Source organism: Phaeobacter sp. G2, assembly GCA_025163595.1.
GTDB lineage: Bacteria > Pseudomonadota > Alphaproteobacteria > Rhodobacterales > Rhodobacteraceae > Pseudophaeobacter.
Genome location: CP104100.1, coordinates 1,714,871 through 1,945,556, shown reverse-complemented (window position 1 = coordinate 1,945,556; position 230,686 = coordinate 1,714,871). Strand labels below are relative to the sequence as shown.

General features: G+C 58.9%; 221 protein-coding genes, 5 tRNA genes and 4 pseudogenes (2 of these 230 cut by a window edge). 90 read left to right on the top strand and 140 right to left on the bottom strand.

The window, feature by feature from the left end:
- Together N1037_09260 and N1037_09255 are read left to right on the top strand one after the other, a co-directional pair.
- A protein-coding gene (locus N1037_09260) for a 3-deoxy-D-manno-octulosonic acid transferase (GenBank protein ID UWS81178.1) crosses the window boundary here: on the top strand, window positions 1-453 show its 3' portion. It extends 882 nt beyond the left edge of the window; 453 of the gene's 1,335 nt are visible here — the last part of the coding sequence; its start codon lies off the left edge, out of view; it ends in the stop codon at window positions 451-453.
- A complete protein-coding gene (locus N1037_09255) occupies window positions 450-1,493 on the top strand; it encodes a glycosyltransferase family 4 protein (GenBank protein UWS81177.1) in 1,044 nt (347 codons plus the stop codon). Before N1037_09260 ends, N1037_09255 begins: the two co-directional genes overlap by 4 nt.
- Window positions 1,494-1,649: 156 nt before the next feature.
- Here N1037_09255 and N1037_09250 read toward each other — a convergent pair whose 3' ends face one another.
- The 6 genes from N1037_09250 to N1037_09225 all read right to left on the bottom strand — a co-directional run bounded on the left by N1037_09250 (window position 1,650) and on the right by N1037_09225 (window position 8,818).
- Window positions 1,650-2,813, bottom strand: a complete 1,164-nt coding sequence (locus N1037_09250) for a M20 family metallopeptidase (GenBank protein ID UWS81176.1) — start codon at window positions 2,811-2,813, stop codon at window positions 1,650-1,652.
- A 79-nt stretch (window positions 2,814-2,892) separates the two neighbouring features.
- Complete coding sequence (locus tag N1037_09245; protein UWS81175.1) at window positions 2,893-4,062, bottom strand: M20 family metallopeptidase; 1,170 nt, start codon at window positions 4,060-4,062, stop codon at window positions 2,893-2,895.
- Window positions 4,063-4,084: 22 nt separating this feature from the next.
- A complete protein-coding gene (locus N1037_09240; protein ID UWS81174.1) occupies window positions 4,085-5,251 on the bottom strand; it encodes a M20 family metallopeptidase in 1,167 nt (388 codons plus the stop codon).
- A gap of 53 nt (window positions 5,252-5,304) precedes the next feature.
- Window positions 5,305-5,775, bottom strand: a complete 471-nt coding sequence (locus N1037_09235) for a MarR family transcriptional regulator (protein UWS81173.1) — start codon at window positions 5,773-5,775, stop codon at window positions 5,305-5,307.
- Window positions 5,776-5,820: 45 nt separating this feature from the next.
- The gene (gene argE, locus N1037_09230; GenBank protein ID UWS81172.1) at window positions 5,821-6,993 is read right to left on the bottom strand and encodes an acetylornithine deacetylase; all 1,173 of its coding nucleotides are present in this window, start codon (window positions 6,991-6,993) and stop codon (window positions 5,821-5,823) included.
- Between the two features lie 4 nt (window positions 6,994-6,997).
- Window positions 6,998-8,818, bottom strand: a complete 1,821-nt coding sequence (locus N1037_09225; protein UWS81171.1) for an ABC transporter ATP-binding protein — start codon at window positions 8,816-8,818, stop codon at window positions 6,998-7,000.
- A gap of 361 nt (window positions 8,819-9,179) precedes the next feature.
- On the opposite strand from N1037_09225, the gene N1037_09220 reads away from it, so the two are divergent.
- The 4 genes from N1037_09220 (at window position 9,180) to N1037_09205 (ending at window position 14,306) form a co-directional block, all read left to right on the top strand.
- Entirely contained in the window at window positions 9,180-10,880 is a 1,701-nt protein-coding gene (locus N1037_09220; GenBank protein ID UWS81170.1) for a peptide ABC transporter substrate-binding protein, read from the top strand.
- A 161-nt stretch (window positions 10,881-11,041) separates the two neighbouring features.
- Window positions 11,042-12,049 carry an ABC transporter permease gene (locus tag N1037_09215; protein UWS81169.1) on the top strand — a complete coding sequence of 336 codons (1,008 nt, stop codon included), beginning with the start codon at window positions 11,042-11,044 and terminating at the stop codon, window positions 12,047-12,049.
- Window positions 12,042-12,953, top strand: a complete 912-nt coding sequence (locus N1037_09210) for an ABC transporter permease (protein UWS81168.1) — start codon at window positions 12,042-12,044, stop codon at window positions 12,951-12,953. Before N1037_09215 ends, N1037_09210 begins: the two co-directional genes overlap by 8 nt.
- A 267-nt stretch (window positions 12,954-13,220) precedes the next feature.
- Window positions 13,221-14,306 (top strand): YeeE/YedE family protein, encoded by a 1,086-nt coding sequence (locus N1037_09205; GenBank protein UWS81167.1) that lies wholly within the window; start codon window positions 13,221-13,223, stop codon window positions 14,304-14,306.
- Here N1037_09205 and N1037_09200 read toward each other — a convergent pair.
- The 5 genes from N1037_09200 to N1037_09180 form a co-directional block, all read right to left on the bottom strand.
- Window positions 14,242-15,522 carry a DUF3422 domain-containing protein gene (locus N1037_09200; GenBank protein ID UWS81166.1) on the bottom strand — a complete coding sequence of 427 codons (1,281 nt, stop codon included), beginning with the start codon at window positions 15,520-15,522 and terminating at the stop codon, window positions 14,242-14,244. The genes N1037_09205 and N1037_09200 overlap by 65 nt on opposite strands.
- A gap of 260 nt (window positions 15,523-15,782) precedes the next feature.
- Window positions 15,783-17,216, bottom strand: a complete 1,434-nt coding sequence (locus N1037_09195) for an NAD(P)(+) transhydrogenase (Re/Si-specific) subunit beta (protein UWS81165.1) — start codon at window positions 17,214-17,216, stop codon at window positions 15,783-15,785.
- 13 nt (window positions 17,217-17,229) lie between these two features.
- Entirely contained in the window at window positions 17,230-18,801 is a 1,572-nt protein-coding gene (locus N1037_09190) for a Re/Si-specific NAD(P)(+) transhydrogenase subunit alpha (GenBank protein UWS81164.1), read from the bottom strand.
- 232 nt (window positions 18,802-19,033) lie between these two features.
- Window positions 19,034-19,483, bottom strand: a complete 450-nt coding sequence (locus N1037_09185; protein ID UWS81163.1) for an isoprenylcysteine carboxylmethyltransferase family protein — start codon at window positions 19,481-19,483, stop codon at window positions 19,034-19,036.
- Window positions 19,484-19,704: 221 nt separating this feature from the next.
- On the bottom strand, window positions 19,705-20,691 hold the full coding sequence (locus N1037_09180) for an MBL fold metallo-hydrolase (protein ID UWS81162.1): 987 nt from the start codon (window positions 20,689-20,691) through the stop codon (window positions 19,705-19,707).
- A gap of 151 nt (window positions 20,692-20,842) precedes the next feature.
- Between N1037_09180 and N1037_09175 the strand changes: the two genes are divergently transcribed.
- The 4 genes from N1037_09175 (at window position 20,843) to kynA (ending at window position 24,307) form a co-directional block, all read left to right on the top strand.
- Window positions 20,843-21,595, top strand: coding sequence for an SDR family oxidoreductase (locus N1037_09175; GenBank protein ID UWS81161.1), 753 nt, complete (start codon window positions 20,843-20,845; stop codon window positions 21,593-21,595).
- Between the two features lie 13 nt (window positions 21,596-21,608).
- Window positions 21,609-21,983, top strand: a complete 375-nt coding sequence (locus tag N1037_09170) for an MmcQ/YjbR family DNA-binding protein (protein UWS81160.1) — start codon at window positions 21,609-21,611, stop codon at window positions 21,981-21,983.
- 124 nt (window positions 21,984-22,107) lie between these two features.
- A complete protein-coding gene (gene kynU / locus N1037_09165) occupies window positions 22,108-23,301 on the top strand; it encodes a kynureninase (protein UWS81159.1) in 1,194 nt (397 codons plus the stop codon).
- A gap of 148 nt (window positions 23,302-23,449) precedes the next feature.
- On the top strand, window positions 23,450-24,307 hold the full coding sequence (kynA, locus tag N1037_09160) for a tryptophan 2,3-dioxygenase (GenBank protein UWS81158.1): 858 nt from the start codon (window positions 23,450-23,452) through the stop codon (window positions 24,305-24,307).
- Window positions 24,308-24,515: 208 nt separating this feature from the next.
- Here kynA and N1037_09155 read toward each other — a convergent pair whose 3' ends face one another.
- On the bottom strand, window positions 24,516-25,112 hold the full coding sequence (locus N1037_09155; GenBank protein ID UWS81157.1) for a TetR/AcrR family transcriptional regulator: 597 nt from the start codon (window positions 25,110-25,112) through the stop codon (window positions 24,516-24,518).
- Between the two features lie 114 nt (window positions 25,113-25,226).
- Between N1037_09155 and N1037_09150 the strand changes: the two genes are divergently transcribed.
- Window positions 25,227-25,691, top strand: coding sequence for a (2Fe-2S)-binding protein (locus tag N1037_09150; GenBank protein ID UWS81156.1), 465 nt, complete (start codon window positions 25,227-25,229; stop codon window positions 25,689-25,691).
- Window positions 25,692-25,695: 4 nt separating this feature from the next.
- Window positions 25,696-27,933: a molybdopterin-dependent oxidoreductase gene (locus tag N1037_09145; protein ID UWS81155.1), complete on the top strand. Its 2,238-nt coding sequence runs from the start codon at window positions 25,696-25,698 to the stop codon at window positions 27,931-27,933.
- A gap of 286 nt (window positions 27,934-28,219) precedes the next feature.
- On the opposite strand, the gene N1037_09140 is transcribed toward N1037_09145, so the two are convergent.
- From N1037_09140 to N1037_09130, 3 genes are all read right to left on the bottom strand, one after another.
- A complete protein-coding gene (locus N1037_09140) occupies window positions 28,220-29,002 on the bottom strand; it encodes a gamma-glutamyl-gamma-aminobutyrate hydrolase family protein (GenBank protein ID UWS81154.1) in 783 nt (260 codons plus the stop codon).
- Between the two features lie 244 nt (window positions 29,003-29,246).
- A complete protein-coding gene (locus tag N1037_09135) occupies window positions 29,247-29,672 on the bottom strand; it encodes a heme-binding protein (GenBank protein ID UWS81153.1) in 426 nt (141 codons plus the stop codon).
- A gap of 78 nt (window positions 29,673-29,750) precedes the next feature.
- On the bottom strand, window positions 29,751-31,883 hold the full coding sequence (locus N1037_09130) for a malate synthase G (protein ID UWS81152.1): 2,133 nt from the start codon (window positions 31,881-31,883) through the stop codon (window positions 29,751-29,753).
- 285 nt (window positions 31,884-32,168) lie between these two features.
- Between N1037_09130 and pepN the strand changes: the two genes are divergently transcribed.
- From pepN to N1037_09115, 3 genes are all read left to right on the top strand, one after another.
- Window positions 32,169-34,733 (top strand): aminopeptidase N, encoded by a 2,565-nt coding sequence (pepN, locus tag N1037_09125; GenBank protein ID UWS81151.1) that lies wholly within the window; start codon window positions 32,169-32,171, stop codon window positions 34,731-34,733.
- Window positions 34,726-35,211: a hypothetical protein gene (locus N1037_09120; protein ID UWS81150.1), complete on the top strand. Its 486-nt coding sequence runs from the start codon at window positions 34,726-34,728 to the stop codon at window positions 35,209-35,211. Before pepN ends, N1037_09120 begins: the two co-directional genes overlap by 8 nt.
- Window positions 35,212-35,341: 130 nt before the next feature.
- Complete coding sequence (locus tag N1037_09115) at window positions 35,342-36,802, top strand: hypothetical protein (GenBank protein UWS81149.1); 1,461 nt, start codon at window positions 35,342-35,344, stop codon at window positions 36,800-36,802.
- Between the two features lie 102 nt (window positions 36,803-36,904).
- Here the strand turns inward: N1037_09115 and N1037_09110 are convergent, their stop codons facing one another.
- Window positions 36,905-39,304, bottom strand: coding sequence for an RNA-binding transcriptional accessory protein (locus tag N1037_09110; protein UWS81334.1), 2,400 nt, complete (start codon window positions 39,302-39,304; stop codon window positions 36,905-36,907).
- A gap of 238 nt (window positions 39,305-39,542) precedes the next feature.
- On the opposite strand from N1037_09110, the gene gatB reads away from it, so the two are divergent.
- The 4 genes from gatB (at window position 39,543) to N1037_09090 (ending at window position 44,229) form a co-directional block, all read left to right on the top strand.
- Window positions 39,543-41,051, top strand: coding sequence for an Asp-tRNA(Asn)/Glu-tRNA(Gln) amidotransferase subunit GatB (gene gatB / locus N1037_09105; protein UWS81148.1), 1,509 nt, complete (start codon window positions 39,543-39,545; stop codon window positions 41,049-41,051).
- A 329-nt stretch (window positions 41,052-41,380) separates the two neighbouring features.
- Window positions 41,381-42,214: a hypothetical protein gene (locus N1037_09100; protein UWS81147.1), complete on the top strand. Its 834-nt coding sequence runs from the start codon at window positions 41,381-41,383 to the stop codon at window positions 42,212-42,214.
- A gap of 98 nt (window positions 42,215-42,312) precedes the next feature.
- Window positions 42,313-43,551 (top strand): peptidase T, encoded by a 1,239-nt coding sequence (gene pepT / locus N1037_09095; protein ID UWS81146.1) that lies wholly within the window; start codon window positions 42,313-42,315, stop codon window positions 43,549-43,551.
- A 156-nt stretch (window positions 43,552-43,707) separates the two neighbouring features.
- A complete protein-coding gene (locus N1037_09090) occupies window positions 43,708-44,229 on the top strand; it encodes a DUF4177 domain-containing protein (protein ID UWS81145.1) in 522 nt (173 codons plus the stop codon).
- 57 nt (window positions 44,230-44,286) lie between these two features.
- Here N1037_09090 and N1037_09085 read toward each other — a convergent pair whose 3' ends face one another.
- A complete protein-coding gene (locus N1037_09085) occupies window positions 44,287-44,544 on the bottom strand; it encodes a BolA family transcriptional regulator (GenBank protein ID UWS81144.1) in 258 nt (85 codons plus the stop codon).
- Window positions 44,545-44,650: 106 nt separating this feature from the next.
- Between N1037_09085 and N1037_09080 the strand changes: the two genes are divergently transcribed.
- The 5 genes from N1037_09080 to N1037_09060 all read left to right on the top strand — a co-directional run bounded on the left by N1037_09080 (window position 44,651) and on the right by N1037_09060 (window position 51,233).
- Window positions 44,651-45,274 carry a J domain-containing protein gene (locus N1037_09080; protein UWS81143.1) on the top strand — a complete coding sequence of 208 codons (624 nt, stop codon included), beginning with the start codon at window positions 44,651-44,653 and terminating at the stop codon, window positions 45,272-45,274.
- A 247-nt stretch (window positions 45,275-45,521) separates the two neighbouring features.
- Window positions 45,522-46,508, top strand: a complete 987-nt coding sequence (gene cobS, locus N1037_09075; GenBank protein UWS81142.1) for a cobaltochelatase subunit CobS — start codon at window positions 45,522-45,524, stop codon at window positions 46,506-46,508.
- A gap of 166 nt (window positions 46,509-46,674) precedes the next feature.
- Window positions 46,675-48,552, top strand: coding sequence for a cobaltochelatase subunit CobT (gene cobT, locus N1037_09070; protein UWS81141.1), 1,878 nt, complete (start codon window positions 46,675-46,677; stop codon window positions 48,550-48,552).
- A gap of 486 nt (window positions 48,553-49,038) precedes the next feature.
- Window positions 49,039-50,829, top strand: coding sequence for an aminopeptidase P family protein (locus N1037_09065; protein UWS81140.1), 1,791 nt, complete (start codon window positions 49,039-49,041; stop codon window positions 50,827-50,829).
- 62 nt (window positions 50,830-50,891) lie between these two features.
- The gene (locus tag N1037_09060) at window positions 50,892-51,233 is read left to right on the top strand and encodes a DUF427 domain-containing protein (protein ID UWS81139.1); all 342 of its coding nucleotides are present in this window, start codon (window positions 50,892-50,894) and stop codon (window positions 51,231-51,233) included.
- A gap of 413 nt (window positions 51,234-51,646) precedes the next feature.
- Here N1037_09060 and N1037_09055 read toward each other — a convergent pair whose 3' ends face one another.
- The 17 genes from N1037_09055 to ftsW all read right to left on the bottom strand — a co-directional run bounded on the left by N1037_09055 (window position 51,647) and on the right by ftsW (window position 70,208).
- Window positions 51,647-51,835, bottom strand: a complete 189-nt coding sequence (locus N1037_09055; protein UWS81138.1) for a hypothetical protein — start codon at window positions 51,833-51,835, stop codon at window positions 51,647-51,649.
- 232 nt (window positions 51,836-52,067) lie between these two features.
- Window positions 52,068-53,750 carry a chloride channel protein gene (locus N1037_09050; GenBank protein ID UWS81137.1) on the bottom strand — a complete coding sequence of 561 codons (1,683 nt, stop codon included), beginning with the start codon at window positions 53,748-53,750 and terminating at the stop codon, window positions 52,068-52,070.
- A 109-nt stretch (window positions 53,751-53,859) separates the two neighbouring features.
- Window positions 53,860-55,506, bottom strand: a complete 1,647-nt coding sequence (gene recN, locus N1037_09045) for a DNA repair protein RecN (GenBank protein UWS81136.1) — start codon at window positions 55,504-55,506, stop codon at window positions 53,860-53,862.
- 35 nt (window positions 55,507-55,541) lie between these two features.
- Window positions 55,542-56,390: an outer membrane protein assembly factor BamD gene (locus tag N1037_09040; GenBank protein UWS81135.1), complete on the bottom strand. Its 849-nt coding sequence runs from the start codon at window positions 56,388-56,390 to the stop codon at window positions 55,542-55,544.
- A gap of 350 nt (window positions 56,391-56,740) precedes the next feature.
- Entirely contained in the window at window positions 56,741-57,676 is a 936-nt protein-coding gene (gene lpxC, locus N1037_09035; GenBank protein ID UWS81134.1) for a UDP-3-O-acyl-N-acetylglucosamine deacetylase, read from the bottom strand.
- 210 nt (window positions 57,677-57,886) lie between these two features.
- Window positions 57,887-59,605, bottom strand: a complete 1,719-nt coding sequence (ftsZ, locus tag N1037_09030; protein ID UWS81133.1) for a cell division protein FtsZ — start codon at window positions 59,603-59,605, stop codon at window positions 57,887-57,889.
- Window positions 59,606-59,980: 375 nt separating this feature from the next.
- A complete protein-coding gene (gene ftsA / locus N1037_09025; protein UWS81132.1) occupies window positions 59,981-61,315 on the bottom strand; it encodes a cell division protein FtsA in 1,335 nt (444 codons plus the stop codon).
- Between the two features lies 1 nt (window position 61,316).
- Complete coding sequence (locus tag N1037_09020) at window positions 61,317-62,207, bottom strand: cell division protein FtsQ/DivIB (GenBank protein UWS81131.1); 891 nt, start codon at window positions 62,205-62,207, stop codon at window positions 61,317-61,319.
- Window positions 62,195-63,115, bottom strand: coding sequence for a D-alanine--D-alanine ligase (locus N1037_09015; GenBank protein UWS81130.1), 921 nt, complete (start codon window positions 63,113-63,115; stop codon window positions 62,195-62,197). The genes N1037_09020 and N1037_09015 overlap by 13 nt, the downstream gene beginning before the upstream one ends.
- Before the next feature lie 347 nt (window positions 63,116-63,462).
- Complete coding sequence (gene murB, locus N1037_09010; protein UWS81129.1) at window positions 63,463-64,413, bottom strand: UDP-N-acetylmuramate dehydrogenase; 951 nt, start codon at window positions 64,411-64,413, stop codon at window positions 63,463-63,465.
- Window positions 64,406-64,708, bottom strand: coding sequence for a hypothetical protein (locus tag N1037_09005; GenBank protein UWS81128.1), 303 nt, complete (start codon window positions 64,706-64,708; stop codon window positions 64,406-64,408). The genes murB and N1037_09005 overlap by 8 nt, the downstream gene beginning before the upstream one ends.
- A 4-nt stretch (window positions 64,709-64,712) precedes the next feature.
- The gene (locus N1037_09000; GenBank protein ID UWS81127.1) at window positions 64,713-64,982 is read right to left on the bottom strand and encodes a DUF2484 family protein; all 270 of its coding nucleotides are present in this window, start codon (window positions 64,980-64,982) and stop codon (window positions 64,713-64,715) included.
- Complete coding sequence (locus tag N1037_08995; protein UWS81126.1) at window positions 64,979-65,224, bottom strand: DUF2484 family protein; 246 nt, start codon at window positions 65,222-65,224, stop codon at window positions 64,979-64,981. The genes N1037_09000 and N1037_08995 overlap by 4 nt, the downstream gene beginning before the upstream one ends.
- On the bottom strand, window positions 65,221-66,432 hold the full coding sequence (locus N1037_08990; protein ID UWS81125.1) for an amino acid permease: 1,212 nt from the start codon (window positions 66,430-66,432) through the stop codon (window positions 65,221-65,223). The genes N1037_08995 and N1037_08990 overlap by 4 nt, the downstream gene beginning before the upstream one ends.
- A gap of 30 nt (window positions 66,433-66,462) precedes the next feature.
- Window positions 66,463-67,875 (bottom strand): UDP-N-acetylmuramate--L-alanine ligase, encoded by a 1,413-nt coding sequence (murC, locus tag N1037_08985; protein UWS81333.1) that lies wholly within the window; start codon window positions 67,873-67,875, stop codon window positions 66,463-66,465.
- The gene (locus N1037_08980; protein UWS81124.1) at window positions 67,875-68,969 is read right to left on the bottom strand and encodes a UDP-N-acetylglucosamine--N-acetylmuramyl-(pentapeptide) pyrophosphoryl-undecaprenol N-acetylglucosamine transferase; all 1,095 of its coding nucleotides are present in this window, start codon (window positions 68,967-68,969) and stop codon (window positions 67,875-67,877) included. Before N1037_08980 ends, murC begins: the two co-directional genes overlap by 1 nt.
- A gap of 69 nt (window positions 68,970-69,038) precedes the next feature.
- Window positions 69,039-70,208 (bottom strand): putative lipid II flippase FtsW, encoded by a 1,170-nt coding sequence (gene ftsW / locus N1037_08975; GenBank protein UWS81123.1) that lies wholly within the window; start codon window positions 70,206-70,208, stop codon window positions 69,039-69,041.
- Window positions 70,209-70,425: 217 nt separating this feature from the next.
- Here ftsW and N1037_08970 point away from each other — a divergent pair, with 217 nt between their 5' ends.
- Window positions 70,426-71,631, top strand: coding sequence for an NAD(P)/FAD-dependent oxidoreductase (locus tag N1037_08970; protein ID UWS81122.1), 1,206 nt, complete (start codon window positions 70,426-70,428; stop codon window positions 71,629-71,631).
- A gap of 242 nt (window positions 71,632-71,873) precedes the next feature.
- On the opposite strand, the gene murD is transcribed toward N1037_08970, so the two are convergent.
- The 10 genes and pseudogenes from murD to N1037_08920 all read right to left on the bottom strand — a co-directional run bounded on the left by murD (window position 71,874) and on the right by N1037_08920 (window position 83,310).
- Window positions 71,874-73,271 carry a UDP-N-acetylmuramoyl-L-alanine--D-glutamate ligase gene (murD, locus tag N1037_08965; protein UWS81121.1) on the bottom strand — a complete coding sequence of 466 codons (1,398 nt, stop codon included), beginning with the start codon at window positions 73,269-73,271 and terminating at the stop codon, window positions 71,874-71,876.
- A 296-nt stretch (window positions 73,272-73,567) separates the two neighbouring features.
- Window positions 73,568-74,650: a phospho-N-acetylmuramoyl-pentapeptide-transferase gene (mraY, locus tag N1037_08960; protein ID UWS81120.1), complete on the bottom strand. Its 1,083-nt coding sequence runs from the start codon at window positions 74,648-74,650 to the stop codon at window positions 73,568-73,570.
- Between the two features lie 37 nt (window positions 74,651-74,687).
- Window positions 74,688-76,142, bottom strand: coding sequence for a UDP-N-acetylmuramoyl-tripeptide--D-alanyl-D-alanine ligase (gene murF / locus N1037_08955; protein ID UWS81119.1), 1,455 nt, complete (start codon window positions 76,140-76,142; stop codon window positions 74,688-74,690).
- The gene (locus N1037_08950) at window positions 76,139-77,638 is read right to left on the bottom strand and encodes a UDP-N-acetylmuramoyl-L-alanyl-D-glutamate--2,6-diaminopimelate ligase (GenBank protein ID UWS81118.1); all 1,500 of its coding nucleotides are present in this window, start codon (window positions 77,636-77,638) and stop codon (window positions 76,139-76,141) included. Before N1037_08950 ends, murF begins: the two co-directional genes overlap by 4 nt.
- Before the next feature lie 44 nt (window positions 77,639-77,682).
- Complete coding sequence (locus N1037_08945) at window positions 77,683-79,467, bottom strand: penicillin-binding protein 2 (GenBank protein UWS81117.1); 1,785 nt, start codon at window positions 79,465-79,467, stop codon at window positions 77,683-77,685.
- The gene (locus N1037_08940) at window positions 79,464-79,826 is read right to left on the bottom strand and encodes a cell division protein FtsL (protein UWS81116.1); all 363 of its coding nucleotides are present in this window, start codon (window positions 79,824-79,826) and stop codon (window positions 79,464-79,466) included. The genes N1037_08945 and N1037_08940 overlap by 4 nt, the downstream gene beginning before the upstream one ends.
- Window positions 79,823-80,815: a 16S rRNA (cytosine(1402)-N(4))-methyltransferase RsmH gene (gene rsmH, locus N1037_08935; GenBank protein ID UWS81115.1), complete on the bottom strand. Its 993-nt coding sequence runs from the start codon at window positions 80,813-80,815 to the stop codon at window positions 79,823-79,825. Before rsmH ends, N1037_08940 begins: the two co-directional genes overlap by 4 nt.
- A gap of 4 nt (window positions 80,816-80,819) precedes the next feature.
- Window positions 80,820-81,287 carry a division/cell wall cluster transcriptional repressor MraZ gene (gene mraZ / locus N1037_08930; GenBank protein ID UWS81114.1) on the bottom strand — a complete coding sequence of 156 codons (468 nt, stop codon included), beginning with the start codon at window positions 81,285-81,287 and terminating at the stop codon, window positions 80,820-80,822.
- Window positions 81,288-82,191: 904 nt separating this feature from the next.
- A complete protein-coding gene (locus N1037_08925; protein UWS81332.1) occupies window positions 82,192-82,950 on the bottom strand; it encodes an Mrp/NBP35 family ATP-binding protein in 759 nt (252 codons plus the stop codon).
- A 171-nt stretch (window positions 82,951-83,121) separates the two neighbouring features.
- Window positions 83,122-83,310 (bottom strand): annotated as a pseudogene (locus N1037_08920) (iron-sulfur cluster assembly protein).
- A 326-nt stretch (window positions 83,311-83,636) separates the two neighbouring features.
- Between N1037_08920 and N1037_08915 the strand changes: the two are divergent.
- Window positions 83,637-83,855, top strand: a complete 219-nt coding sequence (locus N1037_08915) for a DUF1127 domain-containing protein (GenBank protein ID UWS81113.1) — start codon at window positions 83,637-83,639, stop codon at window positions 83,853-83,855.
- Between the two features lie 866 nt (window positions 83,856-84,721).
- Here N1037_08915 and N1037_08910 read toward each other — a convergent pair.
- Entirely contained in the window at window positions 84,722-87,208 is a 2,487-nt protein-coding gene (locus tag N1037_08910) for a UvrD-helicase domain-containing protein (protein ID UWS81112.1), read from the bottom strand.
- Window positions 87,209-87,377: 169 nt separating this feature from the next.
- Here N1037_08910 and N1037_08905 point away from each other — a divergent pair, with 169 nt between their 5' ends.
- Together N1037_08905 and N1037_08900 are read left to right on the top strand one after the other, a co-directional pair.
- Window positions 87,378-88,568, top strand: coding sequence for an alpha-hydroxy-acid oxidizing protein (locus tag N1037_08905; protein ID UWS81111.1), 1,191 nt, complete (start codon window positions 87,378-87,380; stop codon window positions 88,566-88,568).
- Window positions 88,569-88,876: 308 nt separating this feature from the next.
- Window positions 88,877-92,338, top strand: a complete 3,462-nt coding sequence (locus N1037_08900) for a pyruvate carboxylase (GenBank protein ID UWS81110.1) — start codon at window positions 88,877-88,879, stop codon at window positions 92,336-92,338.
- Between the two features lie 199 nt (window positions 92,339-92,537).
- On the opposite strand, the gene N1037_08895 is transcribed toward N1037_08900, so the two are convergent.
- Entirely contained in the window at window positions 92,538-92,891 is a 354-nt protein-coding gene (locus N1037_08895; GenBank protein UWS81109.1) for a hypothetical protein, read from the bottom strand.
- Window positions 92,892-93,194: 303 nt separating this feature from the next.
- Here N1037_08895 and N1037_08890 point away from each other — a divergent pair, with 303 nt between their 5' ends.
- The 7 genes from N1037_08890 (at window position 93,195) to N1037_08860 (ending at window position 98,330) form a co-directional block, all read left to right on the top strand.
- On the top strand, window positions 93,195-93,914 hold the full coding sequence (locus tag N1037_08890) for a peptidoglycan-binding protein (GenBank protein ID UWS81108.1): 720 nt from the start codon (window positions 93,195-93,197) through the stop codon (window positions 93,912-93,914).
- A gap of 210 nt (window positions 93,915-94,124) precedes the next feature.
- Window positions 94,125-94,199: transfer RNA gene (locus N1037_08885), tRNA-Gly, on the top strand.
- Between the two features lie 143 nt (window positions 94,200-94,342).
- On the top strand, window positions 94,343-95,302 hold the full coding sequence (locus N1037_08880) for a DNA cytosine methyltransferase (GenBank protein ID UWS81107.1): 960 nt from the start codon (window positions 94,343-94,345) through the stop codon (window positions 95,300-95,302).
- A gap of 75 nt (window positions 95,303-95,377) precedes the next feature.
- Window positions 95,378-96,310 (top strand): hypothetical protein, encoded by a 933-nt coding sequence (locus N1037_08875; GenBank protein ID UWS81106.1) that lies wholly within the window; start codon window positions 95,378-95,380, stop codon window positions 96,308-96,310.
- Window positions 96,311-96,396: 86 nt separating this feature from the next.
- Window positions 96,397-96,471, top strand: a tRNA-Gly gene (locus N1037_08870).
- Between the two features lie 189 nt (window positions 96,472-96,660).
- Window positions 96,661-96,735 (top strand) — tRNA-Gly (locus N1037_08865).
- 242 nt (window positions 96,736-96,977) lie between these two features.
- Complete coding sequence (locus N1037_08860) at window positions 96,978-98,330, top strand: aminotransferase (protein UWS81105.1); 1,353 nt, start codon at window positions 96,978-96,980, stop codon at window positions 98,328-98,330.
- A 105-nt stretch (window positions 98,331-98,435) separates the two neighbouring features.
- Here N1037_08860 and N1037_08855 read toward each other — a convergent pair whose 3' ends face one another.
- On the bottom strand, window positions 98,436-98,675 hold the full coding sequence (locus N1037_08855; GenBank protein ID UWS81104.1) for an Lrp/AsnC family transcriptional regulator: 240 nt from the start codon (window positions 98,673-98,675) through the stop codon (window positions 98,436-98,438).
- A gap of 200 nt (window positions 98,676-98,875) precedes the next feature.
- Here N1037_08855 and hisB point away from each other — a divergent pair, with 200 nt between their 5' ends.
- Entirely contained in the window at window positions 98,876-99,463 is a 588-nt protein-coding gene (gene hisB / locus N1037_08850) for an imidazoleglycerol-phosphate dehydratase HisB (GenBank protein UWS81103.1), read from the top strand.
- Between the two features lie 126 nt (window positions 99,464-99,589).
- Window positions 99,590-100,228: an imidazole glycerol phosphate synthase subunit HisH gene (hisH, locus tag N1037_08845; GenBank protein UWS81102.1), complete on the top strand. Its 639-nt coding sequence runs from the start codon at window positions 99,590-99,592 to the stop codon at window positions 100,226-100,228.
- Between the two features lie 114 nt (window positions 100,229-100,342).
- Here the strand turns inward: hisH and N1037_08840 are convergent, their stop codons facing one another.
- Window positions 100,343-101,068, bottom strand: coding sequence for an AraC family transcriptional regulator (locus N1037_08840; protein ID UWS81101.1), 726 nt, complete (start codon window positions 101,066-101,068; stop codon window positions 100,343-100,345).
- 170 nt (window positions 101,069-101,238) lie between these two features.
- Here N1037_08840 and N1037_08835 point away from each other — a divergent pair, with 170 nt between their 5' ends.
- On the top strand, window positions 101,239-101,775 hold the full coding sequence (locus tag N1037_08835; protein UWS81100.1) for an AhpC/TSA family protein: 537 nt from the start codon (window positions 101,239-101,241) through the stop codon (window positions 101,773-101,775).
- A 201-nt stretch (window positions 101,776-101,976) separates the two neighbouring features.
- Window positions 101,977-102,228: a WGR domain-containing protein gene (locus tag N1037_08830; GenBank protein UWS81099.1), complete on the top strand. Its 252-nt coding sequence runs from the start codon at window positions 101,977-101,979 to the stop codon at window positions 102,226-102,228.
- Window positions 102,229-102,295: 67 nt separating this feature from the next.
- On the opposite strand, the gene N1037_08825 is transcribed toward N1037_08830, so the two are convergent.
- Window positions 102,296-102,682, bottom strand: a complete 387-nt coding sequence (locus tag N1037_08825; protein ID UWS81098.1) for a DUF2147 domain-containing protein — start codon at window positions 102,680-102,682, stop codon at window positions 102,296-102,298.
- A gap of 229 nt (window positions 102,683-102,911) precedes the next feature.
- Here N1037_08825 and hisA point away from each other — a divergent pair, with 229 nt between their 5' ends.
- The 4 genes from hisA (at window position 102,912) to N1037_08805 (ending at window position 105,350) form a co-directional block, all read left to right on the top strand.
- A complete protein-coding gene (hisA, locus tag N1037_08820) occupies window positions 102,912-103,634 on the top strand; it encodes a 1-(5-phosphoribosyl)-5-[(5-phosphoribosylamino)methylideneamino]imidazole-4-carboxamide isomerase (GenBank protein ID UWS81097.1) in 723 nt (240 codons plus the stop codon).
- A 6-nt stretch (window positions 103,635-103,640) separates the two neighbouring features.
- Entirely contained in the window at window positions 103,641-104,090 is a 450-nt protein-coding gene (locus N1037_08815; protein UWS81096.1) for a DUF2867 domain-containing protein, read from the top strand.
- A gap of 184 nt (window positions 104,091-104,274) precedes the next feature.
- Window positions 104,275-105,036 carry an imidazole glycerol phosphate synthase subunit HisF gene (gene hisF / locus N1037_08810; GenBank protein UWS81095.1) on the top strand — a complete coding sequence of 254 codons (762 nt, stop codon included), beginning with the start codon at window positions 104,275-104,277 and terminating at the stop codon, window positions 105,034-105,036.
- Window positions 105,033-105,350: a phosphoribosyl-ATP diphosphatase gene (locus N1037_08805; GenBank protein UWS81094.1), complete on the top strand. Its 318-nt coding sequence runs from the start codon at window positions 105,033-105,035 to the stop codon at window positions 105,348-105,350. The genes hisF and N1037_08805 overlap by 4 nt, the downstream gene beginning before the upstream one ends.
- 219 nt (window positions 105,351-105,569) lie before the next feature.
- Here the strand turns inward: N1037_08805 and N1037_08800 are convergent, their stop codons facing one another.
- From N1037_08800 to rlmB, 4 genes are all read right to left on the bottom strand, one after another.
- Window positions 105,570-106,040, bottom strand: coding sequence for a CoA-binding protein (locus N1037_08800; protein UWS81093.1), 471 nt, complete (start codon window positions 106,038-106,040; stop codon window positions 105,570-105,572).
- A 257-nt stretch (window positions 106,041-106,297) separates the two neighbouring features.
- Entirely contained in the window at window positions 106,298-106,747 is a 450-nt protein-coding gene (locus N1037_08795) for a twin-arginine translocation pathway signal protein (protein UWS81092.1), read from the bottom strand.
- Between the two features lie 101 nt (window positions 106,748-106,848).
- Window positions 106,849-107,217, bottom strand: a complete 369-nt coding sequence (locus N1037_08790; protein UWS81091.1) for a hypothetical protein — start codon at window positions 107,215-107,217, stop codon at window positions 106,849-106,851.
- 32 nt (window positions 107,218-107,249) lie between these two features.
- The gene (gene rlmB / locus N1037_08785) at window positions 107,250-108,041 is read right to left on the bottom strand and encodes a 23S rRNA (guanosine(2251)-2'-O)-methyltransferase RlmB (protein ID UWS81090.1); all 792 of its coding nucleotides are present in this window, start codon (window positions 108,039-108,041) and stop codon (window positions 107,250-107,252) included.
- Between the two features lie 119 nt (window positions 108,042-108,160).
- On the opposite strand from rlmB, the gene N1037_08780 reads away from it, so the two are divergent.
- Window positions 108,161-108,244, top strand: a tRNA-Tyr gene (locus N1037_08780).
- Window positions 108,245-108,414: 170 nt separating this feature from the next.
- On the opposite strand, the gene N1037_08775 is transcribed toward N1037_08780, so the two are convergent.
- Both N1037_08775 and N1037_08770 read right to left on the bottom strand, forming a co-directional pair.
- Entirely contained in the window at window positions 108,415-108,684 is a 270-nt protein-coding gene (locus N1037_08775; protein UWS81089.1) for a hypothetical protein, read from the bottom strand.
- A 144-nt stretch (window positions 108,685-108,828) separates the two neighbouring features.
- A complete protein-coding gene (locus N1037_08770) occupies window positions 108,829-110,073 on the bottom strand; it encodes a DUF5677 domain-containing protein (GenBank protein UWS81088.1) in 1,245 nt (414 codons plus the stop codon).
- 550 nt (window positions 110,074-110,623) lie between these two features.
- Here N1037_08770 and N1037_08765 point away from each other — a divergent pair.
- Window positions 110,624-111,127 carry an ATP-binding protein gene (locus N1037_08765; GenBank protein ID UWS81087.1) on the top strand — a complete coding sequence of 168 codons (504 nt, stop codon included), beginning with the start codon at window positions 110,624-110,626 and terminating at the stop codon, window positions 111,125-111,127.
- 157 nt (window positions 111,128-111,284) lie between these two features.
- Here N1037_08765 and N1037_08760 read toward each other — a convergent pair whose 3' ends face one another.
- The 32 genes from N1037_08760 to N1037_08605 form a co-directional block, all read right to left on the bottom strand.
- Window positions 111,285-111,971 carry a RelA/SpoT domain-containing protein gene (locus N1037_08760; protein ID UWS81086.1) on the bottom strand — a complete coding sequence of 229 codons (687 nt, stop codon included), beginning with the start codon at window positions 111,969-111,971 and terminating at the stop codon, window positions 111,285-111,287.
- Entirely contained in the window at window positions 111,972-113,078 is a 1,107-nt protein-coding gene (locus N1037_08755; GenBank protein ID UWS81085.1) for an AAA family ATPase, read from the bottom strand.
- 330 nt (window positions 113,079-113,408) lie between these two features.
- Entirely contained in the window at window positions 113,409-113,591 is a 183-nt protein-coding gene (locus N1037_08750) for a hypothetical protein (protein ID UWS81084.1), read from the bottom strand.
- Window positions 113,592-113,598: 7 nt separating this feature from the next.
- Window positions 113,599-113,934, bottom strand: a complete 336-nt coding sequence (locus tag N1037_08745) for a hypothetical protein (protein ID UWS81083.1) — start codon at window positions 113,932-113,934, stop codon at window positions 113,599-113,601.
- The gene (locus N1037_08740; GenBank protein ID UWS81082.1) at window positions 113,931-114,665 is read right to left on the bottom strand and encodes a lysozyme; all 735 of its coding nucleotides are present in this window, start codon (window positions 114,663-114,665) and stop codon (window positions 113,931-113,933) included. Before N1037_08740 ends, N1037_08745 begins: the two co-directional genes overlap by 4 nt.
- A 71-nt stretch (window positions 114,666-114,736) precedes the next feature.
- Entirely contained in the window at window positions 114,737-115,051 is a 315-nt protein-coding gene (locus N1037_08735; protein ID UWS81081.1) for a phage holin family protein, read from the bottom strand.
- 12 nt (window positions 115,052-115,063) lie between these two features.
- Window positions 115,064-116,140 (bottom strand): tail fiber domain-containing protein, encoded by a 1,077-nt coding sequence (locus tag N1037_08730; protein ID UWS81080.1) that lies wholly within the window; start codon window positions 116,138-116,140, stop codon window positions 115,064-115,066.
- A gap of 12 nt (window positions 116,141-116,152) precedes the next feature.
- Window positions 116,153-117,064: a hypothetical protein gene (locus tag N1037_08725; protein ID UWS81079.1), complete on the bottom strand. Its 912-nt coding sequence runs from the start codon at window positions 117,062-117,064 to the stop codon at window positions 116,153-116,155.
- Window positions 117,064-122,235: a hypothetical protein gene (locus tag N1037_08720; GenBank protein UWS81078.1), complete on the bottom strand. Its 5,172-nt coding sequence runs from the start codon at window positions 122,233-122,235 to the stop codon at window positions 117,064-117,066. The genes N1037_08725 and N1037_08720 overlap by 1 nt, the downstream gene beginning before the upstream one ends.
- Entirely contained in the window at window positions 122,236-122,541 is a 306-nt protein-coding gene (locus N1037_08715; GenBank protein ID UWS81077.1) for a hypothetical protein, read from the bottom strand.
- Between the two features lie 11 nt (window positions 122,542-122,552).
- Window positions 122,553-122,951 carry a hypothetical protein gene (locus tag N1037_08710; GenBank protein ID UWS81076.1) on the bottom strand — a complete coding sequence of 133 codons (399 nt, stop codon included), beginning with the start codon at window positions 122,949-122,951 and terminating at the stop codon, window positions 122,553-122,555.
- Window positions 122,948-123,388, bottom strand: coding sequence for a hypothetical protein (locus tag N1037_08705; protein UWS81075.1), 441 nt, complete (start codon window positions 123,386-123,388; stop codon window positions 122,948-122,950). Before N1037_08705 ends, N1037_08710 begins: the two co-directional genes overlap by 4 nt.
- Window positions 123,389-123,435: 47 nt before the next feature.
- Window positions 123,436-123,798 (bottom strand): hypothetical protein, encoded by a 363-nt coding sequence (locus tag N1037_08700; protein UWS81074.1) that lies wholly within the window; start codon window positions 123,796-123,798, stop codon window positions 123,436-123,438.
- A complete protein-coding gene (locus tag N1037_08695; protein ID UWS81073.1) occupies window positions 123,795-124,280 on the bottom strand; it encodes a hypothetical protein in 486 nt (161 codons plus the stop codon). Before N1037_08695 ends, N1037_08700 begins: the two co-directional genes overlap by 4 nt.
- Window position 124,281: 1 nt before the next feature.
- Entirely contained in the window at window positions 124,282-124,548 is a 267-nt protein-coding gene (locus tag N1037_08690) for a head-tail adaptor protein (GenBank protein UWS81072.1), read from the bottom strand.
- Window positions 124,549-124,616: 68 nt separating this feature from the next.
- Window positions 124,617-125,192, bottom strand: coding sequence for a hypothetical protein (locus tag N1037_08685; protein UWS81071.1), 576 nt, complete (start codon window positions 125,190-125,192; stop codon window positions 124,617-124,619).
- A 12-nt stretch (window positions 125,193-125,204) separates the two neighbouring features.
- Window positions 125,205-125,669, bottom strand: coding sequence for a hypothetical protein (locus N1037_08680; protein UWS81070.1), 465 nt, complete (start codon window positions 125,667-125,669; stop codon window positions 125,205-125,207).
- Window positions 125,670-125,744: 75 nt separating this feature from the next.
- Complete coding sequence (locus N1037_08675; protein UWS81069.1) at window positions 125,745-127,049, bottom strand: phage major capsid protein; 1,305 nt, start codon at window positions 127,047-127,049, stop codon at window positions 125,745-125,747.
- Between the two features lie 109 nt (window positions 127,050-127,158).
- Window positions 127,159-128,082 carry a S49 family peptidase gene (locus tag N1037_08670; GenBank protein ID UWS81068.1) on the bottom strand — a complete coding sequence of 308 codons (924 nt, stop codon included), beginning with the start codon at window positions 128,080-128,082 and terminating at the stop codon, window positions 127,159-127,161.
- Window positions 128,079-129,344, bottom strand: coding sequence for a phage portal protein (locus N1037_08665; GenBank protein ID UWS81067.1), 1,266 nt, complete (start codon window positions 129,342-129,344; stop codon window positions 128,079-128,081). The genes N1037_08670 and N1037_08665 overlap by 4 nt, the downstream gene beginning before the upstream one ends.
- A gap of 11 nt (window positions 129,345-129,355) precedes the next feature.
- Complete coding sequence (locus N1037_08660) at window positions 129,356-131,023, bottom strand: phage terminase family protein (protein ID UWS81066.1); 1,668 nt, start codon at window positions 131,021-131,023, stop codon at window positions 129,356-129,358.
- On the bottom strand, window positions 131,010-131,468 hold the full coding sequence (locus N1037_08655) for a phage terminase small subunit P27 family (protein ID UWS81065.1): 459 nt from the start codon (window positions 131,466-131,468) through the stop codon (window positions 131,010-131,012). Before N1037_08655 ends, N1037_08660 begins: the two co-directional genes overlap by 14 nt.
- Window positions 131,469-131,577: 109 nt before the next feature.
- A complete protein-coding gene (locus N1037_08650) occupies window positions 131,578-131,958 on the bottom strand; it encodes an HNH endonuclease (protein ID UWS81064.1) in 381 nt (126 codons plus the stop codon).
- A gap of 103 nt (window positions 131,959-132,061) precedes the next feature.
- On the bottom strand, window positions 132,062-132,841 hold the full coding sequence (locus N1037_08645) for a hypothetical protein (GenBank protein ID UWS81063.1): 780 nt from the start codon (window positions 132,839-132,841) through the stop codon (window positions 132,062-132,064).
- The gene (locus N1037_08640) at window positions 132,838-133,413 is read right to left on the bottom strand and encodes a hypothetical protein (GenBank protein UWS81062.1); all 576 of its coding nucleotides are present in this window, start codon (window positions 133,411-133,413) and stop codon (window positions 132,838-132,840) included. The genes N1037_08645 and N1037_08640 overlap by 4 nt, the downstream gene beginning before the upstream one ends.
- 194 nt (window positions 133,414-133,607) lie before the next feature.
- Window positions 133,608-134,264 carry a YdaU family protein gene (locus tag N1037_08635; protein UWS81061.1) on the bottom strand — a complete coding sequence of 219 codons (657 nt, stop codon included), beginning with the start codon at window positions 134,262-134,264 and terminating at the stop codon, window positions 133,608-133,610.
- Complete coding sequence (locus N1037_08630) at window positions 134,252-134,647, bottom strand: hypothetical protein (protein UWS81060.1); 396 nt, start codon at window positions 134,645-134,647, stop codon at window positions 134,252-134,254. Before N1037_08630 ends, N1037_08635 begins: the two co-directional genes overlap by 13 nt.
- 25 nt (window positions 134,648-134,672) lie before the next feature.
- The gene (locus tag N1037_08625) at window positions 134,673-135,458 is read right to left on the bottom strand and encodes a DNA methyltransferase (GenBank protein ID UWS81059.1); all 786 of its coding nucleotides are present in this window, start codon (window positions 135,456-135,458) and stop codon (window positions 134,673-134,675) included.
- Window positions 135,455-135,784, bottom strand: coding sequence for a hypothetical protein (locus N1037_08620; protein UWS81058.1), 330 nt, complete (start codon window positions 135,782-135,784; stop codon window positions 135,455-135,457). Before N1037_08620 ends, N1037_08625 begins: the two co-directional genes overlap by 4 nt.
- 113 nt (window positions 135,785-135,897) lie before the next feature.
- Complete coding sequence (locus N1037_08615) at window positions 135,898-136,689, bottom strand: hypothetical protein (protein ID UWS81057.1); 792 nt, start codon at window positions 136,687-136,689, stop codon at window positions 135,898-135,900.
- A complete protein-coding gene (locus N1037_08610; GenBank protein ID UWS81056.1) occupies window positions 136,686-137,009 on the bottom strand; it encodes a hypothetical protein in 324 nt (107 codons plus the stop codon). Before N1037_08610 ends, N1037_08615 begins: the two co-directional genes overlap by 4 nt.
- Window positions 137,006-137,218 (bottom strand): XRE family transcriptional regulator, encoded by a 213-nt coding sequence (locus tag N1037_08605; GenBank protein UWS81055.1) that lies wholly within the window; start codon window positions 137,216-137,218, stop codon window positions 137,006-137,008. Before N1037_08605 ends, N1037_08610 begins: the two co-directional genes overlap by 4 nt.
- 85 nt (window positions 137,219-137,303) lie before the next feature.
- Between N1037_08605 and N1037_08600 the strand changes: the two genes are divergently transcribed.
- From N1037_08600 to N1037_08590, 3 genes are all read left to right on the top strand, one after another.
- Entirely contained in the window at window positions 137,304-137,663 is a 360-nt protein-coding gene (locus N1037_08600) for a helix-turn-helix transcriptional regulator (protein UWS81054.1), read from the top strand.
- Between the two features lie 100 nt (window positions 137,664-137,763).
- Window positions 137,764-138,342 carry a hypothetical protein gene (locus N1037_08595; GenBank protein ID UWS81053.1) on the top strand — a complete coding sequence of 193 codons (579 nt, stop codon included), beginning with the start codon at window positions 137,764-137,766 and terminating at the stop codon, window positions 138,340-138,342.
- A 144-nt stretch (window positions 138,343-138,486) separates the two neighbouring features.
- Entirely contained in the window at window positions 138,487-138,768 is a 282-nt protein-coding gene (locus N1037_08590) for a hypothetical protein (protein UWS81052.1), read from the top strand.
- 407 nt (window positions 138,769-139,175) lie between these two features.
- Here N1037_08590 and N1037_08585 read toward each other — a convergent pair whose 3' ends face one another.
- Together N1037_08585 and N1037_08580 are read right to left on the bottom strand one after the other, a co-directional pair.
- Window positions 139,176-139,307: a hypothetical protein gene (locus N1037_08585; protein ID UWS81051.1), complete on the bottom strand. Its 132-nt coding sequence runs from the start codon at window positions 139,305-139,307 to the stop codon at window positions 139,176-139,178.
- A 46-nt stretch (window positions 139,308-139,353) separates the two neighbouring features.
- Window positions 139,354-139,626 carry a hypothetical protein gene (locus N1037_08580; protein UWS81050.1) on the bottom strand — a complete coding sequence of 91 codons (273 nt, stop codon included), beginning with the start codon at window positions 139,624-139,626 and terminating at the stop codon, window positions 139,354-139,356.
- Between the two features lie 141 nt (window positions 139,627-139,767).
- On the opposite strand from N1037_08580, the gene N1037_08575 reads away from it, so the two are divergent.
- The 7 genes and pseudogenes from N1037_08575 (at window position 139,768) to N1037_08545 (ending at window position 143,522) form a co-directional block, all read left to right on the top strand.
- Window positions 139,768-140,028, top strand: coding sequence for a hypothetical protein (locus N1037_08575; protein UWS81049.1), 261 nt, complete (start codon window positions 139,768-139,770; stop codon window positions 140,026-140,028).
- 20 nt (window positions 140,029-140,048) lie between these two features.
- The gene (locus N1037_08570) at window positions 140,049-140,465 is read left to right on the top strand and encodes a hypothetical protein (protein UWS81048.1); all 417 of its coding nucleotides are present in this window, start codon (window positions 140,049-140,051) and stop codon (window positions 140,463-140,465) included.
- Window positions 140,466-140,506: 41 nt separating this feature from the next.
- Window positions 140,507-141,499: a YfdQ family protein gene (locus tag N1037_08565; GenBank protein ID UWS81047.1), complete on the top strand. Its 993-nt coding sequence runs from the start codon at window positions 140,507-140,509 to the stop codon at window positions 141,497-141,499.
- A gap of 81 nt (window positions 141,500-141,580) precedes the next feature.
- Window positions 141,581-141,760 (top strand): hypothetical protein, encoded by a 180-nt coding sequence (locus N1037_08560; GenBank protein ID UWS81046.1) that lies wholly within the window; start codon window positions 141,581-141,583, stop codon window positions 141,758-141,760.
- Window positions 141,761-141,822: 62 nt separating this feature from the next.
- The gene (locus tag N1037_08555) at window positions 141,823-142,029 is read left to right on the top strand and encodes a hypothetical protein (GenBank protein ID UWS81045.1); all 207 of its coding nucleotides are present in this window, start codon (window positions 141,823-141,825) and stop codon (window positions 142,027-142,029) included.
- A gap of 350 nt (window positions 142,030-142,379) precedes the next feature.
- On the top strand, window positions 142,380-143,105 hold the full coding sequence (locus tag N1037_08550; protein UWS81331.1) for a site-specific integrase: 726 nt from the start codon (window positions 142,380-142,382) through the stop codon (window positions 143,103-143,105).
- 304 nt (window positions 143,106-143,409) lie between these two features.
- A pseudogene (locus N1037_08545) lies at window positions 143,410-143,522 on the top strand (IS5/IS1182 family transposase).
- 170 nt (window positions 143,523-143,692) lie between these two features.
- Here N1037_08545 and sigJ read toward each other — a convergent pair.
- The 5 genes and pseudogenes from sigJ to N1037_08520 form a co-directional block, all read right to left on the bottom strand.
- The gene (gene sigJ, locus N1037_08540; GenBank protein UWS81044.1) at window positions 143,693-144,568 is read right to left on the bottom strand and encodes an RNA polymerase sigma factor SigJ; all 876 of its coding nucleotides are present in this window, start codon (window positions 144,566-144,568) and stop codon (window positions 143,693-143,695) included.
- Window positions 144,565-145,275 carry a hypothetical protein gene (locus N1037_08535; protein UWS81043.1) on the bottom strand — a complete coding sequence of 237 codons (711 nt, stop codon included), beginning with the start codon at window positions 145,273-145,275 and terminating at the stop codon, window positions 144,565-144,567. Before N1037_08535 ends, sigJ begins: the two co-directional genes overlap by 4 nt.
- Window positions 145,276-145,649: 374 nt before the next feature.
- Window positions 145,650-146,027, bottom strand: a pseudogene (locus N1037_08530) (transposase).
- 160 nt (window positions 146,028-146,187) lie between these two features.
- The gene (locus N1037_08525; GenBank protein ID UWS81042.1) at window positions 146,188-146,700 is read right to left on the bottom strand and encodes an ATP-binding protein; all 513 of its coding nucleotides are present in this window, start codon (window positions 146,698-146,700) and stop codon (window positions 146,188-146,190) included.
- Window positions 146,701-146,730: 30 nt separating this feature from the next.
- A complete protein-coding gene (locus N1037_08520; protein UWS81041.1) occupies window positions 146,731-147,153 on the bottom strand; it encodes an ABA4-like family protein in 423 nt (140 codons plus the stop codon).
- 909 nt (window positions 147,154-148,062) lie between these two features.
- On the opposite strand from N1037_08520, the gene N1037_08515 reads away from it, so the two are divergent.
- Window positions 148,063-148,308, top strand: a complete 246-nt coding sequence (locus tag N1037_08515) for an EF-hand domain-containing protein (GenBank protein ID UWS81040.1) — start codon at window positions 148,063-148,065, stop codon at window positions 148,306-148,308.
- Window positions 148,309-148,549: 241 nt separating this feature from the next.
- Here the strand turns inward: N1037_08515 and N1037_08510 are convergent, their stop codons facing one another.
- Complete coding sequence (locus tag N1037_08510; GenBank protein ID UWS81039.1) at window positions 148,550-149,098, bottom strand: TetR/AcrR family transcriptional regulator; 549 nt, start codon at window positions 149,096-149,098, stop codon at window positions 148,550-148,552.
- Window positions 149,099-149,168: 70 nt separating this feature from the next.
- Between N1037_08510 and N1037_08505 the strand changes: the two genes are divergently transcribed.
- From N1037_08505 to N1037_08455, 11 genes are all read left to right on the top strand, one after another.
- Window positions 149,169-150,215, top strand: coding sequence for an alcohol dehydrogenase family protein (locus tag N1037_08505; protein UWS81038.1), 1,047 nt, complete (start codon window positions 149,169-149,171; stop codon window positions 150,213-150,215).
- Between the two features lie 46 nt (window positions 150,216-150,261).
- Window positions 150,262-150,648, top strand: coding sequence for an ester cyclase (locus N1037_08500; protein UWS81037.1), 387 nt, complete (start codon window positions 150,262-150,264; stop codon window positions 150,646-150,648).
- A gap of 496 nt (window positions 150,649-151,144) precedes the next feature.
- Complete coding sequence (locus tag N1037_08495) at window positions 151,145-152,107, top strand: ABC transporter substrate-binding protein (GenBank protein ID UWS81330.1); 963 nt, start codon at window positions 151,145-151,147, stop codon at window positions 152,105-152,107.
- A 1-nt stretch (window position 152,108) separates the two neighbouring features.
- Window positions 152,109-153,140: an iron ABC transporter permease gene (locus tag N1037_08490; GenBank protein UWS81036.1), complete on the top strand. Its 1,032-nt coding sequence runs from the start codon at window positions 152,109-152,111 to the stop codon at window positions 153,138-153,140.
- On the top strand, window positions 153,137-154,153 hold the full coding sequence (locus tag N1037_08485) for an iron chelate uptake ABC transporter family permease subunit (protein UWS81035.1): 1,017 nt from the start codon (window positions 153,137-153,139) through the stop codon (window positions 154,151-154,153). Before N1037_08490 ends, N1037_08485 begins: the two co-directional genes overlap by 4 nt.
- Window positions 154,154-154,936: an ABC transporter ATP-binding protein gene (locus tag N1037_08480; protein ID UWS81034.1), complete on the top strand. Its 783-nt coding sequence runs from the start codon at window positions 154,154-154,156 to the stop codon at window positions 154,934-154,936.
- 9 nt (window positions 154,937-154,945) lie between these two features.
- A complete protein-coding gene (locus N1037_08475; protein UWS81033.1) occupies window positions 154,946-155,998 on the top strand; it encodes a siderophore-interacting protein in 1,053 nt (350 codons plus the stop codon).
- Window positions 155,995-157,086, top strand: coding sequence for a MotA/TolQ/ExbB proton channel family protein (locus tag N1037_08470; protein UWS81032.1), 1,092 nt, complete (start codon window positions 155,995-155,997; stop codon window positions 157,084-157,086). Before N1037_08475 ends, N1037_08470 begins: the two co-directional genes overlap by 4 nt.
- Window positions 157,087-157,090: 4 nt before the next feature.
- On the top strand, window positions 157,091-157,468 hold the full coding sequence (locus N1037_08465) for a biopolymer transporter ExbD (protein ID UWS81031.1): 378 nt from the start codon (window positions 157,091-157,093) through the stop codon (window positions 157,466-157,468).
- An 8-nt stretch (window positions 157,469-157,476) separates the two neighbouring features.
- Entirely contained in the window at window positions 157,477-157,860 is a 384-nt protein-coding gene (locus N1037_08460) for a biopolymer transporter ExbD (protein UWS81030.1), read from the top strand.
- Window positions 157,857-158,711: a TonB C-terminal domain-containing protein gene (locus tag N1037_08455; GenBank protein UWS81029.1), complete on the top strand. Its 855-nt coding sequence runs from the start codon at window positions 157,857-157,859 to the stop codon at window positions 158,709-158,711. Before N1037_08460 ends, N1037_08455 begins: the two co-directional genes overlap by 4 nt.
- A gap of 93 nt (window positions 158,712-158,804) precedes the next feature.
- Here N1037_08455 and N1037_08450 read toward each other — a convergent pair whose 3' ends face one another.
- The 7 genes from N1037_08450 to N1037_08420 form a co-directional block, all read right to left on the bottom strand.
- Window positions 158,805-160,904: a TonB-dependent siderophore receptor gene (locus N1037_08450; protein ID UWS81028.1), complete on the bottom strand. Its 2,100-nt coding sequence runs from the start codon at window positions 160,902-160,904 to the stop codon at window positions 158,805-158,807.
- 249 nt (window positions 160,905-161,153) lie between these two features.
- Window positions 161,154-163,112, bottom strand: a complete 1,959-nt coding sequence (locus N1037_08445) for a TonB-dependent receptor (protein ID UWS81027.1) — start codon at window positions 163,110-163,112, stop codon at window positions 161,154-161,156.
- Between the two features lie 155 nt (window positions 163,113-163,267).
- Complete coding sequence (locus N1037_08440) at window positions 163,268-164,020, bottom strand: ATP-binding cassette domain-containing protein (protein UWS81026.1); 753 nt, start codon at window positions 164,018-164,020, stop codon at window positions 163,268-163,270.
- Window positions 164,017-164,961, bottom strand: coding sequence for an iron chelate uptake ABC transporter family permease subunit (locus N1037_08435; GenBank protein UWS81025.1), 945 nt, complete (start codon window positions 164,959-164,961; stop codon window positions 164,017-164,019). The genes N1037_08440 and N1037_08435 overlap by 4 nt, the downstream gene beginning before the upstream one ends.
- Window positions 164,954-165,910: an iron chelate uptake ABC transporter family permease subunit gene (locus N1037_08430; protein ID UWS81024.1), complete on the bottom strand. Its 957-nt coding sequence runs from the start codon at window positions 165,908-165,910 to the stop codon at window positions 164,954-164,956. Before N1037_08430 ends, N1037_08435 begins: the two co-directional genes overlap by 8 nt.
- Window positions 165,911-165,913: 3 nt before the next feature.
- Window positions 165,914-166,813 (bottom strand): siderophore ABC transporter substrate-binding protein, encoded by a 900-nt coding sequence (locus N1037_08425; protein UWS81023.1) that lies wholly within the window; start codon window positions 166,811-166,813, stop codon window positions 165,914-165,916.
- 124 nt (window positions 166,814-166,937) lie between these two features.
- The gene (locus N1037_08420) at window positions 166,938-167,255 is read right to left on the bottom strand and encodes a DUF2218 domain-containing protein (GenBank protein UWS81022.1); all 318 of its coding nucleotides are present in this window, start codon (window positions 167,253-167,255) and stop codon (window positions 166,938-166,940) included.
- A gap of 94 nt (window positions 167,256-167,349) precedes the next feature.
- On the opposite strand from N1037_08420, the gene N1037_08415 reads away from it, so the two are divergent.
- Window positions 167,350-167,829 carry a MarR family winged helix-turn-helix transcriptional regulator gene (locus N1037_08415; GenBank protein UWS81021.1) on the top strand — a complete coding sequence of 160 codons (480 nt, stop codon included), beginning with the start codon at window positions 167,350-167,352 and terminating at the stop codon, window positions 167,827-167,829.
- Between the two features lie 52 nt (window positions 167,830-167,881).
- Here the strand turns inward: N1037_08415 and N1037_08410 are convergent, their stop codons facing one another.
- From N1037_08410 to N1037_08400, 3 genes are all read right to left on the bottom strand, one after another.
- A complete protein-coding gene (locus N1037_08410; protein UWS81020.1) occupies window positions 167,882-169,852 on the bottom strand; it encodes a TonB-dependent receptor in 1,971 nt (656 codons plus the stop codon).
- Window positions 169,853-170,258: 406 nt separating this feature from the next.
- Window positions 170,259-170,840 carry a hemerythrin domain-containing protein gene (locus N1037_08405; protein ID UWS81019.1) on the bottom strand — a complete coding sequence of 194 codons (582 nt, stop codon included), beginning with the start codon at window positions 170,838-170,840 and terminating at the stop codon, window positions 170,259-170,261.
- Between the two features lie 285 nt (window positions 170,841-171,125).
- Window positions 171,126-171,791 (bottom strand): SDR family NAD(P)-dependent oxidoreductase, encoded by a 666-nt coding sequence (locus N1037_08400; protein UWS81018.1) that lies wholly within the window; start codon window positions 171,789-171,791, stop codon window positions 171,126-171,128.
- 356 nt (window positions 171,792-172,147) lie between these two features.
- Here N1037_08400 and N1037_08395 point away from each other — a divergent pair, with 356 nt between their 5' ends.
- From N1037_08395 to N1037_08385, 3 genes are all read left to right on the top strand, one after another.
- Complete coding sequence (locus N1037_08395) at window positions 172,148-173,560, top strand: DNA photolyase family protein (protein ID UWS81017.1); 1,413 nt, start codon at window positions 172,148-172,150, stop codon at window positions 173,558-173,560.
- A gap of 217 nt (window positions 173,561-173,777) precedes the next feature.
- A complete protein-coding gene (locus N1037_08390) occupies window positions 173,778-174,563 on the top strand; it encodes an HAD-IIB family hydrolase (protein UWS81016.1) in 786 nt (261 codons plus the stop codon).
- A 10-nt stretch (window positions 174,564-174,573) separates the two neighbouring features.
- Window positions 174,574-175,794: a glycosyl transferase gene (locus N1037_08385; GenBank protein UWS81015.1), complete on the top strand. Its 1,221-nt coding sequence runs from the start codon at window positions 174,574-174,576 to the stop codon at window positions 175,792-175,794.
- A gap of 17 nt (window positions 175,795-175,811) precedes the next feature.
- On the opposite strand, the gene N1037_08380 is transcribed toward N1037_08385, so the two are convergent.
- Window positions 175,812-177,560, bottom strand: a complete 1,749-nt coding sequence (locus N1037_08380) for a sugar phosphorylase (protein UWS81014.1) — start codon at window positions 177,558-177,560, stop codon at window positions 175,812-175,814.
- A gap of 405 nt (window positions 177,561-177,965) precedes the next feature.
- Between N1037_08380 and N1037_08375 the strand changes: the two genes are divergently transcribed.
- Window positions 177,966-178,841: a hypothetical protein gene (locus N1037_08375; GenBank protein UWS81013.1), complete on the top strand. Its 876-nt coding sequence runs from the start codon at window positions 177,966-177,968 to the stop codon at window positions 178,839-178,841.
- Between the two features lie 103 nt (window positions 178,842-178,944).
- On the opposite strand, the gene N1037_08370 is transcribed toward N1037_08375, so the two are convergent.
- Window positions 178,945-179,358, bottom strand: a complete 414-nt coding sequence (locus N1037_08370) for a hypothetical protein (protein ID UWS81012.1) — start codon at window positions 179,356-179,358, stop codon at window positions 178,945-178,947.
- A gap of 166 nt (window positions 179,359-179,524) precedes the next feature.
- Between N1037_08370 and N1037_08365 the strand changes: the two genes are divergently transcribed.
- Both N1037_08365 and N1037_08360 read left to right on the top strand, forming a co-directional pair.
- Window positions 179,525-180,514, top strand: coding sequence for a hypothetical protein (locus N1037_08365; GenBank protein UWS81011.1), 990 nt, complete (start codon window positions 179,525-179,527; stop codon window positions 180,512-180,514).
- Window positions 180,515-180,705: 191 nt separating this feature from the next.
- Complete coding sequence (locus tag N1037_08360) at window positions 180,706-181,998, top strand: O-acetylhomoserine aminocarboxypropyltransferase/cysteine synthase (protein UWS81010.1); 1,293 nt, start codon at window positions 180,706-180,708, stop codon at window positions 181,996-181,998.
- Window positions 181,999-182,079: 81 nt separating this feature from the next.
- On the opposite strand, the gene N1037_08355 is transcribed toward N1037_08360, so the two are convergent.
- Window positions 182,080-182,796: an SIMPL domain-containing protein gene (locus N1037_08355; GenBank protein ID UWS81009.1), complete on the bottom strand. Its 717-nt coding sequence runs from the start codon at window positions 182,794-182,796 to the stop codon at window positions 182,080-182,082.
- Window positions 182,797-182,969: 173 nt separating this feature from the next.
- Here N1037_08355 and N1037_08350 point away from each other — a divergent pair, with 173 nt between their 5' ends.
- Window positions 182,970-185,687, top strand: a complete 2,718-nt coding sequence (locus N1037_08350) for a hypothetical protein (protein UWS81008.1) — start codon at window positions 182,970-182,972, stop codon at window positions 185,685-185,687.
- A 189-nt stretch (window positions 185,688-185,876) separates the two neighbouring features.
- On the opposite strand, the gene hppD is transcribed toward N1037_08350, so the two are convergent.
- Window positions 185,877-186,977: a 4-hydroxyphenylpyruvate dioxygenase gene (gene hppD / locus N1037_08345; protein UWS81007.1), complete on the bottom strand. Its 1,101-nt coding sequence runs from the start codon at window positions 186,975-186,977 to the stop codon at window positions 185,877-185,879.
- Between the two features lie 158 nt (window positions 186,978-187,135).
- Between hppD and N1037_08340 the strand changes: the two genes are divergently transcribed.
- The 3 genes from N1037_08340 (at window position 187,136) to N1037_08330 (ending at window position 190,957) form a co-directional block, all read left to right on the top strand.
- Window positions 187,136-187,591, top strand: coding sequence for an Lrp/AsnC family transcriptional regulator (locus N1037_08340; protein ID UWS81006.1), 456 nt, complete (start codon window positions 187,136-187,138; stop codon window positions 187,589-187,591).
- Window positions 187,592-187,653: 62 nt separating this feature from the next.
- Window positions 187,654-188,874 (top strand): PAS domain-containing protein, encoded by a 1,221-nt coding sequence (locus tag N1037_08335; protein UWS81005.1) that lies wholly within the window; start codon window positions 187,654-187,656, stop codon window positions 188,872-188,874.
- A gap of 199 nt (window positions 188,875-189,073) precedes the next feature.
- The gene (locus N1037_08330) at window positions 189,074-190,957 is read left to right on the top strand and encodes a monovalent cation:proton antiporter-2 (CPA2) family protein (protein UWS81004.1); all 1,884 of its coding nucleotides are present in this window, start codon (window positions 189,074-189,076) and stop codon (window positions 190,955-190,957) included.
- Window positions 190,958-191,044: 87 nt separating this feature from the next.
- On the opposite strand, the gene cobT (N1037_08325) is transcribed toward N1037_08330, so the two are convergent.
- Window positions 191,045-192,061 (bottom strand): nicotinate-nucleotide--dimethylbenzimidazole phosphoribosyltransferase, encoded by a 1,017-nt coding sequence (gene cobT / locus N1037_08325; protein ID UWS81003.1) that lies wholly within the window; start codon window positions 192,059-192,061, stop codon window positions 191,045-191,047.
- A 100-nt stretch (window positions 192,062-192,161) separates the two neighbouring features.
- On the opposite strand from cobT (N1037_08325), the gene cobS (N1037_08320) reads away from it, so the two are divergent.
- The gene (gene cobS / locus N1037_08320; GenBank protein ID UWS81002.1) at window positions 192,162-192,920 is read left to right on the top strand and encodes an adenosylcobinamide-GDP ribazoletransferase; all 759 of its coding nucleotides are present in this window, start codon (window positions 192,162-192,164) and stop codon (window positions 192,918-192,920) included.
- An 80-nt stretch (window positions 192,921-193,000) separates the two neighbouring features.
- Here the strand turns inward: cobS (N1037_08320) and N1037_08315 are convergent, their stop codons facing one another.
- From N1037_08315 to N1037_08295, 5 genes are all read right to left on the bottom strand, one after another.
- Window positions 193,001-193,513 (bottom strand): CarD family transcriptional regulator, encoded by a 513-nt coding sequence (locus N1037_08315; GenBank protein ID UWS81001.1) that lies wholly within the window; start codon window positions 193,511-193,513, stop codon window positions 193,001-193,003.
- A 331-nt stretch (window positions 193,514-193,844) separates the two neighbouring features.
- A complete protein-coding gene (locus tag N1037_08310) occupies window positions 193,845-194,183 on the bottom strand; it encodes a ferredoxin family protein (protein UWS81000.1) in 339 nt (112 codons plus the stop codon).
- Between the two features lie 64 nt (window positions 194,184-194,247).
- On the bottom strand, window positions 194,248-194,622 hold the full coding sequence (locus tag N1037_08305) for an RNA-binding S4 domain-containing protein (protein ID UWS80999.1): 375 nt from the start codon (window positions 194,620-194,622) through the stop codon (window positions 194,248-194,250).
- A gap of 6 nt (window positions 194,623-194,628) precedes the next feature.
- The gene (locus tag N1037_08300) at window positions 194,629-197,601 is read right to left on the bottom strand and encodes a helicase-related protein (GenBank protein ID UWS80998.1); all 2,973 of its coding nucleotides are present in this window, start codon (window positions 197,599-197,601) and stop codon (window positions 194,629-194,631) included.
- Window positions 197,602-197,665: 64 nt separating this feature from the next.
- Window positions 197,666-198,235 carry a tetratricopeptide repeat protein gene (locus N1037_08295; protein UWS80997.1) on the bottom strand — a complete coding sequence of 190 codons (570 nt, stop codon included), beginning with the start codon at window positions 198,233-198,235 and terminating at the stop codon, window positions 197,666-197,668.
- Between the two features lie 141 nt (window positions 198,236-198,376).
- On the opposite strand from N1037_08295, the gene N1037_08290 reads away from it, so the two are divergent.
- The 5 genes from N1037_08290 to N1037_08270 all read left to right on the top strand — a co-directional run bounded on the left by N1037_08290 (window position 198,377) and on the right by N1037_08270 (window position 203,061).
- Window positions 198,377-198,667 carry an SCP2 sterol-binding domain-containing protein gene (locus N1037_08290; GenBank protein UWS80996.1) on the top strand — a complete coding sequence of 97 codons (291 nt, stop codon included), beginning with the start codon at window positions 198,377-198,379 and terminating at the stop codon, window positions 198,665-198,667.
- Window positions 198,667-199,659 carry an alpha/beta hydrolase gene (locus N1037_08285; protein UWS80995.1) on the top strand — a complete coding sequence of 331 codons (993 nt, stop codon included), beginning with the start codon at window positions 198,667-198,669 and terminating at the stop codon, window positions 199,657-199,659. The genes N1037_08290 and N1037_08285 overlap by 1 nt, the downstream gene beginning before the upstream one ends.
- Before the next feature lie 218 nt (window positions 199,660-199,877).
- On the top strand, window positions 199,878-201,713 hold the full coding sequence (locus N1037_08280) for a M3 family oligoendopeptidase (GenBank protein ID UWS80994.1): 1,836 nt from the start codon (window positions 199,878-199,880) through the stop codon (window positions 201,711-201,713).
- Complete coding sequence (locus tag N1037_08275) at window positions 201,713-202,213, top strand: GNAT family N-acetyltransferase (GenBank protein ID UWS80993.1); 501 nt, start codon at window positions 201,713-201,715, stop codon at window positions 202,211-202,213. Before N1037_08280 ends, N1037_08275 begins: the two co-directional genes overlap by 1 nt.
- Window positions 202,210-203,061 (top strand): phosphotransferase, encoded by an 852-nt coding sequence (locus N1037_08270; protein UWS80992.1) that lies wholly within the window; start codon window positions 202,210-202,212, stop codon window positions 203,059-203,061. The genes N1037_08275 and N1037_08270 overlap by 4 nt, the downstream gene beginning before the upstream one ends.
- Before the next feature lie 636 nt (window positions 203,062-203,697).
- Here the strand turns inward: N1037_08270 and rpoH are convergent.
- Window positions 203,698-204,594, bottom strand: a complete 897-nt coding sequence (gene rpoH, locus N1037_08265) for an RNA polymerase sigma factor RpoH (GenBank protein UWS80991.1) — start codon at window positions 204,592-204,594, stop codon at window positions 203,698-203,700.
- Window positions 204,595-204,774: 180 nt separating this feature from the next.
- Entirely contained in the window at window positions 204,775-205,593 is an 819-nt protein-coding gene (locus tag N1037_08260; protein ID UWS80990.1) for a LysR family transcriptional regulator, read from the bottom strand.
- A gap of 102 nt (window positions 205,594-205,695) precedes the next feature.
- On the opposite strand from N1037_08260, the gene N1037_08255 reads away from it, so the two are divergent.
- Window positions 205,696-206,130: a hypothetical protein gene (locus N1037_08255; GenBank protein UWS80989.1), complete on the top strand. Its 435-nt coding sequence runs from the start codon at window positions 205,696-205,698 to the stop codon at window positions 206,128-206,130.
- Between the two features lie 135 nt (window positions 206,131-206,265).
- Here N1037_08255 and N1037_08250 read toward each other — a convergent pair whose 3' ends face one another.
- A complete protein-coding gene (locus N1037_08250) occupies window positions 206,266-207,306 on the bottom strand; it encodes an RluA family pseudouridine synthase (protein ID UWS80988.1) in 1,041 nt (346 codons plus the stop codon).
- On the opposite strand from N1037_08250, the gene N1037_08245 reads away from it, so the two are divergent.
- Window positions 207,305-207,607 carry a DUF6476 family protein gene (locus tag N1037_08245; protein UWS80987.1) on the top strand — a complete coding sequence of 101 codons (303 nt, stop codon included), beginning with the start codon at window positions 207,305-207,307 and terminating at the stop codon, window positions 207,605-207,607. The genes N1037_08250 and N1037_08245 overlap by 2 nt on opposite strands.
- Before the next feature lie 586 nt (window positions 207,608-208,193).
- On the opposite strand, the gene N1037_08240 is transcribed toward N1037_08245, so the two are convergent.
- From N1037_08240 to N1037_08225, 4 genes and pseudogenes are all read right to left on the bottom strand, one after another.
- Window positions 208,194-209,834, bottom strand: a complete 1,641-nt coding sequence (locus N1037_08240; GenBank protein ID UWS80986.1) for a hypothetical protein — start codon at window positions 209,832-209,834, stop codon at window positions 208,194-208,196.
- A gap of 291 nt (window positions 209,835-210,125) precedes the next feature.
- A pseudogene (locus tag N1037_08235) lies at window positions 210,126-210,545 on the bottom strand (DDE-type integrase/transposase/recombinase).
- Window positions 210,546-211,178: 633 nt separating this feature from the next.
- Window positions 211,179-211,255, bottom strand: a tRNA-His gene (locus tag N1037_08230).
- A gap of 43 nt (window positions 211,256-211,298) precedes the next feature.
- Window positions 211,299-211,781, bottom strand: a complete 483-nt coding sequence (locus N1037_08225; GenBank protein ID UWS80985.1) for a GNAT family N-acetyltransferase — start codon at window positions 211,779-211,781, stop codon at window positions 211,299-211,301.
- Window positions 211,782-211,869: 88 nt separating this feature from the next.
- On the opposite strand from N1037_08225, the gene N1037_08220 reads away from it, so the two are divergent.
- Window positions 211,870-212,058: a DUF6324 family protein gene (locus N1037_08220; protein ID UWS80984.1), complete on the top strand. Its 189-nt coding sequence runs from the start codon at window positions 211,870-211,872 to the stop codon at window positions 212,056-212,058.
- 20 nt (window positions 212,059-212,078) lie between these two features.
- Here N1037_08220 and N1037_08215 read toward each other — a convergent pair whose 3' ends face one another.
- The 6 genes from N1037_08215 to N1037_08190 all read right to left on the bottom strand — a co-directional run bounded on the left by N1037_08215 (window position 212,079) and on the right by N1037_08190 (window position 216,618).
- Window positions 212,079-212,597, bottom strand: coding sequence for an MmcB family DNA repair protein (locus tag N1037_08215; protein ID UWS80983.1), 519 nt, complete (start codon window positions 212,595-212,597; stop codon window positions 212,079-212,081).
- A 467-nt stretch (window positions 212,598-213,064) separates the two neighbouring features.
- Window positions 213,065-213,394 carry a hypothetical protein gene (locus N1037_08210; GenBank protein ID UWS80982.1) on the bottom strand — a complete coding sequence of 110 codons (330 nt, stop codon included), beginning with the start codon at window positions 213,392-213,394 and terminating at the stop codon, window positions 213,065-213,067.
- A gap of 203 nt (window positions 213,395-213,597) precedes the next feature.
- On the bottom strand, window positions 213,598-214,080 hold the full coding sequence (nusB, locus tag N1037_08205) for a transcription antitermination factor NusB (protein ID UWS80981.1): 483 nt from the start codon (window positions 214,078-214,080) through the stop codon (window positions 213,598-213,600).
- Window positions 214,077-214,628 (bottom strand): 6,7-dimethyl-8-ribityllumazine synthase, encoded by a 552-nt coding sequence (locus tag N1037_08200; GenBank protein UWS80980.1) that lies wholly within the window; start codon window positions 214,626-214,628, stop codon window positions 214,077-214,079. The genes nusB and N1037_08200 overlap by 4 nt, the downstream gene beginning before the upstream one ends.
- Before the next feature lies 1 nt (window position 214,629).
- Window positions 214,630-215,751, bottom strand: coding sequence for a 3,4-dihydroxy-2-butanone-4-phosphate synthase (ribB, locus tag N1037_08195; GenBank protein UWS80979.1), 1,122 nt, complete (start codon window positions 215,749-215,751; stop codon window positions 214,630-214,632).
- Window positions 215,752-216,030: 279 nt separating this feature from the next.
- Window positions 216,031-216,618 (bottom strand): riboflavin synthase, encoded by a 588-nt coding sequence (locus N1037_08190; protein ID UWS80978.1) that lies wholly within the window; start codon window positions 216,616-216,618, stop codon window positions 216,031-216,033.
- A 321-nt stretch (window positions 216,619-216,939) separates the two neighbouring features.
- Between N1037_08190 and N1037_08185 the strand changes: the two genes are divergently transcribed.
- The 3 genes from N1037_08185 (at window position 216,940) to N1037_08175 (ending at window position 221,502) form a co-directional block, all read left to right on the top strand.
- A complete protein-coding gene (locus tag N1037_08185) occupies window positions 216,940-218,232 on the top strand; it encodes a capsular biosynthesis protein (GenBank protein UWS80977.1) in 1,293 nt (430 codons plus the stop codon).
- Window positions 218,233-218,327: 95 nt separating this feature from the next.
- Complete coding sequence (locus tag N1037_08180) at window positions 218,328-219,461, top strand: polysaccharide biosynthesis/export family protein (GenBank protein ID UWS80976.1); 1,134 nt, start codon at window positions 218,328-218,330, stop codon at window positions 219,459-219,461.
- A 4-nt stretch (window positions 219,462-219,465) separates the two neighbouring features.
- Window positions 219,466-221,502, top strand: a complete 2,037-nt coding sequence (locus N1037_08175; GenBank protein ID UWS80975.1) for a capsular polysaccharide biosynthesis protein — start codon at window positions 219,466-219,468, stop codon at window positions 221,500-221,502.
- Between the two features lie 34 nt (window positions 221,503-221,536).
- Here the strand turns inward: N1037_08175 and ribD are convergent, their stop codons facing one another.
- From ribD to dnaG, 12 genes are all read right to left on the bottom strand, one after another.
- Window positions 221,537-222,610, bottom strand: a complete 1,074-nt coding sequence (gene ribD / locus N1037_08170; GenBank protein ID UWS81329.1) for a bifunctional diaminohydroxyphosphoribosylaminopyrimidine deaminase/5-amino-6-(5-phosphoribosylamino)uracil reductase RibD — start codon at window positions 222,608-222,610, stop codon at window positions 221,537-221,539.
- A gap of 166 nt (window positions 222,611-222,776) precedes the next feature.
- Window positions 222,777-223,244 (bottom strand): transcriptional regulator NrdR, encoded by a 468-nt coding sequence (nrdR, locus tag N1037_08165; GenBank protein ID UWS80974.1) that lies wholly within the window; start codon window positions 223,242-223,244, stop codon window positions 222,777-222,779.
- Window positions 223,245-223,364: 120 nt separating this feature from the next.
- Window positions 223,365-223,784 carry a secondary thiamine-phosphate synthase enzyme YjbQ gene (locus N1037_08160; protein UWS80973.1) on the bottom strand — a complete coding sequence of 140 codons (420 nt, stop codon included), beginning with the start codon at window positions 223,782-223,784 and terminating at the stop codon, window positions 223,365-223,367.
- Between the two features lie 89 nt (window positions 223,785-223,873).
- Window positions 223,874-224,317: a hypothetical protein gene (locus N1037_08155; GenBank protein ID UWS80972.1), complete on the bottom strand. Its 444-nt coding sequence runs from the start codon at window positions 224,315-224,317 to the stop codon at window positions 223,874-223,876.
- 87 nt (window positions 224,318-224,404) lie between these two features.
- Window positions 224,405-224,815, bottom strand: a complete 411-nt coding sequence (locus N1037_08150) for a hypothetical protein (GenBank protein UWS80971.1) — start codon at window positions 224,813-224,815, stop codon at window positions 224,405-224,407.
- A 201-nt stretch (window positions 224,816-225,016) separates the two neighbouring features.
- Window positions 225,017-225,424 (bottom strand): hypothetical protein, encoded by a 408-nt coding sequence (locus tag N1037_08145; protein UWS80970.1) that lies wholly within the window; start codon window positions 225,422-225,424, stop codon window positions 225,017-225,019.
- A 176-nt stretch (window positions 225,425-225,600) separates the two neighbouring features.
- Complete coding sequence (locus tag N1037_08140) at window positions 225,601-225,909, bottom strand: hypothetical protein (GenBank protein UWS80969.1); 309 nt, start codon at window positions 225,907-225,909, stop codon at window positions 225,601-225,603.
- A gap of 103 nt (window positions 225,910-226,012) precedes the next feature.
- Window positions 226,013-226,549, bottom strand: coding sequence for a DUF4166 domain-containing protein (locus tag N1037_08135; protein ID UWS80968.1), 537 nt, complete (start codon window positions 226,547-226,549; stop codon window positions 226,013-226,015).
- Complete coding sequence (locus N1037_08130) at window positions 226,546-226,974, bottom strand: DCC1-like thiol-disulfide oxidoreductase family protein (protein UWS80967.1); 429 nt, start codon at window positions 226,972-226,974, stop codon at window positions 226,546-226,548. The genes N1037_08135 and N1037_08130 overlap by 4 nt, the downstream gene beginning before the upstream one ends.
- Window positions 226,975-227,010: 36 nt before the next feature.
- Window positions 227,011-227,499, bottom strand: a complete 489-nt coding sequence (locus tag N1037_08125) for a hypothetical protein (GenBank protein UWS80966.1) — start codon at window positions 227,497-227,499, stop codon at window positions 227,011-227,013.
- Window positions 227,500-227,547: 48 nt separating this feature from the next.
- Window positions 227,548-229,542, bottom strand: a complete 1,995-nt coding sequence (rpoD, locus tag N1037_08120; protein UWS80965.1) for an RNA polymerase sigma factor RpoD — start codon at window positions 229,540-229,542, stop codon at window positions 227,548-227,550.
- 127 nt (window positions 229,543-229,669) lie between these two features.
- Window positions 229,670-230,686 carry the 3' portion of a DNA primase gene (gene dnaG / locus N1037_08115; protein UWS80964.1) on the bottom strand. The gene runs 1,014 nt beyond the window's last position, so the window shows 1,017 of its 2,031 coding nt (coding positions 1,015-2,031); the start codon falls outside the window, past its right edge; its stop codon occupies window positions 229,670-229,672.

Here is a 230,686-nt window from a genome sequence, read left to right as displayed (position 1 = left end):
AAGATTACCCAGGCTGGGCTGGCTTATGCAAAACGCAGCACTGGCACGGCGCTGACACCTGACACTCAGGTCTATCTGGCCGATACCCTCGGCGAGCTCGGCAGCTGGTATGCCCTGTCCCCTATTGTGTTTCTTGGTGGATCATTGCGGCCCATTGGCGGGCATAACCCCTTTGAAGTTGCCCGGGCCGGGGCAGCGGTGCTCACCGGGCCGGGCTATAGCAACTTCATCGAAACCTACCCGCCGATGATTGCGGCCGGCGGCGCGACGCAAGTGCACGATGCCCTAGAGCTGGCACAGGCGGTCGATCTGTGGCTGACCCAGCCGGAGCAGCTGCAAAACGCCCGCAACGCCGCGCGCCACTATGTAGCGGAACAATCCGGCCAGCTGGATGTGGTGGTAGATCGGTTGATCAGCAGCCTTGGTCTGAATGCGCCTGAAAGAACCCCATGACTGAGCTTTTTGTCACCAATTTCAACAAGAACTTCACCGGGGTCTCGGCCACGGCGGCCAATGTTCTGCGCCAACAGGTTGCACTGCACGATGTGCAGTTGGTTGGCCGCCCCCTGCCCGGCTGCCCCGCTCCGATCGCCGTCAAACGCGCCCAGCAGCTGTCGGCCACAGCCCCCGGCACCTATCCCTTTGCCATCTGGCACGTGCGCCGCAATACTGAGATGCGCTCTGCAATCTGGGCGCGCGATGTGCTGCGCCTGCCGATCCGCATTGTCTTTACCTCTGCGGCGCTGCGCCGACACTCGGCTTTTCCCCGCTGGTTGATTTCGCGCATGGATGCGGTTGTTGCCACCTCGCAAGAGGCCGCCAGCTTTGTGCCCCATGTGCGCGCCGTGGTGCCTCATGGGGTCGATACCAAGACCTTTACCCCGGCCATAGATCGCCGCGCCGCCTGGCAGGCGCTTGGGCTTGGCGGCGATATAGGTATTGCCAGCATTGGCAGAATTCGCCCGGAAAAAGGCACCGATCTATTTGTCGAGGCCATGTTGCAGCTGTTGCCGCAGCTTCCCGGCGCCACGGCGCTGGTTCTGGGACGGGCCACGCGCGAGCATCAGGGCTTTCTCAAGGGATTACAGGAGCGGATCAAGGCTGCCGGTCTGACGAAACGCATTCTGTTTCCCGGTGAAATCCCCGCCGCCGACCTGCCGCAAACCATGCGGGCGCTATCACTGGTGATGCAATTGCCCCGCTACGAGGGCTACGGCATGGTGCCTTTGGAGGGCATGGCCAGTGCTGTTCCCTTTGTTGGCTCTGAGGCAGGCTATTATCAAGTCTTTTCCGGCCAGGGGCGCGCAGGGAGAATTGTGCCGCAAGTGGCCCCAGCTGAGGCCGCAGAGGCAGCCCTGACGCTGCTACGAGATCCGAATCACTATCAGGCCATGTGCCACAACGCCCGCGAGATCGCCGTTGAAAGCTTTAGCGCCAGCCGCGAAGCCCAGGGAATCGAAGAGGTCTATCAGGCGCTTTGGGCCACAGGCTAGCGCCAAAAAAACAGGCAAAAGCCACGACCATAGGGACAGGCCACCAAAAAAATCGGGGTCAAACCGGGGTATTGAGCCTGTTTTGTCTGATTGCAGACCCAAAAAAAGCCCGGCAAGTGCCGGGCTTTTGCAATATTTGTGCAGCTTGCTGCCAAATCAGGCAGCAGGCATACGCTGCTCTACGATTCCTGCCCACCAGCTGCAGCCCGCAGGGATAGCTTCATCGTTGAAGTTATACTCTGGGTGGTGAACCGAGGCGCTGTCGCCATTGCCCACCAGAATATATGCGCCGGGGCGCTCTTCCAGCATGAAGGCAAAATCCTCGCCGCCCATGACCAACGGTGCCTCTTCGCAGGCGCCCGAGATATCGGTGGCAACCTTGGCGGCGAAATCGGTCTGTTCGTCGTGGTTGGCCATAACCGGGTAGCCGCGATAGTAGTTCACATCAGCAGTGCCGCCAAAGGTGGCCGCGATGCCGGCGCAGATTTCCTTGATCCGCTTTTCCGCCAGATCCCGTGTCTCATTCGCCATGGTACGGACCGTGCCTTTGATTTCGACACGCTGTGGGATCACGTTAAAGGCCTTGGATGAGGTCTCAAACGAGGTCACTGAAACCACAATCTGTTCCACCGGATCAGCGTTGCGCGACGCAATGGTCTGCAGCGCCAAGACCGCCTGCGCCGACATCACTGTGGTATCAATGGTTTCCTGCGGTTTTGCCGCATGGCCGCCGCGCCCTTCAAAGGTGATGGCAAACTGGTCCGTGGCGGCAAAAAACGCCCCCGACCGGATTGAGAAAGAGCCAATGGGTTTGCCCGGCCAGTTGTGCATGCCGTAGACTTCCTGAATGCCCCAGCGCTCCATCATGCCGTCTTCACACATCTCCCGGCCACCGCCGCCACCTTCTTCGGCGGGTTGGAAGATCAGCACAACGGTGCCATCAAAATTGCGGGTCTCGGACAGGTATTTGGCAGCCCCCAGCAGCATCGCCGTATGGCCATCATGGCCACAGGCATGCATGGCATTGGGGGTCTTGGAGGCATAGTCCAGGCCAGTGGCCTCGTGGATGGGCAGCGCGTCCATGTCCGCGCGCAAGCCAATGACCTTACCCGCTGTATCGGTTTTACCCTTGATCACACCAACAACACCGGTGCGGCCAATGCCGGTGACAATCTCGTCGCAGCCAAATTCCTTGAGCTTGTCCGCCACCAGCGCAGAGGTGCGGTGGGTTTCAAACAGGATCTCCGGGTTTTCGTGAAGGTCACGACGCCATTCGGTGATTTCATTTTGCAATTCGGCGAAGCGGTTCTTGACCGGCATGGATAGTCTCCTTGGTATTACTGTCCCGGTGATTTTAACCGGGGTGTTTTGAATGGTGTTTGACTGGTGTCAGGCCAGATCAGGCCACTGGCATCCGCTGTTCGATCATTTCGGCAAACCAGCTGATCCCCGTCGGAATGGCCTCATCGTTGAAATCATATTCGGGATGATGCAGCCCGGCAGAAGGGCCATTGCCCAGGCGGATCATGGCGCCCGGGCGCTCTTGCAGCATGAAGGAGAAATCCTCTCCGCCCATGGCCAGCGGCACCTCCTCGCAAGAGCCTGCGCCGGAAACTGTTTCCGCCGCCAGGCGGGCAAAATCGGCGGCTGCATCATCATTGATTGTGACCGGGACGCCCAGATGAAACGACAGGTCTGCCGTGCCGCCAAAGGTCTGGGCAATCCCATCGACGATGGCCTGCAGCCGTTCAGGGATCAGCGCCCGGACCTCAGGCGAATGGGTGCGCACCGTCCCCCGGACCTCGGCCCGATCCGGGATCACGTTAAAAGCCTTGGAGGAGGTTTCAGCCGAGGTGATGGACAGAACCCCCTGTAGCACCGGATCGACATTGCGAGACATCACCGTTTGCAGCGCGCAGATGATATGGGACATCATCACCGTGGTATCGACGGTTTCCTGCGGCTTGGCCGCATGACCACCACGGCCCTGCAAGGTCAGCGTGAACTCATCCACCGAAGCCAGGATCGGGCCGGGGCGGATGGCAAACTTGCCCAGTTCCAGCCCAGGTGCATTGTGGATGGCATAGACTTCGTTGATGCCAAAGCGTTCCATCAGGCCATCTTTACACATGGCTTCGGCGCCATTGCCGCCCTCTTCGGCGGGCTGAAAGATCACCACGGCGGTGCCATCAAAATTGCGGGTCTCGGCCAGGTATTTCGCAGCCCCCAGCAGCATGGCGGTGTGACCGTCGTGGCCGCAGGCATGCATCGCCCCATCAATCTTTGAGGCATGCGCCAGCCCGGTCTGTTCCTGCATCGGCAGAGCGTCCATATCGGCGCGCAGCCCGATGGCGCGGCCAACCGTGTCGCTGCGCCCCCGGATCACTGCAACAACGCCGGTGCGGCCAATTCCAGGCACCACCTCATCGCAGCCAAAGCTTTTCAGCTTTTCTGCCACCAGCGCAGAGGTGCGGTGGGTCTCGTACAGGATTTCAGGGTTTTCGTGGATGTCGCGGCGCCAACCGGCCACTTCTTCGTGCAGATCTGCAATTCGGTTTTTGACTGGCATCGCGCGTGTCCTTTGGTCTGAATTATGCTGTGGGCATTCGTCGTTCAACAAGTTCGGCGAACCAGCTGCAACCCAGTGGAATCGCTTCGTCGTCAAAGACATAGGCGGGGTGGTGACACATGGCCGTGTCGCCATTGCCGAGGAAAATATAGGCGCCGGGACGCTCTTCCAGCATATAGGAAAAGTCCTCCGACGGCATGATTGGTGCGGTATTTTCATCCACTGCGGCGCCGACGGCACGGGCGGCCTCAATGGCATAGCCGGTTTCGGTATCGGTGTTGATTGTCACCGGATATCCCGGCGACCAGATCACCTCGGCGGTGGCGCCAAAGGCCTCAGCGGTGCTGGTGGCAACCCGGCGGACCCAGTCTTCGGCCTCGGCGCGATATTCGGTGTCCAGCGTTCGCACCGTGCCTTGCAGTTTTGCCGTATGGGCAATCACATTGGAGGCCGTGCTATCGGTTTCAAAGGTCCCAACCGTAAGTACCACACGTTTTACCGGATCGACATTGCGCGACACGATGGAATGCAGCGAGACCACAATCTGCGAGGCCACAAGAGTGGTATCGATGGCATCATGGGGGGCCGCCGCATGGCCGCCCTTGCCGGTCACCTTGATCTCGAATTCATCTGACGAGGCCAACAAGGCACCGGGGCGAATGGCAAATTCCCCGACGGGCTGGCCTGGCATGTTGTGCAAGCCGTATACCTCCTGGATGCCCCAGCGTTCCATCAGGCCATCGTCACACATGGCCTTGGCCCCCGCGCCGCCCTCTTCGGCGGGTTGGAAGATCAGCACCACTTTGCCGTCAAAATTGCGGGTTTCAGAGAGATATCTCGCCGCCCCCAGCAGGATTGCTGTGTGACCATCGTGACCACAGGCATGCATCAGTCCGGGCGTTTTAGACGCGTAGTCGACGCCAGAGGCCTCATGGATGGGCAGCGCGTCCATATCAGCGCGCAGCCCGATCACCCGACCCGAGGTATTGGTCTTGCCTTCGATCACCGCCACAACGCCGGTCCTGCCAATGCCAGGTGTTACATCCGTCACCCCAAAGCTCTGCAGCTGTTCTTGAACAAAGGCTGCGGTTTTATGCACCTCATACAGCAGTTCAGGATTTTCATGCAGATGATGCCGCCAGGCGGTGATTTCTCGCTGCATTTCGGCAAAACGGTTTTTGATGGGCAAAAGCGCAACTCCTCTCAATTGAGATGATTGGTAAGGCAATAAAAAAGCCTTGTCTACGTTTCTTGCAAATCCGGCCCGTGGGCGGTCAAGAAGGTGACAAGGTTCTCCTGCAGCACAGAAATATCCGAAGGACCTAACCCGCCGGTCACTTCGCTGCGTATCTCTGCCAGACGTGTTTTGACGGCGATGATGAAGGCCAGTCCTGCATCCGTCAGCGTCAGGCGAACGGTACGCCGATCGTCGTCGCAGCGTTCGCGCAACACCAGCCCCTGGTCTTCCAGCTTGTCCACATACCGGCCAAGGGTGGCGTCATTGATGGCCAGAATCGCCCCATAGACGCTTTGCACCAGCCCCGGCTTGCGGTGGATCATCCCCAGCACGCTGAGATGCCCGGCGGACAAAGCCGCTTCTTTGCCTATGGCTTCAACATGCTGCGCGATCATCCGGCCTGCAATTTGCACCAGGACGGCAAAATCTATGTCCTCGTAGATCCCTTTGGGCAGGTTACTCTCTACTTCTGACATAATCACCTTTCACAGGGCGCAACAGGACAACACTGACAAAACACGCTAGCGAGGCGTCTCCAGACGCGCAACAAGCTGTTTCATAAAACCATGGCCCGCATTGAACTGTGCCACGGTGATAAACTCATTGGGCTGATGCGCCTGGGCAATATCCCCCGGACCACAGATCACCGCCGAATAGCCCGCTGCCTGGAACTGGCCGGCCTCGGTGCCGTAGCTAACCACATGGGTGCCATTGTCGCCGGTCAGGCTGCGCACCAGCGCCTCGGCCTCCCCGGCCTCTTCGGGGACCAGGGCGGGGACGTCAAAGCCCTTGCTGATATCAATGCGCGCTTCCGGGTGGATCGCCTGCATGTCCGCTTCGACCTTTTGCACCTCAGTGCGGTAGGCCGCTTCCCAATCGCTGGCCTGCTCGCCGGGAACAACCCGAAAATCCATCATAAATGTGCAGTCTTTGGCGGTGATATTATGGGCGGTGCCGCCGGAGATCATGCCCACATGACAGGTGGTGAAGGGCGGGTTGAACAGGGACTGCATCTCGCCTGGCTCTTTGGCCATGTTATCCGCATTGCGATGGTTGGCCCAGTCGATCAGCCGCGCTCCCTGCATGATGGCGCTGACGCCTGTGTGCAGCAGCGAGCTGTGCACCTCAAAGCCGATCATATGGGTGCGAAAACCTGTGCCGCCCTTGTGGCCGGTCACCGCCTGCATCATCGATGGCTCACCAACGATAACGGCTGCCCCCTTGGGCAACAGCGGCTGCATGGCCTCAATCATCGGCGGCGCCCCGGTGCAACCGATTTCTTCGTCAAAGCTGAGCGCCAGCTGCAAAGGCCGCTTTACGCCGCGATGGTGTGCCTCAACCAAGGCCCAGATCGCCAGGGCATCAAACCCCTTCATGTCACAGGTGCCCCGGCCAAAATACTTGCCGTCACGTTCTATCACGGTGAAGGGGTCGCTGTCCCAGGGTTGGCCATCAACCGGCACCACATCGGTGTGCCCCGACAGGACAACCGCGCCTTCGATCTCTGGGCCGACATGGGCAAAAACAGCTGCCTTATGGGGCTGATCCGGGTCCACCCAGCGGTGCGAGACGATGCCCTGCTCGGTCAGGTACTGCTGTACCCAATCGACCAAAGGCAGATTGCTGTCGCGGCTCACCGTTGGGAAAGCCACCAGTTTTTGCATGATCTCTAGCGGCGTCAAAACTGCAGTCATCAAATTAATACCCACTGTCGGTGGTAAGCACAAAGTGACCTGGCTCCACCTCCAGATACTGTGAGGGCTCCGGCTGGTAATCGAGACCATGAATGGGCGATGGAATGGGTTTGAAGTTCAGGTCTTTTTCGCTTTTGCGGCGATGGGGATCAGCAATGGGAACCGCCTTCATCAGCGCCTGCGTATAGGCATGCTGCGGGTTCTCAAAGACGCGGGCACGCGGGCCAAGTTCAACGATACGCCCCAGATACATCACCCCGACCTGATGGCTGACGCGTTCGACCACCGCCATGTCATGGCTGATAAACAGAAAGGACAGACCCAGATCTGCCTGCAATTCCATCATCAAGTTCAAAACTTGGGCTTGTACAGAAACATCCAGCGCCGAGACAGCCTCATCTGCCACAATCAGTTTCGGGTTCAAGGCCAGAGCGCGGGCAATTGCGATCCGCTGACGCTGACCGCCGGACATCTCGTGCGGGTAGCGGCGCATAAAGCTGCGCGGCAGCTGCACCCGGTCAAACAGATTGGCCACGCGATCCTGCAGCTCAGAGCCCGAGGCCAGGCCATAGTTGCGCAGCGGTTCTGCCACCTGATCCAAAAGCTGCATCTGTGGATTGAGCGAGGCAAAGGGATCCTGGAAGATCATCTGCATGTCCAGGCGGGCCTTGTGCAGGTCTCTTTGGTTCAACCCAAGAATATCACGACCCTCGAATTCCACCTTGCCCGACAGCGGTTCAACCAGACGCAAAAGCGACCGCCCTGCGGTGGATTTGCCGCAGCCAGATTCACCAACCAGCGACAGGGTCTGCCCCTTGAAAACCTTAAAGGACACATCCTCGACCGCGTGCACATTGGCCACCGTCCGGCGCAGCAATCCGCCTTTGACCGGGAAGCGCGTGGTGAGATTTTCAACCTGCAACAGCACCTCGTCAGTGCCTTTGATTGGCTCAATCCTTTGGCCTTCGACCCCCATCAGCTTCATCGGCTCGGGGTAGGCCTTGCCCTGCATTTCCCCCAGTTTGGGCACCGCTGCCAGCAACGCCTTGGTGTAGTCATGCTGGGGGTTTTCAAAGATCTCTTCGACCGTGCCCTCTTCGACCTTGTTACCGCGGAACATCACCACAACCCGGTCTGCCATCTGCGCCACAACGGCCATGTCGTGGGTGATGAACATCACCGCCGTGCCGGTTTCGCGCTTTAGCCGGTCCATCAGGGCCAGAATTTCCGCCTGAATGGTCACATCCAGCGCGGTTGTGGGTTCATCAGCGATCAGCAGGCGAGGCTCGCAGGCCATGGCCATGGCGATTACAACCCGCTGACGCATGCCACCGGACAGCTCGTGGGGGTACTGTGTCAACCGACGTTCGGGCTCGGGAATACGCACTTCGCGCAGCAGTTCCAGCGCCCGCGCCTCGGCCTGGGCCTTGTTCATGTCCTTGTGCACCCGCAGACCTTCGGTCAGCTGGCGGCCAACAGTGAAGACCGGGTTCAGGGCGGTCATCGGCTCCTGAAAGATCATGCCGATCTCGTTGCCGCGAATGTCCTTCATCATGTCGCCCGGTGCCTTGGCCAGATCCATGACACCGCCCTCGCGGCGATCAAACATCAGCTCACCCGCGGAGATCTCACCGCCGCCAAATTCAACGAGGCGCATCAGCGACAGCGAGGAAACGGATTTGCCAGAACCCGACTCGCCGACGACGCAGACGGTTTCCCCGGGCTTTACATCAAAGGAGACGTTCTCGACGCCAACAACCGGGCCATCTTTGGTCTGAAACTCGACGCGAAGGCCTTTAATTTGTGCAATAGGTTGATCGAGCACCCCGTCGCCCCCTGTTTTGTGAATAATAATGCCCTGCTTGCGTGCCGAGCTTGTGCAAGATGTATGACAATCTTGGCGGGGGGCGTCAAATCCAGCCTGCAAAATTCCACAATGCCGAGGTTGGTCAGGAAAAATCCCCCGGTAAGGCTTGCTTTTTTTGGAAACTCTGCTTCGATACTGCCAGTATCTGCCCCGTATGGTGGTGCGTATAGCGACAATTGGGATCGAAAAATTTTGATCTTTCAAAACCTTGCACGCCATCATAGGCAGAGCGACATCGAACCCGCAGTTTTGCGGCAACAAGCCGGGCCAAGTTGTCCGGCACAAAAAGACACGTAATGTGTTCGACAAGGAGAGTGTAATGAAACTCAAAACCCTTTTGATGGGTGCCATCGCCACGGCTGCCATCGCTCCGGCAGCTTTTGCCGAGCGCGGCTCTGACGGCCAGGTCAACATCATCTACTGGCAAGCGCCATCGATCATGAATCCCTTCCTATCCGGTGGGACCAAGGACGTTGAAGCCGCATCGCTGGTGATTGAGCCCCTGGTCCGCTACAATCAGGATGGCGTCATGGTGCCTTACCTGGCCGCCGAAATCCCAACCGTTGAAAACGGTGGCGTCAGCGAAGACCTGACCTCCATCACTTGGAAGATCGCACCCGGCCTCAAATGGTCCGATGGCAGCGCCTTCACCTCTGCGGATGTGAAATTCACCGCTGACTACTGCATGGACCCCGAAGGCGGCTGTGCCCAGGTTACCAAATTCGAAGGTGTGACCTCGGTTGAAGCCCTTGATGATCTGACCGTCAAGGTCACATTTGCCAAGCCAACCCCCTTCCCCTATGGCCCCTTTGTTGGCGGTGAAAGCCCCATCATCCAGGCGGCTCAGTTTGCGGATTGTATGGGTGCCAAGGCACCGGAATGCACCGAGGCCAACTTTGCCCCCATCGGCACCGGTCCTTTTGTTGTTGATGAATTCAAACCCAACGACGTGATCACCCTGTCGGCCAACCCGAACTATCGTGACCCGGCCAAGCCTGCCTTTGCCAAGGTCCTGTTCAAAGGTGGCGGCGACGCAACGGCCGCTGGCCGTGCCGTCATGGAAACCGGCGAGTTTGACTACGCCTGGAACCTGCAGCTGGCCCCTGAAGTCATCGCCCAGATGGAATCCGCCGGCAAAGGCAAGCCTGTCGCAGGCTTTGGCCCGCTGGTTGAGCGCATCATGCTGAACAACACCAACCCTGATCCGGCGCTTGGCCCGGATGAGCGTTCGGTGATCCGTCCGCACCCTTTCTTGGGTGATCCTGCGGTTTACAAAGCAATGTCGCTGGCGATTGACCGTCCTTTGCTGGTCGAAATCGGCTATGGCAAAGCGGGTAAAGTCACCTGTAACTGGGTTCCGGCACCTGCAGCTGTAAACTCTGACACCTTCACCTGCGACAAGCAGGACATCGCTGCGGCAAACGCGATGCTGGAAGAAGCGGGCTACAAAGACACCAATGGTGACGGCGTACGTGAAACCCCCGATGGGATCCCAATGAAGATCCTGTACCAGACCTCGACCAACGCCGTGCGTCAGGACTTCCAGGCTCTGATCAAACAGTGGTGGAGCGAAATTGGTATCGAATCCGAGCTGCGTAACCTTAGCGGTTCCGTGTTCTTTGGTGGTGATCCCGGTTCGCCTGACACCTTCCAGAAGTTCTATGCTGACGTTGAAATGTATGCCAATACCTTCAACGGCACCGACCCTCAGTCCTACCTGGCGAACGGTCTGTGCGACAAGGCGCCTTCGCCTGCGACCCAGTGGCAGGGTGAGAACATCTCGCGCTTCTGCAACGAAGAGTTCGACAAGCTGCATGCGGAGCTGACAACCACAGCCGGTGCCGAAGCTCGTGCGGAAATCTCCAAGCGTCTCAACGACATCATCGTTGGAAACGGCGGCATGATCCCTCTGGTTCACCGTGGCCGTCTCTCGGCGCACGCCAACTCGCTTGGTGGTGTTGTGCTGAACGTCTGGGACAGCGAAATCTGGAACGCTGCTGACTGGTACCGTATCAAATAAACGGTTCTGACCAAACGAGGCCCCGGTGTTTCACCGGGGCCTCTTGCCATTCGCGCCGCGTTCCGGTTTATCGCCGGACACATTGGCCACAGGCGGCAGCCACCGCGGCCCTGACGCCCTGTCCAGCTCAACAATAACACATTGCAAAAGGCGCACGTTCCATGCTGACCTTTACAATCAGGCGATTGATCCTGTCGGTTCCGACATTGCTCTTCATCAGCCTGGTGATCTTCCTCCTTCTTGAACTCGCACCCGGCGATCCAATGGCGCAGGTGCCCCTGACGGTCCCCCCCGAAGTCAAAGAAAAAATGCGCGAGGCCCTTGGCCTTGGCCAACCCGCCCCCATCCGCTTCTGGAAATGGCTGGTGCAGTTCTTCTGGATTGAACCCCAAGTCCTGATCGACCACTATTTTGGCACCACCTTCTCGCAGGGTGACCTGCGCGTCATCTCCTGGCAGACCCGTTCGCCGGTGATGGATATCGTCATCCAGCGGATGCCGCAGACCCTGTGGGTTGTGGGCACCGCCTATGTGGTTGCCATCTTCATCGCCCTGCCCATCGGCATCTACTCCGCCTATCGTCAGTATAGCTGGTTTGACCAGCTCGGCACTTTTGTGTCGATGGTTGGCTTTTCGGTGCCGCCGTTTTTCTCGGGCGTTTTGGTCATCGTGATCTTCTCAGTGCAGCTGGGCTGGTTCCCGTCGATCTACGACACCACCCATGTGGTCGACAGCTGGGACAGCTTTGTCCACCAGTTGCGACAGATGATCATGCCGGTCATGGTGCTGGCGCTGCAGATCACTGCCCAGCTCAGCCGCTTTATGCGCGCCTCGATGCTGGATAACCTGAACCAGGACTATGTGCGCACGGCCCGTGCCAAAGGGCTCAGCGAATATGTCGTGGTGATGGTGCATGTTCTGCGCAACTCGATGATCCCGGTGGTCACGGTGATTGCCCTTGGCATTCCCGCGATCTTTGGCGGCGCAATCATCACCGAGCAGGTGTTCAAGGTAAATGGCATCGGCCAGCTGCTGATTGGCGCTATTCAGGCCAATGATCTGCCCATGGTACAGACTCTCACCTTTATCTTTGCCATTCTCATCGTGATGTTCAATCTGATCGCCGATGTTCTCTATGGCATTCTAGACCCGAGGATCCGCTATGACTGAGCTTAGCAATCCCATCCCCAGCAAACCACCGCGCAGCCAGTGGCTGGATGTCTGGGACCAGTTCAAAACCCACCGTGGTGCACTGCTAGGCGGCATCCTGTTCTTTCTTATCGTGGCTTCGGTCTATCTGGGTCCTTTCCTCTGGGATATTGATGCAACCCATATCGACATCCGTTCCCGGAATCAGGGACCCAGCTTGGCACATCCCTTTGGTACCGATCAGCTGGGCCGTGACATGATGGCCCGAATGATGGCTGGCGGCTCCACCTCGGTCTCGGTTGGGCTTACGGCGATGGCGCTGGCGCTGGTTCTTGGCTCCTTCATTGGCGTTGTGGCCGGGTTCTTTAAACGGCTTGATGGGCCGTTGATGCGTCTCACGGATCTGTTCCTGGCCCTGCCGTTGCTGCCGCTGCTTCTAGTGATGATGCTGCTGTTTCGCGAACCGCTGAACGCGGCCTTTGGGCCTGAACAGGGGATCTTCATCCTCATCGTTTGTGCCATTGGGGTGACCTCCTGGATGCCCACCGCGCGCATCGTGCGCGGCGATGTCCTGGCGATCAAGGAACGTGAGTTTGTTCTTGCGGCCCGCTCCATCGGCACCTCGAACAGCCAGCTGATCACCCGGCATATCCTGCCAAACGTGCTGTCGCCGATCATGGTGTCAGCAACACTGGGGATTGCCACCGCGATCATCACCGAAAGCTCGCTGTCTTTCCTCGGCCTGGGCTTCCCACCGGATTTCCCAACCTGGGGGCGGCTGTTGTTTGATGCCACCGACTATCTGCAGCAGCATCCCGAGCGGGTGTTCTGGCCTGGCATCGCGATTTCTTTGACCGTGCTGAGCGTGAACTACCTTGGTGACGGGCTGCGCGACGCATTGGATCCACGGATTCGCGGCCGCTAACCCCTCAGAGCGACGCGGGCAGCCGTGCCGCTGCAACTCACTGAGACATATTCAAATAAGAACATAGATTTTGGCCGTCCCCGAGGGGGCGGCCAAATTGTTTCGCCCTGCCCCAGCGGGCGCAGGAGAAAAGACCAGCCATCCCAGCTAAAGCAGAACAATATCACCCCCGCCCCCTGTCATAAGTGGGGCATGCCCCTTGCTTGCGCGGGAATTTGGCCTCATTTCGGGAAATAATTCCAATTCGCTGCTAAACGGGAGTCTGCGATGTTTGAGACATTGGGTTTTGAAGAGACCACCCCACGACTGGCGTCGCTGTATTTTGCCCTCGCGCTTGGGCTGGGCTTTGGGGTGCTGGCGCAGCTCACCCGGTTTTGCTTTCGCCGTGCCCTGATTGGCGAGGACCGCCGTCAGGCAGCCGGCATCTGGGCCCTGGCTCTGGCCGTATCAGTTCTGGGCACTCAGGCCGCCGTGACCCAAGGCTGGATCAGTTTTGACGGCCACCGCCTGCTGGCCTCAGAGCTGCCGCTGCTGGCCATTGCCGTTGGCGGCGTGATGTTTGGCATCGGCATGGTGCTGACACGGGGCTGTATCTCCCGCCTCACCGTGCTCAGCGGTACTGGCAACCTGCGGGCGCTGCTCTGCATCGGGATCTTTGCCCTGGTCGCCCATGCCACGCTCAAAGGTGTCCTGGCCCCCCTGCGCAGTCTTCTGAGCGGCTACACTGTCCAGCTGGGAGACTATGCAACCCTGGCCGCCCTGCCCGGTGGTGCCCCCCTGTGGAGCGCTGTAATTGTCCTGCCTGCCTTTTGGCTGGCCCTGCGGTCGCAAAATTCCGCACTGGCGCTGCTGGGCGGCGCCATGATCGGGGCGCTGGTGCCACTGGCCTGGGTCACCACCGGATTTGTGCTGTTTGACGAATTTGACCCCATCGCCATGGAGAGCCTGTCCTTTACCGCGCCAATGTCTGAGGGGCTGTTTTATGTCATTGCCTCCAGCGCCCTGCCTGCGGGCTTTGGCCCTGGGCTGATCGGCGGCGTTTTGGTCGGCGCCCTGCTTACCGCCCTGCTGCGCCGGGACTTCCGGTGGCAGAGCTTTGACAGCCCCCGCCAGACCGGCCGCTACATGCTGGGCGCCAGCCTGATGGGCTTTGGCGGGGTGCTGGCCGGGGGCTGCACCCTGGGGGCGGGCCTTGCCGGGATTTCCACCCTGGGTGTTGCGGCACCGCTGGCGCTAGCCGCCATTGCCCTCGGCGGCATTGTGGCCCACCGGCTGCTGCGGGACGGGTCTAGTGCAGCTGCTTCTTTATCCGCTGAATCGCCAGCCACACCAGCCCCACAACCGGCAGAGTGATCAGTGCGGTCAACATCCCCTTGCTTTGGCCCAGAGCCTGCGCAAGGGGATACATCAGGTAAGACACCAGTGACACGGCGTAGTAGCCAATAGCCACCACCGAGAGGCCCTCTACGGTGTGTTGCAGCCGCAGCGCCTGATCTGCCCGCCGGTCCATACTGGCCAAAAGCGCTTGGTTCTGCGCACTCCGTTCTACATCAACCCGCGTCCTGAGTAGCTCGCCGCCGCGCCGCGCCCGATCTGCCAGGGTACCAATACGTTTCTCCGTGGACTTCACCGTGCGCATGGCGGGTTCATATCGGCGCAGCATGAATTCGGAAAACATCTGAAAACCGCCATAGCGCATCTCGCGCAGCAGACTGATACGCTGATTGACCAGCGCCTCATAGGCGCCAGTCGCGCCAAATCGAAAGGCCGAACGCGCCGCCATGGCCTCCAGTTCCGCCGAGACCGTCAATAGCTGTGTCAGGGTCTGTTCAGCGGGCGCTGTGTCAGAGGTCATCTCCGCCATCATTTTGCTGAGATGGGTATCCAGCTCGCTGATATCGCGGCTGAGGCCCCGCGCCCGGGAAAACCCCAGCATCGACATGGCCCGGTAGGTCTCAATCTCGCAGATCCGCTGGACCAGTCGCCCGATGCGCTGCGACCCGGTTGTGGCATTGGCAAACAGTGCAAACCGCATATGCCCTGCCGGATCAATGCGGAAATCTCCGGCAACCACAGCGCTGTTATCCAGCACCTCGGCCACCGCCAGGCTTTCGGGAACAAACCAGTCCTTCAATGCGGTCTTGATCCGCTTGTCCTCTGGCCGCGGCAGGACCCGGATCATCAGCGAGGTGACCCGGTGACCCGGGGCCTCCTCCAGCCAGTCCGAGGGGAACACATCAAAATCCGCCGGATCAAAGGCGCGCTTGCTGATGCCATCGTCATAGAGCGTGTAGCTGACGAATTCGGTGTGTTGCTCCCATTTCAGGGTATGGCGCCCCAGTTGCGCCGAGTGATGCGTCGCGCCGGGTTGCGGATGTGGCGCGCCATGGCGATCCAGCAGATCGGTGAGATGTTGCAAATCCAGCCCGCGATCCCGGCGCACCGCCTCGCTGGGCTGCTTCACCGCCAGATAGACCACCGTGCTGGGGCTTTTCATCGCTGGAAAAGGCCTGGCGTGCAGCTCATTCGCCGAAGAGTAGCGCAAAGGATGGTCTGGGATCGGGGGCATGGCGCAGAGGTCTCCAAAAAGGTGAAGCCACCATAGCGATTCAGAGATTATCTGTACAGAAGTCTTTTATTTCAATATGTTACCAGGGTACGACGGTATACAAAGCCATTGGGGCCCATCGAAAACTCAGGAAAACCCAACAAAGTTTTTGCCTACCGCCGATGGCCCCATCCGGGGGAGTTGCAGCCAAATGAAGTCAAAAAAGAAAAGGCGCGCCGGATCTCTCTGGCGCGCCTTTGGTCTGAGTTATGACCGGTCTGTTACTGGATCATTGTCAGCAACTGATCCAGCGAGGCCTTGGCATCGCCATAGAACATCCGGGTATTGTCCTTGAAGAACAGCGGGTTCTCGATGCCGGAGTAGCCGGTGCCCTGGCCGCGCTTGGAGACAAAGACCTGTTTCGCCTTCCAGCATTCCAGAACCGGCATGCCAGCGATGGGAGAGTTGGGATCTTCCTGGGCCGCCGGGTTGACGATGTCATTGGAGCCAATGACGATGGCCACATCGGTTTCCGGGAAGTCCTCGTTGATCTCATCCATTTCCATGACGATGTCATAGGGAACTTTGGCTTCAGCCAGCAGCACGTTCATGTGCCCGGGCAAACGGCCCGCAACCGGATGGATGGCAAAGCGCACGGTTTTGCCCTTGGCCCGCAGGCGACGGGTCAGTTCCGCCACGTTCTGCTGCGCCTGTGCCACTGCCATGCCGTAGCCGGGGATGATGATGACGCTATCGGCCTCGTCCAGCGCGGTTGCAACGCCATCGGCGTCGATGGCCACCTGCTCGCCTTCGACCTCCATCTGCGGACCAGCTGTGCCGCCAAAGCCGCCCAGGATAACGCTGACAAAGCTGCGGTTCATCGCCTTACACATGATGTACGACAGGATCGCACCGGAAGAGCCAACCAGCGCCCCCACCACGATCAGCAGGTCGTTGCCAAGGGAGAAACCAATCGCAGCCGCGGCCCAGCCCGAGTAGCTGTTCAGCATCGAGACAACCACTGGCATATCGGCGCCGCCGATGCCCATGATCAGGTGATAGCCGATGAACAGGGCTGCCAGCGTCATCAGCATCAGCGGCACAAAGCCACCAGTGTTGAAGTACCAGATCAGCGCGATCAGCGACACGCCCGCCGCAGCAGCGTTGAGCATATGACCGCCGGGCAGTTTCACCGCCGAAGAGGTCAGTTTACCTGCCAGTTTGCCATAGGCCACAACCGAACCGGTAAAGGTCACCGCACCAATGAAGATGCCGAGGAACAGCTCAACCCGCAGGATGGCGATCTCGACGCCGTCTTTCTTGGCCAACAGCTTGGCAAAGCCGTCCAGCGCCTGTTTGGCCTCTGCGTCCATGGCTAGGACACGACCCAGTTCGATATGGGCGATAAGACCCACAAAGACCGCGGCCAGGCCAACCAAAGAGTGCATCGCAGCAACCAGTTCGGGCATCTGGGTCATCTGTACCCGAGTTGCCAGCTGGTAGCCGATAACGCCGCCACCGGCGATCAGCACGATCGACAAGAGCCAGAGCCCGGAGCCCGGGCCAACAAGGGTGGCAAAAACCGCCAGCGCCATGCCGACAATCCCGTACCAGACCGCGCGTTTTGCGCTTTCCTGGCCGGACAGCCCGCCAAGGCTGAGGATGAAGAGAACAGCCGCGACCACATAGGCGGCAGTGGTAAATCCATATTCCATCTCTGTAGCCTCCTTAAGATTTCTGGAACATGGCAAGCATGCGCCGGGTGACGAGGAAGCCACCAAAGATGTTAATCCCAGCCATAAAGACCGACAGGGCCGCCAGCAGGATCACCAGGAAACTGCCCGAGCCGATCTGCATCAGCGCGCCCAGGATAATGATCGACGAAATCGCATTGGTGACCGCCATCAGTGGTGTGTGCAGGCTATGCGCCACGCCCCAGATCACCTGGAAACCAATAAAGACCGAGAGCACAAAGACGATAAAGTGCTGCATGAAGCTGGCAGGGGCCACCAGACCAACAGCCAGCAGCAAGGCACCGCCCACGGCCAGCAGGGTGACCTGGTTCTTGGTCTGAGCCTTGAAGGCCGCCACTTCTTCGGCGCGCTTTTCTTCTGGCGTCAGCTCTGGCGCAACCTCTTTGGGCTTGGCGGCAATCGCCTGCACCTTTGGCGGTGGTGGTGGGAAGGTGATTTCGCCGCCATGGGTCACGGTGGAGCCACGAATAACGTCATCTTCCATGTCGTGATTGATCTGGCCGTCCTTTTCAGGGGTCAGGTCAGTCATCATGTGGCGGATGTTGGTGGCGTAAAGAGTCGACGACTGGGCCGCCATGCGGGATGGGAAATCGGTGTAGCCGATAATGGTGACGCCATTCTCGGTGACGATTTTCTCATCCATCACGGTGAGCTTGCAATTGCCGCCCTTTTCCGCGGCCAGGTCAACAATGACCGAGCCAGGCTTCATCGCGGCGACCATGTCTTCGGTCCACAGCTCTGGCGCTTCGCGGTTGGGGATCAGAGCCGTGGTGATAACGATATCCACCTCTGGTGCCAGTTCCCGGAACTTGGCGAGCTGGGCTTCGCGGAACTCTGGGCTGGAGACCGAGGCATAGCCACCGGAAGACGCCCCATCGGCCTGCTCTTCTTCAAAGTCGAGATAGACAAACTCGGCGCCCATGGACTCAACTTGCTCAGCCACTTCGGGGCGTACGTCAAAGGCCAGGGTAATGGCCCCCAGACTGGTCGAGGTGCCAATGGCTGCAAGACCAGCAACGCCGGCGCCTACCACCAGGACCTTAGCTGGGGGCACCTTGCCCGCGGCTGTGATCTGACCGGTGAAAAAGCGGCCGAAGTTGTTGCCTGCTTCGATAACCGCGCGGTAGCCGGCGATATTCGCCATCGAGGACAGCGCGTCCATCTTCTGCGCGCGGCTGATACGTGGCACCATTTCCATGGCAATAACGCTGGCGCCTTTGGATTTGGCCAGTTCCAGCCCTTCTTCATTCCCGCCGGGATTGAAGAAAGAAATCAGTGTCTTTTTTGAGTTCAGCCGCTTGAGCTCAGCCTCATTGGGTTGGCGTACCTTGGCGATGATATCTGATGCCTTCCACAAAGCGGCGGCAGTCTTGATGATTTCAACACCGGCCTCCTCATAGGTCGCATCGCTAAAGCCGGCCAATTGGCCCGCACCGCTTTCAATGGCGCAGTCATAGCCCAGTTTCTGCAGCTGACGCGCAGAATCGGGCGTCATAGCGACACGCGCCTCGCCGTTGATCACCTCTTTGGGTGTTCCAATTTTCACCTTGTCGGTCCCCCTCGTCCTGCCCGCCCCAGCATTGCCCGGGTACGGATCGCAAACATTATGACTATCCTGCGCAATATTTTTGCGCAATGGTTTCGCTGCGTCGCCGCATATCACTGCCGCATTGCCGCATTTCTGCACCACTCAACTAAACTGGGTCAGATTCTACAACCGACCCTCTCTTGTGAGGCTACAATAGAAAACCAACCCTTTTATCGCAACTAACCCAGGGCTAGACCCAGCGTCGCACTTTTTGCTCATAGCGCGCCCAGTCACTGCGAAAGGTCCGCCGCATCCGGTTTTCCTCACCGATTATAAAGCGTTTCTCCAGGATCCAGGTCAGCACCGGGATCAGCGGCAACGCAAGAACCGCGTCGAAATACAGGATCAGCCCCGCCAGCACCATGACATCGCCCAGATAGATTGGGTTGCGGCTGCGGGTAAAGATACCCGATTGCACCAGCCTGCTTGGCGTTTCATGGGGCATGAGCGTTGTCTTCTGACGTCGCATTTCGGTAACCGCCAGCGCCATCAGCACCAGCCCGCCACCGACAAGCAGCCCACCAAGCAGATCCGCCCATACCGGGCCAAACCCCAGCCCCAGTGGCAGATACTGCGCCTGCCCCCAGGCCAAAGCAATGCAGCCCGCCAGCCAGACCGGTGGTAGGTCGATCCATTTCATATCATGTCTCTTTCCTCAAAGCCGCACAGCAGAGCTGCGCGGCCAATTTGCGGCACCTTCCCCAGAACCCCGGGCAAGGTCCAGCGCTTCAGCAAATACTGTCCAGATAAAAGGACGGTATGCTCGTTTTTAAAGCCATATCACAACTTCGTTCCCGGCCCGCTCTCGCGCGAGCGCCCGTCTACCAGAAAAATGGGGGGACGTGAGTAGGTCATATTGACCTACTCCCACTCCATCTCTTCAAACACGCGCCCGGCATTCTTGGTGGCCAACTCGTCAAATGTGTCCAACCCGCGCCATTGCTGCTGGTCAACATAATAGGCGCTGGCCAGATCGCCACCGTCTTCGATATGCGCCCCAATCTTGCTGCGTAGATCGTTCAGATAGTCCAGAGTATAGCGCCGCACCTGGTCCAGATTGGTGGGATGGCCATGGCCTGGGATCACATAGGTTGGCGCCATGGGTTCCAGCTTCTCGACCCAGGTCTCAATCCAGCAGCTGGTGCAGGTATGGGGAAAGATCGGCAACATGCGCTCATGAAAGGCGATATCGCCGGCAATCATGATCTTCCAAGCAGGAATCCACACCTGTACATCGCCCGGATCATGGGCCGGGCCCAAATGCAGCACCTGAATATCCAGCCCGCCAAGGCTCAGCTCATAGCGATCGTCAAAGCTGAGGTTGGCATGTTCCATGCGGCTGTCGCCCGCGCGGTCCTTGTTATAGGCCTGCATGCGCTGCAGGATGAAATCGCCATTTTTCTGGGTTTCGGCAATGGCATCGGCATGGCCCAGAATGTCTACGCCCTGGTCGCGCCAATAGCCGTTGCCCAGCACCGCATGACCCTGGCCATTTTCGTTGATGACCAAAACAACCGGCTGATCCGTCACCGCCTTGATCTCTGCGTGCAAAGCCGCTGCCAGCGCATCCGAGGCCCCGGCATTGATCACCACGACACCCACGTTCGTCACGACAAAGGAGAGGTTGTTATTGTGGCCGGCGTTTTCATAGGTCGGCGGCGCAGTGGCCCCGATGGCCGAGAATACATGCGGGATCACCTCGACAGGCTTGGAATACAGCTCGGACTGGGGGTATTGATCCGCAATATCCTCACTGGCAAGACCTGCAATTGGCAACCCTGCAACATATGCTGTCAGCCCTGCGGCATATATCGGCGTCAAAAGCCGACTCAACGCGGTATTGGTCATGGCATCCTCCCATTTTTGTTCAGACAAATAATTCACACTTGCGAATATGATTGTAAATAGATTTTGCGCTCTGCCATTGCCTCTGTGACGGAACGGCGCGCTTGCGCAGCTGTGCCCCGGCGATACCCTGTGACAAACAGGAGGACAAAAGATGGATTTGAACGGCAAACACGCATTGGTCACCGGCGGGGGCACTGGCATTGGGCTGGCCATTGCCAAGGCTCTGGCGGCACAGGGTGCCCAGGTGACCATCACCGGACGCCGCCAGGAGGTGCTGGAAGAGGTCGCAACGGCGGGCCTGCACCCCATGGCGATGGATGTGCGCAACGAGGACGACATCATTGCCAAAGTCGCCGCCGCAGTCGAGGCCCGTGGCCCGATCCAGATCTGCGTCGCCAATGCCGGCGTGGCCGAGGGCAAATCCCTGCACAAAACCACCATGGAGTTCTGGCGCAACATGATGGCGACCAATCTGGATGGCGCCTTTCTGACCATTCGCGAATGCCTGAAGTCCATGCATCAGACCGACTGGGGCCGGATCATCACCGTGGCCTCTATCGCCGGCCTGCGCGGGCTGAAAGGCGGCGCCTGCTACAGCGCCAGCAAACACGGCATGATTGGCCTCACCCGGGCTTTGAGCGAGGATTACATGGGCAGCCAGATCACCGCCAATGCCATCTGCCCCGGCTATGTGGACACCCCGATTGTCGACCGCAACATCACTTCGATCTCGACGCGTGCCGGCATCAGCCAGGATGAGGCGCTCAAGGTCATGGTCAATGCCAACCGCCACCAACGCCTGATCGAACCAGAGGAAGTAGCCGCCGCCGCCATGTGGCTTTGTGGTCCAGGATCGCAGTCCATCAACGGCCAGACCATCGAAATCGCAGGTGGGCAGACCTGATGAGGCTGACAAGATGAACAGGGCGGAGTTCAACCAGTTCTGCGCCACCTTTCCCGCAGCGGAGCATGTGGTGCAATGGGGCAATTCCGACGTTTGGAAAGCAGGCGGCAAGCTCTTTGCCGTCTGCGGCTGGGCCGATGGCGACGACGCCTTTACCTTCAAGGCCGGAGAGATCGCTTTTGAGGTGCTGCAGGAACGCCCCGGTGTGCGCCCTGCTCCCTATCTGGCCTCGCGTGGGATGAAATGGCTGCAACAATTTGCCAAAGATGGTCTCAGCGAGGAAGAGCTGCGCGACTGTATCACCCTGTCCTATCAGATGGTCACCGCAGGCCTGTCCAAGAAGAAAAGAACCGCACTGGGCATTCCAGACCCCGCGCCAAAGGCCTGACACCCAGTTCCTGGCCCTGTTCCTGGCATTCCCCCTGCAAGAGACACTGGACAGACCAGATCGGATCGGATACGAAATACAAAAGCTTTAAGCTTGAAATACTTCACGATCCAGCGAGGCCCCGATGACTGATTTTGCTGCCACCAAGGCGATGTTCGACCTGCCCGAGGGAATGATCTACCTCGATGGCAACTCTTTGGGCCCGCTGCCCAAGGCCACCAAGGATCGCGTCTCGGCGATGATCGAGGATGAATGGGGCAAGATGCTGATCACCGGCTGGAACAAGGCCGGCTGGATGCAGCAACCCGGTGCCATTGGCGATCGCATCGGACGGTTGATCGGCGCCGAGCCGGGCCATGTGATGATGGGCGACACCCTGTCAATCAAGGTCTACCAGGCGGTTGCCTCTGCCCTGGAGATGACCCCCGACCGCCGGGTGGTGCTGTCAGACAATGGCAACTTCCCTTCGGATCTTTATATCGTGCAGGGCCTGCTGAAATCCCTGGGCGAAGACTATGAGCTGCGGGTGGTGAACCCCGAGGACGTGGCAGAAAACATCACCGACGAAATTGCTGTCCTGATGCTCACCGAGGTGGACTATCGCACCGGACGCAAACACGACATGAAAGCCCTGACCGAGCTGGCCCATGCACAGGGCGTGGTGACGGTTTGGGATCTGGCCCATTCCGCCGGGGCATTGCCGGTGGATCTGGCCGGGTGCAACGCGGATTTTGCCGTCGGCTGCACCTATAAATACCTCAACTCTGGCCCCGGAGGCCCGGCCTTTATCTATGTCGCGCCGCGCCATGTGGACAGCGCCCGCCCGGCCCTGTCGGGCTGGCTGGGGCATGAGGCGCCTTTTGCCTTTGATCTCGACTATCGCCCCGGCAACGGCATTGAACGCATGCGCGTTGGCACCCCGCCGATGATCCAGCTGGCCGCCCTTGGGGCCTCGATGGATATCTGGGATCAGGTGGATATGCAGGCGCTGCGGGCGCGCTCGATCGCGCTGTGCGATCGCTTTATTGCCGGGATTGAGGCGACCTGCCCCGAGCTGACCCTGGCCTCGCCGCGCGACGGTGCGGCCCGTGGCAGCCAGGTCTCCTTTGCCTTTGAAGATGGTTACGCGGCCATGCAGGCGCTGATTGCCCGTGGCGTCATTGGCGATTTCCGGGCGCCGGATATCATGCGCTTTGGCTTTACCCCGCTGTATATTGATGAGGGCGATGTCGATGGCGCGGTGGCGATCATTGCCGATGTGATGAACAACCGGCTGTGGGACAAACCCGAATATAAAATCCGCGCGGCCGTGACCTGATGAACCTGCCCGGCACCAAAGCGCTGCCCCTGTGCCGGCCCTTTGGCTGGGTGGCGCTGTGGCGTCGCCTGGCCCAATGCGGCACCCTGAACAAACGGATTTTATCCCTTTCCTGAGCTATACTTCAATTTGGAAAAGGAGGAATCCCATGAGCGATTCCAAGACCACGCCCCAGGGCTGCCCCTTCAACCCCGCCGATGACGGCGCCCAGATGGATTTTGACGGCCGTATGTCCTATGGTGACTACCTGTCACTGGATATGTTGCTGACTGCCCAGAAACCCTGGAGCGACACCCATGATGAAATGCTGTTCATCATCCAGCACCAAACATCCGAACTGTGGATGCGGCTGGCCATTCACGAGCTGCAGGCGGCGCGCGCGCGGCTGATCAAGGGCGAAGCGCGACAGGCGTTCAAGATGCTGGCGCGGGTGGCGCGGATTTTTGAGCAGCTGAACTCTGCCTGGGATGTGCTGCGCACCATGACGCCCTCGGATTACACCGCCTTTCGCGATGCCCTGGGGCAAAGCTCTGGTTTTCAGTCGCATCAGTACCGGCTGATCGAGTTCATGCTGGGCAACCGCAACAAGGCGATGCTGAAGCCCCATGCCCACCGCCCTGATCTGGTGGCGCTGCTGGAGGCCGAACTGGCACAGCCGTCGCTCTATGATGTGGCGTTGCGGGCGCTGCATGCACGTTTCGCCCTGCCTGACACAGTGATCAATCGTGACCTATCAGAGGCCTATCAGGCCAGCGAAGCGGTAGAGGCCGCCTGGTCCGAGGTCTACCGCGCCCCCGAGGACCATTGGGAGCTTTATGAATTGGCCGAGAAACTGGTGGATTTTGAAGACTATTTCCGCCGCTGGCGGTTCAATCACGTGACCACGGTGGAGCGGGTCATTGGCTTTAAACGCGGCACCGGCGGCACCGGCGGGGTCAACTACCTCAAACGGATGCTGGAGGTAGAGCTGTTCCCCGAGCTTTGGCACCTGCGCACCACGCTGTAACCGCAGGTAAAACTGAGCTTAGCTGCACAGAGGCTGGCAATACGGTGGCTGGCAAAACAAAGGCGGGGGGCTCCCGCCCGTCTCGCGACATCACAGATGTCGGATCCCGTTGGGCCCGGCGCCGCGCTGACGCGCGGCGCGTCAGCGCAATACGCTGTACCTCAGTGCTGGAGCAACAGGGAACTCAGTTTGCCGGCCCCCTCCCCCTTCAGCCTGCGGGGGTCAGGGCTTGGGCGCACAGTGCCGCATAATTGGCCACACCGACACGATAGCCATCGTAGCTTTGTGCGGTGTGTTTGATCCCTTTGAGACAGGCGCAGAACAAACGCCCCAGGGCATCCGCATCAGCCGTCAGGACAACTACCCCCCGCGCAGCTTCCTCCTGCAGCCACTGGGCATAAATGCCCTGCAACTGCGCTTCGCCTTCCTCGATCATATCACCAGCCACATTCAGGGTGGCCTCAAACAGCTCCATCCCATGTGCCGAAGACATCATCGCTTCCATCGTCTCGCCGCCATGGGCTGCAAAGGCACGCGCCAAACGCTGCGCCAGGTCCCCCTCCGCTTTCAGGGCCGTCGCAACCTCGCGCGCGGCCTCGGCATAGTAGCTTTCAACAAGGCTACGAAAGATGGCCTCTTTGTTTTTGAAATGAAGGTAGAGCGCCGGGCGTGACATGCCGGCTCCCCGGGCTATGTCATCCATTGAGGTTTTGCGAAACCCATAGGCGGAAAAGCCTGCCCAGGCGGCGGCAAGGATGGCCTGTGTCTTGGTGTCTGTCTTGGTATCGGGGGCTGAAAACGTCATAGACTCGCTTCTGACAGTTTTACAGGTTTTTGTCAATTGACAGCCTGACACATTTCATGCATTTTGTCAGAAATACCAACCCCAGCTCCCGGACCCAGCAAAGAGGCCAGTCCCATGTCAAAAACGCTCCGTATCAATGGCAAGACCCATGAGGTGGATCTGCCCGATGATGTGCCTCTGCTCTGGGTGCTGCGCGACGAGATCGGCCTGACGGGGACAAAATTTGGCTGCGGCGTGGCCGCCTGTGGTGCCTGCACCGTGCAGGTGGACGGCGAGGCGATGCGCTCCTGCCAGCTGAGCCTTGGCGATGTCGAGGGGGAGGTGACCACAATCGAGGGACTTGGCAGCCCAGACAACATGGCCAAGATCCAGCAGGCCTGGGTGGCGCATCAGGTGGCACAATGTGGCTACTGCCAGTCCGGCCAGATCATGCAGGCCGCGAGCCTGCTGGCAGAAAACCCCAGCCCCAGCGACGCCGATATCGACGAGGCAATGCAGGGCAACCTGTGCCGCTGTGGCACCTACCCGCGTATCCGCGCCGCCATCCATTCCGCCGCCAAAATGATGCAGGAGGCCTGATCTCATGGCCAGCTTGAAAAAAATCGCCCGCCGCAGCTTCCTCGTCGGCTCTGCCGCCATTCTGGGCGGGGTTGCCTTTGGCACCTATAAATACCACCAGCCCGCCCCTAACCCGCTGGAGCCGGGTGAAGGCAAGGCAGTGCTGAACCCCTTTGTCTTTGTTGACCAGTCCGGCGTCACCCTGATCGCGCCCCGGGCTGAGATGGGCCAGGGCGTGCGCAGCTCATGGGCTGCGCTGATCGCCGAGGAGCTGGATGTAGACCCAGCACAGGTCAATGTGATCCATGGCCCCGCCGCCAAGGCCTATTACAACAGCGCCATGATGGCCGAGGCCCTGCCCGGGCGCGGCTATAACGCCAGCGATTTTCAGCATTCATTGGGGCAGATCGTCGGGAATTTCTCCAAATTTCTCGACCTGCAGGTCACGGGTGGCTCCTCCTCGATGAAAGATGGCTTTACCCGTATGCGGCTGGCTGGTGCGAGCGCCCGCGAAACCCTGAAAGAGGCGGCCGCGAAACGGCTTGGCGTGGCTCGCGCCCTGCTGGAAACCGAGAACGGATATGTTCTGGCGCCGGGCGATGTAAAACTCTCCTATGCTGAACTGGCCACAGAGGCCGCCGCTCTTGAGCCGCAAGAGCCCGAGCTACGCCCCGCAGCCCAGTGGAAATACATCGGCAAGCCCGTGCCGCGCATTGATATGACTGCCAAGGTCACCGGCACCGCTGGTTTTGGTGTGGATACCCGCATTGAAGGCATGAAATTCGCCGCCATCAAACAGAACCCACATTTTGGCGCTGGTATGCGCGGCTTTGATGCCTCGACCGCCAAGGACATGGCAGGTGTCGAGCAGATCCTGGATCTTGGCGATGCGGTGGCCGTTGTGGGCAGCAATACCTGGCTGGCACAACAGGCGGTTGAGGCTATTGAGGTGGACTGGGAGCCTGCAACCTACCCCAAAACCACCGATGCGATTTTTGCCGAGATTGAAGCCGCCTTTGACGGCTCCGCCAATTCAACCATGCGCGATGACGGCGACGTGGACAGCCTGCCTGACGGGGCTGAGCTGATCGAGGCCGAATATCGCCTGCCCTATCTGGCCCATGCCACCATGGAACCGATGAACGCCACGGCGCTGTACACCGGGGATGCGCTGGAGATCTGGGCCCCCAATCAGGGGCCAACGGTGGTGCAAAAAGCTGCCGCCGCGCTCACCGGGTTGGACCCTGAGGCCGTGACCGTCAATACCACCTTTCTGGGCGGCGGCTTTGGTCGCCGCATTGAGGTGGATTACACCAACCGCGCCGTGCAGATTGCCCAACAGCTGAAAGGCACGCCGGTGCAACTCACCTGGTCGCGCGAAGAAGATATGCGCCACGACTATTACCGCCCCGGAGCCATTGGCCGCTACCGCGCCGCCGTCAAGGATGGCAAAGCCGTGATGGTGCATGGCAAGATCGCAGCCCAGTCCACCACCCAGGAGGGTGCCGGGCGGATGCTGGGCCTGCCAATGTCCGGCCCGGACAAGGGCCATGTGGACGCAGCCTTTAACCAGCCCCTGGCGATCCCGAACTTTCGTGTCGAGGGCTATATCGCCAAGCCGATGATCCCGGTGGGGTTCTGGCGCTCGGTGGCGGCGTCGTTCAACGGGTTCTTTTCTGACAGTATTATTGATGAGATGGCCCATAAGGCCGGCCGCGACCCGCTGGAGTTCCGCCTGGAGCTGGCCCGTGCCGAATGGGAGCCCGCCGCCAAAGTCCTGGAAACTGTGCGCGATATGTCCGGCTGGACTGGCACAACTCCCGCAGGCATCGGTCGGGGCGTCGCCCTGGCCTACAGCTTTGGAACCCCGGTTGCGCAGGTCATCGAAGTGGCCGATCGCGACGGCGATATTGCCATCACCAAGGCCTGGATTGCCGCCGACCTTGGCCTGGTGGTGGACCCGCAAAACACCGAAGCACAGCTGTTCAGTGGCCTCGCCTATGGGCTGTCGGCGGCCTGTTTTGGCGAGATCACCTTTGACAATGGCGCGGTAGAACAGGAGAACTTCCCCGATTACGACGCCATGCGCATGCCCAGCATGCCCTCGGTCGAGGTGGCGGTTTTGCAGCAGCAAAAACACATGGGCGGCGCTGGCGAGCCCGGCACCCCGCCAGCGGCACCGGCCCTGACCAATGCGCTGTTTGACCTGACAGGGAAACGCGCGCGGGAACTGCCCCTGAACAAACAGTTCAGCCTTTTGTAGGTAGCCCGAACAAGACGCTGCCAGATCCCCCCAACACCCCACCAGTGAGCTAAACACTGGTGGGGGGATCTGGAAACGCTGCGCGATCCAGGCCAGCTCAAGCCCCGCCCAAAATCGAATAAAAGTTAATTTATATCAGTCATTTAAGGGAAAGCCCCCCTACCCTCACTGGCGCGCATTTCTGACTTCAACTGACGCACCAGAAACCACAGGCCTGTTCCCGCAGAGCTGCCTTCGCAGTCGCGCAACCAACAAGCCCGAAATCACCGTTGTGATGGCAGGACTTTTAACCTGTTTCCAGTAGTTCGCCAGCCGCAGGGGTGCCATTGGCCCAGGCATGGACCGCTGCGCCAAAGGCCTGGAACAGCGGGCGCGAGACCGGATCATTGTTGGCGTCCCACTCCGGGTGCCACTGCACCGCCAGGGTAAAGCCCGGTGCATCCTGAACATAGATCGCCTCAGGCGTGCCATCGGGGGCATAGCCGTCAATCACGATGCGCGCCCCCGGGGTTTTGATGCCCTGGCCGTGCAGGCTGTTGGTCATCACCTCATCTGCGCCAAAGACATCATTGAAGACACCACCGCTGGTCATCTTCACCGGGTGGCGCAGGGCGAATTTTTCTTCCAGGGTGCCATCGGGGGGCATGCGGTGGTTCATTCGCCCCGGCAGGTCGCGGATCTCAGGGTAGAGCGTGCCGCCCATGGCCACATTGACCTCCTGAAAGCCCCGGCAGATCCCCAGAAAGGGCTGGCCGCGCTCAACGCAGGCCCGCACCAAAGGCAGCACAATGGCATCCCGCGCCCGGTCAAAAGCCCCGTGGGCCTCTGTCTCTGCCTCGCCATATTCATTTGGGTGCACATTGGGCCGCCCCCCGGTGAGCAAAAACCCGTCAAAGCTATGCAACAGCTCCTCGACCGACAGGAACCGCGGGTCCGAGGGGATCAGCAGCGGCATACAGCCAGCAACCTCGGCCACGGCCTCAGAATTCATGGTGCCGCCAGCATGTGCCGGATATTGATCGTTGAGCAGATAGGAATTGCCGATAATGCCAACTTTGGGACGCGCCATGGGGACTCCGAATGTGTTAAAACATAGCAAGGCTAAGGCCTCCCCCGGGATCCCGCAACCACACAAGCGACCGGATTGCGCGCAGGTTACTGTTCAATTCTGCACGTCGTAGCGTCATCGGGGGATCTGCGGCAAAACAGGGCAGATCGGAAACAACACCTGCGCCGAAAAATCAAGCCTGAGAATCAAAAGGACGCCGCACAGCGCGACGTCCCTTGTTGAGCCACAGGTTTTGCACGTGAGATCAGATCTCGCCGATCAACCCAGCCGCTTCGATCCCTGCCATGGCCGCAATGGCGTCATTGTCAGAGGTATCGCCGGTGACGCCGACGGCACCAATGACCGCGCCGCTATCGTCGCGCAGCAACACGCCACCGGGCACAGGGATCACCTGACCACCATACACGCCATTCACCGCCGCCATGAAATAGGCCTGGGCTTCGGCGCGGGCCATCTGCGCTGTGCCTGCCATGCCCAGCATTACCGCGCCATAGGCCTTACCATGGGCGATGGCAAAACGCCCAGGTGCAGCGCCGTCTTCGCGGGCAAAGGCCTGCACATGGCCACCGCCATCCAGCACCACGGCGGAAAGAGGTTTCAACCCCATCTCACGGCCTTTGGCCAGGGCTGTGTTGATAATGATCTGCGCAGATTGCAGGGAAATTGTCATGGTCGTATCCTTCTGGTCAGGATCAAGAATAAGGGAAGAGGGCAGGACCGCGCCCTGCCCCCAGTCTCTATTACTGTGTTAGCCGACCGCCTTGAGCTCAAGACGACGGGCATGCAACACAGGCTCGGTATAGCCAGAGGGTTGGACGCGCCCCTTGAAGACCAGATCACAGGCGGCCTGGAAGGCAATGCCGTCAAAGCCGGGCGCCATGGGCCGATAGCTGGCATCCCCGGCGTTTTGCTGGTCCACCACGGCAGCCATCTTTTGCATCGCGGCCATCACTTGCTGCTCGCTCACCACCTCGTGGTGCAGCCAATTGGCCAGCGCCTGACTGGAGATCCGGCAGGTGGCGCGGTCTTCCATCAGCCCCACATTGTTCAGATCAGGCACTTTGGAGCAGCCAACACCCTGATCGACCCAGCGCACCACATAGCCCAGAATGCCCTGGGCATTGTTTTCGATCTCATGGGTGATTTGTTCATCCGACAGGTTTTGCCCCTGCATCACTGGAATATCCAGCAGGTCCGTCAGCGTGCCACGGGGGCCAGCCGCGCGCAGCGCATCCTGATGCGACAGCACATCAAACTGGTGATAATGGGTTGCATGCAACGTTGCAGCGGTTGGCGACGGAACCCAGGCGCAGGTGGCACCGGATTTGGGATGGCCAATCTTGGCGGCCAGCATGTCCCCCATCAGATCCGGCATCGCCCACATTCCCTTGCCAATCTGGGCGCGGCCTTTGAGACCACAGGCCAGACCGATATCGACATTGCGGTCCTCGTAGGAGGCAATCCAGGGGGTGTTTTTCATCTCGCCCTTGGGCAACATCGCCCCTGCTTCCATTGAGGTATGGATCTCATCCCCGGTGCGGTCCAGGAAGCCGGTGTTGATAAAGGCCACGCGAGATTTGGCGGCGCGGATGCATTCCTTCAGATTGACCGAGGTGCGGCGCTCTTCATCCATGATGCCGATCTTGACCGTATTGGCCGGCAGGCCCAGCGCCGCCTCAACCTGATCAAAGATGCGGCAGGCAAAATCCACTTCTTCGGGGCCGTGCATCTTGGGCTTGACCACATAAACAGAGCCATGCAGCGAATTGCCCCCCTCTGCCTGCAGATCATGCATGGCGATCATCACGGTGATCATCGCATCCAGCAGGCCTTCGCCCGCCTCGCGGCCTTCGCTGTCCAATACGGCCGGGTTGGTCATCAGGTGGCCAACATTGCGCACCAGCAACAGGGAGCGGCCTTTGAGGCTGGCGGCCTCTCCGCCGGCACTGGTGTAGGCAAGATCAGCGTTCAAGACACGGGTAAAGGTTTTGCCGCCTTTACTAACCTCTTCTGCCAGATCCCGTTTCATCAGGCCCAGCCAGTTTGAATAGGCCACCACCTTGTCCTCGGCATCGACACAGGCCACCGAGTCCTCGCAGTCCATGATGGTGGACAGCGCCGATTCAAGCGTGATGTCATTGATCCCGGCAGCATCCGTGGCGCCAATATTGCCTGCGGCGTCCACCTCGATCACCGCATGCAACCCGTTGTTTTTCAGCAGAACCCGCGTTGGGGCAGCGGCATCACCAACGTGCCCGGCAAACTGGCTGACTTCCTTGAGCGCGGGCACCAAAGCCCCCTCCGCAACGGCGAGCTCGGTGATATCGCTCCAGGACCCGCTTTGCAGCGGGAAGGTTTCATCCAGGAAACTACGACCCCAGGCAATCACCCGGTCGCCGCGCGCCGCATCATAGCCACCGCCCTTTGGCAGATCGCCCATGGCGTCGGTGCCATATAGCGCATCATAGAGCGAGCCCCAGCGGGCATTGGCCGCGTTCAGCGCAAAGCGCGCATTGGTGATTGGCACCACCAGCTGTGGACCGGGGGTAAAGGCGATCTCGGCATCGACGTTCTCGGTCTCGATCTCAAAATCATCGCCTTCAGGCAAGAGATAGCCGATCTGACGCAAAAAGGCTTCATAAGCTGCGGCATCGCGCGCTGCACTGCGGTTGGCCACATGCCAGGCATCAATCTGCCCCTGCAACTCAGCGCGTTTGGCCAAGAGGGCGCGGTTTTCACCGCCCATGCCATTGACCAGCCCAGACAGACCAGCCCAGAACGCCGCCGCCGACACACCAGTACCAGGCAGTGCCTTGCTTTCAATGAACTCCGCCAAATGGGGTGCAACCTGCATCCCCTCGATCCTGCGCATCGTGCTCATTGGTGTTCTCCTTCGCCGGTTGTCGATCCTGTTTCCCCGATACAGGAAAAGTTTCCTATCAGCAACAGAGGCGGTAATATAACTTTACCAATTATAACAAGGCTGTTTCTTGTTTTTACAGAAAATCCACCAAGGCTTCAAAAAGAACAGGCGAATAGGCCAGGGTTTTGCTCGTATTTTCCGCGTCATGCGCTTGCCCGGCTCTGCGCCATTGCCTACCACTAGGGCAACCAAGAGCAACACATCCCCAGCCGCCCGCGGTTGGGATGAGACGAGGACAGCAAGATGACCAGCCCAGCAGCCCAGGCCGAAGCAGAAACCTTTTACCTGAAGGACTACACCCCCTTTGGCTTTGAGGTAGAGAGCGTTCAGCTGACCTTCCGGCTGGCCCCCCATGCCACCCGCGTGCTGAGCCAGATCCGCTTTACTCCCAAACCCGGCGCGGCGGATTCACAGTTTTTCCTTCATGGCGAGAAACTGAACCTGATCTCTGCCAAGATCGACGGCGTCGCAGTCTCCCCAGTGATCACCGCCGAGGGGCTGACCTGCGACACCCCTGCGGAGCCCTTCCTCTGGGAGGCCGAGGTCGAGATTGATCCCGCCTCCAATACGGCGCTTGAGGGGCTTTATATGTCCGGGGGCATGTATTGCACCCAATGTGAGGCCGAGGGCTTTCGCAAGATCACCTATTACCCAGACCGCCCCGACGTGATGTCCACCTTTACCGTGCGCATCGAAGGCGACGAAGATGTGCTCTTGTCCAACGGCAACCCCGTCTCGCAGTCACAGGGGCTGGCGGAATGGCACGATCCCTGGCCCAAACCAGCCTATCTTTTTGCCCTGGTGGCCGGCGATCTGGTCAACCACCCGGATACATTCACCACCCGGTCCGGCAAAGAGGTTGAGCTGAACATCTGGGTCCGCCCCGGCGACGAGGACAAATGCGCCTTCGGCATGGAAGCCCTGAAGAAATCCATGACCTGGGACGAAGAGGCCTATGGCCGCGAATATGATCTTGATATCTTCAACATCGTTGCGGTGGATGATTTCAACATGGGGGCGATGGAAAACAAAGGCTTGAACGTCTTCAACTCCTCCTGCGTGCTGGCCAGCCCCGAGACCTCGACGGATGCCAATTTTGAACGCATCGAGGCAATCATTGCCCATGAGTATTTCCACAACTGGACCGGCAACCGCATCACCTGCCGCGACTGGTTTCAGCTGTGCCTGAAGGAAGGGCTGACGGTATTCCGGGACGCCCAGTTCACAGCCGACATGCGCTCGGCCTCGGTCAAGCGGATCTCTGATGTGATTGACCTGCGCGCCCGCCAGTTCCCCGAAGACCAGGGCCCGCTGTCACATCCGGTGCGCCCCGAAGAGTTCCAGGAAATCAACAACTTCTACACCGCCACCATCTATGAAAAAGGCGCCGAAATCATCGGCATGCTGAAACGTCTGGTTGGGGATGAGGCCTATCGCAAGGCCCTGGATCTGTACTTTGATCGCCATGACGGTCAGGCCTGTACCATCGAGGACTGGCTGCAGGTGTTTGAAGACAGCACTGGCCGTGATCTGACGCAATTCAAACGCTGGTATGCCCAGGCCGGAACGCCGCGCCTGAAAGTGGCGGAAAGCTTTGCGGATGGAACCTACACCCTGACCTTCGAGCAAAGCACTGCCCCCACGCCCGGTCAGCCGGACAAAGACCCCCGTGTCATTCCAATTGCCGTCGGTCTGTTGAATGGCAACGGGGATGAGGTACAGCCAACCACCGTGCTGGAAATGACCCAGGCCAAGCAGAGCTTTACCTTTGAGGGGCTGGCCAGCAAACCCGTTCCCTCGATCCTGCGCGAGTTCTCGGCCCCTGTCATTCTGGAGCGCGACACCAGCAATACCGAGCGCGCCTTTCTGCTGGCCCATGACAGCGATCTGTTCAACCGCTGGGAGGCCGGCAATGCCCTGTCCCGCGAGGCCCGTATCGCCATGGTGCTGACAGGCGAAGCCCCGGATGCATCCTATCTGGATGCGCTGCAAAAGCTGGTGCGCGACGACAGCCTTGATCCGGCCTTCCGGGCATTGATCCTGCAACCGCCCAGCCAATCCGACATCGCTCAGGCGCTGTTTGAGCGCGGCCACCTGCCCGACCCGCAAAAAATCTATGACGCGGCCGAGACCCTGACCCAGACCCTGGCACAGCAACTGGCCGACAGCCTGCCGCGGCTCTATGCCGACACAACCGTGCAAGGCCCCTATCAGCCCGATGCGATAAGCGCCGGCAAGCGCGCCTTGAACGGGCGTATTCTGTCGCTGCTCACCCGTCTGGACGGGGGCGACCAGGCCAGCCGCCAGTATGACGCCGCCGACAATATGACCCAGCAATATGCAGCCCTTGCCGCCTTGCTGACCGCAGAAAAAGGCACCGCACAATCGCAGGCCTTTTATCAGCAGTGGCAGGGGGACAGGCTGGTGATGGACAAATGGTTTGCCCTGCAGGTCGCCGCCGCCCCCCCCGAGGCAACCGCGCACATCGCCTCGAGGCTGACAGAGCATCCGCTGTTCACCCTGAAAAACCCCAATCGCTTTAGGGCGGTGATGGGGGCGCTGGCTGGCAGCCACGCAGGGTTCCACCATGCAAGCGGCGCCGGATATCAACTCCTGGCAGATAAGCTGATCGCGCTGGACAGCCTCAATCCGCAGACCACGGCCCGGATGTGCACCGCCTTCCAGACCTGGAAACGCTACGATGCGCCCCGTCAGGCTCTGATCCGCCAGCAGCTGCAGCGGATCAAGGACACCAAAGGGTTGAGCCGCGACACCAATGAAATGGTCAGCCGCATCCTGGATGCCTGATCAGCCAGAAAACGCGCCAGCCCTGGCCGATGAGTCCAGGCCATCGTCTCTGCCGCCTTTTCATTTTGAGCAGCAGGGGCGATCGCGGGCCCTGGCAGTCGCGCTGGCCCTGTGGGTTTGTGCCCTGCTCTGTGGCGGGGTGTTCTTACAGATCACTGGCTGGTTGCTGATCGTGCTGGCGCTGCCTTTGCTGCCAGGCCTGTGGGAGCTGTGGCGCAATCCCAGCTCTGGCCTCACCCTGTCAGATAGCCAGATGAGCTGGTTCACCGGCGCGCGCACCACAGAGCTGGCCCTGTCAGAGATCGCGCGCCTGCGACTTGACCGGCGCTGGGATTTTTCCTTTCGCGCCACCCTGATCCTTCAGACTGGTGCCAAAATCCGCCTGCCCCAGCCTGCGCTCCCCCCGACGCAGGTGCTTGAAGACGCCATGACTGCGCGCGGCATTCCCAGCGAACGTCATCACTTCACCATTTTGTAGAGCCGACGCCGCCGCTGCCATGGCAATTCCCAAATGTTAACGGCAATCACCCCATCGCCGCCACGATTGCGCCGCATTGCACAATCATTTTGATCCTGAACAAACAAGCTGCCAACCTGCAGGAAATTGAATGCTCAGACCTCAGAACCAAATGTGGATGCACCTCTCCAGACTGCACAAAGAATTTCCCGCCTGGATTGCGACCAGTTTTTCGGGTGCCGCCTCCGGCCCAGGGGCCGACACCACGCCCCCCGCGTTCTGCGACGCTGGCAATCAACCAGCCGATGCCACCAGTGCAAAGACTGGCCACCTGCCCGAAGCCGCCGTTGAACCGGATATGAAAGACATAGCAGATAGGTTTTTGATCCCAATTCTGAACGATTGCCCCGACGCTCAAAACCGCCAAAACCTGCAAGACAAAGGCCAGTTCCTGGCCCGGCAAGAGCGCTGGTCCGATCTGTCACAGCTGATCCGCACCGCAGACAAAGCCCAGGCGCGCACCCAAGGCGGCCTGCCCGAGGCCGACCTTCTGGCCTACGGTGCCCGCTCGGATGTGGTGAATGCCGTGGAACATGCGCTGCAAGACCCAAATGACAAATCCACCGCAACGACTGCGCGTTCGGGGACAAAAAACACTGGTAAACAGGCATCCGCAGGCAAGAAATCAGGCGAAAACCCGATCCTCATTGATGGCGTCATGGCGCTTGAGACCCTGCGACGCGATCACCCAAAGGACATCTACCTGACGGCCATTGTTGCCCTGGCCCATATTGATATCGCCTGGACTTGGCGCGGCGCCGCCGCAGCAGATACAGAGGTAGGTCCAGCCAAACAAGAAGCGCAGCTTCGCCGTTCCAGCGCACATTTTGAGCGCGCCGCAGCACTTCTGGCACCGCTCAAGGATCAAAGCGGCGATAGCGCCTTCTTGTCGGCGGCCCAATGCGCGCTGTTTGCCGGGCAACGCGCCGAGACACTGGATGTTGCAGACGCCTATGGCAGCCTGATTGATCAGGCCCCGACCAACCCACGCCCCATGCGCGCGCTTGGCGCCCAGATGCTGCCCCGCGCCAATGGCTCTTATGCAGCACTGGAGCTGGAGGCCCGCCGCACCGCCGCCCGCACCCAGGCCCAGTGGGGCGCTGGCGGCTATACTTGGGTTTATTTTGACGCCATGGCCATTGACGAACAGGCCTGTGCCCGCGTCGATTCTAAGTTCTTTTTGGATGGGCTGCAGGATATTCTAAGCACCGATTCAAGCCAGGAAATGATCAACCTGCTTGCGGCCTATTGCGCTGTCACCCTGCCCAATGGAGGCAAGGGGACCTCATCGGCCGACTCAAACCGCGTCGAAATCTCCAAAGCGGCCCGCTGGCTGGTACGCAGCCACCTGCGCGAACTGCACCCGCTGATCTGGGCCCATGCCTGCCAGGGGTTTGACAATAACGCCCGGATCACCTCTCTGCGCCGTTTCGCGGCCCATGGCCAGGCCAAGGCCCTGCACAGTCTGGCACAGATCTTTCAGGACGAGATCAAAAGCGGCCATAGGGTCTCCTTTACCCCTGAAGGGGTCGACCTGCTGCCCTGTCAATAACGCAGCACCCGTCACAGACCGTTAAAAGGCCGGGGGTCTCCCCGGCCTTTGGTGTTGCTGCTGTCAAAGCCGCCACGCTGTGAGTAGCGCGGCCGCCTGGGATCAGGTCTTTTTAAACGCATCCATCAGCGCCGCCCCCAAAGCACCGGTTTCAGTGCTGCCACCGCTGCGCGGCGACGCGGACATCTTTCCAGACTTCTGACCTCCGGGTTTCTGACCTCCCGATTTATAACCTCCCGGCTTTTGGCCTCTGGAATGCTGGCCGCCGCGACCAGCGCCCCCTTTGGCAGCAGGTCCAGCCTCCGAACGCGCATTGCGATCTTCGCGCGCAGAGGCACCGCCATCCTTGCGCATGGTCAGGGCAATCCGCTTGCGGGCGACATCCACCTCGGTGACGGTGACCTTGACCACCTGCCCGGTTTTCACCACCTCATGGGGGTCCTTGACAAACTTGTCCGCCAGCTGGCTGACATGCACCAACCCATCCTGATGCACTCCCACGTCCACAAAGGCGCCAAAGGCGGCGACATTGGTCACGGTGCCTTCCAGAACCATGCCAGGCTTCAGGTCCTGCATGGTCTCAACCCCGTCCGCAAAGGTGGCGGTGACAAAGGAGGGTCTGGGATCGCGGCCCGGTTTCTCCAGTTCCGCAAAGATATCGCGCACCGTGGGCAGGCCAAAGGTTTCATCGACAAACTGCTCTGCGCGCAGCCCTTTCAGGGCGCTGTCATCGCCCATGATCTGGCGGATGTCGCGCCCACAGGCGGCAACCACCTGACGGGCGACGCTATAAGCTTCCGGGTGCACAGAGGAGGCATCCAGCGGCTCCTTGCCGTCACGAATGCGCAAAAACCCTGCACATTGCTCAAATGCCTTGGGGCCAAGACGCGCCACTTTCAACAGCTCCTTGCGCGAGGCGAAGGCGCCGTTCACATCCCGGTGCGCAACGATGGCCTCCGCCAGCCCAGGCCCCAGCCCCGAAACATGGGCCAGCAGCGGGGCTGAGGCCATATTGAGGTCAACTCCGACGCCATTCACCACATCCTCGATCACCGCCTCCAACGATTTTGACAGCCGGTGTTGGTCCACGTCATGCTGATATTGGCCAACGCCAATGCTCTTGGGTTCGATCTTGACCAGTTCCGCCAGCGGATCCTGCAGGCGCCGGGCAATCGACACCGCCCCGCGCAACGATACGTCGAGGTCAGGGAATTCCCGCGCCGCCAGCTCCGAGGCGGAATAGACCGAGGCCCCGGCCTCAGAGACCACCACCTTGGTGGGGGCTTTGACCTTGGCGGGCAGGTGTTTGATCACCTCTGCCACCATGCGCTCTGTCTCGCGGCTGGCGGTCCCGTTGCCAATGGCGATCAGCTCGACCCCATGTTCGGCAATAAGTTTCAGAATGCTGACCTGGGCGCCGCGCAGATCATTCTTTGGCTGAAATGGGTATAGCGTCTCTGTGGCGAGCAGTTTCCCGGTTGCATCCACCACTGCCGCCTTGACGCCGGTGCGAATGCCCGGGTCCAGCCCGAGCGTCGGTCGCGCACCGGCCGGGGCGGCAAAAAGCAGATCCTTGAGGTTGCGCGCAAAGACCTGAATAGCATCCTCCTGGGCGCGACTGCGCAGCTCGCTCATCAGCTCCAGCATCATCGACAGGCTCAGCTTTACCCGCCAGGTCCAGCCCGCCACCTTGCGCAGCCATTTATCGCCGGGGCCAGAACCGCTGGCGCCCAGCTCTGCCGCCACCATGGCTTCGGCGCGGGCCACGCCCTCTTCCGGTTCGGGGCCGATATCCAGCGTCAGCACCCCCTCATTGGCCCCTCGCAACATTGCCAAGGCCCGGTGCGACGGCACATCGGCCCAGCGCTCGCTATGGTCAAAATAGTCAGAAAACTTGGCGCCCGCCTGCTCTTTGCCCTCAACAACCCGTGCGGCAAACCGGGCCTCGGCCTGCAGGAACTGGCGCAACCGCCCCAACAGCCCGGCGTTTTCTGTCATCCGCTCGGTCAGAATATCGCGCGCCCCGTTCAGCGCCTCTTTGCTGCCCGGCACCGCCTCGGTGATATAGTCTGCCGCCAGCACCTCCGGGTCTGCGCTGTGATCCGCCAGGATCGCCTCCACCAGCGGTTCCAGGCCATTTTCGCGCGCAATCATCGCCTTAGTGCGGCGCTTGGGCTTGTAGGGCAGATAGATATCTTCCAGCTGTGCCTTGGTCTCGGCCTTGGCAATTGAACTCGCCAGCTCTTCCGTCAACTTGTCCTGCGATTTGATCGAGTCAACAATCGCCAGCCGCCGCGCTTCCAGCTCACGCAGGTAGGCCAGCCGTTCCGCCAGGGTGCGCAGCTGCGTGTCATCCAGCCCGCCGGTGGCCTCCTTGCGATAACGCGCCACAAAAGGAACGGTTGCCCCCTCATCCAACAGCGTCACCGCGCTGTTCACCTGGTTCGGGGCGGCCCCAATTTCACGGGCTATGGTCTGGGCGATACGGGCTGCGGTGTCCAACAATGCGTCCTCTTCATTCTGCGCGGGATTCTGCGCGGGCAATCTTCATAGCTTTGCGCGGCAGCCGCGCCAAGAGCCCAGTTTCCAACGCGCCCTTCGACCAGCAGCTTTGGCGACAATACGGGCGGCGGCGCTCTGGACCAAGGCCAGCAGACCAGCCCGGTGCCCTTATGCTCTTGCCCCCCATGGCGCGCTGGCCTAGAACCAGACCAAACGTGAAAAAAGGAGCCGGTGCGCGATGCTCGACCTGACATATGAACTCCCCAAGCCCAAGGTGATCTCGGGCGCCAAACATGACTGGGAACTGGTCATCGGCATGGAAGTCCACGCCCAGGTCAGCTCCAATGCCAAGCTGTTCTCTGGCGCCTCGACCAAATTTGGCGCTGAGCCAAACTCCAACGTCTCTTTCGTGGATGCGGCCATGCCCGGCATGCTGCCGGTGATCAACGATTACTGCATCGAGCAGGCAGTGCGCACCGGGTTGGGCCTCAAGGCCGAAATCAACCTCTGGTCTGCCTTTGACCGCAAGAACTATTTCTACCCCGACCAACCCTCGGGCTATCAGATCTCTCAGCTGTATCACCCCATCGTCGGCGAAGGCGAAGTGCTGGTCGAGCTGGGCGATGGCACCGCACGCAACGTGCGGGTTGAACGCATCCACATGGAACAGGACGCGGGCAAATCCATCCACGACATGGATCCCAACATGTCCTTTGTCGATCTCAACCGCGCCGGCGTCTGCCTGATGGAGATCGTCTCCCGCCCCGACATCCGCAGCCCCGAAGAGGCCGCCGCCTATATCCTCAAGCTGCGCCAGATCATGCGCTATCTCGGCACCTGCGACGGCGACATGCAAAACGGCAACCTGCGCGCCGATGTCAACGTCTCGGTCTGCCTGCCCGGCGCCTACGAGCGCTACCGCGAAACCGGCGATTTCGGCCATCTCGGCACCCGCTGCGAGATCAAGAACATGAACTCCACCCGCTTTATCCAGCAGGCGATCGAGGTCGAGGCCCGTCGCCAGATTGCCATTCTTGAGGCCGGCGGCGAGGTAGACCAGGAGACCCGCGGTTTTGATCCCGTCAAGGGCGAAACCCGCACCCAGCGCTCCAAGGAAGAAGCCCATGATTACCGCTACTTCCCCGACCCTGACCTGCTGCCGCTGGAGATCGAACAAGATTGGGTGGACCAGATCAAAGCCGGACTGCCGGAACTGCCCGACACCAAAAAGGCGCGGTTCATCGCAGATTTCAAACTCAGCGACTATGACGCCTCGGTGCTGACGGCGGATGTGGAATCCGCCGCTTATTTCGAGGCCGTGGCCGAGGGCCGCAATGGCAAGCTCGCCGCCAACTGGGTGATCAACGAGCTGTTTGGCCGCCTGAAAGTCGACGACAAGGATATCGCCAATTGCCCGGTCACCCCGGCGCAGCTGGGTGGCATCGTCGAGCTGATCTCGGCCGAGACCATTTCGGGCAAGATCGCCAAGGATCTGTTTGAGATCGTCTACACGACAGGTGGCGACCCCGCCCAGATCGTCGAAGAGCGCGGCATGAAGCAGGTGACAGACACCGGCGCCATCGAGGCAGCCCTGGATCAGATCATCGCCGCCAACCCCGCACAGGTGGAAAAGGCGAAACAGAACCCGAAACTCGCAGGCTGGTTCGTCGGTCAGGTGATGAAAGCCACCGGCGGCAAGGCCAACCCCAAAGCGGTCAACGAGCTGGTGGCCAAGAAACTGGCCTGAGGCTTGGAAACATCCCAAATGAACCAAAGGCGGCCCATCGGGTCGCCTTTTTAAAAACGAGACGATGCAGTTATTGTTGCCTTTCGCCTGTGCTGCGCGCGGCAGGCGCTCGCCCGCTCACCAAATCAGAAATTTTCCTAAGGCGAAACAGTTGGGCATGTCGCCCCCACCCCCGCCCCGAAGGACAGCCACAACCCGCTAAGGTTGCCAGCCTGCCCTTGACCCATGCCACGCGCTGCTGCAGCTTGCTGAGAAACAGACGGACCACCATGCAGATCACAATCCATATCGGTTTTCCCAAATGCGCTTCGACGTCGCTTCAGGCCTATATGGCCGACAACGACGCTCTGTTTCGCGCCGCCGGGCTTCTCTACCCGGAAAGCCACCGCCTGCACACAGGCTACAGGCATCATGGCCCCCTGCTGGCACCTGATCTGGACCTTGCTGCCGCCGTGGATGACATAGCGAACGAAGCGCAGACACATCGGTGTGGGCATATCCTTCTGTCAACGGAGGAGTATACGACCAATCGCACGGGTCGGCTTGCGGCGCTCACCCGTGAATTTTCCAAACGTTTTGGCCCGGAAGCGGTTTCCCTCCTCTGCCTGTTGCGTGATCCCGTCGCGATGCTGCGCTCCAGCTATCAGCAATTCGTGCGGGCCGGTCTCTGGGGCATCCATCGTGACAAGTTTTACAATGAGACCGACGGCTCAATAGAAGCCTATATCGAGGCCTTTCATAAAGTGCGCGAATGCCATTGGTTCGCCTATGACGACTTGTTGCGTGCCGCGATGACCGGGGTCACAGCCGGGCGGCTAACAGTATGGGATCTAGACCGGATCTCCGATCTAGCCGGTCAGCTCGACCACCACTTTTCTCTGCCAGGTGGTCAGACGGCCCTGGTCAAGAACATCCGTGTTTCAATGGCGAAACTGCATTTCCTGCGCCTCTTCCAGCAGGAGTTCGGGCAGAAGGCGTACCGGCGGAACCGAGGCCCCCTTATCCGCAAAATTGACCTACCAAGTCAGAACTGGACCGAGCAAATGGCAATCGACAAAGGGCTTGACCTTCCAGAAGACGTGTTGCACCAGCGCTTTCCACATATGCAAGATCACAAGATGCACGCGCTGGCCATGGATGGGCCGTTGGCGCCCTGCAGCTAAGGATCGCGAACGGCAAGCAGTGCACCGGCAGATCTGCAAAAGGCGATTTAGCCCGCCTGCCACTGAACCAGCCTACCGCCAACAGCCACGGAGCCCCCATGACACCTACCTTTGATCAGGACCTTCAGGACCGCCTCACCCGCTATGCCGCCATCGACAGCCAAAGCGACGAGACCTCCCCCACCGCGCCCAGCACCGCAATCCAGTTCGACATGTCGAATCTATTGGTTGAAGAGCTAAAAGGGATCGGCGCGCAGGATGTCACCCTGACCGATTATGGCACCGTGCTGGCCACTGTTCCGGGTAACACCGATGGCCCGACGGTTGGCTTTCTCGCCCATGTGGACACCGCGCCGCAGTTCAATGCGAGTGGCGTCAAACCGCGCGTGATCAAGGGCTACAACGGCGGCGATATCACCTTCCCCGACAATCCCGACCTAGTGCTGTCGCCGCAGGATCACCCCTATTTGGCGGGTAAGCAAGGCCATGATCTGGTCACCGCCTCCGGCCTGACCCTGCTGGGCGCCGATGACAAGGCCGGCGTCTCCATCGTGATGACCCTGGCCCAGCACCTGATTGAAAACCCGGACATCCCCCACGGCCCCATCCGCATCGCCTTTACCCCGGACGAAGAAATTGGTCGCGGTGTCGATGCCAAGCTGCCTGCGGATCTGGGGGTGGATTTTGCCTATACGCTGGATGGCAGTGACCTGGGCGAGATCATCTACGAGAGCTTTTCGGCGGATCGCGCCGTGGTTTCGATCAAGGGCGTGTCGATCCACCCCGGCTGGGCCAAGGAAAAACTGGTCAATGCCGCGCATCTGGCCTCCAAGATCGTGCAGACCCTGCCGCAGGCGACCATGACGCCGGAAACCACCGACGGGCGCGAGGGCTTTTTGCATGTCACCGATATGGCGGGTGGGTCGTCAGAGATGGAGATCAAACTGATCCTGCGCGATTTTGAACGCGACGGGCTGGCGGCCAAGGGCGATTTGCTGCGGCAAGTCTGCGAGGCTGTTCAGGCCTCAGAACCACGCGCCGACATCACCTGCGAGATCTATCCGCAATACCGCAACATGCGCTATTGGCTGGAAGAGGACATGACGCCGGTGGATCTGGCGCTGGAGGCCTGCCGTGCCAATGGCATTGAGCCGATCTCGGTACCGATCCGCGGCGGCACCGATGGCTCACGTCTGACAGAAATGGGCGTGCCGACCCCCAATATCTTTTGCGGCATGCAATGTGTTCACGGCCCCCTGGAATGGGTATCGGTGCAAGATATGGCCGCGTCACTGCAGGTCTGCCTGACCCTGGCACAGCTGGCGGCACAAAAATAACCTGCAGCGCATTCTCTGCTGTCCGGTCGCAGGATCGGGCAGCCGGGTCTTGATTGAAGCCGCAGCAAACACAGCTGGCGGACCGCCATTCAGCGAACCCAGACTTGACCCCTCGCCTGCATAGGTTAAACCTGCGCCGGAAGTCAGGAGACCGCGATGCAGGCGTTTGAGTACAAAGTTGTTCCCGCCCCTCACAAGGGCACCAAAGCCAAAGGCGTCAAAACCCCCGAGGGGCGTTTTGCCAATTCCATTGAGATCACACTCAATCAAATGGCGGCGGAAGGCTGGGACTATCAACGCGCCGAGCTTTTGCCCTCGGATGAGCGTTCTGGCCTGACCGGCTCGACCACCCATTGGCGCAATGTGCTGGTGTTTCGCCGCGCCCTGCCGGTTGCCGCTGGTGTGACGGAGCAGCCGCTTGCGGCCAGCCTCGCCCCCGCAGGCAATGCGCCCGCAGTAGAGGCGCCGGTTGCCGCCGCCCCAGCCGTGCCTGCTGCGGCTGGCGTGTTAACAGCCACCGCAGGCGATCCCGAAGCGCCCGAAGGTGCAACACCTGTTCCGGGTCAGGGGGCTGCCAGCATGCGCGCCGACGATGGCGTCGAGGAGCTGAGCCCCGTTTCAGGCATGACTGCCGCCCTGAAAGCCCGCGCCAAGCTGCACTCCGCTGACGACGACTAATCTTTACCTCGCTGCAGGGGCCACAAGCGCCGAGGCCCCCGCAGCTAAGGCTACAGATCAAACGCTGCCGATATCCAGCGCCAGCGCGTGAATACGCGGAACAATATCCCCCAGCGCCCTATGCACCGCCCGGTGCTGCTGCACCCGGTTTTGTCCGGCAAAGGCTGCGGCACGGATTCTCACGTTAAAGTGACTTTCCCCACTGCCGTCATGGCCTGCGTGGCCAATATGACTGTTGCTATCATCCACGACCTCTAGTTCCGTGGGCGCAAAGGCTTCCTGAAGCCGCTGCTCCATTTCAACACGAATGCTCATATTCTGCTCAACCTCATATTTATTTCTCTCACCCCCTTCAATCTGACGCCCCTTAGACTAAACTGCCTCCTCCGAGTCGAGTAGCTGCGTCGAGAAGGTGCACCCCATGAGTAAATCAGATCCTTTCGGTTTCGATATGTCCGTCAGCTCTGCAAAAAAGAAAAATCCGCGTGGACGTCGCAGCATGTCCGGCGCCTCGGAGACCTCTGTGCGGGTCTGCGACAAGGAAGGGTGCGAAGAAGCTGGCAAGTTCCGCGCGCCCAAGGCCCCGGATGTGTTGGATGACTTTTTCTGGTTCTGCCAGGAACATGTCCGCGAATACAACAATCACTGGAATTTCTTCCAGGGTACCACCGAGGCCGAGCTGAACGCACAGCAGTCCAAGGACAAGGTCTGGGAACGTCAGACCAAACCCATGGGTGACCCCGAAGCGCGCGCCTGGGCCCGGCTGGGCATTGAGGATCCGCATCAGGTTCTGGGTGGCAATGCGACACAGAACCCGGGCCGCTCTGCCGCCACCGGTCGCCGTCTGCCCGCCACCGAACGCAAGGCGCTGGAGTTGCTGGAGGCCAAGGACGATTGGTCCAAGGCCGACATCCGCAAGGCCTACAAAAAGCTGATCAAGGTTTTGCACCCTGATATGAACGGCGGCGACCGCAGCCAGGAAGAACAGCTGCAAGAGGTCCGCTGGGCCTGGGAGCAGATCAAGGACAGCCGTAGCTTCAAATAGGGCCTCGGGTCAGGACCGATTTATCCCGAGTATTGAAATCTGAAATGGGCAGCAACAGCTGCCCGTTTTTGTGCCATTTTGTCGCGCAGCGGTTCAAATGTCAGACCGGGCATAGGGTCAGTTTGGCCTGCAACATCACGTTATTTCGCCGCCCCCTACTCTGCCTCTTGCCCTTCACCGCAAGATCAGGCACCAATCCCCCGGATTGACCCCGCAATCGGCGGGAGAGGAACAAGGATCGACTGTGATGACTGACGGCATGCTGGATATGAATGCAAAACCCACCGACCCCATTTCGGTGCGCGATGTCTTTGGCATCGATACCGACATGACCATCAAGGGCTTTGCCGAAGGCTCGGACCGCGTCCCCGCAATTGATCCTACCTATAAATTTGACCCAGACACCACCATGGCCATCCTGGCCGGGTTCTCGCACAATCGCCGTGTGATGATCCAAGGCTACCACGGCACAGGGAAATCGACTCACATCGAACAGGTTGCCGCGCGTCTGAACTGGCCCTCCGTGCGGGTTAACCTCGACAGCCACATCAGCCGGATCGACCTGATCGGTAAGGACGCGATCAAACTGCGCGACGGCAAGCAGGTGACAGAGTTCCACGAAGGCATCCTGCCCTGGGCACTGCGCAACCCTGTTGCGATCGTGTTTGATGAATATGACGCCGGCCGCGCCGATGTGATGTTTGTGATCCAGCGGGTGCTGGAGCATGACGGCAAGCTGACCCTGCTGGACCAGAACGAGATCATCACCCCGAACCCCTATTTCCGTCTGTTTGCCACCGCCAACACCGTTGGCCTGGGCGACACCACCGGCCTCTACCATGGCACCCAGCAGATCAACCAGGCCCAGATGGACCGCTGGTCGTTGGTGGCCACGCTGAACTACCTCAGCCATGATGCGGAAACCGCCATCGTGTTGTCCAAGGCGCCGCATTACAACACGGAAAAAGGCCGCAAAGACATCTCGCAGATGGTGACCGTGGCGGATCTGACCCGCACCGCCTTTATGAATGGCGATCTGTCGACCGTGATGAGCCCGCGGACCGTGATCAACTGGGCGCAAAACGCCGAGATCTTCCGCGATGTGGGCTATGCCTTCCGTCTCAGCTTCCTGAACAAATGTGACGAGCTGGAACGCCAGACCGTGGCCGAGTTCTACCAGCGCTGCTTTGACGAAGAGCTGCCCGAAAGCGCCGCCAGCGTTTCACTGGGCTGATTAGTGACGTGCCGCCCGGCCGCAAGGCCGGGCAGCGCCCGTCCCGTCCCCCACGGGGCGGGCGCTTCGCTTCCTCCCCGCCGGGTCGGGCGCCGCCCTTTTCGCTGCCGCTCGACTGGACTTTCCCAAAAAGAGGGAGGATGCTCATCAGGGACAAGGTGCGACCATGAGAAAACAAAACGACAATCCTGCTGACCCGTTCAAAAAGGCCCTGGCCGAGGCCACCAAGGTCATGGCCGATGATCCGGAGCTGAGCGTTTCCTACACCGTGGACCCCTCGGGCGTGTCCGGTGACAATATGCGCCTGCCGCAGGTCTCCCGCCGGATGAGCCGCGAAGAGGTGTTGCTGGCCCGTGGCACCGCTGATGCGCTGGCGCTGCGCCGCAAGTTCCACGACGATGCCACCCATGCCAAATACACCCCCCAGGGGGAAATGGCGCGCGATTTGTATGAGGCGATGGAAACCGCCCGCTGCGAAGCTATGGGCGCGCGGCACATGCCCGGCACCGCCTCCAATATCGACGTAAAGATCCGCAACGAGGCCATCCGGCGCGGCTATGACCAGATGAAGAGCTCCTCTGAGGCGCCACTGGCGGCCTCTGCCGGTTATCTGGTGCGCCATCTCGCCACCGGGCGTCCGCTGCCTGAGGGGGCAGACAATGTGATGGAGCTGTGGCGCGGGTTCATCGAATCCCAGGCAGGTGAGACGCTGGAGAACCTCGACGACAAGATCGCCGATCAGTCTGAATTTGCCAAATTTGCCCGCAAGATCATCGCCGATCTTGGCTATGGCGACCAGCTGGGCGATGACCCGGATGAGCTGGACGACAACCAGGACGACGAGGCCGAAGACAACGCCGAAGAGCAGCCCGATCCCGACAGCAATGGCGAGGATGACTCCGACGACGAACAGGCCGAGGCAGATGCCGAGCAGGCGCAGGAGCAACAGCAGGACGAAAGTCAGGCCCAGGTCTCGATGGATGAGATGGCCGACGAGGAGCTGGCCGAAGAAACCGAGATGCCCGATGGCGAGGCACCGCTGGATCCGCCTCCACCGCCGCCCGTGTCCGAGGCCGACCCCGAGTACAAGGTATTCCTCGACGCCAATGACGAAGAAATCGCCGCCGAAGAACTGGCGGAACCGGCAGAGCTGGAACGTCTTCGCGCCTATCTGGATCAACAGCTTGAGCCGCTTAAAGGCGCCGTCAGCCGCCTGGCCAACAAGCTGCAGCGCCGCCTGCAGGCGCAGCAGAACCGCTCCTGGGAGTTTGACCTGGAAGAGGGCATTCTGGATGCCGGCCGTCTGGCGCGGGTGATTGCCAACCCCACCACGCCGCTGTCCTTCAAGCGCGAAAAAGACACCGAGTTCCGCGACACTGTGGTGACGCTTTTGCTGGACAACTCAGGCTCCATGCGCGGACGGCCCATTTCCATTGCCGCCATCTGCGCCGATGTTCTGGCCCGCACCCTGGAGCGCTGCAACGTCAAGGTCGAGATCCTCGGCTTTACCACCCGCGCCTGGAAGGGCGGGCTGGCGCGCGAGGCCTGGCTTAATGACGGGCGACCGCAGATGCCGGGACGGCTGAATGATCTGCGCCACATCATCTATAAATCTGCCGATACACCCTGGCGCCGGGTGCGCCCCAATCTGGGTCTGATGATGAAAGAAGGCCTGCTGAAGGAAAACATTGATGGCGAGGCGCTGGAATGGGCCCATCGCCGCATGATCGCCCGCCAGGAAGCGCGCAAGATCCTGATGGTGATTTCCGATGGCGCGCCGGTGGATGACAGCACCCTGTCGGTGAACCCCGCCAACTATCTGGAAAAACACCTGCGTGATGTGATCGCCATGGTGGAAAAGCGCAAACAGGTAGAGCTACTGGCCATTGGGATCGGCCACGATGTGACGCGCTATTACGACCGCGCCGTGACCATTACCGATGTGGAGCAGCTTGCCGGCGCCATGACAGAACAACTGGCTGCCCTGTTCGACAGCGACCCCCGCGCCCGTGCGCGTGTCATGGGGATCCGCAAAGCAAGCTAGGCCCAGCCAGGCGCCCCTGCCGTTTTGCGGCTGTTGTTTGACCAGGGATGACACAAAATCCAGACTGTTTTCCCCCCAAGTCAGAAAGGGGGGGCTCCCGCGCCTTTACGCCGCATCACAGATGCGGCACAAAGCCTTGGGCCCCGCAGCGCGCTAACGCGCGCTGCGGCTGTGGCTCATCACAGGTTCCATGCGGTCGGATCGCTTTGGGGCTCCTCCGTGCCGTGCGACAGCACGGCGCCACCCCCAACGGCAGGAACAGCATCTATGATGCTTTGACTGCGGGCGGGAGCGCTCGCTTTTGCAAGGGAACACCTGGGTCCCTGTGCCCCCCTTGTCAGCCCTGCTATAGTTTGAAACAATTGAGATAGTTAGCCCAACAGGCCTGCAGACATTGGTGGCAAAAGCCCGATCTGTTTCTCTTTCGCTTGCCGTGTTTATACCGCCCCTGCTCTTGCCCCAGCCCGTCCCTAGGAGATCCCCCACATGTTCCAGAGTTTCGACGTCACCGCACGCCCGGAGCAAGGCCCTCCACGACTTCTGGCCCTGCGCGCGGAACTGGCCCAAGATGGGCTGAACGGCTTTCTGGTGCCCCGTGCTGATGCACATCAGGGGGAATATGTGGCTCCGCGCGATGAGCGGCTGAGCTGGCTCACCGGCTTTACGGGGTCTGCCGGCTTCTGCGCAGTGCTGGAGAACACCGCTGGGGTGTTCATTGACGGCCGTTACCGCACCCAGGTCAAGCGCCAGGTTGCAGACCTCTTCACCCCGGTGCCCTGGCCGGAAGTGGGGCTTGGCAGATGGCTCAAAGAACAGCTGCCTCAGGGTGGCAAAATTGGCTTTGATCCCTGGCTGCATGCCACTGCGCAGATTACAGCTCTGGCCAAGGAACTGCAGGGCACAGGTATCGCGCTGGCCCAATGTGACAACCTCATTGACCGGATCTGGCAGGACCAACCTGAACCACCCATGATGCCAGTCCAGCCACATCCCCTGGACTACGCCGGCGAGGCCGCTGCGCAAAAATGTGAGCGCCTGGCCCAAGGGCTAAGCCAGGCAGGCCATCAGGCGGCGCTGATCACCCTGCCCGACAGCATCATGTGGTTGTTGAACATCCGGGGTGCTGATATTGCGCGCAACCCGGTGGCACATGGGTTTGCCATCCTGCACAGTGATGCGCGGGTGGACCTGTTTATGGCCTCCGAAAAGCTGCAACAGCTGGGCGACCACCTGCCCTCATCCGTCACCAGCCATCCGCCAAGCGCTTTCTTGCAGGCTGTGGAGACACTCACCGGGCCCATCGCGGTTGACTGCGCCAGCCTGCCGCAGATTGTTGCCGAGAGGTTGGGAGACCAACTGGTGGATGCAGGCGACCCCTGCGCCCTGCCCAAAGCGCGCAAAAATGCAGCCGAGATCGCAGGATCCGCCGCCGCCCATCTGCGGGACGGCGCAGCTGTGGTGGAGCTGCTCAGTTGGTTGGATGCCCAGCCTGTCGGCAGCCTTACCGAAATCGATGTAGCCAAACGGCTGGAAGAATTGCGCCGCCGGGATCCGGCACTACGCGATATCAGTTTCGAGACCATATCCGGCACCGGAGAAAACGGCGCAGTGATGCATTACCGGGTCAACGAAGAAAGCAACAGCCGGTTGCAAGCGGGGCAGTTGCTGGTTCTGGACAGCGGCGGCCAGTATCTGGACGGCACCACCGACATTACCCGCACCATTGCCATTGGCACACCGGGGGCTGAGGAATGCGCCGCCTTTACCCGGGTGTTGCAAGGTATGATCGCCATGTCCTGCCTGCGCTGGCCAAAGGGGTTGGCCGGCCGCGATATCGAAGCCGTGGGCCGGATGCCACTGTGGCTCGCGGGGCAGGATTTCAATCATGGGCTGGGCCACGGTGTTGGTGCCTATCTCAGCGTCCATGAAGGGCCGCAGCGTTTGAGCCGTGTCTCCACCGTGCCACTGGAACCTGGCATGATCCTGTCGAATGAGCCCGGCTATTACCGCGAAGGCGCCTTTGGCATTCGGATCGAAAACCTGCTGGTGGTGGAGCAAGCTCCAGCCCTGGCCACCAGCGATCCCGACCGCGACATGCTGTGCTGGCGCGGGCTCACCTACGCGCCGATTGATCGCCGCCTCATCCTGGGGAATATGTTGACGTCTGCAGAACGAGACTGGCTCAATGCCTATCACAGCGAAACCGCTGCTAAGTTGCGCCCCTACGTCAGTGTCGCAGCCCAGTCTTGGCTGGATGACGTTACCAAACCAATCTGATAACAGATTGTTACATGTTTACGGCATAAAGACATGCCATGTGACCAAATCAGGGGGACGAAATGAACAATATCCGCATCCGCAAGGCAGCTGGCACCTGGGTCGTTCGCTCAGGCGGCGCCGTATTGGGCGAAACCACACGCGCGCTGGAACTGGACGAGGACGGTCATGCGCCGGTGATTTACTTCCCCCGCGAAGACATCGCTGTAGCCTTTCTGGATCCCAGCGACAAAACAACCCACTGCCCGCACAAGGGCGATGCGACCTATTATTCAATCGTCAACAAGTCATCCGTGACCGAGAACATGGTCTGGAGCTATGAAGCGCCAAAGGAAGAGCTGGCCGAAATCAAAGGCTATCTTGCCTTTCACACCAGCGACTCTGTGAAAGTGGAGCAGATCTAAACGCCAGGGGCTTTTTCTCCCGTCCCATGCATTTCGATCACAACATGGAGCTGCGCCACCGATGTGTCGCGGCTTTTTGTTTCGTAAGCTCAAGGCGAAGGCGCCTCATGGCCCTGGGTGAAACGGGAGATAATGGCGCCTGGCGGTTGGGGATACCTGTAGCAGCGCAACGTGCCGCGGCTATTTGCTTTTGTCTGTGCTCCCCCGTCGTAGGCGCTAGCCGGGATCGCGGGCAGCTAGGGGGGGGGCAAATACTCGCCACAAAAGCCGCTTGGGTCAAAACCAGTCAGTCGCCAGCCAGCTACAAGCAATAAATCAGTCAAAAGACTAAGCGCACCCAAAGGCACGATTTGGCAGATCGAAAAGGTTCTGCCCCAGCCGCATCAGAGCTTGGGATAAAGCCGCATCAGAGCTTAGAGCACCGCGCGACACAGGGTGCGCCGCACATCCTCCAGCCGACCATTTGCACTAAAAACATTGGTCTCCATCGCGCATTGCATCGCGTAGTCAATCAATGCTTCCAGGGATGCCTTTTCCTTATCCAGCTCGCCTATAGTCAAACTTTGTGCAGCCTCTTCCGGGCTATCTTTTAAAGTACGCATGTTTTCCCTTCCGCACTTTAGTAACGAATGTTACCGCAAGAACAGAATCCGACAATCCAAGCGTCTAATCAATAGAAAGAAAAAATTAACCTATATGTGATGTAGATACCTCGCAATTCGCAAAGGTATCGTTAGAAATTTGGTGCAAATTGGAGTTCTGATCATATTTTGAACCCGCTTCTTGGCAAAATTCACCACCAAAGCAGCGGTCCAAGGTTCGAGATAGACAATTTTAGCTGTGTTCCTCAGCCGCGACGGCAACCAAGGCACGGTTGTAGGCCTTTAGCGCATCTACGTGGTAAACCGCCCCAAGCAGCACCTCTGCGCCGTCGTTCACCTCCACCACTGGCAAAAACACTGCATCAGCCCGGTCAAACACCGGCAGCGCCGCCTCCAGCGAAGCGCCATTCTCCAGGCTGAGCCCCTGACTGTGCAAGGCCTCACATTCTTCCTGGGAGGCGCAGCGTGGGTCACCAAGTGGGCGCATCACCGCATCCGATCTGAGCAGCGCCAGAAGATAGGCCTGCGGTCCCGCCGCACAGTGAATATTGCGCCGCTCTAGCTGGGTCAGAAAGAAGGAGCGGTCCACCAAACGTGACGCCAGGGCGGTCGAGATCGAAACCGCCACCATGACAGCAAGGCCGATCTGCCAGTCGCCGGTCAGCTCAAACACGATCAAGGTTGTCGAAATCGGCGCGCCCAACACGGCGGCGGCCACCGCACCCATACCAGCAAAGGCGTAGAGAGTATGGGTGCCAGATACATCCGGCAGTACAGAGGTGGCAATCAACCCAAATGCCAGGCCAGTCAGCGCCCCAATCATCAAGGAAGGGGAAAACACGCCGCCGCCCATACGGCCACCCATGGTAATGGCGACAGCGGCAGTTTTGACCACCACAAAAATAAGCGCCTGCGACAGCACCAAGCCCCCCGTCAGCGCCAGCTCCGTTGTCTCATAACCAACCCCGATGATATGGGGGTACCAAATGGCGATCACCCCGAGCAAAAGCCCGGAAATAGCCGGCCGCAGCCAGCGCGGTATCCGCAGCCCCTGATGAACAACATCACCGACGTGATCGGCAAAAAAGATCGCCCGCATCAGGACAACAGCAACCAAACCGCAAATCACCCCAAGCATCAGAAAGGCGGGCAACTCCACATAAAACTGCAAGGCACCCGGGGTCTGCATGGAAAACTCAGTCACATCGCCATAGGCAAGTCGGTTGATGACCGTCCCCGCCACCGAGGCAATCACAATGGGGGCAAATGCATGCACCGCAAAATGGCGCAAGACCACCTCCAGCGCAAAAAGCGCGCCGGCGATGGGCGCGTTAAAGCTGGCGGAAACCGCCGCCGCAACAGCACAGCCCAGCAGGTCACGCCCGGTGATCCCATCAGCGCGGATTTTATCACTCACCCAGCTGGAGATCACCCCGGCCAGGTGCACAACCGGCCCTTCGCGCCCCGATGATCCCCCCGTAGAGAGGGTCAAGAAAGAGGCGAGTGCCGAGGCAAGGCCCGCTTTCATTTCCAGCCGCCCCTCGTTCAGGGCGGCCCCCTCGATAACATCAGCCACCGACCGCACCCGTCCGTCCGGGGTGAAACGATCCAGGATGATGCCGACGATCAGCCCCCCCAAAGTGGCAATCAAGACCAGCCAGTACCACGGAAGATCTGCTGCAAAACTATGGAGATAATTGACATCCTCAGCGCCATAGACCCAGGCCTGCAGAGCGGAAATTCCCTTGCGGAACAGCAAGGCCGCAAAACCGGCGCTGACGCCGATCAGCAGCGCAATAAACCAGAACCGAAACTGGCTTGGGCCGCGGTGCAGCAGAACACGCCAGCTGTCCTTCATCTCAGAAATCCCTCTGGAAAACTGAGCAGACAGCGAGTGGTCGTGCGGCTTGGACATTGGAATCCTGCAAAATGGTTTTGAACGTTCAGCCTAAAATAAAAATAGACCGTAAAGAATTGGTTGGCATGGAACGACAGCCTGACCTTATTCTCAGGCCGATAGTGCCTTAGCTTGCCAGCAAAGCGCGCGCAGCGGCGCGGGCCTCTGGGGTGATTGTATCACCAGAAACCATTCGGGCAATTTCATCCACCCGGTTTTCGGTATCCAAAGGCACAACTTCGGACAGGGTGATGCCCTCGGCAACCCGTTTTTGCACCCGCCAATGGTAACCACCCTGGGCAGCAACCTGAGGGGAATGGGTGACCACCAGAACCTGGCCGGATGTCGCAAGCGATTTCAGCCGCCGCCCCACCGCATCCGCGGTCGCGCCACCAACACCCCGGTCAATTTCGTCAAAAATCAGGGTCTTGCTTTGATCATCGCCCCGCAAACAAACTTTCAAAGCCAGCAGAAAGCGGCTCAGCTCGCCGCCCGAGGCGATTTTGTTCAAGGGGCCAGAGGGCGCGCCGGGATTGGTTGCCACGGTAAAGGCCACGGAGTCACACCCTTCGGGTCCGGCTTCGGCTGGCTCAATCAGCGTTTTGAACACCGCCCGTTCCATTTTGAGCGGAGCAAGTTCAGCCATCACGGCCTGATCCAGGGCGTCAGCATTGTCGCGGCGCGCCGCACTTAGTTGATCCGCCAGTGACTGATAGTCAGCATCAGCCTGCGCCAGTGCCGCTTCCTGATCTGAAAGGTCACGGTCCCCGGCATCCAGGGCGGCAAGTTTGCCGCGCAACAGATCTGCATGGGCCGCGAGTTCGTCAGGTTGGACACCATATTTTCGAGCCAATGCTCTGATTTCAAACAACCGTGCTTCGCAGTCTTCCAGATCTCCTGGATTGAACTCCAGCCCTTCCAGCACTCTCTGCACACCGTCTTGCGCCTCGCCCAGCTCAACCATGGCCCGGCTCAGGGCGCTCAGCGGCGCGGTCAGCCCAGTGTCGTCGCCGCCCTCAACGCCCTCAAGCCACCGCTGGGCTTCGCCCAAAGAGGGCTCAGCGCCTTCGCTCAGCAGTGCGTGGGCGCGGGCAATATCGCCGCGAATGCGTTCAGCCTGCTGCATCTGGCGGCGCTGTGCGTCCAGGGTTTCGTCTTCGCCAATCTGAGGGTCAAGTTTATCCAGCTCTGCCACGGCATGGCGCAGAAATTCTTCCTCGGCGCGCACCGCCTCCAGCGCCGCGCGGGTCGCCTGTACAGTCTTGCGTGCCTTGGCTACAGCGCCCCATGCGGTCCGGGTCTGGGCCAACAGGCCAGAGATCGAGGCAAAAGCGTCCAACAAGGCCCGATGCCCCCGTGGGTTCAACAGCCCCCGGTCATCATGCTGGCCGTGCAGCTCAACCAGTGTTTCCGACAGTCGACGCAGCACTTCGCCCGAACAGCGCCGGTCATTGACCCAGGCCGTTTTGCGGCCATCCGCTGTGTTGACCCGCCGCAGCACCAATTCCTCGCCGCCCGGCAGCCCCGCCTCTTGCAGAATGGCATGCGCCGGGTGGTCAGCGCCGAGATCGAATTCGGCAATGACCTCCCCCTGGGAAGCCCCCTGGCGCACCAGCTCGGCGCGGCCACGCCAGCCCAGAACAAAGCCAAGCGAATCCAACAGAATGGATTTGCCTGCCCCGGTTTCGCCGGTCAACACGTTCAGACCTGGCTGAAACGCCAGCTCCAAGTGGTCAATGATCAGAAGATCACGAATATCAAGTGCACGCAGCATAGCCGGGTTTTCGCCTTGTTCCGTCGTCAGGCAGACTAGAGCCAGCGGCCTTTGATCGATTGGCGGTAAATCTGGCTCAGCCAGTTATTGCCCCGATCTTTGAGCTTGAGCCCCTGCGATGTCAGCAGTTTATAACTGTCCTCATACCAATCGGTCGATTGATAGTTATGCCCCAGAATGGCGCCGGCGGTCTGCGCCTCTTCGGTCAGGCCCAGCGACAGATAGGATTCGACCAGTCGGTGCAGGGCTTCAGCCGTATGGCTGGTGGTCTGAAAATCCTCAACCACAACCCGGAACCGATTGATAGCCGAGGTATAGTGGCCACGCCGCAGGTAATAGCGGCCAATTTCCATTTCCTTGCCTGCCAGATGGTCAAAGGCGAGATCAAACTTCAAAATCGCTGAGGTGGCATATTCGCTGTCTGGATAAACCTCGATCACCGTGCGCAGTGATTGCAGCGCCTGAAAGGTCAGCCCCTGATCGCGTCCGACCTCGTCGATTTGGTCATAGTAGCTTAGCGCCAGAAGATACTGCGCATAGGCTGCATCTTCATCTGTTGGGTAGAAATCAATAAAGCGCTGTGCAGCACTGCGGCTGCTCTCATAATCTTTTGCCTTGTGATTGGAATAGGCCTGCATGATCAGGGCTTGCTTGGCATATTCCGAATAGGGGTACAGGCGTTCGATCTCAGAAAAGTAGAATGCGGCATCTTTGGTGCGGCTGCGCGCCAGCTCAAATTCCCCACGTTCAAAGATCTGTTGCGGTGTGTAACTTTCTAGCGGCACCGTCTGCTCAGCGGCGCCACCATCCCCGCCACATCCAGAAAGTGCTGCCATCAACAGAGCCGCGCTGACAAATTTGGCTCCTGCCTTGATGCCGATCATATCGCCTAAACCTCACCGTCTTTGACTTTCGGGTGTCATGCCCCGGGTTCTGCCCCGTTTAGCACATTCATCCAGCGTACAAAACGCCTTTCAACCACTTCGCCCCCACTTGGCAGAGAATGTTTGTCATGGTCAAGCCTGTCCGCCCGACAAGCCCGCTTCAACAGCAAAGCTCTGCCTTCCCAAAATGCTAAAAGCCCCGCACAAGCGGGGCCATCTTCACCAAATTGTTGCGGTGCTCTCTGGTCGTTTATGAGCGGCCAAACATCTAGATTTCCGGTTTTTCTGGGGGGGGCCTGTGCACGCCCGGTCAGGCCATTCGCAGCCCAGATCGGCAACGCAGGCCGCTATTAGGCGACGCGACGGCTGGGATGGGGAATTTCGGAGCGGACAAGCCCCTGTCCTGGCAAACGTGCTGTCATCGCCAGATCACAATCAACCCGGCGCATGGCCCCTGGGGTGGCAAAAAGTTCACGAAGCAGGGTGTTGGTCAGGGCATGGCCTGCCCGGTCCCCCACGTAGCGCCCCAGAAGAGGGCCACCAGCCAAGGCCAGATCCCCCAGCGCGTCCAGCATTTTGTGGCGCACAGGTTCGTCTGAGTGGCGCAGCCCCTCTCCACTTTCGACACGGCTGCCATCAAAGACAATTGCATTTTCGCCCGGGACGCCGCCAAGGGCGAGACCATTGGCCTGCATGTTTTCGACATCGACGCGACGGCAGAAGGTGCGGCTATCGCAAAGTTCCCGCACAAAGGCACCATTACGCAGGTCCAGAATGCGGCTTTGACGTCCAATGGCCTGCTCATCAAAGTCGATGTGGAATTCAATCATCAGGCGATCACAGGGCAACAAGGTGGCTGTGGCACCGTCTTTTTCTACGGTGACAGGTTTGAGAACCTGAATAGCCGAAACTGGGGTTGCCAGCCGATGGGTGCCCTGCCCCATGATACCGCGCACGAACTCGGCAGAGGAGCCGTCCAGGATTGGCACTTCGGGGCCGTCAATTTCGATCAGTGCATTGTGAACGCCGCAGCCCGCCAAGGCGGCCATCACGTGTTCAACGGTGGAAACCGACACACCGGCCGAATTGACAAGCCGTGTGCACAGAGCGGTGCGTTCAACATGATCCCATAGTGCCGGAACCATGGTGTTGCCCAAAGCGATGTCAGTGCGTTTGAAAACGATGCCGTGCCCCGCTGCCGCCGGGTTGATCACAAGACGTGCCGATTGGCCGGAATGCAGGCCAACACCTTCAAATGTCACTGATGCTTTAAGCGTATTTTGCACCTTGTGCTCCTGATCACTTTGTCCGGCGACATGCGCCGTGTTGGGAAGATAGGTAAGGATTTCACAAAAAAGCCACAACTCAATCTTTGTAACGGTTTGAAACATCCCTGTAACAGATCGGCAAAACACTGCTCAAAACCGTGCAATTCATTGATTTAAAATAAAAAAGGGCCGCCCCGAGGCGGCCCTTCAGAATAGATTAGTGAAAGGTTAATTTGCTTGACGGCGCAGGAAAGCCGGGATTTCGATACGATCCTGCTCAGCATCGCCCTCTTGTTGCTGCACCGGTTGCGGCTGCGGCGCTGCTGCCCGCTGCTGAACCGGCGGTTGCTGACGCACCGGCTGCGGCTTTGCGGCCTGCGTTTCGGCTGCGCTGCCGGTCATCCGGTGGATCAAAGAGTTAAGGCCAAACCGACGCTGTTCAGACTGTGGTTCTGCCTCGTGGGAGGCGGAGGCCGCAGCTGGACGATGCTGTGGTTGTGGTGCTGGAGCAGCCTGCACCGGCGCCTGTGCCGGAACCGATTTCGCCATGGGCTGCTGCCCCTGCGCACGGGCAGCGGCGGCCTGCAGGCGCACGATAGCATCCGGCGAAGGGGTGCCGGGCGCAGGCGCTTTGGGCGCAACAAAGGAGGCACCGGGCTGTTCTTCAACCGCATCAACCTGTGGCTGGAAAGCGGGAACCTGCGGCTGATAGGCCGGCTGTGGCAGCCCGTGCTGACCGTTGTCTTCGATCTCTTCAAAAACTTCCTCGGCCGTTTCCTGTGCCGCAACCGGCTGCACCTCAAGGCTTTCGAACAAGGATGGCTCCTGAACGGCCTGAGCAGGCTCAGCCTCCGCAACCTGTGGTTGCTCAACAGGTGTGCTCAGCTCCAACGGAGCCGGACGGGCCTCTTCGACGCTGACAGATTTTTTCAGCGGTGCCGACATTGGACGACGTGGCACAGGCATATCTGTCATTACGTCAGTCGCGTCGATACCGGTTGCCACGACGGAGACACGCATCCGGCCTTCCATGGCGGTATCCAGGGTCGAGCCAACGATGATATTGGCCTCGGGGTCCACCTCTTCGCGGATGCGATTGGCGGCTTCGTCCAATTCAAACAGGGTGAGATCATGGGCGCCGGTGATGTTGATGAGAACACCCTTGGCTCCACGCAGGCTGATTTCATCCAGCAATGGGTTGGCGATGGCTTTTTCAGCAGCCTGAACGGCGCGATCTTCGCCCTCGGCCTCTCCGGTGCCCATCATCGCCTTGCCCATTTCGTCCATCACGGCGCGCACATCGGCAAAGTCGAGGTTGATCAGGCCCGGACGCACCATCAGATCGGTCACGCCCTTGACGCCCTGATACAACACGTCATCCGCCATCGAGAAGGCCTCGGTGAAGGTGGTCTTTTCATTGGCCAGACGGAACAGGTTCTGGTTGGGAATGATGATCAGCGTATCAACGACCTTTTGCAGGGCTTCGACGCCCTCCTCGGCCTGTTTCATCCGCTTGTTGCCTTCGAACTGGAAAGGCTTGGTGACAACACCCACGGTCAGCACACCCAGTTCACGGGCCGCCTGCGCAATGATGGGCGCCGCACCGGTACCGGTGCCGCCGCCCATACCGGCAGTGATAAAGCACATGTGAGCGCCTGCCAGGTGGTCAACGATCTGTTCAATGCTTTCCTCAGCAGAGGCCGAACCAACGGAGGGACGCGCACCAGCGCCGAGCCCTTCGGTGACTTTTACGCCCAGCTGGATCCGACTTTTTGCCGCGTTCTGCTGAAGGGCTTGAGCATCGGTATTGGCGACGACAAAATCGACACCTTCCAGCTCTTTTGCGATCATATTATTGACCGCATTGCCACCTGCGCCACCGACACCAAACACGGTGATCTTAGGGGCCAGCTCTTCCTGCCCGGGCATCGAAAGGTTCAATGTCATGCTCTTTCCGCCTGTTTCTCAGCCCTCCCGCAAGGGCTATTCCTGTTTTTCCACCTCAATCTTACCGTGAAGGCGGAGTCTCGTCATCCCAAAAAACGAAATCTGCCACAAAATATGGCCCATCTCCGGGAAAAACCCGCAAATCTCCGCTCATGCAGGCAGATTTGGTAGAACGCCACAGCCCCCGACACAATGCAACCTACCCCAGCGGGACTACCACCAGGGTCACAGGTTCAATTTTGACGGTTGCCTTCTGCTCGGCAGTTTTGCGTCACTTTTTGCGACTGTTATATCTTTGTTATCTGTTTTTCCCAGCCCTGTCACCCGGCTCGGTCCAGGTTTTTCCACAGGCTGGGGATATTTTTTCTGCTGCTTTTACCAGTTGTCCCGGAACCAACGCACCGCCCGGCTGATGGAGCGGGCCGGATAGCGGTCAACAGGGGTTTCAAAATCCCACCACTCATCCTGCGGGTGGGCGGCAAACAGGCTCAACCCAACGGCAGAGGCAAACCCCGGTCCGGTGGCGGACTGCGGCAGGCCGTGGACCCGCAAAGGCCGACCCAGGCGAACCTGTTGCCCCAGGATGCGCGTGGCCAAACCGTCGAGCCCCAGGATCTGACTGGAGCCGCCGGTGAGAACGATCTGCTGGCTTGGAAGGTATTCGAATCCGGCGGCATCGAGCCGCGCGCGCACCTCTTCGAGGATTTCCTCCACCCGGGGGCGCATAATGCCAATCAGTTCCGCGCGGCTAACAGTGCGCCGGTCATGTTCCCAGTCGCCCGTGTCGCCGCCAATGTCGATCATGTCCCGGTCATCGACGCCGGTGGCATGGACGCCCCCACAGAAGGTTTTGATCCGTTCCGCATTGGCCATCGGAACGCCCAGCCCCATGGAAATATCGCTGGTGATGTGATCGCCGCCCATACGCACCGCATCGGCATAGATCATATGCTTTTTCATAAAGACCGAAATCGAGGTAGAGCCGCCGCCCATGTCGATACAGGCAGCGCCCAGCTCTTGCTCGTCTTCGACCAGTGCCGCGTAGCCCGAAGCATAGGCAGAGGAGGCAATCCCGGCAAGTTCCAGATCGCAGCGCTGGATACAGCGCACCAGGTTCTGCACCGTGCCGGTGTCCACCGTCAGCATATGCATATCCACCGCCAGCGTTTGCCCCAGCTGGCCGCGTGGATCCGCAAGCCCCGAACGATTATCAAGGGCAAAGTTCACCGGTTGCGCATGCAGTACCTCACGTCCAGGGCCGTATTCCGGAACCTCACAGGCGGCGAGCACCTGGGCAATCTCGGATTCAGAGACTTCCTGACCGTCCAGCTCCAACCGGGCATCCAACCCATATGAGCGCGGATTGGCGCCGGAAAAACTGGCAATCACATGATCGACCCGCACCCCGGCCATCTTTTGCGCCGCCTGCACTGCGGTGCGAATGGCGCGCTCGGTCTCTTGCATGGCGGTGATTTCGCCAAACTGCACCCCGCGCGACCGGGTGGTGGCCGCGCCAATCACCCGAAACCCGGATTGTCCCGCTAAAGAGCCAATGGAATTATCCTCGCTGAGCCGACCGGAGCCATCAAAGCGCAACACCAGACAGGCAATTTTTGAACTGCCAATATCCAGAATGGCCACGACCCCACGCTGCATCGCCTGACGGCGCATCTGCCGCATTGCACGCTGGGACTGATAAAGATCCGTCATCTTACAACCCACCCTCGTTCATTTCTCTGATGCGCCACCAGTTTTCCACTGCATTCTCCGTCATTCGAACCGTCGGCCGCGCCGCAATTCGCATATCCACCACCGCGACATCGCGCTCCAGCAGGTCCTGTACTTCGCTCACCACGATCACCCGCTCCAGCGCCTGCACTGGATTATCCTGCGGCAACATGATCCGCTGGCCGCGGTCCAGCACCACATCCCAGCGGCGCTCTCCTATCCGTACCAATCCGCGCAAACGCCCGCCAAGCGGCCGCGCGGTGGCAAACAATTCCAAGGCTTCGTCCGCCATGAGATCCGCGGATTTCCCCGCGATCAACGGCAGCTCCGGGTGCATCGCCCGCCGCCCCAACTCGGCCACATGCGCGCCGGTCTTATCCAGCAGCGCCAGGCCTTCGCGGTTGCGCCAGATCATCGCCGGGCTGCGTTCTTCGATGTCGATTTGCAAAATCCCACCGGGGCGAATGCGTACATTCACCGCCTTTACCGGTGCCAGGCTTTCGATCTCACTCCGGATCTGCGCCAGGTCCAGATCAAAGGAGCTCACCGGGAAATCCAGCGGCAGCACTTCGCGCACATCCTGCGCCACAGAGGCCCCCGCCCCATCAACAGCCATGACATTGACCATGAATTCGGGGCGCTCTTCGATGGCAGCACGCAGCGACAACAGGCTGTCATGCACCATATCGCGCCGCTCCTGATCCGCAAGGAAAGCCCCGGTGGCAGCCAGAAGCAAGCACAGAGGCACGCCAAATTTCAACCCAAAGCGAATGCCGGGGGTCAACATCCAGCGTTGCAGCCGATACTTCAGCCGCGATGGCGCCGGGTCAGCCTGACTGGCTTTGCGGGTGATGCGATCCTTTAGCGTCCGCATGAGGCGTCCTTTACCAACCATGCGCAGAGCGCACCAAAGTCCAGGCCACAATGGGCCGCCTGTTCCGGCGCCAGCGAGGTCGGCGTCATACCGGGCTGGTTGTTGGTTTCCAACAGGATCAAACCCGCCGCGCCTTTGGACTCGTCCCAGCGAATATCAGTGCGGCTCAATCCCCGGCAGCCCAGGGCGCGATGGGCGCGCAGCGCGTAATCAAGACAGAGGTCACGAATATCCGCCGGAATATCCGCCGGAATCACATGGCGCGACCCGCCGGGTTTGTATTTGGCGTCATAGTCATACCAGCCATCTGTCAGAATATCGGTCACCTCAAGCGCGCGATCCCCCAGCACCGAAACGCTGAGCTCCCGCCCCGGGGCAAAGGCCTCAACCAGGACTTCATCCGGCATGTCAGGGGACAGGGCTGGCGGGCCATTGGCGGCTTCATGCACCAGATAGATCCCAACACTGGAGCCTTCGTTGTTGGGCTTTACCACATAGGGCGGTGCCATCACATGATCGGCCATCACCTCCGCTTTGGCAAAAAGGCCGCTTTTCATGATTGGCAGGCCAGCCTCATGGAACACCATCTTGCTGCGCTGTTTATCCATCGCCAGCGCCGAGGCCAGAACACCCGAATGCGTATAGGGCAGCCCCATCCATTCCAGCAGGCCCTGCACACAGCCATCTTCACCCCAGCGGCCATGCAGGGCGTTAAAAACCACATCTGGTCTGGCAGTCAAAAGCTGTGCGTAAAGGTCCGGACCGGCGTCCAGTTCTACCACATCATATCCTTCGCCCCGTAGTGCGGCTGCGCATTCACGCCCACTGGACAAAGACACCTCACGTTCTGCTGAGGGCCCGCCCAATAGTACCGCCACTTTCGGGAGTGCTCTGCTCGACTCACCCACGATAGCGCCTCAAAATTATCGGGCTTTGCGCCCTTGGTTATTGGAGCCCTAAAACGGACCCGCATTATTTTCGGGTCGTTGCCCGTATTCCGGGGCCTGAGGCCCCTAACAGTTGCAAGATCCAAGATCCTGCCCACCAAATGACTGCCTAAGGCCATCCGGCGGAAATTCGCCCCCTAAACAGGAGCCCTGTGCCATCATAACGCCGCAAATCTTACCGGGTTATTAATAGCGCCTTTACCATGTTTAAGATCGTGCCTGCCTGCTGTCACGCCCAAACGGCAAAAACATCCCCCAAGCAAACCTATAAAGATTTGAAAAGGTTGCGTGTTTTGAATGTTCCGACGTTATTCTTGCTGCTCTAACAGGGGTTCTCCGACCCTCATGATTTCCCATTCTAGCGTTATGCCGGAATTGGCGTAAACCTTTTTTCTGACATCTTCGCCCAAAGTCTCCAGATCTGCGGCAGTTGCGCCACCCGTGTTGATCATAAAGTTCGAGTGTTTCTCGCTCATTTGTGCACCGCCCAGCTGGGCACCGCGCATCCCGGCGTCATCAATCACCTTCCAGGCCTTCAGATCCTGCACATCATCCGCGCGGCCGGTCGAGGAAAACCCGGCCGGATTGCGAAAGGTCGACCCGGCAGAGCGGTCCTTGGTGGGCTGGGTGTCATCGCGCTTTTGCAGCTGGGCTTTCATCCGGTCATGCAGGGCGTCTGGATCCGCAGCCTCGGCACGCAATGTGGCCGAAATCAGCACCGCGCCTTCTGGCAGCTCAGTCTGGCGATACTGGAACGCGAGCTCCTGCGCCGTGATCACGCGCAGCTCTCCTTGCCGGGTGACGATCTGAGCTGAGACAAAATGATCCGCCACATAAGAGCCATAGCAACCGGCATTCATTCGCACCGCGCCACCAATAGAGCCGGGAATGGTGCGCAAAAAGGTCAGGTCCAGGCCTGCGTCAGCGGCTTTTCGCGCCACATGGGCATCCAGCGCCGCTGCCCCTGCGGTGACCAGATCGCCCTCAATCTCGATCCCGTTAAAGCCGCGCCCCAAGCGGATCACCACAGCCCGCAAGCCCCCATCGCGCACAATGAGGTTAGAGCCTACGCCCATGGGAAAAACGGCAATGTCAGCGGGCAATTGCGCCAGGAAGTTCTGCAAGTCGTCAACATCCACTGGCTGGAACAGATAGTCAGCCGCACCACCGACGCGCAGCCAGGTCAGATCAGACAGGGCGCGATTTGGGGTCAGCTTGCCACGTACCGATGGCAAATTTGCAAGATCAAATTCAGACATGTTCAGGGCCAGTCCATCCAGCGTAAAAAGTATTGATCATCAGCCAAAAGCAGAAGGCGAGCAAAGTTGCAAGCCAAGTGACCAAAAGCAAAGCACTCGCAAAGGCAAAGCCAATTCTGGTCCCGTCATCGCTGCCTGCTTGTTCCATGTTTGGGATAACCACAGTATAATAATCGTAGAGCCAAAGCCCCCCGACTAAAATAGTTATACCGGTGAAGAGAGTGATGAACCAGCGGGCCTTTCCGGTTAGTCCAAACACCGCTCCGACCACCACGGCCAACCCAACCCAAAACATCTGGCTAGCTCTCCTCATCACCAGAGGTCGAAGCGCCTCCCCTGCGCAGCCAGCGCCCTAGATAGATCAACGGCCAGCGCAGCACGCTCATGGCAGCGCAAAGCACCGCCAGCCCCCACCAGGGGCCGTTCTCGTAAACCACATAGCCCAGCAGTGGGATGCCAATTGCAATCAAGATATAGGCGCGCCGCCAGTGTTTGTCCTTACTGGGGACCATCGCAAGAAGATTGGCCAGCAGCGCCCAGACAGCGGCCAGGGTTAGCGAGAGGGTCATTGCGGCCCCTCCGTCGGCTGGCGCCATTTGGTCCAGTAGTATTTGATTGGACGACGGTACATCGATCCTACAGCAAACAGCCCAAACACCACTGCAATCCAGCCCAGCTCAAATGCCATCCAGACCAGCAGAAACGGAGCAATAAACAACAGGATGCGCCCCGGCACAAAATGCCGCTCAACCGGCAGCATGGCCACGGCTGTGGTGGCCAGAACCCAAAGGATGGCGGCGATCAGGCTCACATCCACCCGCCTACTGCGGTGGCCAGCGCCAGTAGCGATAGGATCAGACCCACCACAGGAACTGCAAAGGGCACCTGAAAAGGCGCCTCTGGCTGGCGGCGTTTTTGCAGGATCAGGGCCAGGTTCACCAGCACAAAAACAGACAAAAGCGTGGCGGATGTAACACTCGCCAGCTGCGCAACCGGTAGCCAATAGGCAGCGACAAGAACCGCCAAACCAATCAGTACGGTGGCGCGCACCGGGGTGCCAAAACGCGGATGCGCATGACGAAACGCCGCCAGCCAGGTGGTCCTGCCTCCCAATCCGTATAGCACCCGCGAGGCCATGACGATCTGGGCCAGCACACCATTGAGCGCCGCAAAGACCGCAATCGCCGATAAGAACCGTGCATTGCCACCCTGCGACTGCTGCCAGACCAGCGCCAGCGGGCTATCGGAGCTTGCCAGCGCGTCCAGCGGCACCGTTCGAACCGCGGCCCAACAGACCAGTGCGTAGATCACCGAGGTTACAGCCAGGGAAATGACAATAGCCTGGGGCAGAATGCGGGTTGGATTTCGCACCTCTTCTGCCATGTTTACAATGTCTTCAAAGCCAATAAAGGCAAAGAAAGCCAAAACCGCACCAAAGGCAATCCCTGTGGCCAGTCCCGGCGTCGTGATCATCTCGGCCAGCGGCAAGGCCGCGTTCCAGTCGGGGCTGGCCGAGGTGGAAAACCCAGCCCAAACCACCAGGGCCAGGCCCAGCACCTCGATCAGCGTAAAGACCGCCACAAGCGCAAAGCTTTCCAGCACACCGATAATGGCGACCAGAACCAGGGCCACCCCCATGCCAATGATGGCAAGCTCAGCATCTATCCCGGTGGCAGCAGCAAAATAGCCAGCCCCGCCGCGCAGGACAGCCCCGGCTGACACCGTGCCGGCAACCACCACCGCCAGCCCGACAAAGATAGCAAAGAACTTGGAGTTGAACCCCTGGCCGACATAGGCGGCCTCGCCTGCGGCCTCGGGCAGGCGAGAGGAGAATTCAGCATAAGACAGCGCCGTTGGCGCCGCGATCAGCCCGGCAAGCAAAAAGGCCAGCGGCGCCAGCACCCCGGCCTCGGCAGCCACTGCCCCCACCAATACATAGATCCCCGCCCCCACCATGACGCCGATACCATAGGCAGTCAAAAGACCTAGTCCGATACGGCGCTTCAGCTGCTGGCTCATTTGGCGGATCCTTTTGGGGTTAGACAGACATCAGCTGCGGCTCAATCGCTCAGGCAGACCATTGGCCCAGGTGCTGATCGTCCCGGCCCCCAGGCAAACCACCATATCGCCGGGGCGGGCCTGTTCGCGCACCAGCCGTTCCAGATCGTCCTCATCCAGCAAGGCACGGGCGTGACGGTGGCCGTGGCGGATCATGCCGGCAACCAGATCATCGCGGCTGGCGCCGGGGATTGGATCTTCACCCGCGGCAAAGACCTCGGCGATGGCAACCACGTCTGCTTCGTTGAAACAGGCGCAGAAATCCTCAAACAGATCCGACAGGCGCGAATAGCGATGGGGCTGATGCACCGCAATGACCCGCGCGCCCGGCGTATCGGCAATGGCCTGACGCGCCGCCCGGAGCACAGCTGCGATTTCGACCGGGTGATGGCCATAGTCATCAATGATGGTGACGCCATTCACTTCGCCCACCTTGGTAAAGCGGCGATTGACACCGCCAAAGGCAGCCAGGGCCTCGCGGATTTCGCTGGTGTTCATGCCCAGATGCCGCGCCACAGCCACCGCTGACAGCGCGTTGGAGACATTGTGATCGCCTGGCATTGGCAGGCTACAGCCTTCGATCACCTGACCCTCGGCCTGCAGATGAATGTCAAAATGCGCCACCCCCGCCTTATAGGTCAGGTTGGTGGCCCGCACATCGGCCTGGGCGTTGAACCCATAGGTGACAACCCGGCGATCGGTGATCCGGCCCACCAGGGCCTGCACCTCGGCGTGATCGGTGCAGCAAACCGCCACGCCGTAAAACGGGATATTGGAGACAAACTCATGAAAGCCATCGCGCAGGGTGTCAAAATCACCCCAGTGTTCCATATGTTCGGGGTCGATATTGGTGACCACAGCAATGGTGGCGGGCAGACGGTTGAAGGTGCCGTCGCTTTCATCCGCTTCCACCACCATCCATTCGCCCTGCCCCATGCGGGCGTTGGACCCATAGGCGTGGATGATGCCGCCATTGACAACGGTGGGGTCAAATTTGCCAGCCACCATCAGTTCGGCCATCATGGTTGTGGTGGTGGTTTTGCCATGGGTGCCGCCAATGGCGATATTGGATTTCAGCCGCATCAGCTCTGCCAACATCTCGGCGCGGCGCACCACCGGCAGACCACGACGGCGGGCCTCGTCCAGCTCGGGGTTGCCGGGTTTGATGGCAGAGGAAATCACCACCACCTCAGCCTCGGCCAGGTTTTCCGCCTTTTGCCCGACAAAAACCAGGGCGCCCAGCTTTTCCAGCCGCTGGGTAATCTTGGAGGCCTTCAGATCAGAGCCCTGCACCACATAGCCCAGGTTCAATAGAACCTCAGCAATACCGGACATGCCAATGCCACCGATACCAACAAAATGGATGGGGCCAACGTCACCGGGCAGTTTGGTTGCTGGGGTCATCATTTTCCTTCCTCGGCCAGTTGCTCGACCAGAGCCACCAATCTGTCGGTGGCATCGGGAACACCGGCGCTTAATGCTGCAAGCGACATTTGCATCGCCGCCTGCGGGTTGCTCAAAACTGCCTCGATTTGCGCGCTCAGCGCCCGCGCGTCAAGGGCGCTTTCGGGGATCAAAATAGCGCCACCGGCATCCACCAGCCCACGGGCATTGGCGGTTTGATGATCACCGGTCGCCGCCGCATAGGGCACCAAAATGGCGGGGCGGCCAATCACAGATATATCCGCCACCGATGAGGCCCCGGCGCGCGAGATCACCAGCTGTGCTTCGGACATGCGCGCAGGCACGTCACTAAAGAACGGCTGTACATCCGCTGAAATTCCCTGTTCGGCGTAAAAGGTGCTGACACGTTCCATGTCCTCATCGCGGGCCTGATGCGAGACGCGCAAAAATTGGCGGATCTCTTGCGGCAGCGCGGCAATGGCCGCAGGCACCACATCCGACAGGATGCGTGCACCCTGACTGCCGCCCATCACCAGGATCGACATCGGGTAGGCGCCTGGCTCGATATAGCCGGCCCCTGCCCGCTCCATCACCGCGGCGCGCACAGGGTTGCCCACATGTTCATGGGGCACAGTATCCGGCAGATCGGTGGGCCAGGTGCCACATGCAACCCCGGCCACCCGTGTTGAAAACAGCTGGTTTACCCGCCCCAGCACGCCGTTTTGTTCGTGGATCATCCGGGGAAGTTTCAGCAGCGTCGCCGCGCCCAGAGCCGGAATTGACGGATAGCCACCAAAGCCGACCACCGCATCCGGGCGATCGCGGCGCATCTGCCAGGCCATCGACAAAATGCCTCCGGCAATCTTGGGGGCCACCATGGCCTTGGCCAGCAGCCCGCCACGGGCAAAAGTGGCCGAGGATACCTGCGTGATTTCGGTGGTATGGGGAAAGCCGCCCGTGTAGCGTGCGCCGCGCGCATCGGTCGACAGCTTTACCCGCCACCCCCTGCGCAGCATCGCCTCAGCCAGGGCCTGGGCAGGAAACATATGCCCACCGGTGCCACCGGCCGCCATCAAGAGCAGTTTCTGTGTCATATCAATCGCGCTTCTTTGCTTGAGCCTGGCCCATAATGCTTCTGGGCCAGTGCTTTTGGGTCTCTGAGATCAGCCGCGCCCGCGACCACGCAGGAAATCGGCGATCTCACCCTGCGGCCTTGCGCGGGTAAAAGACAAGAGCATCCCCAACGCGATCCCGCCGGCAATCAGCGAAGACCCGCCGTAGCTGACAAAGGGCAGCGTCATACCTTTGGCTGGAAGCAGGCGCACAGCCACCCCCATATTGATCATCGCCTGCACCCCAAACATGCAAACCAGACCAGTACCCGCCAGCCGAATAAAGGTATCGCGCTCGCGCATCAGTCGAAACAGGGAGCGCACCACGACCATGGCGTACAAACCAATCAGCACCAAAACCAGGATCAGGCCATATTCTTCGGCGGCGACCGCCACGATGAAATCCGTATGGGCATCTGGCAGCGACCATTTCACCTGGCCCTCGCCGACACCAACCCCAAACAACCCGCCTTCGCGGATCGCATTGGTGGCATAGCCCATCTGGGTGGTGGGGTCGATTTCGGGGTTCAGGAACCCGTCGATACGGCGGGCAAAATGCTCGGAGCTAGAATAGGCAAAAACTCCGCCCAACACCACAACACAGGCCATTCCGACCAACAGCAGCATCGGGGCACCGGCGACAAAATACATCACCCCCCAGCCAAACAGGATCAGACAGGCCTGGCCAAAATCAGGCTGCAACACCAACATCATCACCACCGCCATACAGATCCCAAAGGAGATCAAGGTTCCGGGTGGTCCATTGATCTGCTGACTGGAAGATATCATCCAGGCCGCAACCACAACAAAACCGGGCTTGAGAAACTCAGAAGGCTGCAACGAGGCAAAGCCCAACGAATACCAGCGCACAGCCCCCTTGCCAAAGTCTGTCCCCAGAATGGGCAGCAGCGCCAGGGCCAGAAAGGCACAGGCAAAGCCAACAACAGCCAAACGCCGCACCAATTGCGGCGACATCATCGAGGTCAGGATCATTGCCATCAGCGCCGTGACGCCATAGATGGCCTGCCGCTGCACATAGTGGAAATTGTCAAACCCGTTGCGCTCGGCCAAAGGCACCGAGGCCGCCAAGCCTAAAAGCAATCCCAGCACAAAGAGCGTCAGAATGCAGGACATGGACCATTTGTCCAACGTCCGCCACCATTTCGGAAGGATCGGTTCACCTGTGGGTACAGGAACCGCTCCATAGACCATCTCAGTCATGGGATTACCGCCAGTTTTGCCTCAAAATCAGCCCCATTTTGGGGTCATTGCAGACAGCGTAACCGCAAACTGCGCTTCAAGCCAGCCCATTGATGATGCAACAGCAGGTTTTTGCAGCCTCTATGCGCCGCCCCGTTTCCCACTGCCACAGCGCTCAGCTGCCCCCCCCTGAGGCTCGCCCCTTGCGCCACTGGCCCATCCGTGATGGATGCACAGAATGTTTGTAAACACCGTGATTCTCGGCGCTGGCGCCGCCGGCATGATGTGTGCTGCCCATGCAGGCGGCGACTGCCTGGTGGTGGACCACGCTAAATCCCCGGGTGAAAAGATCCGCATTTCAGGCGGCGGGCGCAGCAATTTCACCAATCTGGACGTCACCCCGGAGAACTACCTGTCGCGGAACCCGCATTTCTGCAAATCCGCCCTGGCCCGCTATAGCCAATGGGATTTTATCTCGCTGGTCGACCGGCACGGCATCGCCTGGCATGAAAAGACCCTGGGCCAGTTGTTTTGCGATGGCTCCGCCAAACAGATCGTCGCCATGCTGGTGGAGGAGCTGACACAGGCGGGGGCGCAACTCTGGCTCAAAACCTCGGTTGAGAAAGTCCGCTATGAGGGCGGCCACTACCAGCTGACACTGCTGCGCGATGGCAGCCCGCAACGGGTGAGCTGCGCCAATCTGGTGCTGGCCACCGGCGGCAAAAGCATCCCCAAGATGGGCGCCACCGGCCTCGCCTATGACATAGCCCGCCAATTTGACCTGCCGTTGATTGACACCCACCCGGGCCTGGTTCCCTTCACCTTTCCCGAGGGGCGGTTCACCGCTCTGGCTGGCACCGCCCTGCCCGCGCGCCTGTCCAACAACCGCGCCAACTTTGACGAAGCCCTGTTGTTTACCCATCGTGGCCTCTCCGGCCCTGCGGTGCTGCAACTCTCCTCCTATTGGCATGAGGGCGAAGCGATCACCGTCAACCTGATCCCCCAGACCGATCTGTTCACCCTGTTGCGCGATCAGCGCCAGGCCCAGGGTCGCCGCGCCCTCACCACTGAAATTGCCCGCCATCTTCCGGGACGTCTGGTGGACTTCCTCACCGCAGAATTCGCCATCACCGGCCGGTTGGCGGATCAGTCAGACGCCGCACTACAGGCCCTCTGCGATACATTGCAGAGCTGGCAGCTCACCCCCGGTGGTTCAGAAGGCTACCGCACCGCCGAAGTCACCCTGGGCGGCATCGACACCGATGCGCTATCGTCCAAAACCATGCAGGCCAAATCCCAGCCCGGCCTCTTTGCCATTGGCGAGGCCGTCGATGTCACCGGGTGGTTGGGCGGCTACAACTTCCAATGGGCCTGGGCTTCGGGCCATGCCGCAGGCCAAGCCATCGCCGCCGGAAATGCCACCGGTAACGCAACTGGCGCCTGATCGTCCCTCGCCATTGCGGAATTTCCGTTTCGGAGCCACCCTCGCCTGCCCCTGAGCAGGCAGGAGAAGAGCGGCAGGCTCAGGAGAAATCGCCGCGGGGCCCCGCTCCCAGCGGGGATGCGGTTATTTCTCTTGAACCGGACGCGGCTCCTGTCAGCAAGGGCATTGGCGGGGGTGGTTCCGAAACGGGTTTTCCGTTTTGGTGAACCCGAGCCCCCCCCAGCCAAAACCTCGCTAAAAAATCAGCCCAATTGCTTGTGAACTTCAGAAATGAAATCATCGCCGCGCCGTTCGAAATTGTCATATTGATCAAAGCTCGCCGCCGCAGGCGCCAATAGCACCACATCGCCGGGCTCTGCATCTGCCACCGCGCAGGCGACCGCCCGCTCCATTGTGGTGCAGACCTCCGCCTCCACATCCAGCTGCATGGCAAAGCCCGCAGCCTCGCGGCCAATCACATAGGCTTTGCGCACCGATCCAGTCTGACCGCCAAGCGCGCCCAGGCCGCCCTCTTTTTCCAATCCACCGCAGATCCAGCGGATATTCTTAAAGGCGCTCAATGCTTTGGCGGCACTGTCCAGATTGGTGGCCTTGCTGTCATTGACATAGCGCACCCCCGCCACCTCGGCCACGGTCTGGCTGCGGTGCGGCAATCCGGGATAGGTGGCCAGGGCCGCTTCAATCACCCGCGGCGCCAGCCCCAGGACCCGCGCCGCCGCATAGGCAGCGCAGGCATTCTGATGGTTGTGCGCTCCGGGCAAGCCCATCATCTGGCGCAGATCAATCGCGCCCACCTGCCGCCCCTTGCGCATCTCGCTAAGGAATCCTTTGCGGGCAAAGACCTGCCAGCCCGGCCCGCTCAACTTGCGCCCCGTGGCCACCCGGATCACCCGGTCATCGCTGGAGGCCTGTGACATCTGCCCCGCCAGAAACAGGCCTTCGTCCTCATCAATGCCAATGATGGCCCGGTCCGGCCCACCTTCGGCAAACAGCCTGCGTTTGGCGGCAAAGTACCCCCCCAGCCCGGCATGGCGGTCCAGATGGTCCGGCGACAGATTGGTCAGGATGGCCACATCCGGGGTCAGGGCGCGGGCCAGTTCGGTCTGGTAACTGGACAGTTCCAGCACCACAACACCGGCCTCTCCGGGCGGGTCGATATCCAGCACGCCACGGCCGATATTGCCTGCCATCTGGCTGTCACGACCAACGCTTTCCAGGATATGATGCAGCAGCGCCACCGTGGTGGATTTACCGTTGGAGCCAGTGATGGCCACCACCTTGGGCGGCTGGTCCAGCATGTCCCAGCCCTGGGCGGGCAATGACGCAAAAAACAGCCCGATGTCATTGTCCACCGGCACCCCCGCCTGCAGCGCGGCGCGGATCACCGGGTTTGGCTGCGGATAAAGATGCGGGATCCCCGGCGAGGTCACCAGAGTGGCGATATCATCAAAGGCGCCCTGCCGGTGCAGATCCCGCAGCTCAAACCCCTCAGCCTCGGCCCGGTCCCGCGCCTGTTGCTGATCATCCCAACACACCGGGGTGGCGCCGCCTGCCAGCAGCGCCCGCGCCGTGGCCAGGCCAGACCGTCCCAGCCCCAAAACGGCAACCCTCGCGCCTTCAAACCCTTGAACCGGGATCATCGCCTACCTCACACTTGATCAAATTTTCGCCGCACAGTGCACCGCAGCAGTCCCACTTGCAAGAGCTCACAGGATCCCTTCAGGCATCCCTACATACGCATCCACAGGCGCAACCGCAGAGCCCGCAGGGCTCTGCCACCCCCAACAATTGGCAGAGAGGCAAAGCCTCTCGAAATTGGCGGGAGCCCCCCCTTTTCGTAAGAATAAAGAACAACAAATAGGGGCAACAAAAAAGGCGGCCGAGGCCACCTTCTTTGCATTCGTTTCTGCGACACAGGCTGGCGCGGCCAGAGTAACTAGCGCACTTTCAAGGTGGCCAGACCAATCATCGCCAGGATCAAGGCAATGATCCAGAACCGGATCACAATGGTGGGTTCAGCCCAGCCCTTTTTCTCATAGTGGTGGTGGATCGGCGCCATCAGGAACACCCGCCGACCGGTGCGTTTAAAATAAAGCACCTGAATGATCACCGACAGGGCCTCCAACACAAACAACCCACCAACGATGGCCCAGACCAGCTCATGTTTGGTGACCACCGCGATGGCCCCCAAGGCCCCCCCAAGCGCAAGCGAACCGGTGTCGCCCATAAAGACCGCAGCCGGAGGCGCATTGTACCACAAAAAGCCCAAGCCCCCACCAAACAGCGCGGCGGCAAAGATCAGGATCTCGCCGGTTCCCGGTACATAGTGCACATCCAGATATTCGGTGAAATCGACCCGGCCAACCGCATAGGCAATCACCCCCAGCGTCCCCGCCGCGATCATCACCGGCATGATCGCCAGACCATCCAGCCCATCGGTCAGGTTCACCGCATTGGCAGAGCCGACGATGACGCAAATCACAAAGGGCACATAGAAATAGCCCAAATTGATCAGCGTGTCCTTGAACACCGGTAGCGCCAGCTGGTTCTGCAGCGCCTCAGGGTGGAAGGCCCGGGCGCAGAGCGCCGCAATCACCGCAATGATGATCCCCAATAGCAGCCGCACCTTGCCCGACACTCCGGCAGTGTTCTGCTTGGACACCTTGGCGTAGTCATCGGCAAAACCAATCAGCGCAAACGACAGGGTGACAAACAGCACCAGCCAGACAAAGGGATTGTCCAGCCGCGCCCAGATCAAAGTCGCGGTCAACAGCGCCCCGACAATAAGCAACCCGCCCATTGTTGGCGTGCCCGCCTTGGTGAAATGCCCCTCTGGCCCGTCATCGCGGATCGGCTGTCCTTTGCCCTGCCTGCGGCGCAGCACATTGATCAGCGGTTTGCCAAACAAAAAGCCAAACAGAAGCGCCGTCATAAACGCGCCCCCTGCCCGGAAGGTGATATAGCGGAACAGGTTGAAGAAATCGCCGCCATCCGACAGGGCTGTCAGCCAATAGAGCATCTCGGATTGATCCTCGCCTTTAGGTTAAGTTTCAAGATTAGCGCTTGCCATGACCCAATTCCCGGATGCCGTCAACGACCTTGGAGAGCCCGGCGCTTAAAGATCCCTTGGCCAGCACAATATCGCCACAGCGCAGCTGCGCAGGCAAATCAGGCAGCACATCCGCTGCGGTTGCGTAGTGGTTGCCGCGCTTTTCCAGAGGTAAGGCTGCGTGCAGATGGGCCATCAGCGGACCGATGCAATGGATGCTGTCCAGCGCCTCCAGCGCCGCCAGATCGGCAAGACCGGCATGCAGCGCGGCCTCCTGCGGGCCCAGCTCGCCCATATCGCCAAGATAGGCAATCTTGCGCCCGGCAGGCGCGGCCCCACCCCCCTGCGCTGCCAGCTTTGGCGTCGCCGCCAGCACCGCCAGAGCCGCCGCCATCGAAGTGGGGTTGGCGTTATAGCTGTCATCCAGGATCAGCAGCTTGCCGCCACCCATCTCAACCTCGACCCGGGCGCCACGTCCCTGAACCGGCGACCACAGGGCCAGAACCTGCGCTGCCCGGCGCACATCCGCGCCCACCGCCGCAACACAGGCCAGCGCGCCCAGAGCATTCATCGCAAAATGCGCGCCCAGAGACTGGATGGTGAGGCTCAAAGCCTGCGCCCCGCATTGCACCTCGGCAACTGTGTCCTCACCCCGGATCTGAGTGGTCAGCACCCTGTAGTCTGTTGCGGCCGCGCCAAACCACAGCTGTGAGACGCCCAGCCTTTGTGCCTCCTGCGCCAAAACCTGCGCCTTGTCGATATCGGCATTCAAAACCGCCACACCGCCGGGCTCCAGCCCCTGCATGATGGCGGCTTTTTCACGGGCGATAGCCGCCACATCGTCAAAGGCCTCCAGATGCACCGCTGCCACTGTGGTCACCATGGCCACATGGGGGCGCGCCTGCAGGGCCAGGGGTGCGATCTCGCCCGGGTGGTTCATGCCAATCTCGATCACTGCAAATTCAGTGTCGCGCGGCATCCGCGCCAGGGTCAGCGGCACCCCCCAATGGTTGTTGTAACTGGCCACAGCCGCATGGGTGCGGCCCTGATCGGCCAACATGCAGGCCAGCATTTCCTTGGTCGAGGTTTTGCCAACCGAGCCGGTGACGGCAATCACCTTGGCCCGGGTGCGCGCCCGCGCCGCCTGCCCCAGGGCTTCCAGCGCCGTCTGCACATCCTCGACAATCAGTAGGGGCGCGTCTGCCGCGACCCCTTCTGGGCGATGGCTGACCAGCGCAGCCCCGGCGCCTTTTTCCAGCGCCTGTGCCACAAAATCATGGCCGTCACGCGCCGCCTTCAGGGCCACAAACAAATCGCCCGGCTGCAAGGTGCGGGTGTCAATCGACAGGCCCGAGACCTGCCAGTCTCCTGCGCTGCCGCCAGTGCTGCCACCAGTCCTGCCACCTGTGGCCTCGCCGCCGGTTGCGGTTGCGGCCTCTGCCGCTGTCCAAAGCGCGCTCATATTGCTTTTCCATCCAAAACGGAAACAGCCATGCTGGCCTGCTCCACATCATCAAAGGGCAGGACATCACTGCCAACCACCTGGCCGCTCTCATGGCCCTTGCCACAGATCAGCAGCACATCGCCGGTACCCAGCATATCGACACCGCGCAGGATCGCTTCAGCCCGGTCGCCGACCTCCAGCGCATCTGGTGCGCCGCCCTTTACTGCAGCGCGAATGACAGCCGGATCTTCGCTACGCGGATTATCATCGGTCACGATGACAACATCGGCATTGTCCTGCCCGGCCTGCCCCATCAGCGGGCGTTTCGTGGCATCGCGATCGCCGCCGGCACCGATGATGGCAATCAGTCGCCCCAGCACATGCGGGCGCAGGGCCTTGATCGCGGTGGCCACCGCATCCGGCGTATGGGCGTAGTCGACAAACACAGAGGCGCCATTGTCGCGGGTTGCCGCATGCTGCATGCGGCCGCGCACCGTGGTCAGCTGCGGCAGGGTGTCAAACACTGCCGCCGGGTCTTCACCACCCGCAATCACCAGCCCGCAGGCCAAAAGCACGTTTTCCGCCTGAAAGCCACCGATCAGGTTCAGCCGCACCTGAAACGGGCGGTCATGCCAGTTGAACCGCAGATCCTGCCCGGTGTCATCAAACCGCTGCCCGGTGAGGCTGATATCACCCAACCCCCGGCCAATGCTGATCACCTCCTGGCCGCGCGCGGCGGCCACCGCGCGCATCTCGGCGCCACGCGGATCATTCATATTGATCACCGCCACACCATCTTCGGGCAGAACCCGGCGGAACAAGCCCGCCTTGGCGGCAAAATAGGCCTCGAATGTTTCGTGGTAATCCAGATGATCCTGGGTGAAATTGGTAAAACCCGCCGCCGCCAGCTGCACACCGTCAAGGCGACACTGATCCAACCCATGGGACGACGCCTCCATCGCCGCATGGGTGACACCCGCCTCCGCCGCCTTGGCCAGGGCGCGGTGCAGGGTGATGGGTTCGGGGGTGGTATGGGCCAATGGGTGGCTCCAGGCGCCCTCGATCCCGGTGGTGCCCAGGTTGACCGCCGCATGGCCCAGAGCGCACCAGATCTGGCGCACAAAGGTCGCCACCGAGGTTTTGCCATTGGTGCCGGTCACCGCAACCATCGTCTGCGGCTGAGCGCCAAACCAAAGCGCCGAGGCATAGGCCAGCGCCTGGCGCGGATCTTCGACGATCACCAGAGCCGCATGGCTCTGCTCCAGAGGTTTTGCGGCGATCCTGGCGCCTGCGGCATCGGTCAGGATGGCAACCGCCCCCTGCTCCAGCGCCGCCGAGATGAATTTGGCACCATGAACCAGACTGCCCGGCAGGGCGGCAAAGAGCGTTCCCTCAGAAACCCCACGGCTGTCCACCGAGAGCCCGGAAATCAGAGGATCCGCGCCGCCACGGGCGGTAAGACCCAGCTCGCTCAGAGGGCGGAGATCAGAAGTATCGTCGGGGTTGCTGCGCATCTGCGGCCCTCACCAGGTATTTGGCCCGGCATCACTCGCCGGGATCAGTTTGAGGTGAGGGTTATACCAGTCACCTCAGCGGGTTCAACTTGTGGTCTGAGCCCCAAAAGCGGCGCCAGACGTCCGATCATTTCGGCGGCCACCGGAACCGCTGTCCAGCCTGCGGTGCGGCGTTCCTCCCCATGGGCACTGACCGAGGGTTCGTCCAGCGTTACCACCAGCACATATTTGGGATCATGGGCCGGAAAGATCGAAGCAAAGGTGGCGATCACCTTGTCCTCATAATAGCCGCCAAGCGGCCTGGGCTTGTCGGCGGTGCCTGTCTTGCCACCGACCTGATAGCCTGGCACCCGAGCAAAACTGGCGGTGCCTTCGGTCACCACATGGCGCAGCATACTCCGGGCCGCCTCGGCGGAGTGTTCCGACATTATACGGCGCCCCAACTGCGGGCCATCCTGTTTCAAAATGGTCGGGCTGACATAGCGGCCACCGTTAGCAACCGCCGCATAGCCTGCCGCCAAATGCATCGGCGTGGTAGAAATCCCATGCCCATAGGAGATGGTCATCGCCGACAGCTCTGACCAGTTTGCAGGCAACAACGGCTTGCCGCCCTGCGCCTCGACGATCTCAAACGGGGTTTCTTCCAGCATCCCAAGCTCGCCCAGGAAATCCCGCTGACGCTCAGCGCCGATTTGCTGCGCCAACCGGGCGGTGCCGATATTGGAGGACTTCACGATGATCTTGGTCACCGACATCTCGTTGCCGTAGTTGCGGTAATCCTTGATCGAGAACTTCCCCCACCGCAGCGGACCACGGGTGTCGATGATGGTATCCGGTGTCACCAGCCCCAGGTCCATCGCCTGGGCGGCGGTGAAAATCTTGAAGGTCGAGCCCAGCTCGTAAACGCCCTGCACCGCACGGTTGAACAGCGGGCTGACCGAGGGGTCAAAGCCAGAGGTCGGTGGCGCGGGACGTTCATTGGGGTCAAAGTCCGGCAGCGACACCACCGAGATCACCTCGCCGGTATGCACATCCATCAGGATTGAGGTGGCGCCTTTGGCATTCATCAGCTTCATGCCGCCATCCAGCACCCGCTCAGCTGCGGCCTGCACGGTAAGGTCCAGCGACAGGGCCAGCGGTTTGCTGCCATTGGCAGGGTCGCGCAGGTAGTCGTCGAACTGCTTTTCCACCCCTGCAACCCCGATCACTTCGGCGGCGCTGACGCCCTCTTTGCCAAAGCTTGCTCCGCCCAGAACATGGGCAGCAACGGATCCATTGGGATAAAGGCGCATCTCGCGGGGGCCAAACAACAGCCCGGGGTCACCAATATCATGCACCGCCTGCTTTTGCTCGGGGCTGATTTTCTTTTTGATCCAAAGGAACTTGCGGGCGCCCGTGAACTTTGCCAACAGCTCCGCATGGTCTAGGTCCGGGAAGATCTCAACCAGACGGTCCACAGCGTTTTGCGGATCAATCAGTTGCTGTGTCTGCACATACAGCGAATGGGTTTCAAAATTGGTCGCCAGAAGGCGCCCCTGACGGTCGACGATATCGGCGCGCTGCATGGCAATGGAACTGCCAGCGATACTGGCAACGGGTTCGCGCGGCTCAGAGGTCGCCATGACCCCCATACGCCCCGCTACAGCCGCATAAGCACAGAGAAAAAACACCCCCAGCACCAGCAGACGGCCCTCAGCGCGTTGCCGCGATTTAACCTGCATGTCGTCGTGACGCTGTCGAATATTCTCTTTCTCAATCGCATCGGGGTTTTCCCCCTTGGAGCGCGCGTCCAGGATCCGTGCCAGCGGGCGCAGCGGTTTGCGGATCATTGGCTTGCCTCCTCGGTGCGGCGGGCGTTCAGACCAGAGACATCAACACCTTCGCTGATCTGCAGCGCAGGCTGCACCGGATAAGTGACCTCATCCACCCGGCCAAATTGGTCGGGGCGCAGCGGCAACAGCCCGAGGCGTTCAAAATTCAACTCGGCCAGTTCAAGCAACCGGTCCGGGCGGTTCAGATAGGCCCATTCCGCCCGCAAAACGCTGATCCGCACCTGGGCGGCGCCGATTTCACGCTGCAGCGCCCGGGTTTCTTTCAACACCTGCTGGGTGGCGTAGTTTTCGCGGTAGGCCCAAAAGGCGAGCCCAAAAACAGCCAGCGCCGTGATCGCATAGAGCAGAGACTTCATTTCCGCTCCTCTTTCAGTTGCGGCATGCTCAGATCCTTGGCCGAGATCGGCACGGGATCCGCTTCGGTGCGGCGGCCAACCCGCAACCGGGCTGAGCGCGACCGGGGGTTTTCCGCCAGCTCGTCATCATCCGGGCCAACCGCCTTGCGGGTGACCAGTTCAAACTGTGCCGGGATTTCTTCGATTTCCGGTGCATAGCGATTGGCCCGCCCGGTTTTATTGGCCCGGTGCTGGAAAAAGCGTTTGACCATGCGGTCCTCGACCGAATGGAAGGTGACGACAGCCAGTAGTCCGCCAGGCTTGAGCGCCCGTTCAGCCGCCAACAGCCCATTGAACAGCTCTTCGTATTCGGCGTTCACCGCAATCCGCAGCGCCTGAAAGCTGCGGGTGGCGGGGTGCGATTTACCGGGTTTCGGGCGCGGCAGGCACTGCTCTACCAGCTTGGCCAGTTGCAGCGTCGTGGTAATCGGCTCCAGCTCGCGGGCCTTGACGATGGATTTGGCAATCCGCCGGCTGGCGCGTTCCTCGCCAAAGTGGAACAGAATATCGGCCAGCTGCACCTCAGAGAGCTCTGCCACCAGATCCGCCGCCGAGGGGCCGGACTGTGACATCCGCATATCCAGCGGCCCGTCGCGCATGAAAGAAAAGCCTCGTTCGGCCAGATCCAGCTGCATTGAGGACACGCCAAGGTCCAGCACCACGCCGTCGAGATCCTGGGCGTATTCATCCATCTTTGAAAACACCCCCTCTTGCAGAACCAGGCGGTCGCCATAATCAGCGGCCCAGGGCTGCGCCAGCTCAAAGGCCAATGGGTCACGATCAACACCAATCACCTGGTCAGCACCGGCCTCCAGCAGGCCACGGGAATAGCCGCCGGCCCCAAAGGTGCCGTCCAGCCAGCGGCCCGAAACCGGCGCCACCGCTTTGAGCAGCGGGCGCAGCAGGACCGGAACATGGGGACCAGTAGGCGTGGGGCGGTCCGTAGTCATTTACTTATGCGCCTCCGGCGCCATCCAGGAACTCCAGCGGGTCAAAACCCTCTGGCAGCTCATCCATCCATTTATCGGCAAGAGCCTGCTCTTCTTCTTCGTAGGTTTCGGGCTTCCAAAGCTGGAAAGTATCGCCCGCAGCCATAAAGAACACTTCTTTTTCCAGGCCAATCTTGTTGCGCAGTTTTGCAGGCAGAACCAAGCGGCCTGTTTCATCTATGGTCGTGGGGAACGACTGGCCATGGAACATGCGCTGCAACATCTTGCGCTGCATCGAGCCGCGCGGCAGCGCATCAATCTTGTCATCCACCTCTTCGATGGCCTCTATCGTATAACATTCAAGATAGTTGCGCCGGTGGTCACCGTAGACAATCACCAGCTCGGGGTTTTCGCCGGACTTCCAGTTCGGGTCACTGGCCTCGATTACACGACGAAAGGAGGCCGGAATTGACACCCGCCCCTTTGCATCCACCTTATGGTGGCTTTCGCCTCTGAACCTTCGGCCCAAAATCTTGCCCTCAACATGCGCTCTTTGGCGCGTTTTCTGCCCCAGAAACTAAGGAAGGCGAGCTGATCTGCTGCCACTGATCAACTCGCCTCCTAATTCCCGCTTAGCGGGGTGTCCGACTGCGCGCGCCACCTGGGGGGATGTCTGCTCGCCCGCGCGCCGGATCTCTCATTGTTCGGATGCAGTGAAGGCCTGTATGAACCTGCTTATTATTATGAGCTGGGGTCTTTGGTGCCCCTATATGCTCTCCGCCGCATCCGATAAGAAAGGGATACTATGGGAATTCATGGTCTGACAAGCAACAATTCACAAAAGACACCGCAAAAGGATCCTCAGTATCATAAATGAGCAATATCCAGTTAACCATATTCAGGATTTTTGAGCACAAATAGTGATTCATTGCGATACAAGCACCATATCTAGTAGTCAAAAAAAAGTCGCCAAAAACGGGCCATTGCGACCCATGAATTCCCAAAGCGAGACCGATCTATTAACAGCAGATTAACAGTTCCCGCAATGTTCCACCCATGTCCTGTGTGTAACTTTGTGGATAATTTGAATCGGCCGAGACTCGCGCCGCGATTCGCATCGATTCACCTGACTTTCCGAGTCAGCAGCGCTGCCCTATTGCCAAGGCAGACCATAAAATCCCAAATGTCCCATGATTTCCCACGACAACGAACAAACCGCCGAAAACAATCAAAGGTTGTGTATTTACGGTTTCCGCTAGGCGTTTAAGGCGAGACTTTTAGAATCAGACCAATTCCATTCACACCCCACCCTTTCAGACCTGACCTACCCACTCTCGGGCCCACTCCCAGGCCCACTCCCGGGCCCATTGGCGTCAGAGCCATGGTTCCGGTCGGCCTTAAGCCATTCCACCCGCAACAAGCCCCTTGGCAATCTGTGCATAGGCCTCCGAGACTGCCCCCTCGCCAGCGGCAACTGGGGTACCGGCGTCACCGGCCAAGCGGGTCTCCAGGTCAATTGGCAAGGCGCCCAACAACGGCAAACCCAGAGCCTTGGCCTCGCTGGCGACACCGCCATGACCAAAAATATGATGCTCGCCGCCGCAATCCGGACAGGTAAAGAAGGACATGTTCTCGATCAGCCCCAGCACCGGGGTCTTCAGCGTCCTGAACATATCCAGCGCCTTGCGGGCGTCGATCAAGGCGACATCCTGCGGCGTGCTGACCACAATAGCGCCGCTTAGCTCGCTCTTGGTGCAGAGCGTCAGCTGCACATCGCCGGTTCCGGGCGGCAAATCCACGATCAGGACATCCAGCTCCCCCCAGTTCACCTGCCCTAGCATCTGCTGCAGCGCGCCCATCAACATGGGGCCACGCCAGACTACAGCCTTATCCTCCGGCACCATAAGACCAATCGACATGAGGGTCACACCATGGGCCTTGAGCGGTTCGATCACGGTTCCATCAGGGCTGTTTGGACTGCCACTGACCCCCATCATGCGCGGTTGGCTCGGGCCATATATATCTGCATCCAACAATCCAACGCGCCGCCCCTGACGGGCCAGGGCTACCGCAAGATTAGCACTGACGGTGGATTTACCCACGCCGCCCTTGCCAGAGGCCACTGCCAGAATACGGGAAACCCCCTTGGGCTTGATCGGGCCAGCCTGTGGTTTGGGATGACCGCCAATCTTTAGACTGGGTGCCGCAGCAGCTGTTGCCGCCCCTGCCCCCACCGGTGCCGCTGCGGGACCATGGGCTGTCAGCGCCACAGAGACAGAGCCTACGCCATCCAACGCCGATACCGCCGCCTGCGCGGCGCGGCGCAGGGGCTCCATATGCTGCGCAATCGCCGGGCTTGGCGCCTCAATGACAAAGCTGACCTTGGTCTGCCCATCAGCTGCAGTGCCGCCCTCAAGGGTCAGCGCACGGATCATATCCCGCGAGATCAAAGTGCCGCCGTCCGGCAGCGCCAGACTCTCCAGCGCCTCTTCAACTCTTTTCTGCGTCACTGACATGTCCATTCCTTCCTGAGCCCTATCCTGAGGAGAACCGCCTATTTGAGGCGCTCCCGAGATGCAGGCCGCACCTTGTGCTGAGAGCACCTATTGCGCAAGGAAAAGCGACCGCCCGAAATCATGTTGCTGCCCTAACGGAAAGCAGATTTGGACAATTATGCCCAAAAAACAGCCTGTTTACAAAAGGGTAACAATGCACCCATGCAAATGCTGCATAGCAGAATTGCTTTCTTTAGGGATTGTGCACATGCAGCATTTAGCTATTTTGAATTCAACAAACGCCGATACCGGCACAACGTAATAAGTGAACTCTGAGGATAGACCCGATGGCCGCTGTAAACCAAATCGCAACACCTAAGTCTGTATTCTCGATCCTGCCCACAGCCTGGTTCGACGCGTTGAGCACAAAATTCGCGCGTTATCGCTTGTACCGCGAGACCTACAATGAGCTCTGCGAGCTTTCGGGTCGCGATCTTGCCGATCTGGGTCTGAACCGCTCGATGATCAAACGTGTCGCTTATCAGGCGGCCTACGAAAACAACTAATAGAGATCAGGCTCTTTTCTCCTCCTCCCTAAAGGGCCTGTCCTACGCGGTGACATCCTCCTCCTCCCTGATGTCACCGCACCCTAACACCGGCTAAGCCGGAACAGAATGCATCCGGATCTCCTCCTCCCTTGGTCCTGATGTTGTCATGAACGGCGGTACCCCCTCCTCCTCCCTGGGTACCGCCGTTTTTTGTGCGCCATACTCTCAAAAAAAATAAGCCTGAATCGCGACGGATAGCTTGCGCTGTGAGGCCCTTCTGCTCGGCAGATCTTTGACACGCCAGGCAAATCCGAGGGCCCATTAGCCCTACGCAGGACACCAAGGTTTAGCGCGCGAAACAGGTTACTTCGCGCTCCCCCAAAACAACCTATTGGCTGATCAGTGGCCGTTAGACTGCGAACAACAGGTAATCATCCCGCCAGCCCATCACCCCGCTGGCCCCCTGTGTCTGCCTATTCACCGGTATCTCCCCAGGCCAAGGCAGCGCGGCTGAAAAAAGTTAGAGTTGGTGCAGGAGGGGGAATCGCACTGACGCTGACATGAACACATGTGTTGCGATTCTTTCGTCAGTCTTTGATCGAATCGCCGCCTGTTTTCCCGTAGCTTCACGCCTTTTCCATTGAAAAGCCGTCACTACAGCCAAAATCCTATGACCTATGCCGCAGCCAGCGGGGTGCCTTGCCGCTGAGGGGGTCGTCCGTATTCCTGCGAAATGCAATAGCTGTCACAGGCTTGGTCCCGGTTTGGCAAACCATTGGCAAAAGGGGTGGCGGGCGCGCCGCGACAGTGGAACTGTCGTGGCGCGCCCGCCCGGGTCGGATCGCTTTGCGATCCGACCCCTGATCTTTCAGATCAGCAGAAACCTAAAATGGTACATCGTCCTGGGCGGTTTCAGCGCCTGCCCCACTGGCGGAAATAAAGCGCGCAACCACCTTTTTGGTGCCCGCCTTTTCAAAATTCACTTCCAGCTTATCCCCTTCGATACCAGCAATCGCTCCATAGCCAAATTTCTGATGAAACACCCGCTCTCCAAGGGTGAAGCTGGCGGTGGCCGTCAGGTCAATAATCGGGCTACCCGCTTGTTTTGGCTGTGAGTTTCCCCTTTGGCCAGCCCGCGCCTGCATGCGCTTCCAGCCCGGGGAGTTATAGCCATCGGCCTGGGCCACCTTGGCCTCAATGGTCGAGCGGACAGGTTCATCACTGCTGGCCGCAGCACCATAACCGCCGCCATAAAGCCCCGGAGGCGTCAGCACCTCGACATGCTCCTCGGGCAGCTCATCAACAAAACGCGACGGCAGCTGCGATTGCCACTGGCCAAAGACACGCCGGTTGCCCGCAAATGAAATGGTGCAGACTTCCTCGGCCCGGGTGATGCCCACATAGGCAAGGCGGCGTTCTTCCTCCAAACCTTTGAGACCGCTTTCGTCCATTGACCGCTGCGAGGGGAACAAGCCATCCTCCCAGCCCGGCAGAAACACCGCCGGAAACTCCAGCCCCTTGGCCGCATGCAGCGTCATGATGGAGACCTTCTGGTCCGAATCCTGCTTGTCATTGTCCATCACCAGGCTGACATGTTCCAAAAACCCCTGAAGGTTCTCAAAGTTCTCCAGCGCTTTGACCAGCTCCTTGAGGTTTTCAAGCCGTCCTGGGCTGTCAGGGTTTTTGTCCGCCTGCCACATGCCGGTATAGCCACTCTCATCCAGCACGATTTCCGCCAATTCCATATGAGAGATATCCGCGTCCCCGGTCATCCGCCCCCAGCGGGCCAGATCCTCAACAAGCCGACGCAGAGCAGCGCCCCCCTTGCCCTTGATCGCCCCCGCCTCAACAGCCAGGCGGGCGCCTTCCACCAGGGAGACCCCGTTTTCGCGGGCAAAGCTCTGGATGGTTTGCTGCGCTTTGTCACCCAGCCCGCGTTTGGGGGTATTCACAATCCGCTCAAACGCCAGATCGTCATCCGCCGAGGTCACCATGCGGAAATAGCCCATGGCATCACGAATTTCGAGCCGCTCGTAAAAGCGCGGCCCGCCGATGACACGGTAGGGCAACCCGATGGTCAGAAACCGGTCCTCAAAGGCGCGCATCTGATGCGAGGCCCGCACCAGAATGGCCATATCATTCAACCCAATAGGGCGCTGCCCCCGCGTGCCGCGCTGTGTCGCCTCGATTTCCTCGCCAATCCAGCGCGCCTCTTCTTCGCCGTCCCAATGGCCAATCAGTCGGACCTTTTCACCGCCCTTGGCGGCGGTCCACAGCTCTTTGCCCAGGCGGCCCGCATTGGCACTGATCACGCCGGAGGCGGCTGCCAGGATATGCTCGGTTGAGCGATAATTTTGCTCCAGCCGGACAACTTTGGCGCCGGGGAAGTCCTTTTCAAAGCGCAGGATATTGCCCACCTCGGCGCCGCGCCAGCCATAGATTGACTGGTCATCATCGCCGACACAGCAGATGTTTTTGTGACCGCCTGCCAGCAGCCGCAGCCACATATATTGCGCGATATTGGTATCTTGGTATTCGTCCACCATGATATAGCGGAACCAGCGCTGATACTGCGCCAGAATATCGCTGTGGGTTTGGAAAATCGTCACCACATGCAGCAGCAGATCGCCAAAATCGACGGCGTTCAGCTCCAGCAGGCGGCGCTGATACTGGGCATATAGCTCTGGCCCACGATGGTTATAGGCCCCTGCCTCAGACGCGGGCAGTTTATCCGGTGTCAGCGCCCGGTTTTTCCAGTCGTCAATGATCCCCGCCAGCATCCGTGGCGGCCAGCGCTTTTCATCTATTCCTGCGGCGCGGATCAGCTGTTTGAGCAAGCGAATCTGATCATCCGTATCCAGAATGGTGAAGTTTGACTTTAGATGCACGGTCCTGTGCCGACTCCGTACCGCCGATGGACCCAAATCCTCATAGGGGTTCGGGGACTCTGAGTCTCTGGCCTCATCAGGGCCGACCCCAGCCTCACCGCAGATTAACTCGGCGTGACGGCGCAGCAGCTTGACGCAGACCGAATGGAAGGTGCCAAGCCAGGGCATGCCCTCGGCCGGCTGGCCCAGCATCGCCCCGACCCGCTCTTTCATTTCGCGGGCGGCCTTGTTGGTAAAGGTCACCGCCAGAATTTCATTGGTGCGCGCCGAACCGGTGTTGAGCAGATGCACAATCCGCGCCGTCAGCGCCTTGGTCTTGCCGGTCCCGGCCCCGGCCAGCATCAGGACCGGACCATCCAGACATTCCACTGCCTCTCGCTGGGCTGGGTTCAGCCCGTCAAGATAGGGGGTGGGGCGGGCCGCCATGGCCCGCGACGACAGGGAGGCGCCGTCAAAGGCGTCCATTTCATCAAATGTGCTCATGCCCGTAACTCTAGCGTGATTCACCCCGCGAGAAAAGAGGACGTTCGCATTATGTTCGCAAGATTGATACCCCTTCAAATGCCCTGTCGTGCCCAATGCCTCCACCGCAGGGAACACGACAAAGTCAGCAAGCTCTTGCCAAGAGGCTTCTAGTTCCTATCAATGCGGCATGGATCTACATCAACACTACCCCGGCCTGTCCGATTTGCGCGCCCGCGCCCAGCGCCGCCTGCCGAAATTTGTCTGGGAATATCTCGACAGCGCAACGGGGGCGGAAGCCACAAAACATCGCAACCGCAGCGCCCTGGACAAGATCGGGTTTTTGCCCTCGATCCTGCATGGGCCCCTGCAGATCGATCTGAGCACCTCTTTTCTGGGGCGGGATTTGCCGCGGCCCTTTGGGATCGCCCCCCTGGGCATGTCCGGGCTTATCTGGCCCGACGCCGAAGGCCACCTGGCGCGCTTTGGCGCCGCCTCTGGCATCCCCTATTCCCTGTCCACGGTTGCCAGCCAATCGCCCGAAGACCTGGCGCCGCATCTGGGACCAGAGGCCTGGTTCCAGCTCTACCCTCCCAAAGACGAAGACATTCGCCGGGACATGTTGGAACGCGCCCGCAAGGCGGGATTCAAAACCCTGGTGCTGACGGCGGATGTGCCGGTGGCTTCGCGGCGGGAACGCCAGGTGCGCTCTGGCCTGACGCAGCCGCCCCGGTTGACGCCGCGCTTGCTGGCCCAGGTCGCCCAGTGCCCTACCTGGGCGCTTGGCATGACCCGCCAGCACCGGGGCCAAGGCGGCATGCCGCATATGCGGACCCTGGACAAATATGTCACCGAAAACAGCAAGGGGCTCTCCTCGACCGCCCATATCGGCTACCTGCTGCGCACCTCCCCGGATTGGGACTATGTTAAGTGGCTGCGCGATGCCTGGGAGGGGGTCTTTGTCATCAAAGGTGTGATGCGGGCCGAGGATGCCGCGCCACTGGAGCAAATTGGCGTTGACGCGCTTTGGGTGTCAAACCATGCCGGGCGCCAGTTTGACGCCGCCCCCGCCGCGATCGACGTGCTGCCAGAGCTGCGCGCCGCCACCACGCTGCCGCTGATCTTTGACAGCGGCATTGAAGGCGGGCTGGACATTCTGCGCGCCCTGGCGCTGGGAGCAGATTTTGTCATGCTGGGGCGGGCCTTTCACTTTGCACTCGCAGCATTGGGAGCACAGGGACCAGCCCATCTGTGCGATATTCTGAGCAAAGACCTTGAGGCCAACATGGGGCAACTGGGTCTGCACTCTCTCGCTGAGGTGAGAACTTTGCAAATTCGCAACCTAACGTTACCATCACAAGCAGTCAGCGCAAACGACTGAAACATGTAGCAAAGCCTGCGATCCATTTTCCTGGCTTCTGCGGTCAGCGGCAGTAGAATTACCACGCAGTCCCTAGATCCGAAGCGGCGACTAAAGATTCGGCGCTTTTAAAATCGGTTAAAAATCGGACAGGCATCAGCCGGATTCGCACTGCGATTTCGCCAGAAATGCTGCACCTGCACAAAAAACTGACGAATTCTGGCCGTATGGGAGCGCAATCATGCAGCAGATACCCAATACTACGGCTATACCAGTGGCTAAGATGTAACTAACACTTCGCCAACCCTAGCCTACTCCGAGGAGCGACAATGCCCGATTTCAAAAAGATCCTGATTGCGAACCGAGGCGAGATCGCCATCCGCGTCATGCGTGCCGCCAATGAAATGGGCAAACGAACCGTTGCCGTCTACGCCGAAGAAGACAAACTGGGCCTGCACCGGTTCAAGGCCGATGAGGCCTATCGCATTGGTGAAGGCATGGGACCGGTTGCGGCCTATCTGAGCATTGACGAGATCATTCGCGTCGCCAAAGAATGTGGCGCCGATGCGATCCACCCCGGCTATGGGCTGCTGTCGGAGAACCCGGAATTTGTTGATGCCTGCGCCCGCAACGGCATCACCTTTATCGGCCCCAAGGCAGAAACCATGCGCGCCCTGGGCGACAAGGCCTCGGCCCGTCGCGTCGCCATCGAGGCCGGTGTGCCGGTCATTCCCGCCACCGAGGTGCTGGGCGATGATATGTCCGCCATCGCGGAAGAAGCGGCAGAGGTTGGGTATCCGCTGATGCTCAAGGCCTCCTGGGGCGGCGGTGGGCGCGGCATGCGGCCCATTCACGGCCCAGAGGAATTGGAAGAAAAAGTCCTGGAAGGCCGCCGCGAGGCGGAAGCCGCCTTTGGCAATGGTGAGGGCTATCTGGAAAAGATGATCACCCGCGCCCGCCACGTAGAGGTACAGATCCTGGGCGACAAGCATGGTGAGATCTATCACCTGTTTGAACGTGATTGTTCGGTGCAGCGCCGTAATCAGAAAGTGGTTGAACGCGCCCCCGCGCCCTATCTGTCTGAGGAACAGCGGGCTGAGATCTGCGAATTGGGCCGCAAGATCTGCAAACATGTGAACTATGAATGCGCCGGCACCGTTGAATTTTTGATGGATATGAACGACGGCAAATTCTACTTCATCGAGGTAAACCCCCGCGTTCAGGTGGAACACACCGTCACCGAAGAAGTCACCGGCATTGACATCGTCCAGGCCCAGATCCTGATCGCCGAAGGCAAACCCATTGCCGAGGCCACCGGCAAAGACAGCCAGGCAGAGATCCGCCTCAACGGCCATGCACTGCAGACCCGTGTGACCACCGAGGATCCGCTGAACAACTTCATCCCCGATTATGGCCGCATCACCGCCTATCGTTCGGCCACGGGCATGGGTATCCGTCTGGATGGCGGCACCGCCTATGCAGGCGGGGTGATCACCCGCTACTATGACAGCCTGCTGACCAAGGTCACCGCCTGGGCACCAACCCCGGAAAAGGCCATCGCCCGTATGGACCGCGCTCTGCGTGAATTCCGGGTCCGTGGGGTTTCCACCAACATCGCCTTTGTCGAGAACCTGCTGAAGCATCCAACCTTTCTCGACAACAGCTACACCACCACCTTTATCGACAACACGCCGGATCTGTTCCAGTTTGCCAAGCGTCAAGACCGAGGCACCAAGGTACTGACCTATCTGGCCGACATTTCTGTCAACGGGCACCCCGAAACCGAAGGCCGCGCCGCGCCTGCTGCTGACCTGAAAGAGCCGCGCCCGCCCCATGTGGATCCGGCGCCCCTGCCCTATGGCACCCGCAACCTGCTGGAACAAAAGGGCGCCCAGGCGGTTGCCGACTGGATGAAAGCGCAGCGCCAACTGCTGCTGACCGACACCACCATGCGCGATGGCCACCAGTCCTTGCTGGCCACCCGGATGCGCAGCCATGACATGATCAAGGTAGCACCCGCCTATGCCCAGAACCTCAGCCAGCTGTTCTCGGTTGAATGCTGGGGCGGCGCGACCTTTGACGTGGCCTACCGCTTTTTGCAGGAATGCCCCTGGCAGCGGCTGCGTGATCTGCGCGAGGCCATGCCCAACGTGATGACCCAGATGCTGCTGCGCGCCTCCAATGGGGTGGGCTACACCAACTATCCCGATAATGTGGTGCAGGAATTTGTCCGTCAGGCCGCCACCACCGGGGTGGATGTCTTCCGGGTGTTTGACAGCCTCAACTGGGTGGAAAACATGCGCGTTGCCATGGATGCGGTGGTTGACAGTGGCAAGCTCTGCGAAGGCACCATCTGCTACACTGGTGATATTCTTGACCCCAACCGCGCCAAATATGACCTGAAATACTATGTCGGCATGGCCAAAGAGCTGGAGGCCGCAGGCGCCCATGTTCTGGGCCTGAAAGACATGGCAGGCCTCTTGAAACCCGCAGCCGCCGGGCAGCTGGTCAAGGCGCTGAAAGAAGAGGTCGGCCTGCCGGTGCATTTCCACACCCATGACACCTCGGGCATTGCCGGGGCCACCATTCTGGCCGCCGCCGACGCCGGGGTGGATGCGGTGGATGTGGCCATGGATGCCTTCTCTGGCGGCACATCACAGCCCTGCTTTGGCTCCATCGTCGAGGGGCTGCGCAACACCGACCGCGACACTGGCCTGGATATCGCAAAGATCCGCGAAATCTCCGCCTACTGGGAGCAGGTCCGGGCGCAATATGTCGCCTTTGAATCCGGCCTGCAGGCCCCCGCCTCTGAGGTCTATCTGCACGAGATGCCCGGTGGCCAGTTCACCAACCTCAAAGCTCAGGCGCGCAGCCTCGGTCTGGAAGACCGCTGGCACGAGGTCGCCCAGACCTATGCGGATGTGAACCAGATGTTTGGCGATATCGTCAAAGTGACCCCCTCCTCCAAGGTGGTGGGCGACATGGCGCTGATGATGGTCTCCCAGAACCTCACCCGCGATGAGGTGGAGAACCCCGATACGGACGTCTCCTTCCCCGATAGCGTCGTGGACATGATGCGCGGCAACCTGGGCCAGCCTCCCGGCGGCTTCCCCGATGGGATTGTCTCCAAGGTGCTCAAGGGCGAGGCCCCCAACCTGACACGCCCCGGCGCCCATCTGGAGCCGGTGGATCTGGACGAGACCCGCACCGAGCTGAGCAAATTGCTGGAAGGCAAACCCGTGGATAACGAGGATCTCAACGGCTACCTGATGTATCCCAAGGTCTTTCTCGACTACATGGGTCGCCATCGCCAATACGGCCCGGTACGCACCCTGCCCACGCGCGCCTTCTTTTACGGCATGGAGCCAGGCGAGGAGATCACAGCCGAGATCGACCCCGGCAAGACCCTGGAAATCCGCCTGCAGGCCCTGGGCGAAACCGATGAAAAAGGCGAGGTCAAAGTCTTCTTTGAACTCAACGGTCAGCCACGGGTGATCCGGGTGCCCAACCGTCTGGTCAAAGCCTCAACCGAAAGCCGTCCCAAGGCCGAAGCCGGCAAAGCCAACCACATCGGCGCGCCAATGCCCGGCGTTGTTGCCTCTGTGGCAGTGCAGGTCGGCCAGGAGGTGCACGAGGGCGACATGCTGCTCACCATCGAGGCGATGAAGATGGAAACCGGCCTGCACGCCGAGCGCTCTGCCCGGGTCAAGACCCTGCATGTCACCGCAGGCACCCAGATTGACGCCAAAGATCTGCTGATCGAGCTGGAGGATCTGGCGGCCGAGGACTAAGCGAGCCTGAAAGCTCGCGGATCATCCCGCCAATTGCCATGGCCCACAACAAAGCCCCGAAGGACTGCTCCTTCGGGGCTTTGCATTTTGGCCGGGCCAGATGCAGCAAGTCCTAGCTTTGTTGGCGCAGGTGCGGACTCACGCAGGGATACAGGTTAGGAAGCTGGCCCAAACAGGCGGCTTTGAATGCGTCCTGCACCTAGGCATCCTGCCAGATGACCTTTTGCGGCGGGTCACATTCCAGCAGATAAAAACTCGGCTGAATAAATCTGTACCAGCCCTCAACCTGCTCCGTCCAAAGAGTTTTCTGCCATTTCAAGGCCATGGCAGAAACCTGGTCAGCTGGGGTTTCCTCCCCTTTGGGCCCTGTATCACACAGCATGAACAGCGCCTGCACCTGAACGACTGGCACTGTCAGATCCTGCCCGGTGAACTCGGCTGATTTCGCCCCCTCATCGCCCCTGTCCCAGCCGGCGCCGGACTGCACCAACACCCCCAGAACAACCGCCGTCGACAGCGCAGCAAGTCGGATCTTTTCTTCGAGTTTTCCCACGGTGGTCTCCCATTTTGAAAGCTGCTGTCCGGTCTCAACGAACAGCGCGCCGCTTTCCGTCGCGGGACCTCAAAAAAAATCCACGACCTGCTCTTTTTTCGCCGACCTCAAAGCAGCCGCGCGCTGGCCTCGCCCCATGCGTTCCCAAACCCAGTTTATTGACAATCAAAAGAAGAGCCGAAACATTAAGCTAACCGGCTTTTTTTGATTTCTATTTTCTCGCGAGTATTCATGCCCAGTATTCAGCTTTCCGCTCCTGTAGGCCTTGCACCGCGACCGTTTGAGGGTGCTGCAGTCAAAAACATGGCCAAGGATGTTTCGCTGTTACGCGACATGCTCGCGGCCAATGGCATTGGCCCCCTGGGCCAGTCTGCCAAAATGGATGCGGGCCTGATCAAAGCCATCAACCATTTTCAAAAGAAGGCCGGTTTCAAAGTCACCGACAGCGTGGTTGATCCTGGCGGGCGCACCTTCAAAGCCTTGCTTCCAAAATATCAAAAAGCCCTGAAAGCACTGGAGAAAGCGCGCAAGGAACCCCTGTATGAAATGAAGTTCAAAGGGAAGACCATCCTGTGCAACAAAGCGGAATATGATCGTCTCTACGCCCAGGCGCTCAAGAACGTCCAAAGCCGTGTCAGCTCTCTGCTCTCCTACAATCGCATCCTGCAAATGAACCAAAAGGAATACCAGGACACGGCGGACTTCAGTAACGACGCTGCAATGGCGCTTATGCATGCCTTGTTTGTCTCGGTTGCCACCACCGGCGCGCCCAACCCGGCGCTTGCCAAAAAAGCCGCCAGCGCTGCCGCCGCCTTGAACAAGCTGGTGAAGAAAAACAAAGTCGGCGCCACGCTGACCGCCCAGGCCCATGCCAAGATCGCAACCAAGGTCAGCGACAGCATCATCAAGGGGCCCCTAAAGCAGGTCAGGAAACACGCCGACAGCACCTTGTCCGGCGCCACCGCGGCAGAAAGCCCCGACCAACTCGGCAAAAAAATTCACTGCGGCCTGCGCTGCGGATAAATCGATTCTGTCGCTGATTGATGCGCAGATAGAATCCGAACTGAAGACCGCGCAGCCCCAGAATTAGCCCTCACTGCCGCGACACCAGGACCTGCACCAAGCCAACGGTTCAGCAAAGACGCAGTGCCTGTCTCTGATTTGCAAAATCTGCGCATTTTTCTCTTGTGCCTGCCGCGCAACCGATCTAGAAGCCGCTTCACCAAATGCAGCGCGGGCGTAGCTCAGGGGTAGAGCATAACCTTGCCAAGGTTAGGGTCGGGCGTTCGAATCGCCTCGCCCGCTCCATTTGGACCATGAACAGGCCACTCCTTCGGGGGTGGCCTTTCGCGTTACAATGGGTAACCCTTAGCAAAGCCTTGCGCGGAATCAGCTTTGCGCCTAGGAACAGATCCAGAACACCAAAACAAGAAACAGGCAGGCCGCACCACATGCTCACATCCGTAGAACTATGCGCAGGGGCTGGCGGTCAGGCTCTGGGGCTGGAACGCGCAGGGTTTGATCACACCGCATTGGTCGAGATCGACAAGCATTGCTGTGCCACCCTGCGTCACAACCGGCCTGACTGGAATGTTCTGGAAGAAGACCTGCGTTTGTTCAAAGACGACGCCAGCACCTACAAGGGCATTGATCTGCTGGCCGGCGGCCTGCCCTGCCCGCCCTTCTCTGTCGCGGGGAAACAACTGGGCGAAAAGGATGAACGCAACCTTTTTGACGATGCCATCCATATCGTTGATGCCACCCGCCCCCGCGCGGTGATGATCGAAAACGTGCGCGGTTTTCTGGATGCGGCCTTTCATGACTACCGCGAAAAGTTGAAAAAACAGCTGTCCAAACTCGGCTATGAAACCGACTGGCGCCTGCTCAACGCCTCTGATTACGGTGTACCGCAGCTGCGTCCCCGGGTGGCCATTGTCGCCCTGCGCAAAGAATACTCCGACCAGTTCAGCTGGCCCGATCCCCTACCCTACAATCCCCCCACCGTCGGCGAGACCCTGCTGGACCTGATGAAATCTCGGGGCTGGCGCGGAGCAGACGACTGGGCCGCCCAGGCGGATGAGATCGCACCGACAATTGTGGGTGGTTCAAAAAAACATGGCGGGCCGGACCTTGGCCCAACGCGGGCACGGCGCGCCTGGGCATCGCTTGGGGTGGAAGGACGCACCATCGCCTATGAGGCGCCAGATCCTTTCCACAACGACATGCCCCGCCTCACGGTGCGCATGGTCGCCCGTATCCAGGGTTTTCCAGATGAATGGCATTTCACCGGCGCCAAAACCAATGCCTACCGCCAGGTCGGCAATGCCTTCCCGCCGCCAGTGGCCCAGGCCGTGGCCCTGCAACTGAAAGCCGCCATCGCCAAGCCCAAGCTCCATGCTGTGCGCGCCTGATATCCCGCACCACGCCCCTGAGCCAGAGGCCAGGACTGGGACCGAGGCTGGGACCGAGGCTGAAAACGGCCCAAGATGAAGCAAAAACTGCCCGATAGCCTGATTGCGCCCGGACATGCGGACTATGATCTGCTGATCGAGCTGGCAAGTGAGATCACCGCCCGTGCAGGCGGCGCCCTGGTGCTGCAAGAGCGCTTTCCGGCGATGCTGCGCCGCTGCATTGATGACGTGATCATGACGCCAAAAACCGGGCGGCGCGCCTATGAAGAGCTGGAAAAGACCGAAAAGACCTATATCGGCACCCGCGTCGAGATCGAGCTGCGCGCCCTGTTGCGTCTGCCCCGTGGGCGACTGGACACGGAAATCCTGGGCCGAGATGTCGATATCAAAAACACCATGGGCAGCAACTGGATGATCCCCACCGAAGCGATTGACCAGCCCTGCCTGCTGGTCGCCGCCGACGAAGCCCGCGCCCGCTGCTATCTGGGGCTGATCATCGCCCGCCCCGCCTATCTGACACAGGGAAAGAACAAGGACGGCAAGGGTTCGATTTCGGCCGCAGGGTTTGCCGATATTCTCTGGCTGCTCTGCGATCACCCCTACCCGGCCAACTTTTGGCGCTGTCAGGATCCCGATTTGGTGGCGGAAATATTTTCCCACAGCACCGGCAATACCCGTATGGCCAGCCTGTTTCGCCTGATCCAGAACAGCCCCATCGCCCGCGATGTGGTCGAGGCCGTCGCCCAGCAAAAGGACTTCATGCGCCGCATTCGCGCAGACAAGGGGCGCGGCACCCGGGATCTGCTGGAGCAGGAAGGCATCCTGCTGCTGTCTGGCCAGTATGACAGCCAGCTGATCAAAGCCCTGGGCCTGCCGCATTGTACTGGATCAGAGTTCATTTCCTGCACCCCGCAGCAGCAACACCAGCGCCGCCTGGCTGAACAGGCCGGGTTTCGGCTGCACACCCCCGGCGCGCAGCCAGCAGGCAAACCCGCCTCTGAGCGGTAACAGCCAAAGAAATCTCATACCCCTGGTCACTTTCCCTCTTGCGACCCTGCCGGGGATTGCCTAAACACCGCTTCACCAAATGCAGCGCGGGCGTAGCTCAGGGGTAGAGCATAACCTTGCCAAGGTTAGGGTCGGGCGTTCGAATCGCCTCGCCCGCTCCATTTGGACCAAACAGGCCGCTGGATGCAGATTGCATCGGCGGCCTTTTTGCTTTTTCTGTGATGATACAGTGCCGCCCAGCCCCAGCTGTCCCGCTGCAGAAAGGCCATGTCAAAAAACTCAGCAATGCGCCCATTTTGCCCTTGCGGCCTCGCCCGGCTTTGCCTAGATACCGCCTCACCAAATGTAGCGCGGGCGTAGCTCAGGGGTAGAGCATAACCTTGCCAAGGTTAGGGTCGGGCGTTCGAATCGCCTCGCCCGCTCCATTTGGATCAAACAGGCCGCTGGATGCAGATCGCATCGGCGGCCTTTTTGTTTGGCCCATGCTCTTTGCAGGCGAGATACCGGCCTGCGACGGACCTGGGTAAAACATTTGATCAAATTCCTTTGACCTCCCCGGCAAAACAAGACAATGCTAGCCACAGCTGCGCGGTTTATTTCATACCGCGCGCCCTGTCTGTCTTCGCCCATGTCTCAGATACATGCGCCCCACTAGAGGAATTCCGCAATGGCTCCAGTCGTTTACCCCACAACCAACCTCACGGCGACCGAACAGATGTGCCTGGACCGCGGCGAGGGAATCTATGTGTTTGACGACAAGGGCAACAAATACATCGAAGGCCTGGCCGGGCTGTGGTGCACCTCGCTTGGCTATGACAACAAAGAGGTGATCGCAGCCATCACCGACCAGCTGAACACCCTGCCCTTCAGCCACACCTTTGGCGGCAAGACCCACCAGCCGCTGATTGACCTGGCCGAAAAACTCGCCGCCATGGTGCCGGTGGACGACGCTTATATCTTCTTTGGCAACTCTGGGTCGGATGCCAATGACAGCCACTACAAGATGCTGCGCTACTACTTCAACGCCATCGGCAAACCGGAAAAGCGCAAGATCATCACCCGCGAGCGCGGCTATCACGGGGTTACCGTGGCGGCTGGGTCGCTGACCTCGCTGCCCGCCAATCTGGCGCATTTTGACGCCCCCGTAGAGGCGCTCAGCATCCTGCGCACCGATGCACCGCATTACTACACGGGCCGCAAGGGCAACGAGACCGAAGCGCAGTTTGTCGATCGCATCCTGCAGAACCTCGAAGACCAGATCCTGGCCGAAGACCCCGACACCATCGCCGCGATGATCATGGAGCCCATTACCGGCGCCTCGGGCGTGATTGTGCCGCCAGAGGGCTATTATGAAAAGCTGCAGGCCCTGCTGCGCAAACATGGCATCCTGGTCTGGGCCGATGAGGTCATCACTGGATTTGGCCGCACCGGTGCCGATTTTGGCTGCACCACCATGGGCATCAAGCCGGATCTGATGACCTTTGCCAAACAGCTGTCTTCGGCCTACTTTCCGATCTCTGCCAGCGTTATTCCCGGCTGGATGTACAAGGAAATGGTGGCACCCTCGAATGAGGTTGGCGTCTTTGGCCACGGCTATACCTATTCCGGCCACCCCGCCGCCTGCGCTGCGGCCCTCAAGACGCTGGAAATTTACGAGCGCGACAACCTGTTTGGACACGCCGCCGAAGTGGGCGATTACCTGCAGGCAGAGCTGCGCCGCATCTTTACCGATCACCCGCTGGTTGGCGAAGTGCGCGGCAAGGGCCTGATCGCCGCCCTGGAACTGGTGTCGAATAAAACCACCGGCGCGACAATTGCCGGGGGCAAGGGCGGAGCAGTCGCCGTCAAGGCCTGCCAGGACAACGGTGTGATCCTGCGCGCGGTTGCCGGCAATGCTCTGGCCTTTTGCCCACCGCTGATCATCACCAAGCCAGAGATTGATGACATGCTGACCCGTGTCAAAACCGCACTGGATACCAGCTATGAGAGCCTCAAGGCTGAGGGGCTGCTGGACAGCTAAGCCCCCACCTAAGCCCCTGCCTAAACCCAAGCCACATTCAAAAACAAACGCCCCGGAAAGCTCCGGGGCGTTTTGCAGTGTAGAACTGTGATTTTTGAGCGCGGCTCAGAATACCTTGAACGTCATGGTGGTCAGGGATCGCTCGATATTGGGGATCACCAACAGATGCTCGTTGATGTATTTCCCCACATCCGCATCCGAGGGAATATAGAGCTTCATCAGCAGGTCATATTCGCCGCTGGTGGAATAGAGCTCAGAATGGATTTCGCGGCGCCCGATTTCCTCGGCCACGGAATAGGTGGTGCCGGGTTTGCACCGGATCTGAATGAATACGCAGGTCGACATGGGCGTCCCTTTGGTCTTTTTGGTCACGTGATTTGCCGCCCAAGCTGGCACGCGCAGCCGCCGGGCGCAATGGTCGCAACGGATCTTGCCGCCGCAGCTGCTCGTTTGCCCGGCAAAGCCTGCCGATTGCCCCGTAAAACCCTTGAGCCAGCCCCCCTCTCCGCCCTATAAGTGCCGCGCAGACAGCAAGGAATAACCTCATGCGTAGCGCCAAGATCAGCCGCCAGACCGCCGAAACCGAAATCAGCGTTGAAATCAATCTCGATGGGTCGGGCTCATATGACAACCAGACCGGAGTTGGCTTTTTTGACCACATGCTGGACCAGCTGGCGCGCCATTCGCTGATCGACATGACGATCCGGGCCAAGGGCGATTATCACATTGATGATCACCACACCGTCGAAGACACCGGGATCGCGTTGGGGCAGGCCCTGGCCCAGGCGCTTGGCGACAAGAAAGGCATCCGGCGCTATGGCGAGTGCCACCTGCCCATGGACGACGCCCAGGTGCGCTGCGCGCTGGATCTGTCCGCCCGTCCCTATCTGGTCTGGAATGTGGAGATACCGACGCAAAAGATCGGCAGCTTTGACACCGAGCTGGTGCGGGAGTTTTTCACCGCCTTTGCCACCCAGGGCGGCATCACCCTGCATATCGACCAACTGCATGGTTTTAACAGCCATCACATCGTCGAAGCCGCCTTCAAGGCCGTGGCCCGCGCCCTGCGCCTGGCGGTGGAAACCGACCCGCGCAAATCTGACGCCATCCCGTCCACCAAAGGGGCACTTTAAGCGCCACCACGGCATCTGTGGACACACCGCTGTGCACAGCCGCTAGGAGACCGAGGTGATCAAAATCCGCGCGCGGCTCAGTTTCCCGCCACCACAAGAGCCTAAGACAGGAAGGACACCAGCCCCATGCTGACCGCCATCATCGACTATGAATCCGGCAATCTTCATTCCGCCGAAAAAGCCTTCCAGCGTATGGCGCAGGAACTGGATGCCGGCACGGTTGTTGTCACCTCGGATGCCGATGTGGTGGCCAAGGCAGACCGTCTGGTGCTGCCCGGTGATGGCGCCTTTCCCGCCTGCGCCGCCGAGCTGCGCGGCCACAAGGGCATCTATGACGCCATGATCGAAGCGGTGGAGCAAAAAGGCCGCCCCTTCCTTGGGATCTGTGTTGGCATGCAGCTGATGGCCACAACTGGCCATGAATACAGCGATACCGCCGGGCTTGACTGGGTCGGCGGCGATGTGGTGAAAATCACCCCCTCGGACCCCGCACTTAAAGTTCCGCATATGGGCTGGAACGATCTTGTCATCGACCACCCGCACCCGATTTTTGACGGCATATCCTCAGGCGATCACACCTATTTTGTGCATTCCTACCATTTCCGCGTCAAAACCGATGCCGAGCGCCTGGCCCATGTGGACTATGGCGGCGATGTCACTGCGGTGATTGGCCGGGACACCATGATCGGCATGCAGTTTCACCCGGAAAAAAGCCAGGACGTCGGCCTGCGGATGATCGGAAACTTCCTCAACTGGGCCCCCTGACCGAACGCGCAGACTGGGCAGAGGCGATGCCACGCCTCGCCCCCTTTCATCTATCCTCAACTCTTCAATTCCACAGCTGCCCAGCCCGCTGGGATCGGCGTTCTGCGCGCCCTTTCAGCCAGAGGCACGCAACGAGACCGGCGCCACCCCGTAGGCCTTGCGAAAGGCGCGGGTGAACCCCTCGGGCGAGCCATAGGCATAGCGTCGCGCCACCGCCTCTACCCTGTCGCCGCGTGTCAGATCCTGATGCGCCAGGGTCAGACGCCAGCGCCGCAGATAGCCCATGGGTGTTTCGCCAACCTCTGCGGTAAACAGTTCGGAAAACCGCGACAGCGACAGGCCGGCCTCCGCCGCAAGATCGCCACTGGACCACAGACGCCCCGGATGATCATGCACCGCCACAATTGCACGGCTCAGCCGGGGATCCGCCAGCCCCGCCAACAACCCCGGTTCCGTCGCACCCTGTTCGATCTGGCCGCGCAGCAACCGCACCATCAACACCTCGCCCAGACGATTGACCACCGATTGCGCCCCACAGCGCCTGGCAGAGCTTTCAGCCAGCATGACCTGCACCAGATCCCGTGTTTCACTGTTGCAGGTGAGATCAAAATGAACCTGCTGCGGCAGCGCCGCCACCAGCGGGTTCTGCCCCGCTCCCCAGTCCACTCTGACGCTCAATAACACCTCCCGCTCGGCGCTGATCCGCAGCTCACCTCGGGGGAAAAACATCAAACAGCTCGGCGCACCGAGCGCCCCCAGCACAACAAGATTGGCCTGTGGCAGAGGCGCGGGATGAACCGAAAGCTGGAAACGCTCCATCAAAGTTGTCAACCTGTCCATCTTCTCTCCTGCCTCAAACCAGCCCAGCGGGCCCTGTCACACGCCACCTGCGGCGTTATCAGCGCAAAAGCGACTATCGGATTTTTAGTTTGTTTTTTCGGATTTTCAAGATGCAAACACCTGCAATAAGGCTGGCAATGAACTGATCCACTCACCCACAGGAGCCCACCATGCTAATTCCCCGCCAAAAAACCCCTGACCTGTCCCTGCCCCTGCTAGGGGGTGGTCGCTTTGATCTGGCGACCGAAGACAGCAGCCGCGGCACCGTGATCTGCTTTTACCGCGGCCTGCACTGCCCGCTCTGCGCCAACTACCTGAAAGAGCTGGAAAAGCGCGTTGCTGAATTTGCCGAACGTGGCGTGAACTGCGTTGCGATTTCTTCTGACGGCGAAGAGCGCACCCAGGCCATGGCCGACAAGATCGAAGCCAGCGCCCTGCGCTTTGCCTTTGATCTGCCACTGGATGTGGCAAAGTCCTGGGGGCTTTATATTTCCACCTCGCGCGGCACCACCTCGATCGGCATCGAAGAGCCCGCGCTGTTCTCGGAACCCGGCTTGTTCATGGTGACACCGGAGCAGACGCTTTATTACGGCTCAACCCAGACCATGCCCTTTGTGCGTCCGCATTTTTCGGAACTGGTCGGCGCATTGGATTTTGCCATCGCCAACGACTACCCGGCCCGAGGCGAATACACCGGCGCGGTTTAATCCCCGGATCAGATCACAGCCAAAACCTGCTACACCCACTCACGGAACTTGCAGGCTTAGCCGTCGCTTTCGATTGTTCGAAGGCGGCGGTTTTCACGTCGCGCGCCCTTAAACACAAAGGCAATAGACTGAGGGAATGGACAGAGACCGGCTTTGCGGGCATAGAGAAGCTCCCGCCAATCAAAGGCTATGACCGCGCCCGTGCAGACCCGACTCGAAAAATTTGACTATGTTGAGGGGCGCCACCGCTACTGCGTTCTCAGGCTCAGCCAGACGCTGTTCGGGGAATGGTGCCTGGAGCAGGCAAAGGGGCCCATCGGCGCCCCCGGCGGGCAGCAGATCCGCGCCTATTTTCACCAGCATGGCGAGGCGCTGCAATATTTTGAAGCCCTGCGCGAGAGCCAGGTCAAACGCGGCTTTGTGCCTATTCCGGTGCAACTGGGGCTGCTGTAGCGGCCCCAGCGCTGTCATGTCCCGACAGGGGATCAGATCAAATCCCCTGTTGCACCTCAGATCTGAGTTATTTCACCCGTGTCCAAGTCTGTTTCGAGCAGATCAACCCGCCCGCAACACAGCCCCGCAGCGCCAGAGAGTTGCCATTGAGATCCATCTTGCCGGTATAGATCTTATCGTTGGAGGGGCGCCAGACCTCGCCAGTGTAGTAGCCATCCCCCTGGGCAACCATATCAATTACAAGGGTCTTGCCGATATTGGTAGAGCTGTACTCGCCCTCACCATTGAACGTGCGGGCAATCTTGCCACAGATCGCAGCCCCACAGGGCGCCATTTCGATATGGGCAAAAGACCCGTCATCCGGCTGGGTTTTCCAGGTGCCTAGGATAGGATCCGCAACCGCAGCCCCTGCCAATGTCAGCGCGGCCAGCGTTGTCGCCAATAGCATCTTCATGTTGTTTCTCCCTTTGGTTTTATCATCAATATAGCCATTTCACTGTGCAACTGTCACAAATGTTGTGCACAGTTTTGCAACGACTGTGGCGCAAGGCTAGCTTTTCAGGCAAGGCTGACTTTGGGTCGCGTTGCAATTCGGCTCCGCCTTGTGCAAAACACCGCCGAACATGTATGGCCAGCTCCCCTGGCCACAAACCGGATGTGACCGGATGACAAAGGCTGCGCAAATGATCCTCTACCCCGCAATCGACCTCAAAGATGGCCAGGCCGTGCGCCTGCTGCATGGCGACATGGACAAAACCACCGTGTTCAACGACAACCCCGCCGCCCAGGCGCTGGAATTTGTCGCTGCGGGCTGCGAGTGGCTGCATCTGGTTGATCTCAACGGTGCCTTTGCAGGTGAGCCAGTGAATGCCGCCCCGGTTGAGGAAATTCTGAAACAATGCAAGGTGCCTGCCCAACTGGGTGGCGGCATCCGCGACATGAAAACCATTGAGAACTGGATCGACAAGGGTCTGGCCCGAGTGATCCTGGGCACGGTTGCGGTGGAAAACCCCGATCTGGTGCGCCAGGCTGCGCGCGAATTCCCCGGCAAAGTAGCCGTGGGCATTGATGCCCGCAATGGCCGCGTCGCCACCAAGGGCTGGGCGGAAGAGACCGACGTCATGGTCACGGATCTGGCGAAATCTTTTGAGGACGCCGGCGTTTCTGCCATCATCTATACCGACATCATGCGCGATGGCGCCATGAAAGGCCCCAATGTCGCGGCCACAGCGGAGCTTGGCAATGCGGTTTCTATCCCGGTGATTGCCTCTGGCGGAGTGTCCTCACTCGATGATCTGCGGGCGTTGAAATCCTGCGGCGCGCCTTTGAATGGGGCGATCTCGGGCCGGGCGCTTTATGATGGCGCCATTGACCTCGCTGAGGCTCTCAGCGTGATGAAGGCCTGAACCGCCATGGGCCAAGTCATCGCAACGGATTTGCCCGCCTCCAGCCTGCTGTTTCAGCAAGCCGCCGGCGTTCGCGAAGGTGACTTTGTCGATTGCTATGCCAAGCCCAGCTCTCTGCCGCTTGAAGAAGCCGCCGAACGGGCTTTTCGCTTTCCCGCCTGGGTCTCAGCCCTGATGCGATTGCGAAACCTTATGGTCGCGCCCTTTGGATTGAACACCGAGGTCACCAGCCCCAACCGGATTGGTTTCTTCCCCCTGGTCAGCCGCTCGGACACCGAATTGATCCTCGGCATTGACGACAGCCACCTGGATTTTCGCATTTCGGTGCTGAAACAGGATGGCATGATCTTTTTTGGGACTTGGGTGCGCACCAAAAACCGCTTTGGCCGCTTTTATCTGACGTTGATCATGCCCTTTCATATCCTGATCGTGCGCAATGCGGTGGGGCGCGTTTAATGCCCGGCCTCTTACAACAGTTCACCCGCAGCCTTTTTGGGCTTCAACACCAGGCTGATCTCAAAATACGCGGGGGCGGTTGCGTTTATTACGCCACGCCTTCTGGCACCGCTTGTGCTGGTTGCTGGTGTTTTATGGCTGGCCGTGACATTGCTCCTGGCAGCATGGAAAAGGTAGATACGCGATGCTAAAAACCCGCATCATCCCCTGTCTCGACGTGGCCGATGGCCGTGTGGTCAAAGGCGTCAACTTTGTTGGCCTGCGCGACGCAGGTGACCCGGTAGAATCAGCCAAGGCCTATGATGCCGCCGGCGCGGATGAGATCACTTTTCTCGACATTCACGCCACCCATGAAAACCGCGGCACCATGTTTGACGTGGTGCGCCGCACCGCCGAACAGTGCTTTGTGCCGCTCACTGTTGGCGGCGGCGTGCGCACCCGCGAAGACGTGCGCGCCTTGTTGCTGGCAGGTGCTGACAAGGTCTCGTTCAACTCCGCAGCCGTGGCCAACCCGGATGTGATCGCCGAGGCCGCCGACCAGTTTGGCAGCCAATGCATCGTCTGCGCCATCGACGCCAAAACCGTCAGCCCCGGCAAATGGGAGATCTTCACCCATGGCGGCCGCCGCCCAACCGGCATTGATGCGGTAGAATTTGCTCGCACCGTGGTGGCCAAGGGCGCCGGAGAAATCCTGCTGACCTCGATGGACCGCGACGGCACCAAGGCGGGCTTTAACCTGCCCCTCACCCGCGCCATTTCCGATGCGGTGCAGGTGCCGGTGATCGCCTCGGGCGGGGTTGGCACCCTGGACCATCTGGTTGAAGGCGTGACAGAAGGCGGCGCCTCTGCCGTCCTCGCCGCATCCATTTTTCACTTTGGCGAATTTTCCATTCAGGAGGCCAAGGAACATATGGCCGCCGCCGGTATCCCCATGAGGCTGACATGAGCATTCTTCACGACCTGGAAGCAATCATCCACAATCGCAAAACTGCAGACCCCAAAAGCAGCTGGACCGCCAAGCTGCTCGCCAAGGGCCCGGAGAAATGTGCCGAAAAGTTTGGTGAAGAAGCCATTGAGGCGATCATCGAAGCCGTCAAGGGCGACCAGGCGAAGCTCGCCTCCGAGGGCGCCGATGCGCTCTACCATTTCCTGGTGATGCTGGCAGCCCGCGATGTCTCCCTGGACGATGTCCTGGCAGAACTCACACGCCGCCAAAGCATGAGCGGCCTGGACGAAAAGGCCTCCCGCAGCAAAGGCTGACCCCAGTCCCTCTCTGCCCCTGGGTCAAGGGATGGGGTTATTCTTAAGCCAGAAAATTCTGGTACTGTTTCAGGCGCTTTGCCAGGCGGTTTCGCTCCTCAAACGCTTCTCAGCAACTCTTTCTTTGCCGGGCCGCAGGCCCGGCTGGGCCCAACGGGAAGTCCTGCATCTTTGATGCTGGTCTGCCGGGCGGGAGCCCCCCCTTTTTTTGCTGGAACACTAAAGTTTTGAGGAAATGATACCGGTGGCAAAGCCACCCATGCGCAGCTCGCCAAACAGGCGCTGATATTCGATCTTGGGACAGCGGTTTTGCACCACATCCACCCCACGGGCTTCGGCCTTGGCCGCTGCCGCCGCATGCTCAACCCCGATCTGCATCCAGATACATTTCAGCTCAGGAAAGACCTCAAGCGCCTCATCGACGATGGGGGGCACCGCGTCAGAGCGGCGAAAGATGTCCACCATATCCACCGGCTGTTGGATCGCTGAAAGGCTGGGCTGCACCACTTCGCCAAACAACCGCTTGCCCGCATGGCCAGGATTGACCGGAATCACCCGATACCCTTTGAGCCCCAAATACCGCGCCACATAGTAGCTGGGACGCACCGGGTTCATTGACACCCCAACAACCGCAATGGTGCGGTTGCGTTGCAAAATAGATTTCAAAAAGCTGTCGCTGTAGTCTGTCATACACCAGAGGTAGCCGACCCTCCCGCCAAGGCCTAGCCCAGAAACGACAGAAATGCCCTGGCAACAGCCGCCCACCGTCAACAGCGGCCAAAAAAACGCCCGGAAGCCAAAGCTCCGGGCGCGAGGTGTGGAACGAGGGACATTGATAAAGAGCTACGGCGTTTCCGCTCCGCAGTCCCTATAGATGTAGGATGGCAACATTTAAAAAAAAGATCCCAACAGGTACTTTTTTCGCAAACCCGGCCTGGGGGCAGCCGTCAGTGGCGCAAAACTGCGGGCCAATTGTCATGCGCCGCCTGCAACAGTTCTGGCTTTTCCTGCTGCCAGACCGCCTCAACAGCGGGGTTGTTGAGCAACAACAACTCACCATCTTCGATCCGCCACAAACTAGGATCACCATGGGCAAGGTAGCCCTGCGACACCGCATAGGCGCAATAACCGCCAAAGACCGGTGCATAGGCGCGTGGGTTCGCCTCAAACTGCGCCTGATGGCCAGAAGAGGAAAACCGCCAAAAGACGCCCTTCCACATCAGCGCAAACTCCTGGCGGCCAAGCACTGCGCCCTGCCCTTCGAAAAAGGCAACAACATCATAGCCATCCAGGGCCAGGCCATCGTGGGCCGAAAAGATCGGCGTCTCTGCCCGCGCAGACAGCGGCGCCAGACCTAGGGTCAGGACCAAAGCAACAAGAGTGTGGCGCAGAACCAATGGAACCTCCGAAAGATGCAGATAGAACAGCCCTAAATCTGGCCTAGAAAGGGCGTTTTGCATAGATGGGTTACAGTTTTGTGATCGCAACGTGAGCGTAATCAGTCAAAAATGTCCTCAACCAGATCGACAGCTTCTGACAACAGCGACTGGAACAGGCCCTTGCGCTTTTTGGGTTTCTTGCCTTTGCCACTCTTGTGAACCGGCTTTTTTCCTTTTGCGCCTTTGATCTTTTTGCCCTTGGGCTTGATCAAAGCCGCAGCAGGCCTGTCAAGCGCCGTTGCCGATGGCAGCCGCGCCCCCTTTCCGGGTGTCAGGGGGCGTGCTTTCTGGCTGGCCAAAGGTGCGCCGCAGGTTCCACAGATCAGGGCTGAAATGCCACTCTCTGTTTTGCAGGGCATGAAGCTCGATTGCACGCCGCAATAGCAGCAACTCAGTATTTTGCCACCATGGGTTCCGCTTTGTGCCATCTCGCCGTCCGCCTTTGTACTGTTGTGCGATCTCAGGACCGCTCTAAGCTGGCATATAGGGCGATCGCGGCGGCATTTGAGACGTTGAGCGAACCAAACCCGCCCGCTGCGTCAATTTTCACCAAGTGATCAACAGTTTCTTTGGTTTTTTGTCGCAGCCCAGGGCCTTCGGCGCCAAGGACAAGCGCAACGGGCAGATCCTTACGCCCCGCAAGACAGCTCTCGATGGTCTGTTCTGCCTCACCATCCAGCCCCAGCACCACATAGCCCATGTTCTGCAGCTCGGTAATCGTGTCGGCCAGATTGCGCATCCGCAGATAGGGTTGGCGCTCCAGCGCGCCGCTCGCAGTTTTGGCCAGGGCACCGGTTTCGGGTGCCGAATGGTGCCGGGTGCCGATGACGGCGCTGGCGCCAAACACTTCGGCAGAGCGCAGAATGGCTCCGACATTATGCGGGTCGGTCACCCGATCCAGCAAAATCACCCGCGGGATCTCAGCACCGATACAGTTTTCCGACAAAGACCCCCAGCTCAGTGGCATCACTTCCAGAGCCGCCCCCTGGTGCACCGAATTAGGATCCAGCGGCGCGTTGAACTTGCGCGGTTCTACCAGTTCCGGATCTATCCCGGCAGCAGCGATGGCGTCTTCCAGTTTGTTCTGGGCATTCAATGTTACGATAAGACGTAATTTTTTCCGCTTCGGGTTCATCAGCGCATCGCGCACAGCATGCAGCCCAAAGAGCCAGACGGTCTCAGTGCCTCCGGCCTTTTTGTTCTGCTCCTTTTCGATCACCCACTGGGGCTTCTTCGTGGGTTTCTTGGACATCGTTCTCTCCAGCAAAAGGAATTTCAGGTTCGGGCAAAAAACTTGCGCTTTTTCTGTTGACGCCCCTTAGGTGCGCTAGTAATCACCCCCCCACAGCAGGTCAACAGCGACTTGCTAGTGGGCGACAGGCCGCAAGGTGTGGCAGGGGACTGTAACTCCCTCGCGGAGACGCACGCCTGGTTCGATTCCAGGGTCGCCCACCACTTCCAATTTTTATTCAATAAAATCAAGGGAGTGGTGGACCGCAGCGGGCCCAAGGTGATCATTGAGTTTCAATGGGTTACATTGAAGGTGTACCGCAATTTCTTTGCTCACCCCTCTTCCAGTTACGGCCTATGCTTGACCAGTCCTAGTGTTGCACATTGTTCTTTTCTCACCCGTCATATTCTCTGGGGCGTGATTGGTCCGCTGACCGCATCGCATCAGCGGATCCGCCTCGGTAGGTGATCCGGTTTTCCTTGACGTTCTTCATACCAAACTTGGAGAAGCGCATCTTGTCGATAGCAAAGCCAACCGTCATCTGATTGCCGAGCTTCCTGATGATATCGCGCATCCAGACCGAATCCGCATGCCCGCACTTGCACATCACATAGAGCTTGTGCTGGTCGATAACTTGGAGCTTTGTTCCACCGCGCTTTAACATAGAGGCGTCATATAGTTCACGACCTGACCATGGAAGCCTGCTCTCAGCCCGAAGCGGACGCGACCGCGAGTATGCGATTTCGAGAGGACTTAGAAACGGTTACGTTCCTTCGGTTATTGCTTCAAGTACATTGGCACTTGGCGCTTACTGACCAGAGACGGTGCGATTTTTTAATTCATCTCTCTCGAGTTTTCGTGCTGCTTTTCGACATTCCTTCACGACATTGTCACGTAAAATTACAAGAGCTTTTAATTGAACTGCCGTTTCAAGTTGATGTGATTTCGGAAAGATAAGGCTGGTGATCTGCAGGAGGGAAGACGCAGTGTGAATCGCTGGTGTCTGCAAACCTGCGTTGGTTGCGCCTGAATGAATTATCTTATCTCCAAGAATTGAGCCCAGCGTCCTCAGTGTGCCGGCGCTCCCTGCGTGAACTTTTAAACTCGACCATTTATATTCCTGAGGAAGTGCTCCCCAATCCACCGCTTGCTCCAAATCTTGGAAGCGCGGTGCTTTACAGCCGAGGCTGTCTGCTGCCCAACCATAGGGCCCTTTAAATGATCTTCCAAATAGTTCTACGACCGCCTCATAATCGTCCTCAATCTGCTTCGCTGGTCCTTCAAGCGAACTGGGATCGAACACCTCCCCGGCAAACTTGAACTCGTTTTCAAGCAAATCTCTCGCGCTGACAACGTCGTGTGCGATGTAACGCTTTGCTGCCTCATCGCCAAACCGAGAAATAAAGAAGGCGACTACTGTGATTTCGTAAAGGGTGCGCCATCGGGCGTAAGCACCATCGGGGAAACCGCTTTCGATTAGTGTCAAGATCTCCCGCGTGGTTTGGCAAGCGCGCGCATGCAGAATCATGAGCGCCTCCCGCCTTAGTTTTCCCCTCTTGGCTTTCGACTTAACGAGTTTTCCGGAAAAGACCTCACCTATCTCGCGCGACGCGATAAGCATCATTCGAAGTGGGTCCAGCCCTTTAGACCAGCGTAGATCAATTCGATCGCTGAAATGTCTAGTTTCGTATTTCTCATTTAACTTTACTTCTGGCCAGCGTTTCTCGAGGTCTTTGACGATGCTCTTGGCACCATCCTCGATTGATCCATGGATTAATTTCGGCAAGCCTTTGTTCAAGAAATCATTCATCTTTTCCAGTATTTCGTCGCCGTCCTGATCCGTAAATTCAATAGCTATCTTTTCTGGAACGTTATCACCGCCATCCCACTCGAAAGCCTCTTCTTTGCCGGAGAGAACGTGATCCACGAATGCTTCAATCGCGTCTCTATCCTTGACCCCTTGTTCCTCGAGTTTTCTCTTAAGAGCTAGACGCGTGAAATGGCGCGGAATTTTCTCTATTTCCGCCTCAAGTACTTTTTTCATTTTGTCCATTGAGTGGCCCCCTTCCTAGTTGCCCATAACCACTTCGCTATGGTGAGTTCGCTTCTGGTGTAGCAGAGGCCACTTTCTGATTGCTATCCGACTTTGCAAACTCCGCTTCCTGCGCACAGCCGACGTCAACACTTTGTCTGGCACAAGCTAGATCCCTGCCCCTTATGTCCTGACCAGCCTCATCGACGAGAACGGCCCAGAGCCGCCGTTGACCAGATGTACAAGCGCTGCGTTGCAGCTTCCCCGAAGCAGCCGTTCAACACATTGTGCAGCATTTTTGTTGGCCAGAGGCAGCAGTGCGGGACAAACGGTGCATTCGCTGCGGCTGCGCCAAGGTCTGCTTCACCGATAGACAATAAGAACCCCACGTGTCATTAAAGGCGCATGAAAACCTTGGTTCAGAACTTTGGTCGTCAGGGCCAAAATCGAATTACCTTCCCGGTCTGAAAACCGGGCCGGGCTAACTCGTATTTGAACGTCAACTGCGCACGCTGCGCACGCTGCGCACGCTGCGCACGCTGCGCACGCTGCGCTGAACAAGGTTATTCATATGTCCTCGACAACGCCAACTCTGCACCTGTTGTGCGGAAAAATTGCTTCTGGAAAATCCACTCTGACTGCCCAACTTAGTCGCACGGCAGGAACTATTGTGATTGCTGAAGATGAATGGCTGAATGGTCTTTATTCTGAAGAAATGTCGTCGATTTCGGACTACATGCGGTGCATGTCAAAGTTTCGCGAGGTCATGGGACCACACGTCGTCTCATTGCTACATGAGGGAATTTCAGTCGTTTTGGACTTCCAAGCAAACACGATTGCTTCGCGTGATTGGATGCGGGACATCTTGGAACAGACGAAGGCTGCACACAAACTTCACGTTTTAGATGTCCCTGACGAAGTCTGTATCGCGCGGCTTCATGCTCGCAATGCTCAAGGCGATCATCCATTTGCGGCAACAGAAGAGCAATTCCGACAAATTTCGAAACACTTCGTCGCTCCTTCACCTGAGGAAGGATTCAATGTGGTGATGCATCACGTTGACACGAAACTTTGAGTTAACCGGACCTTCATTGATGGTGCGGCATCCGGTAAAGTGGGCTCAAAGCCGCCTTGCGGCGGTGCAGCGTGTGGTTTTCACCCTGAACACTCTGTCGCCGGTCTGATCGGCCCACCTGGTTGACTGCTGTCAGTCCGAAGCAAACGTATATTACCTAATTCTCGGGTGCTTCTCCGTCTTCGTGCAACAAGGAACGTTGGATTGAGTCCACCAGACGACTTCCAGCGCCTACAATTTTCGACAAAACCATAAGTTGCTCACGGCAAGCAACATTAGCTGTCGGCGTAGGATAGTTTATTCTATGATCAATCTCGCCCCAAATTTCTTCGAATAGGGTTCTCACCTGAAGCTCACAGCAAACATGCGAATCCGCGCGAGGCTTCAAAAGATAATGAACGCTAGTGTAGCTTGTATCACGCTGTATTATGTCCAAGTCAAATCCGTCAAAATACCTAGTGGCCTCGGGGTCCCATGTAAAAGCTTTCGGTTTCTCGTGTAGAACCCAATCTTGCCCGCCGACTCTATCGCGAATACTTTTATCAATCACTCCAAAATCTTCTTGAAATAATAGCAGCAAGCGAACACCAGCAAGGTCGGTTACCGTCTCAAATAAATTATGGGGGCTGATATCTCTCCCTTCAGCTTTCTTGCGGGTTACCTTTTCCCTCAGGTGATTTAAGTCTTTCATTCTATACTTCATCGAATGGATGACCGAACTCCCCTCCAGCCTCACGCTCGGGTGCGATTCGAAGAAATTGCTAACTCCGTTCATAAAAAGCTTAGTGTCAGGAAGTTTATTATCAAGCTCCTCTTGGAAAGCCGCCCATTCGGAATCATCCATTTACAACACCTCAAGCCTAGAAATTACATCCACAGCAAACTTTACGTACGCTTCCTGTGTAGCTTCATAAATCTTTCGGTTTCCTACAATTGTAGATGCATCTCCGGATTCTAAATCGGTCGCAGTAGGTAACTTCCACATAGGTAGGTGATACTTTTGCGCCATACTGGGAAGAGTGTTGTGGCCATGGATGACTGCACCCTCGCCTATACTGCCTTCAAAAGATTTTTTATCTAAGGGAGCCATTTGAGATTGTGATAATACAGAGATAATAGTTTCTGGAATTTGTTTGGCGTAGTTATAGTGGGCTTTGGCTATGCCTAATTCATTCGTAGTTTTTGAGCCCTGCAATCGCCGAGCATTGTACAAAGTAAAACCTAGGAAGCGTACAAATTTCTCAGAGAAATTATGTCGCTTGGCATCTGAAAGTAGAGCGAAAATACTGTCGTACTGTTTCTTCCACAGCGCAAGTGCTGACCCAATATTTCTAATACCATACAGCGAAAAAAGGTCAGGGTTTGCAGGAATGATAAACCCGTCAGCTTGGCTCAAAATGTTCCGATTGAGAGCACCCAAAGAGGGAGATGTGTCAATTATGACTACATCGTACTTATGAAGCTTTGTGTACTCTTCGGCAATTGATCGAACGCTAGTTGCGGTTCTAATTGCTAGAGGGTCTCCAGAATAAACTTGACTGAATCTTTCCGCGACTTTGCTTTCAAACATATGAAGCGTTAGGCGCCCCGGAATTAGATCGAGATTATTGCTTAACTTTACCGGAGGAGGAAGCTCTTTGAGCTCTTCTGTTCCATCTTCTATCGGCTTCAACATGAAATGTATCGAGCGAGGATTTGAGCAAGTTTTGTCAAAATCATTTTGGTCCATGGCTGTTCGAGCAGACTTGAAATCATCAATAAAGGTGTCTTCAGGTTGCCAAATTTCAGCGATTTCGCTCTCAGCCAGTGAATAAATTGTTAGGTTGCACTGCGGATCGAGGTCGATCATCAAAACCTTTTTACCAACTTCAGCCAATGCATGGGCAAGGTGGTAGGTCAGCGTTGTTTTTCCAACACCTCCTTTGTTGTTAAAGATTGTTAGTATCTTCATATCGGTTTCCTACTCAAATTAGACGCACACGCCTAGCGCGAACATATGCTAACATCAGACAAAGCCCAAGTCCCAATAATGCATTCTGTCGAGTTTCCATTTCGAGTCATCCGACAAACCTTGCAAAATACACTACCTGCGCACAGCCGACCTTGGCGCGTGGCGCAGCATATGGGATCCGCTTGAGATGGTTTGGAACGGCTGCTTCAGTCTGTCCGTCCCGGAGCTCTCGCAGGTGCAGCTAATGTCCGCAATCCGCCCGTTGTCAACGAGTGTTGCCTTATTGTAGCTGTTCAAAATTCGCGGTCCAGCAGCGGTGGCAGGTCAGGATCAGTCTTCAAAGTTTGGCGCGGCCAGAATCTCAGCCACTGCGGCCAGCTTGCCATTGGCGCAGGACCGCCCGCGCGCCTCGGCAATCAGGGCATCCGAGATCTGACCCTCAGATTGCGGCACTGGCCCGGTGTATCCCGCGCAGGGTTGCAGCAGATCGGCAGGCACATTTGGCGGCGGCAACACCGCCTCACGGACGGGTTGAGAACAACCGGCCAGCAGTAGCAGCAAGCAAAGGGGATAAAGGCGCATCGCGGCCCTCCATGTTTTGCAACTCATTTGATAGCGCCACCCAGGCGCGGGCCTCATCGGCGGCGCGGTCCCGGTGGGCGCGGTGAATGCGGGCGGTCTCTGCGGCTTGCTGCAGGCTAGCCTGCGTTGTGGCGAGATCGGCTTGTGTGGCCGCCAGCTCGGCGCGCAACCGGGTGCGGTCCTGGAAGGCATCACGAATGGTCCAGACCGCCCCGGCCAGCATGGCCACCAGGGCAAGCCCTGGCAGATTGCGCGAGAGAACAGCCGGGATCATGCTGCCTCTTTCAGCGCCTGATGGCACATGGCGCGCTCGGCGCCACGCCGATTGACCAGCCCAGCCCAGACGCGCCCGCCTGCCCTGTTCCAGCGCGGCAGCTCATTGCAGGCGCCTGTCAGATCCCCGGCATTGGCGCGGCGCACCAGGGTCGAGCGACAAGCAGCCCCTGCCCCGACATTGTAGGTCCAGCTGACCAGGGCGATCTTCATGCCCACCGGCACCGGGTGGGTCAAACAGCGGTCCAGCGCCGCCTCATAGGCCAGGATCTCGCGCGCCAGCATGGCATCGCACTCCGCCTTGCTATAGCGATCACCGCGCTGCACCCCCTTGGTTTCGCCATAGCAGACGGTCCAGACGCCAACGACATCGCGGTAGGCTTGCGTCCGCAACCCCTCCCACTGGCCAATGAAGCCAACGGCCATGGAAAGCGCGAGACCACTGGCAGAAATAACGCCAACCGTGCGCCGTCGCACCGCACCAGACTGATCGCGCCGGAAGGCGGCAAGGCTGGACAGGCCCGAGAGCCCGCTTTGCAGCACCAGCCGCGCCGGGATCGCCAGCACCTGGCATGTGGCCGAGGCCATGGCAAAATACAGCGGATCCCAGCCCAGCATGCCGGGTTGAACCAGGGCCAGAAAGTATCCGCCCAGCAGAACCAGGCTCGCCAAAATGAGCCAGACAGACCAGGACTTGCCAAGCGTGGCGCGCCAGTTTGAGATCAGTTTCATGATGATTGCTCCAATGCAAAAGACCCCGCCAAAGGCAGGGCTGGGTTTAGGTTTTGAGTTTTGTGGTTTCGTTACGGCTTAGTTCGTACAAGCCATTTGGTCAGCAACACCTCAGCGCCGCGGGGGCCAATGTAAGCCGCCAGCGCCACAATGCCGGTGGTCACGGTGGGCCCGGCGCCCATATAGCTGGCAATGGCCTCGCCAATGATGGCCATGCCGATGGCCACCGGGATTTCCCAGAACAGTTCCGGGCCAAAGAAACGGCGTTGGCCTTTGCGCACCTCACCAGAATGCCACATCAGGCGGCCTATACTGGCCCCGACCAGCGTCGTTGCCGCACCGCCCAGCAGGTTCGACATCCAGTCGATCAATCCGCTTTCATCCATTTCCTGCCCCCCTCACTGCGCGGCCAGAATGAAGGCAATCAGCTCATCATAGCGGACCCCATAGCGATCGAAGCGCTCCGCACCATCCGGCGCAGTCTCTGCACTCTCAAAGGTTTGGCGCTCAATACGCGCAGGCTCAGCAAGAACCGCTTCCGTGATTGGTTCCGCCAGCAGATTGCCCTCTTCATCAAACAGCTTGGTGATCTCATCCACATAGACCGCAGGAACCCGCACATCAGCTTCCCACCATTCGTCCCAGCACAGCAGGCCATAATCAAAGGCGTCCAGCCCCTCGGCCACAAAGGCTGACGCCAGTTCCTGGGCAATCACCCCGAAGTGCCAGCGAGCAGTTGCACCCTTGGCCGCGACCGCGTCCCGGAACTTGAACTTTTTCAGCAGCCCTTTGGCCGCAATGGCCACGCGCGTTTCAGCAGCGTCAAGGTCTGAGATCTGTTCTTTGGACCGCTCATCGGAGGTGTTGATTGCCCCCGAACCCGCATGAACGACAGACCAGCGCTTTGCTGCCGCCCCCAGAGACTGACTGTTGTCTGCACCGGGCTTAAAGACCCCATTGTCCTCAAAGCGGGCGGTTTCGATAAATGTGACTGGATCGCCTTCAACGCCAGCCACAGCCCGATTGAAGATGTGAGCGCCACCCGACTGGGTATAGTTTCCGGCCATCGCATCAAAAGTGTATGCCCAACCGCTAGGGCCGATTGCACAATTTGAAGATAGTGCAACGGAGCCGGCACTGTGCGTCGCCTGCAACGCATGGCGAGCGGTGACTTTGATCCCGCGCCAAGAGGCTGCGAACGTCCAGGATTCAGGGGTTCCAACAACGACGTTCCCAACAACATCCAGCTCAGTAAACGCCCCCGCGGCTGGCGTGGTCTGGCCAATGGTGGTCCCATTCAGCGCACCGCCAACAATTGTGCTACTGGTTTCCAGATAGGCCCGCCAGGCCTCCATGAAGCCGACAAAATCATCGGTGACCCATTTGAACAGGGCAAACATTTTGACGTCAAAATCTGCCTCGGGCGCAGAGCGTGACGGAATAGCCGGCAAAGCCGGGGCAATGGGTGCTGCCATAGTTGAGCACTCCTATTTGATGGTTTTCAGAACAAGGGTGAAGAGTGAATCCCCAGCTGCATCCAGCGGCTGAGTGTGGTCATCAACAAAGCCAAGGCCCTCGATGCCGTAGTTTGGCGCGTGCTCGCTGGAGCCATAAAAGGCGGTGACCAGCCCATCGACCTCGGCCACAATATCCATCACGCGCGGAGCCTGCAGGGTTGGCACCCGCAGCGGGACCGTGACCTTGCGCGTAGAGCCGCGCTTGATCAGCAGCTCATCGCCAAACTGGTCAAACTCTTTACGGCTGTGGCTGACATGGCCGATCTCCGCCCCATCCATGACCGTGCCAAGGATGTGATTGCGCCCCAGCACAATATGGCCCACCTCGGCCACCGCACCCGGTGCGGAGATGGTGATATCAATCCGGTGGCCGATGTAGCCCGGAAAGCCGTTCAGCACCTTCTGGCGCGCATAAAAAATGCCGCCAAAGAAATAGGTGTACATGCTGACCACATGGCCGGTGTCCGCCAGAACAAAGCTCTGATCATAAATCAAGGTGCCGCCATCGCGCACCGCGATCTGCACCGCCCCCGCCGTGAGGCCAAACAGCGAGATCGCATCGCAGTCCCGCGTCGGCACAATCGAATAGGTGATCTCATCCGCCCGGCTGGCCTTGTTTGAGCGGCGGTTGTCAAAGGCTGACCAGCGGTTCGTTGAGAGCTGCAAATCCAGCCACCAGGTGCCATCATCCGAGACCGGATCGTGGCCCAGATTGCCAGGCTGGACGCTCTCATAAATGCGGTGGGTGACCAGAGAGATCACCCGATCCCCCAGCCCATAAGTGGTGCCCGCATCCCAGACCGGGTGATCATCCTCGGCAATATTGGAGCCCACCAGCTCCACATCCGTGACCGGCATTGGCGCAATAATATTGAAGTCCATCACACCACCTCCTTTGGTAGGCCGGCGTCATTCCAGCTCTCAATATGGCGCGCGATTGTCTTGATCAGCAGCTCTACCTTCTGGCCCTGCACCCCAGCCTGGCGCGCCAGATTATCGACGCTTTCCACCACCCGGCGATTGTCCAGCATGGCCTTGGAATCGGAATGGCTGATCACCCGGCTGGATCCGGTATTCTCCAGCTCCCAGCCACGTTCGCCAACCACGCGCCAGCCCCCGGCATGCACACCGCCAGCCGCAAACTGCGGCACCCCGCCCAGCCCTCGGACCTGCCCCCGCAGCCGCTCTAGCCGCGCATTCTTAGCCTCGATCGAGGCATTCATATTGCCCATGATTTCTGCATAGGACCGCGAGCCAAGCTGTGCCTCCAGTGCCGCCTTGAAGGGCTCAAAATTCGCCTCTGGACCGCCGTAATAGTCAAAGGAAGAGGTCAGCAGCCCGTTGCGATTAAGGCCCACGCTTTCGTTTTGACCAACCAAAGTAATCTCATATTGGCGGCGCAGGGCGTTGAAGGTGTCCAGAGTGCCTTGTGATTGGTTTTCCCGGCGCTCAGCAACCGCCACGCCCGTTGACTGCAATTCAACAAGTTTGAGCTGGGTCTGGCGCTGCGCCACATCGGCATTCACCGCATCGCGCAGATCCCCCAGCATATCGTGCAACTGCGTCATGGGGCGCACCAGTTCATTGGTGGCGCTGCTCAGATCATTGAACACACTGTCAGCGGTCAACTGCACCCCACCGGCAAAGGTCAGATTGCCGCTGCCGGAACCGCCAATCAGATCCTGCAAGCGGTTCAAACGCCTTACGGTTTTATCTGCGCCATTGGTCAGCGCCACATTCACCCGGCGCGACAAATTTGCAGTGCGCGTCAGCAACAGGCCCCGCGTGTCAGCGTCCAGATCCTGCACCAGGTTCAGGCGCATATCGCGCCGGATCTCAGCTGCGGTGTTCAGCGCCAGACGCCGGGTGCCGCGATCGAGATCCTGCCCCAGCACCAGATCCAGCGTGGCCACATGCTCCGACAGGGCATTGGTGGCAATCCAGCGATCTGCCGCTGTCAGATCATCGCGGCGAATGACAAAATCCAGTGTTGTCTGGATCCCCGCCCCGGCACTCTCAACCAACCGCTGCAGCCAGCCCGGCGCGGTGTCATCCAGTGCCACCGCAACATCCAGCCGCCCCACCAGGTCATCATAGGAGAAGGCCTCAGCATTCGTGATCGCATCCTGCAGAGCACCAAGCGAAGATTGAAACGCCCCAACCGTGCCATCCCAATCCGCATGCAACGCCTGCACTCCAGCTGTCAGCGCGCCAACCTGATCACTGGTCAGGCCGTTCAGCTGCAGGAAGGTGCCCAGCCCGGTCAGAACCTCGATCTGCTGATTATACAGCGCTTCCAGCACCTCATCATTGCCGCTCTCCAGATCAGAGATCCCGGCGATAAAGTTCAACTGCCCCTGCACCTGGGACGCGATGCGGCGATATTCCTGGGAAGAGCTGGCCGAACCTTGTGCGCTTTTCAGGTAGTTTCGCGCCAGTGCAGCCAGGCCAGCCGCTGCCTCCTGATCGCCGCCGCGCGCCGCCTGGAAAGCATCCTCATAGGTTCTACGCTGCGCCGCTGCGGCCTGGTCCCGGCTGGCCCCGCCCAGCTCAGAGGGTCCCAGATCCGCCAGAGTGCTGCGCAAACTATCAGCGGTTCTAGCCCAAAGGGTGGCCGCCTCCCGTGCATCCGCCGCCATGTCGCGCGCCGTCTCGATCTGCAGGCCAATCTCGCCGCCAATCTCATCCAGCATACCCGTCATCGACAGGGTGAAGCTGTCCACCTGCGGCAAGACTTGATCCATTGCTGCCGACATCTGCAACAAGCTGGCATAAAGATCCCGCCCATGGGTGGTGGTGAGGTCCAGCGCCTCCACCAGCTCGCGATACCCCTCGCGGCTCTCAGGCATCGCCAGGCCGAGATCCTCAAACCGATCGCCCAGGCGGCGCAGAACGGTATCCACCTGCTCGGCGTCCGTATAAAACCCGGCAAAATAGCTATTGGCCGCTGCGTTCATCGCCTCCGAACCGCCAAAGCGATCCACCAGACCAGAGGCCCTGTCACCCCCCACCAGAGACATATCAAAACTCTGATGGCCCAGCAGATCCGCAACATCATTGACCGCCAGGAGACGACTGGACAAACGCCCAAGAGTTTCCAGCGCGGTTTCCCCGGAGCGGGTAAACTTCTCCGTACCCAGAACCAGTTCGGCCATGGAATTGCCGGTGGCTTCAATCTGCTCCATGAGTGCGGCCTGGATCTCTTCAGAGCTTTTGCCGTTGATCCAGATTGTGAAGCCTTCACTCGCGAAGCCTTCCAGCGCATCCATACGCAGCCCCAGCGTATCCGCCATATCCGTCAGGCCCGTGGTCAGCCCCGCCATGCTGTCATCCAGCGCCGCCTCAAACTCATATTCCAGCGGTTTGTAATAGGTGCGGTTGGAGCGCAGAAAGCCGCCTTTGTAAAAATCAAACTGGCCGCCGTTGAAGCCCTCGGCGTCAAAGTTGCCCCGAATGCCGGTGCCGGCGTATTTGCGGCTCAGCCCCTTGGCCAGCAGACCGACCACAGCAAGGATAATGCCAACCGCAGGTATGGCCGCGCCAACGGCACCCCACCCAGCAGAGGCGCCGGAGACCAGCCCGCCCAGATTGGCAAAACTGGACCCAAGGCCACCACCAGACAGCACCCCACCAAGACCGGAACCGATGCCAGACAAAACGCCACCACCGCCCCCCACCAGGCTGGCAATGTTACTGACCCCACTCAAAAGCCCACCACCGCCGAGACCACCACCGCCGCCACCAGAGAGCGCAGCCCCGGCGCTACCACCGCCGCCAGAGGTAAGACCGCCTAGCCCAAGAATGCCCGAGACCGAGGCCACCACTGGCAGCACAATCCTGGAATTGGCAAACTGGAAAGCAATGTCCTTGAGCATGCCCTTGATGGTGTCGCCCAGGTTGCCGCCCTCAAAGGCGGTGCGGGTGATATTCTCCGCCCAACGCTCCTGCTGATCCCGCACCCGGTCCAGGGCCGCATCCACCCGGTCCAGCTCAATCACCTGATCCGCCAGCGCCTCGATCTGCGCCTTGCCGATGCCCGCCCCTTCGCGGCCAAGTTTCTGCTGCACCGCGCGTACCGCCTCCAGCTTTTGGCGCTGCTCATCGGTCAGCCCCACCAGGGCGCGCCGGTCGCGGATCTCTTTTTGCAGAGCAGCCAAAGCGCTTTTGCTGGCCGCGCCCCCGGCAGAGCTGACCTTATTCAGGGCGCTGATCTGCGCGCGATATTCGCCGCTCAGGCGCTGGTTTTCCTCAAACAGGCGCACCTGCTGATTGATCCCTTCCTCGACAAATTCGCGCTGACCATCTTGCATCTGCTCAAGAGGCGGCATGGCTGCGACCAGCTCGGCGCGGTACTTGGCAACATTGGCAGCAGCCTCACCACCACCACCAGCAAGAACGGCCATACCTGCCTTGAGACCAGCGATATTGGCCTGCACCCCTGCCAGTGCCCCAGGCAACCCGGAGAGATAGCCCCGCAGAGCCGCCGCCTGCCCCGCAGCGCCACCAAGCCCCTGCGCCAGTTGACCAGCCGCCACTGTGCCGCGATCGGTCAAAGTGACGTTCTCCGAAGTGATCCCGTTCAGCTCATTCCAACGCCGCTGCAGCTCGGCAAGATTGGCCTGGATTTGCTGCAGGTTTGCCTGCTCTTCTTCAGTCAGATGGTTCTGGCTGCGCACCCCTTCCAGCAAACGCTGCTGCTCAACCAACAGCGCCGCAAGGCTCTGCTCTGCCTCTTCATAAGAGGCCCGCAGACGGGCAGGCATTTGCTCCAGATCATCCCCCGGCGTCCGCATAGCCGCCAGGGCCTGCTGATATTGCCCCATCGACTCCAGCAGCTTGTAATAGCCAAGCGCCTCCAGCTCCTTTTCCTGCCGCTCACGCACCAGCTCTGCGGTAACCGCGCGACGCGCTTCAGCCTCCGCCATCTTGGCCTCGATCGCTGCCAGTGTGACCGGCCCCCCTTTGCGCAGGGCATCTGCCAGCCGTGCGGTTGCGTGGATCTGATCGCCCATCGCAATGGTCACATTATCCATTGCGATTTCATGCGCCTCTGCAAAGGAGACTGCCCCAGATGCGCTACCGGCAAGCGCGGTGCTTGCAACCGCCAAGGCGGTGAACCCGGCCACCGCCAGACCAACAGGCGAGGCTATCGCAGCCACGACCCCAACCAGCGGAGCGGCAACTTTCAAAACCAAGCCAAGGCCGATCGCGACAGGCCCGATGGCGGCGGTCAACGCTGCACCCTTGGCAATCATCGCCTTGGTGCCATCAGATAGATTGGTGAACCACTCAGCCGCGCTTGCCGCCTTGTCGCTTAGATCTTCAAGAAATGGGGCCAGCGCCACCGTGAGCTGATTGGCCATGCCGCGCCCGACAACACCCATACGCGACAGCGCGTCATTGGTGCGCTCGATCTGATCCGCATCCACCTCAGAAATTGCCAGGCCAAACCGGGTCACATCATCCGTTGCAACACGTAAAGCCGAGCTATCAATGCGGGTAAAGATCAACCCGGCACGACTGCCAAAGAGTTCCGAGGCAACAGCCGCGCGCTCTGCCTCTGGCACGTAGCGGGCGATGGCATCCTGGATCTTCGCCATGCGCTCATCCAGCGGCAGGCGCTGCAGCGCCTCGGCGCTCAGGTGCAGCCGGTCCAGCGCCTTGACCGCAGGGCCACTGCCCGCCGCCGCCTGGCTGAGCCGCTTGGTCAGCTGGATGGTGGCCTGCTCAACCTCCCCAATTGACACCCCCGACAGATCCGCCGCCCGGCTCATCACCTGCATGGATTGAACCGAGGTGCCCAGAGACTGGGCCATTTTTGCCTGTGCATCGACAATCTTGAGGCTGGATTTCACCGCGATTGCCGCCGCGCCCACCATCGGCAAAGTGAGGCCGAGGGCGAGCCTGCGCCCCTGGCGTTCAACTGTATTGCCCAGACGCACCATGCGGCGCTCAACATTGCCCATGGCCGCAATGCCACGCTTGGCCCCACTTTCAAAAGCAGTCGATTCCAGCGACAACAGCCCCCGAAGTGAGCCAATAATTGCAGACATCTATTTTCCCTTTTTGCTTTGAAAGTGCAGCGCCATCAGACCCGCGCGCAGCTTGTTCAGATCCTGCGCTCTATCCCGGATTGCCGGTTTTGCAGGCTCCGCCGCCTTGGTGAAGTCCGGCATTTTTTTGGGATCATGGAAGGCAAACTGCACCAGAATGCCCAGTTCCTGATTAAGCACCCGCCAGGCCTTGAACTCCTGATCCTTGGCCTTGATCCTGCCGCCCGTGATCAGATCGTATTCCCGCAGGGTAACGTCCCAAAAGTCATCGTGGTGCAGGTCCAGCCCGCACCACGTGGAGAACAAGGCCTCCCAGTCTACGCCCCTGCGGCGGCACTGCCCTTTCCCGGCGCCGCCTCGCCCGCTGCGTCCGCTGCCTCGCTGGTCTCATCAACCTGGTCGCCTTCATCCTCAGCGGATTTGACGTCAAAGGCGGCGCCAATGGCCTCACCAACCAGCGGGATCAGCTTGCGCACCCCGCCCGCCTGGTCGATCAGATCCAGGGCCTGGTCGCGATCGATGCCCTTGCCATCATTGAGACCCGCCCCCAAAGCCGAGGCCATAAGGGTCACGCCCCCGGCGCCGGTGATCAGCTGATCCAGCAGGGTGTCAAAAGACTGACCGCCGTTTTCCGCTTCAATGCGGATCAGGGCACGGGTCGAGAACTTCAGCTTGAGGGTCTTTTTCCCCAGCTTCATGGTTGCACTGCGGATCATACGACTGGATCCCCTTTGGTCCATCCAACCACACCCGTCGGGCGCAGTTTGAGATCGGTCATCAGATCGCCATCCACGTCCATCGACGGAATAGAGGGGTTCACAAAGGCCTTGTAATCAAAGGCATCCCCGGTGAGCTGCTCGCCGTCCACAGCGGGCAGCTCCACCTTGAAGAAGATCACCTTGCCTTTGCGGGCCAGCGCTTGTTCATAAAGATCGGACGAGTAGAAACAGCTCAGCGTCAGCTCGCCCGTATCGGTCAGGCCGACGCCGTATTCCTTGCTGCGGCCAGGGCTGTCCAGCGAGGTGCGGTCCCGGTATTCCGGGCTTTCCTCGGGGATACCAACTGTTTTGCATCCCTTGATCACCTCCCAGGCGACCCCGTCTTCAGACCACTGCACATCGCACAGATCGCCCGGAATGACATTTTCTGCCATTGGCTTATTCCTTTCAGTTTTTCAGATAGCCGGTCACCCGGCGAAGGTCAGGCGCGGTAGCGCACCTGAAAATCCAGCATTTGACGCCGGACTACTTCCCCGCCGGTCTCGGATGATCCGTCCCGGCGCGAGAGTTCTTTGCAGCGGATCACAGATCCACCGCTATATTCTGTCAGAAGATTTGAAACCTGAGGACCCAGAGAGATCAGCGCGCCATAAGACAGGCTATCAATATTCACCTGCACCCGCGCGGCTTCCAAATTTGATCGCCCCTTCAGAGAATAGGCTGTCACCGTGCCAACGCGCTGCAGGCTGATCCGTGGAAAGCTGACATCTTTTCCAAACATGCCCCAGATCACCGGATGGCCAATGGTTTCGAGCAAAACTCTTAGATCGCGTTCCATGCTCATTTCGCCGCCCTCAAAGCTTTGCGCCGCGCCCGCTCCAGCGCCTTTTCAATATCCTTGCGGATCTCCAACCCCAGCGCCTCCAGCATCCCCGGCGCATAGAGATCCCAGGCTGGGCGCATGAAGGGGTTAGCGGGCATTTCGCCGGTGAATTTTCCCGTGGATTTCTGATATCTCGGCGCGGTGCCATCCTCATAAAGGTGAGCATGGGTCGCGAGACTGCCATCTTCCTGCACGGGCCCCACATACATGGCCACGCGGTTGCGCCCCTGATCTCCGCGCGCGCCCCGTTTCTGCCCCTTGTCCAGCTTGCTAGTCACGGCAACTTTGAACTTGCCGCCCGCCATGGTTTCAGCCGTTGCTGCTACCGGCTTCAAAACCTTCTTCAGCGCCCGCCGTCCCGAGGCTTTGGATTGCCCCCGCGTGAGCTGCACCAGGGCGCGCTCAATATCGCCGGATCCCTCAATGCGAAGCTTCGCAACCATATCAGCCACCCGCCTTGTGAATTTTCCAGGCCGAAATCTCCAACGCCCGCCGCCGCCCAACTTCCTTGATTCCGGTGACGTGCCAATCTGCGCCCTCAAAGTGCAGGCGGTTTTCACCATCAAGACTTGCCAAGGACGCATGCCAGCGAACAACAAAACGAGCCTCGGCCTTTTGTTGAACCGCTGCAGCTTGCAACCGCTCACCATCGGAAACCGGCGTATAGCTGGCCCAGGCCTTCCTGCCCTCCTGCCAGCTCACTGCCTCCATTTCGCCAGCGTCGTTTTTTTCCACTACAGAATTGAGAAAGGTGACTTTTCGATCAAACCTCAATCCCATCACTCGACCTCGCAAGGGCGACGGTAGCGCGCCTGTTTCAACAAGCGATGCACTCCAAAAGACATGCGGGGCACGTCTTCGCCATCCAGCGCAATCCCCGCCTCGAACCATTCCTTTGCCAACAGGATCACCGCCTGCCGCAACCGTGGCAGCGTCTGCGCATCAGCGCCGCCAACCCGTGCCTGTATGCGGATCAGATCGCCACTGGCAGAGCGCCCAGCCCAGGCAGGACCAAGGACAAGCTGTGGCTCATCAAAAGCCTGCTGCACCCAAGCCCCATCAAGAGACTGATCGGCCCAACCACCCACACCGTCATCAAGAGCCAAGCCAACCAGTTCCTGCACCGGCAGCACAGGAAACCACCACCGGCACCAACCACCGCGCGTGGCTACAAATTCGACTAAACGCGGGGCAAGCGGGCAACCCGTAGCCGTTGCAACCGCAGCCTCTGCCGATTGCAAGGCAAGCTGCAGCGCTGTCTCTTCATCTGGATCATCCACCAGGAAGTGAATTGACTTTTTGAAGTCTTCCAGCGCCACACCTGGCACTAAAGGATCGACATCGATTACCCGCATATCCCGCGCTCCTTACGATTTCGCGCCCTGCTTTGGCGGTGCGCCAGGTGCCTTGCCTTTGGCTTCCGACGAGACTTCACCCTCGGCCTTATCCGCAGGCGCCGGATCTGCATTGGAAACCTCGGCGACCTCGATTGCGCTCACTCGCTCAGCCAGTGCCAATTCACGCGCCGCCAGATCCCGCTCACGATCCTCAAGGCCAGACACGCCAGCCGCCAACTCCTGTTCGCGGCGTTCTACGCTCGCCACCTGGTCGGCAATATTCTTGCCAGCCAAGGTCAGCTCTTCGCGTTCACGGCCCAGCAGATCAATATCCGCGCTGGTCATGGCAGTTGGTTGTTTCACCGGCCCAACCATCTCTGCAACTGGGGACTTCCCAGCGCAAAGCTGCTTTGCCTTCTCTTCATCAAAAGCTGCGGTTTCGCCTTTGTTGTAGCGGGAATATCCCGCAAGGAATTTCACGATGATACGTGTCATCTCACGTCTCCAAGTCTCAGGAAAAGAAAAGGGCGACCGCTAGGCCACCCTGATTGTCGCGCCGTTCAGAGGGGTTTAGAGACCCCAGCCGGTACCAGTCAGCACCGAGATCGCCTCGTCATGCTCCGGTGCCAGGTCGTGCCGCGAGATCGCACGCATCAAGGTCTGATCGCGCTGGAAAGCAGAAACAGTGTTGCCGCCTGTATCCACGTAGGTCGCCTCAGTTGAGGTCGCCACGCGAATTTCTTGAGCATCGCCAATCATGATCTGCGAGAAATCGGCAAAGGTGATTTCGGTATCAGTGCCACCGCCCAAATTGTTCGGAACCTGCGAAGTGGTCTCAATCGGAAAACCGTGCAACGTATTGCTGGCATCGATCGATGGATACATTTTTGCACCGGAAGGGTCGCGCAGGCTGGCCAGGAAATGCTTGGTTGCGCCGCGCATAATCCAGCCACAGCTCAGCATTGGCACGTTGCTGTCTTCAACCACGCTTACCAGCCAACGCAGCTTTGCCTCGACCACAGCGGGCGTATTGGCAACCGCAGCCTCCAAATGCCCAGGCAAGCACCAATTCCGCAGACCTTTGGGTGTATTCCCAGAACCATCACCGCGAATAAACGCCAAGTCTTCGCGCAAACCCATAAAGGTCAAGAGCTGGTTCCGCACAGAAGCCCCAATGCTAGGGCTACCATGCGCCAGCAAAGCATTGCCGATCGGGACCAGCGCAGCCAGGGTTTTGAAATCCTGATCAACATGGTCAAAAGTAGGCTCGCTTTCGACAATCGCCGCGTTTTCCCCGATGTAGCCAGCGGTTGGAGGGCTTGCTTCGCGCCCTTTGCGCATCATACCCGCTGGCATGTCGTGAACCACCGCGCCAAGTTTGCGCACAACCACTTTAGGAGTGAGCAGCTTGATCAAAACCTCAGACTGCGGGCGCGGGATCAACACCCCACCAGCGCTTTGCACAGCGCCAGACAGGGCGGCTGAAATCCCGCTATGCCCCTGCTGCTCCAGCGCTGCAACAGCTTGGTCACGATTACCCCCGGCATTGGCCAATGCGGCAACCATCAACCCGGTGTCGACACCCTGATTATCAGTACTGGCAACCTTCCCAGGAATACGACCAGATCCAACCCCGCCGCTATCTTGTTCAGAACCCGCTGCGCTGGACTGGGCCGCCTCGACATCCTCAGCCCGTGCGACGCGGACCTTCAACCCGTCGAATTCTTTCTTGGCCGCATCAAAGGCAGCAGTCGCCGCCTCGATCGCGCTGGCCTCGGCAGTGCCGCTGGCTTCCAAATCATCCAGCGCCTTTGCCGTGGTACCCATATTTTCAGCCGCCGCCTTCAGCATGCGGCGCAGATCGTTGATATCCATGTTGGTTTCCTTTTCGTCATGGAAAGGCTGCAGAATCGCAGCCCAATTGGCCCCGCCGCAAATGCGCGAGGTGAACACAGGCAGGGGTGCCGGTGACTAATCGTGAGGTTTAAAGGGTGGCTTGCGCCTGGGCGGCTTCGGCCAGTGCCATGGCAGCCCGTGTTTTGGGGCGCGGTTTGGGCGCATAAAGCCCGCCGATGCGCGCCAGAAAGTCGGGCAGAGTTTCTCCTGCATCCACCAGCCCGCGGCTGATGGCATCCGCGCCCCAAAACACGTCGCCACCATCCTCGACATTATCCGTTCGGCTCATCCGCCCAGGGAGGTCTTCAACTGCAATTTTGCGCCCCTCGGAGACCGCTGCCAGGAATTCGCCTTCCATTTCATCCAGGCGCATCTGGGTCAGTTGTTTGCCCTCATCTGTTGACGGGTCAGGCCGCTTGGCACCGGCATGGGCCGAGGTCTGAATAAAGACCTGGTTGCCACCGGATCCCGGCTGCATTGGTTGAGCCATTGTGGCCATGGTCCCAACCGAGCCAACCCAGGAGCCAGGGGTGGCGCTCAAATCGCTGCACTGGCTGGCCAGCCAGTAGCCTGCCGAGGCCGCCAACGGATGCACCAAGCCATGCACCGGCTTGACCGAGACTGCCGCGCGAACCGCCTGCACTGCGGCCTGAATGCCCATCACTGAGCCGCCCGGCGTGTCAAACAACATCACCGTGGCCTGCACCTCATCGCTGGCAGTGACTGCCGCCATGGTTTCTGCCAACCCGTGATAGGTGGCCCAGCCCAGATAGCGCTCCAGCATGGCCGAGTTTGGCGTAAGGATGCCCCGCACCGGAACAAAGGCAACGCCGCGATGCACCGCAAACCGCTGGCCACGTTCAAACTTGATCGCATCACCACCCATGGCTGACACATCAACCGAGGAAACAGCCTCTTCCTTTGGCAACCCCATCGACAACATGGGCAACCCATGCTCGGACATTGCCAGCGGCGCGGCCCCCAACAGGGCTGCAATAGTGGTCACTGTCATTGCTCTTTTCCTTTCGGCTTTGCCTCTTCTTTGCGGGTCATGTTGGGCGCAGGGTTCATCTTGTTGCCATTTTCCGTGGCCGGTAGCCCAACCTTTTTGCGCCCCTCATTCGGGGTATAGATCGGCCCCCCAACCGCCTTGGTCACCGCCTCGATCTGATCTTTGATTGTGGGCTGCAGCAAAGCGCCAAAGTCATGGCGCAGGAACATGCCGCTATCTCTTTCGCCCCGCGTCAGCACCGACATCGCCATGGCTTCCTCTGCCAACCCCGACCAGTGCAAGAGGCAATCCGTCAGATAATCGATCGCCTGCTGTTCGCCGTTTGCCTTCACTCCGTTTTCCAGCATCTGCAATTTGCTGGGCGGCATCCGGTAAATTGCAGCCAATTGCTCGCGGTCAAACTTGCGGCTGGCCAGTAGCTCCTGATCTGCCGCTGTCAGATCAAGGCTTTTGATATCATCCTCCGGCCCCAGAACCGGAATGCCATCCGAGTTCGGATTGGTGATGTGATCCTTGAGCCGCCGCGCATTGCGGGTCCGCGCCGCATCGTCTTCATAGCCTTCACCTAGTTTCAGAAAGGCCTTGGCATGGGCGCCAGAAACAGACCGGCCCGCCGCCTCTTGCCCGGCAAAAGCCAATCCAACGCTCTCAGTTGCGACCTGCAAAGGAGACCGGCCCGTCCAGCCATCCAGCGCCAAATAGCGCAGATGCACCATCGACCGGCTGGGCGCGCGACGCTGCACGTCTGCCCCATCGGTAAAATCATAGAACCGCGACCGGCCAGAGCGCAGCATCGTGCAGGCATCCTGGTTGATTATCTCGATCAGCTCCAGCTCGCCGCCGCGATCGCGCGGGCCATAGGCATAGCTATTGCCGCGCAGCGCCCAGGCATAGATCAGAGCAAGTCGCATCACCTTGGCCGGCACACCCTCCGAGGCCTCGACATTCAGCAGATAGGCCGCCGGATGATCTCGCACCCGCACCTCTTCCCCGTCGCCTTTACGCTGCCAAAGCTTCAACGGCACTTTGGCAAGATCCCCGGCGATGTTATTGCAGCAGGCAAACACTGTCGCATGCTGTTCGCCCCGCTGTGGAGAGACGCGCGGCAGGTGCTTCGCCAAGCGCCCGCCAGAACCGCCCCAGGCAATATCAGACAACCAAGGTTCCGGCTTCATGGTACCAGAGGTCGCCGCCTCGGCAGACATCACAGGCGGTTCCACCCGCTGCACAACCGTCTCATCTGAACCACGCGAAAAATCCATTCCAAAGATTTTCATACTACCTCGACTTCCCGCGCTTTGCGTTTCTGTTCGCCCGCCTCGGCGCGCCCCAGCGCCATGATCGCGGCCACCGCCGCATCGATCCGGCCCGATGATTTCTTTTTGTTTGGCTTCACATTCTCGGAGGCATCCTCATCCCGGTGAACATTGCCAACCTGCCAAGCCAGCATTGGATTGCCGCCGTGACGGATCCTGTTTTCCATCACTTTCTCTTCAAACCGCTTCATCGGGTTTGACATCGACTGATAGCCCTGCCGGTGCTCCACCATCGGAAACCGGCGCTTGTCCAGCTTGTCGGCCAGATACTTCATGCCCCAGGGGTCATAGGCCACTTCCTGCAGATCAAAGTGCTGGCGGATCCATTCCAACCGGGTGGCCAGCTCATCCTCATCAATGGTTCCGCCTTTGTGGATCTCCAGCCACCCCTGATCACGCCAGCCGACATATTCCCGCTTTTCCGATTGCGCCCGCTGAATAAATCCCTTGGGCCCTTCTGGCAGGAAGGTGAAGGCGACCAGGTAGATCAGCCCATCAACTGGCACCGCGATCACAATCGCCGTAGTGTCGATCTTGTTGGACAGATCCAGCCCGACCCAGGCTTTGCGGCCATACAGGCGCTCTATGTCAAACGGCGCGCTGGCCATGCCCTTGTCCCAGATATCCCGCGCAATCCAGGTCTCTGCCCCTTCAGTCCAGAGGTTCAAGTGAAAGCGCTTGAAGTTGGGCATGCGCCCCGCGATCGCCAGAGCCTTTTTCAGCGTCGACTGCATCGCATCGATCTTTTTGCTCACCCCCAGATTGGGGTTGCCCATGGCCCAGAACTGCGGGTCCGCCGGATCACAATCTGCGGGCGGCTCTGCGATGTAGCCAAAAAAGGCATCATCCTCGACGCCGCCGCGCAGCACACTTTCGCCATAGTCGCGCAGCTCACCGCAGAGCGATGCGCGGTCTTGCCCCGCCGTGGTGATCACCCAATCGATCGGCTGCGCACGTGCGATCATGCTCTCAACAATCGTGTCCGCCAGTTCGCGATCGGTCCAGCGGTGCATTTCGTCGCGCGCCAGAAAGCTGGGGTTAATCCCATCCGAGGAATCACCGTCCCGGCTCAGACAGGCAATCAGCCCGTCTGTTTTGGCAGTCTCGATCGCGGTGCGTGAGACATCCATGAATTCGCGCAAGAGCGGTGATCGCTTGATCATCCGCTTCATTTCTTTGAATAGCAGCCCCGCCTGGTTCTTGGTGGTCGCCGCGCAATAGCCCTGCGGCGCCGCCTCACCATCAAACAACTGGGTATAGAGCATCGGCACCGCCGTATCCGTGGTTTTGCCGTTCTTCTTGCCCACCTGGTGATAGGTCGACTGGAACCGCCGCAGACCGGTTTCCGATCGCTTCCAGCCAAAGACAGAACCATGCCTAAATTCCTGCCAGGGTTCCAGCTTCAGAGGCTGGCCAGCCATCGGCCCGGTTGTGTGCTGCAGCATGCCGCCCCAGTTGATAATCCGGCTGGCGGCCTGGCAATCAAAAAACAGCCCGCGATCGGCCCCGGTTTCCAGATCCATCAGGTGGCGCTCGCAGGCCATCCGCACCAGATCGCCCGCAACCAGATCCCCCTCAACAACCCCCAGCGCATAGCGGCTGACAGGGTGGTCAATTGGTTCCATTGGTTCCAGTAGGTTTATTCAGCTGCGCCATTACTTGATCAAACAACTCGCCTTGGCTTCCAGCCCCCAGCCGAGCCTCATCCACTGGGCTCAAACCAAACAGAGCAGCCTCTCTCCGCATCGTGTTTGCCGCCGTTTCCTGCAAGGTCAGCGCTGGATGCTTGCGCTTTTGATTGCCGTTGCGCCCCTTGCCAGTGTCATAAAACTGGCCTTCCATCGCCACCGTATTGGTAGAGGAAATGAAATTTGACACCGCCACGCAGTAGCTCGCAAACTGATATTTGAAGAGCAGTTCCATCCGTTCTTTCTTCACCAGTTCCGGCACCAGCTCATCCCAGACATCACGGGCGAGATCATCCATGAAGTCCGGCGCCGCCGGTATTTCTCTTTGGATATCCCCCTTCATGGGGATGACATTTTGCAGATCCGGCTTGCGTCCCTTCATTTCTCATCCCTCCTCTCAAAGTGGGTTTTTCTCTCCAATTTCCCGGTCGCGTAAAAAAAGGTTATCCGTCCGGTTTGTATTGTGGGGCCTCAGTTTTGAGATACCCCCCCTATCGGCGGAACACCTCACGCGCGGTCTTGCGGCTGTGACAAGAGTGGCAAAGGCTCTGCCAATTCTTGCGATCCCAGAACAATTTGCGATCGCCTTTGTGTGGCGTGATGTGATCCACATCCGTGGCCACCTCGACCACGCCCAACTCATCGCAGTCTTTGCAGAGCGGATGCTGGCGCAGATGAACCAGCCGCGCCGCTTTCCATTTCGGATCCGCGTACAATCGCCGCGCAGCCAGAGCAGCCGGCGAAGTCTGTGCCACCTGCCGCCGCGCCTTCAGCTTGTCCTTGCGCACCCCCTCATGCTCTTCGCAATGCGACAGCCCAGGCAATGCGATCTCATCGCAGCCAGCCGCCACGCAGATCTTCGATCGCGCCACCGGAAATTCCCAACAATGTTTGAAAGCACACAACGCAAAAACGCCCGCCGGTTTCCCGTGGGCGCTTTTGTTGATTATGCACTATTCATGCTCTGCAGGTGACCTAACTGTCAACACCATTTTTTGCATCAGCAAGATCATATCCCTGCATTCGATCTAGCGCAGCGCAAAGAGCAACCCGCAACGCTTTGATTGCATCGCCCTTTTTCTCCCAGCCGTGCTTATTCAACACCTCATGCAGCGGCATATCACCCAGACAAACCATATCGACCAACCGACGAACATAGATGGCCCGGCGCTTCACCCCACCATTCTTTGATGGCCGGATGCGTCTAACCTCCTTTGCCAGCCCATCGCCAATGCGGCGATGCAAAGCCCGCAATCTCTGGAAGTCCCGAAAGATCGCAGCCTCTCGATCACCACCACCGGCACCGCCGGAATGAACAGCCTCAAGAGACGAACATTTGACGCCCGACGCTGTGACCCGCTCGACCAGCGCCGCATAGTCGCGCGCCGCGCTGATCTGCCCCGGCGTGAACAATGCCCTATAGGCCTGCGGATCCTGTCCAGCCGAGGCCCGCCTGACCTCTGCCGCCCGATGCGCCTTTAGTGAAGCCCGCTCCATCGCATCGAACGCATCTGCAACCCGTGCCGCATCCCGGCCCGCCTCGCCAGTCTTGACCGAGACAAAGCCACCACATTCGGTCTGGCGCATCTCGCGCGGCGTGAAGCGCATCATGGGACCACGGCCAGGGGCCACCGGAATGGCAGGCCCACACTCAGCCGGAACACGACCGCGCGCCTTAATCTTGGAAATCCGCGATACCTCATCTTGCAACCGGGCCACCCCTGCCGAGGTTACAATCACCACCTGTTCGCTCATTTATTCACCTCAATTTGCCGCATGATCAGCGCACATTTTTCAGCCGCCGCCGCTCGTTTTTTCTGCATGTCCAGGTCAACAGGGTTTGGAACACGGCCTTGCCCTTGCACCTCTTCGATCAACTCCAACCGGCGGCGCGCTTCCTTTGCCCTCTCTTTGATCGCAACAAGGGGAATTCCCTTGGGCCAAATACGTTCTTTGCGCACATATGAGCGCAGCTCGGGCGCCCAATCCTCCGCCATAGCCTGGCTTCCCAAAGGCCCGGAGAAGACAGCAATCAACAGGGGAGAAGCGCTATCCTCTGGCGGCTGAATATCCGCAGCCCAAGCAAGAATTTTTGAGGCACTGGGAAACAGTGAGCGATCTTTCCCACCGGCCAATCTTGAGGCCTGCTCTGCCAAGGCATCCAGGTTGATAGCCGTCATGTAGGACAGGCGACCACATAGCTCATCAATCGTTGCATCAAACTGCGCCACGGTCACGCCAGAGGCGCGCCGCAACCCCAAACGGGTCAAGGGCTGCACCAGATGGTCCCGCACCCGTTGCTTTGCCTCTTTCAAATCCGATGCCATCGCCTCTTTCCTTTTCTCAGTGCTTCCGGGCTATCCACACACACCAGCCTTTCGGTTTTCGGCCAGTAAGGTGTTTTGTATTTTTCTGTTTTTTTTTGTTCTGTCCTGTAGGGCAATTTCACCTGCAGGCCGAAATCTTACTGAAATCTAAGTGAAATCATTTCACTTCATTTCAGTTGTATTGCAGTTGAATTTCACCGATCCCGCGCCGCGCTAATGGGCGTTACCTCGCCCGTGTAACCAAGCACCTCCGCCATGGCCGCGCGCACATTGTCGGGGGTGATGTATAGCTCCGAATGCTCGAAGTGTTCAGCTAGGGCCGTGATGGCGCGATCGTCTTTGATGATATGCTCCTGGACACCCATGTCCCGCATTTTGGTGCGGATCTTGTGCTTCTTGAGTGCCAACCGGCCAGCTTCACGGGCAGCATCACGCCCCCGCTTTCGCTTGTTCATGTCCGTCACGATCGCTTCAATTATGCCCGGATGACCTAAGCGAGTTTCATATTCGCCGGTGCGGGCATCCTCCACCAAAACTGGAACCCAACCGTGCAGCACGTTCTCCTTGGCTTCCTGCCAGTCTTCGATCGAACGGAACCGGGCTAGGTCAGCTAAATCAATGTCATCCCCTGGCAACGTCCCAGCAGGATCCTGGCGCATGGACTCGGTCCACAGGATCACGGCGGTGCCAACATCCTCGCGCCTGCCCAGCATCACGCAGCGGCTAAGGAATCGAGAACCCAAAAACCTGTGGGTGTAGAAGGGAAACCAATCATGCGAGGAAAGGGTATCGCCACGCCGCAGCGGCCAAACATCCGCAGGTTCGTTCTGGCCCTCTATCAGATCCGACATTGGCCCACCTCCCTTTTTCTGACCGAGACAAACGGCTTTCCCCGGATATGCTCACGCCGGACATAGGATTGCCCCAAGGCCAGCTCGACCCGGCGTTCAATTTCGACAAATTCAGCAGCGCACCGCCGATCAGCCTTGCGCCGATCCGCAACAGCGCGCAGCGCATGCATGACCGTGGTGTGATCCCGCCCGCCAAAGCGCCGGCCAATTTCTGGTAGGCTGCAGTTGGCCTTTTGGCGGATCAGTGCCATGGCGATCTGGCGTGGCCAGGCCAGCCGCCGCGCACGGCAGGGCCCAACCATTTCGCCAGCGCGCAGGTGGTAATAGCCGCGCACGATGCCCAGAATGACTGCCACCGGGTCTGATGATGCGATTGTCGACACCCTTTGTCGCGCCGATATGTTTTGACTAAGCTGCACAGCACAATCCTTTCAAATTATTGCGCGAACGATCTCGTTCCCACTCGTCCCGCACTTCACCAAACCCGGCCAGATGTGCCGCCTCGATCCGGGCGCAGGATTTTTCAAAATAGGAATCCTCAATCTCGACACCCACCGCACGGCGACCAAAGGCCAGCGCGGCCAGAACAGTGGCGCCAGCGCCCATAAATGGTTCAAGAACCAAATCACCGGGTTGCGAGGATTGCAGAATGTAGAGAGCCATAAGAGAGGTCGGCTTTGGCGTCGGATGCCAATCGACACCTTTTGGTCGCGCACAGGCAAAGGACTGTTTGGCCCCGCCATAATTTGGCCGCCGCGCCCGCCCTTTCCACAGATATTGGGTGAATTCCTGGTTCTTCATGTAGAACGGCGCCCGCGTCGGTGCGCCCTTGTCCCAGGTCAGCAGGTTGTGAAACTTAAACCCAACACCCTGAAAGGCGATCTGCGCCGCACCAAAGTGCTTATCGTTGCACATCACGTAGGCATCAGCGTCGGATTTAAGCGCGCGATAGATAGGCCCGCCCATTTCGTTCCAGGGGATAGAGGCCATAAGGTCGCCACTATTGTCATACCGATCCAGCGCGAACTTGCCAGACATGGACTGATTTGCCTTGCCGCCCGAGGTCAATTTGTAGGGCGCATCCGTGGCGCAAAGCGCGGCCTTCTCCGGCAACCTTGGCAACACGTCGCGCATATCACCCAGGTAGAGGGTGCAACCGCCGATCACCTCTTTGCGTCGATATCCAGCAATCACGCGCAACCCTCCACCAGGTAGACCGGCTTGACGGACGTCAGCGCCAGGCAAACAGCAGCCCAAACATCGGGGGCCTCTTGCCAGCCGACAGCAGGGGGAACCACCACACATGCACTAACCCGGACAGCAGGCGCAGGCTGAGCGGCCTTGAGCCCACCCCAACCGGCCAGAAACGCTGGCGAAATCGCCATGACCCCGGCGGTGGCGAGGTCTTGCATCCATGCGCCGGCACAATCCGCGCCCAGCACCGGGCCACCCTCGGAATAGCTATAGGGCGTTGCCAAACAGGCCAGTCGATCCTTTTCGCGCGCCGCTATGTCCGCCAACGGCACCCCCTCATGCAGGCAAGGCATGCGCTGCCAATGCCACCGCAACCATGTCCAATCTGGCTGCGCAGGAAACTGGAGCCGCTGCGTCGAGAGAGGAACGGGGAGCGCGGTCATTCGGCTGCAACCCGCATCGCTTGAGCGCGGCGATCACCAATGAAACACCCTAAAAAAGCGCGGCGCGCGGCACATTTTGCGCCAACACGCCCCAAGTTTGACAGGGAGGGATTGGGAGCCACTTGTTGCAGGCATGCCTGCCCCCGGTCGGCAGAGGTGACGGATGGCACTCCGCCGCCTGCAGTGTTTTCGCAGACAACCGGGGCTTGTTTAGCACCCCGATTGCCTGCACCTTTCGTCACACACCAATGTTTTTCGAAAGGAACTTTATCTTGAACTCCGACGACCACCTGCCACACATTCTCGCCAAACTTGCGACCCTGGAATTCTTTACAGAGATCATGTTCGCCAATGCCTGGGCGGGAGAAACCGAAAACAAATGCGCCGAGATGTCCAAGGCCATCATTCGAGTATCCAAAATGCCCTATGTCACTTCCACGGAAATACCTGAAGACGCCGTAGAACGCGGCCTTGAAGTGACCAGAATGACAGAGCGGCTCTGCGAAAAGATTATGGACCGGGCCGCGAGTATGAGAGCAACTTAACAGATCAGTTTTCGGACGCTGGCCGATAATTGACAGAAGCCAACCACCACGAAGACCGCTGGCGATCGCGCCTCTGAAATTCAAAATTAACCCGGTAACCGATATCAAATCGGTACCGGAACCAATGGAGCATTCGCCCACGCCATGACTGCATTTTTGGATCAAGCATCGAACCACCTCTTTATTGGGATGAAAGCAAAAAGGGCTTTGTATATGGCCCTCTCCTGTAGCGAGCCCACTCATGCCGCCTGCCCCACCATTTCACCAAAGAAATCAGGCGCAGACGGATCTGTGAGGATAACCAGCAGAGCGATATGGCTGGCGGGGGCGGTGACTGCGCCCCACCAATTCAGCGCGGTTTGAAAACTGACATCGCAGAACAGCGCTACCTCGCGCGGGCTGTTGAACCGGGCGCGAAAATAACTGGACCACAGATCCGGCGCACTGGCCTTTAGGGCGTAGGGGTCAAACTGATTTGACCAAGAGCTTTGCCCCTGCCCCGCACTAGGGTCAGCGCATGGAATATCATTGTTTACAATCAGGGTCAGACGAGGGCGGCTCATGCGGCGTCCTCCGCTTGGTCAGCAGCGGGCGGGTTCGCCTTCATATAGGCTTTCAACCGATCAACAGTGCGCAGGGTCGGGCTGCCGTCACCGCTTTCCCATTTTGCCCAGGTGCCACCACCCCCAACCCCAGCCTTCTGGATGACGGTCGACGGGGAGATCCCGAACTGCGCCGCATAGGCGCGCACATTGGCCATGAACTGTTCCATGGCTCACGAATAGTTCTTTTGATCTACTCACGTCAAGATCAATATAACGATACCATAGATGCATATATCTAGGCAAAATTACGACATGCCTACAAACCAACCCCCAGAACCTTTCCTAATCAGGCTGCAGGCGGCAATTGATGCCGACCCAAACCTAAACGTCTCGAACCTTGCGGTTAAGGCGGGCTTGGGTAACAGCGCAATTAGGCTAATGTTCAAAAGAAACACCAACCCGCGTGTTAGCACGATGCGCCAAATATGCGCCGCCCTAGGGACGACGCTGGAAGAGTTTATGAGCAATGCTCAGACAGCAGAAGAGCAAGAAATTGTGCGTCTATTTGCCCAGCTACCCGAACCGCTAAAACTGCAGCTTCTGGGCTATGGGCGAGGTCTTGCTGCTGCTGCGGATCAGTCTCAGCCAAAAGACGCCGAAGAAAATGAATAAGTATCTGATCTGTCACGTTTAAATTTCCTTTATTCTCCACCCTCCCGGAACAATACTTAAAATTGTCTCATCTTGACACGATACGCCATAAGGGTGTGTCGTGACTAGAATTCGCATCCCGCAAAGCGGTTGCAGCAGCCGCGATGAAAATACACAATCAAGGAAAATCGATTTGAAGCAGACATTTACCACTGCCCGCGCACTCGCCACCGGAATTGAACTGGTTGGGTGGGTGATCTTTACTCTTGCCCTTCTCGCCACGGCCTTCGCACTAAACAGCGGTAACACCCCGCCAGAAGCATCCAAGCTAGTGGTCCTTGCGGCTGGTGCGATTGGCGCCGCAACTGGGCTGGGCCTCGTGCTGGCTGCGCAACTTGTTCAGGCGCAGGTGGCCACCGCAATCAACACCAGCCAGATCCTGGAACACGTGGCCAACTTGAAAACCCAAACGACACACACCACGATGGAACCGCCGATCTCCGCACCGCATCACACGCCGCTGACTGCCAGCCCGGAACCATACGCAGCAAAGCCGCAGGCTGAAGGCCGCTTTCTGCGCATGGTCAAAGGCTACGAACTGCACAAATATTCCGATGGAATATCGGTCGACGGCGAAGGCAGATACCCGACAATTCTGGCTGCTGAAAGGCGCGCCGCCGAACTGGCCGCTGGCGAATAATCGGCCCACAAATCCGAACCACGCTCACCTGAACCCCGCCTCGTGCGGGGTTGTTGATTCGCCAAATAGATGTTTTGTTCTATTTTGAGTTGACATAGTTCTTTTGATCTATACATTCCCCTTCATCAACCGATGGAGGATTGAATGCAAGATAAATCAAATACCGTGCTGCGCGACGCCCAGCAGATTGCCGGTTCGCCCGAAGATCACATTGATAATCCGAACCTGTTCACCACCGCTTGGGCGGCAATGAAGGCCGCGCGCGGTCAGGGCTTTGACCCACAGCGCCTGCGCCCCCAGCATCTGATCGACCGGCCCGAACCCGCGCCGGAACCAATCGACCAGACCCTGATCCGGGTGGGCGAAACCGTGCGCTGCTACGCCCAAAAACAGGGATACCGGGTTCAGCACCGCCATGTCGCGTGATCTGAAACCACCCCGCCCCGGCGCCCACCCCATCATCCGGCATGGCTCCCTGTCGCCCGCATCACAGCGGGCACCACCCCCGCCACACTAGCAACACCAGACCTGCGATCAGGAGGACATCGCAGGTCTTGTTTCACCGGAACACCGCGCACTTCTCCTTTTGATGCGCGGGATAGTGCGGGCGGTTTCAGTCCTCCTCCAAAGAACCCACCGCCCGCACGACACCCCCAACCTGCCGAGGTCAGACCATGCCCCCACATCGCCTTGCCGCAGCCGCGGCTGAAATCGCAGCCGCCCAAGGACTTTGTAAACTTCTGAAATTTCAGGATCTCGGCGGCACCCTAACCCCGCCCAGCGATGATCCACAGGACTGGTGGGAACCGGAGAACCTGACGCATCGAGCCGAATTAAACGGCATCATGGCGAGCGCCGACAACTTCTTTGACGCCATCACCGCTTGGACCAAAGCCGCCCATCAGGCCAGCGCCCGCAATCGCCGCGCCACCGATGACCGCCCAGATTGCCCTTACAACGGTCAAGGCCTCGCGCCAGAAGCGTCAAAGGTTTCGAAATCTGCTGATCAGATTAATTGCCAGGATCCTCTGGTATCTGACGCGCGGCTGCGCTCAAGCGAAGAAGATCTTGGGCCAACTGATCGGCCTGCTCTGGCGTCAAGACGATTTGAAGCGCATCAAGTTTCGCCTGCATATTCGATACCGCCACGAGATGTTCAACTGATTGAACCGTCTCAAGCCGCAAAAGACACGACATCCCAAACCCAACAGCGGGCGTCCAGCCCACCACCGGACAAAGAGTGATGTTTCCCGACTTGTCCTTATCCCAACCTGCAGCTGACATGAATGCTCTCCCTTAAAAGATGAACAATCACAGCAGGAACCATTTTCAGCAACACACGCAGCGCAAGCGCTGCACTGGGGCGCGGCAAGCCCACCACTCACGAACAACAGCCGCGCCCCATCCAGACAACAGGAGGCACCCATGCAGCAGATCACCCAGGACAAGGCCCCCATGCGCGCCGCCATGCTGGCCAATGACGTGGCCTTTCAGCGCTACGCCGCCACCCGCAATGGCTTCCCAGATGGCCAGTTCAGCCCGACAGCCGCCACCGAACATCTGCGCACCGTTTGCAAAATTGAAAGCCGCACTGAACTGGCGACCGATGCTGCAGCCTTCCAACGATTTCTGCGCCTGCACACTGATTTTGAAATCAGCGCTGGCCGCTTGCCGACCCCACGCTAACCCGAAAGGAACCTCAAGTGATGACCGCCCACTTACCCCCCGCCATGACCAAACCAGAGCCAAACGACCCCTACAAGATGCGCTCCATTGAACAGATTTTGTCGCTGTTTGATGGCGGCAACTTTCTGCAGCAGCTCATGGCTGATCACCGTCAGTTGCAAATGGATCTTTTGGAACACAAGGCAGAGCATGGCGCCAAGGGCTGCAGCGGCAGCATGACCATCACCCTGAATTACGCCCTGGGCAATTCCGGCGATGTGGCGATGGGCGCAACCGCCAATTTTAAGGGGCCAAAGAAACCACCATCCAGCGCCGCCGCCTACATCAACGAAAAGGGCGAACTGACGCTCTACAGCCCGTTCATGAAACAGATGCACCAGCCGCGCGATGTCACCGACTTTGACCCCGACACCGGCGAAATCCGAGATCTGGATTAAGCATACAAGAAACCAACAACTCAGCGCCAAAGGAAAACCAAATGGCATACGACGACCCAGAAGTAATGCAAAACCCAGCTGAAACCATGCGCAAGGTCATGGAAGAAATCGGCAATCACACACCAGTCACCCTGCCCGATGCACTGGACCTAACCAAACCCGCCATCATCAGCAACCCAAAGCACCGCGACACCAAGAATCTGACAGGCGAGATCCGCGCTGCTGCCGAGTTCCTGAAACCAGCCCGGCGCAAGGGCACAGCGCAGCTGGAAGATCTGCAAAGCCTGATCGACTGGGCCAATCGGTTCAAAGGCGAAACCTCTGCCCTGTTTGCGCGCGCCGATATGAAGGCTCCCAAATTGACCTGCATTGCGGATTATCACGCGGGCGGCGCGATCGACCCCGTGTCCGCAACCGGCGACGCAACAGCGCGCCACTGCCACCACAAAGCCATCTACAGCTTCCCCCTGTCAGATGAATGGGAGGCCTGGATGAAAATCTCAGGCGAGGCATTGGCGAAGGATGAAATGGGGGAATTCATCGAAATTCATGCGACCGAGGTCATGGACCCGACGCCTGCGATTATCAAAGGATCTGCCTCCGAAAAGAACCAAGGCTGGGAAAACCGCCTGATCGAAACCGCAGAAAAGATCGAAGGTCGTTTTGGGCAACTGCACCAACTGCTGCAGATGAGCCGACAGTTTCAGGTTTTCGAGACCAGCGACCTGAAAGTCAGCACCAACCGCGATACTGGCGAATCACAGATCAATTTCATGAATGAGCACAAGGACGCCGAGGGCGCGCCACTGCAAATTCCAAACCTGATCATTATCGCCATCCCCGTTTTTCGGGGTGGTATTCCCTACCGAATGGCCGTGCGATTTCGATACCGCAAAAGTGGCAGCACCGTGAAATTCATCATGACGGTTTTCAATCCCGAAAAATACTTTGAAGCCGCCTACCGCGAGGCGGTGGAACAGGCCCAGGAAGGCACGGAACTGCCCCTTTTCTACGGCAGCCCAGAAGCCAGCTAAGGCAGCCTGATTTCTCTTTCTGCCCCCTCAAAATCAGAGGGGGCATCGACGGAAACCAGCACCCCTTTGATGGAGTCAAACATGAAGACCAGAGCTGAACTAGAAATGTCAGAAATCCGTGATGCCATTCGCCAGTACGTGGAAGAAAAGACGGGCGGCAAGGTTCTGAACAACGGCATCCACCTGCACCTCCTCAAGGCCGACCCAAACGACCCAAGGGAAAGCGACAGTTTCTCCGCTTCAGTCACCTACACGACCTAGGCAAGACGACTGAGGCCGCATCACCCCCGACCAAATCAAGCAAACCCAAAAGGGAGACCGAAATGGGCGCTCCAAGAGTATCAGAGGCCGCAATTCAACGTGCGATCAACGCCGCCAAAGGGACAGGGATTCCCATTGGTGCGGTCATCATCAACAACACCGCCGGCACAGTTCGCATCGAAGTCCAAAGCCCCGAAACAGTAGACGCTCCCCTCAAAGCCGTGCAAAAGTCTGGCCCCAAGAAATGGAACCAGGGGCAAGCGACGTGAAAATTCACTTTCCAGGGTATTTAGTTGAGCGCAACAGAAATGGATCCCCCCGATACCGCGTCCGAGTAGAAGGCCAAAAGGGGCGTAAAATCACCATTCCCGTTGGGCATGATCACCCTGATTTCCCTAATCACTACTATGCTGCCAGGGTAGGAGAGTTGTGGACACCAGCGGAGACTCGCGCGACGGAAAGATCCCTAGATTGGCTCTGCAGTCGCTATCTAGCGTTTCTTGAGAACATGGTTGAAGCAGGTCAAATGTCTGCAGCTACGCTCAAACAACGCCGCAGCGTCCTCGCTAGAATGTGCGATTTTACAGACCCGGATGAAACTAGATATGGCGACTGCGATATGGACGCCCCGACAAGTGCCTTCCTTACGATACGCGACGCCTGGGCAAGCCGTCCAGGAGCTGCCGACAATCTAATCAAATCCGTGCGAGCGATCTATAATTGGGCGGTTGAGCGAGGCGAAATTGGGCATAACCCGGCGGCAGGCATCGCTCCAATCAACCGCAATCCTCAAGGGGGAGCCACCCCATGGACCCCTGCTGACCTAAAGGCCTTCAAGAGTGCCCACCCCAAGGGAACAACTGCCCACCTATGGCTTACCCTCCAAGCTTTTACAGCCTGCCGAATAGGCGATGCAATTTGGCTTGGCCGCGACCAGGAAGTTTCCCACAACGGCAACATATGGCTAGAATGGCAGCCGAGGAAAAAGGGGTCAGCGCCGGTTTCAATCCCAATGCTTCCACCGCTCCTTGAGGCAACACGTTCCGCGAAAGTAATTGGCCCATCCTATATTCTGAATGACAAAGGCAAACCCTTTGCCTCTACCGAAGCCTTACGGGTCCGCGTCCAACGCTGGTGCAATGCTGCAAGCTTGCCGGGAAGATCATCCCATGGTGTTCGCAAAGCCGTTGCGGGGCTAATGGCAGAATCAGGCTCTAGCCAGCATCAGATCATGGCAGTGATGGCACACACCGAAGCCCGCACATCTGAAGTCTACACGAAAGGGGTGCAACGACGCCTTTTGGCTGCAGACGGTATCCAAGCATTAGCCTCTCTGGAGTGGTAAGGTGTACCGCACTGTCATTTCGCGGTACACTCTCTCCAACAAAATATGGCGCAATTCGCCTAATTGGTAGTTCAGGGTCGCCCACCACTTCCTTCTCAAGCAGGAAGTGAAACTAGATAGATCTCAATAGCTTATGAAAAATATGATTTTCACCTATTAGGATTTGGTTGAAAATCCTGTCGCAAATCCCAGTCGTTTTCTGTTCCACGACGGCCCACCACAGGATGGCTTTGTCGCACAAATCCCGGCAGGGATTCATTTTGTGAATCCAACGTGATAGCTGGGAGAGATGAGCAGTTGATCCCTGACGAAGTATCAGACAAAGAACTGGCCCTCCTACAACGCTGCGCGAAAGCCGCGCGGTCATTTTCAATCTGGCTTGACCCAGCCATGATTTGGGTGCCACCGCCAAGCGGTCTCACTCCACAACCGCTATACCGCCTTTGGCACTCCAATCACAAAAGCCGTAGACCAAATCTTGGCATGTCTCCGATGTTAAATTGTCCTTTGGGCAGCACGGTCATTGCTTTCATATCCATGGCATCCATCGATTAGAGCGTTTTAAACAATTGCTTTTGACGGGTCGGTTATGGGGCGCCCTGTCCTAATTTGTCAGGGTTTCTCATGATATAGAGCCAAGAAATCTTGCCGTTCTGGTCCGGGGCAAGCGTTGTGATGGAATCCAAAACGCCGAACTGGCTGCGCAGGATCGCGGGCTTGGCGTTCACCATCGACACCTGGGTTGTCCAGCCCTGTTCTGCTTTTGCCTTTTCGTACAGCGCACGGAACACCTGTATGATTTCGCTGCCGCCAACCAACGGGCGACGCGCGGCTCTTTTATTGGCCCCACCATCTGACAGCGCAACAGAATTGGGTGTAAGAAGCGACAGCGCCTGATCGAAGTCTTCCGACATAACCGCCGTGAAAAAGCGTTGGCTCAAATCGGCAACATCCTCTGGGGAGGCATCGAACCGTGGTCCAGAGGTCTGTAGTTTCTTCTGGGACCTGCTGACCAGCTGGCGACAGGCAGCCTCGCTTGTGCCAAGCGTGTCCGCTATTTCCGAATAGCTGGCATCAAAGGCTTCTCTCAGAATGAAGGCTGCGCGCTCGCGCTCGGTAAGGCGCTCCATGGCCCAGAGCAATGCCAACTCACACTCCTGCGCCAGCTCAAAATGGTTGCTTGGTTCCTGAGCCTCCATTTGCAAAAGAGGTTCAGGAAGCCATGGACCCACATAGACCTCGCGCTGTCGATGGGCTGAACGCAGGGTGTCGATGGCAATATTAGTCGCGACGCGCCGCAGCCAGGCCGATGGGTTTTCAATTCGGCTGGTGTCTGCCGCCGCCCATTTCAGCCAGGTGTCCTGCACCGCGTCCTCGGCGCCTGCACGTTCGCCAATCATGCGATAGCACAGGGAAATCAGTTTCGAACGCTCGAACTCAAAAATATCTGCGGCCACGTTCATGTTTGATGCCGGACCCGAATGGTCGAGCTGTCAATTTGAACACTTTGACAGGTTTGCCCATGCCCCAGACCGCGTTTCAATACCGGAAAAATTCGCCCGCTAGAGGCTGCGAATGAGGCCGCAATTAGCGCCGTTGCGCCGAACCGTTCTTCAATCCTGTCTCGCAGCTCGGCCAAGTCAGGGGTATCGGCGATGGCGGCCTGCGCAAACCTATACCCAAGGCCGACGTCACCTGCCCCACCGGCGTTGCCTTCAAGGCAAAGGGCAATCAACTTTGCTGGTACATTCGATTCAAGCGCCATATCAACGACCAATTGCACGCATGGCCCACAGTCCCCCTCCTGCGTCGATCCAAGCATCGCCCCGGCCCAGACGTCGCGGGCCTGTTTTGGGCCGCGAAACTGACTGTAGAGCGGTAGCGTAGATAGTCGCAGGCCCGCTGCCGTAGAGGTATCAACAATATGCGACATGTAAGCCGTATCATAGTTGTAGCGTTGCGCGAACCGCTCGGCGCCCATTTTTAACAAAGCGCGTATCATGCTGTTGCCCTTTCTTTTGGAGCGCTGGTGGTCGCCCACATCGCCAGAAAGGCAGGCACTTGAATGCCAGTCAGGTTTGTTAAGGCAACAACGTCCATGGGGCTGCCGCGATGTATCCAGATCCAGATGTGAAATACCGCATGAAGCACAAGCCATGACGCGCCACATACGCCTGCTGACCTGTCATGTTTCACACCTGACCAAATCAACGCCGCACCACTAGCCAGGTAGGCAAGCGCGACATCCCTGGCAAAGTGAAAATTGAGCGGTCCGGTCAGTGATACACCGGGTACACTGGTATACCAGTGATTTGTGGCGGTCCAAATGTAGGCAGCTGTTCCAAGGGAAAGCCCGCCAACGGCTATCAGAACGGTGTGTCGCATATCATCTCCAAAGGTAAGTGTTCAGTGATATGACGATCCGCATGCAGAGTTTGTGACGAACTCGGGCAAAAAACAGACTTTGGCACACCCCAAGGGAACTTACACTCAGTTCGCTCATTCGCCATTGTCACTCGGGCCAATGGCGTGACCTGGCTCATTCTCGAACAGGTGCCGCAGTAGTTCGCTGTCGCGGAAACGGCCGTGCCGGTTCTTGGGAAAGGTCGAGTGGTCAGGCGCGCGATCGCTGACATCGAGACGGCAGAACCAGCGATATGCCAAGTTCAGATGGACCTACACGCAAAGCCGCCGCTCTGACCGGATACCAAAGCAATACCCCACCAGCAGCATGCGGATGAGGAGCTCAGGATCGACGGAAGGCCGCCCTGTATGTCTGTAGAAATCGGCAAGGTAGCTGCGGATGCCGGACAGGTCCACGAACCGGTTGATGGAGCGAAGCAGATGGTTCTGCGGGACATGATCCTCCAGCGAAAACTCGTAAAACTGCGCTGGCTGCGCCTCCTGCTGCGGTCCTATCATCGCCAATCCTCCCACCCTGTACTGGAATTGAATCAGCCGACGGCCCTTCGAGCAAGGGCGAGTTTTTCAACAAAATACGCCCAAAGTGCATGATGCAGCATGCTGTATGCTGTATGCTGTATGCTGTACGAACGACCGCTCTATGAAGTAATTGATGACGCTATTCCGAATCTGCCAGCGACATTGATGCCACCTCATCATCGCTGGGCAGTTCCCAAGTCGTTTCGATATAGTCAAACATGCCGCGTGTGATTTCCATATGGAAGCTCTCACCTTGATTCATGTTGCGCGCTTCAACACGTTTCCACCGCTCTGAAGCATCGACATTCAGGACATGCAGCTTTGCCGTAAACTGAGCCTGCTTCGCGAGTCTGCCATACTTCTGACGGTGTTCTTGCCGCTGAAACCCAAAGTCTAGGATCGACGGAACGCCCAACTTGCCAAGCTGTAACGCCATTGCCCACATTTGCGTCTCGCAACGATGGACGCGTGGGAAGATCCATGCGGGGTCCAAGGCGTCCGGTGCGTCCTCCCCAAACAAGGATACCATCCATTCATCAATCGAGAATACAACACCGCCGTTGCGGTTGGCCAACGCGCGGGCATATGTCGTTTTACCCGCGCCCGTTGAGCCGCAAATCAGGTGAACTTGCTGTGTGTCATCGTCATGCATTGGGAAAATCTTTCTTTAGTGTGAATCAGTTTAGGCCGCTTTTTTCGGCGCAAAGATGCGAACGATTGAAAAGGCAAGGAAACCCGCTGGACCAAAAAGAAATGTGACTGGAAGGCAGGGCGCGACCAGCCAGAAGCTAAGTCCATCGCGCCTTGATGTTCTGCACATCCAGGCCCCGATCAATAAGTCAAACGCTAGATAATGCACCCACCCGGCCATCATCGCATTGGGGTTCGCAAACAGGTCGATAACTTCGGCGAGACTACCAAATCCGCCCCCGCCGTTTGATGGAAAAAACAGAATGAGAGTGACGTAACCTAATGAGAGCAAGGTCGGAATGACATAACCAGCAATCAAGTCAGACCAATGTGGAATGAGCGGAGATGCGAGCAAAACAAGCCAGCCTGCCATCGCAAGTAAGCCAGCAATAGAGAAAATAACTTCAAGGTCCATGACGTCACTCATTGTTGATCAGGATAATTCGCGCATCAGTATTGCAATGTACTTGCAGATGCAAGCAATATGCATACAATGTCCACATGAATGATTTATGCCTCACAAATACTCTTCGCCTTCTACAATCAGCGGACCAGATCAAAGCACGACTTTCGGGCGATTTCGCTTCGGTCCACGGTCTCTCGGTGAACGAGGTTTTTCTCCTCATGCACTTGGAACAGGCGCCTCTACATCGCCTGTCCCGTGTCGAGATTGCAAAGCGGATGCACGTGAGTGCGTCGACGGTAACGCGTATGGCAGCCCCCTTAGAGAAAATCGGGGTGGTAGCGCGACAAACGGACGAAAGGGACGCAAGGTTGGCATTTGTTGTCCTGACAGAATCTGGGTTGGAGAAAGTTCACGAGGCGCGTGTCACATTCACAAAACAGGCAGGCTATGTTTTTCGTGACCGCTGGACCGAGGAAGATTTAGAGCAGCTTTCCGGCCTGCTTCATCGCTTGATCGCAGATGCCCCTGGTAATCTGACTTAGAAGTCGGCCTTTGCTAAGCAGCCATTGGCGCAGCCGAAGCGAAAGCTCACTTTGTCCGCTCAGCCGCCTTTGGCGTCACAGACTCGCTGAGTTTCCCTACCAGACTTGTCGGGTGTCCGCTCTGAGCCCTAAAGGGACCTGCATCGGCAGGAAGACGCGGGTTTGGGTGGGGAGTGTCGGCGGGAAAAAACTCAATTAGAAAGAGTGGCGGCAAAGCGCACACAATGGATGGCTGTTTTGGCGGCACGGCGCCGGAAATCCCACCTTTGCCACCTTGGGCTGGAGGCGAGCGAATACTGGGCCTACCTCTTGTTCACGGTTCGCCGAGATGAAGGCGCACCGCAGAAAACACAGTAAAATGAATGGAGTGTACAACATGACCAAGATTTCCCTGACAGCCGTTGCCCTTGCAGCTCTGACCGCATCCCCCCTTGCAGCACAGGCAGCAAGCGCTGTGGATGCTGACGGAAATGGCACCTTCTCCCTGGCGGAGCTTCAGACAGCCTATCCAGACCTTACCGCCAAAGATTTTGTCGAGATTGACACCAATGCAGATGGCAATGCTGATCTGGCAGAGGTGCAGGCGGCCCAGGAAGCAGGTATTCTGCCAACCGCAGGCTAACCAGCGCCCCACTTACAGATTACCACTCACGAGAACGCCCTAGCCCTGCTGACGCAGGGCTAGGGTCCTATGTCGGCGACGGCTGGTTTTGTCCCGCACTTACCAGTTCGGCGACGGCTCTTTTTTTGCACCCACAGCGAATAACGGCAGAGCGGGTCGCGGCTTCAGCATATGACAGCCGCGCTCACTCTCGGCTCCAGCCCTTTGTGCCAGATGCTGCGCACCATACCAATGTCCGCTCTTACGAAGTCTCAGCCTCTGCGCTACGAACAGGCCCCTCGCCCAGCAGCGCACACAGCGCCTTTGCCGCTCTCACCGACTCATCGCCGCGCAAGGGCCAACTTTGCATCAGCCCCTCGATGATGAGCGAGATTTCACTTTCCTGGCCGTGCAAGCCCGACGCCTTGGCGGCACGGTCGGCCATCTCTGCTTTGTGACGGCCCAGAAGCGCGCGCAACTCTTCATCCTGCGGTGCTGAGGCGACTGCCGCGTGAAACAAGCAGCCATGCGTGGTCTCTGCCTTCATCCAGTGCGCAACGCGATCAACGATGGTCGCCAAAGGCACTTGGTCCGCTTTCTCGGTTTCGGGAAAAACCTGCGCCATATAGCGGCGATGTCGATGCTCCAACGCCCGAAGGATCATCCTTTCGCGTGAGGGAACATATTTGTAGAGGGTGCGAAGGCTTACCCCCGTCGCTTTGCGAAGCGTTTCAATATTGGGCTCGGCGAAACCATGTTTTGCAAAAGCCCGCTCCAACCCGGCGTCAATCTGGTTCTGTATATCAGTCATTCTTGACTCAGTAGAGTGGTTCCTCTACCCCGGCAAGTAGAGTTATCATTCTACCCATAGGAGCCCACCAATGCCATTGCCTTGCAAAATGAGCGGTGTCGTGTTGACCGGACACGGCGGACCCGAGAAACTGGAATGGCGCGATGACCTGCCCATCCCGACCCCCGGCACGCGGGACGTCGTCGTCAAGGTCAGCGCCGCCGGTGTCAACAATACCGACATCAACACCCGAACGGCCTGGTATTCAAAAGGCGACGGCGAAAGCGACGATGCCAGCTGGTCGGGCAAGGCGCTGTCCTTTCCGCGTATTCAGGGTGCCGACGTCTGCGGGCATATTGTTGCTGTGGGCGATCAGGTTGATGCCGCGCGTGTCGGCGAACGGGTGCTGATCGAACCCTGCATCCGGGAAGCAAACAGCGAGATTTTGGAAACGCCCTGGTATTTTGGTTCCGAATGCGATGGTGGCTTTGCTGAGTACACGCGGGTCGCGGCGCGACATGCCCATCGGGTGGAAAGCAACCTTACCGATATCGAACTGGCTTCCTTCCCCTGTTCCTATTCGACGGCCGAAAACATGCTGACACGTGCTGCCGTCAAATCAGGCGAAACCGTGCTCGTGACCGGGGCTTCCGGCGGGGTGGGATCGGCAGCCGTGCAATTGGCGTCGGCGCGTGGCGCAAGGGTTGTCGCGGTCACAAGCGCCAGCAAGGCAGACAAGCTGAAAGCCCTTGGTGCGGATGAGACCCTCGACCGGGATGCCGATTATGTCTCGGCCTTCGGGGCGGGACAGGTTGATGTGGTCATTGACCTTGTCGCTGGTCGGAAATGGCCGTCACTGCTGGATGTCTTGCGCCCCGGTGGGCGCTACGCCGTCGCGGGCGCGATTGCAGGGCCGCTGGTCGAACTGGACGTGCGCACGCTCTACCTCAAGGATCTGAGCTTTTACGGATGCACCGTGCTGGAGCCAGAGGTCTTTGGAAACCTTGTCACCCGGATTGAGCGTGGCGACATAGCCCCGTTGGTCGCCGAAACCTATTCACTCCACGAAATCGGTGCTGCTCAGGAAGCCTTTGGCAGGAAGGGTCACATCGGTAAGATCGTTCTAAGTTTGTCTTGATCCACCAGCGTCAGGATCGCGAAAGCTTTAACAGGAAGGATAAGATATGACCCGCAGTTCCGAGGCCGACAAGGCAAACGTCATCGCATTCTACGAGATGATGTTCAACGACTGCGACCCGGCGAAGGCCATCGCGCGCTATGCCGGGGACGACTACATCCAGCACAACCCCCATGTCAGCGACGGCAAAGATGGGTTCATCAGCTATTTCGAACGCATGGCTACCGAGTACCCCGGCAAGCGCGTCGAGGTGAAACGCGCCATCGCCGAAGGGAACCACGTCGTGCTTCACTGCCACCAGATCTGGCCCGAGGGTCTTGAATACGCGGGCATTGACATCTTCCGGCTTGATGATGCCGGAAAGGTCGTTGAGCATTGGGATGTGTTACAGGAATTGCCTGACCACAGTAAAAACGACAATGGGATGTTCTAGTCTGCCTGCGGGAGAGCGGACACCTACGGACGAAAGAACAATATCCGCTTCGGTCCGCAGAGCTGCCCTCCCCGCCGAAATCTTGCTGTAAACCTCACCGCTGATCGGTCCTTACGCAGCGGCGTAGCGTTTCAGGCCGTGCTTATAGCGAGATTGCCGGGCGTTGCAGAGGTCGCTTTCCAGAGCAGCCCAGTTTGAGGGAGTTTTGAGCCCAATGAATTTTGGATTCTGTGTCCATCACAATTCTTGACAAAACTCGTAAGGAAAAATATGGGTCCGTCCTATACCTTTTCCTCGAAGCAAGGTGTTGTGGAGTGTCCCTCCTCCTTAACGCCCAGCCATACCATTCAATAGCTGTGTAGGTTCGCGCCTTTTCACAGCGCGTTGGAGCAGTATGGTGCGCACAAGCTTCGTCTCAATGACACCTCTCTTTTCCGCCTTGGCGTGTTGGTGTTTCCCAAACCGGCGCTGTTGCGCAGGCCTGTTGGCCGTATTTCTGGCTGTGGCAACCACACCAAAAGATGCACAGGCCGATCGCTTTCCGGTGTTGATCCAGCATCAATACGGCGAGACCACAGTTCAAAGCGAACCAAGCCGCATCGTTTCTCTCAGCTTTATTGGCCACGACTTTTTGTTAGCGCTGGGAAGACCACCGCACGCGCTGCGCAAATGGTTTGGCCCGCATCCTTATGGCATCTGGCCCTGGGCGCAGGAAGCTTTGGGAGAGGCCACGCCCATCGTCATGCAGGGCGAGATCGATATCGAGGCCATCGCGGCCATGCAGCCGGATCTGATTGTTGGCCAATGGTCTGGAATGACCAAGCGCGAATATCAGCTGTTGTCTCGAATTGCGCCAACTGTACCGCCCCAATTACAGTATGGCGACTATGGCACTCCCTGGCAGGAAATGTTGCGAACCCTAGGGCGCGCCACGGGACGTCTGGATCAGGCTGAAGAGATCATCGCCGAAATTGACGCGCGTTTTCACAACATTCGTCAGGCCCACCCGGAGTGGCTAGGGGCCAGTTCCGTCATGGTCTGGGCAGGTCAGAATGGCGCCTATTCCGCCCGTGACATCCGCGGCCAGTTTATCCAAGCCCTAGGTTTCGAGGTGCCGGATGCCATCAACACCCGGGCGTCCTTCAACAATTACTACGTGCTGATCCCCCCGGAAGACCTCTCCCCCATCGATGTTGATGCCCTCATTTGGCTGGACGCGGGTGGCTCAGTCAGTCGGCTGCAACGGATGCCGCTGCGCCCAACCCTGCGCGCTTATGCCGAAGGCCGCGAGATCTATGCTGATTTGCTCCTCTCGGCGGCCCTGTCACATTCCAGTCCACTTAGCCTGAACTATGCGCTGGATCGCCTGGTGCCCTTGTTGGAGGCGGCAATAGATGGCGACCCCGCCACCACTGTTTCCAGCACCGCCGAGGCTGGCCTGCTGCCGGAAGGCTTCTGACATGACCATTCTCGAGGCTACATCTCCCCGCTCTGACCACCGTGCATCAGCCCGCCAGATCTGGCTGCTGACGGTCGTCCTAAGCCTGCTATTGCTGTCGGCCCTGTCGCTGCGTTTTGGCCTGCGCCCGATCAGCTGGCACAGCATCTGGGACTCCTTTGTGGCCTATGATGCCACAAACGCCAACCATCTGGTCCTTCAGGGGATGCGGCTGCCCAGATTGCTGGCTGCCTGGCTGGCCGGAGCTGCCCTGGCCGGTTCCGGGGCTTTGATCCAAAGCCTGACAAGAAACCCGCTGGCAGATCCCGGATTGCTGGGCATCAATGGCGGGGCGTCGCTGGGGGTGATCCTCTGTATCTTTCTGCTGGGCATTTCCGACCCGGCCTACTTTGTCTGGGTTGCCATGGGCGGCGGGTTGATCAGCACGGTTCTGGTATTTTTCCTGGGCAGCGCAGGTCAGGGCACCCCGCTGCGGCTGATCCTGGCAGGTGCGGCGCTCAGCGCGCTGTTCCTGGCACTCGGGCGAAGCCTGTTGCTGATCAGCCAGCGCAGCCTGGATGTTTATCGCTTTTGGGTGCTGGGCGGTCTGGACGGGATTGAGATGGCAACCCTTGCGGCTTTGCTGCCCTTCTTTGCCGTGGGCGCGGCGCTTGCCGCGGTTTCTTCCTTTAACCTGAACGCCATGATGCTGGGCGAGGACACCGCCCGCAGCCTGGGCCTGCGGGTTGGACTGGCGCGGGGGCTTGCCGTTTGTGCCATTGTCTGCCTCTGCGGTGCCACGGTGTCGATGGCCGGGCCCATCGCCTTTGTTGGCCTGATCGTGCCCCATATGGCGCGGCGTTTTTCGGGCGCAGATATGCGCTGGTGCCTGTTGTTTTCCGCACTTTTGGGGGCCGGGCTGATGATCCTTGCCGATCTCATGGGGCGCTTGCCGGTCTTTGGCGGCAATATGCAGGCCGGGGTTATGGCAGCGCTCCTCGGCGGGCCAGCTCTGGTCTGGTTGATCCGCCGCAATGGGCGGGCGGCGCTATGAGCTGGAGCCTACGCCTGCCCTTCCTGTCCCTCTCCGTCTCACAGCGCGCCGTTGCCGTCGGCTCTGTCCTCATGCTGCTGCTCACCCTGGGCGCGGTTCTGGCCCTGCGTCTTGGCAGCTATGCCTTCTCCGAGACCAGCTGGCTCAGCGTGCTGTTGGGCGCGGGCTCAGACATTGACAGAATGATCCTGATGGATCACCGACTGCCACGGATCCTGACAGCCCTGGGCGCTGGTGCTTGCTTTGGCCTGTCCGGGGCGATGTTTCAAACCATGATGCGCAATCCGCTGGCATCGCCGGATGTCATTGGCTTCAACGCAGGCGCCAGCTGCGGCGCCCTGCTGGCGATCATTTTGACCGGCGGCAATGTGTTGCTGGGCGCACTTGTTGGCGCGCTGTTCACAGCAGTTCTGGTTGTAGGCCTCGCCTGGAAAGACGGCTTGCATCCCCAGCGCCTGGTGCTGATCGGGCTTGGCATTGGCTTTGCCCTGGCGGCCCTGTCTGATTTACTGCTGAGCCGGACCGATGCCCGGACCGCCGCCGATATGGCCGAATGGCTGATTGGCACCCTGAACGCGCGCGATTGGCAGGATGTCTGGCTTGTTTGGTCCGGGTTGCTGCTTTTGGCTCCGGCGGTTTTCTGGGTCCATTTCCCCTTGGCCCGGCTTGGCCTGTCGGATGATCTGACCAGTAGCCTGGGCCTGCGGCTATCGCCGCTGCGCCTGGGGATCACGGGTCTGGGCATTCTGCTGGCGGCCCTTGCCGTCTGCACCGCCGGCCCCCTGCCCTTTGTGGCCTTCGCCGCCGGACCAATTGCGCGCGCCCTGGTGCCCAATGGCAGGCCAGCCCTGCTGGGCGCGGCCGTGATCGGCGCCCTGCTGGTGCTGGCAGCAGATACGGCCTCCCGCTTGGTTCCCAGCATTCAACTGCCCGCAGGCGTCTTTACCGCCCTGATCGGTGGCCCGGTAATGATCTGGCTGCTGATGGTTCAATTTCGCAAAGGAAAGCTCTGAATGACCGCCCCTGCCCGCCTGCACGCCAAAGCCCTGTCGGTTGCCTTTGCCAATACGCCCATCCTAAAGGCGCTGAGCGCCGATATTCCGGATGGCAAGATTACCGTCATCGTCGGACCCAATGCCTGTGGCAAATCCACCTTTCTCAGATCCCTGGCGCGGCTGCAAAAGCCCGGCAGCGGTGAGATTTTTCTGGATGGCAAAAGCATCCATAAACAGGCCAACCGCTCGGTTGCGCAACGTCTGGCCATCCTGCCGCAATCACCCAGCGCCCCCGAAGGGCTGACCGTTCGGGATCTGGTGACGCGTGGCCGCACACCACATCAATCGGCGCTGCGGCAATGGTCCCATCAGGACGCAGAGGCCGTTGGGCGCGCACTGAAACTGACCGGCATGGCCCCCCATGCCAACCGCCCCCTCGAAGCCCTGTCTGGCGGTCAGCGACAACGGGCCTGGATCGCAATGGCCCTAGCACAGGACACCGAGATCCTGCTGCTGGATGAGCCGACGACCTACCTGGACCTGCCACATCAGATCGAGCTTCTGTCCCTGATCCAGTCGCTCAACCAACAGAGCAATCAAACCGTGGCCATGGTTCTACATGACATCAATCTGGCCGCCCGATTTGCCGATCACATCATCGCCCTGCACGCAGGCGCAATCTTCACCACGGGTAGCCCCGCCGAGGTCGTCACCCGAAACAATATGGAACAGGTCTTTGATCTGAAATGTCAGATCATTTCCGACCCGGTGCACGGCACCCCACATGTCATCCCCGAATAGGACTGTAGCATGACGATAAACCCAAGTTTCCCAATTGATGCCACAGCCCTGCTGACCGGCCTGTCCCATGCCGCCATGCGGCAGGTGATGCTGCACCAGGCCCAGGAGCACGAACTGCGGGTCGTGGAGGACAGCGAAAGCGCTGTCAGCATTGAGGTGCCCTCCTTTGGGCAATACCGTTTTGAACCCGCAGAAGGTGGCATCCACATTCGGATTTCAGCGGCGCTTCCGGACCGCTTGTTCATGCTCAAAGACAGTTTTAGCGAAACCCTGTCCCAGCTGCTGCCCGAGGCGGCAAAGGACCTGCGTTGGTCGGATAGCGCAACCCTGCCCAACCGCCCGCCAAATCTGCACTTCACCCGGGTTGTCTCTGTCACGCCGGTGGGAACCTCCTTTCTTCGGGTGCGCATCCAGGCCGATGATCTAAGCAGTTTCCAGGATGACGCCATCCACTTCCGCCTGCTCTTGCCCGCCCCGGATTGCACCGAACCGGAATGGCCCAGCCTTGCGGAAAATGGCGCCACTGTCTGGCCCAAAGGGGAAAAGGCGCTGCATCGCCCAGCCTATACCACCCGCTGGATCGACCGGCAGGCAGGGTTGCTGGATTTTGACGTTTTCCTGCACGACGGGGGGCGCGTAACCAACTGGGTGCGGGGCGCCAGCATTGGCGATCTGTTGGTCATCGCCGGGCCTGGCGGCGGCGGCATTCCAGAAAGTTCCAAGATCTGCATCTTTGCCGATGAAACTGCTTTCCCGGCGGTCGCGCGTATTCTCGAAGCCCTACCCGCCAATAGCACCGGCCAGGTGACCCTGATCGCCGCACAGGGCGCCGACTGCGGCTATCCCATCGCCGCGCCTGCAGGGGTCACGCTCAGCTGGCTCACCCGCGAAGAGGCCCAGGATGTGCCGCGCCAGGCTTTGGCGGCGCATCGAGAACACCCGGATCACTTTTTGTGGCTGGCGAGCGAAAAGTCAGATGTGACGCCAGTGCGCGAAGCCCTGAAGGCCGACAAACCAGCCCCCGGAACCAGCTACATCGCCGCCTATTGGAGCAAGCCATGACCCTGCACATCTCTCTTTCAGCTGTCCTGTTGTTGGCCGCGACGTCCTATGCCGCAGCGCAAGAAGCCGCCCAGGCCCCTGCCTCTGCGGCCCCCGTCCTTGCCGCGCCCACTGTGGACAGCACGGGCAGTGGCCTGGTGACGCCCCCTATGACACCAACCGATTTGAATGCGGCGCGTCCGGCCCTGTCCCCCCCGGTCGAGGGCACAGCGGCGGAAGCCACCGCGCCGATGGCAGCACCTGCGACACCTGCTTTCGAGGCAACAGCCAGCGACAGCCCTACCACAGCTGCGCCACCTTCCACCTCTGCAGTCTCGCAAGAGGTCTCGGACCCCGCCACCGCGCCTGCCGAATTGGGCGATGGTGCCGCGCAGGGTGCAGCTGTTGAACTGCCCGCACTGCAGCCGCTCAGCAGACAGGAAGAAATGTTGCAACTGGCAGAGGAAACCTCTGGCAAAGCGATGAAATTCCTGCGCGACGGCGGACCTTCGATCTGGGCCATTGCAGCGCTTTCGGTGATCACCCTGGCGCTGATCCTGTGGAAGATCTGGCGCCTGGCGCTGATCGGTGCCTGGTCCCGTGGCAAGGCCAGCAAGGCGGTCTTGGCCTATGAGGCCGGTAATCCAGCGGCGGCTCTGGCCATTGTTGAGGGCCGAATGGGCATTCGTTCCAAGGTGGTCAGCGCCGGGTTGACCGCCCTGCGTCAACTGCCCGAAGACCGCGCCCGCGAAGAAACCGCCAGAATTGCAAAAAAACATCTCGCAAAGGCGGGCACCGGGCTGGGCGCGCTGGAGCTGATCGCCACAATTGCACCGCTTCTGGGTCTGCTGGGCACGGTTCTGGGCATGATCGCTGCCTTCCAGGCGCTGCAACAGGCCGGCTCCAAGGCCGACCCTGCGCTGCTGGCCGGGGGCATATGGGAAGCCCTGCTGACCACGGCTGCAGGCATGGCCGTGGCCATCCCGGCTTCGGCGGCCCTTACTTGGTTTGAATCGGTCATCACCGGCATCCGTCAGGATATAGAAGACAGCGCCACCCGGCTGTTTGTAGCCGAGGTTCCCCAAGACCTCCCCATGGCGGCCGAGTAAGGCGATGCAATTCACCCAAGCCAGACGCCCGAGGCGCAAACCCAGCCTGACCCCGATGATCGACGTGGTCTTCTTGCTGCTGGTCTTTTTTATGCTGGCCTCGCGCTTTGGCAGCGACGCGGTATTGCAGCTGCCCCTTGCCGGGCGCGGCGGTGAATACACCGGGCCGCCGCGACTGGTGGGGATTGGGGCGGGTAATCTGGATCTGAATGGCGTTCCCATCGCCGCCAGCCACCTGCCCCTGGCGCTGGCGCCGCTGATGTCCTCGCCGGAGGATATTCTCATCCTGCGCGGCCGCGATGGGGCCGATCTGCAACGTATCATCGACGTGACGACCCTGCTGCGCGACGCCGGGCTGGTCAACGTCGTGCTGGTGGAGTGAGACGCGCAATGGACCTGTCCCCTGCTGTGAAACGCCCTCGCGCGGAATCCATTGTGCCGATGATCAATGTGGTGTTTCTGCTGCTGATCTTCTTTCTGATGACCTCACATCTGGCGCAGCCCGAACCCTTTGAGGTCACGCCGCCCGGTGCCAATCTTGAGGCAGAAGCCGAAGCTAAGTCTGTGCTCTACATAGATGCCGATGGGCGGATGCATTTTGACGGGGCCGAAGGTGAGGCCGCGCTAGAGATGCTGGCGCGCGTGAGTGCCGACACTTCGGTGGTGCTGCTGCGGGCTGACGCCAAGCTGGAAGCCACCACTCTGGCGGGTATTCTGAAAAAGCTGGCGGCAGCGGGGCTTGCCCGTGCCGAATTGGTGGTGACACCACAATGAAACGTACCGCAGAAATAACCCTGTTTGCTGGCCTGGCCGCGCTTATCCATGTCAGCCTTTTTGCCTCGGCCCCGAAATCAGGCGTGCAGTCCAGCGGCGCCGGGGGCGAGGCCATGGTCTCGATCGAAGCCGCCAGCGCCACGGTTGCTGAAATGGTTGAGGCCTGGGAGCGCCCGCCGCCGCGTCCGCAGATGGTGAAACCGGACCTGGAACAGCCGCGAACACCAACAGATGCGCCGCAGATGCCCCAGTTTGAACTGGCCGATGCCCCGCGTGCCGCTGTGCTTGTGGCCCTAGAGGAACCAGAAGAGGCGGATGTGGTGGAGATTGATCAGTCAACGCCTCCTCCACCGCCCCCGCCAGAACCGGAGCCCAAACCCGAACCAAAGCCGGAACCAAAACCGCGCCCCAAGCCAGCGCCCAAACCGGTGGAGACGCCGCCAACAGCGCAGACCTCCAATCAGACCTCTGCTGGCCGCGCAGCACAACGTGCTGCCGGATCTGGTGGAGGGGCTCAGGCCGGCGCCGCGGGCGGTGCCACAACGGCCACCAGCTCCGCAGGGCAAAGGGCAAAGCTTCAGTCGATCTGGGGGGCAAAGATCCGCTCCCGGATTGAACGGCGTAAACGCTACCCATCCGGGACACGCGGATCTGGCCGGGTGGTTTTGCGCATTACGGTGGCCGCCAACGGTACGCTGGTCAACTACCGGGTCGCCAAATCCTCGGGCGTTACCGCCTTTGATCAGGCGGCGCTAAAGGCCGTCAGCCGGGCCGGAAAATTTCCCAAAGCTCCCAAGGGTATTGGTGCCTCTCAGTTCACCTTCAACCTGCCGATGAGCTTTGCCAAGTAGCGCCACGCCCTTCCCCCAGCATCACCCCACAAGAAACCCCGCGCCCTATCAACAGGGCGCGGGGTCTTTGTTTACGTTGCATCTGGGATGGTTTTAGAATTTGGAGGTCAGGGTCAGGGCAACATTTCTGCCTTCACCAAAGTAGCAAGAGCCGGACTGGCAGGTTGCCATGTAGCGCTCATCTGTGAGGTTGCGTAGATTCAGCGCCACCAGCCAATTGTCTTGGCCATAGGATACTGCCGCGTCATAAAGCGTATAGGACGGCGTCAGATAGGTGCTGGCACCACCCCAGGCCTCGCCGTTGTAGCGCATCCCCGCGCCCAGCTTCCAGCCGGCCATCGCCCCATCCAGCGGTTCGTAGTTCACCCAAAGCGAGGCTGCGTTTTTAGGCACCTGAGCGATGTAATCCCCGTCGGCATCCTCGGTATCGAGATAGGTATAGGCAAAATTGACCGAGACATCGCCAAAGCGGTGGAAGGCCTCAAATTCAAAGCCCTTGGCCCGGGCCTCTCCGGTTTGCACCTGAAAGCCGGGGTTGGCGGGATCTGCCACCGTCAGATTGGATTTGGTCAGATCAAAGGCCGATACCGTCAGCAGCGTATCTGTGCCAACGGGTTGATACTTCAGCCCCACTTCGACCTGCTCTCCCTCGGTTGGCTCGAACGGGGTACCATTGACATCCGCCCCAATGGCATCCTGCCGGAAGCTTTGAGCATAGCTGAGGTAGGGCGCCAACCCGTTATCAAAGCGGTAGAGCACTGCCGCGTTTCCGCTCCAGGCGCTGTCCTGTGCCGCCACTGTTGTGGCACCAAAGCTGCCATTGCTGGTGCCGGTCTCGATATCGCCGTAGCGCAGACCAAGATCCACAAAGAGCCGATCCTGGAAAACCGCGCGCTGCTGCAGATAGACGCCCCATTCGGTGATGGTATTGCCTGCCGTGTCCGCTACCGTGATCGGGTTGAAACCGCCATAGGTTGGATTGAACGGATCAATGGGGGCGACCTGGGTTCCATAGCCAGTATCGCTGTCATAGTAGCCCTGGGTATAGCTGGCTCCGAGAATGGTGCGCATCTCAATGCCGCCCAGGCCGTATTCAGCTGTGGCATAGCTGTCCAGCCCCCAGGTTTTCAGCTCATTTTCAGCCCGGTAGAACGTCCGGTTGATGGTGCCATCCGGGTTGTAGCGCCCGTTGCCAGTGTTATCAAAGGCCCACCAGGCGTGCTGATACAGGGACTCGCCCTCTAGGTAGCGCGCACTGGCATTCATGCTCCAGGTCGCATTGAAGCGGTGCTTGAACATCGCTGTGATCGCGCGCTGCTCGGTGTCATAGGTGTCAAAGCCCGGCTCACCGATAAAGGTATCACTGTCCAGATATGTCCCGGTGCCAAAGCCGGTCGCCGGCAGTAATGTCCCATAGATCGAGGCAAACTGGATCAGCGGGCTGCCATCGTTCTTCTGATAGTTGGCCAGCACAGTTAGCTCAGTGTTTTCACTGGGCCGCCAGGTGATCGAAGGCGCCAAAGCAATGGCATCATCCTGGGAGAAATCTACGGAATCCTTGGATTCCCGCAGCAATCCGACAAAGCGATAGCGCAGCGTGCCTGCCGCATTCAGATCGCCGCTGACATCCCCGGCGATTTGCATTCGGTCATTGGAGCCCGCCTGAACCTGCACCATGTTATCGGCATCCTGCGCCGCTGTTTTTGAGGTGGTATTGACCACCCCACCAACAGAGCCGCTGCCATAAAGCCCGGAGGCCGGACCTTTGAGAACCTCAACACTGTTCAGCATAAAGGTCTCAGGTCTGGTATCGTTGTAGTACCCATAGCGCGAGGGCAGTCCGTCGTGCAGCGTCGAGGGGGAAAAGCCACGGATCAGGGACCAATCCGAGCGGGCATCCTGGCCCCACTGGCCGCCAACAATCCCGGCCGAGTACTGCAGAACCTGGTCCACACTTTGCGCGCCACGCTCGGCCATCTGCTGCGCGGTGATCACGCTGACGGAGCGAGGTGTTTCCAGAATACTGTCGCCGGTCTTTGACACGGTTCCAGTGTCGAGCGCGACGCTCTTGCCAAAGTAGGCTTCCTCGGTCTCGCCCGAGACATTGATTTCTTGAAGGTCAACAACCTGGGCCATAAGAGGCGTTGCCGCCATCAAAGCCCAAATCGAAACGGTCGTTCGGTGTAAAAGCATATCCCATCTCCGCCTATGCTGCGGTTATTGTTTTTGCCTGACGGAGAGCTGGGTATCGTTGCGCTAAGTATTCCCGCAGGCAAGGTCAAGAGTGACAGGGGCGGCGCATCTTCTTGTTGCCGATTTGCCATGTTTTTATGCGGTTTATCGGCGCCTGCTGCTTCAGGCCTGCCTGCGTTTTCCCTTAGCAAAAGAAAGAACGGCCCCGGAAAATCCGGGACCGTTGATTTCGCCGCCCAAGCCTGTGGCCTAAAATGCCAGCCGTGCGGTGACTGCAAGCGACCGTCCAGGCTCGCCATAGGCCAGAACCCGACCATTGTCGCTGCCCTGGGTGGCGCGTGAGATGTAGTAGCTATCGAACAGATTGTTGATCTCGGCACGCACGGTAAGTCCCTGAACACGGGCTGGTTTATACTCGGCGAACAGATTGACCACCTCGTATCCCGGCAATGTGACATTGGCGAGGTCCAGCGACAGGGCCGCCTCGGCGGTGCCGCCTACTCTCCAATCGGTCGCCACGTCAAAAGCCCCCTGGATCGCCAGGATATGCCCCATGGGCTGCGCCGCATAGTAGTTGGTGGTAGTGGAGATCTGGCCGTCTTGGGTCACGTCGGCATAGCTATAGGTGCCGCGCAGATAACCTGACGCAAAACTATAACCCAGCGCCGCATCGACACCTTCAGTGACAATATTGCTGGCGCTCGCCTGGTCGGCACTGTTGCGGGTGCGAATATTCTCGGCATCGGTGCGGAACAGGGCAAAGCTCGCATCCCAATTACCTGTGTTCACCTTGAGCCCAATACGCAGGTTCTCCGTCTCTTGCGCCTGCATCCCCGCGTAGTTCACCCAAGGGTAAGAGTAGTTGATGATCGCGGTTTCACCCAGCTCAAAGCCGCCCCAGACCTGGGAATAGGCGGCCTCGAGTGTCACCGCATCGCTGAGTGCATAGCTGCCCGAGATATTGTACGAGAAGCCGTCATCCGAAAGCTTGCTCCCGTCCCAGCCAGTAAAGTTCTGGTGGTCTGCGCGCAGACCATAAGACAGCGAGAATACATCAGAGAGCTCTGACCGCATCTGGGCAAAGATCCCGACATTGCTGGTTTTTTCGCTATAGGGTCCAAAAGAGCCCCCCACCAATGCAGGGTCTGTATATCTGCCCTGAATGGCCCCACCGGTGCCTTGCTGTTCAAAAAAGTCGATCCCGGCTGTCAGGCTGTGATTGCCAAGCAGGAATTCATTCTGGATCTTACCATTCCAGGTTTCGACCTCACCGCCCCACAACGGCCGCGTGTAGCTCGGGTCGACCGGGTCGCCCTGATCCAGCAAGCTGGAAGAAAAGCCAAGGTGGAACTCAGGAGAAAACCCGCCGGTGGCGTTTTCATTCTTCAGGGTCAGACTGTAGTTGCTTTGTTCGACCTTGGTGTCAAACAGAGGGAACACCGCCGTGGTCAGATCGCCAAAATTCGGCCGCGCCTGTCGCCAGCCGCTATCCTGGCTTTCGGACCCGGAAAACTCCAGACGATAGCCATTGTCCCACTGATAGGCGATTTTACCCAGAAACGAGGTCAGGTCAGCGGCAGACCCGCGATAGGTCGTGCCCGCGCCGTCCTGATAGTCATCGCCTGTCGCCTTGGATCCATAAAGAATATATTCAAAGGCGCCCTGGCGACCATAGAGGGTCAGATCTCGGCGGAAGGCGGCGCTGTTGCTGTCATAGGACAGGCTGGCCACGCCGCCGAAATAATCGCCCTCCTGCAGCAGATCCGCCGCATCCTTGGTTTCGTAAGCGATCGACCCCGCGTTGGCCCGTGGCCCATGATCTGCTGCGGTAACCCCAGGTTTGATGGTGGCAGCTTTAAACAGGGCCGGGTCATACATGCCGGTGGTGGCATGGTGGAACACGCCATCGCCCTGCAGGGTGCCATCGATGGTCACGTTCATCATCGAAGTGTCCAGACCATTCACATAGGTCTTGTTGCCAGTGGGGATGACCGAGCTCATCACCGAGGCTTCACCGGCAAACAGATCTGACATCTCGCGGGGAGACAGATCTTCGAGGGTTTCCCCCGACAATGATACAGTACCGTGTTGGTTTTCCACGTCGCCAGTGACATTGATTGGGTCCAGCAGAATATCATCAGCCGCGGCCAGTGCAGGCACCAGGGCTGTGCTCATCAACAGAAATAGAGAGAGTTTTTTAGTGGCCATTTTCGCCTCCTAAAGGATGGGGTCAATGGCTTGGTCCCTGCGTGCATGGGGTGCAGAGAATGGCTGGCACAAACTGTTAAGGGCTAGGGGATGAGTCTTCAAGACGTGGCAAAAAATACTTTTTTAACAGAGCCCAGCTGTCGCAACGGCGCGCGTTAAACGATCACCAGCGGCCTTTCATTGGCCATTATCACCCTGGCATCTGTGTCAAAGACCGAATGCAAAAAGGCTTCACTGACCACCGCCTGCGGCGGGCCCGCCGTGACAACCCGCCCCGCCTTCATGGCGACAATATGATCGGCATAGCCCGCTGCGTAATTGATGTCGTGCAGGACAATGACAATCGTGCGCCTCTGCCGTGCAGCCAGGCTTTTGAGCCGCGACATCAGACTGCGCGATGCGGCTATGTCCAAATTGTTCAACGGCTCATCCAGCAGCAGATATTCGGTGTCCTGCGCCCAGGCCATGGCGGTATAGGCGCGCTGACGCTGACCGCCCGACAGGGTATCCAGGAACCGGTGTTTGATCTCTTGCAGCTCAAAGCTCTCCAGAACCTCGGCGATAACCGCTCGGTCCTTTGGTCCCAGACGCCCCCGACTGTAGGGATAGCGACCAAAGCCAACCAGATCTTCGACACTGATGCGATGGGTGCTGGTCAAAACCTGCGGCAGGATGGCCAGCAGCTGCGCCAGATCACCATGGCTGATCTGCTGTAAATCCTGGCCGTTGATCTCAATCTGGCCTGTTTGCAGGCTCTGCAGGCGTGCCACCAGCGACAGCAGCGTTGATTTCCCCGCGCCATTGGGCCCGACAAGCGCCGTCAGCCCCCCATCCGGGATATCGAGGTCTACACCTTGCAGGATGGGCTGCCCGGCAATCTGATGGCTGACATTGCGGATGCGGATCATGTGCTGCCCTTTCGCAGGATCAAAATCAGAAAGACCAAACCGCCAAGGCATTCCACCACAACGGCAAGCGGAGTTTCAAAGTGCAAGATGCGCTCCAGCACCAATTGCCCGCCCACCAATGTGATGCCGCCAATCAAAATGGCCGCAGGCAGAATATGGCCATGGTGCCAGCTGGGGATCACGCGGTACGTCAGGCTGCTGACCAAAAGCCCCAGGAATGCCACCGGCCCCACCAGCGCAGTCGAGACCGAAACCAGCACCGAAATCAGCATCAACACCGTAAGCTGCCCCCGCCGCGGATCCGCCCCCAGACTGACCGGCAGCACCTCGCCCAGTGCCAGAACATCAAGCCGATGACGCATCCGCCAAATAGCGCCCCCGGCCAGACAGACCAGAACAGCGCTCACCAGTAAAAGATCCGGGTCGGCCTTGTTAAAGCGGGCAAAGGAGGTCGACTGCAGCACCGCAAACTCGCTTGGATCAATCAACCGTTGGATAAACAGCACCAGCGATCGAAACAGCACCCCCAGAATGATGCCAGTCAGCACCATGCGCATCAGATCACTGCGTTGGTCGCGCAGCAGCAGCGTAAACAGCGCAACCGAAGCCAGCGTCAGCAGGATCAGATTGATCAGGAACAGCGTCACCTTGGGCACCTGCGCATAGGCCCCTGCCCCCATACCAAAGATCATCAAGGTCAGGATCAACAGGAACAGCGCATCAAACCCCATGATGGAGGGGGTCAGAATACGGTTATGGGTGATGGTCTGAAACAGGATGGTCGCGGTTGAGACCGCGGCCCCAATAAGCAGAAGACTGGCCAATTTTTGCCCCCGAAACCATAGGGTAAAACTCCAGCTTCCCTTGGCCTCAAGGGTTAGAAACAGCGCCGAGACCACAACAAGGGCGAGGATCAGCCAGAGGAAACGGAGCCTAAGCATTGCGCGGCCTCGCATAGATCAGCCACAAAAAGGCCAGCGTGCCCAGCACCCCAAAGATCGTGCCCACCGGCACCTCATAGGGATGGCGCACAACCCGGGCCAGGATATCGCAGCCCAGCACAAAAACCCCGCCCAACAGCGCCGTCACCGGCAGGGTCGCCCGCAGGTTATCGCCCAGTTGACGGCTGATCAGATTGGGAATGATCAGCCCAATAAAGGGCAACATGCCCACTGTGACCACCGTAAGGGCAGACACCACCGAGACACAGAGCAGCCCCATGGCCATGACTTGGCGATGGTTGAGCCCCAGGCTCAGGCTCATGTCGCGCCCTAGCCCCAAAATGGCAAATTGATCAGCAATCAGATAGCTGACAAAGGCAGCGATCCCCGCTAGCCACAACAGCTCATATCGGCCTCGCATTACGCCAGAAAACTCGCCCAACATCCAGACATCAATGTATTGGATCAGATCCACCTGATAGGCGATAAACACCATCACCGCGCCCAGGATCCCGCCATAGACCAGCCCCACCAGCGGCACCAATAGGGGCTCGGTTGGGGGCAGGCGTTGCACCAGGGCCAAAAACCCAAGCGTCCCCAGCAGTGCGGTGACGGCGGCCAAGCTCATCTTGACCGCCAGACCCGCGGCCGGGAACAGCAAGACAGACAACAATATGCCCAGCGCCGCCGCCTGCCCTGTGCCTGCACTGATGGGCTCGACAAATTTATTGCGCACCAGGATCTGCATGATCTGGCCGCTGACCGCCATAGAACAGCCTGTCAGCACCGCCGCAGCGGTACGCGGCAGGCGGCTGACCGCCAGCAATTGCAGCGCCTCCGGATCCCGCAACAGCGCCACCGGGGTAAGGTCAATCACCCCGACAAAGATGGACAACACGGATAGCAGAAGGATCAAACAGAGGCAGATCAGCAGCCAGAGACGCGGCATGGGTTAGCCATTCGCCTCAAAGGTTGCGATCAGCTGGTCCAGCACCCGGTTCATCGACTGAATTCCACCACCCGAAATATAAAGGCTGGCTGCATCCAGATAGATCACCTGACCTTTTTGCCAGGCTGTGGTCTGGCGCACCAGATCATTGTCCAATGTGGCCTTTGCATCCGCGCCGCCCTGGCCAATGGCCGACAGGCGGTCGACGACAAACAGGTAATCCGGGTTGGCATCACGGATGAACTCTGCGGAAACCGCCTCCCCATGGGCATTCAGCCCCAGATCTGCAGCGGCCTGCGGCACCTGCAGCGTTGTGTGCAGCCAGCCAAAGCGACCATTGGCACCAAAGGCGGAAATCTTGGGGCCGTTTGTCATCACGATCAGCGCGGAGCCCTTGCCACGGGCCAGGGATTTGGTCTGCTCCAGTTTGGCCTGAAAACTGTCCAGCAGCACTGTCGCCTCAGCCTCCTTGCCAAACAGGCGGCCATAATCCTCGAGCCTTTGCAGCGCCACCGCCATCAAATCATCGCCATAGATGGTCATATCCAGGGTTGGGGCAAACTCAGCCAGCGCCTCTACCTGGGTGGAAGACCGGCCCCCAGCGAGGATCAGGTCCGGTGCCAGCGCATTGATGCTTTCAAAGTCGGGCTCAAACAAGGAACCCACAATTTCGGCCCCCTGCGCCACCTCGTCCAGGTAATCAACATAAAGATTGCCGATGACCCCAGCGGGTTTCACCCCCAGCGCCGCCAGCGTATCCAAAGCGGCCACATCAAATACTGCGATCTTTTGAGGCAGGGCTTCAACCTGTTGCTGCCCACGATAGGTTCGCACTTCGATAGGATCGGCAAAGGCGGCGGTGCTGCAGGCCAGCGCCACCAGGGTAATCAGCGGTTTCAACATTGATCTCTCCATCAATATTGCATGGCTGACCGAAGCTGGCTCTGCAGGGGTTTCATCATGTGACTATTGAATTGTATTTGCCCTGTCCAGCGCTTCTGGGTCGCAGGCAAAGGCCAGAACACCATCACAGTTTGCGCCAGACCAGTGGTTCAGGATTTTCGCGAAAGGCAAAGCGCAAAAGATGGCTTTCGACCACCTGACAGGTCTGCTGCATCTCCTCCTTTGAGGGCGCCTCAATGCACATATGCAAGCTGTCCGTGGTCGCGCGAAGCACCGCAAGCCCGCAGACGAACCGCAGGTGCACCGCGTCATCGACTTCAGTAACTTCGATTTTATGCGAGAAATGACTCGCCATCGTGGCGAGGTATCCCGAAGCGCGCGCAGACCGGAATTCCGCTTCGGTTCTCAAAATATCACCCTGGCTTGGATTGGCTACTAACATTCTGGGTTTCCCTGTTTTTTTCATTCACTCTGGGTGTTGAAATCTGCCTTTGCAGCCGATTAGAATAACTCCGGCATTCCCAGCAGGTTTCCCTATGACGGCCAGAGATGAACACTCCAGCAGTGCAGATTACTTCGGAGACAACACCCCTGTCGTTTCCTACAACCGTGTTTGGTTCAACATCATGCGCGCCCAGCGCAAATTTCTGCCGCGCATTGCCAAGGCGCTGAAAACCTGCGGCATCAATGATCCGATCTGGTATGAAATTCTGCTTGAGGTCGAGCTGGCTGGCCCCGGCGGCCAACCCATGGCGGCGCTGGAGGATAAGCTTTTTGTCGCTCAATATGCCCTGTCGCGCCACATTTCCCGGATGGAAAAAGCAGGGCTGTTGCGGCGCGAATTCATTGCCGACGGTCGGCGCAAGCAGATCCTTTTTCTGACTGAACAGGGCAAAGGCATGCACGCCCGGATCTGGCCGGTCTACTGGGATGCAATGCAAGATGAGATTGGTCCTCATATGACAACGGACGAGGCCTACACCCTGTCCCGCCTGTTGATAAAACTGCTGCCCTGAAACCATTTGGTTCTAGGGCAGTCAGCACAATCTGGGCAATCTGGGCAGAGTTTTAGAACTTCATCACCGCTTCGACGACAAAGTTGCGGCCCGGTTCGTTCATGGTTTGGAAGCCAGTGAATTCACCGCCATAGGTCGCCCGGTCCGCATAGGTTTCATCAAACAGGTTATTGATGCTGCCCCGAATGCTCACACCGTTCCACGCCGGTGGCGTGTATTCGGCAAAGACATTGGCAACAACATAGCTTGGCAGTTCTTTGCCTGCGTAAGATCCACCAGCGTCATAGGATGCTGCCGCTTCAATGCTGCCGCCCAGCAGGGTGTTATACTGCATCAGTTCCTGCTGCACTTCCACAGACAGGACATGCCCCAAAGGTGCGCCAAAGTCCCGCAGATCGAAGCTGCTCGACGGGGCACCATCGAGTGTGGCATCGCTATAGGCATAGCTCAGACGCGCAAAGCCGCTGCCCCAGCCATAGGTCGCGCCGATGTTGACGCCCTGGGTTTCAAAATCCACCACGGTTGTACCGTCTCGCGCATCATCAAATTTTGTCTTGAACAGCTCGCCGCTGATGGTCCAGGCCCCCGGCGTCCAATCGGCCCCGATGATGATGTTCTGAGCCCGCGACGGCCGCAGGCCCGAATAGTCCCGCGTCAACCAGAACTCAAAACTGTCGCCAAGGTCCAGTCCCCCAAAGACATTCGAGTACCCCGCCCGCAGCGAGAAGTTATCCGTCACCTCATAGGTCACTGACAGGTTCCCACTGGCGCCGCTATGGGAAGAAGTATGAATACTATCCGTTGGGAGCCACTGATAGCCCGTAAAGTCCTGCCAGTCATAGCGCATACCGGCAGAAATATTCAGACGGGCTGTCGGCTCAAGTCGGGCCTGGGCAAAGACGCCGATATTGTCGGATTCTTCTGATGCAAAGTCCGGTGTCACCCAGGAACCCGAGATCGAGGTTTTACGGTTCTGGAAATCGACACCCGCGGTAATTTTGTTGCTGTCAGACAGGTGGAATTCATTTTGCAGCACCAGGGAGTAGGTGCGTGAGGTCGAATTGGTAGAGCCAGCCCAGGCATCATTGGGGCGATCGACATCAGTGCCTGAATAACCAAGGGTTACAGCAGGGTCCCACAGGCCCGTGTTGTTCACATTCTCATAGCGCAAAGAGTAGTTATAGCGCTTGATCAGATAGGCATAGGTACCGCCTGAGCTTGGTCCAAAGTTCGGCTTATCGTTGCGCCATTCCTCATCTTCAATCTGCTGCGCCGAGAACTCAAGCCGGTGCCCCTGCTCTGACTCGTAGCCCAGCTTCAGCAGGGCTGCGGTCATGTTGGCTGCGGTTCCGGTCATTTCGGTTCCGTCGCCATCCTCAAAATTGTCACCCGTGGCGCGTTTTGCATAGGCGACGATTTCAAAACCGTTGCTTTCGCCGGCCAGGGTGAGCGAGCCCTGTGCCGTCCCGCCGTTGCCCCCATAGCTCATACGTGCGGTGCCGCCGACGCTTTGACCTTCGGTCAGGATATCTTCGGCATCCACCGTTTCCATCACAACACGTCCCGCCATGGCCCGCGGGCCGGCATCTGCAGGCGCGACACCGGGATCAACGCGCACAGATTTCATCAGACCAGGATCAAAAGCATTGGCACTGAGATGGTGAAAAACCCGGTTATTCTGCGACACGCCATCCACTTGGATCGCCAGGTTCAGCATGTCGACACCGTTGACAAAAATCTTCTGCGCAACCGGGATTGCACCACCAACCGAGACACTGGCGATACCCGCAAACAGATCTTTGACATCCCCCATACGGGCGCGTTCCAGCTCCGCATCGGCCACATAAACCGATGAGGACCGGTCAGCGGCATTGCCCTTTTCATCCTGCTGGCGCACCAGGATCGGATCAAGAGAGATGACATCTCCCTCAAGCTCCTGCGCGGTGGCAGGCAGAACAGAAATTAGAGTAAGCGCTGTCCCGCACAAAAGGCGAGCGCGCAGCGCGTCAGTTTGGATAGCCATGGTAGTCCCCAAGATTCAGGTTGGTGCTGGGCTTGCCCTGAATCGGGGCTGGCGAGGCGTTATCGTCGGCGTTTTTACGCCCACAGACCTAGGCATGCAAGTGCATGTTATAAATTTTCAACCCGTTTCCCGCGCGCTTCAGATAGAAAAGTGGCTCACACCTGCTTAGTGCAGTTCACGTGCTGGGCTAGCCTTTGCCCCTGCGCCCCCAAAGAAACCCGCGCATACCGCCCAGAACCTGGCCACCTAACCTCAAGACTTTAACGAGGTTTGTTGCGCCCAGGGAGCAAGCTTTGCAAACCAAGCTCTTTGCTGCGTCGAGGGATGAAACACGTTAGCGCGCCTGGTGGTTTTCTGGGGGCATCTATCTGGCGGGCGTCTGTCCTGTGGCGCCGAAAAAGCGCCGTCAGATCGACCCGAGGTAATACCCGATGGCCTCGGCCAATTCGGTTTCCTCATAGCCAAAATGGGAGCGGACGACCTCTTCCAGTTTTCGAAAGGTGGCAGCAGCCTGAACAAAATTTGCATCGCTCGGAACCTCTGCCAGCACCTCCGCTGCACGACCAAGGCGGATGATTAGCTCATGGACCACCTCGTGCTCTGACTTCAATTTGGCCACAACCTCGCGGAACTTTCCTCCGCCCGAGGCCTCGATCCGGGGGAACATGTCAGCGCTTTCGATGTCGTGGTGAAACTTGAGAATCTGGCACTCGCGCCCGCAAAGCGAACCAAAGGCTTGAAAATTCTCAGCCATGTCGAGCGAAAGCACGATTTTCTTCAGGTGCTCAGGAGGCGTATCTCCTGCTTCGATCCGTGCAAGGACCGCACCGATTTGGGCCATCTCCATCAAATACTGCCGATGGATGGCCGCCAGTTGCCGCCCTTGGCGACGATGCCTGTCCGTTGCCGCCGGCACCAGCGGCGCTTTTGGTCGTGCGGCCTCGTCGAGGCTGAGGTCATCCAGAGATTGTGTCGAAAGGTCTGTCATGGTGGACAAAAACCGCCATAGGCGCGCGGTGTCAAGGACGTTTACTTTGGGTCTGAAACTGCCCTGCTGCAAGGCAGCGCTTTGGGAGGGGAGGATTTCATCGCGACTTAGGCAGTGGCGCGAACTTTCCCAGTGGTCACCCGTTGGGAGGACTGGGCCAATCCACATGAGGCAGCACAATAAACTGCACCACTAGTTGATCCGGTTTGTTCCCGCGATCAGAGCGTCACAGATCAACGCAGCCGGTGCTGCGCTGGTCTAGAAGCTCAATACAAAACAGCGGCTTCACCATGGAACGGGTTGTCCTGCCCAGTCAAAGAAGCCTCCATTCTGGCTGGGAGACAACTGATCAAGAACCGCAACAAGGTTTGCAGCCGCCTCACTTGGAGCAACCTTTTGGTGGCCGGGATAGGCTTTGGTGAAGGGGGTCTCCACCGTGCCCGGATGTAAGGACACGACAATGGCGTTTTTGCGCTTTCTCGCGATCTCAATGGCTGCCGTGCGCACAATTTGATTGGCCGCAGCCTTGGCCGCGCGGTAGCTGTACCACCCCCCGAGATGGTTATCACCGATCGAGCCGACACGAGCGGTGATAACCCCCACGACGCAGCGCCCGTCTTTTGGCAGCAGCCGTGGCACGTTTTGCAGAACCAGCGCCGGGCCGATCGCATTTACAGCCATGACCTGCGCCATGTTTTCTGCGGATATTTCCGAAAGCGATTTTTCGGGGCGCGCGCCCTCAGTCGCAAGGATGCCGCTGGCAACCAAAACAGTATCGAAGGGGCCATGGCAGGCGGTCAGGACACGCTCAACATTCTCGGGGTTGGTTAAGTCGAACCCGTCTGCGGTCCGCGAAATTTGTGTCACCTCAGAGCCATGTTTTGCCAGGGCGGTACAAAGCGCAGCACCAATACCCCCCGACGCCCCGATGACAAGTGCCCGGCGTGTCATACGCGCCTACCCGATCGTGACGAGCTACAGTGTGGGGACCACAACCCCGTGCCCATCCACGATCTCAGCCCATCCTGACGGCCCTCACGGCGCAAGGCCCGCTGTAGAGAAGGCGACCGGATAGAAGGCGGCCGGATTTTTGTTGGCATCTCTCTGTTTTGCATTGAACGCGCCTCGATTTCACCTGTCCTGAATATCGGATCAGTCCCTAAAAAACGGTCAGGCCCATTGGTTTCTTTGTAGCAGTGATACGATCCAATTCTGAGTCCAGATCACTGCAATAATCCAAGCACGATAGTGAACCATTCCCGGCCAGCCTTCGTATAGGGTAAAAGAGAATAAACAAGTGAAGTAAGATGCTAAGCTCAAAACCCATCATTTTCTGGTTCCGTCGAGATTTCAGGCTGGCGGAGCACGCGGCGATTTTAGCTGCCAGCCAGAGCCAACGCCCAGTTATTCCAGTGGTCTTGCTTGATGAAGTTGCCGAAACCTATGGGGCGGCCTCCAAATGGCGGTTGTCGCAAGCGATTGAACAATTTGAACACCGCCTAAAGGGCGTTGGATCCCGACTGATCCTGCGGCGGGGAACCGCTGCAGAGGAACTGCTGGCCCTGGCGCGCGAAACCGGCGCCGAGGATATTTGGTGGACCCGCGCCTATGACCCAGACGCGATTGCACGCGACACAAAGGTCAAATCAACACTGAAAGACGCAGGTTTCAAACCGCGAAGCTGGCCGGGTCACCTGCTCTTTGAACCCTGGGCGGTCAAGACCAAACAAGGCGGTTTCTTCAAGGTCTACAGCCCCATGTGGCGTGCTGTAAAAGATCTGGATGTTGCCCCGCCTGAGGCTGCCCCCCAGCAGCTTTTGGCTCCTGAAAGCTGGCCGCAATCTGATCGGTTACAGGACTGGGCGCTGGAAACGGCAATGCACCGCGGAGCACGGATCTTGGCGCCACATGCCAATGTGGGTGAGCAGGCGGCAAATGCGCGTCTTGCCGATTTCATGAGCGCGCGAATTGGAGACTACAAAGACCGCCGCGACTTCCCGGCCCAAAACGCAACCTCCCGTCTTTCCGAAAACCTGGCCTGGGGTGAAATCGGCCCTCGTACGGTCTGGCATGCGGGGCTGCGTGGATATCTAGAAGGCCAGCGCGGGGCGGAACATTTTCTGCGGGAACTGGTCTGGCGCGAGTTTGCCTACCATCTGGTGTATCACACCCCGCAGATCACCCAGGAAAACTGGAGATCACAGTGGGATGACTTCCCATGGTCGGAGCACGAGGATGAAGCGGTTCTGCGATGGAAACAGGGGCGCACAGGGGTTCCACTTGTGGATGCCGCCATGCGAGAGATGTACGTGACCGGCCACATGCACAATCGGGGCCGCATGATCGTCGGGTCTTTTCTGACGAAACACATGCTAAAACACTGGCGCATTGGGCAGAAATGGTTTGAGGAATGCCTCATTGATTGGGACCCTGCGGCGAACGCCATGGGATGGCAATGGGTTGCCGGGAGCGGACCAGATGCGGCGCCCTATTTCCGGATTTTCAATCCTGAAACGCAGGCGCAAAAGTTCGATGCCGAACAGGCCTACATTCACCGGTTTCTGGCAGAGCGCGCACCAACCCCCGGCCCAGAGGCTTTGGCGTTTTTTGATGCCTGCCCGCGTGCCTGGGGCCTGTCAAAGGACGATCCATACCCAACCCCGGTTGTCAGCATTGGTGAGGGCCGCAAAAGAGCGCTGGCAGCATATGACGCCCGTTGAACCTGAGAGGTGAAACAAACCCCCATGACTGATCGCCATTGAAGCTGCAAACCATAGCTGAGACGTGACAAACGCTGTTCTGCCCAGCACTGATACCGGCACTACAGAATGCGCCTGCGTCTAAAAAATCATCACTGCCTGCGCTTAGGCGCGCCAAAATTCGAACACCGGCCTCAGCCACCTTGTCCTGACCAATACGGCTGGGCATAAATAGCCTATGACAAATCCCCTTAGCGTGATGGTCTTTACCGACCTGGATGGTACATTAATCGACCACGACACCTATCGGTGGGACGCTGCGCAAGAGGCTTTGACAGCGCTCAAACGCATCTCCGCTGCAGTTGTCCTGGCAAGCAGCAAAACCGCCGCTGAAATTGGCGCTTTGCGGTCAGAACTGGGGCTCGAAGGCTGGCCAGCCATTGTCGAGAATGGCGCAGGCATTCTCTCGCCCCATGGCACAACCGCGCAGCACGGGGCGCAGTATGATGCGGTTAGATCTGCCCTTGAGACACTGCCCAGCGCGCTTCGCGAGTGTTTTCGCGGCTTTGGCGATATGACCGCCGATCAGCTGGTTGAAATGACCGGTCTGGCCTTGCCGCAGGCGAAACTGGCACAGCAGCGCGCCTATTCTGAACCCGGGCAGTGGCTGGGCACCGCGCAACAGCAAGCGGATTTCCTGGCCTGTCTTCTGGAGCACGGGGTGACAGCGCAACAGGGCGGACGTTTTCTTACCCTCTCTTTTGGAGGCAACAAGGCCGATAAACTGTTAAAAATTGTGCAAACATACCAGCCACAGCATACAATCGCGCTGGGAGACGCCCCCAACGATATTCAAATGCTGGAAAACGTGGATTTTGGTATTGTCGTGGCCAATCCACATCGCGCCCCATTACCAGTGCTAAAGGGAGAGGCGCGGGGTCAAATATTACGCACCAAAGAGGCAGGCCCCGTGGGGTGGAATACGGCGGTCCTTCAGTTACTCGACCGGTTGCACATGAAGTAGGATCAAACTCATGGCCGATTTCCATCAAAACGGAAACATCACAACGCTGCACAACCTGCGCACCCGGTCCGCTGATGAATTGGAGCACGAGCTTTCGGTCTTTGCCCAATCGCGAAAAATTTCACTCATTTTGCCCTGCCTGTATTCCGAACTCGAAGGTCAGGCGATGCCGCATATTCTGTCAGAACTGGCCAAGGTCAGCTATCTGCACAGGATCATCATTGGCCTGGATGCGGCCAATGAAGCCCAGTTTCGCCATGCAAAGACATTTTTCAAAGGCCTGGGCCAAAATCATATCGTGATCTGGAACGACAGCCCGCGCATGCTGGCGCTGGGGGCGCGTCTGGAGGCAATGGGGCTGGCGCCTACCGAGCAGGGTAAGGGCAAAAATGTCTGGGCCTCATTGGGCTATCTGATCGGCTGCGCCGACAGCGCCGTCATGGCGATCCATGACTGTGACATCCTGACCTACAACAAAGAAATGCTGGCCCGGCTGGTCTACCCGATGGCCAATCCAAACTTTCCCTATCAAGTCGCCAAAGGCTATTATCCGCGCATCGGTGGCAACAACATCAATGGCCGGGTGACCCGGCTGCTGGTCAGCCCTTTGCTGATTGCGCTCAACCGGGTGATCGGCAGCCGCGACTATATCGACTACCTGCGCAGCTTTCGCTATCCGCTGTCCGGCGAATTTGCCATGCGCACCTCTATCCTGCCTGACCTTCGTATCCCTTCCGACTGGGGGTTGGAAATTGGTGTCTTGTCTGAGGCCTGGAGAAACCTCGCGCCCAAAGCCGTCTGTCAGGTCGATATCAGCGATGCCTATGACCACAAACACCAATCCCTGAGCCCGGAAGAATCCAATGCCGGGTTGAACCGCATGTCCACAGATATCTGCAAAGCAATCTTTCGCAAGCTTGCCGCCGATGGAACCGTGTTTACACCCAATGTTTTTCGCACCCTAAAGGCCACCTATTATCGCTGCGCGCTTGATCTGCTCGAAGCCTATTACAACGACGCAAAAATGAATGGCCTGTCCCTTGACCGCCATGCCGAGGAAAGCGCGATCGAGCTGTTTGCGGAAAACATCATGCGGGCGGGGCAGATCTTTTTGGAAAATCCACATGAGACGCCGTTCATCCCCACTTGGAACCGCGTCCATTCTGCGGATCCGACCTTTCTGTCAGATATGACCGCAGCCGCCAAGGCGGATGAGGCTGAGTTTCAGTAGGCCTTAGGGTCAGGACGCTAACCCCGATTGGTGATCCAGCGACATTGGTAAGGGGCCAGGGTAATGGCCTCCTGCATCATATCAATCTGCTCACCGGTCAGCAGATCCACCCAGGGCTCATCATCAATCAGGTTCATCGACATATGCGGCACCTGTGCCGGCTGATTGCTGACATTGTGCAGGGCAAAGATGGATTGATGGCGGTCAAGGCTTTGACGCCAAACGCCAAAGACTGCGTTGTCCAGCGGCATGGTGAACTGGGTGGCATTGGGGTGAAAGGCGGGTTGTTTGGATCGGACCTGCAAACGGTGTGACAATGCCGCAAGAACGCGTGCCTGTACCGACGTGGGATCATCCAACAAGGCGTTCAGCCTGGGGTAGTCCCAGCGATGACGGTTGATCGCGCGGTTCATGCCGCGCCGTTCGACCTGAGCGTGATCATTCGGCGTTGCCAGCATGGAATGAATATAAAAGGCGGGGATGCCTTCCAATGACATCACGATGGTCTGTGAGCACAGAAACCGGTCCAGGTGATAGGCGTCCGCCCCGGAAAATGTCTGCCCGGTTGCCTCGTAAAAGGTGGTATTGATCTCATAGGGGGCCTCGCCCCCACCCGGCAGGGCCCGCATGGACACAAGCCCACCGATGTCCTTGATCGTTTTGATCATCTTGGCCTGTTCCGGCTCTGGCAGGATGCCCTCAACCGGGCGCATGCCGATGCCATCATGGCTGGCGGTGAAATTCAGATAGGCACATCCCAGCTGGGCTGGTGGCATGCCGCTTTGCCAGCGACGCAGGTACTGTGCAGACCCGGACATCACAGCATGCAGGATCAGCGGCGGCAGCGGGAAGTTATAGATCGCGTGGGCTTCGTTGCGATTGCCAAAATAGCTCAGATTTTCGGCCTTGGGCACATTGGTTTCCGTGAGCAGAATTATGGTCTCAACCGCATAGTCACACAGCAGCCGCATCAGTTGCACGATGGCATGGGTCTGCGGCAGATGGATCGAACTGGTGCCGACCTCTTTCCACAAGAAGGCCACCGCATCCAGTCGGATGATGCGCACGCCGTTGTCCACATGCAGCCGGATGATGCGCAAAAACTCCAACAAGACCTCGGGGTTGCGAAAATCCAGGTCGATCTGATCATGGCTAAAGGTGCACCAGACATGGCGGGGGCCGTCCACGGTCTCGACCTCCTGCAACAGCGGGGTGGTGCGTGGACGGACAACGCTGCTCAGGTCATCTTTGGGGGAGGCCTCAAAAAAGAAACCGTCAAAGGGGGATTGCCCCTGTCGGTAGCTATTGAACCAGGCGCCCTGACTGGAGACATGGTTCAAAACCAGATCCGACATCAGATGAAAATCTTCGCTGATGCGGTTGATGTCCGGCCAGTCTCCCAGCTGCGGGTTTACCGCCCTGAAATCCGAAACAGCAAAGCCGTCGTCAGAGGTGAAGGGAAAGAAGGGCAAAATATGCACGCCATTGACCAGGCCTTTCATGCGACGCAGCAGAAAGTCATGCATCAGATCCAGGGGTTTGTGAGCGCCGTCCAGGATCGAGTTGCCATAGGTTATCAGCAGCGCGTCCCGTTCGGTCCATAGGTTGTTGCTGGGCAACCGCCCGCGCTTACGCGGCTGTTGGTTCTCTGGCCAAAACGCATCCATGATTTTGTCCACCAGAAGACTGGCGTCCTGATCAGGATAGATGGTCTTCAGGAGCGTCGTGAGCCGGGTGGTGAAAGTGCGTGTCTTGACTGTGTGCATAGGGAAAGAAAATCTGAAAACCGGCGAGACACAAGCCCATCCATTGGTTTTGAGACCTGTCACGGCCACGCGGCGGCCAAAGCGCTGCCTGCTCTACAGTTTTTATCCCGATCGCCCATAATTTGACCACTTTATGCGCAAGACTTAAGCCGAACCGTGATGGCCACGCAGCAAGGACAAGGAAACCCCCAGCAGCGCTGACGGTGGCACGGCCTATTCTACCAGTGTCCCATGGCAGATCGGGTGATACCATCAAAGGGCAGCGCAGGAGCATGTCCTCTCGCCCCCCCCTGTCTCTGCCCTCCGTTTCCGCCCCCTGTCATCGCGCCCAGCAGATCATTTGACCTATATAGCCCAGAGGAGTAAGCCTGAGGCAATTCGAGCAGACAAGAGATAGGCGACCCGATGCAGGTCATTTTTCATTGCGGTGCACATGGAACCGAAGAGGACCGTCTGCTCAAGACCTTGCTGCGTAACAAAGACCGCTTTCGCCTGCACGGCACCGTTGTACCCGGCCCAGGCAAATACCGCTATTTGCTCAAAGATTGTATGGCGGCGCTGCAGGACGGTCAGGCCACAACGGAAGCACGGGATGTGTTGTGGGATGCGATCCTGGAAGAAGAACAGGCAGACAGAGTCCTGTTGTCCAATGCCAATTTCTTTGGCTCGCAGCGTCAATCAATCGAGGGCAGCCAGTTTTATCCAGAAGCAGAGGCGCGGCTTTTGTCCCTGCAGCACCTGTTCGCACAGGACAAACTAGAACTGTACATCGGACTGCGAAACCCGGCGACCATTCTGCCGGGCCTGCTTGAAAACGCCCACCCCGATCGCAAGGCTCAGGTGCTGAGCAACCTTGACCCTTATCACCTGCGGTGGTCAGATCTTCTGACGCGCCTGCGACGCGCCGTTCCCCAAGTTTCTCTCACCGTTTGGTGTTTTGAAGATATGCCTCTGATCTGGGCGCAGATCATCCGTGACATGTCCGGGCTGGAAATGAACCAGCGTCTGGATGGTGGCATGGATTTACTGTCGACCATCATGAGCCGCGAAGGCATGCGGCGACTGCGCCAGTATCTGGCACAGCACCCTGATATGTCAGAGACGCAACAGCGGCGGGTCATGGCAGCTTTTCTCGACAAATATGTGCGCGAGGACGAGTTGGAAGAGGAGATCGATTTACCTGGCTGGAGTGAAGCCCTGATTGAATCGGTCACCGCCCTCTACGAAGAAGACATGCGAATCGTCCAGCGCATCCCCGGTGTGACGATGATCACCCCCTAATCCGGCCTCCTTGCACTCCAGCCCCCTCAGCCCGCCCTGGCCAACCGTCTCACCGGCCTTCTGCTCAGCCTTTTGCGGCAAACAATGGGACACATCTCGCTGTCTAAGGTGAAATCGGTTGTCCTAACCGGTTAACCTCGAGCGTTTCCATCGTCATGTCATCATAAAACACATCAATGGTAATCTGCTGGATAGAGCCCAGGGGAAAAGTACCATAGGGCAGCCCATCTTCTGGCAGGATGGCATTGGGGGCGGCCTGATCTTCATGACAGGGCGGCATCGGCCAGGTCACCGGCTCGGCGCCGTTGACGCCGATGCGCATACCGTTCAAGCCACAGCGCCAGGACCACAGATGCGTAACATAGAGCAGATCCTGCCCCTCATATTCGCGCACGGACACCCAATTGGCCTTGGTGACCGACAAAATGGGCTTAACCTCTGCGGCTGTGGTAAAAGGCGCCGATGAGGCCCCGACGGGCAGGCCTGCTCCCCACAGCGACAACATAATAACAGACATAATTCTTCGCATAAAAAACCTCACTTAACTGATACAAACAAGTCGCGCTCCTGGCCAAAGGCCCCTCAAATTTGGGGATTTCCTTTTGCCCAAAGCCCATATTGAATATAGACCATAAAATACCCAAGCCCCAACCGCTCGCAAGAGGCGGAAGACAGGAAATACAATGGCGCAGCAGTCTTTCAACGTCATGATCATCGGCCAGGCGGGGCGCCTGCAGTACGAGGCGCTGCTGTTTGCCGCCTCCCTGCGCCACAGCTGCCCCAACTTTTCCGGTCGTTTGTTTGTCGCGGTACCGCAGCCAGGGCCGCTTTGGCAAAAAGATCCCAGCATTCACAACGCCGGTGTACTAGAGGCCTTTGCCCGGCTTGGGGTCGAAATCCTGCCGTTTGAAAACAAGATTTTTGGTCAGAGCTATCCCTATGGCAACAAGATCGAGGCGCTGCAGGCCATGCCCGAGGGCGAGCCGTTTGTGTTTTTTGACAGCGACACGCTGATCACCGGCGACCTGGAAGCGGTTCCCTTTGACTTCAATCGCCCCTCTGCCTCGATGCGGCGCGAAGGCACCTGGCCCAAGCCAACGCTTTATGGGCCCGGCTATACGGACATCTGGCGCTCTCTTTACGACCGGTTTGGACTGGACCTTGATCCAACACTGGATCTGGAACAACCGGATGAATTCTGGAAACGCTACCTTTACTTTAATGCCGGCTTTTTCTACGGCACCTGCCCGCGCGCCTTTGGCAAACGATTTGCGGTCTACGCCCAGTCCATCCTGAAGGATCCGCCAATTGAGCTGGTCGGCCAGTCGCTGGATCCCTGGCTGGATCAGGTTGCACTGCCCCTGGTGATCCACTCCTTTGGCGGCGGTCGCGACGCCCTGCCTGCGGGCTACCTGGACGGGGAAACCAGTTGTCACTACCGGCTGTTCCCGCTGCTCTATGCCCGCGAAAGCGACGCAGTGATTGACCTGCTGGAAACGGTGGCTGCGCCAAACTGGATCAAGAAGGTTTTGAAAACCTATGAGCCGATCAAGCGGCTTGTTTATCAAAACCGGGGTGCCCGGGTACGGGCGCTGTTTGATCAGGATCACCTGCCCCGGCGCGAACAGGCCATTCGCAACAAAATCAAATCCGAAGGCCTGTGGCTGCGCTAACAGGCTGGCCACTTGTGGTCTGGCCTCATTCCCAACCCAAAAGCCAGGTTGCCGAGGGTCAGGTCCCTAGAACGATTTCCCACGCGCTGCTCTTTGCCAGTTTGTTTGTTCCAATTTGCCACGCCTGCGTTGTACCGGCGGGCAAGCTGTCCTAAACATTTGGTAAGAAAACTGATGAGGGAGAAAACCAGATGAGTGATGCACCAGCCTATGGCTTTGACACATTGCAGATCCACGCAGGCGCCAAACCGGACCCGGCAACCGGCGCCCGTCAAACACCGATCTACCAGACAACCGGCTATGTCTTTCGCGATGCCGATCACGCCGCTGCCCTGTTTAACCTGCAGGAAGTTGGCTTTATCTACTCACGCCTGACCAACCCAACCGTCGCTGTGCTGCAAGAACGCCTGGCAACACTGGAAGGCGGCGTTGGCGCAGTCTGCTGCTCATCTGGCCATGCGGCACAGATCATGGCGCTGTTCCCGCTGATGGCGCCCGGCTGCAATGTCATTGCATCGACGCGACTGTATGGTGGCACCGTCACCCAGTTCAGCCAGACCATCAAACGCTTTGGCTGGTCGGCAAAATTTGTCGATACCGATGATCTGGAGGCCGTCGCAGCCGCAATCGACGAAAACACTCGCGCGGTGTTCTGCGAATCCATCGCCAACCCCGGCGGCTATGTCACCGATGTGCGCGCGCTGGCCGATGTGGCAGATGCCGCTGGTGTGCCGCTGATCGTCGACAACACCACCGCCACGCCCTATTTGTGCAACCCAATTGCCCAAGGCGCCACTCTGGTTGTGCACTCCACCACCAAGTACCTCACCGGCAATGGCACCGTCACCGGCGGCGCGATCATAGACAGCGGCACCTTCGACTGGTCCGCCAGCGACAAGTTCCCCTCCCTTTCGGCGCCAGAACCCGCCTATCATGGGCTCAAATTCCACGAGACCTTTGGCGGCCTGGCCTTTACCTTCCACGGTATCGCCATCGGGCTGCGTGATCTGGGTATGACCATGAACCCGCAGGCGGCGCATTACACCTTGATGGGCGTTGAAACCCTGTCGCTGCGGATGCAGCGCCATTGTGAAAACGCAATGACCGTGGCCAGCTGGCTGGAACAGGACGACCGGGTTGATTATGTGACCTACGCCGGCCTGGAAAGCTCGCCTTATTACGAGCGCGCCCAGGCGAACTATCCCAAAGGCGCGGGTGGTTTGTTCACCTTTGCGGTCAAGGGCGGCTATGACGCCTGCATCAAACTGGTGGATTCCCTGGAGATCTTCAGCCATGTGGCAAACCTCGGCGACACCCGTTCGCTGATCATTCACTCTGCCTCCACCACCCACCGTCAGCTGTCCCCGGAACAGCAGGAGGCCGCAGGCGCGGGCGCCAATGTGGTGCGGATTTCCATCGGCCTGGAAGACGCCGCTGATCTGATCCGCGATCTGGACCAGGCCCTGACCAAAGCCTGCGGCTGACCCCAAAGGCCCATCTGTAAAACAACAAAAAGGCCGGGTGTTTACCCGGCCTTTTTGGTTTCAAACCTGGCAGAGCCGCGGTTATTCGGTTGGCACCACCAGGTCAAACACCACCTGCACATTGTGCGAAAAGCTCAGCTCGCCCGCCTCGATCGGCATGGCACCGCTGCGCGACATCTCCATTGCCATCATCGGGCGGCCACCGCCATGATCCTGATCGGTGATGGTGCGAACCGGCCCCAGGGTGACCCCGGCAGCCGCCGCCAGCTGTTCAGCCTTGTGGCGGGCATCCGCAACGGCGCTTGCGCGCATCTGGTCCTGTAGCAGCGCGTGATCCGCCACATCAAAGCGCAACCCCTGGAACTGATTGGCACCGGCGCGCAGCACCCGGTCAAGCACCTCGCCGAGTTGATCGAGATCGCGCACCCGCAAATTCACCGTATTGGCGGCCAAAAACCCGGTGATCCGCCGCTCTCCCGAACTGTTATAAGAACCGCCATTGGACCAGACCGGCTGCAGCGAGATCTGCTGAGTCTGCAGGTCCTTATCCGCAATGCCAACGGCCCGCAGCTCTTGCACGACGGCGAACATATCTTCAGAGACCAGCGCCATGGCTTCGCCTGCTTCCTTGGCCTCTTTGCTGACCCCCAGCGTGATCACCGCCAGATCCGGCGCCACCTCAACCCGGCCCTCGCCGCTGACCAGAATCTGCCGATCGGTGCCCGTGTCTGCCTTGAGCGCAGTGCCCAAAGTTAGCGCCATTGCCAGGGCGGTTACCAAAACTGTCTTTGTTTTCATTGTGAAGTCTCCTTTGCTTTGCCCTAAGATGGGGACGGCAGATCGCCGCTGACAAGGGGAAAGCGCGCTCTTTTCCTTTCACTCGGCGATGTCCTGCTTTATGGTCTGCTCTGACGGCCTGAAAGGACTCCTCGCGGTCCGGGCACTACAGATTTGGATGGTTTGACCGCATTATGAAACCGGAGTTTGCTCTTTCTCTTTCCGCAGAGGGTATTGTTCTGCTGCATCGTGCAGCCGGAGGTTGGCGAAATGTCGGCACTGTGTCGCTCGACAGTGCTGATTTGACAGCAGATCTTGCTGCGCTCAAAGCCAAGGGAGACGCCCTGGCGCCCGAGGGGCTGTGCAAACTAATCATCCCCAATGAGCAGATCCGCTATCTTACCATTGAGACTGGCATTTCCGATCTGGAAAGTCGGCGCCGCCTGGCCCGCGCCGCTTTGGAAGGCGCCACGCCCTATGCGGTGTCGGATTTGGCTTTTGACCTGTCTGAGGACGGCGACCAAACCCATATTGCCGCCGTCGCCTATGAGACCTTGGCTGAGGCCGAAAGCTTTGCGCTGGAAAATGGCTTTGCGCCCGCTTCCTTTGTGGCCATCCCTGGTGAAAGTGGTTTTCTCGGAGAACCCTTTTTTGGCGCAGTCCCCTCGCTGGGCGAAACTGAGATCACACCTGATGGGATCGTTGTTGTGGACATCGGTCCAGCTGCGATCCCAGACCCCACCCCCGCCGAACCGGTTGAAAAACCCGCCCAAAAAAATGACGCACCTAAGGCCGCAAAGGATCAGGTGGCGGCTGAGCCGACGCTGCCCAAGGCACCCGCCGCTTTGGAGCCGGACAGCGCCCAGCCCGATTTGGATGAGGATGTCGATTCAGACGCCGAGGACAGCGGTCCTATTGCCGGATTTACCAGCCGCCGCAGGAAGTCACCGCAGGCCAAAGGCTCAGAGGCTGCAAAACCTGCATCTGCAAAAAAACCATCTGACAAATCCGCAGCGCCATCGCCCGGCAAGCCTGCCCCCTCTGTTGTCGCAGCAGCACCTGTAACCACACAGGCACCAAAACCGGGCCCCAAACAGGCCGCAGCCACAGCGGCCAAGCCTGTCGCTGCGCCCGCTGGAAAATCCCCAACCACAGCAGAGCCGACAAAGTCTGCTGGCCATGCCCAGTCTGCCGGTCCCGTCCCAGAGACCGGCGCCCCCGCGGTGCACAGCCCAGCTGCCCCAGCCGGAGCACAGGCCGCGGCCAGTCCAAAGTCGACCAGCCCAAGCGCTGCCAGTTCAGGTTCGGCCAGTTCAAGTTCAGCCAGTGTTAAACCTGTCGCCACTGCCCCTGGAAAAACTGCAAAACCCACAGGGTCAACCAGTGCACCAGCCGCCCCTGCCACTGTTCACCCCAATGCCCCAACCATCAGCGGCGCGGCTGCACAGGCGGCGAACAGTCTCAACAGCTCGGTTGACGATAAACCGGGCACCATAAAGGGCAAGCCACGCTTCCTGGGGTTGATCCTGACGGCAGGGCTTTTGTTGGCCATGGCCGCGATTGCGGCTTTTGCGATGTTCTCCGAAGGCGGGTTGTTCTTTTCCTCCGAACGCCCGCCGCTGGAACAAAGCCTTGATACCCCGCTGGCGCCCCCCGCTGCTGGCTCCACCGATCAAGATCCGGCCCTTGCGGAAACACCGCCGACCGGCACCAATGCCGAACCAGCCAGCCCAGTGGATATTCCCATAAGCGAGGTAGAAACCGAGCCAGACAGCATCGCCCCACAGGTGAGCGCGATACCAAGCCACCCTGACCCAGGCGTTGTGGAGTTGGACGATCAAGCCGAGCCTTTTGAGACCACCAGCCTTGACCCTGCCGGCGCCGAAATCGACACCCCATTGGATGCAAGCACGGGCCAGCCCGTGCTTGATGCGTTAGAAGGGGAGGCTGCCGATCCGGACCAAAGCGACGCGCTGAGCGAAGCCGCGCTCTACGCCGCCACTGGAATCTGGCAGCAGGTTCCCCAGATCGCAGAGGCCCCTGCACTGGTGTCTTTGGATGACATCTATGTCGCCTCTATCGACAATAGCGATCTGTCCCAGGATGCCGTCGCCCTGCCCCAGGCACCGCTGTTGACCAGCGATCCCGAGCCAGACGCGCTCAGCTCCCCGGCGGCAGCGGGTAGCGACTTTGACCTCGACCACCAGGGCCTGGTGACAGCAACACCCGAAGGCACACTCAACCCGGATGGCATCATGGTCTATCTCGGGCGCCCAAGCGTCGTCCCCCCCCCGACCCCGGCCCGCACAGCCCCCGAAGATGCTGGGGAAGCCGCCGAAAATGCCCGCCTGGCAAGCCTGTCGCTGAAACGGCCCCGCCCGCGCCCCTCCGATCTGCTGGAACGGGCAGAACGCGCACTTTTGGGAGGGCTCAGCCGCGCCGAGCTTGCCCGGGTTCGCCCCCGCGCCCGTCCTGCCAGCCTGAAGACGGAAGAACAGGAAAACCAGCCTGTCAGCGCTTTGGCTATTGCCACGTCAAAAGCGCCGCGGGATCGGCCTGCGAATTTTGCCAATCTGGTGGATCGTGCCACCCGGCAGCGTGCCACAACAACCGCCACGACAACGGCGGCGGCAGTAGCGCCGCAATCCGTTACCCCCAGCATTCCCAGCTCTGCCTCAGTGGCGCGCCAGGCAACAGTCACCAATGCCATCAACCTGCGGCGGGTAAACCTGATTGGTGTCTCCGGAAAACCGTCTAACCGCCAAGCCCTGGTTCTGATGCCCAGTGGTCGGACCCGCCAGGTCCGGGTTGGCGATCGGCTGGATGGTGGCACCGTGGTAGCCATCAGCGAAAGCCAATTACAGTATCAAAAGCGCGGCACAAATAAGACACTGAAGCTGCCCGGAAATTAACCACCTGCAGGCAGATCCAAAGACAGGGCATTGACGACGGCCCCTCACCTGTCGTTTGCCAGTCCCATCCCTTGGCGCGCAGGTCACATCAGGTCGGCCAGTTCGCCACAGCAAAACCGCTGACATAAAAAGTGCCGGACCTCCCTAAGGCCCGGCACTTTTGTGCGCATTTCTGTTGGGGCTTAAACCCTATTCAGCGGCGTCCAGCTCTCCGTTGGCGATCTGTTCGCGTTCGATCGATTCAAACAGCGCCTTGAAGTTTCCTTCGCCAAATCCATCGTCCCCTTTGCGCTGAATGAACTCGAAAAAGATCGGGCCAATCACCGTCTTGGAGAAAATTTGCAGCAAGATTTTGGTCTCGCCACCATCTACGACGCCCTCGCCATCAATCAGAATGCCATGTTTCTGCATCCGCTCCAGCGGTTCATCATGGCCCTTCACCCGGTCGTGGCTCAGCTCATAGTAGGCCGCAGGCGGTGCAGGCATATAGGTGATGCCACGATCAGAAATCTCATCCGTGGCGCTATAGATGTCCTCGGTTCCAACCGCGATATGCTGAATGCCCTCGCCTTTGTATTTCTTGAGATAAGCAACAATCTGGCCGGTCTCGCCGCGATCTTCGTTGATAGGAATACGGATACGACCACAGGGAGAGGTCAGCGCCCGGCTCAGCAGCCCGGTAAACTTGCCCTCGATGTCAAAGAAACGGATTTCCTTGAAGTTGAACAGCTCGCCGTAGAACCTGAACCACTTGTCCATATTGCCTTTGTAGACATTGTGCGTGAGGTGATCGAGGTAGTAAAAGCCAACGCCGCGTGGTTTTGACTGTTTGGTCCACTCGAATTCCCCATTGTAGGGCGAGGTCTCATAATACTGGTCGATAAAATAGATCAGCGAGCCACCAATGCCTTTGATCGCGGGCACATCCATGGTTTTGTCGTCGCCGTCATAAGCTTCGGCCCCTTTTGAAACCGCGTGTTCAAAGGCCTTTTGTGCATCGACAACACGCCATCCCATGGAGGGGGCACAGGGCCCATGTTCGGCAACAAACTTGTCAGCATAGCTGCCTTTTTCCGCATTCAGGATATAGGTGATATCCCCCTGCTGCCACAGTTCGATGCCCGGTTTTGTCTTGTGATGACCGACCTGTTCATAGCCCATCTTGGTGAAAAGATCCCGCAACTCCTGCGGTTCAGGGCTGGCGAACTCGACAAACTCAAAGCCATCGGTGCCAGCGGGGTTTTCATCGCTGATCACGGATTTCGGGGCGTTATGCGGAAATGGACCCATGCTGGTTTCCTTCTTTAGTCGCGTGATGCGGGCTAGATTTCTGTTCTCGATCATAATACCGCAAATGAAATGCATATTTCGCGCGTTCTTTGTATTCCTATTGCCTTTCCGCGCGAGAACTTCGCGCCTAATGTGATAAAAACAGGAAAAACCCGCATATGCTAGATTCAACAGACACCAAACTGCTCGCCGCCTTGCAAAAGAACGCACATCTTACCGCACAGGAGTTGGGAGAGCTGCTGAACCTGTCGCCCAGTCAGGCCGGGCGGCGGCGACAGCGGCTAGAATCAGAGGGCTATATCCAAGCTTACTGCGCCCGACTGGACCCGGCAAAACTGGGATTGACCGTTCAGGGGTTCGTGCATGTGAACCTTGGCAGCCACGGGCCGGAACAATCCCAAAGCTTTAGCCGCCTGGTCAGCACCCGACCCGAGATTACCTCAGCCTGGACCATGACAGGCGAGGCAGACTATCTATTGCGGGTTTATTGCAGCGACTTACAGGCGCTCAATCAGCTCATCCATGAAATTCTATTGCCGCATCCTGCCGTCGCCAGAGTGCAAAGCCAGATCGTAATGGCACAGTTAAAACGTGATGCGCCTTTGCCAACTTAATAATAATGGAAGGTTTTGATTTTATAGATTTTGACTGTATCTTTATGAAGTGGAGCGCCTCCTTGTCCTTTGTAGACCGTCGCATAGAAGCCCGACCCTCGACCGGTGAAGCCCCCTTCGCCCTGAACGAGGTTTTCTTTTCACGCACCGATGACCGTGGGGTGATCCAAGCCGGAAACTACGTCTTCAAGCGCGTAGCAAACTACGAATGGGAAGATCTGATCGGTTCGCCCCATAAGATCATCCGCCATCCGGATATGCCAAAGGGTGTTTTCCAACTGTTTTGGGATACTCTGAAAGCAGGCGACAGCATGGGGGCCTACGTCAAGAACAAGGCCAAGGATGGGCTGTACTACTGGGTCTTTGCAGTGGTGGTCCCCTGCCAGGGCGGATATCTCTCGGCGCGGATTTCCCCCAGCAGCGCCTTGTTTGATGAGATTAGAGCCATTTATAATGAGATGCGCCAGGCTGAACTCAACGAAGGAGTGAGCGCGGAAGACAGCGCTGAAAAGATGCTGGAGTGGATTCGAAAGAAAGGTTTTGAAAACTACCACCAGTTCGCCACCCATGCCCTGAGCGAAGAGCTTTTGTCCCGCGATGTCGGACTGGAGCGCCCGAAAGATCCCAAAATCGCGGATCTGCGCAGAATGATGGCAAACGCCGAAACCCTCGTTGAAGAAACCCAAGGTCTGGTCAAAGATTTTGACGCTATGCACACGATTCCGCATAATTTGCGGGTGATTGCATCGCGGATTGAACCCTCGGGTGGGCCGGTCACGGTCCTGTCGCAGAACTATGGTGCGATGTCGCGCGAAATGTCCGACTGGTTTGAAGCACATGTGATGGGGGAAAACAGCAACTTCAACACCATCAAGCTGGCCGTTACCAACAGCCTGTTTGTCGAAGGCATGGCGCGCATTCTGAACGAATGTGATGCGCAACTCCAAACCGAAAGACGCGGCCTGGGCGACATCGACATGGCCGCAGAGCGCAAAATCCTGAACCAACTGGTCACAGAGGAAACAGACCGGGCCCGCAAAGGCGTCGAGGAAGTCGACCTTGAGGCCGAGCGCATCATGCGGGCCTGCCAGGTCATGCACCGACAATTCCTCGGGCTCAGCTCCACCCGGGTCCTGTGTAAGATCGAAAGCGCCCGCCTCCCGGAATCCGGTGAAACGCTCTCTGACATCATCGACCAGCTTGGGGTCTTCCAGGAACGCATCTCGCGCCGTCTGGACGTAATCACCAAACTCAGCAATGAGATTCGGCAAATGGATCAATAGGCAGCGGCTGACCTGCACTGGCAATCGCCAGAGCGTCGAAACCAAAGCGCGGCGGCACGGGGAAACCTGGCCGCCGTTTCCCATTGAGCCCCCGATCTCCCGGCTCCCAAGCGCCCGGTAAAGCGCAGCAGCAATATGACCCACTCAAAATGCTGCTAAAACCGTTGCCAAGGTGCAAACCGCTTGCGATACCAGTTGTATGGACGCATTTCTGTATCAGGCAACAATCTATCTCGCTGCTGCTGTTATCGCCGTTCCCCTGGCCTCGCGTCTCGGGCTTGGGTCGGTTCTGGGCTATCTGGCTGCCGGCATTATCATAGGCCCGGTGCTTGGGCTGGTCGGGGCTGAAACCCAAAATCTCCAACATGTTGCGGAATTTGGCGTCGTAATGATGCTGTTTCTCATCGGGTTGGAGCTTGACCCGCGGGCGCTCTGGGCGATGCGGCATAAACTGATCGGGCTGGGCGGCTTACAGGTCCTGCTCAGCACTCTGGCACTTATGGTCGCCGCCCTTATTGCCGGCGAGACCTGGCAGGTCAGCCTGGCCGTTGGCCTGACGCTGTCGCTATCCTCGACTGCGATCGTGCTGCAGACGCTTTCAGAAAAAGGCCTGATGCAGACCGGTGGCGGGCGGTCCTCCTTTTCGGTGCTGTTGACCCAGGATATTGCGGTCATTCCAATTCTGGCGCTTCTACCGCTTCTTGCCATCAAGAACGGACCACAGTTAGGCTCGGATGGCTCCATTGAGCGGGCAGAAGTCGCAGGCCATATGGCTGCGGCCCATGACGGGCTTTCCTTGGTTGCTGGTCTGCCAGGATGGGCCGTGACCCTGACCACCCTTGGCATGATCGGCGTCATCGTGCTGGCTGGCATCTATCTGACCCAGCCCCTGTTCCGCTTTATCCATGCGACCAACCTGCGTGAGATGTACACTGCGCTAGCCTTGCTCATTGTGGTTGGGATCTCCTTCTTGATGACCCTGGTTGGGCTCTCCCCAGCGCTGGGCGCATTTTTGGCGGGCGTGGTTCTGGCCAACTCCGAATTCCGCCATGAATTGGAAAGCGATCTCACCCCCTTCAAGGGGCTGTTTTTAGGATTGTTCTTTATTACGGTTGGGGCCGGGATCAACTACCGGCTGCTGTTGGCCAACTTCGGAGACCTGCTGGGCCTGGCTCTTTTGGTGATCCTCGCCAAGGGCACAATCCTGTTCTTTGTGGGTCGCGCCTTTGGTCTCAGACGGCGCAATCATTGGCTTTTCACCCTCAGCCTGGCGCAGGCGGGTGAATTTGGGTTTGTCCTGCTTGCCTTTTCCCGCCAACAAGGCGTCATCCCCGAACCATTGGCCGAAAAGCTGCTGCTTGTAATTGCCCTGTCGATGCTGATCACCCCGCTGTTGTTCATTTTGTATGATATGTTGTCTCACTTCATGGGCGAGCAAGGTGTCGAACAGGAACCTGATGAGATTGACGAACAAGGACCCGTTATCATCGCCGGAATTGGCCGCTTTGGGCAGATCGTCAACCGGCTGGTGCGCGCCAGCGGTTTCAAGACCGTGCTGCTGGACAATGACATCCGCGCAGTGCAGCTGATGCGTCGTTTTGGGGTCAAAAGCTTCCTCGGCGACCCCACACGGCCCGAGTTGCTCAAGGCAGCAGGCATCGCCAAAGCCCATGTGCTGGTGGTGGCGCTGGACGACCCCGAAAAGACTGTCACCATGGTCGCCTATGTGCGGCGCACCTACCCGGATCTGCACATCATTGCCCGGGCCTATGACCGCAACCATGTCTTTGAACTGTATAAGGCCGGCGCCGATGACATCGTGCGGGAAATGTTTGACAGCTCCTTGCGGGCCGGGCGCTACGTGTTGGAAAAAATCGGCCTCAGCGAATATGAAGCGGCCCAGGCCGAGCAGACTTTTTATGCTCACGACCGTCTTACGGTGCGCGAGCTCGCCTCGCTGTGGAAACCCGGAACACCTGCCAGTGAAAATCAGGCCTATATCGCCCGCGCCCGCGAACTGGAAAAGGATCTGGAAACCGCCCTGTTGGAGCTGGCCGAGAAAAAAGATCAAAGCAAATCTTGATCTGACCGCCATATCGAGCCGACAAAACAAAAGCCCCGAAGTCAGCTTCGGGGCTTTGCTGTTCGCTCGCCTTTCATGCAGCAGCAATCAGCCGTCTGAAACGCCTGCTTCTGCAAAGGTCGCCATGCCGCTGTGACAGGCGATTGCGCCTTTCAAAACCTGAATGGCCAACGCCGCCCCAGAGCCTTCACCAAGACGCAGACCCAGCGCCAAAAGCGGCTCTTTACCCAGCTCTTTCAGCAGGGCAGGATGGGCGTTTTCAGCGCTTTGATGCCCTGCAATGGCATGATCCAAAGCGCCATCACAGCTGCGCTGCAAACAGGCGGCGGCAGCACAACAGATAAATCCATCAAGAATAACCGGAATATGCAGCAGCCGTGCCGCAGCAATTGCGCCGGCCATGGCCGCAATCTCGCGCCCCCCCAGACAACCGAGCGCATCCAGGCCATCTTTGATTGCAGCGCCATGCAGCGCCACGCCTTCGGTGACGACACGGGTTTTATTGGCCAGCCCGGCGTCATCAACCCCAGTGCCGCGCCCGGTCCAGTCTGCGGGTTCGCCGCCAAACAGGGCAAAGGCCAAAGCCGCCGCTGGGGTGGTGTTGCCAATCCCCATTTCACCAACCACCAATAGATCCGCTGTTGGGTCAACAGCATTCCATCCGGCCTGCAAGGCGGCCAGCAGCTCTGCCGCGTCCATCGCTGGGGCTTGGGTGAAATCCTGCACTGGATTGTCCAGATCAAGCGCATGAACATCCATCCGCGCACCTGCCAGTTTGGCCAGCTGATTAATTGCCGCGCCGCCATGTTCAAAATTGATCACCATCTGGGCCGTCACCTCGGAGGGAAAGGCTGACACCCCCTGGGCGGTGACACCGTGGTTGCCGGCAAAGACAATAACCTGGGGCGATTTGATCTCGGGGCGATCGGTGCCGCGCCAGCCGCCATACCAGATGGCGAGATCTTCCAGTCGGCCCAAAGCCCCGGGAGGCTTGGTCAGCTGCCCGTTGCGGGCGGCAGCCGCGTCGATGGCGGTCTGATCCGCACCCTTGGCCTGCGCCAGCAGGGAGCGGAAATCATCAAGGGAAGTCAGAGATGGCAGCATGTAAAGCCTCGTTGCATCTGGGCGGCGGACGCGCGTAAATCAGGGTCCAATCTGTTTAGCGGCTCAAAACTGCTTCGCAAGTCCCGCAAGAGGCTCACACATGCGAAAAAACGACATATCTTTGGTGGACATCCCACTGGCGCTGGTCCTGTTGACCCGGCTGCCCCTGCCGCAACTGGCAAGCAGCAGTTTTCAGCGCCAATCCCGGGCGGTATGGGCCTTTCCGCTGGCGGGGCTTGCGGTGACCCTGCCCGCCTGCATGGCGGCCTATGTGGGCCAGGCCCTGGGCCTGTCTGCGGCGCTAGCTGCTGGGCTATTTTTGATGGTTCAGGTCCTGCTGACAGGGGCGATGCACGAAGACGGGCTGGCGGATTGCGCCGATGGGTTTTGGGGCGGCTTCGCGCCCGCACGGCGGTTGGAGATCATGAAAGACAGCCAGATCGGCAGCTATGGCGTGCTGGCACTGGTTTTTGCCATTGGCCTGCGCTGGCACGCCCTGTCGCTGCTGTTGGAGCTGGGACAGAGCTGGAGTGCGCTGGCTATTGCCCTGCTCAGCCGTGCAATGATGCCCATGCTGATGGTCTGGCTGCCCAATGCCCGCCAGTCCGGCCTATCGCAAAGCGTCGGCCGCCCGTCCCGGCGGGCCACTGCCCTTGGTCTTGGCCTCGCTGTTGCACTGGCGCTGCCCTTGCTCGGGCTTGTCAGCCTTGCCGTTGCCGCGCTGCTTGCCTTGTTGACCCTAGGATTGGGTCTGGTGGCCCGCACCAAGATCGGCGGGCAGACCGGCGATGTGCTGGGCGCCTGCCAGCAGGTCAGTGAAATTGCCGGATTGCTGATGCTGGCGACCCTCTTCAGCTAAGCTGAGGCCAAGACAGCAAAAAGCCCGCAACCAAGGTCACGGGCTTTAAAATCTCTGAGTTCTTGAACAGCTGACGCCGATCAGGCCGCAACGCGAGAGGTCAGAACGTCCCCGACCTGTTTCGCGGCCAAGATTTCATCGCCACCGGCAACAGCCGCGACTTCGCGGGTCAGGCGCTCAAGCGCGGCCTCATAGAGCTGACGCTCTGAATAGCTTTGCTCACGCTGGTCATCGGTACGGTGCAGATCGCGCACCACTTCGGCAATGGCAATCAGATCACCAGAGTTGATCTTTTGCTCATATTCCTGCGCCCGGCGAGACCACATGGCGCGTTTGACCTTGGCCTTGCCTTTGAGGGTTTTCATCGCCTGATTGATCACATCCGGCGAGCTGAGCGAGCGCATACCCACTTCGATGGCCTTGTTGGTTGGCACCCGCAGGGTCATCTTGTCCTTTTCAAAGGTGATCACGAAAAGCTCCAGCGCAAAGCCGGCTACTTCCTGCTCCTCAACCGAGATGATCTGTCCAACACCATGGGCCGGATAAACCACATATTCGTCGGGACGGAATGCGAGCTTCTTCGATTTTGTCATACAGGTCTTTCCTTACGCTAGAGGCCGGGCAGCGCCAGAGGCAACTATCCGACACAACAACGGCAACGCTATCGCCCCTGAACTGCATCGCAGGTCAGACGCTCTATCGTCACCGTGGGTCAATCCCCAGGCCGCGCGCTACATCAAAAATGCCACGCGAGATGGGTTTCATTTTCATATACATCTGTGCAGACCATATCACAAAATGCCCCCCTTCGAAAGACGAGGGGAGCCCTGTTCCTGCCAATCGCAGGTGAAAATCACCGTTTTCAGGTGGTTTTCGGCAAAAAACTGGTCGTGCTTTTCAGCCGGCCCCGAGATTCGGAGACGCTTACCCGCCCTCGCCGGGGGCCTCGGAGAAGTATTTCTCAAGCTTGCCCTCTTCGCCGTCACGCTCTTCAGCGTCCGGCATCGGGTCTTTTTTGGAGACAATCACCGGCCACATCTCAGAGTATTTGCGGTTGAACTCCACCCATTTATCCATGTCTGGCTCGGTGTCTGGGCGAATGGCATCGGCCGGGCATTCCGGTTCGCAAACACCACAGTCGATGCATTCATCCGGGTGGATCACCAGGGTGTTTTCCCCCTCGTAGAAACAATCTACCGGGCACACCTCTACACAATCGGTGTATTTGCAGGCGATGCAGTTATCCGTAACGACGTAGGTCATGCGGGCTTTGTCCCATTTGCTGTTTGGCAAGTAGCTAGTTCAGACTCGCTTCATCTTCAAGATGTCACGTGAAGTCCTGTTGCCTGGAAAGGTCAAGCGCCCTGCGAGATTTCTTGTCAGGCCGCCCTTTTCCCTCAAATCGCGGATTTGCAGGCAAGATGTCCTGTTTTGGCGTCTTATCAAGATAAAGCGCCTGCGCCTCGGGGGCGGGTCCGCGGCGGGTGCCGATGGCGACAACTTCGACCACCCGAATCTGTCGTCCCTGTGGAAAGCTCAGAACATCACCCGAGGTGACGCTCTGAGCCGTTTTTGTGATCTTAGCGCCGTTCAGGCGAAGATGTCCGGCGCTGATCTGTTTGGCGGCCAGGCTGCGGGTTTTGAAGAACCGCGCATGCCAGAGCCACTTGTCGACCCGGATTTTCTCCGCCTTTGGCTGCATCCGGGATCAGTCGCCTTGCTTCAGCCCCATCAGAGCTGCCGCAAAGGGGTTGTCCGGATCGATCTGCTTTTCTTTCTTTGGAGGCCGGGCGGAATAGGTCTTGCTGCCCTGTTGTTGCGGACGACCTCCCTTTTTACCACCGGTTTTGCCAGCCGGGCGCCCACCGGGCTTGCCGCCACTGCGCTCACCCGAGCGACCCTGACCGCGCGGTTTGCCACCGCGACGCTCCTGGCCATCCTGTCCAGCAGCAGCTTCGGCGTTTTGGCTAGCACCGCCACCCTGGCCACGACGCTGGCCACGGTTGCCACCGCCCTGACGGGCGCGACCACCCCAAGCGAAGGTATAAAAGACCTCCATCTCGGCTGGGGTTTCGACAGAATCTTCAGCAGGCGCGTCAGCCGGAGCATCTGCGGCTGCGTCGGCGGTCTCTGCTTTGGCCTCCTCGACAGGTGCCTCCTCTGGCGCAGCGGGGGCCTCTTCAGCAGCCTCAGCTACAGGCGCGTCCTCAGGTTTGGCCTCCACCTCAACGGCAGGCGCCTCTTCAGACTTGGCTTCCGCCTCTTCGGCAGGAGCAGCCTCTTTGGGCGCTTCGGGGGCCGCTTTGACCTTGGCCCGTTCGCCTTTTTCGGCGCGATAGCCCAGACCCTGCATCAGATCGGCAAATTGCTCCAGCGTCATGCCGGTGATCGACAACATATCCGCCTTGGCTTCAAAGCCACCGCGGCTGTCTTCGGCGCGCAACATATCAGCCAAACGCTCCAGCATGTCGATGCGGATCATCCGCTCGCCCGCTTCGCGGTAGCCGGCCATGGTATCGTAGCCCTGCGGCGCATCCTTGGCGGCAGGCACGGTGACCAGACCGGGAGGCGGCGCTTCGGGGAATTCCTGCACGCCATTGGCAAGCGACCACAGCACCAGACGCAGACGCGTTGGCGCGGGTTTCAGTAGCAGCGGCATGAAGATGGTGAACTGGCCAAATCGAATACCGTGTTTACGCAGTGCGCCACGGGCCTCTTGATCCAGATCTTTGACTTCCTGCATCACGGTGTGACGCGGCAGCAGGCCCAGACCTTCGACCAGACGGAAGGCAAAGCCACGGGCCAGACCTGTCAATTCTTCGTCTTTTTGCAGATTGATCAGCGGTTCAAACAGCGCCTGCACCTTGCGAGAGATGAAATGCTGCAGGCGGCGTTCAACCTTTTGTGCAACATCCGCACCAGCGGCGTCATCCACAAAGACCTCAACCATCGGGTTGAGCGGATCAGCACCCGCCACCAGTTTACCAACGGCAGCGTCGCCCCACATCAGGCCACCCTGTTCGGTGAAGTCGATCTCGGTATCGGGTGCATTATAAAACCGGTCTGCGCGCAAATGGAATTGCGGCGCCAGCGCTTGCAGCGAGGCAGACTTTAATGTCTTTGCCTCGGCTCCTTGTGCGCTTTTATCCGGGGTAAACCGGAACCCGTCCAACCGTCCGACAAATTCGCCTTCGACGGTCACTTCACCCTTGTCATTCACTTCGGCCAAAAGGGCCTCCTTCTGTTTGAGCCGCCGCAGAAGCACGGATGTGCGCCGGTCCACAAATCTTTGAGTCAAGCGCTCGTGCAGCGCATCTGACAACCTGTCTTCTACAGCGCGAGTCACGCCACGCCAATGGCTTTCGTCACGCAGCCAATTTTTACGCTGAGAGACATAGGTCCAGGTACGAATAAAGGCCAGACGCTTGGAAAGTGTGTCAATATCGCCATCCGTGCGGTCTATCCGCTTGATCTGACGGGCCAGCCAGTCGTCGGGAACCACGCCACCGCCGTGCAAATATTCAAAAATACCGCCAATCAGCGCCGCATGTTCCCCATGGGAGATGCCGCGAAAGTCGGGAATACGACAAACGTCCCACAGCAGGCGCACCGATTGCGCATTGGTTGTGCGCGAAATTATGCCGCTGTCGCGCGACAGGTATTTCAATGCGCCCAGGTCATCTGCTTCGCGGGCGCGCACCAGCACCTCATCCTGTGGCGATGATTCGAGCGAACGGATCAGGGCCTCAACCGTCCCAAACTGCAGATCTGTCGACCGCCAGTTGAGCTTTTTCAATGGCGTAAAGCGGTGTTCCATGATGGCTTCAGCCACCTCATCTTCCAGCGGCCGTGCATCCCCGGTGACGCCAAAACTGCCGTGGCTCATACCGCGCCCGGCCCGCCCGGCAATCTGCGCCAGCTCGTTTGGTGCCAGAGGGCGCATGCGCCGCCCGTCAAACTTGGATGTCGCGGAAAAGGCCACATGGTCGATATCCAGGTTCAGCCCCATACCAATGGCATCTGTCGCCACCAGATAATCGACCTCACCGTTTTGGTAGAGCTCGACCTGGGCATTGCGGGTGCGCGGAGACAGCGCCCCCATAACAACCGCAGCCCCGCCTTTTTGCCGCTTCAACAGCTCGGCAATAGCGTAGACATTATCAACCGAGAAACCAACGATGGCGGTGCGCGGTGGCATCCGGCTGATTTTCTTGGAGCCACCATAGACCAGTTCGGACATCCGCTCGCGACGCAGAAACTCCACCTCTGGCACCAGCGCCTTGATCGGCCCGCGCATGGTATCGGCGCCCAGAAACAAGGTTTCATTGGTGCCACGAGAGTGCAGCAACCGTTCGGTAAAGACATGGCCGCGCTCGGGATCGGCACAAAGCTGAATTTCGTCAATCGCCAGGAAATCACAGCCCATGCCCGGCGGCATCGCCTCAACCGTGCAGATCCAGTATTTTGCCCGGGGCGGCACGATGCGCTCTTCGCCGGTGACCAGTGCCACCACCGAGGGGCCGCGAATGGCGACGATTTTGTCATAGACCTCGCGCGCCAACAGCCGCAGGGGAAAGCCCATGATGCCGGTGCGATAGCCCAGCATCCGTTCAATCGCGTAATGTGTTTTGCCGGTATTTGTCGGCCCCAAAACCGCCAAGATCCGCGATGCGCCTGCCATCTGATCAGCCCTTGTTCTGCCTCTTTCCTACAGGTCGAGTGTGACACTATGGAATCAGGTCGGCTTAAAGATCCTTGCCTGCAACCTCGGGCCGCAGACGCTCCAGCGCGCTGAGTACTTCTTCGTGGTGGGGATGTATAGCCTTGGCACGCAAATAGGCCTCATAGGCGCGTTTGGGGTCGCGGAACTGTTCAAACACCGTCCCCAAGGCATAGATCGCATTGTAATCATTTGGGTTCAGCGCCAAAGCCCGTTCGAGATCCGCAACCGAAGGCCCATAGGCCCCCATTGCGTGATAGGCGCGGGCCCGTTCATACCAACCACGGGCAAAATCCGGCGCGTGATCCGTCAGCGCCGTAAGATGTTCAATCGCCGCTGGAAAATCACCTTTGGTCATGGCCTCAACAGCGCGCGACAACAAAAGGTCCATCGCCGCAGAGCCGCTTTTACGCCAGAGCGCCTGCAACTCCCGATCGACCCCCCGCGCGCTTGCGGCATCAGCGGAAACCAGCTGATCCAACAGGTCAGATTCCGCTGAACTTTCGCCCGCAGCGATTGCAAAAGGCATGGAAATCGTGACTGTAAGCAGCGTTGCCGCCACGATAGCTTTGAGGTTCAAGTGATTTACGATCATGATGAGCCAGTGTAACCCTGTGCCGCGTTTTTTCTAGTGCTGGAAGCAGGGGCTTCACACAAAATTGCAGTTTCCCGTGCGCGGGGCCGCACAATGACACCGCTGTGCACCCCGCTGCACCATGATCAAAGGAAGACCCAAATGAGCGACACACTCGAACAAGCCGCCGCCGCCATGAACGAAAAAATGGCTGGTAGTGATTTCTCGGCCACCGCAAAATTTGCCATCGAAGGCCTTGGCTCCATCGTGCTGGACGGCAATGGCGCCCGCGTCAGCGACGACGAGGCAGATGTCACCATGTCCGCCGATGCAGAGACCTTTCAGGGCATCCTGACCGGCGAAGTGAACCCAACCAGCGCCTTTATGTCCGGCAAACTCACCATCGACGGTGACATGGGCACAGCCATGCAGCTGGCATCGGCGCTGGCCTAATGGACAAAAGCCTGATGGACCTGACCCCCGCGCCCTATTTTGCTGAAATCGCAGAAGGACCCGAAACCGGACAGGCCCATTGGGCAACCACCGATGACGGGTTACGCATTCGCATCGGTCACTGGCTGCCAACCGGGGATGAGCCGGTAAAAGGCCCAGTAATAAAAGGCCCAGTAAAAGGCACTGTGCTGATCTTTCCCGGCCGCACCGAATATGTCGAAAAATACGGCCCCGCCGCCGCTGATTTCAACCAGCGCGGCTATGCCGCTTTGGCAGTGGATTGGCGTGGACAGGGGCTGGGCGAACGCATGCTTGCTGATCGCCGCCTGGGTCACGTGGAAGAATTTGGCGACTTTCAAAAAGACGTGGCAGCGGTTGTGAAGCTGGCCAAGCAGCTGCAACTGCCGGAACCCTGGTATCTCTTGGGCCATTCCATGGGCGGTGCAATTGGCCTGCGCGCTCTGATGGAGGGCCTGCCGGTCAAGGCCTGCGCCTTTTCTGCGCCCATGTGGGGCATCCTCATCCCCAACACGATGAAGCCCGTAGCCCGGGTCCTTGGTGGCCTGGCGCCCGTTTTAGGAATGGGCGACAAGCGCGTCCCGACAACGACCCAGGGCCATTATGTGGAAACCGCGCCCTTCAAGGGCAATACCCTGACCAATGATCCGGCGATGTATCAGTTGATGATTGACCAGCTGAAGGCGCAGCCCGATCTGGTCTTGGGCGGGCCCACCATCAACTGGTTGAGCGAAGGGCTGAAGGAATGCGAAACACTGGCCGAGCGCCCCTCACCGGTATTGCCATGCCTTACCTTTCTTGGCGCGCAAGAGCAGATCGTCAACAGCGCGGCGGTCAAGGATCGCATGGCGCGCTGGCCCGGTGGCGAGTTGGACCTGATTGATCCGGCGCAGCACGAGATCGTGATGGAGGGCCAGGAGACCCGCCGCAGGGTTTTTGACAAGATGACCCAGCTGTTTGACCAATACCGGTAGCCAAGCCACTACACAGGCCACTAGCCAGACCACGGGTGAGACAACGGCGTGTTACGCCTGCGGATACGGGACCAACACCCCCTTGGCGGTTGCTGTAAATTCGCATCATGAAATCTGCCCCGCCCCGAATTTCGGCGCGGGGCTTTGCTTGTGATCCGCCCCTCTGCGCCTTAGATGTTGTGCAACGCCATAACAGAGATGCCCGCCAAGGAGCCCCCATGTTGCAACTCCCCTTTCCCGTCCGTGATGCCCCCGTCCGTGATGCCAATGCCAGCTCTGGTTCTGATGAGCTGGGCAACCTGCCGGTCTGGGATCTCACCGATCTCTATACCTCCGATGACGCGCCAGAGCTGTCTCGCGATCTGGACTGGCTGGAGCAGGAATGCAGCGCCTTTGCCGCAGATTACCAAGATAAGCTGGCCGATCTGGATGCCGCCGGCCTGCTGAACTGCGTGCTGCGCAACGAAAAGATCAATTCCATTGCCGGGCGCATCATGTCCTATGCCGGTCTGCGCTATTACCAGCTGACCACGGATGCGGACCGCACCAAATTCATGTCCGACATGCAGGAGAAGATCACCATCTTCACCACGCCGCTGGTGTTTTTCACTTTGGAAATCAACCGCATCGAAGACGAGGCTCTGGACGCGCATTTTGCCGCCAATGCGGATCTTGCCCGCTACAAACCTGTGTTTGACCGCATCCGCGCCATGAAGCCCTATCAGCTCTCGGATGAGCTGGAGCGCTTCCTGCATGATCTGGGCGTGGTGGGCGACGCCTGGGAGCGGCTGTTCGACGAAACCATTGCCGGCTTGACCTTTCAGGTCGAGGGCCAGGAGCTGAACATCGAAGGCACCCTGAGCCTGCTGACCGAACAGGATCGCAGCAAACGCGAAGCCGCCTCGCGCGAATTGGCGCGGGTGTTTCAGGCCAATGTCAAAACCTTTGCCCGCGTCCACAACACCCAGTCCAAGGAAAAGGAAATCATGGACCGCTGGCGTGGCATGCCGACACCGCAAACTGGCCGCCATTTGTCCAATGATGTGGAACCCGAAGTGGTCGAGGCCCTGCGCGAAGCCGTGGTTGCCGCCTACCCCAAGCTGTCGCACCGCTATTACGAGCTGAAACGCAAATGGCTGGGGCTGGACCGCATGCAGGTCTGGGACCGCAACGCGCCGCTGCCGATGGAAGACAGCCGCGTCGTCGACTGGGCGCAGGCCGAAAAAACCGTGATGGAGGCCTATGAGGCCTTTGATCCGCGCATGGGGGAGCTGGCCGCGCCGTTTTTCTCCAAGGGCTGGATTGATGCGGGCGTCAAACCCGGCAAGGCTCCCGGTGCCTTTGCCCACCCCACCGTCACCGATGTGCACCCCTATGTGATGCTGAACTATCTGGGCAAGCCACGGGACGTGATGACCCTGGCCCATGAGCTGGGCCATGGCGTGCATCAGGTTCTGGCCGCCCAACAGGGCGAGATGCTCTCCTCAACGCCGCTGACCCTGGCCGAAACCGCCAGTGTATTTGGCGAGATGCTCACCTTCCGCAAAATGCTGGACGGGGCAGAAACCAAAGAGCAGCGCAAGATCCTGCTGGCCGGCAAGGTCGAGGACATGATCAACACCGTGGTGCGCCAGATTGCCTTTTATGACTTTGAATGCAAACTGCATGCGGCCCGCGCTGACGGCGAACTCACCCCGGATGACATCAACGCCCTGTGGATGTCGGTGCAGGCCGAATCCTTGGGTGAAGCCTTTGATTTCATGGAGGGCTACGAGACCTTCTGGTGCTATGTGCCGCATTTTGTGCATTCGCCCTTCTATGTCTATGCCTATGCCTTTGGCGACGGCTTGGTGAACGCGCTGTATTCGGTCTATGCTGAGGGTGGCGAGGGCTTTGAGGACAAGTACTTTGACATGCTCAAGGCCGGTGGCTCCAAGCATCACAAAGAGCTGCTTGCCCCCTTTGGTCTTGATGCCTCGGACCCCAAGTTCTGGGACAAGGGCCTGTCGATGATTTCTGGCATGATTGATGAGCTGGAAGCCATGGAGGACTAATGGCGCTGGAGCTGCGCCCAATCCCCGCGCGCGACTATGATCTTGTGCGCCACATCGCCGTGGCGCCGGATCAGGTCCTGTTTTCGGGCACCATAGCGCAGGCTTTCAATACCGCTGAGGATGGCGTGGATTTCCACGCCATCTTTTTTCAGGGTGCTGCTGTTGGGTTTTTCAAAATTGACCGGGCCTATGGCCTCGCCCAGGGGCTCGAGCTGGGGCTGCGGGGGTTTATGATTGACCACCGCCACCAGCAAAAGCGCTACGCCACGCGGGCCTTGCAGGTCATGCCCGACTATCTGCGCCACCATTATCCAAATCACACCGGCCTGGTTCTGACCGTGGATTTGCACAATCCCACAGCCATCAGCCTCTATCGCAAGACCGGCTTTACCCAGGCCCAAGACATGCACTTTGGCGGGTTGTTTGGCCTGCAACTGGTGATGCGTATGGTCCTGCCCGGGGCAGAGCGTTTGGATTTAGGGGAAAGGCGAGCACAATGAACCACCCAGCCCTGCCTGCCCTGCCAGCTGAGTTGATTTCGACGTTCCAGATCACCCGCGTCTTGTCACTGCAAGAGGTGCCGCGAGCACAGATCTGGCATGTGGAAACGCAGCGCCATGGTCAGGCGGCTTTGAAACTCTACACAGCAGGGCATATGGGCAACGAAGCCAGTGGTTTTCCTTTCCTGGCCGCATTGCAAGGCCCTGTGGCGCAGATCTACCAGGTCGCCCAGAACGCTGTGCTGATGGAATGGTTGCCGGGGCCTTCGCTGGGGGATATCGCCCGCAATGGCGGGCAGGCAGAGGCAGATACCGCTCTGGCTCAGGTCGCCGCGAACATTCACACCCAATCCAAGGCCCTAAAGCTGCCCGGCTTGACGCCTCTTGCCGCCTGGTTCAAAGCCCTGCGCGCGCCTGCAGCTGACCTGAACCTGACCGGCCAAGCCCGCCGCACAGTACAGCAGGCGCAAAGCCTGGCAGAGGCCCTGCTGGCCAACCAAGAAGACCTTCGCCCGTTGCATGGGGATCTGCATCACGAGAACATTCGTCAGGGCACAGGCGGCTATTGCGCGTTTGATGCCAAGGGGCTGATTGGCGAGCGCTGCTATGAATTGGCCAATGCCTTTCGCCATCCCAAAGGTCTGGAACAGGACATATATAGCGCCGATCTGATTGCCCGGCGCGCAAGGCTCTGGGGACAGGTCTTTGACGTGTCACCAAAGCGTCTGCTGCAATGGTCCTGTGCAAAAACTGCCTTGTCCCTAGTCTGGCGCCAGGGGGCGGTTCTGCAACACGACCCGGAACTGATCCTGCTGGAGCGGCTGCTGGTTCAGCACTCCAGGTTTTAAGGATCGGGCACTATTTCCCCTCTTCGCAAGCTCCGCGTCTGGAAACGCCAACCCGACTACCTGAGTATTTCTGTCAACTATTTGTTTTTGTTCGATTTTTCTGAAATCATGATTGACGACTCACTCTGACAACCCTATCCATAAGACAAGAACCGCAGCCCGCCAGATCGTCAGGCAGCAAGCAGCAAGCCACTCCAGCCAGTCCGGGCTTTGCCAGGACACGCCAGACAGCCAGCCATGCCAGCAACTTACCGATCTTAGCCAGCCCGCTTTTTAGCCAGCCCATCTAGTAGCCAGCCGTTTTTAGCCAGCCTGCTGTTTAGCCAGCACGTTCTGCGTGTTCGCTTTGGGGATCTCGCTTTCTGCGCTGTTCCTCTGCGACTTTAGCTAGGGTTTGATCGTCGCCATCGCAGCGGCTCCGCCAGCCCCCGCACCCACTCGCCCGCCAGCCTTTTGGCCAGCCCGCCAGGTTCTGCGCCAGTTCCGCTGAACACCCGACCTTGGCGCGGGTCCAGCTCAGCCAGCTGCCCTGCAACCATACAGGGCGCCAGCCTCCCGCCAGATGTAGCGCCCCAAACAAAAAAACGGGCGGCCCCAATGGGACCGCCCGCTTGTGAACCCAGCTATCAGAGCCGGTTAATGTGCTGCCAGCATACCCTTGGCCGAGGCCAGCTCACGCATTTTCTTTTGCAGCTTTTCAAAGGCCCGCACCTCGATCTGGCGGATCCGCTCCCGGCTCACGCCGTATTCTGCGCTCAACTCTTCCAGAGTCTGCACCTTCTCCGCCAGACGACGCTGGGTGAGAATATCCTTTTCCCGGTCGTTCAGCACGTCCAGGGCCTGGGCCAACAGCTCACGACGGGCTTCCAGCTCATCGCGGGCCTCATAGTCACCAGCCTGGTCCGCGTCTTCATCCTCAAGCCAGTCCTGCCACTGCATGGTGCCCTCGCCCTCACTGCCAACAGTGGCATTGAGAGAGGCGTCGCCACCGGACATCCGGCGGTTCATCGAGACCACTTCGTCCTCGGTCACCCCAAGGTCATGGGCAATCCTGGCAACGTTTTCGGGGCGCAGATCCCCCTCTTCCAGAGCACCGATACGGGCCTTGGCCTTGCGCAGGTTAAAGAACAGTTTCTTTTGCGCCGAGGTTGTGCCCAGCTTGACCATCGACCAGGAGCGCAGGACATATTCCTGGATCGAGGCGCGGATCCACCACATGGCATAGGTCGCCAGACGGAAGCCTTTTTCGGGATCAAAGCGTTTCACCGCCTGCATCAAGCCAACATTGGCCTCAGAGATCACTTCGGCCTGCGGCAGACCATAGCCCCGGTAGCCCATAGCGATCTTGGCCGCCAGGCGCAGGTGCGAGGTCACCATCCGATGCGCCGCACCAGAGTCCTCTTTTTCCACCCAGGCCTTGGCCAACATGTATTCTTCTTCCGGTTCCAGCAGCGGGAACTTACGGATTTCTTGCATATAGCGGTTCAACCCGCCTTCGGGGGTCGGTGCGGGCAGATTTGCATAATTAGCCATTCAAACGGTCCCTCCCAAGATGTTTATGGACTTAACATTGATCATATGGGTTAACGCTAAACGCCTTTCAAGGGGCGCCTGCAAGTACGCTTTTATATTTCAGCCGACGAAACATCTGTGACCTTTGACACATAACCCAAAAGAAAATCACCTTTCTCCATAAAATTGTCTTTTCCCGCCCTACTGCCTTGCCGCGACCAAAAACTGGGCAAACTGCCGGGCAAAGACCGTTTTTCGGCTGGAAACCCCCAGAGTTCGGAACACCTCCGGCGCGTTGCGCAGAGGCCGGACAGTGACACCCCCATGGATGCCGTCATGGGACATCGGCACAAAGGCCACCCCCAACCCGGCAGCGACAAGATCCAGAACCTGCTGATCATGTAAAGCCTGCGCAGGTGGCAAGGGTATTAACCCCTGCTCGTCCGGCATGCTGTCTGCATTGGGACAATAGGGCCGATGAATACGGGCCTCGTCTCTTAAATCCGCCAAATCAACACTGCTCCCGGCTGCCAGAACATGTGCCTGCGGCAGAGCGACTCCGTAGCTTTCTGTGCGCAGTGGGAAAAAGTCATGGCCTGCGGGGACGCAGCTTTCACTGATCAGGGCCAGATCTGCCTCCTCCAGCACGGGTGCAAAGGACAGATAGGTCTCTGGGTGCGCCAACCTGAGTGCGCGAAACCCGGCCGTAAAGGACGCCAGCAGCACATCCGGCGGGCAGTGAATGCGCAACAGACGCCGCTCGCTGGCCTGCAACCGCTGCACCATCCCAGACAGCTGCGCCACGCTGCCCGCTGCCTCGGCATAGAGCCGCTCTCCCAGCGGCGTCACTGTCAGGCCGCGCCTGTGCCGATAGAACAGGTCGCCGCCCATCAGGTCCTCAAGCTTTTGAATCGCTGCCGAGACCGTCGGCTGGCTCACCCCATTGGCCCTGGCCGCATGGCTGAACGAGCCCATCTCCAGGGCGCTCATAAAGTATCGGAGCGGCGTGAGTTCTAACATAGGTAAAACCTATACAAAGGATAGTTAACCCCAGAATATCATATACCAGAAAGGTCTGCCATCTCTTTTGCTCACCGTAACCCTGTTCAAAGGACTGTCAAAATGAACACCACCACTGCCCCCACCAAAACACCCGTCAGTGCGATTGAAACCCTGCTGCGCAAATTCGTCGCCGGCGATCCCGCCCTGGTGACCTATATGGCTGACAATATTGATTTTCGCATTGACCACTTTCACGATGAAGCGGATGTGAGCTGGCAGGTCGGCAAAGGCCTCGCGGATATCGCCACCATCCTCACCCGCTTGGGAACAGAGGTCTTTCCAAAAGGCACAGAAGCCCTGTCGATCGCAACACAGCCGCTGCCGCAAGAAGGATGGATGCTCACCACGTTTGAACAAAAGTTTTTCTATGGGGTGCGCGGTCGCATGTGCACCAGCGCCACGCTGATCCTGTCCCATGAGACGGACGGCAAGGTGGATTTCTTCCGCGAAACCGTGACCAATGTGATTGATTGCCCTGACACAGCCGCGATCTAGACCTTACGCAGCCACCGCAATGGGTGCCGATCTATGCGACAGCCATTGTCAGGGCATGCCACAAGGCCACACCGGGCTGCGCGGCGGGCTTCCCCCCGCCGCTCAGCCCAAACATAAACAGAGATCCCCCCCAGATCAGCCCGCGACAGGGGGCAGACGCAGCGCCTCGATCAGATCGCTCATGTCCTGGGGAAGCGGCGCTTCAAACCGCATCTCCGCGCCGCTGACCGGGTGCACAAAACCCAGGACCGCCGCATGCAGGGCCTGCCGGGGAAAACTCTGCACAGCGGCAATCGCCGCTGGGGCCAGGGATTTGGCGGCAAGTTTGCGTTTGCCGCCATAGGTCGGATCGCCAACCAGGCCATGGCCCGCATGGGCCATATGGACCCGGATCTGATGGGTGCGCCCCGTTTCCAGCCAGCATTCGATCAGGGCAGCCACCGGCGGCTGGCCAAAGGGCGCGACAATGCGGGCACGGGTCACCGCATGGCGCCCGCCCTGGAACAACACGGCCTGACGTTGGCGGTCAAATTTGTGCCGCGCCAGTTGTGTTGTCAGTTTCAGAATGTTGCCCGGTTCAAAACTGGTGCCCTTTACCCCCCGCAGTCGCGGATCATTGGCATCAGGCACCCCATAGCAAATGGCCCGGTAATAGCGCTCCACCGTGTGTTTCTCAAACTGCCGTGCCAGCCCCTGATGGGCCACATCCGATTTCGCCACCACCAAAAGCCCGGAAGTCTCTTTGTCGATACGGTGCACAATGCCGGGGCGCTTGACCCCGCCCACACCAGAGAGGTTTTCGCCGCAGTGATGCAGCAGGGCGTTGACCAGAGTACCCGATGGTGTCCCTGGTGCCGGATGCACCACCATACCCGCAGGTTTATTGATCACGATCAGATCGTCATCCTCAAAGATCACATCCAGGGCAATATCTTCGGGACCGATGTGACTATCCTCGGCCTCCTCCACGGTGATGGAGATCAGCGCCCCTTCAACCACCCGGGCCTTGGCGTCGCGCACCACAGCGCCATCCATTGTCAGGCTGCCTGCCTCGATCAATCGGGCGAGCCGTGTACGTGACAATGCAGCTTCGGCTGGCACATCGCGCGAAACCGCTTTATCAAGCCTTTTAGGCGGGTCTTCCGCGATGATAAACTCAATCTGGCGGCTGCCCATGACTGATCCTTCCAAGCCTGAAATCCAAGACGAACCGCCGCAGCTGAAATTCCTGCGTCGACTGGTGACCACATTGACCGTGGTGATGATTGGCGGGCTTGTACTGGTTGTCAGCCTGCTTGTCATCCGCTTGTCTGCAGATAGCCCCACCCTGCCCAGCAAAATCACCCTGCCCGCCGGCACCACAGCCCAGGCGGTGACTTTTGGATCCGGCTGGATTGCGGTGGTGACCACGGACGATCAAATCCTGATTCTGGACCCTGACAGCCAGGCAGTTCGCCAGACGATAGACATCGAATAGCTGCGCGCCAATTGCTGGGCTGCTGAAGACAGAGGTCTTGTGCCTCTCTACGCAGTTGGTGCGGGCGCTGACCAGATCACTGATAGACGCCCTAGCCTGTATAGAGTGTGCTAAAAACAGAAGGTGCGTTGGACCCAGAATGCCGGAGAACCGCTCCAACCTCTCTCTCACAGAAACCAATAGTCAGTATTTGAGTGGCACCTCCCCCCCGGCTCGAACGGGGGGATCTCCTGCTTCACAATCAAATGATTTCCATTTATTTTCAACGCAGTTTGGATAATAGACCTACCTAGTTTGGATTGAAACTAGCGGCTATGGGCCACTGGTACTCAGAGCCACATCCGGGTCGCGCCCTTGGAGCTGCCGGTTTGGCAAGGTTGTACTGACCGGCAGCAGCCAGCCCAATCAGTACATTCAAGAAAGGCACAGTGCCGAAATTTCCGCAAGTGCGGAGACAACTGATCAATTTCACGAAAGCAGCCATTTCGTGAGCGTTCCCGACCTTGGTTCATTCTGCGCCGCAAACGAGCGGAAGCAATCCGCAGAGAACGTGCAGTACAAGGTCCATTCGGCAGCCCCCGTCCGATCAGAAAATGAAATCGCTATGACCTAAGTCTGACATATCGACCCCCAGTACAGTTATCGTATTTCCCATACCATCCTGTATGACCACATCGTTACCGTCTTGAGACATATGGTGGTTGCGCAGATCTCGCAGGCCAGTAATTTCCTCCACGCCCGACAAATCGATTTTCTCAGCGCGTTTGTGTTCGGAAAAATCACCAATGGTATCGTTTCCGAATGCTCCGGAGAAAACAAAGGTATCGGCTTGCCCCCCACCCTGCAAAAAATCATCACCAGAGCCGCCATTCAGGGTGTCTCGACCGTTATTACCGTACAGACGATCATTGCCCTTATTGCCGAATAGCTGATCCTGCCCAGAGTTTCCAAATAGCCGATCGCGACCGGCTGCTCCGGAAAGCTGATCGTTATCTGATCCCGCCCGAATAATGTCGTTTCCGCGACCTCCATTGAGAGTGTCGTCGCCAGCACCACCGATGAGCCGGTCACGGCCACCCAAGCCCGAGAGATTATCGTCCCCCCCCAAGGCGTTGATGCTATCACGTCCCTGGGTGCCTCTTAGAACATCGTCACCTTCTGAGGCGGTATTGGCTCCGCTGTTGTAGGTTTCAGACGCCAGAAAGCCCTGGCCGATTTGCGCGTTGTTGACCTCGGCTATACTGGCAACAAAAACGGTGTCTTCACCAAAGTCTGATACGGTTCCCGCAGGTATGGTGATTTCTACAAAGGTATCACCAGCTTCGACGGTGAATGTCGCGTCAAACGTGGTTGCAGCACTGGAATAGTCGGAATCAGCCGCCGTTAGCGTTATGCTGCCAGAAATATCCCCCTCTGCTGCGGCATCTAGTGCGATGCGAACAGTGACTGAGGTTGCGCCAGAGGCATCGCCTGCAGTCACCGCATCAACATTTGCGATAGCCGTCGGAGCGTCACCAATTGAGGCGGTCAGCGTATAGGCCCCAAAGGAGCCAAAATAAGTATCTGCCCTTAAATAGTAGACCCCAGAAACCGAGGGCGAGAATGAATAGGTTGCGCCATTATCCCAGGCACTCGCACTCCAAGAGCCGCCGGTCAGAATGGGGTCTCCTGCAGCGTCCAAAATCTGGATTTCGGCACCTGATGTCGCACCATAGGGTGAGTCCGCCTGTGTCATGGCGAAATTATAGGTTTGCCCAGAAAAAACTTGGATCGCATAGTAGTCGGTTTCGCGTGTTCCTCCGGATCCGTTGATTACCCCAGAGATGGATGTTCCAAACTCAAGATCAGGAGCGCCGACCAATGTTCCGCCATCTTCATCCGGCACGTAGTCCGCAGCAATACCCACCATCGTTACCGAGTAACTGCCGTTTCCGGTCACACGTATGTCCGCAAAGTCTGATGGGTGTGTGCTGGTATAGGTTAGCGTATTGCCGTTTACTTGTGCGACGACCGGATTGCCATCATCCAGCATTTCAAAGGATACACCCTCGCCAGAGAGCACAAAAGTATAGGGTTGGCCAAATGCCATGGAGGTTCGAATGTAGTCCCCGGTATCGCTGCCTCCGACCGTGCCAGTGACGGTGTATCCGGGCTGAATAAATCCGCCAAGGTTCTGACTAAAATCGAAGGTGTCAGTCCAATCAGTGGTTTCTGAAAAAATGTACATCAAAGTTCTCCTAACGGACACACAAGATGATCCTGCGACCGCACGGCTATTCTAAATGTAACCGAGCCAGCTATTTGAGCGACAGATCAAGGTTCTCTGCAGGTTAAACTAAGTTGGAAACTGGCTTTTTCCCATAGAGCATCATCACGTGTGCGAAAGTAACGCAGGATGAACAAAGGCCGCCCGAGTTAGCTGCCTGAAGAGATCTTGGATTTCAGGACAGGTTCGCGGCTCAGCTAAGCTGTAATCTTGTTGGTTTCATGCCGCCTTTTGGGTTCGATCTGTGTTGAAGAATGCGTCGTCGGGTGTTCGTTTGTTGATAGCCGTGTGGGCACGCTCAGAGTTGTAGAACCCATTCCAGTCTTTGATTACCCGTTTGACCTGGAACCCATCCTGAAATTCATGCAGATGCACTGCCTTCTGTTTAGGCGACCACCACAGCCGTTCGATGAAGATATTGATCCGTGTTCATAATTTCGGGCCTGCCGTATTTGGTTATGGCCCCTTTCAAAGCCTCGACGCAGAAGCTGGCGTCCAGCGTGTTCGACAGTCGCCATGCCAAAACCTTGCGGGTTGCCCAATCCATGATTGCGACCAAATACAAAACCCACGGCGCACTGGGATGTAGGTAATGCCGCTGCACCAAACGTGGTATGAACGCGTGATCGGTAACTTATTCAACAGGTATGGATAAATGAGATGCTGAGGGTGTTTCTTGCCCGCTCTCACACATGCAAGCATGTGTTGCCGGTCTACGGGGGGGGATGGCCCTTTGCAGGTTGCTTGCAGCCCCATGATGCCTATCAAATAGCGTACTCGGTGACGGCTTGCATGGAACCTATTTCTCGGCAAGTAGACTGCAAGCTGGTGGCTACCCCCTCTCGGCAGATTTGCAATGCAAATCGCCTGCCGGGCAATGGAAGAACGGATATTTCCTAAAGATCCGATCAATTCTTACCTGATAGTGCATCGCGCAGCGATATCACGAGAGGACTCATTCATCAGTTTCAACGTCTCAGATTTAACGCCAACCGGCGTGACATACAGCGATGACCTACTGATCTTCAGCAGCTTGCACTGCTTGGTCAAGCTCAGATCGCTGCGATTCCGATTGATCATTGTCTTGCGTTCGGCAGGGCTCATCGTTTCAGCGAGCATGAACTTCGCGACGCGGCTCAGCACTTGTAAGCGCAGACGACAAATCGCTACTCGAGACTGAGGTCAGAAAGCGCAAACAAGGTGGCGCGACTCAGGAACTCTGGATGAGTTGGATCATGATTTCAGAAAACACGTTCCAACAACTCTCCAACAATTTTTGCAAGATCTGGTAAGTTGTTGTGTTGGTGGTACCACCTCCCCGGCTCGAACGGGGGACCTCCTGATCCACAATCAGGCGCTCTAACCTACTGAGCTAAGGCGGCACTGCGGGCGATTTAGCCTAGAGAAAACCGAAGCGCAAGAGCTTTATAACACAACTTCCCAGCTTTGTTCGATCAAATCCTGCCCAAAGGAGTGAACCGGCTTGCTGTCAATCAGCTGCCAGCCAAACGCCGCATAAAGCGCGCAGGCGGCCTGGTGGCTTTCATGGGTCCAAAGCTGCATATCGCGGTATCCGGCACTGCGGGCAAACCACATGCATTGGTGCAGCAGTTCTTTTCCCAAACCCTGCCCGCGCGCCTCGGGGGTGAGTAGAAACAGCCGCAGTTTTGCGGTTGTTTCACTCTGGCGCACACAAAAGACCGACCCCAGGCGTTCCGCGCCGCGATGGGCAATCCAGCCTCTTTCGCACTGCGGGTCATGCGCTTCGCAAAAATTCTGTAAAATCTCGGCGACCAGCGGGCCAAAGCTGTCGTCGAATCCTTCATCGCGCGCGTAGAGATCCTGGTGGCGTGCTACCAGCCATTGACAATCTGACGGTTCGAATCGCCGTAATGTTGCTTTTGCCATAACCTATCAAAGCCCAGAGCAGCTTGCCTTTCAAGCCATCGCAGGCTAGCACCGGATACCGGCAATAGATCTGCGGCAGGAGTGCAAAATGGGTATCAATAGCGAACGCGACGTCGAAGCAAACATGCAAATCGGCCCCACCGATCAGGGCATGGTGCGTCTGTTCATCGAAGCCGAGGGTGTCGAAATTCCAATGGATTTTGATCCCGAGGAAGCCGAAGAAATCGCAGATGAGCTGCGCGCTGCAGCCCAGGCTGCCCGCCTCGTTGCAGGCTAAAACAGCCTCTTTCCCCGCCTTCAGCCGTCTTTGGTGGGGTCACTAAAAAACAAGCCATCCCGACCGGGGCGAGGGTCGCGCAGGGAGTGCAGGCGCCTGGCGGCATCCATAGCAAATTTCTGGATCAGCTTTTTGCGCCGGGCTGGCGCCAGTTTCACCTCTGGCGCCATGCGGACCACCTCGGCGTCGTAGTCATCTGCGATAATGATCCCGGTGCTCTCGGGCAGCAGATCCACCGGGAAATCCGTATCCACAGCCCAGAAATAGCGATCACACCAGTCCAGATAGCCCTGCCACTTGGTATCCGACTGAAAATCCGCCCGGCTGGATTTGCACTCAATCACCCAAAGCTCCCCCTTGGGGCCGAGCCCCAGCACATCCACCCGCAGCCCCCGCACCGGTACAAATTCTTCCAGCGCGGCAAAGCCAAGCGCGCGCAAATGGCGCGACACCCCACGGGCCAGCCGCTGTCCCGGCTGCAACCGCACAGGATGTGCATCATTGGAAAGGGTCTTATTGGTTTGAACAGTGGGCTTCATAGGCCTGAACGTGAACAATAAGGGAACAAAAGGCAAGCCTCAGCCGCTAAATCGCCTGGAAAACCGGATTGCAGCGGTTTGCCAGCTGAGCCCCTTGCTTTGGCCGCTACGGAGCACTACCTAGAAGCTGTGGCGGGTTCTGCCCCTTCAGTGCCGGAAGCATTCCAGTGGCCTTAAGCAATTCCACGGGAGCTGGCTCTGTGCGGACCCTGGTCCGTTTACCTGGCGCCCACCTGTACATACAGGTCCCCGGGAATCAAAACCGCACGTCTGCGGTGGTCCCGTCACATTTCCAGCCTCTCACAGACGATCTTTAAAGCCCCTGAAGCACAAAAGAAGACCGCGACCCACTCATCGTAGGGCGCGACACTCATAGGATGCGGCTTTTTCATTTGGCAAAGAACCGTGTGGCCTGCACCACCCTGGCCGCCTTATCAACAAGACCAGTGCCGGAGCGCTGAGCGGCCCTAACCGCGCTTGTTGAGCTGGCGTTTTTGTCCGGCGGGCGCTTCGGCTTTGACCCGGGCCGGTTCAAAAAAATGGGCAACAGGCGTGCCACCGCGTGGGCCATCGTCTTTTCTGGCCATTGCCATAATCACCCAGGCAAACTGCACCCCGGCAAAAACGATGCCATTCATAAACCACAGCAGAAACACCGCCAGCATCCCGTCACTGGATTGGCTGACCAGCCCCCAAAGGTTCATCACGTTGAACCAAAGCAACAGGGACACAAACCCGGCAGCGATGCCAAATCCGATGATAACATTTTTGATGTAGAGTTTTACCAGCTTGGGCATGACGACCTCATCTCTGTTACCGGCGAAGTGTAACACTCCGCAGTGCAAGGTCCAGCAATACCCGCACCAAACGTCGCTTCGGAGCCTGAAATAGTGTCGCACCCTGCGGGAGTTTTGCTAGGTGAGCCGCAATAAAAAAGCGCGCCACCAGGGCACGCTTTTCAAAATCGCGAATCGCTTCACCCCTCAAAGGGGGAGCGCGATCAAAAGACTTCCGGTTTTGCCTCGCGCGCCATATGGTCCAGCACCGCATTCACAAACTTGGGCTCTTTGCCTTCGGGAAAGAAGGCGCGGGCGATATCGACAAACTCGTTGATCACCACTTTGGGGGGCGTATTGGACTGGGTGAATTCAGCACCGGCAGCACGGAACAGCGCCCGCAGCGTCGGATCAATGCGAGCAATCGGCCATTTCGCCACCAGCGCCCGGTCTGTCATCTGGTCAATAGCGGCCTGAAAGTTCACGGCATCTTTCAACAGCTTGCGGAACAGGCCGGTATCGCCCTCGGCCATCTCTGCGTCGTCATAAACAGCGCCAAAGCGGTGGTTTTCAAATTCAGCAATCACCTTGTCAAAGCTCAGATCGCTGTGTTCCATCTGAAACAGCGCCTGCACCGCATAAAGCCGGGCGGCGGATTTCATCTGGGTCTTGCCATTGCCCTTAGGGGCGCTGTCCGAATGGGTCATGCTGTGCGGGGTCCGTTTCCTGTGCCAGCCAGCTGAATGGCTTCGGAAGGCGCCTTAAAGCCGACTCCCTTGGTCTGGGCGCCCCATTTACGCGTCAGTGCAATAAGATGCAAGGCCGCAGCAGCAGCGCCGCCGCCCTTGTTTTGATCTGCCGGATCTGCGCGCACTTCGGCCTGTTTGCGGTTCTCCACGGTAAGGATACCATTGCCAATGCACAGCCCCTGCAGGCCCAGCAGCTGGATTGCGCGGCTGCTGTCGTTGCAGACCGTGTCATAATGGGTGGTTTCGCCGCGAATAACACAGCCCAGCGCAACAAATCCGTCAAAGTTGGAGCTGCGGTCGGCAATGGCAATCGCGGTAGGGATCTCCAGCGCGCCGGGCACTTCGACCACCTCATAAGAACCGCCTGCAGCCTCGATCTCAGCCTTGGCACCGGCCAGCATATTGTCAGCGATATCCTTGTAGTAGGGCGACATCACGATGGCCAGCTTGACCGGTTTGTCAAAAACCGCGCGTGGCATGATGTAGTGCTGTTCCTGTCCGGCCATATCAGGACTCCTTTAGAATGGGGCGGGTGCCAACAATGGACAGCCCATAGGCATCGAGACCCAGATAGGTGGTGGCGGGGGAATCCGTCAACAGCTCCAGCTCATTCAGACCCAGCTCTGACAGGATCTGCGCCCCCAGTCCGGTCTGTTTGATGGTACGCGGGCCTTCGTCTTCGGGCGCATAAAGCGCATGGCGCGGCTCGCGGAACAGACAGACAACACCGCGTCCTTCTTCGGCGATCAGCTCCATCGCGCGGGGCAGTTCACGCACCGGCTTGGGGCCAAGTCCAAGGATGTCGGAGGCCTCGTGCAGGGCATGGGTGCGGGTCAGCACGGGGCCACCGGAGGTGAGATCCCCCTTGGTCAGCACCACATGTTCGACGCCGTGGGTCTGATCGGTGAAGATGCGCATGTTCCATTCGCCGCCGAACTCGGAGGTCACGGTACTGCTGCTGGTTTCCACCACCAAATTGTCGTTGCGTGAGCGATAGGTGATCAGGTCCGAGATGGTGCCGATCTTCAGCCCATGGGTTTTGGCATAATCCACCAGATCCGGCAGACGCGCCATGGTGCCGTCTTCGTTCATGATCTCGCAAATCACCGACGAGGGGTAATGCCCGGCAAGACGCGCCACATCGCAGCCGGCCTCAGTATGGCCTGCCCGCATCAACACGCCGCCGCGCCGCGCCCGCAGTGGAAACACATGTCCCGGCGTGGCGATATCTGCAGCGGTTTTTTCTGGGTCAATGGCCGTCGCCACGGTGAGCGCCCGGTCGGCGGCCGAGATACCAGTGGTCACGCCTTCGCGGGCTTCGATCGAGACAGTAAAGGCCGTCTCGTGGCGCGAAGAATTATGCATCGCCATCATTGGCAGGCCCAGTTCGTCAATGCGCTCGGCAGGCAGGGTCAGGCAGATCAATCCGCGGCCATGGGTGGCCATAAAGTTGATCGCCTCTGCGTCGGCAGCCTGCGCTGGGATCACCAGGTCGCCTTCGTTTTCGCGGTCCTCATGGTCCACCAGAATGAACATCCGGCCCGCGCGGGCCTCTTCGATGATGTCTTCAATCGGGCTGATCGCCGCGCGCAAACGGGCCTCGACCGGCCCCGGTGTTTCAAAGCTCATGCTGACAGCCTTTCGATACACATGCCCCAAGGGCCCATCGCCCGGCGGGTATATAGGGCGAAATAGCCCACCCTCGCGACAAAGGCCAGCCCCACCAGCGGCACAGCAAGGACTGGACGCGGCGTTTGCCCTCGCACAGCCCCGGAAATGCTATGAGGGTTGAGGGGCTCTGCCCCTCGGCCTGCGGCCTCACCCCGAGGTAATTCAGGTAAGATGAAAGGGGCAGCCCCCGCGTGGACGTGCTGGATGACAGCGCCAGTCAGACGCGGGGTCTGCCTGTCAGCCTGCTTCGTGCAGCCGCGCCACGTAGCGCGCCAGGGTGTCGATCTCAAGGTTGACCTGATCGCCCAGTTTTACATCCCCCCAGGTGGTGACCTCTTTGGTATGGGGGATGAAGTTGATACCAAAATCACAGCCCTGCACATCGTTCACCGTCAGCGACGTGCCGTTCAGGGCGACAGATCCTTTCGGGGCGATAAAACGCGCCAGCTCTTTGGGGGCGCGCAGGGTCACGCGGGTGCTGTCGCCCTCGTCGCGCAGCTCCACCACCTCGGCAACCCCGTCCACATGGCCTGAAACAATATGTCCGCCCAGCTCATCGCCGACCTTGAGAGCCCGTTCCAGGTTGACCCGTTTGCCGACGCCCCAGGCAGCTATATTTGTCTTTGACACGGTTTCGGCAGAGATCTGCACATCATACCAATCAGAGCCCAGTTCAATCACCGTGAGGCAGACCCCATCCGAGGCAATCGAAGCGCCCAGATCGATACCTGAAGTATCATAATGAGTGGCAATCCGCGCCCGCAGATCCCCCTGCTGATCCAGCTGGGCAATGGTTCCAATGTCAGTGACGATACCGGTGAACATCGTAAGGTCTCCTAGTGTTTGGCTACGGCGGGTTTGGCTACGGCGGGATTTCCTGGCGCAGAGGTAGCCTAAGCTGGTCCTGTTCTACAAGCCCTCCTCAACCTGCGGGCCGCCTTTACGACCCCCGGATTCAGATGGGCGGCAAGCCTTTCTGTCGCAGCCAAGCGGCAGAGATAGACGCTGGTCTCATCAGCTGTTTCGGAATACCCCTAAAGCGGCATAGCGCCCTTGTTGGCGATCCAGGCCATAGTTATGCCCCAGTCCGGTGCTATGAACCGAAGCGAGATTACCAGAACTTTAACCACCAAAGCCGCAATCCTGATGCAACACACCAGCGCTGTCCAACCCGTCTTTCTGTTCCTTCAGGGACCCCATGGGCCGTTCTTCAACGCCTTGGGGCGGATGTTGCGCACTGCAGGCTGCAGCGTTTGGCGCATCGGTTTCAACGCCGGCGATCAGGTCTTTTGGCGCGACAAGGCACAGTATCTGCCCTTTCGCGGCGCCCTTGCGGATTGGAAAGGTTTTTTTGAGCAAACCTGCCAGGACAAAAACGTCACCGATATTGTCCTGTATGGCGACACTCGGCCCATCCATGCGCAGGCGGTCGCAACGGCGCAGGCCCTGGGGTTGCGGGTGCATGTGTTTGAAGAGGGATATCTGCGCCCCTATTGGGTCACCTACGAACGGGATGGCTCCAATGGCAATTCACGGCTGATGCGGACAGATGTGACTGAGATGCAGGCTGCTTTGGAGCTCTCGGATATGGAAGCGCCGCTGCCACCCTCCCATTGGGGCGATATGCGGCAGCATGTATTCTACGGCGCGCTGTATCATTGGTTTGTCATGTTCTGGAACCGCAAGTACCGCAACTTTCAGCCCCATCGCGCGATCCCTGTTACCCGCGAGTTTCAGCTATACCTCAAACGCTTGCTGCTGATGCCCCTTCAGGCGCTGGAGCGTCGGCTCGCCACCTGGCGCATTCGCAACGGTGGCTTTCCCTATCACCTGGCGCTGTTGCAATTGGAACATGACAGCTCGTTTCAGATGCATTCCCCCTTTGACAGTATGTCCAGCTTTTTGGCCGAGGTAATTTCAGGATTTGCCGCGGGTGCCCCCCGCCACCACCATTTGGTGATCAAGGCTCATCCGCTGGAGGATGGCCGCAGCCCGATCCGTCGTGAATTGCGACGCCTTGCCCGTGAGCATGGTATTCTGGACCGCGTGCATTATGTGCGCGGCGGCAAACTGGCAGAGCTGCTGAATGAGGCCCGCACCGCCGTTACGGTAAATTCCACCGCCGGACAGCAGGTGCTGTGGCGCGGCATCCCGCTCAAGGTCTTTGGCGCTGCAGTCTACGACAAAGACGCCTTCACCTCGGCGCAGCCTCTGTCCCAGTTCTTTGCCGCACCAGCCCGCCCGGACAACCGCGCCTATAAGGACTACCGGCGCTACCTGCTGGAAACCTCGCAGGTTCCAGGCGGGTTTTATTCCCGTTCAGGGCGGCGCCAATTGCTGCGTCATGTAGTTGATATGATGCTGTCATCCCATGATCCCTATGATGCGCTGCGCCACGGCACAGCGGCTCCGCGGCAACAGTTATCGGTGGTCCACTGAGCGAAACCGCTCGCAAGACTGGATTTTATCCTCGAACCGCGCTAGCCTGACAAAAAAACTGAGGCAGAATAATAATAGGTCGAGGAGACCGAGCAGTGAAAAACGTCCCCCTCTCCTGGGTGCGGCCCGTGGCGATTCTCGCTGCATTGACGCTTGCGGCGTCTTGCGGCTTGCCTAAAGTTGGCCCCAACAAACGCCAGATCTTTGCCGGATCGGTGCAAAAGCAAGGCGACGCCTTTGTCGTCTCCGTCAATGATCGCGTCACCCGCGCCACCGCTGTGGTTCCGGCGCTTGGCTTTTCCAACGGTTTTATCAATGCCGGGCGCCTGACCTCGGATACCATTCGTCCCGGCGATGTCTTGGGGCTGACGATCTGGGAAAACGTCGATGATGGGCTGTTGGCTAATGAGGCCAGCAATGCCACCGCGCTCGAGGAAGTTCAGGTCGACAGCGCCGGCTATATCTTTGTGCCCTATGCCGGGCGCTTGCGCGCCTCTGGCAACACCCCAGAGCAGCTGCGCGAAGAAATCACCAAAAAGCTGGAAGATCAAACCCCAGATCCGCAGGTACAGGTGCGCCGTGTGGCCGGGGATGGCTCCACCGTCAGCCTGACGGGCGCCGTGGGCGGCCAGGGCGTCTATGCCATCGAGCGTCCGACCCGGACTCTGTCCACCATGCTGGCCCGGGCCGGCGGTGTGGCTATTGAGCCCGAAATTGCCCAGATCACCGTGATCCGGGGCGGCGAACAAGGCAAGATCTGGTTCCAGGATTTGTTTAACCACCCCGAGCTGGACATCGCCCTGCGCGGCGGCGACCGCATTCTGGTCGAAGCCGACAGCCGCTCCTTTACTGCCCTTGGGGCCACCAGTGCCCAGGCGCGGGTACCGTTTGAAAGCCAGGACCTGTCCGCGCTGGAGGCGATCGCACAGGTTGGCGGCCTGATTTCCACCACCTCTGATCCCACCGGGGTATTCATCTTCCGCAACGAACCGGCAGAGATTGCCAATCAGGTTCTGGGGCGCGACGATCTGGTTGGCGCCCAGCGGATGGTTTATGTATTGAACCTGACCCAGCCCAACGGATTGTTCATCGCCCGTGACTTTGTGGTGCGTGACGAAGACACGCTTTATGTCACCGAAGCGCCCTATGCACAGTGGACCAAGACAATTTCGCTGCTGGCCAGCCCGCTGACACCGCTCGCCAGTGTTGAGACGCTGTTTGGCGGCTGAGGATATGACCGGCACAACAGCCATATCAAAAGCCGGGGGCTCAGGCTCCCGGCTTTTTGTTTACAATGGGGGCTTTGTCACCCAATCACGGCTGCGCCGGATCCTTGGTCTGGCTGGGTATAATCTCCGTCTCGGGCTGCCGCAGCAAAACGATCTGGTGGGCATCTGGGGCAACTCTCCCACCGCCCATCGTGGCCGCGCTGTCGCCGCCAAATACGGCGCGGACCTGCTACATGTCGAAGACGCCTTTTTGCGCTCCATCCATCCCGGTCGCGCCTCAGGAGAGCCGCCCCTGGGGCTGCTTCTGGACCGCCGGGGCGCGCATTTCGACCCCGCGCAACCCTCTGATCTGGAAGAGCTGCTGGCAACCCATCCGCTGGATGACAGCAATATGATGCGCCGCGCCCGCAATGCCATTGGCCGCTTGCAGGACGCACATCTGAGCAAATACAACGCCTTCCTGCCCAGTGCGCCGCTGCCGGATCCCGGCTATGTGCTGGTGGTGGACCAGCTGCGCGGCGACGCCTCTGTCACCGCCTCCAAAGCCGACCGCGCCCGGTTTTGCGAGATGCTGGTCTTTGCCCAGCAGGAACACCCCGGCGCCCGCATTCTGATCAAGACCCACCCGGAAACCCGCGCCGGCCACCGGCCTGGGCATTTCACCGACAAAGACGCGCAGGGCCGGGTCGAGATGTTCAGCGATGCGGTCTCTCCCTGGGGGCTGCTGGAAGGGGCCATTGCGGTCTATACCGTGTCTTCGCAGCTGGGGTTTGAGGCCATTCTGGCCGGTCACAAGCCGCGCGTCTTTGGCCAGCCCTTCTATGCCGGCTGGGGCTTGACCGAAGACGAAGACCCGGTGGCGCGGCGACAGCGTAAACTCACCCGCCCACAGTTGTTTTCGGCGGCGATGTTTCTCTATCCCACCTGGTATGACCCCTACACTGACCGCCTGTGCGAGCTGGAGCGGGTCATTGACACCCTGGAAGCCGGCATCCGCGCCTGGCGTCAGGATCGGGCCGGCTGGGTGGCCTCTGGCATGCGGTTGTGGAAACGCAAACCGCTGCAGGGGTTCTTTGGTCAGACCCGGAAGTTGAAATTCACCGAAGATCCAGAAGAGGCCCACAAGAGTGGGCGCAATTGGATGGTCTGGGCCAGCAAGGCCGGGGCCAAGACCCATGCAGGCGCCACCCGCGTCGAAGACGGGTTCCTGCGCTCCCGCGGATTGGGCGCCGATCTGGTGCCGCCGATGTCGCTGGTGCTGGACCGCCAGGGCATCTACTACGACCCCCGGCAGCCGTCGGATCTGGATGATCTGATCACCCAGCGCGCTGATCTCGGCCCCGCCGAGGCCCTGCGTGTGGAGGCGCTGATTCAGCAGCTGATCCGCCACAGCCTGTCGAAATACAACCTCTCGGGCGAGCCCCCCGCTCTCCCCGAGGGCCATCGCATCCTGGTCCCCGGGCAGGTCGAGGACGACGCCTCGATCAAAGCCGGATGTGGGCGGATCAAGAGCAATCTGGCCTTGCTGCGCGCCACCCGCAAAGCCAACCCAAAGGCGGTGATCATCTACAAACCCCACCCGGACGTCGAAGCCGGGCTACGCCCTGGCAGCCTGCCAGAAACCGGGGTTCCAGAGAACCTGGCGGATGTCGTCGCCAGCAACTGTGATCCCATGGCGCTGCTGGATGAGGTCCAGGAGGTCTGGACCATGACCTCGCTTTTAGGGTTTGAGGCGCTGTTACGCGGTGCCAAGGTGACCACGCTGGGCCTGCCCTTTTATGCCGGATGGGGGCTCACCACCGACAAACGCACCGCACCGCCTTGGCGCTCGGCGCGGCCGGATCTGCTGGGCCTGGCCCATGCGGTGCTGATTGACTACCCGCGCTATTATGACCCGATCACCCAGCGCCCCTGCCCGCCCGAAGTGGTGGTGGAGCGGTTGATTTCGGGGCAACTGCCACGGCCCAGCCTGCGCAACCGCAGCCTGTCAAAGCTGCAGGGGCTCTTTGCCACCTACGCGCCGCTGTGGCGACGGGGCTAGCGCAGATCTAAGACGAGGCCGAGACCGGCAGGCTTTAGCTCGCCCGGCGCCAGCGGTGCATCACATCCGCGCCCACCGGGCTGGTTTCCATAAGGCTGAACCGGTTGGCAGCCTCCAGATTATGCAGCCCCAAGGCCCCGATCGACGGCAGTCCCTCAGCGCCAATGCCCAGACCAGCGGTAAAGCCGATTAGCTCATCCACCAGATCAAAGGCCAGAAGCGACGCCGCCAGCGCAGAGCCACCTTCGCAGAACACCCGCGTCAGCCCGGCATGTCCCAGCTGCTGCAGGATATCATGGGGATCCAGCTGCACACCGCGACTGGCACAGGGCAACAGGCGCGCGCCCAGACCCTCCCAGGCCCGTTTGCGTTCTATATCAGCTCCCTGACCATGGCACAGCCACAGCGGCACCTCAGCAGCGGAGGTGGCCAACTGACTGATCAGCGGGAGGTCCAGGTGGCGGGAGATCACCACCCGCACCGGCTGATGTTCGATGCCAAGGTCGCGCACCGTCAACGAGGGATCATCCGCCCGCGCCGTGCCCGCCCCCACCATGACCGCATCATGGCGCGCCCGCATCGCGTGCACCGCGCGGCGCGCCTCTGGTCCGGTGATCCATTTGCTTTGGCCAGATCCGGTGGCAATCCGGCCATCAAAACTGCTGGCCATCTTGAGCGTCACCAGTGGGCGGCCCTGTTCTGTTTTATAGAAAAATCCGGCGTGATCGCGCGCGGCCTCTTCTGCCAGCATCCCAACCTGAACCTCGACACCTGCCTGGCGCAGCATTTCGAAGCCCTGCCCCGAGACCCGTGGATCGCTGTCGCCAACAGCAGCCACCATCCGGGCAATTCCGGCATCAATCAGCGCTTGGGCACAGGGTGGTGTATCGCCGTGATGGGAGCAGGGCTCCAGGGTGACATAAGCAGTGGCGCCGCGGGCCTGATCGCCCGCCTGGGTCAGCGCCATGACCTCCGCATGGGGACGCCCGCCGGGTTGGGTCCAGCCCCGGCCAACAATGCGCCCCTCGCGCACCAGAACACAGCCAACCGCAGGGTTGGGCCAGCAATTGCCCTGGCCACGCCGCCCCAGCGACAGCGCCAGAGCCATAAATCGAGTATCCGTTTGGGTCACGTCTCGCCACCTATCTGTTGTCGTGCACGCGCCCGGATCAGGCCGATGCCAATCCGGGCGCAAAACAGGTCTTTCAGTCTAGTCTCGTTTCATTCCCAAACCACCGCAACCCCTTGATCAGAGCAGAGCGGCCAAAGACAGGTTACTCTTCCTTGGGGGTGTGGGGGCGCAGTTCGTGGACAAAGTCCTCAAAATCATCTGCCGCCTGGAAGTTCTTGTAGACACTGGCAAAGCGCACATAGGCCACGGTGTCGATCCGGGCCAGCGCCTCCATCACGATCTCGCCGATCTTGCTGGAGGAGATATCCGTCTCCCCCATGCTTTCCAGCCGTCGCACAATACCCGAAATCATCTGATCAATACGTTCGGGATCGATGGGGCGCTTTTGCATCGAAATGCGAATCGAGCGTTCCAGCTTGTCGCGATCAAAATCCTCGCGCTTGCCGTTGGTTTTCACCACCACCAGGTCGCGCAGCTGCACCCGCTCATAGGTGGTGAAACGGCCACCACATGCGGGGCAAAACCGACGTCGACGGATTGAAACGTGATCCTCGGCGGGGCGTGAATCCTTCACCTGAGTATCGATATTCCCGCAAAACGGACAGCGCATCTGCGGATCCCCTTTTCCTAACACGAGCCATTTGTGCTAAAACCTGCACAGTTATCCACAACTATAGGCCAGCCGCTAGGAATTGGGTAGTGGGGAAATTCAACCGCTAGATCAAGCGGCTCAGCCGCTGATATGGGCCAGGATTTGACGCCTGTGCGGTGCGTCACGATGTTCAAACAGATAGATCCCCTGCCAGGTTCCCAGGGCCAGGGCGCCACCAGAAATGGGGATCGACAGGCTAACCGGGAGCAAAGCTGCCTTGATATGCGCCGGCATGTCATCCGGCCCCTCGTAGGTGTGACGCAGATAGGCCATCGCAGGATCGGTCGAGGGCGGAACCAGGCGCGAAAAGAAGGCCTGCAGGTCGTCCTGCACCTCTGGGTCGGCATTTTCCTGTATCAACAGCGAACAAGAGGTGTGGCGCACAAACAGGGTAAGCAGCCCCTGCGCACACCCCACCTCTGCCAGCCAGCCCCGCACCTCGCGCGTGACCTCATAAAGTCCCGGCCCATGGGTGGCGATTTGAAACTGTTTCTGCATCGGGAAGGCTCCGCTCTAGGCCGCAGGATTTTTCACAAGCCCCTGGTGGGGCGAGGCTGGTCTTGGCCATCCAGCCCCCACCTGAGCCGTCAGTTGAAAGGAAAGCGCGGATCATCAAAGCGATCGTAACAATAATTACGCGCTGTCGCCGCGTTCAGATTATCACCTCGGATCTTCACGCTTAGCGAGTAGCCTGTGCTGGTATCGCTGCCCGGTGGCGGTGTCAGCGCAAACTGTACCGATTTACGGCCGGGACGATTAACCGAGGGGCCGATTTCCTGCCAGATGTAGATCCGCTGCGTCGCCTGTGTGCGCAATTGGCGAATGGCAAAATCACCGATGCCACACCAATAGTCCTGCGCGCCGGAGCCAACTCTGTTGACCACCTCCCAGACACCCTCTGATACCGGCAGTACCTCGTGGCGGTTCCAGGCGCGCCAGGCCTGAGCGCTCAACGGGAGGCAGACCAGACCGGCCAGAAGCCCCGCCATCAGGCCTGTTTTGATCCCGTTTGTGCTGAACGTCCGCTGCATTACAAAAAGTCGCCTTGTGACTGGGGCCGCATTCGCCCTGCAGGGAGGATCATATCAGATGCAGGCCCGCTCGACAAAGGGAGCCACTCAAAACCCAACAGGCAATTGGTTACACAGATTGAAGGCATTGCGAACCCGCATGTTATCCCCACGGCGCAGCGCGTTGACGTTGGAATAAATGCCCTTCTCCGGGGAGCCCGCCAGCCTGGGCTGCAGGGTGAACTGTACCGCAGAGCGCCGGTTTGTGGTTTCGCTCGCCCCGCGAGACCTGGAAATGTAAATCTGCGCCTCCCAGGGCGCCTTGAGCGCGCGCTGCGCATAATCGCCGGCCGCACACCAGTAATTCCGCCCCAAGCCACCGGGCGAGGGGATCACTTCAAAAACAGCATCAGAGACAGGATTCACCCGGCTCCCATCGCGGGCCGTGAACGCATTGGCCCCCGAAACTGCCACCCCCATGAAGGCGAGGGTAATAGCTGCGCAAGAGAGATTTTTCATGTCACACCCCTTCGTTTCCAGTAGCGGGCCCATATGCGTCATATCCCGCCCATCTGGCACATAGTTCATGCACCTAGAAGGATAGAGGAAGAGGTCCGAGATGGCCAATCACGTCGATGTGCGACACAGATCTGCTGGTCGGTTGTGGGTCGCCCCACCCCGAATTGCAGCCCGTGATACTGCTGCTGGTCGGCAGAGGGATTAATACCGCACAGGCGATTGATCACAGTAGCTGCGCGCCTGCTGCACCGACATGCTATTGCCAGGTTTGATCCCCAGAGACAGCCACCCCTGTAACGGTGCCGATACGCCCACCTGTTGCGGCGACAGGGTAAACTGCACCGCAGAGCGCCGTCCCGTTGTCACGCTGGTGTTGCGCCCCTGAACAACATGGATGCTATCCTGCCACTGGGCGCCTTTCTCCCGGCGGGCATATTCCGAGGCGCCGCACCAGAACTCATCAAAAGTTCCCGAGGATTTTGGGATCACCTCAAAGATCAACTCATTCACTGGATTGACCTGCACACCTCTCGAGGTGGTAAAGGCCTCAGCCGCCAAAGGCACAAAAAGCGCCGCAGTCAAGCCAGCGGCCATAAAGGTATTTTTCATTCGATGCGCTCTCCGGTTTTGACCTACATAAGAGGCCAGCCACAGTGTTCCAAGAGCGACAGGGCAAGAAACCCATAGCGGGGGCGATGCACAAAGCCTTGCGGCCTGCCCTCGCTGACCCAGGGCCCATGCCCCGGGCCAGCCAGTAAAAACCGAGACGATCTAGAGGCAGGCCTTTAAACGGCGTTTTTTACCGCTGCGCCAGGGAAGGGAATGATTTCAGCCCCAAGACCCTTGCCCAGGCTTTGCTCCAGGATATCCAGCACCGCTGCATCGGGGGAATTGCCCTGCTCAGGATCAAACTGCGCACGCGCCTGTTGCCGCAACATCTCGCGGGCCGGCTCAGCATCCAATGATTTTAGGGTGTTTCCCTGTTCCTTCAGGGCGGAGACCATAAATTCATTGGCATCAGTCAGGTTTTTGAGCGCTTCCAGCTGCTCTTGCAGAATGGTCAGCGCCTCAGTCAGGTTTTGATTCGCAGACATCGGTCCCCCTTAGGCGTTTTTGATCTCGAATAGGTAGCGAGATGGTTCATTAGGTTATATTGGGCGACACCACCCGGCTGCAAGCAGAGGTGTTAACAATTGGTTAACGCAGCTCCGGCACGTCAAAACTGCCTTGGTAGCGGATCAGCAACCCAATCAACGGCAGACTGGCGGAGATATCAAAGCCAAACCCACCATCCGGCGTTTGAAACTCTGATGAGGCAGATTTCGGGGTCAACAGGCGCGGCAGTGGCAGGCCCAGAAAGCTGGCCCCCAGCACCTGGACGGCCAGCACCTCGCCTTGCATCTGCACCTCCATTCGGATCGCAACTGGGCCGAACTGTTCTACCGCGCAGGCATGCCTGCTGTCATACCTCAGGTAGGAGCGGGTTTTACGGGTGCCAAAGCGCCGCGTCCAAATATGACCTTCTCCCTGCGGGGTTGTGGAGATTTCAAAATCCACGTCGCGTCCCGGTGCAGGAAAGCCGGCAAGCCGGACAATCAGCCGTGCCAGCAGGTTGCCCGATGTGATATCAGCCCGTCCCCTGTAGCGGCCAGATCCCGCACCATGAAACCGCGCCACTGTCGCAGGCACGGCCAATCCCTGCGCTGCAATAATGCGGCCAAAAGCGTCGCTCATGCATGCTCTTCCGGCTGTGCAGGGATCCAATCCAGAAACCGGGCCTTTACCTCTGGGCTGGGCACCATGCAGGTCGCGGTGCGGCCAAAGAGACGATAGCGATTGCGCGCAACAGCATGATAGAGCGGATCTTTCACCACCTTGGGTAAAAAGCGGCACAGCCCCAGAACAGGCCATATCCCCGGAAGGGCACCCATTGCAGCGGCAAAGGCATCCAGCCGCTGGTAGCAACGGCCCTCGACAAAGACCAGGTTGGTTTCAAAATCATCCACCGGCAGCCCCTGTTCGCGGTAGAGCCGCTGCCCCAGTGCCGACTGCGCCGTCGCAAAGGAGAACCGCTGCGTCCTGTCATGGCGCAGCATGAACTGAAAGAACCGCGAGCACAGCACACATTCGCCATCAAAGACGATGAGGTCTCCCGTCATTTCGGTAGGAGTATCTTCGCATCGGCTGTCCACCACCTATTGCCAACTCTCGGCTTCAAGCGAATACACCTGTCCGGCGCGCTGCTTGGCCTCAAACAGGGGCAGACCATAGCCGGAGCTCTTCACACTACCGCTGTCACAGTGCAAATGCGCCAGCTCACGACCGCCTTGCTCGACGACAATACCGCCGCTTAAGGGCTGAACTGCATCAGGATCTTTCTCTTGGTTGTAGTAAACCGTGTAAAAGGTTCCCGCATTTTCAAGCGTGAATGTTTCCCAAATCGACCGACCAATGCCCGGCCAGGGCACCATGTTTACATCCCGTACATTTCGCTGTAGCGCCAAGTCCGGCTCGGCCCCACTGCGGCCAAAGGCATAGCTCACCTGCTCGCCTTGCAAACAGGTTGTCAGCTCTTTGCTGCCGCCTTGTAAAGAACAGGAGACCAGAACTTCTGATCCGGCAGGACAGGCCATCGCAGGCATGGCTGAAACCACAAACAGAAGAGATGAAATAAAAAGACGCAAGACATAGCTCCAAATAGAAAAAAGGCGCCCCGTAGGACGCCCTTCTTACTACTGATCCAGGAAGCTGCGCAACTTGCGGCTGCGGCTGGGGTGCTTCAGTTTCCTGAGCGCCTTGGCCTCGATCTGGCGGATCCTCTCACGGGTCACGCTAAACTGCTGGCCGACTTCTTCCAGCGTGTGGTCGGTGTTCATGCCGATGCCAAAACGCATCCGCAAAACCCGTTCTTCGCGCGGGGTGAGCGAGGCCAGAACCCGGGTGGTGGTTTCCTTGAGGTTTTCCTGAATGGCGCTGTCCAGCGGCAGCACGGCATTCTTGTCCTCGATGAAATCACCCAGCTGGCTGTCTTCTTCGTCGCCAATCGGCGTCTCAAGGCTGATCGGCTCCTTGGCGATCTTCATCACCTTGCGGACCTTTTCCAGCGGCATTTGCAGCTTTTCGGCCAGCTCTTCAGGCGTGGGCTCGCGGCCAATTTCGTGCAGCATCTGGCGACCGGTGCGGACCAGTTTGTTGATGGTCTCGATCATATGCACCGGGATCCGGATGGTACGGGCCTGATCCGCAATAGAGCGGGTGATGGCCTGACGGATCCACCAGGTGGCATAGGTGGAGAACTTATAACCACGGCGGTATTCGAACTTGTCCACCGCCTTCATCAACCCGATGTTGCCTTCCTGAATGAGATCGAGGAACTGCAAACCACGGTTGGTGTATTTCTTGGCAATCGAGATAACCAGACGCAGGTTGGCCTCGACCATTTCCTTCTTGGCCTGACGGGCCTCTTTTTCGCCTTTCTGAACCTGCTGCACGATGCGGCGGAATTCAGAGATGTCCAGACCAACATATTGACCCACCTGGGCCATATCGGCGCGCAGTTCTTCGACTTTGTCGGTCGAGCGCTCAATGAACATCTGCCAGCCCCGGCCGGGCTTTTCGCCCATGTCAGACAGCCAGTTGGGGTCAAGCTCGCGGCCCCGGTAGGCTTCGACAAATTCGCGACGGTTGATACGGGCCTGGTCCGCCAGTTTCACCATCGAGCTGTCGATCTGCATAACACGGCGGTTGATGCCGTAAAGCTGGTCAATCAGCGCGTCGATACGGTTGTTATGCAGATGCAGCCCGTTCACCAGCTCAACAATTTCAGAGCGCAGCGACTGGTAGGTCGCCTCGTCTTTTTTGCCAAACGAGCCGTCCTCGTTCAGGGTTGCCGAGATCCGGCTATCCTGCATCTCTGACAGCCGGGCAAAATCTGTCGAAATATGCTCCAGCGTGGTCAGCACCCGATCCTTCAGGGCCGCTTCCATGGCTGCAAGCGACATATTGGCCTGCTCGTCTTCGTCGTCATCATCATCCGTGGCAATCGGGTTGCCATCGGCATCAAGCTCCTGGGTTTCTTCCTTGGCGGGCGCAGCCGCAGCGGGCGCGGCACCTGGAACCACGGGCACCACGGGTTCTGCGGCTTCACCGTCTTCATCCAACTGGTTGCCAAAGGTGGCTTCCAGATCGATCACGTCGCGCAGCAGGATGTCCTCTGACAAAAGTTCGTCGTGCCAGATGGTGATCGCCTGAAAGGTCAGCGGGCTTTCGCACAGCCCGGCGATCATGGTGTTACGGCCGGCCTCGATGCGCTTGGCAATGGCGATCTCGCCTTCGCGGCTCAGCAGTTCGACCGTGCCCATCTCGCGCAGATACATGCGCACCGGGTCATCGGTCCGGTCCAGCTTCTCAGAAGCCGCTCCGGCAACCGCGACTTCACGCGGGCTATCGGCGGAAACCAGTTCGGTTGAGCCCTTCTGCTCTTCCTCTTCGACTTCCTCATCTTCGATAATATTGATGCCCATTTCCGACAGCATCGACATCACATCTTCGATCTGCTCCGAGCTCACCTGATCGGGAGGCAGCACCTGGTTGAGCTGGTCATAGGTGATGTAGCCCTTCTCACGGGCTTCGGCGATCATCTTTTTGACCGCGGCCTGGCTCATGTCCAGCGAGATTTCAGCGTCCTGATCGTCAGGCTTACGGTCGTCGTTATCTTTGGCGGCCATTCATTGCTCCCTAAGAGGCTGGGCGATTCGGATGAGCGAATCATTAGCGCGATCGTGTGATTCGTCACCCGGTTTAGCGAATTTTCTTTGGCTCTTCCTTAGCAAAACGACACGCGGGCTGCACGAATCACTTTTGAGAGAAGCCGATTCTGTCCAAAAGGGCGCCAAAAGCATCGAGTTCCTCGCGATCGAGTCGCGCGCCATTCTCGCCCACATCAAAGTTGGCCTTGTCCTCGTTCTCGCTGCGCACCGCGCGATTTCGCGCTTCGGCCGCCTGCTTTAGACGCCAGGTCAAAGCCTCATCCGCCAGTCCTGTCAGGTCCTCTGCGGCCTCAGCCAACTCTGCATTCAACCCCTGCAGGGCCTCCAGTTTGGCGAATTCTTCGGCCAGGGTCTGCCGGGCCGCGTCAAAATCACTGGGTCTGCGCAGGCAGGGGATAATTGCCACGTGGCCAAGCGTCATCAGATTTTCAAGGGCTTGACCCCCAAGATTCTCAATAATGCGATCTTTCAGCTGCTGCGGCGTATCGATGCCAAACCGCAACACTTGGTCCCTGAGACGGCTCAGATCTGCGTCAGCACAGAGCATACGTTCCAGGTTTCCCTCGAACTCAGCGATCATATCCGGCGTCGAGATCGCGACCGCCAGCACCACTGCCTCGCGGGCGCGGGCGATTTCTGCCTCATTGGCAGCCACCACCAACGAGCTGCGGGTGCTGGCCATGGGGGCCGGCGCGACCTTCTGCCCTTTCCAGGGTCTGCGTGCGCCATCGCCAAAGCCGCCCTTGCGGCCTGGCTTCCAGGTGCCGCCGCCCTGCCATCCATCGCCAGAGCCGCCGGGGTCAAAGTCACGATCCCGGCCTTCGGGGCGATTGCCACGAAACAGCTCCCAGCGCAGATCCTTGATATCCTCGCCATAGTGTTTGCGGATCGACGGGTCACGGATCAGTTTGATCTTTTCCCGCAGCGCCTTATCCAGGGTGGCCTTGCGCTCGGGGCTGTCAAAAACCTTGCCCTCGGTTTCGCGTTGCCACAGCAGCTTAACCATCGGCATGGCCTGATCCAGCACCACCTGCACCGCTTCTGGCCCCTTGGCTTTGATCAGATCATCCGGGTCCTGCCCGTCTGGCATAATGGCAAAGCG

Bases quoted from the DNA above. Each gene is read 5' to 3' on its own strand.
- N1037_09255 (UWS81177.1), top strand. From the start codon at position 450: ATGACTGAGCTTTTTGTCACCAATTTCAACAAGAACTTCACCGGGGTC.
- N1037_09250 (UWS81176.1), bottom strand. From the start codon at position 2,813: ATGCCGGTCAAGAACCGCTTCGCCGAATTGCAAAATGAAATCACCGAA.
- N1037_09245 (UWS81175.1), bottom strand. From the start codon at position 4,062: ATGCCAGTCAAAAACCGAATTGCAGATCTGCACGAAGAAGTGGCCGGT.
- N1037_09235 (UWS81173.1), bottom strand. From the start codon at position 5,775: ATGTCAGAAGTAGAGAGTAACCTGCCCAAAGGGATCTACGAGGACATA.
- argE (UWS81172.1), bottom strand. From the start codon at position 6,993: ATGACTGCAGTTTTGACGCCGCTAGAGATCATGCAAAAACTGGTGGCT.
- N1037_09220 (UWS81170.1), top strand. From the start codon at position 9,180: ATGAAACTCAAAACCCTTTTGATGGGTGCCATCGCCACGGCTGCCATC.
- N1037_09215 (UWS81169.1), top strand. From the start codon at position 11,042: ATGCTGACCTTTACAATCAGGCGATTGATCCTGTCGGTTCCGACATTG.
- N1037_09210 (UWS81168.1), top strand. From the start codon at position 12,042: ATGACTGAGCTTAGCAATCCCATCCCCAGCAAACCACCGCGCAGCCAG.
- N1037_09205 (UWS81167.1), top strand. From the start codon at position 13,221: ATGTTTGAGACATTGGGTTTTGAAGAGACCACCCCACGACTGGCGTCG.
- N1037_09200 (UWS81166.1), bottom strand. From the start codon at position 15,522: ATGCCCCCGATCCCAGACCATCCTTTGCGCTACTCTTCGGCGAATGAG.
- N1037_09195 (UWS81165.1), bottom strand. From the start codon at position 17,216: ATGGAATATGGATTTACCACTGCCGCCTATGTGGTCGCGGCTGTTCTC.
- N1037_09185 (UWS81163.1), bottom strand. From the start codon at position 19,483: ATGAAATGGATCGACCTACCACCGGTCTGGCTGGCGGGCTGCATTGCT.
- N1037_09180 (UWS81162.1), bottom strand. From the start codon at position 20,691: ATGACCAATACCGCGTTGAGTCGGCTTTTGACGCCGATATATGCCGCA.
- N1037_09175 (UWS81161.1), top strand. From the start codon at position 20,843: ATGGATTTGAACGGCAAACACGCATTGGTCACCGGCGGGGGCACTGGC.
- N1037_09170 (UWS81160.1), top strand. From the start codon at position 21,609: ATGAACAGGGCGGAGTTCAACCAGTTCTGCGCCACCTTTCCCGCAGCG.
- kynU (UWS81159.1), top strand. From the start codon at position 22,108: ATGACTGATTTTGCTGCCACCAAGGCGATGTTCGACCTGCCCGAGGGA.
- kynA (UWS81158.1), top strand. From the start codon at position 23,450: ATGAGCGATTCCAAGACCACGCCCCAGGGCTGCCCCTTCAACCCCGCC.
- N1037_09155 (UWS81157.1), bottom strand. From the start codon at position 25,112: ATGACGTTTTCAGCCCCCGATACCAAGACAGACACCAAGACACAGGCC.
- N1037_09150 (UWS81156.1), top strand. From the start codon at position 25,227: ATGTCAAAAACGCTCCGTATCAATGGCAAGACCCATGAGGTGGATCTG.
- N1037_09145 (UWS81155.1), top strand. From the start codon at position 25,696: ATGGCCAGCTTGAAAAAAATCGCCCGCCGCAGCTTCCTCGTCGGCTCT.
- N1037_09140 (UWS81154.1), bottom strand. From the start codon at position 29,002: ATGGCGCGTCCCAAAGTTGGCATTATCGGCAATTCCTATCTGCTCAAC.
- N1037_09135 (UWS81153.1), bottom strand. From the start codon at position 29,672: ATGACAATTTCCCTGCAATCTGCGCAGATCATTATCAACACAGCCCTG.
- N1037_09130 (UWS81152.1), bottom strand. From the start codon at position 31,883: ATGAGCACGATGCGCAGGATCGAGGGGATGCAGGTTGCACCCCATTTG.
- pepN (UWS81151.1), top strand. From the start codon at position 32,169: ATGACCAGCCCAGCAGCCCAGGCCGAAGCAGAAACCTTTTACCTGAAG.
- N1037_09120 (UWS81150.1), top strand. From the start codon at position 34,726: ATGCCTGATCAGCCAGAAAACGCGCCAGCCCTGGCCGATGAGTCCAGG.
- N1037_09115 (UWS81149.1), top strand. From the start codon at position 35,342: ATGCTCAGACCTCAGAACCAAATGTGGATGCACCTCTCCAGACTGCAC.
- gatB (UWS81148.1), top strand. From the start codon at position 39,543: ATGCTCGACCTGACATATGAACTCCCCAAGCCCAAGGTGATCTCGGGC.
- N1037_09100 (UWS81147.1), top strand. From the start codon at position 41,381: ATGGCCGACAACGACGCTCTGTTTCGCGCCGCCGGGCTTCTCTACCCG.
- pepT (UWS81146.1), top strand. From the start codon at position 42,313: ATGACACCTACCTTTGATCAGGACCTTCAGGACCGCCTCACCCGCTAT.
- N1037_09090 (UWS81145.1), top strand. From the start codon at position 43,708: ATGCAGGCGTTTGAGTACAAAGTTGTTCCCGCCCCTCACAAGGGCACC.
- N1037_09085 (UWS81144.1), bottom strand. From the start codon at position 44,544: ATGAGCATTCGTGTTGAAATGGAGCAGCGGCTTCAGGAAGCCTTTGCG.
- N1037_09080 (UWS81143.1), top strand. From the start codon at position 44,651: ATGAGTAAATCAGATCCTTTCGGTTTCGATATGTCCGTCAGCTCTGCA.
- cobS (UWS81142.1), top strand. From the start codon at position 45,522: ATGACTGACGGCATGCTGGATATGAATGCAAAACCCACCGACCCCATT.
- cobT (UWS81141.1), top strand. From the start codon at position 46,675: ATGAGAAAACAAAACGACAATCCTGCTGACCCGTTCAAAAAGGCCCTG.
- N1037_09065 (UWS81140.1), top strand. From the start codon at position 49,039: ATGTTCCAGAGTTTCGACGTCACCGCACGCCCGGAGCAAGGCCCTCCA.
- N1037_09060 (UWS81139.1), top strand. From the start codon at position 50,892: ATGAACAATATCCGCATCCGCAAGGCAGCTGGCACCTGGGTCGTTCGC.
- N1037_09055 (UWS81138.1), bottom strand. From the start codon at position 51,835: ATGCGTACTTTAAAAGATAGCCCGGAAGAGGCTGCACAAAGTTTGACT.
- N1037_09050 (UWS81137.1), bottom strand. From the start codon at position 53,750: ATGTCCAAGCCGCACGACCACTCGCTGTCTGCTCAGTTTTCCAGAGGG.
- recN (UWS81136.1), bottom strand. From the start codon at position 55,506: ATGCTGCGTGCACTTGATATTCGTGATCTTCTGATCATTGACCACTTG.
- N1037_09040 (UWS81135.1), bottom strand. From the start codon at position 56,390: ATGATCGGCATCAAGGCAGGAGCCAAATTTGTCAGCGCGGCTCTGTTG.
- ftsZ (UWS81133.1), bottom strand. From the start codon at position 59,605: ATGACATTGAACCTTTCGATGCCCGGGCAGGAAGAGCTGGCCCCTAAG.
- ftsA (UWS81132.1), bottom strand. From the start codon at position 61,315: ATGACGGATCTTTATCAGTCCCAGCGTGCAATGCGGCAGATGCGCCGT.
- N1037_09020 (UWS81131.1), bottom strand. From the start codon at position 62,207: ATGCGGACGCTAAAGGATCGCATCACCCGCAAAGCCAGTCAGGCTGAC.
- murB (UWS81129.1), bottom strand. From the start codon at position 64,413: ATGTCTGAATTTGATCTTGCAAATTTGCCATCGGTACGTGGCAAGCTG.
- N1037_09005 (UWS81128.1), bottom strand. From the start codon at position 64,708: ATGTTTTGGGTTGGGTTGGCCGTGGTGGTCGGAGCGGTGTTTGGACTA.
- N1037_09000 (UWS81127.1), bottom strand. From the start codon at position 64,982: ATGACCCTCTCGCTAACCCTGGCCGCTGTCTGGGCGCTGCTGGCCAAT.
- N1037_08990 (UWS81125.1), bottom strand. From the start codon at position 66,432: ATGAGCCAGCAGCTGAAGCGCCGTATCGGACTAGGTCTTTTGACTGCC.
- murC (UWS81333.1), bottom strand. From the start codon at position 67,875: ATGACCCCAGCAACCAAACTGCCCGGTGACGTTGGCCCCATCCATTTT.
- N1037_08980 (UWS81124.1), bottom strand. From the start codon at position 68,969: ATGACACAGAAACTGCTCTTGATGGCGGCCGGTGGCACCGGTGGGCAT.
- ftsW (UWS81123.1), bottom strand. From the start codon at position 70,208: ATGACTGAGATGGTCTATGGAGCGGTTCCTGTACCCACAGGTGAACCG.
- N1037_08970 (UWS81122.1), top strand. From the start codon at position 70,426: ATGTTTGTAAACACCGTGATTCTCGGCGCTGGCGCCGCCGGCATGATG.
- murD (UWS81121.1), bottom strand. From the start codon at position 73,271: ATGATCCCGGTTCAAGGGTTTGAAGGCGCGAGGGTTGCCGTTTTGGGG.
- mraY (UWS81120.1), bottom strand. From the start codon at position 74,650: ATGCTCTATTGGCTGACAGCCCTGTCGGATGGCGGCGATTTCTTCAAC.
- murF (UWS81119.1), bottom strand. From the start codon at position 76,142: ATGAGCGCGCTTTGGACAGCGGCAGAGGCCGCAACCGCAACCGGCGGC.
- N1037_08950 (UWS81118.1), bottom strand. From the start codon at position 77,638: ATGCGCAGCAACCCCGACGATACTTCTGATCTCCGCCCTCTGAGCGAG.
- N1037_08945 (UWS81117.1), bottom strand. From the start codon at position 79,467: ATGATCCGCAAACCGCTGCGCCCGCTGGCACGGATCCTGGACGCGCGC.
- N1037_08940 (UWS81116.1), bottom strand. From the start codon at position 79,826: ATGAAGTCTCTGCTCTATGCGATCACGGCGCTGGCTGTTTTTGGGCTC.
- rsmH (UWS81115.1), bottom strand. From the start codon at position 80,815: ATGACTACGGACCGCCCCACGCCTACTGGTCCCCATGTTCCGGTCCTG.
- N1037_08915 (UWS81113.1), top strand. From the start codon at position 83,637: ATGGCCGCTGTAAACCAAATCGCAACACCTAAGTCTGTATTCTCGATC.
- N1037_08910 (UWS81112.1), bottom strand. From the start codon at position 87,208: ATGAGCACATTTGATGAAATGGACGCCTTTGACGGCGCCTCCCTGTCG.
- N1037_08905 (UWS81111.1), top strand. From the start codon at position 87,378: ATGGATCTACATCAACACTACCCCGGCCTGTCCGATTTGCGCGCCCGC.
- N1037_08900 (UWS81110.1), top strand. From the start codon at position 88,877: ATGCCCGATTTCAAAAAGATCCTGATTGCGAACCGAGGCGAGATCGCC.
- N1037_08890 (UWS81108.1), top strand. From the start codon at position 93,195: ATGGCCAAGGATGTTTCGCTGTTACGCGACATGCTCGCGGCCAATGGC.
- N1037_08880 (UWS81107.1), top strand. From the start codon at position 94,343: ATGCTCACATCCGTAGAACTATGCGCAGGGGCTGGCGGTCAGGCTCTG.
- N1037_08875 (UWS81106.1), top strand. From the start codon at position 95,378: ATGAAGCAAAAACTGCCCGATAGCCTGATTGCGCCCGGACATGCGGAC.
- N1037_08860 (UWS81105.1), top strand. From the start codon at position 96,978: ATGGCTCCAGTCGTTTACCCCACAACCAACCTCACGGCGACCGAACAG.
- N1037_08855 (UWS81104.1), bottom strand. From the start codon at position 98,675: ATGTCGACCTGCGTATTCATTCAGATCCGGTGCAAACCCGGCACCACC.
- hisB (UWS81103.1), top strand. From the start codon at position 98,876: ATGCGTAGCGCCAAGATCAGCCGCCAGACCGCCGAAACCGAAATCAGC.
- hisH (UWS81102.1), top strand. From the start codon at position 99,590: ATGCTGACCGCCATCATCGACTATGAATCCGGCAATCTTCATTCCGCC.
- N1037_08840 (UWS81101.1), bottom strand. From the start codon at position 101,068: ATGGACAGGTTGACAACTTTGATGGAGCGTTTCCAGCTTTCGGTTCAT.
- N1037_08835 (UWS81100.1), top strand. From the start codon at position 101,239: ATGCTAATTCCCCGCCAAAAAACCCCTGACCTGTCCCTGCCCCTGCTA.
- N1037_08825 (UWS81098.1), bottom strand. From the start codon at position 102,682: ATGAAGATGCTATTGGCGACAACGCTGGCCGCGCTGACATTGGCAGGG.
- hisA (UWS81097.1), top strand. From the start codon at position 102,912: ATGATCCTCTACCCCGCAATCGACCTCAAAGATGGCCAGGCCGTGCGC.
- N1037_08815 (UWS81096.1), top strand. From the start codon at position 103,641: ATGGGCCAAGTCATCGCAACGGATTTGCCCGCCTCCAGCCTGCTGTTT.
- hisF (UWS81095.1), top strand. From the start codon at position 104,275: ATGCTAAAAACCCGCATCATCCCCTGTCTCGACGTGGCCGATGGCCGT.
- N1037_08805 (UWS81094.1), top strand. From the start codon at position 105,033: ATGAGCATTCTTCACGACCTGGAAGCAATCATCCACAATCGCAAAACT.
- N1037_08800 (UWS81093.1), bottom strand. From the start codon at position 106,040: ATGACAGACTACAGCGACAGCTTTTTGAAATCTATTTTGCAACGCAAC.
- N1037_08790 (UWS81091.1), bottom strand. From the start codon at position 107,217: ATGGCACAAAGCGGAACCCATGGTGGCAAAATACTGAGTTGCTGCTAT.
- rlmB (UWS81090.1), bottom strand. From the start codon at position 108,041: ATGTCCAAGAAACCCACGAAGAAGCCCCAGTGGGTGATCGAAAAGGAG.
- N1037_08775 (UWS81089.1), bottom strand. From the start codon at position 108,684: ATGTTAAAGCGCGGTGGAACAAAGCTCCAAGTTATCGACCAGCACAAG.
- N1037_08770 (UWS81088.1), bottom strand. From the start codon at position 110,073: ATGGACAAAATGAAAAAAGTACTTGAGGCGGAAATAGAGAAAATTCCG.
- N1037_08765 (UWS81087.1), top strand. From the start codon at position 110,624: ATGTCCTCGACAACGCCAACTCTGCACCTGTTGTGCGGAAAAATTGCT.
- N1037_08760 (UWS81086.1), bottom strand. From the start codon at position 111,971: ATGGATGATTCCGAATGGGCGGCTTTCCAAGAGGAGCTTGATAATAAA.
- N1037_08755 (UWS81085.1), bottom strand. From the start codon at position 113,078: ATGAAGATACTAACAATCTTTAACAACAAAGGAGGTGTTGGAAAAACA.
- N1037_08745 (UWS81083.1), bottom strand. From the start codon at position 113,934: ATGATCCCGGCTGTTCTCTCGCGCAATCTGCCAGGGCTTGCCCTGGTG.
- N1037_08740 (UWS81082.1), bottom strand. From the start codon at position 114,665: ATGAAACTGATCTCAAACTGGCGCGCCACGCTTGGCAAGTCCTGGTCT.
- N1037_08735 (UWS81081.1), bottom strand. From the start codon at position 115,051: ATGGATGAAAGCGGATTGATCGACTGGATGTCGAACCTGCTGGGCGGT.
- N1037_08730 (UWS81080.1), bottom strand. From the start codon at position 116,140: ATGGCAGCACCCATTGCCCCGGCTTTGCCGGCTATTCCGTCACGCTCT.
- N1037_08725 (UWS81079.1), bottom strand. From the start codon at position 117,064: ATGGACTTCAATATTATTGCGCCAATGCCGGTCACGGATGTGGAGCTG.
- N1037_08720 (UWS81078.1), bottom strand. From the start codon at position 122,235: ATGTCTGCAATTATTGGCTCACTTCGGGGGCTGTTGTCGCTGGAATCG.
- N1037_08710 (UWS81076.1), bottom strand. From the start codon at position 122,951: ATGATCCGCAGTGCAACCATGAAGCTGGGGAAAAAGACCCTCAAGCTG.
- N1037_08705 (UWS81075.1), bottom strand. From the start codon at position 123,388: ATGGCAGAAAATGTCATTCCGGGCGATCTGTGCGATGTGCAGTGGTCT.
- N1037_08700 (UWS81074.1), bottom strand. From the start codon at position 123,798: ATGAGCATGGAACGCGATCTAAGAGTTTTGCTCGAAACCATTGGCCAT.
- N1037_08695 (UWS81073.1), bottom strand. From the start codon at position 124,280: ATGGTTGCGAAGCTTCGCATTGAGGGATCCGGCGATATTGAGCGCGCC.
- N1037_08690 (UWS81072.1), bottom strand. From the start codon at position 124,548: ATGGAGGCAGTGAGCTGGCAGGAGGGCAGGAAGGCCTGGGCCAGCTAT.
- N1037_08685 (UWS81071.1), bottom strand. From the start codon at position 125,192: ATGCGGGTAATCGATGTCGATCCTTTAGTGCCAGGTGTGGCGCTGGAA.
- N1037_08680 (UWS81070.1), bottom strand. From the start codon at position 125,669: ATGACACGTATCATCGTGAAATTCCTTGCGGGATATTCCCGCTACAAC.
- N1037_08675 (UWS81069.1), bottom strand. From the start codon at position 127,049: ATGGATATCAACGATCTGCGCCGCATGCTGAAGGCGGCGGCTGAAAAT.
- N1037_08670 (UWS81068.1), bottom strand. From the start codon at position 128,082: ATGACAGTGACCACTATTGCAGCCCTGTTGGGGGCCGCGCCGCTGGCA.
- N1037_08665 (UWS81067.1), bottom strand. From the start codon at position 129,344: ATGGATTTTTCGCGTGGTTCAGATGAGACGGTTGTGCAGCGGGTGGAA.
- N1037_08660 (UWS81066.1), bottom strand. From the start codon at position 131,023: ATGGAACCAATTGACCACCCTGTCAGCCGCTATGCGCTGGGGGTTGTT.
- N1037_08655 (UWS81065.1), bottom strand. From the start codon at position 131,468: ATGAAGGGACGCAAGCCGGATCTGCAAAATGTCATCCCCATGAAGGGG.
- N1037_08645 (UWS81063.1), bottom strand. From the start codon at position 132,841: ATGAGCGAACAGGTGGTGATTGTAACCTCGGCAGGGGTGGCCCGGTTG.
- N1037_08640 (UWS81062.1), bottom strand. From the start codon at position 133,413: ATGGCATCGGATTTGAAAGAGGCAAAGCAACGGGTGCGGGACCATCTG.
- N1037_08635 (UWS81061.1), bottom strand. From the start codon at position 134,264: ATGTCGGATCTGATAGAGGGCCAGAACGAACCTGCGGATGTTTGGCCG.
- N1037_08615 (UWS81057.1), bottom strand. From the start codon at position 136,689: ATGAGTGGGCTCGCTACAGGAGAGGGCCATATACAAAGCCCTTTTTGC.
- N1037_08610 (UWS81056.1), bottom strand. From the start codon at position 137,009: ATGAGCCGCCCTCGTCTGACCCTGATTGTAAACAATGATATTCCATGC.
- N1037_08605 (UWS81055.1), bottom strand. From the start codon at position 137,218: ATGGAACAGTTCATGGCCAATGTGCGCGCCTATGCGGCGCAGTTCGGG.
- N1037_08600 (UWS81054.1), top strand. From the start codon at position 137,304: ATGCCTACAAACCAACCCCCAGAACCTTTCCTAATCAGGCTGCAGGCG.
- N1037_08590 (UWS81052.1), top strand. From the start codon at position 138,487: ATGCAAGATAAATCAAATACCGTGCTGCGCGACGCCCAGCAGATTGCC.
- N1037_08580 (UWS81050.1), bottom strand. From the start codon at position 139,626: ATGTCAGCTGCAGGTTGGGATAAGGACAAGTCGGGAAACATCACTCTT.
- N1037_08575 (UWS81049.1), top strand. From the start codon at position 139,768: ATGCAGCAGATCACCCAGGACAAGGCCCCCATGCGCGCCGCCATGCTG.
- N1037_08570 (UWS81048.1), top strand. From the start codon at position 140,049: ATGACCGCCCACTTACCCCCCGCCATGACCAAACCAGAGCCAAACGAC.
- N1037_08565 (UWS81047.1), top strand. From the start codon at position 140,507: ATGGCATACGACGACCCAGAAGTAATGCAAAACCCAGCTGAAACCATG.
- N1037_08560 (UWS81046.1), top strand. From the start codon at position 141,581: ATGAAGACCAGAGCTGAACTAGAAATGTCAGAAATCCGTGATGCCATT.
- N1037_08555 (UWS81045.1), top strand. From the start codon at position 141,823: ATGGGCGCTCCAAGAGTATCAGAGGCCGCAATTCAACGTGCGATCAAC.
- N1037_08550 (UWS81331.1), top strand. From the start codon at position 142,380: ATGGACGCCCCGACAAGTGCCTTCCTTACGATACGCGACGCCTGGGCA.
- sigJ (UWS81044.1), bottom strand. From the start codon at position 144,568: ATGAACGTGGCCGCAGATATTTTTGAGTTCGAGCGTTCGAAACTGATT.
- N1037_08535 (UWS81043.1), bottom strand. From the start codon at position 145,275: ATGTGGCGCGTCATGGCTTGTGCTTCATGCGGTATTTCACATCTGGAT.
- N1037_08525 (UWS81042.1), bottom strand. From the start codon at position 146,700: ATGCATGACGATGACACACAGCAAGTTCACCTGATTTGCGGCTCAACG.
- N1037_08520 (UWS81041.1), bottom strand. From the start codon at position 147,153: ATGGACCTTGAAGTTATTTTCTCTATTGCTGGCTTACTTGCGATGGCA.
- N1037_08515 (UWS81040.1), top strand. From the start codon at position 148,063: ATGACCAAGATTTCCCTGACAGCCGTTGCCCTTGCAGCTCTGACCGCA.
- N1037_08510 (UWS81039.1), bottom strand. From the start codon at position 149,098: ATGACTGATATACAGAACCAGATTGACGCCGGGTTGGAGCGGGCTTTT.
- N1037_08505 (UWS81038.1), top strand. From the start codon at position 149,169: ATGCCATTGCCTTGCAAAATGAGCGGTGTCGTGTTGACCGGACACGGC.
- N1037_08500 (UWS81037.1), top strand. From the start codon at position 150,262: ATGACCCGCAGTTCCGAGGCCGACAAGGCAAACGTCATCGCATTCTAC.
- N1037_08490 (UWS81036.1), top strand. From the start codon at position 152,109: ATGACCATTCTCGAGGCTACATCTCCCCGCTCTGACCACCGTGCATCA.
- N1037_08485 (UWS81035.1), top strand. From the start codon at position 153,137: ATGAGCTGGAGCCTACGCCTGCCCTTCCTGTCCCTCTCCGTCTCACAG.
- N1037_08480 (UWS81034.1), top strand. From the start codon at position 154,154: ATGACCGCCCCTGCCCGCCTGCACGCCAAAGCCCTGTCGGTTGCCTTT.
- N1037_08475 (UWS81033.1), top strand. From the start codon at position 154,946: ATGACGATAAACCCAAGTTTCCCAATTGATGCCACAGCCCTGCTGACC.
- N1037_08470 (UWS81032.1), top strand. From the start codon at position 155,995: ATGACCCTGCACATCTCTCTTTCAGCTGTCCTGTTGTTGGCCGCGACG.
- N1037_08465 (UWS81031.1), top strand. From the start codon at position 157,091: ATGCAATTCACCCAAGCCAGACGCCCGAGGCGCAAACCCAGCCTGACC.
- N1037_08460 (UWS81030.1), top strand. From the start codon at position 157,477: ATGGACCTGTCCCCTGCTGTGAAACGCCCTCGCGCGGAATCCATTGTG.
- N1037_08455 (UWS81029.1), top strand. From the start codon at position 157,857: ATGAAACGTACCGCAGAAATAACCCTGTTTGCTGGCCTGGCCGCGCTT.
- N1037_08450 (UWS81028.1), bottom strand. From the start codon at position 160,904: ATGCTTTTACACCGAACGACCGTTTCGATTTGGGCTTTGATGGCGGCA.
- N1037_08445 (UWS81027.1), bottom strand. From the start codon at position 163,112: ATGGCCACTAAAAAACTCTCTCTATTTCTGTTGATGAGCACAGCCCTG.
- N1037_08440 (UWS81026.1), bottom strand. From the start codon at position 164,020: ATGATCCGCATCCGCAATGTCAGCCATCAGATTGCCGGGCAGCCCATC.
- N1037_08435 (UWS81025.1), bottom strand. From the start codon at position 164,961: ATGCTTAGGCTCCGTTTCCTCTGGCTGATCCTCGCCCTTGTTGTGGTC.
- N1037_08430 (UWS81024.1), bottom strand. From the start codon at position 165,910: ATGCCGCGTCTCTGGCTGCTGATCTGCCTCTGTTTGATCCTTCTGCTA.
- N1037_08425 (UWS81023.1), bottom strand. From the start codon at position 166,813: ATGTTGAAACCGCTGATTACCCTGGTGGCGCTGGCCTGCAGCACCGCC.
- N1037_08420 (UWS81022.1), bottom strand. From the start codon at position 167,255: ATGTTAGTAGCCAATCCAAGCCAGGGTGATATTTTGAGAACCGAAGCG.
- N1037_08415 (UWS81021.1), top strand. From the start codon at position 167,350: ATGACGGCCAGAGATGAACACTCCAGCAGTGCAGATTACTTCGGAGAC.
- N1037_08410 (UWS81020.1), bottom strand. From the start codon at position 169,852: ATGGCTATCCAAACTGACGCGCTGCGCGCTCGCCTTTTGTGCGGGACA.
- N1037_08405 (UWS81019.1), bottom strand. From the start codon at position 170,840: ATGACAGACCTTTCGACACAATCTCTGGATGACCTCAGCCTCGACGAG.
- N1037_08400 (UWS81018.1), bottom strand. From the start codon at position 171,791: ATGACACGCCGGGCACTTGTCATCGGGGCGTCGGGGGGTATTGGTGCT.
- N1037_08395 (UWS81017.1), top strand. From the start codon at position 172,148: ATGCTAAGCTCAAAACCCATCATTTTCTGGTTCCGTCGAGATTTCAGG.
- N1037_08390 (UWS81016.1), top strand. From the start codon at position 173,778: ATGACAAATCCCCTTAGCGTGATGGTCTTTACCGACCTGGATGGTACA.
- N1037_08385 (UWS81015.1), top strand. From the start codon at position 174,574: ATGGCCGATTTCCATCAAAACGGAAACATCACAACGCTGCACAACCTG.
- N1037_08380 (UWS81014.1), bottom strand. From the start codon at position 177,560: ATGCACACAGTCAAGACACGCACTTTCACCACCCGGCTCACGACGCTC.
- N1037_08375 (UWS81013.1), top strand. From the start codon at position 177,966: ATGCAGGTCATTTTTCATTGCGGTGCACATGGAACCGAAGAGGACCGT.
- N1037_08370 (UWS81012.1), bottom strand. From the start codon at position 179,358: ATGTCTGTTATTATGTTGTCGCTGTGGGGAGCAGGCCTGCCCGTCGGG.
- N1037_08365 (UWS81011.1), top strand. From the start codon at position 179,525: ATGGCGCAGCAGTCTTTCAACGTCATGATCATCGGCCAGGCGGGGCGC.
- N1037_08360 (UWS81010.1), top strand. From the start codon at position 180,706: ATGAGTGATGCACCAGCCTATGGCTTTGACACATTGCAGATCCACGCA.
- N1037_08355 (UWS81009.1), bottom strand. From the start codon at position 182,796: ATGAAAACAAAGACAGTTTTGGTAACCGCCCTGGCAATGGCGCTAACT.
- N1037_08350 (UWS81008.1), top strand. From the start codon at position 182,970: ATGAAACCGGAGTTTGCTCTTTCTCTTTCCGCAGAGGGTATTGTTCTG.
- hppD (UWS81007.1), bottom strand. From the start codon at position 186,977: ATGGGTCCATTTCCGCATAACGCCCCGAAATCCGTGATCAGCGATGAA.
- N1037_08340 (UWS81006.1), top strand. From the start codon at position 187,136: ATGCTAGATTCAACAGACACCAAACTGCTCGCCGCCTTGCAAAAGAAC.
- N1037_08330 (UWS81004.1), top strand. From the start codon at position 189,074: ATGGACGCATTTCTGTATCAGGCAACAATCTATCTCGCTGCTGCTGTT.
- cobT (UWS81003.1), bottom strand. From the start codon at position 192,061: ATGCTGCCATCTCTGACTTCCCTTGATGATTTCCGCTCCCTGCTGGCG.
- cobS (UWS81002.1), top strand. From the start codon at position 192,162: ATGCGAAAAAACGACATATCTTTGGTGGACATCCCACTGGCGCTGGTC.
- N1037_08315 (UWS81001.1), bottom strand. From the start codon at position 193,513: ATGACAAAATCGAAGAAGCTCGCATTCCGTCCCGACGAATATGTGGTT.
- N1037_08310 (UWS81000.1), bottom strand. From the start codon at position 194,183: ATGACCTACGTCGTTACGGATAACTGCATCGCCTGCAAATACACCGAT.
- N1037_08305 (UWS80999.1), bottom strand. From the start codon at position 194,622: ATGCAGCCAAAGGCGGAGAAAATCCGGGTCGACAAGTGGCTCTGGCAT.
- N1037_08300 (UWS80998.1), bottom strand. From the start codon at position 197,601: ATGGCAGGCGCATCGCGGATCTTGGCGGTTTTGGGGCCGACAAATACC.
- N1037_08295 (UWS80997.1), bottom strand. From the start codon at position 198,235: ATGATCGTAAATCACTTGAACCTCAAAGCTATCGTGGCGGCAACGCTG.
- N1037_08290 (UWS80996.1), top strand. From the start codon at position 198,377: ATGAGCGACACACTCGAACAAGCCGCCGCCGCCATGAACGAAAAAATG.
- N1037_08285 (UWS80995.1), top strand. From the start codon at position 198,667: ATGGACAAAAGCCTGATGGACCTGACCCCCGCGCCCTATTTTGCTGAA.
- N1037_08280 (UWS80994.1), top strand. From the start codon at position 199,878: ATGTTGCAACTCCCCTTTCCCGTCCGTGATGCCCCCGTCCGTGATGCC.
- N1037_08275 (UWS80993.1), top strand. From the start codon at position 201,713: ATGGCGCTGGAGCTGCGCCCAATCCCCGCGCGCGACTATGATCTTGTG.
- N1037_08270 (UWS80992.1), top strand. From the start codon at position 202,210: ATGAACCACCCAGCCCTGCCTGCCCTGCCAGCTGAGTTGATTTCGACG.
- rpoH (UWS80991.1), bottom strand. From the start codon at position 204,594: ATGGCTAATTATGCAAATCTGCCCGCACCGACCCCCGAAGGCGGGTTG.
- N1037_08260 (UWS80990.1), bottom strand. From the start codon at position 205,593: ATGTTAGAACTCACGCCGCTCCGATACTTTATGAGCGCCCTGGAGATG.
- N1037_08255 (UWS80989.1), top strand. From the start codon at position 205,696: ATGAACACCACCACTGCCCCCACCAAAACACCCGTCAGTGCGATTGAA.
- N1037_08245 (UWS80987.1), top strand. From the start codon at position 207,305: ATGACTGATCCTTCCAAGCCTGAAATCCAAGACGAACCGCCGCAGCTG.
- N1037_08250 (UWS80988.1), bottom strand. From the start codon at position 207,306: ATGGGCAGCCGCCAGATTGAGTTTATCATCGCGGAAGACCCGCCTAAA.
- N1037_08240 (UWS80986.1), bottom strand. From the start codon at position 209,834: ATGTACATTTTTTCAGAAACCACTGATTGGACTGACACCTTCGATTTT.
- N1037_08225 (UWS80985.1), bottom strand. From the start codon at position 211,781: ATGGCAAAAGCAACATTACGGCGATTCGAACCGTCAGATTGTCAATGG.
- N1037_08220 (UWS80984.1), top strand. From the start codon at position 211,870: ATGGGTATCAATAGCGAACGCGACGTCGAAGCAAACATGCAAATCGGC.
- N1037_08215 (UWS80983.1), bottom strand. From the start codon at position 212,597: ATGAAGCCCACTGTTCAAACCAATAAGACCCTTTCCAATGATGCACAT.
- N1037_08210 (UWS80982.1), bottom strand. From the start codon at position 213,394: ATGCCCAAGCTGGTAAAACTCTACATCAAAAATGTTATCATCGGATTT.
- nusB (UWS80981.1), bottom strand. From the start codon at position 214,080: ATGACCCATTCGGACAGCGCCCCTAAGGGCAATGGCAAGACCCAGATG.
- N1037_08200 (UWS80980.1), bottom strand. From the start codon at position 214,628: ATGGCCGGACAGGAACAGCACTACATCATGCCACGCGCGGTTTTTGAC.
- ribB (UWS80979.1), bottom strand. From the start codon at position 215,751: ATGAGCTTTGAAACACCGGGGCCGGTCGAGGCCCGTTTGCGCGCGGCG.
- N1037_08190 (UWS80978.1), bottom strand. From the start codon at position 216,618: ATGTTCACCGGTATCGTCACTGACATTGGAACCATTGCCCAGCTGGAT.
- N1037_08185 (UWS80977.1), top strand. From the start codon at position 216,940: ATGCAACACACCAGCGCTGTCCAACCCGTCTTTCTGTTCCTTCAGGGA.
- N1037_08175 (UWS80975.1), top strand. From the start codon at position 219,466: ATGACCGGCACAACAGCCATATCAAAAGCCGGGGGCTCAGGCTCCCGG.
- ribD (UWS81329.1), bottom strand. From the start codon at position 222,610: ATGGCTCTGGCGCTGTCGCTGGGGCGGCGTGGCCAGGGCAATTGCTGG.
- nrdR (UWS80974.1), bottom strand. From the start codon at position 223,244: ATGCGCTGTCCGTTTTGCGGGAATATCGATACTCAGGTGAAGGATTCA.
- N1037_08160 (UWS80973.1), bottom strand. From the start codon at position 223,784: ATGCAGAAACAGTTTCAAATCGCCACCCATGGGCCGGGACTTTATGAG.
- N1037_08155 (UWS80972.1), bottom strand. From the start codon at position 224,317: ATGCAGCGGACGTTCAGCACAAACGGGATCAAAACAGGCCTGATGGCG.
- N1037_08150 (UWS80971.1), bottom strand. From the start codon at position 224,815: ATGAAAAATCTCTCTTGCGCAGCTATTACCCTCGCCTTCATGGGGGTG.
- N1037_08145 (UWS80970.1), bottom strand. From the start codon at position 225,424: ATGAAAAATACCTTTATGGCCGCTGGCTTGACTGCGGCGCTTTTTGTG.
- N1037_08140 (UWS80969.1), bottom strand. From the start codon at position 225,909: ATGTCTGCGAATCAAAACCTGACTGAGGCGCTGACCATTCTGCAAGAG.
- N1037_08135 (UWS80968.1), bottom strand. From the start codon at position 226,549: ATGAGCGACGCTTTTGGCCGCATTATTGCAGCGCAGGGATTGGCCGTG.
- N1037_08130 (UWS80967.1), bottom strand. From the start codon at position 226,974: ATGACGGGAGACCTCATCGTCTTTGATGGCGAATGTGTGCTGTGCTCG.
- rpoD (UWS80965.1), bottom strand. From the start codon at position 229,542: ATGGCCGCCAAAGATAACGACGACCGTAAGCCTGACGATCAGGACGCT.